This window comes from Gemmatimonadota bacterium, assembly GCA_026387915.1.
In the GTDB taxonomy this organism is placed as follows: domain Bacteria; phylum Gemmatimonadota; class Gemmatimonadetes; order Gemmatimonadales; family Gemmatimonadaceae; genus Fen-1231.
In genome coordinates, this window is record JAPLKS010000011.1 from 1 (window position 1) to 212,799 (window position 212,799).

The window sequence follows — 212,799 nt, forward strand, 5'->3', positions numbered from 1 at the left end:
GCCATCGTGACCCCGCGCTCACGGACTAACCGGACCGCCTCCACCTTGAACTCCCGACTGTGCTGCCGTCGTGTTCGCATTTGACACCTCCAAGACCTAATGTACCTAAGGATGGTGTCTACCCAACCCAGTGCATCTCAAACCACGCCTACATGGCCAATCACGACTGGGTGATTCTTAAGGAGCTGCTCAGCACACGCCTCTTTGTGAGCATGTTCGTGTTCCAGGTGTTGATCGGCTCGGTGATTCCCTTCTTTCTGCTCGGCGCGGCCATCGTCTTCAAGGATCGCATCGCCGCATCCACCCGCCAGACGATCGGGTTTGTGTCTGGGCTCTTCCTGCTGGTGCAGGTGCTCGCTATGCGGTGGAACGTGGTGATGGGGGGACAGATGTTCTCAAAGAGCTTCCGCGGTTTCCTCGACTTTCACGTCGATTTCCTCGGCCGAGAGGGGTTACTCGCCGCCGGCGCGCTCTTTGCACTCCCGTTCGTTGCGCTATATGTGTTCTCTCGGATCTTGCCTCTGTGGGGCTCGATCGCGACGTTCCCTAAGGGGTGGCTGAAGGCGGATGCGGGCCCGCATAGCCCGTCCACGCACTAGCGAGAAGAGAGGATTCCGGTGAACGCGAGACACACCGTTCGGTCGTGGGCTTCCCTGTCGGCGCTCTGCCTGCTGGGAGTCGCGGCGTCGGCGTGTCGTGATGTGCCGCTTCACGGCGTCGCGATGGACGATCCGCACCCGGCGCCGCCGCTCGTCATCGCATCAGCGAGCGGTGCCCCCTATGTGCTGGCCGCCGACACCGGAAAGTTTGTGTTGATCTACTTTGGCTACACGCATTGTCCGGACTATTGTCCAATGATGCTCACGGATTGGAAGCGGGTGAAGCGCGAACTCGGACCGCTCGCCAATCGGATGCGCTTTGTGTTCATCAGCGTCGACCCGGACCGCGACACAGCGGAAAGCACCGCGCTGTACGCGCAGGGCTTTGACTCGACCTTCATTGGTTTGGCCCCGCCTCGGAAAGAGTTGGACGCGATCCAACAGGCCTGGGCGGTGACGTCATACAAAGAGTACAGTAAATCCCCCGGCCGACCCGCGGACAGTTACGGCGTGGCGCATCCCGCACACGCCTATCTGGTCAACCGCGCCGGTCGCCTGCAAGCGCTCTATCCCCCAGAAACACGGTGGCAGGATGTGGCTGCCGACTTGAGGAAGTTGTTCTCATGCGTTCATTGTTGATCTGCGCGGCCATCGCGGTCGTCGCCTGTACTCCGAAAACACCAACACCACCGATCGCCGTCAACGACGCGTGGGCACGCCCCGCGGACTCGGCCGGTACGACCGCCGCATACCTTTCTATCGTCAATCACGAGTTTACGTCAGTCAAGCTACAGTCGGCATCGTCGCCGCACGCGGCCACCGTCACGATGCACGAAACGATGGCGATGACCGGCATGATCCACATGATACCGCTCGACACGGGCGCCACCATCGCGTCAAATGATTCCCTTCATCTCCGGCAGGGAGGCAAACACCTGATGGTCACCGGACTCACACGCCGACTCGCTGCCGGCGATTCCCTGCCGCTTGTGCTCACCTTTAGCGACGGCCGCGTCGTCAACGCGGTCGCAATTATCCGTGCGCCGTAGCCTGACCGTCGCAGCGGTCGTCGCTGCTATTGGGGTGGTCGCATGGCTTGCCATCGACCACCCTGCGGTAGACATCACCGTTGAGCGAGGCGGGAAGGCGTACCTGCATCGCGGGTGGTCGAAATCGGAACTGCCCGAGACGATCTTTGTTCGCGCCGTGGGAAGCCACACGGTGGTACGTATCGCGAACAAAGACTCCGTACGTCACCACCTCGGTCTCTTTGACGTGAGTCCAGGCGATACGCAGGATTTTATTATCGCCTACGCTGGCACGTTCGGCGGATTCTGCTCGACACACGCCGCGAGCAAACAGTTGGTGTACGTGGTCGAGTAATTCGCGACGAGGTCAATCAACCCTCGGCGAACTATCCGTCTTTGCGGGCGATCAGCAGCATCTCACTCGAGCGGCGGTTCACAGGCTGCTCGGTGAACGCGTCAAACGCCTGCTCCACAATGAGCCCAGCGTCGCGCATCAGATCGGCCAACTGCGTCGGCGTGTAGAGCCGAATGCGATGGGTACGGTCCTCGTTCACCTTCGGCCCACGCCACACGGATTCCACCGTCAGGAATCCTGACAGCGGGTCGAAGCTCCGCTCCTGCGCCACCACGGTGCCATCCGCCGTCGTCCACCAGTCGCGCGATAGAAACTTGGCCATGACCCCGTCGCGGTCTCCACCGTGCCAGAGGAGCACGCCGCCAGGCTTGAGCACGCGGGCGAACTCGCGAAGCGTCTTGGCATCATCGCTGGGATCTGCAAAGAAACCAAAGCTCGTGAACAGGTTGACCACGGCATCGAACCGCCCGGTCCAGGCGGGCGGCAGGCGTCGCATATCCGCCTTCGTATAACGCAGGGTGCGCCCCGTGCCGCGCGTCCGCGCCGCAGCGAGCAAAGGAGCGGAGTAGTCCACCCCGTCCACATTGAAGCCCGCCTCGGCTAGCAGGTGCGCGTGACGCCCCTGTCCGCACGGGCAGTCGAGCACGCGCGCTCCGGACGGCAGTTCGAGCAACTCCATCAGGCGCGCGACCTGCGCGCGGTCACCGGCAAAATCGAACATGGGCTCGTACTCGCGCAGGTATCCCGCATCGAAGTACGTGCGCCACCAATCGCCGCCGCTGGCGGGCGTCGTCCGCTTACGCGTGCTCACGAGCGGCGATCGGCGCGAGCCGGGGTCAAAAGAAGACCGGTTCGCGATAGGCGCCAAACACGTCTTCGAGCGCGGCGCGAATCTCATAGAGCGTGCAGTACGACCGAGCGCACTCGAGAATGAACGGCACGACATTCTCCGACCCGCGCGCCGCCTCTCGCAATGCGTCAAGATGGCGCTTACAGGCGGCGTCATCGCGGGTTTTCCGAAGATTGGCCAGCATCGCCGCCTGCTCCTTGGCCGCCTGCTCGTCAAACTTGAGCAACGGAATCGTGAGCGCGTCGTCATCGCTCACAAATTCGTTCACGCCAACAATCACGCGGCGGTGCTGCTCAATCTCCCACTGCTGGCGCGCCGCGCTCTCCGCGATCTTCCGCTGGAACCACCCGTTCTCGAGGCCACGCACCACGCCTCCTTCCTCTCCAATCTTCTCGAACAACGACTCGGCCTCACGCTCCATCTGGTCAGTGAGCGCCTCCACGTAATACGAGCCACCGAGCGGGTCCGTGACGTTCGGCACGCCCGTTTCGTAGGCGAGAATCTGCTGCGTGCGCAGCGCCACCTGCACGGCATGTTCCGTGGGCAACGCGAGCGTTTCGTCCATGGAGTTGGTATGCAACGACTGCGTGCCGCCAAGCGCTGCAGCCAGGGCCTGGTACGCCACGCGCACGACGTTATTCATCGGCTGCTGCGCCGTGAGCGTCACGCCCGCCGTCTGCGAGTGGAATCGCATAATCAGCGAACGGGGATCCTTGGCGCCGTACCGCTCCTTCATGTGTCGAGCCCAAATACGACGCGCGGCACGCAACTTCGCGATTTCTTCAAAGAAATCGTTGTGCACATCCCAAAAGAACGACAACCGCGGCGCAAAGTCATCCACGTTGAGCCCACGGGCAATGCCACGCTCGACGTAGGTAAAGCCATCCGCGAGCGTAAAGGCCAGCTCCTGCGCAGCCGTCGCGCCGGCTTCGCGAATATGATAGCCCGAGATTGAAATCGTGTTCCACTGCGGAGCGTTCGTGGCTCCCCATTCAAACATGTCGACAATAAGGCGCAACGCAGGCTCAATCGGAAAACACCACGCGTGCTGCGCCATGTATTCCTTGAGAATGTCATTCTGCACGGTGCCGCGCAGCTTATCGGCGCTCACACCCTGCTTTTCCGCTGCCGCGATGTAGAAACACCACAGAATGATCGCCGGCCCGTTGATCGTCATCGAGGTGGAGACGTCGCCGAGCGGAATCCCCTCGAACAGCGCCTCCATGTCGGCGAGAGAGCTGATCGCCACGCCGCACTTACCCACTTCCCCTTCCGAACGCCCATGGTCAGAGTCGTAGCCCATCAGCGTGGGAAAATCGAAGGCGACCGATAGCCCTGTGGTGCCGTTGGCCAGCAAAAACTTGTAACGCGCGTTGGTCTCTTTGGCCGACCCAAAGCCGGCAAACTGCCGCATCGTCCAGAGTTTGCCGCGGTACCCCGTGGCGTGAATGCCACGCGTATAGGGATACGCCCCAGGAACCTCGAACGCCGTACCGGCAGAGCCTTCGAGATCGAGCGCAGAGTAGAGCGGCTCCACTTCAGCCGACGAGTTGGTGAACGCGATGTCGCGCTTGGCGGCCCGATCATACTTGGCGCGAAACGCTGCCAACTCCGCGCGCAGGCGATCGAGTTCGTCCTGCATTGCGGCAATCGTGCCGTCCACGTCCTGAATACCGGTCATCAGTCTACTCCGCGCTAAGCAAAGAGCCGCTACGAGCCAGCAACGCATCGGCCACGGCGTACGGGGTGGTACTGCCCCGCTCGAGTTCTGGGATTCGTTCGTCTAACCAGCCGTTGGTCGCCGAGTCTGTCCAAAGCCGGCGGCGCACGCGCTGTTCCACCACATCAATGACCCGCTCTCGCAGTCGAGTACGCCGACGACGCTGCAGCTCCCCACTCTGTTCAAGATAGCCAAAATGGCGGTCGAGGGAGGCGACCATCTCCTCGATTCCCTCCCCCGTCGTGCCGCACGAACGCAGGACAGGAGGAATCCAGCGGGCCACGTCGTCTACGCGCGCCGCAGCGCGGGCGGCCTTGGCAGGGTTTGCCAGCTGACTCAGCGACACCCCGTGATGGGCCGGCGTGTCCTTGAGGGAGAGCCCAGAGCGAAGCCCGAGCATCAGTTCAATGTCATTGCGCAAACGGTCCGCCCCAGGACGATCCGCTTTGTTCACCACAAAGCAGTCGGCGATCTCCATCAAACCGGCCTTGAGCGTCTGGATGGAATCGCCCGATTCCGGTACGAGGACCACCATGCTTGAGTCTACCGTGCGCGCGATGTCGAGTTCGCTCTGCCCCACGCCGACGGTCTCCACGAGAATGCGATCGACGCCAAAGGCGTCGAGCACGTCGCAGACCTCGCGCGTTGCGGAGGCCAGCCCGCCAAGGGATCCGCGCGTGGCCATGGATCGGATGAAGACGCCCGGATCCAGCGCCACGGCTTCCATGCGCACTCGATCCCCTAGCAGAGCGCCTCCCGTGAACGGAGAGGTAGGATCGACGGCAACGACTCCGACCGTCAGCCCAGCCTGCCTGTACGCGGCGACGAGCCGAGTCGTAAGCGTACTCTTCCCCGCTCCTGGCGGCCCCGTCAGGCCAATCCGGCGTGCGCGCCCCACTCGGCTATGCATCGCCGCGAGCAACAGGTCACTCCCCGTTCGTTGATTCTCCACAACGGAAACGGCCCGCGCTAACGCTGCCGTGCGTCCCGCATCGAAGTCCGCCGCGAGTGCACGCAATGCGGGCGACGCCGAGGCGGCCAGCACGAGCGGCGGAGCGGTTCTGGTGGATTCGGTGAACGGCACGGTCAGTTTGCCGGAGGCGGTGAGATAAGTGGAAGGTCGTCGTGCTCGTCATGAATATCACCCACGAGCTCTTCGACCAGATCTTCGAGCGTGACCAGCCCCAGCGTCTGGGCCGCGTCATCCTGAATTATCGCAAGATGGACGCGCTCGCGCATCATACGACGCATGAGCGAATCGCACCGCTCGGCCTGTCGCACCACGACGACCCGACGCAGCACGCTCACTGGGGCGGCCGGACGGGCCAGCACGTCAAACGAGTGGATGAGCCCGACCACGTGGTCCAGATCCTTGTCGTATACTGGAATGCGGCTGTACTTGGACTGGGCGACCGTTCGAATCACCTCAGCCGCGCCCAATGAACGCTCGACCGCCACGATGTCAGTCCGGAGCGTCATCACCTCGGCGACCGCCTTCTCGCTGAAGTCCACGACGCCGCTGATAATCGCGCTTTCGGCCGGCGCGCCGACGCCCTCCAGCTCACCCTCGCGCAGGAGGTCTTCGAGCGCCTCGCGGGGGTCATCCGGCGCTTGTGAGGGCGCCATAAATGGCTTGGGCAGCGCTGAGGCGATGCGAATCAGCGGTCGACTTGCCCACTCCAAGACGCTCAGGGCCGGCGTGAGTGCCGCAACGAGCGGGGTTGAAAAGCGCCGGGCGATGGCACGCGGCACCAATTGACCACCCACCAGCAACGCGATGGCCGCGAAGACCAGCGTTCGCACGAGGTCGAGTCCGTCATCATTGAGCGCAAGCAACGCGCCGAGCGCGAAGACCGTGGAAGCGATGCCAGTCGATGCGGCAATCAACAGGCGCTGTGGACGTTCGACGGTCGGCGAACTCTCTCCGCCGGCCAGTCGACGCTCAGCCCAATGGCGCAGCCAGATGCGGCTCACCGTGCGCACGGAGGTCGCGGCCGCGGTCAACCAGGCCACGACGAGCACGAGTGTCAACACAATGCCCGCGACGGTCATGCGTGCGACTCCGGGTGCAGTGCCACATACACCCGCTCCACACGATGACGCACGACGCGCTCCACCACCACACGGCACCCGTGCAACTCCAGCATCTGTCCCGCTCGCGGCACCTGCCCCACGAGCTCATACACAAGGCCGCCAACGGTCGTGACGTCCTCACGCGTGAAGTCGCGTCCGGTGAGACTGCTGAGTTCTTCCAGCGTGACGGTGCCCGCCAGCCAGAACTCGTGCGCATCGCCACGCACCACGTCGGGTTCTTCCACGTCGTTTTCGTCGCGAATGTCACCGACGATTAATTCGAGTGCGTCTTCGAGCGTCACCAACCCCGCCGTGCCACCGAATTCGTCGGCCACAATCGCAATGTGCCGACGACTCGTTTTGAAGTCGCGGAGTTGATCTTCGGCCGACTTGCCACCCGGGATAAACACCGCAGGGCGCACGAGCGAGAGCCACCCCTCGGCCGGTTCGTCGTCGGCGACCAGCGCGGGGAGGAGATCTTTGGCATAGAGAATGCCCACGACCTCATCCAGCGTGCCGTCGAACACCACGAGTCGCGCGTGCCGCGCGCTGCGCACGCGATCGGCGAGTTCCGACCAGAGTGTATCACGCTCCACGCCAACGATGTCTACACGCGGCACCATGATCTCGCGCACCGTCGTGTCGCCCAGTGAAAACACGCCACGCAGCATCACCGCTTCGGCGGGCGTGGCCTCGGCCTCGGCTGCGACCACTTCACGGAACTGTTCGATGCTGGCGTCGCGATCGTCGTCGTCGCGTTTTGCCGGCGGAAGAATCTCCACGAGAAAGGCATCGCACCAGCGTCCGAACACAACGACGGGCCGGAGGACGCCCTCAATACCAACGACAAATGGCCCCACGCGCTCAAGGGCCGGCGCGCCGGTGGCATCGCCCGCTGTGCGCGCCGCCACTTCGGCAATGACGATGATAAAGATTCCAACGACAATCACAGCAGGCGCCAGTTCGTTGGTCGACAGTCCCGCGGCTCGCAGTGAGGTCGAGGCCGCCGCACCCGCGAGCAGAACCGACAGGATGCGACCGAATGCCAGCGCGCGGTGCGCGGGTTCCCGTCGCGCGAGGAGCGCGGCGGCCCGCGGCGTCGCGGGAGGTTCGTCCTCGTCGAGGGCGAGGAGCGCACCATCCGCGAACGCACAGAAGGCCGCCGCGACGGCGGACCCAATCGCGACAATCAGCATGACGAACGTCACAGTCCCGCCACCGAGCGCGCGCGTCGCACGAGTGACTCTTGCCGCTTCCACATCGGCGAACTCGCCCGGGTTGCTCCAGTGGGATGATCGTGCCCCATTACGTGCAGCACGCCATGCACCACCAAACGCACAACCTCTTCGCGAATACTGACCTGTGCATCGATCGCGTTCGCTCGGGCCACCGCAGGCGCGATGTAAATATCTCCAACGACCGGTCCGCCCGGCACGGCACGAAAGCCAAAGGAAATGACATCCGTGGGGCCGCGATGTTTGAGGTGCCGCTCATTCAGACGCGCCATGGCCGCAGACGAGAGCAGTGTCACGCTCACCATCGCCGCGCGCGCCCCTTCGGCGCGGAGCGCCATTCGGGCGACGTCGGCCAGCTTCGCGCGCGCAACGGGACTCCGAACACCGTCCGCGTTCACAGACACGGCAAGCGGCGGTGTCCCGCGCGCACCACGGCGTGCGCTCACGCGCGGCTACCGTCAGCGGGAGTGGCCGGTGCGGCGGCCCGCACGTTGGTGCCGCCCCCCTCTCGTTCATACGCTTTGACAATTTCCCGAACCAAGCGATGACGGATCACGTCCGTCTCGGTCAGATAGTGGAACGCGATGCCGTCTATCCCCTGCAGCACACGCTCCACCTGCAACAGTCCGCTCTCTTCGCGCTTGGGTAAATCCACCTGCGTTTTGTCGCCCGTGATCACCGCGCGGGAGTTCACGCCCATGCGCGTGAGGAACATCTTCATTTGCGCATTCGTGGCATTTTGCGCTTCGTCGAGAATCACGAATGCATCTGAGAGTGTGCGGCCGCGCATATAGGCCAGCGGCGCAATTTCAATCACGCGCGTCTCGAGCGCTTTCTGCACACGCTCGGGGGGCATCATGTCTTCGAGTGCGTCGTAGAGAGGACGCAGATACGGATCCACCTTGGCCTGCATATCGCCGGGGAGAAAGCCGAGCGACTCGCCGGCTTCGACGGCGGGGCGCGCCAGCACAATGCGCTTGACCCGCTTGCGCGAAAGCGCGTCCACCGCCGCCGCCACGGCGAGATATGTCTTGCCGGTGCCCGCTGGACCGATGCCCACGACGATATCGTTGTCTGCAATCGCCTGCAGGTACGCGGCCTGTCCCGCCGTCTTCGGCTGAATGACCTTTCGCACCCCAGGGAGAACGAGACGCGTACCGGACTCCGCGGCTCCGCCCTCCATCGAGTACCGCAGCACGTCATCTGGCTCGAGCACGCGCTGTTTCTTGGCCGCGTCAATCATACGCTGCGCCACAACAGAGGCCTTATCAAGCACGTCCGCCGCGCCAACAAGCGCCATTGCGTCACCGCGCAGCGTCACGCGCACGGGAAACAACTTCTGCAGTTCCACCAGATTACTGTCGGCTACACCGGCGAGCGTGAGTAAATCCGCCCCTTCGGTGGAGAGTCGCAGCGTCACCGGTTCCGGCACCGCGCCGGCAAACGCGCCATCACCCATTAGTTCACGTCTGGGCGAATGTGCAACTGCCGCAGATCTTCGGCGGGCACAACTGTCGGCGCGCCTTCAAAGAGCGCGCGAGCGGCGGTTGTTTTGGGGAAGGCAATCACGTCGCGGAGCGACGTTGCGCCCGAGAGCAGCATCGCGATGCGGTCAAAACCAAAGGCGATGCCGCCATGCGGCGGCGCACCCGCGCGAAGCCCTTCGAGCAGGAATCCAAAACGGCGCTCCTGCTCCTCGACATCACCAATCCCCAACAACTCAAACATGCGCGACTGCACCGCCGGGTCATGTGTGCGAATGCTACCGCCGCCGAGTTCGAGGCCGTTGAGCACCACGTCGTATGCGGTGGCGCGCCAGCGGTGTGGTTCATCGGGCCAAGCGGCCATGTCCTCCGCCTTGGGCGATGTAAACGGATGGTGCACCGCACCGAGCGTACCCGTCACAGGGTCACGCTCAAACATTGGGAAATCCGTCACAATCAAGAACCGACGATCGCCTTCATGCACGAGTCCCAGCCGCTGCGCGCATTCCTGTCGCACGCGGTCCAGCGCCGGATTCGATACGTGATCCGGTGCGGCCACGAGCAACATCAACGCGCCATCCTCGAGCGGCAGGGCGGCCTCGGCTTCGGGCGTGAGGAACTTGGCGATGGGGCCGTCGAACTTCCCTTCGGTCTTCTTGAGACGCAGCAACCCACCGGCGCCGGCTCCCTTGGCCAACGCTTCGAGTTCGTCCACCTGCTTCCGGCTCCACGCGCCGGCGCCCGGCAACACAATCCCGCGCACGCGACCGCCCGCGGCCAGCGCAGACGTCGTGATCCCAAAGTCGAGGCCGCGGAACACGTCGCTGCAGTCGCGAATCTCGAGACCGTAGCGCAGATCGGGGCGATCGCTCCCATACCGCTCCATCGCGTCCGCGTACGTCATGCGCTCGAAATGCTCAGGCGCGTCAGCACCGCCCTCACGCCAGAGCGAGCCGATCAAGCTTTCGGCGAGTGCGAGGATGTCTTCCTGCCCCACGAAGCTCGCTTCAATGTCAATCTGCGTGAACTCTGGCTGACGATCGGCGCGCAGATCTTCGTCGCGGAAGCACCGCGCAATCTGAAAGTACCGATCGAAACCGCACACCATAAACAGCTGCTTGTAAATCTGTGGCGACTGCGGCAACGCATAGAACTCACCGGGATGCACACGACTCGGCACCAAGTAATCGCGTGCGCCTTCGGGCGTCGGCTTGGTGAGGATCGGCGTTTCGAGTTCGAGGTACCCGCGGTCGCTGAGAAAGCGGCGCGTCACCTGCAACAGACGATGCCGCAGGACGAGGGCGGCCTGCAGCTCCGGACGGCGCAAGTCGAGATATCGGTGCCGGAGTCGCAGCTCTTCGGCGGGCAACTTCTCGCCCTTGCCACGTGCCACCGGAATCGCGGGCGTCACAGCCGGACTCAAGACGCGCAGCGACACCGCGTGCACTTCAATCTCGCCCGTGTCCATATCGGCATTTCGAGTTTCGGCGGTTCGCGCGACCACCGTGCCTTCAATCAGTACCACGCTCTCAACGCCTACTGCAGCCGCCGCAGCAATGGCCTCCGGAGCCGCCCACGCGGGACCGAACGACAACTGCACTAACCCGCCGCGATCGCGCAGGTCGAGAAAGACGATGCCGCCAAGATTGCGCGAGCGATGCACCCAGCCACCGAGCGTGACACGTGCGCCAGCATCACCCGCGCGCAACGCGCCGGCGAGGTGAGAACGGATAGAAGTTGAGAGCATCGAAGATTCAGTCACGAGGAGGTATTCCGGCGCGCCACCGCAACACCGGCGCTGAGAGTGAGAAGCCCGACGCCGGCGATGCCGCCGAGGCTATCGGCCAGCCAGTCGCCAAACTCCATCGACCGGCCGGGAATAAAGAGCTGATGCCATTCATCGAGCGCGCCAAAGACGGACACGCCCACCATCGTCGAGAGCAGCATGGTCAGTAGGGTGCGAGGTGTGGGCGACTGCCGCACCGCACGCGCTACCCAAAAACCAAGCATCAAGTACATCATAAAGTGCGCTACTTTGTCCGACTCCGACGGCAGTTGATCCATCGCCGGCGGATTCGGCCACGAGGTGAGCACTTCAATACCCAAGGCCCATACGACGGCCGGGAGCCACCGACGCCAACGTTCGCTCACGCGGCCTCCGCCTGCCGAACCACCGCGAGAAACGCTTCGGCTGAGTTCGACGCGAGCAATGCCGCGCGCGACTCCGGCCGATGCATAAGCCGCGCGATGCGCGCGAGCACTTTGATGTGCTGACTGCTCGAGTCCAACGGGGTCAACACCAAAAACACAACCTCGACCGGCGCATGGTCCGGCGCCACATAATCGCGCACCACATGCACCAGCCCCGCGGATACGCGAAGTTCACGCACGAGATCAGTCCTCCCGTGGGGAACTGCCAAGCCGCCGCCCATGGCGGTGCTGACTTGCGCCTCGCGCTCCTCAACGGCCGCCACGATCAAATCCAAGGTTTCGGGGGCGACATCCGGCACCGCGAGACGCGTCAGTTCGCGGAGCAGGTCGGCCTTGGAATGGCTGCCGAGCGGAACGCGGACGCGTTCCGTCGTGAGCAGCTCGCTGAGCACCAGTGAATCTCCCGGCGGAAGTGAGTTAAATATATGGGGCGCCGTCACTTGGTGGTAGTCAGCGGGTTGACCCGCCGCCCCGATACCGAATAGCTTCAACTGTATGTGGCGCAACGTGTTTGCCGTGCTGGTTTGCGTCCCGCTCTGCGCCGCCGCCCAAGGTGGCAATGTGCCGGGACGTGACCTGCTCACATTCCCCGTGACCCTCGTCGTTGAGTCGCCGGCAACAGGCGACGCGAGCGGCGTGGGGATCTGGAATCCGGCGCTGGCGCTCCTCCCAACCGGCAGCCGATGGCGCCTGGCGGCCGGGGCAATGACCGCGCCGACCGACGCCTCGATCAACGCGCAGTACGGTGGTATCTCGCGCAGTTGGCTGGGCACCACGATGAGCGTGTCGGTGCTCCGATCCTCGGTGGGCCGTCTGCTGCGCACGGATAGTGATCCGCTGAGCCTCGGTGAAGAGGTACCGTATCAGACCGTACTGCTCACGGCTGGCCTCTCTCGACGGCTGGCGCCGCACGTGGTGGGCGGGATTGCGGTGCACGCTCGGAGCGGGTTACTCGACGGATTCAGCCGGAGTGCAAACTCGCTCGATGCCGGCGTGTTGCTTGACCATCTCACGCCGTTGGACCTCAATGTGGGCGCCTCAACCTTCCTTCACACCACGTGGACGGGGGCTGGGCGTGAAATCGCGTCTGTATTGCTCGGCGCAGACGGTCGCGTGTTCGGCACAGACTCGGTGCACACGGTGCGCGCCGGCTATTCGTACCAACGCGCCGTGGGGCTGTACAGCGAGCAGTTCGCGTACGGCGCCGGCCGATGGAGTATGTTCGAGTTACGGGGAGGCACGGTGCGGACTGACATCTATGGTCAGACGAACTGGCGCCTCCGACTTGGCCTTGTGGCGCGTTACGGCGGCTACACGGTCGGCGTTGCCCGTGAGGAAACGCCAAACGGTTTTGCACCGTCCTATCAGTTCACGCTTAGCACCCTACTGCCATGACCACGCCCGTGAATCTGCTCGATCTCACGCCGGCGGCGGCGGAGCAGACGCTCCGTGCATTTGCCGAGTCGTGCGGCGTCGGTGCCTACCGCGGCAGTCAGGCGGCACGCCATCTATGGCAAGCGCCGGTCGCGGGGTTCGCGGACATGACGGTGTTACCGGCGGACTTTCGCGCGCAGCTTGCCGAACATTTTTCGCTTCCCCGCCCTGAGTTGGTGGCGCAACAGGTATCTACCGACGGCACGCGCAAGTTTCTCTTCCGGATGCATGATGGGCAGACGGTCGAGACCGTGGCGATTCCTGACGACGAACGGATGACCTTTTGCATCTCGTCGCAGGCGGGGTGTCCGTTGCAATGTGCGTTTTGCGCCACCGGCGCGATGGGCTTTGCGCGGAACCTCACGCCATCGGAAATCGCTGGGCAGGTGCGCGAACTCGCGCTGCTGGATCCGCCGCTCCGTGCTACGAACATCGTGTTTATGGGAATGGGCGAGCCGCTGATGAACTGGCCCGCGGTAGACGTCGTGCTCACCACGCTCAACCATCCCAATGGCATGGGGATTGGCGCGCGGCATATCACGATTTCGACCGTTGGTTGGTTGCCGGGCATTCAAGCGCTCGCGCGTCGCCCTGAGCAGTTCCGGCTCGCCATTTCGGTGCACGCGCCCACGGATGAGTTGCGCGCCACGCTCATGCCGGTGAACACCAAGTTTCCGCTCGACGAGGTCATTGCGGCGGCGGGAGACTTCGACCGGCGCGTGACCTTCGAGTACGTGATGCTCGGCGGCGTCAACGACCAGCCCGAGCATGCACGTCAACTCGCGGCGTTGGCGAAGCGGTGCAAGGCGTTTGTGAATCTCATTCCGCTTCACCCCGGCGGCACGATGGGGTTTGTCCCCACCTCACGCGACGACATTGGAACCTTCGCGCGGATGATGCGCAAAGCCGGCGTGGAAGTCGCGGTGCGGAAGAGTCGCGGCCTCGACATCGCGGCCGCTTGCGGGCAGCTACGGGTGGAACGGCTCGCTCGGCAACGCCCAGCGCTTGCCAATGAGAATCGTGAGGTCGAGATACCGTGAGCTGTCGGGGCGCGACTCCGCTCGCGCCTCCCCCAAGGCTTTGACCGCGAGCGCCGCCCACTCGGGATGTCCGCTTCGGTCGAGGACGAGCGTCGAGTCCTGGCGCTCAGAGGTCGTACCAAAGGACACGACGTCAAAGCCTGCGTCACGCAACGCAAACATCGCCTGACGCGCGAGGCCACGCGTGTCGGTGGCGTTGAGGACCTCCACTCGAACCCGCACGCTCTCGGGCACCACCCGTCGCACCGGAAGCGACCGCTTTGGCTCGGCGGCGGCACCGTCCGCTAGCGCGGTGTGCGCACTTCGGCGCCAGCCATAGTACCCCGCCCCGGCTACCAGCAGCGAGATCAGGATCCAGCGGCCGATGCGACGCGGACGCCGTGGCGGAGCGGCTAACGAATCGAGTTCCACAACGCGACGGTTTGAGGGAAGAGCGATTTGCCTTCGCGCAGCGTCCATTCCATCCGCATGCGAACCACCTGACGAAACACGCCGTCAAAGTCGCGCGGCAGCAGCGTGGCGAGAAAGGCGCGATCGGCACGCATGAACCCTCGGCCCGGCTCAAGAAAGTCCGCCATAAAGAGCGCACGCCCCGCACGCCCCCAGGCGGGATTCCCTACCGTGTGCCATTCAATCGCCATCAACAACTCGCCCCGGGTCTCTCCCGCCTCACGCAACAGCGCCGCGGCGGCAGGCCCGTGGAGTACGTTGACGGGCGCGTCCGCAAAGGCACTCTTCGAGGCGAGCGCGCGGAGTTCGTCGTCCGGCGCGTCGCGCAACGCGTCGTGCCATGCGCCAGCGTCGTGCCAGAGTTTCGCTTCGTCTGCATCGAGCGCCATCTCGCCAGCCCACGTGTCGATCAGCGCAGTCACGCGCGCAATGTGAGCGCGGCGCTTATCGCCGACCTGCGCCCACGCCGGCAGCTTGAGCAGTGACTCAGGCATCAGACAACCGTGGTAATGCGCTGCGCGAGATCATTGAGATTCGTGACCACTTCACGGAGACCGCGAATCGCGCCCGCCAGTTCGCGCAGCGCACTCGCCTGCTCCGCGGCCGACGCATTGACCTGTTCGGCTCCCACACGATTGCGGTCAGAAATCTCAGATACGCGGGCGACGCGATCCAATAACACGGCGAACTCCCGCTGCTGGTCTTCGGCGGTAACGACAATGCGCTGCGCGCGGGCCGCGCTGTGCTCAGTGCCCGACACGATGCCCTTGAGTGCGCTGCTCGAGCCGGCAGAGAGCTGTTCGACGTCCGCCACGAGCAGTTCGCCATGGGCCATCTGCTCGCCTACCAAGCGCATCTGTTTACCGAAGTGCGTCAGCAAATCGGCGGCCTCATCGCTGGCTCGCCGGCTCTCCTCAGCGAGCGCGCGCACTTCTTCGGCGACCACGGCAAAGCCGCGTCCTTCGGCCCCTGCGCGGGCGGCCTCGATGGCCGCGTTGAGGGCGAGCAGGTTGGTTTGATCCGCGATCTGCGAGATCACCGCAATGAACTCCGTAATGCGCGTGGTGGTCGAGGTGAGCGCGCCAATCTGCCGCGCACTCTCTCCCACAAAGTTCTTGGCGCCTACCAGTCGTTCAATAGCGGTGCCAATCTGCGCCTCGCTACGCGACGCGGTGTCGGTGGCGCTACGACTCGCTTCCGACGCATCCCGCGCATCGGTCACCACGCGCCCCGTGGCCTCAAGCATTTGCTGCGACATCTCAAGACTGGAGCGCACCTGCTGCGACTCTTCTGCAATGCCGCGCGAAATCCCGGAGACTGTCTCCGCCACGTACTCACCGCCAATCCGCAACGTCTGCGCGGATTCTGTGAGCGTCTCCAGCTCGACCTGCAAACGGGAGACTGTGTCGAGCAGCGGCCCGCGCAGATCGTAGATATGCAGGGTGGTCGCCAACTGATTGGCAAAGCGCCGCACCAGCATCGCTTCCTTTGCGCCATAGGCAGCCGGCTTGTGGTGCTCGAGTTCCAGAATGCCCACCGTTCGCTCGCCGAACCGAAGTGGCACGGCCAACGCGGATCTCGCCTCCGGCCTCGGCCGCTCCACGCGCGAATCACGCGTCGCATCCGACACAATGACCGGCGCGGCCGCCTCTACGGCGAGTGCCCGCAGTCGCTCGCCGTCATGCGCGGCCGGCTCTGGCACGTCGAGCAAACCCACGCCGCCGCGGTACGCCACGAGCACACGCCCATCCACCACACGACTAATGCGCAGCGAGGTCCAGTCCACCAGCCGGTGCGCGAGTGCTTCAATACGCCGGATGGCTTCGGCAAGCCCTCGATCGCTGGCGACCACCTGCTCCATGGCGAGAATCGTATTCAGTTCTTCCGCAGCAATCGACTCTTCAATGATGCGTCGGAGTAACAGTCCCGCGAACAGCATTACCATCGCAACGATGGCGGTTCCCATCCAGCCGAGGATTTGGAGCGCCGTCACGAGGACGGCAACCACGGTGGCGCCGGCACCGTAGGTCAGCACCTCATAACGGAGAATGAGGTTGCGCTCTTCGGGCAGCAGCTTGCCGCGCAACACGAGAGTAAAGTAGAGGAGGCCACGACTCACCAAGAAATGCATGAGCAGGTAGAGCACCATCGCCGGAATGAAATCCGCGCCGGCGGAGGCTCCCTCGGGTAAGCCGAGCGAATGCGCGATCCACGCGAAGAATCCATACGAGACGAAGAGTGCGAGCGTCTCGCGCCCCGCATTGATCCACGCCGTCTCAAATAGCTTGTGGAGCAGCAACCAGTCGGAGAGCAATAGCCCGACAAAGAGCGCAAACGCCGCGGTGGACGGTCCGACCACCAGCGATCCGCCCACGGCCACGATCATCAATAAGTTGAGCGCGCCGTACTTGGTGACCGGCAGTTGACTGCGCCGCAGTTCCCCCGACACGATGATGAGCGCCGCGAACGGCACCAGATGCGACGCCCACGAGGTATCGATCCAGGCAGCCACTAAGAGCACGATCGTGCCGGCAATCGGCACCAATCGCGCCTGCAGGACGAGCAACCGCTCGATCACCTCGCCGGCCCTTCGTCGAGCGCGAGCCGCAGGGAGCGCACCAACGCCACGGCATCATCCACACTGCGCTCCGCGGCCTGCACGATCGCACTGCCAACAATCACACCGTCGGCCACCGCGCCCACCGTGCGCGCATGCGCTGGAGTGGACACACCGAAGCCGACGCAAATGGGGAGCGAGCACACGGCGCGCAACTGTGCCACCGTGGCGGGAAGCGAATCGGGCATCGAATCCCGCACCCCCGTCACACCAAGCCGGCTAATCAGGTACACAAACCCTTTGCCGTGGCGCGCGATCTCCGCCATCCGACTCGCCGGCGTAGTGGGAGCCACCAGCCGAACGAAATCGAGCGGCCCCGCGCCGAACCACGCCTCGCGCTCCGCATCGGAGCCGACGGGCAAATCAGTCACCAGTACCCCGTGCGCACCAGCGTCGCGTGCGCGCTGCAGCACGTCGGCACCGGCGGACATGAGCGGATTGAGATACGAGAACAGCACCACGGGAATGGAGAGCTTGGCGTCCGCAATGAGCGAGAGCGCCCCATCGAGCGTCATCCCACCGGCGAGCGCCAGTTGCGAGCTCCGCTGAATGATCGGGCCATCCGCCACGGGATCTGAAAAGGGAACGCCAACCTCGAGCACGTCGGCGCCGGCATCGGCCATCCCCTGCAGCAGCGCGATGCTGCGCGCGCGGTCAGGATGGCCAGCGGTGGCGTAACAGACGAGCGCACGGCGCCCAGCGGCGCGGAGCGCGTCGAACCGTTGAGTGATCATCTTAGAGAAAGTAGTCGCCGACGCGAACGCCGTACTTATCAGGGTTCGCCGTCTTGATGATCGTGCGGCGGAAGTTGCCCGCCTCATCTTGCTCCGCGAGGTCCACGAGATCGCCAGGGTACCGCACATTGCCGAGGTCGTCACTGACAATGAGCGCCATCGGGCGCGAGACCTGATCGGGGTTGGAGTTGTTCGAGTGCACGATCGCCAGTTCAAACGTGTCGAGCACAACGAACGTCCCCACGGGGTAAATGCCGAGGAGATTGACGAACGCCTTGACGATCACCGGCTCCATGCCGCGACGCGCGTTATCGCGCATTTCGGCGAGCACCGAGGCGGGGTTCATCGGCTCTGTTTGATACGATCGGCGCGTGGTCGCGGCATCAAAGCCGTCGGCCACCGCGACGATCTTGCTATAGAAGCCAATCGCCTTGGTACGCAAAGAACGCGGGTAGCCGGTGACATCACGCTTCATATGGTGCTCGTACGCCACCGCCATCGCGCGATACGGGAACTCGTTTTGCTCCTTCACCTGAAAGAGCGCGAGCACGCCCATCCACGGATGCGACGCAATGAGCTGCCACTCCTCGTCCGTGAGGAGGTCCGGCTTATTGGTGACCTCAAGCGGCACGCGAGACTTGCCGATGTCATGAAACAGCGCGGCCAGGCCAAGATCGTAGAGCTGCAGGCGCGTGAGGCCCAGTCGGCGCCCAAGGGCCACGGCAAAAATGCACACATTCACCGAGTGTGTGAACGTGTAATCATCGTAATCGCGAATGGTGGTGAGGCCGATCAACGATGTTTCGTCGCCGAGGATCTGATCGACGATTCCCTGCACCACACGCTTCACCTTTTTGAGGTTCGGACTCTGCCCCATCCGAACCGAGTTCATCACTTCCTTGGTCGCGGACACCGACTGCGAGTAGGTCCGCTTGGCCGCGTCCTTGAACTCGGCGCGATGTTTTTCATCGTCTTCGGACTCCACGGGCGGCGCAATCTCAAACACCGTGATGCCCGTGGATTCCAACCGCTGCTGCAACTGCTCAAACCGGTCCGCCGGCGCCTCGCCCTGCGGCTTGAGCAGGAACGCGAGCAACACCGTCCAATCACGCGCGGCCGGACGGCTATTGATGCGCAAGACACCGACGCCACTGCCGCGAAACTGCGAAAGCAAATAGCTAAAGGTCGTGTAGTTATCGAGGTCGAGGCGGAGGCGCGTGCCGTTGACGAAAATGAACTCGCCAGACACGCGGAACTCCATCTCTCCTTCGGAGGCCCGCAGTTCTTCCGCGATCCCCGTGAGGTCGTCGAGCGCGCTCTGCACAACCGGGTTATCGACCGGATACATGCGCGTACTCCGCAACGCGCCATACAACGCGAGAATGAGCGAGCGCCCCACGGCGCGCACATAGCCTTCCCCGCCTTTGTCGGGAAGCGCCGAGAGCGCGGAGGAGAGGCGAGCGGACGGACGGTTCACGCCGCACCTCCTTTCATGCCGCGGTTCACGGCGGTGCGCACCACAATGTCCTTTTCGCCCACGGATTTCTGAAGGGCTTGTTGCGCCTTCGGTGTCCCGATGCGCCCGAGCGCCAATGCGGCGCAGGCGCGAAGTTCTGGGTCCTCCTTGCGCGAGAAGAGCCCCGTCTTGGGATTCAAGATTTCATCCAAAAACGGAACGCCGCCATCGCCGCACAGGACGCCAAACAATTCGAACACCGCCACGCGCTCGGTACGATCGGCCTCCTCTCGCACTTCCTTGGACTTCACCATCGCCGTCACGCGCGTCAGTGCCGGGCGATAGGCCTTGGCCGTGAGCGCTTTGATGGCGCCGAGCCGAACATCACGATCGGTGTCGTCGAGCGATTTCTCGAGCCCCTGCACCGCACCCGCCGTCCCGATTTCCACCAACGCCGCCACGGCGGCAAGACGGAGTTCGCGATCGCCGTCGGCGAGCACTTTCGCGAGGGGCGGTACCGCGGCCGCCGTTTTGAGCGCGCCCGAGCGCCGAATGGCCTCGAGCGCAACTGCTGGCGAGTCGTGCAGAATCAGCTTGGTGAGTTCACCCGTGTTCGACACCGCCAATCGCTCCGCCGCGCGCTGCAGCAGCGGCTTGAGCTTGGCGTTGGTGCTCTGACCGATCCACGCAAAGACGGTCGCCAGCGCCATCGGACGCAACTGAAGGAACAACCCATCGAGCTCCTCCGCGGCTGGAAGCGTCGCCGCCTCGTCCATGGCTTCGAGGAGTTGCGACAGGGCATCCGGATGACTGAGCCGGTCCGGCAGCTGCGCGAACCGCTGCCGGATGTCGAGTGGCAAATCACGCGCGCGCTCGAGCACCACATCCACTTCGCGGAGCAACTGCGCGACATTCTGAAAGCGGCGCCCGGCAAGCAAGTGGAGCGTGAGGGTCTCGATGTTCTGCGACACCTCCTGCCGTACGAGCGGCGCCGTCTGCAACTCAAAGATGTCGAGCAAGGCATTCAACACGGTCGCGCGATGATCCGCGGCGTACTCGCGTTTTGCCTCCTCGCGCAAATACTCCACTTCGCCCGCGTCGAGGAAATAGAGGGTGGAATCGAAATCTTCCATCCGCACAATGCCAGCAGGCTTGGGCGAGTCCTTGACGACCGTCTGGCTCCCCTGCGCCGGCGTCCCACCCTGTTGCGCATCGTCTTCAACTTCCGAGCGCGCTTCGGAGATCGCCTGGCTCAGGTCTTCAACTTCCTCGCCCGGCGTGACGGGCCACCGGCCCTCAGACGCGTTGGAGTCGAGCGGCAAGCCGGACTCGTTCGACACATCCACGTAGCGGTACGTGAGATGGGCGAACTCCTGCTCCCAGAGGAGCGTGAGCAGATCATCATCCTGATCTTGCGCCTTGCGCACTTTCGGGATGATATCGAGCAGCCATTCGAGCTCTGCGCCTTCGAAACCGGTGGAGAGCGTCAGCTCGCGCACACCGTCTTTAAAGAAAGTCCACGGCAGTGAGTCGGATGCCTTTTCCTGTTCTTCGCGCACCACGCAGCCGCACCAAATGAGCTGCGTGTCACTCACCTGCAGCGCAATGCTATCGGTCTCGGCCCAAATCGGGGCAAACGACGCCCGTAGATTCTCGACGGCCTTGAGGTACGTCGGATTGTTATGCAGGTACAACTGATGCGCGCGCACCGTCTTGTCCATCTGACGGAGCATTTCTTCGACAAGGGCCGGAGCGAATGGCGGCTCCGGTTTCTCCGTATCAAAGCTGGACACTGTCGCGCGGGGAGGGGTCACGCAGTCAAGATACCCATTTCCGCGACCTGCGCCACATCTTTGTCCCCTCTTCCGCTCACGCAGAGGAGCACCGGCTCGTCGGCCGCCCACCGCCCGGCGTTGGCCATGATCCAGGCCGCCGCGTGGGCCGTCTCCAGCGCGGGGATGATTCCCTCGAGCTGACTGAACCGGCCAAAGGCGTCGAGGGCGGCATCATCTGTGACCGATACGTACGTGGCCCGCCCGGAATCCTTCATAAAGGCATGCTCAGGCCCCACGCCGGGGTAATCCAGCCCAGCGGAGATGGAGTGCGCGGGATGGACCTGCCCCTGCGCATCCTGCAGCAGGTAGCTCAGCGCGCCGTGGAGCACTCCCGGGCGCCCTTTGGTGAGGGAGGCCGAATGTTGGTCGGAATCGAGACCGTGACCGGCCGCCTCCACCCCAACCAGCTCAACCCCAGCATCCGGAACGAAGGCGTGAAAGATCCCCATCGCGTTCGAGCCACCGCCCACGCACGCGACGACACTCTTGGGAAGCCTCCCCGCCCGCTCGAGCATCTGCTCGCGCGCCTCGCGCCCAATCACCGCCTGAAAGTCGCGCACCATGCGCGGATACGGTGCGGGGCCAACCACGGACCCAATGATGTAGTGCGAGTGATCGCAGGTGGTCACCCATTCGCGGATGGCTTCGCTCGTGGCGTCCTTGAGCGTGCGAGTGCCCGTGGTGACCGGCACCACCGTGGCACCCAGCAGCTTCATCCGGAACACATTGAGGCTCTGACGACGCATGTCTTCTTCGCCCATGTACACCACGCACGAGAGCCCGAGCCGCGCGCAGACCGTGGCCGTGGCGACGCCGTGCTGCCCGGCCCCCGTTTCGGCGATGATGCGCTGCTTTCCCATTCGCTTGGCGAGGATCGCCTGCGCCAGCGCATTGTTGATTTTGTGCGCTCCCGTGTGATTAAGGTCTTCGCGCTTCAACCAAACAGGGGCGCCAACCAACGCCGACAGGCGCGGCGCATCCGACAGCGGCGACGGACGGCCCACATAGTGCCGGAGCGCCGAGTCGAGTTCCCAATGGAACGACGGATCGGCCCACGCTGCGGCGAATGCCGCCTCGAGCTCGTCGAGTGCCGGAATGAGGGTCTCGGGTACATAGCGCCCACCAAATGCGCCAAATCGATCGCCGCCAGCGGTCTCCGTCGTCACGTCCTGCTCCCACGCACCGCGTCCATGAACGCGCGCATTCTCGAGTGATCCTTCTCCCCCGGCACCCGCTCCACGCCGGAGGACACATCCACCACATCCGGCGACAGCAATCGAATGGCCGTCGCCACATTCTCCGGCCGCAGCCCGCCAGCCAGCACCACCGGTGTCGAGCCGCGCACCGAGTCCAGCGTGCGCGCCAACGCTTCCCACTCCAGCGTCACGCCCGTGCCACCAAGACTCCCCGGCACGCGGGCGTCGAGCAACACCGCATCGGCTTCTCGAAACAGCTCTTCGGTCCAGTCGGGGAGCAACGAGCCGTCGGCGCGCGCCACCGCCCAAATCTGTCCACTAAACCGAGCGCGCGTGCGTCGAATATCCGCCGCGCGCGGATCGCCGTGTAGCTGCACCACGGTGAGACCAACCGCGACCGCCGTGCTGGCCACATGTTCCTGCGCATCCGCACCAAAGACACCAACGCGCGGGACGCTCGCACTGATCCCAGACCAAAGCTCTGCCGCACGCTCGGCCGTGAGATGGCGAGGGCCACCCGCAAAGACCGTCCCGATGTAGGACGCGCCCAGCGCTATCGCGGCCACTGCGTCATCGGCGCGCGTCATGCCACAGAACTTTACTTTGACGTCAGCCACGCGCCCGCCGATGCACTCCGAGAAACGCCGCCAGTGCGCTCGTTCCGTCCGCGGAACTCGATAGCGCGGACCCAACGAGCACCGCATCTGCTCCGAGCGCAGCCGCGCGCTCCACACCGCTGCGATCCGCGACACCGCTCTCATACACCGCAATCCGATCGCTTGGAACCAGTGGGATCAATCGCGCACTGACTTCATCGTCAATGACGAGTGTTTCGAGGTTCCGATTGTTCACGCCAATCACGCCCCTCGGCACGGCGAGTGCGCGCTCGAGTTCCTCCTCGCTGCGCACTTCCAGGAGCACTTCGAGCCCGACCCCTCCGGCGAAGTGAGCCAGCGCGTTGAAACGGGACGGTTCCAGCGCGCGGGCAATCAGCAGCACGGCGGATGCACCGGAGGCTCGAGCCTCGAGCAGCTGCACCTCGTCAACAATAAAATCCTTGCGGAGAAGCGGAATGGAGACCGCCCGGCGTGCCGCGCGTAGGTCGTCAAGCGACCCGCCAAAGCGCGACGGCTCCGTGAGCACAGACAACGCCGCAGCACCGGCGGCCGCATAGAGCTGCGCGCGCGCCTCGGCGACGATGCCAGCGTTGATGGTCCCTTTGCTTGGGCTTCGCCGCTTGATCTCTGCGATGACCTGCACCGTGTCGCGCCGAAGCGCAGCGGCAAAGCCGGCGGGCCGGGGAGCCTCCGCCACGGCGCGCTCCAACGCCGCGCGGTTGGACGCCGCTGCCCCCGCCCGCACGAGGGATGCGGCGGTCAGCTCCCCCAGCGGGCCGGCGGGGGGAGTCCATGGCGAGGTTGGCTGTTGCGCTTCGGTCAATGTTCGGCTACCGTTACTTCGGGTGCTGTTCGGGCGTCTCCTGAGACACGCTCCCACTTCCGTTGTTGCCGTTCACTCTTGCAGGGACCGCCGCCATGCCGCTCACCAAGCGCCAGCGCCAGATCCTCGATTACCTCAATAACTACACCAACGAAAACGGCTATGCGCCGAGTTTCGAGGAAATCGCGGCGCAGTTCAACTATAACTCGCTGGCGACGGTTCACGAACACCTGAGCAATCTCGAGCGAAAGGGCTATATCAAGCGCAGCTACAACGAGAGCCGCGCCATTGAAATCCTTCCGAACGACGTGCTCCCACGGGCGGTGGAGATTCCCCTGCTCGGCGCCGTTGCGGCCGGTCTTCCGCTCGAAGCGAGCGCGACGGACGAAACGATCTCGGTTCCAGAAGATTTTGTTCGGCGCGCCGGCAACCATTACGCCCTTCGCGTGCGCGGCAACTCGATGGTAGACGATCACATCACCGATGGCGACCTCGTGGTGGTGCATGATCGCCAAACCGCAGATAACGGCGACATGGTAATCGCGATGCTCGACGACCAGTCGGCCACCGTCAAGCGCTACTTCCGTGAGCGCGACGGACGCATCCGCCTGCAGCCTGCCAATGACACCATGGCGCCCATCTACCTGCAAGAGCATCAGATGCGGGTGCGAGGCGTGGTGGTCGGCGTGATGCGGCGCTTCTAAAACCGCCCGCTCTCCGTGTGACACAAACGCCGCGCCGCTCGGACTTCCTAGCGGCGCGGCGCCGCTTTGCGGAGGCGTTCGAGCGCGTCGTAACCGGCACCACCCCGCAGCACCGCCTGCGCCAGCGTGAGAGCCCCCGCGTAATCAGCCGCGAGACCACCAACATAGATGGCGCCGGCCGCGTTCAACGCCACCGCGGAACGCGCTTCTAGGCTGCCGCCACCGCGCAGGACCTGCTCGATGAGCGCGGCGTTGTCTTCCGGCGATCCACCGGCGAGCGAATCGGCGCTCGCTAGCGTCAGTCCCACATCGGAAGGATCGAGCGTCCACCGCGTCTGCTCTCCGCGCGAAATCTCGATGATCGTTGTACGCCCCATGGGCGAGATCTCATCGAGCCCTGGCTCGCCGTGTACTACCAAGGAGTGGCGCGTGCCGAGAGTCGCGAGTGCGCTGGCAATAAGTTCAAGGCGGTTTGGATCCGCCACGCCAATCACCTGGCGCCCCGCGCGGGCAGGATTGGCGAGTGGCCCCACGAGATTCATCACCGTGGGAATGGCAATCTCGCGCCTCACGGGCCCCACGTGGCGCATCGCAGGGTGCATCGTGGGCGCAAACATAAAGACGATTCCCGCATCGCTGAGCACCTGTGCCATCTGCGACACCGGCACATCGATGGCCACGCCAAGCGCCTCGATGACATCCGCGCTCCCTGAGCGCGACGTGAATGATCGATTGCCGTGCTTCGCCACGCGCGCGCCCGCGCCTGCGGCCACGAGCGCCGCCGCGGTAGAAATATTGAAGGTGGAAATCGTTCCGCCGCCGGTGCCACACGTGTCCACGAGGGCGTCGGCGTCCGCCACGTCGAGCACGGTCATCGCGCTGCGAAGTGCGGCGGCAGCACCCGCTACTTCGCTGGGGGTCTCTCCCTTCACGCGGAGCCCCATGAGGAGCGCCGAGATTTGGGAGGGCGTTCCCTCGCCTGCCATCACAACCTCAAAGGCGGCCTGAGCCTGAGGACCCGCCAGCGACTCACCGAGCGCCAGCGCTTTAACGGCGGCCTGTAGCGCATTCACGGTACTATGCACCTCGCATCGCCCCCATCAGTCGCTCCGGCAGACGCGCCTCGCTGGCGAGCAACGAAATCACAAGGCCGAGGAGGCGCACGCGTTCAACATCTTCTTCAACGAAGAGCCCGCGCTGGGCGCGATTCGTGAGGTTCACCACTCCCACCAGTTCTTCGCGCAGCAACAACGGAAAACTGATAAACGATCCCGTGGTCAGGTATTCATCGCCCAGCAGCGGCTGCGCAGCGGCGTCGGACGCGTCCACAACGAGTAGCGGCTCTCGGGTTGCCGCCACTTTGCCAGCGACCCCCTCGCCCAGCTTGATGCGCGCGCCGAGTGTGACGTGCGGCGCGAGCCCGCGCCCCGCCGCCAAGTAGAGCGTGCGCGGATCTCCCGGCACCACGAGAAAGAGCGAGCAGCGGAGGGCCTGCATATCGTCGCCGACCAGCGAGAGCAGCGCCTCCGACAGGCGATGCGGCGATTCCCAGGCGGCGGCAAGCGTGAGCACCCGCTCAATCAGATACAACGTGCGAGTCCGCTGACGGAGCGCCTCGCTCCGTCGGTGGAGCTCAATGTGGGCCTGCTCCAACTGGCCGATGGCCGCGGTCAACTGCTGCTCGAGAGCGGTGAGTTTGCGCGCCGACCGTCGCGCGGCCTCAGCGACCTTCGCCGCCTCCATTTCAAGCAGCAACGGATCCACCGCCGCAGGGGTGCGCCGCACCTCTGCGAGCTGGTTCTCGAGGGTCCCCAGCCGCTGCACGTACTCGGCATGGACCTTCTGGACAACGTCTTCGAGGGTTTGCACCGCTTCGCGCCGTGTTTCCCGTTCAGCGAAGCGCAGGTAGGCGAGCTCAAACATGGCCGCCATGGGCGCCAAACGTTCGCTGGCGCGCGTATTGAACACATTCCGAGGCTCAGTGAGCGCGAGGACGGCGGCGAGTTCCCCCTCTTCCCGCAGCCCTAACAGGGATACAAACCCTCCGGAGGGGAGCGGCAACGCGAGCAGCCGTGCGAACTCGGGAGACTGCTCACCGAGGTCCACCAGGCGCCCACCCGCTTTGAGGGCGCGGATGACGTCCTCAGAAAGCTGTTCGAGCGCCGTTTCGAGCGGGGCGCGTTCCACCATTCCCCCGGTCGCCAGCGTCCGCTCGCGAAACAGCCCCTGACGCGCGTCAAGCCGCAGGAGCGAAATAGACGCGTCCCGGTCGGTATCGGCGAGCCCCTCGGCGAGCGCGACGAGCGCGGCATCGAGGTCGGTCGCAGCACTAAGCGCGTGTGCGAGCGATGCGAGTGGTCGGGTGGTCATAATCGGGGAACGAGGGGCCCCCGGTGATGGAACGCCGAGCGCAAATCGAAGGTTCGCCGTCCGCTAGGGCAATGTCAACTAATCGCGTGTTCAATTATTCCTTGATGCGCGCCGTGCGCTGGGGTATTTTTCGGCACGATGGCGGGGCGCATTCTCCAGCTCGTTTTGCACTACGACGGACAGGACTTCGCCGGCTGGCAGGTCCAGCCGGCGCAGCGTACGGTGCAAGGTGAACTCGAATCGGTGCTCTCTCGCCTGTGCGACCAACCGGTGCGCGTGGCAGGCGCTGGGCGGACAGATGCCGGAGTTCACGCGCGCGGACAGGTTGCGAGTGTGGAGATGCCGGAGCATTGGACGGAAGAGCGGCTGCGCAAGGCAATGAACAGCATGCTTCCGCACGACATCTGGGTGGCTCGGGTGTGCGCCATGGCACCTGGCTTCCACGCCCGGTACAGCGCGACCGGTCGGCGCTACAGCTACACGGTGGGGCTCGACGAGGCGTCCCGCTCGCCCTTTCGGCGACGCTGGGAATACGCCTTCTCCCGGGCCCTCGACCGCGAAACGCTGAGCTGGTGCGCGGAGCAGGTCGTCGGGTTGCATTGTTTCTACGGATTCGCCGTGCGAGGGACCGCACCGGCGACCGATGGGCACGAATGCGATGTACGGATCTGCCGGTGGCGCGACACTGCAACTGGCATGGTGCTCGACATTGAGGCGAACCGGTTTTTGCACCACATGGTTCGGTTCTTGGTGGGCACCATGCTCGACGTGGCAAGCGGCAAGCGGCAGCGCGCGGAGCTGACCTCGCTTCTCGTGGCAACGGACAACGACGATGTGTCGCCCCCTGCGCCGAGTGAAGGGTTGTGCCTAGAGCACGTTACGTATCCCGATGCCCTCTACCTTTCCGCCTGAGTCATCGATGCGCCTCTTTCTTGCTACTGCGTCGCTCGACGAAATCCGCTGGGCGACTGACGCCGGCCTTATTGACGGCATCGTCGCAACGCCCACGGTGGTCACCACGGAGTTGCCCGGCGCTGATGTGCGCGAGGTGATTACCGAAATCGCACGCGCCACGCGCCTGCCCCTGTGCGCCAGTGTGCCGGCGATCGGCGCCGCTGACATCGTCAAAGGTGCCCGCGATCTCGCCAAACTCACCGATCACGTGATCATCGCGATCCCGTTTATCGAAGATTCGGTGCCGGCCATCAACAAGCTATCGGCTGACGGTGTGCGAGTGGCCGCCACGCTGGTGTACTCGGCCGCGCAGGGCATTCTCGCCGCCAAGGCCGGCGCCACCATGGTCACCATCGCGATTGACGCGCTGGACGCCGTCGGCCAAGACGGCGTCGCAGTCATCCGCGAATTGCGGGCGGCGTTCGGCAATAAGACCGAATGCGACATTGCCGCCGCGGGCCCGTCGAGCGCCGCCACCTTCGCCGCCTGCGCGGCAGCCGGCGCCGACGTGGCCATTGTCACCCCCGGCGCACTCCACGCCTTTCTGCAACATCCGCTCACCGACCGTGGACTCGACCGCTTCCTCGGCGCCATCGCGCGTCGGCCGAAGCCACGGCGGGCGCGTTGACCATGCGGTCAGTGCTTCCGATTAGCGCGATCATCGCCATTGCCTGCGGTGGCGCATCGCCATCGCCATCCATCGCGCAGAACACGCGACTGCCGGAACCGGCCGCCAATATCAATGTGCAGCGGCGCACCGCCATCACCGAGGCCGTCGCCAAAGTGGCCCCGGCCGTTGTGACGGTGCAGACGGAAGCGGTGCAACGCACGCAGGTCTCGCCGTTCGACGCGTTCTTTGGGCGGCAGCCGGAACAACAGGTACAGTCAGGCATCGGGTCCGGTTTCATCATTCGCGATGACGGCATCATCATCACCAACGCGCACGTGGTGAATGGCGCGAGCAAAATCAGCGTGGCGTTGCGCGACGGCACCACCTACCCCGCCACGCTCAAAGGCATCGACGAACTCAACGACCTCGCGGTGCTCAAGATCGAAGCCAAAAAGTTGCCCGTGGCCACCCTTGGCACCTCGCGCGGCTTGCTGATTGGCGAATGGGCCATCGCGATTGGCAATCCGTACGGCTTTATCCTTGGCAACACGGAGCCGAGTGTCACGGCCGGCGTGATCAGCGCCACAGGGCGCAATCTTACCGCGCGCGCCGAAGGGAACGGCTTGTACGTGGACATGATTCAGACGGACGCATCGATCAATCCCGGCAACTCCGGCGGCCCGCTCGTGGACGCGGTAGGTGAAGTGATCGGTGTGAATAGCTCGATCTACTCGCCGACCGGCGGCTCGATCGGCTTGGGGTTTGCGATTCCGATTGATCGTGCGCGCCGCGTAGCCGAAGATCTGCTCGCGCACGGCAAGGCGCGTCGCCCGTGGATTGGCGTGAAGATGGAAATGCCCACGGCAGCCGGCGCCTCCGCGCGTCAGCAGTTCGCCAACGGCGCCACGGTCAAGAGTGTCGTGCCCGGCTCCCCCGCGGCCGCGGCTGGCTTGCAGCCGGGCGACGTGCTCGTCCGGTCGCGTGAGCGCACGTTGCGCAATGCGTACGACTGGGAAGCCGAGTTGCTCGAACTTCGCGTGGGCGACAACGAGCCGCTGGTAGTCAAGCGCGGCGGTCGCGAGTTCCAGGCCACTGTCAAAATTGCAGACTTACCGGAAGTGAGTGCCGAGCGCGTGGCGGTGCTCAAGGACCTTGAGCTCGTCACACTCACGCCGGCAATCCGCGGCGAACGCAACGTGCGCGCCGCGCGCGGTGCGCTTATCACGAATGTGGCGCAGAAGGTCGCAGAAGATCTCGGAATCCAAGCGGGTGACGTCATCACGCGCATTGGCAATCCCACCATCGGCTACGTCGATCTTACCGATGCGCAGCAGGCCAAAACGGTCCTCGAAAGCCTCGCTGGCCGCGGTCAGATGCAAATGTTTTTTGAACGCAATGGCACCACGTATTATTCCGTTTTCCAAATCGGTCGATGAGCTCACACTCGCGTTACAGTTCCCCACTCAGTGAGCGCTACGCCTCCAAGGCGATGCTCGAACTGTGGTCGCCGCAAACCCGTCACGGACTCTGGCGTCGGCTCTGGCTGGCGCTCGCCGAATCTGAGCGCGCCCTCGGTATCGATATTTCCGAGGCGGCCGTCGCCGAGATGCGAGCGCACCTCGACGACATCGATTTTCCCAAGGTCGCTGAGTATGAGAAGCGCTTTCGCCACGACGTCATGGCGCACGTACACGCCTTTGGTGAAGTGGCGCCACTTGCGCGCGGCGTGATTCACCTGGGCGCCACCAGCGCGTTCGTGACCGACAACGGCGACTTGATTCAAATGCGCCGCGGCCTCGAGCTGCTGCGCGCGCGCGTGATTGCGGTGATCGGCACGATGTCCACCTTCGCCCGTCAGTGGCGCGCTGAACCCACGCTCGGCTACACGCACTTGCAGCCGGCGCAGCTGACCACCGTTGGCAAACGGGCAACGCTCTGGCTGCAGGATCTGGTGCTCGACCTCGCGGACCTCGATCACCGCATTGCCAATCTGCCGATGCGTGGGGTCAAGGGGACGACCGGAACGCAGGCGAGCTTCCTCGAACTGTTTCGCGGCGATCACGCCAAGGTGCGCGAACTCGACCGACGCGTCTGTGCGGCGATGGGCTTCTCCGCCTCGATCCCCGTGTCCGGCCAAACCTACACGCGCAAACTCGACGCGCAGTTGATGGGCGTGCTCTCGGGCATTGCCGCGAGTGCGGCCAAGTTTGCCAGCGACATGCGGATGCTGCAGGCCTTTGGGGAAATCGAAGAGCCGTTCGAAAAGGAACAGATTGGCTCCAGCGCGATGGCGTACAAGCGCAACCCCATGCGCGCCGAGCGTATCAACGCGCTCGCGCGCTTTGTGCTGTCGATTGAAACGAATGCGAACCAGACGCACTCGGTGCAGTACTTCGAACGCACGCTGGACGACAGCGCCAACCGCCGCCTCGCGATTCCCGATGGGTTCTTGGCCGTCGATGCGATTCTTATTCTCCTCGAGAACGTCGCGAGCGGCCTCGAGGTACACCCGGCGCGCATTCGGGCACGCGTGATGGAAGAGTTGCCATTCATGGCCACGGAAGAACTCATCGTGCGCGCCGTTGAGGCAGGCGGCGATCGGCAAGAGGCGCACGAGGTAATTCGGCGCCACTCCATTGCCGCGGCCCGTGCGATGAAAGACGACGGCGTGGCCAACGACATGCTCACACGCCTCGCGGCAGACCCCGCGTTCGGCGTGAACATTGACGCCGTGCGCGCCGCGGCCGATCCACACCGGTACATCGGCCGATCGCCGCAGCAGGTTGACGATTTTCTCGCGGAAGTGATTGCTCCGCTGCTGGCGCAGCATGGCGCTGGCGCCGTTCCCACGGAGGACGTCCGGGTATGACACGCACGGTTGGTACCACCGATCTTCCGCTTCCCCGCGTCCGCCAGGGCAAAGTGCGCGACGTCTACGCCGTGGGCGACGACCGACTCCTGCTGGTGGCGAGCGACCGCGTCAGTGCGTTCGACGTCGTGATGCGCGAACTCGTGCCCTTCAAGGGGGCGGTGCTCACGCAGATTACCGCCTGGTGGCTCCGGCAGTTTGAGGACGAGATCCCGCATCACATGCTGAGCGCTGACGCTGACGAGATCATTCAACTCGTCCCCGCGCTGGCGCCGCACCGTGCCACCTTGGCCGGCCGCTCGATGCTTTGCCGACGCACCGAGGTATTTCCCGTCGAGTGTGTGGTGCGCGGCTATCTGTCCGGCTCGGCGTGGAAGGAATACCACGCCACGGGCACACTCGCCGGTGAGCAGTTGCCCGCTGGACTCGTGGAAAGCAGCCGCTTTGATCCGCCCGTGTTCAGCCCCGCCACCAAGGCCGAAACAGGGCACGACGAGAACATCACCATTGCCGTTATGCGCGCGCAGCTGGGCGAGGCGACCACCGCCGAACTGGAGCGCATGGCGCGCCGCATCTACGAGCGGGGCCGTGACCTCGCCGCGACCCGAGGCATCATCATTGCTGACACCAAGTTTGAATTTGGTGCGGTGGATGGTCGCATCATCCTGATTGACGAAGTGCTCACCCCAGACAGCTCGCGTTTTTGGCCCGCTGACCAGTACGCGCCCGGACGCAGTCAACCCAGTTTCGACAAGCAGCCGTTGCGTGACTGGTTGGACGTTGAGCGCCGTGCGGGCCGTTGGGATGGCAACGCGCCTCCGCCGACGTTGCCGGCGGAAGTGGTCGCCGAAACGAGCGCGCGTTATCTCAATGCGTTCTCGCGCCTCACCGGTTCCGCCCTTGACCTCCCGAGGATTTCGTGAACGTCGCTAGAGAAGGGATTCCGTTCATTCTGATCGCCGTGGCGATTGCGGCAGGGGGGTTTCTCCTTGCCGTCACCAAGCGCTCGTGGCCGCTTTGGTTGCTGGCCTTTCTACTCACGCTCGTGGCGCTCTGGGTGGCGTACTTCTTTCGCGATCCCGAACGCACCGGCGAGCGCGGCGACACGCTCGTGATCGCTCCGGCCGACGGACGCATCGTGCACCTGACGGAAGTGGACGAGCCGTCGTTCGTTCACGGCAAGGCGCTGCGCATTTCGATCTTCATGAACGTGTTCAATGTGCACGTCAATCGATATCCGGTGAATGGCACGGTCGACTACGTGCACTACAATCCTGGCAAGTTCCTCAATGCGGCGGTTGAGAAGTCGAGCCTTGAGAACGAGCAGATGTCGGTGGGCATCACGTCCGGCCCTCGCAAGATTCTCGTGCGCCAGATTGCGGGGCTGATTGCGCGCCGCATCGTCACGTATAGCAAGCCCGGTGACGCGGTGCGACAGGGAGAACGCTTTGGCCTGATTCGCTTTGGCTCGCGCGTTGATGTCTTCGTCCCCACCAACGCGAAGATTCGCGTCAAGATTGGTGAGACCACCGCCTCCGGCACCACGGTGCTGGCGGAGCTGCCGTAAATGAAACGCCCTCGGCTCCCGCGCCCGTCGATGGTGATGTTGCCGAACGGATTCACGCTCGGCAACCTCTTCTGCGGCGTGTTCGCCATCGTCAACGCAACGCGCGGCGAACTGAACCTCGCCGTCACGTGCATTCTCGTCGGCGGCGTCTGCGATGCGCTGGATGGGCGCGTCGCGCGCGCCACCAATACGGGGAGTCGCTTCGGCGAGGAACTGGACTCACTCGTCGATGCCATTTCATTTGGCCTCGCGCCAGCGCTCATTATGTATTTCGCGGTGTTGCGCCGTGATAACTGGGACTGGCTTTTCGTGTTTTGGTTTGCCGCCTGCGCCGTGATGCGGCTGGCGCGGTTCAATGTCGAGCAGGCCGGTCACTCCAAGCGGTATTTCCGCGGTCTGCCGAGCCCCGCGGCCGGCGGAGTACTGGCGTCGTACTACTGGTTCAGCCAAACGTCGCTCTTTCAGCAAACGTCTATCGGCGACCTGCCGTGGCACACGTACGTGCGCATCCTGATGGCCGCGCTGTCGTTCCTGATGATCAGCAACGTGCCGTACCTCGCGTGGCCCACCTTCAACTTGCGAAGCTGGCGCGGCGTGATTGGGCTGCTCGTGTTCGTAGGACTCGGCGTGGGGCTCGTCTTTCTTCCCAAGCAGTTCTTCTTCCCGGTGGGGTTGTTGTATGTCGTCACCGGCGTGCTCGCCGCTGTCGTAGGCGGCTTGCTGGAAAAACAGGGCCATCGCACGGCGGACCACGAAGTCGCAGGCATCGAAGCCTACGAACTGCCTGACGATGACGATGATACCGATATCGATGACGAAGTAGTCCCCGAGGCAACGGTAGCAACTCGCGAGAGCGAGCAGAGCCGCCGTCGTCGCCGTCGCCGCCGCGGTCGTCGCGGCCCTGGTTCCACACCTGACAAAGACCAATCCGAGGGTTCACCGGAATGACCCGCTATCGCGTTGCTGTTCACATCGTCCCGCGCTGCGGGTTGCTCGATCCTCAAGGAAAAGCGGTGGCCGATGCCCTGCACACCCTCGGCTTTAGCGCCGTCAGTGATGTGCACGTCGGCCGTCACCTGGTGATTGAGTCCGAGGCCGCGGATGCCGCTGCCGCAGAAGCGTCGGTGCGTGCCATGTGCGACAAGCTCCTCGCCAACCCCGTCACAGAAGACTACGAGATCGCAGGCGTTCGCACGGCGGAGGGCGCGTGAAAGTCGGAGTCGTTCGTTTCCCCGGCTCGAACTGCGACGAAGACGCCGTGCTCGCGGTGGTGGAGCAGCTGCACGAAGAAGCCGTGCTGCTCTGGCATAAAGATCACGACCTGCAGGGCTCGGATCTCATCATTCTCCCCGGTGGGTTCAGCTACGGCGACTATCTCCGCTCTGGGGCGATTGCGCGGTTTAGCCCGATCATGCAGGAAGTGGTCGCGCACGCCAAGCGCGGTGGACCGGTGATCGGCATCTGCAACGGCTTCCAGATTGCCTGCGAAGCGGGGCTCCTCCCAGGGGCCCTGCTCCGCAACGACAGTCTCCAGTTTCGCTCGATGCAGGTGACAATTCGCGTTGAGCAAACGAACACCTGCTTTACGCGCGCCGCGACCAAGGGCCAGTTGCTGACCATGCCCATTGCCCACGGCGACGGGCGATACACCGCAGACGATGCCACCATCGCACGGCTCGAGGATGAAGGGCGCGTGGTCTTTCGCTACGTGGACGAGGCCGGCGAAGCGGTGGCGTCGGCGAACCCCAACGGTTCGCTGCACAACATTGCTGGCGTCACGAACGACGCGGGAAACGTGGTCGGATTGATGCCGCACCCGGAACGCGCCGTCGACGCGCTCCTCGGTTCGGCCGATGGTCGAGTGCTGATGGAATCCATGCTCGTTGCCGCTCACGCCTGACTGGAGCCCCCCCCCAATGCGCCGCCTACTCTTTCTTCCCGTTGTTCTGCTCGCGGCCTCCCTCGGTGCGCAGTCCGTGATCAACCCCGGAATGACGCGCGCCGAAGTTGTGACAGCCCTCGGCAACCCACTGGCGGAGCGCACCTCTGGCGCGCAGACATTCCTGTTCTATAAGAATGGCGTCGAAAAGCGCGTGGGGATGAACGATCTCGTCATCCTCGAGGCCGGAAAGGTTGTCGATGCCGTCTTTCGTGCACCGAGCCGAAAGTACTCGGGCAAGAGCTCGTCGCCCGTTGCAGTGACGGCGGACGCGGCACGCGCCGAAGGACGAAAGGCACAGGCCACGAGCGAGAGTGGTGCGTCGCCCGCCCCTGCCGCAAAGAAGGTCGTCGTTCCTGAAAAGAAAGCACCGAAGCTTCCGGCGGAGGAAGCGCAGCAAGCCGAGGTAGCGAAGCCGATGCCACCCGCCGCTCGCAAAGACACGCCCGCAGCACCGGCTCCTGTTGATCCAAAAGCGGCCCCCGCTCCAAAGGTCGCGCCAGACTCCAAGGCGCCGCCCGCAAAAAAGCCCTGACCGCCACCACACTCATTTCGCGAGCAACGCTTCCGTGACTGCCGTCTCCCGCCCTGGCGATCCCGTCATCACTCCGGCTCTCGTAGCCGAGCATGGGCTCACGCCGGACGAATACGAACGCCTGATCAACATGCTAGGCCGAACGCCCACCTTCACCGAGCTTGGTGTGGTGAGTGCGCTCTGGAGCGAGCACTGCTCCTACAAGCACTCGCGCCCAGTGTTGAAGACACTCCCCACCACGGCACCGTGGGTGTTGCAGGGTCCGGGCGAGAACGCGGGGGTCATCAGTATTGGGGACGGGCTCGCGGTGGCGTTCAAGATTGAGTCGCACAATCACCCGAGCGCGGTGGAGCCGTACCAAGGGGCCGCAACAGGCGTTGGCGGTATCCTTCGCGACGTCTTTACGATGGGGGCGCGGCCAATCGCGATACTCAACTCGCTGCGCTTCGGCTCACTCGACACACCACGGGTTCGCTACCTCGTGGGTGGCGTGGTCAAAGGCATTGGCGACTACGGCAACTGCATGGGCGTGCCGACCGTCGCGGGTGACGTGATGTTCGATGCCGCCTACGAAGGCAATCCGCTCGTCAACGCGATGTGCGTGGGGATTCTTCGCGAGGAAGAACTCATCCGCGCGAAGGCAGAAGGCGTTGGCAACACGATTATGGCGGTGGGTGCCCGGACGGGTCGCGATGGTATTCACGGCGCGAGCTTTGCCTCGGAAGATCTCTCGCACGAGAACGACGCCAAACGCCCACGCGTGCAGGTGGGCGATCCCTTCACCGAGAAGCTGCTCCTCGAGGCGACGCTCGAACTTATTGCCAGCGGCGACTGCGTGGCCATTCAGGATATGGGCGCCGCTGGGCTCACGTCGAGTAGCGCCGAAATGGCGGAACGTGGCGACGTGGGGATTGTGATTGACACGAGTAAAGTCCCGGTTCGCGAAACTGGCATGACGCCGTACGAGATTCTCCTTTCCGAATCGCAGGAGCGGATGCTCGTGGTGGTCAAGAAAGGACGCGAGCAGACGGTGCGCGACATTCTTACAAAGTGGGATCTCCACGCTGCCGTGATCGGCGAGGTGATCGCCGAGCCGGTGTACCGAGTGGTCGAGGGCGATCGCGTCGTCGCCGAGTTCCCTGGCACGCGACTCGTCACGGATTGCCCGCAGTATCATCCCGAGGCGCGTGAGAGCGAGGCCATTATCGCACTGCGCGCGCGCGATGTGCACGCAATTGCCGAGCGCCCCGAGGAAGCCGATCCGTTCTGGACGCTACAGCAGTTGCTCTCGTCGCCGACGATTGCCAGCAAGCGCTGGATCTATCGTCAGTACGATTCAACGGTTCGGACCAACACCGTGATTGGACCAGGCGGCGGCGATGCGGCGGTGCTGCGCATTCGCGGCACCACCAAGGCGCTCGCGGTAAAGACTGACTGCAACGGCCGGTACGTGTATCTCGATCCGCGGGTCGGCGGGCGGATTGCCGTGGCCGAAGCGGCCCGCAACGTGGCGTGCGTAGGTGCGCGCCCGCGCGCCGTGACCAACTGCCTCAACTTCGGAAACCCAAAGCGTCCCGACATCTTCTTCCAGTTCCGCGAAGCAGTTGGTGGAATGGGCGATGCCTGCCGCGCGCTCGACACCCCAGTGACTGGCGGCAACGTCTCGCTGTACAACGAGAGCCCCCTCGGCGCGGTGTACCCTACGCCGACCATCGGCATGGTGGGAGTCATCGACGACGTTGCGCATATCACGCGCCTCCGCTTCAGCGATGTCGGCGACGCGATTGTGCTGCTCGGCGAACCGACCAACGAACTCGGCGCGAGTGAATATCTCTCCTGGATCCACAAGGTGGTTGCGGGTGCCCCACCGGCGTGCGACCTCACCAAGGAACGGGCGCTGATTGACGCGCTTCTTGAGAGCATTGCCGCCGGAGATGTGCGATCGGCGCACGACTGCAGTGAAGGCGGGCTCGCGGTCGCACTCGCGGAGTGCGCCATTGCCGAGGCCGACGCGATGATGGGCGCCACTATCGACTTGACGCCGTGGGCGGCGTTGCCGTTGCGTGCGCTGCTCTTTGGCGAGGCGCAGGGGCGCGTAGTGATTTCTACGACGAACGCCGATGCGATTATCGCGGTAGCCAAGCGCTTCGGCGTTCCTGCCACGCGTATTGGTACCGTGCAGCCGGCAACCAACGGCCTCTCTTTCACGATTGGCGCGCGCACGGTCTCTGCCCCGCTCGCGCCGTTGGCTGACGCGTTCCACGAAGCGATCCCTCGCGCCATGCGGCGCGCCCCTGCCGAAACCGTGTCGAGCGCCGTTGCGGCGGGAGCGACGAACTAATGTGTGGCATCTTTGGAGTGGCGGGAAACCCCGCTGCGGCAAGCCTCACGAACCTCGGCCTCTACTCGCTGCAGCACCGGGGACAAGAATCCGCCGGGATCGTGGCTGTGGGTGATGGTGACGCGCATGGCTATCGCGCGATGGGACTGGTTGGCGAGCAGTTCGATGCCGAACGCGTGGCCCAACTCCCGGGGAGCACGGCGATCGGCCACACCCGTTACTCGACGGCGGGAAGTTCTACCATTGAAAATGCGCAGCCCGCGTTGGTGAACTTCAAAAGCGGGCACATTGCGCTCGCGCACAATGGGAACCTCACCAATGCCACCGAGATTCGCGAGAAGCTCGAGGCGCACGGGTCCATTTTCAGTTCCACAATGGACAGCGAAGTGATTGTGCATCGGCTCGCCCGCTCGATGGCGACGCAGCCGGAAGATCAACTCGCCGAGGCGCTGCAAGGTGTGGAGGGGGCGTATTCGCTTTTGGTGCTGATCAATGAAACACTGCTGGCCGCGCGTGACCCGCACGGCTGGCGTCCGCTCGTAATGGGGCGCCTTGGCGACGCCGTGGTATTTGCGTCTGAGACGTGCGCGTTGGATATCGTCGGTGCGACGATTGAACGCGAGATCCTCCCCGGCGAGATCGTGGCCGTTGATGCCACCGGTGTTCGCTCGTTGCAAATGCAGCCGTCCAAGCAGCTGCACCGGTGCGTGTTCGAATACGTCTATTTTGCGCGTCCCGATAGCCAAGTGTTCGGCGGCTCGGTGGATCGTGCCCGACGTGCGCTCGGGCGTCGGCTCGCGCAGGAACATCCGGCTCCCGGCGCTGATTTTGTTTTTGCCGTTCCGGATTCCTCCAACGCGGCGGCGCTCGGTTTTGCGGAAGGCTCCGGGCTTCGCCTCGAGCATGCGCTTATTCGCAATCACTACGTGGGGCGCACATTCATTCAGCCCACGCAGGCCGGGCGCGACGCGAAGGTGCGCGTGAAGTACAACGCGGTGCGCGACGTACTGCAAGGCAAGAGTGTCGTGATGGTCGACGACTCCATCGTGCGTGGCACCACCACCCGCGGGTTGGTCGCACTCGTGCGTGCTGCGGGCGCCCGCGAGGTACACATGCGTGTGGCATCGCCGCCCATTACGCATCCCTGCTGGTACGGCATCGACACGCCCGAACGTGATCAACTCATTGCCGCGCGACTGCAACTCAGTGAGATCGCCAAGGAAATCGGCGTCGATACCCTTGGCTACATCTCGCGCGACGGGATGCTCGAAGCGGTCCCCGGCGGCCCAGAGGGTTTCTGCCACGCCTGTTTCAGCGGCGAATACCCCACCCGTCCGCCGACCATCCTCAAGAAGAACCGACTCGGCGGGCGATAGGAATCGACCGAACGGCGAACACGAGGCGTTACGGCCGCAAACTCCGTATGCAGTATGCAACAATCAAACGGTCGGCACCCTGCGGTGCCGACCGTTTGTGCCGCTTACTCCGAGCGCAGTCCGCCCAGCGATACCGCGGTCCCCGCCCCCTCCGCGAGCGCCGCCGTATAGATATGACGGAGCGCCGCGACATCCTCTACGGCGAGCCCAAGCGACTTGAATAACGTGATATCGCCGCGTGCTGATCGCCCTGCGACGCGTTTGAGCAACAGCTCCCCAAGCTCTCCGAGGATATGCGCGTCCGTGATCGCCCCCTCGTCGCGCGCAAAAAGAAAATCGCCAGATTCTTTGAGCGTGGATTCCCGCCGATCCACAAAGAGCCGCGCGCGAGCCACAGCCGCCGCATCCAACTCCCGCGCCACCGGCAGTGATGCCCCCACCGCATTCACATGCGTGCCCGGAGCCAGCCACGCCCCCTCAAGGATTGGCGTGCGCGCACCAGTGATCGTACAGACCACATCCGCGTCGGCCACCGCCTCGCGCGCGGTGTGCGACACTACAATCTCAACCGACGAATGCCGACGAGCTCGCTCGGCAAAGGCCTCCGCGCGATCGCCCGAGCGACTCCACACTCGCACCCGTCGGATGGGACGTACCGCGCACACCGCCTGCAGGTGCGGGAGCGCCAAGACTCCAGCGCCCAACAGCGCCAGCTCGCTCGCGTCGTCGTTGGCGAGCAGTCGCGTGGCGAGCCCCGACACCGCCGCCGTCCGAATGGCGGTGATCGACGAGGCGTCCGCAATGGCGAGGAGCGTTCCGTGTGCCGCGTCAAAGAGCAGCACCACGCCAATGTGCGAATCAAAGGGCGTCGCCTCGTTGCCCGGGAACACCGTAATCACCTTGGCGCCGATCGCCGCCTGCGAGCCCTCTCCCACAATCGCGGGCATAGTCCCAAAGGCGTTCGGCGTGCCCTCAAGGCGCAACACCGTGCGCAGGGGTAGTTGTGCCTTCCCCTCTGCCACGCTGCGCAGGGCGTCGGCCATCACGTCAATGCAGTCGGGCACGGGAAGGAACCGCGCCACATCCAGATGCGAGAGCAGGAGCGTCGTCATGCGCGGAAGGATGCCACGCGGGCATCAGCCGCGCAAAGGGTGTCCATTTTCCCCGAACCCCAGAGGGCAAATGCCTGACGGACTGGGCCCCCTGCGCACCGTACTATGCAGCAGGCGACATCTTCCGGGAGCGCGTATGACACAGAACGTCTTCTTCTTCGGTAGCGGCAAAGCCGAGGGCACCCGCGAATGGCGTGATCTGCTCGGCGGCAAAGGGGCGAATCTCCACGAGATGACGAATCTTGGGATTCCGGTGCCGCCAGGATTCACCATCAGTTGCGCGGTGTGCGACGAATATCTTGCCGATGGCTCCACCCCGCCCAACCTCCGCGCCGAAGTGGCCAGCGCGCTGGCTCGGCTAGAGGCCGCGGTCGGCCGAAAGTTCGGCGACCCGTCCGATCCGTTGCTGGTGTCCGTCCGTTCCGGTGCACGCGTCTCGATGCCCGGCATGATGGAGACCATTCTCAACCTCGGGCTCAATGACGAGACCGTTGAGGCACTCGCCAAACAGAGCGGAAACCCGCGATTCGCCTGGGATTCATACCGACGCTTCTTGCAGATGTACGGCGATGTGGTGATGGGTGTACCGAGTCAAAAGTTCGAACAGCTGCTCGGCGCCAAGCGCATGTTGTCCGGCGCGCACACCGACGCGGAGATTCCAGCCGACGTCCTCAAGGTGCTCGTCGGCGAGTACAAGGCACTCGTGCAGCACACGCTCGGCCGTTCCCTTCCCATGGACCCACAAGAACAGCTCTGGGGCTCCGTTGAGGCCGTGTGGCGTTCGTGGACGCTCAAAAAGGCGGTGGACTACCGTCGCGTGAACAATATTCCCGACGCGCCCGGCACCGCCGTGAACGTGATGGCGATGGTGTTCGGCAATCTGGGCGACGACTCCGGCACTGGCGTGGCCTTCACGCGCGACCCCTCCACCGGCGAACGGCGCTTTTACGGTGAGTTCTTGGTGAATGCCCAGGGCGAGGACGTTGTCGCCGGCATTCGCACGCCCCTTCCCATTACGGCCATGGCGGACGCATTTCCTGACGCTTACGCCGCGCTCATGAAAGTGCAGGACACTCTCGAGAAACACTTTCATGATATGCAGGATCTCGAGTTCACCGTGGAGCGCAAGACGCTCTACATGCTGCAAACGCGCACCGGCAAACGCACGGTCGCGGCAGCGCTCCGCATTGCACACGAGATGGTGGCCGAGCAACTGATTTCAAAAACGGACGCCGTGAAGCGCGTGCGTCCGAGTCAGCTCGACCAACTGCTTCACCCCGTGCTCGATCCGCGCACGAGTTCGACCGTCCTCGCCGTGGGTCTCCCAGCCAGCCCCGGCGCCGCGAGCGGTCAAGCCGTATTCGACGCCGACGAAGCCGAGCGCCGCGCGTCTCGCGGCGACGCGGTCATTCTCGTGCGCGAGGAAACCACGCCAGAAGATTTCCATGGGATTGTGGCGGCACGTGCCGTACTCACCGAACGCGGTGGGATGACCAGTCACGCGGCGGTGGTCTGCCGCGGAATGGGAAAGGTTGCCGTTGTGGGGTGCAAGGACATCAGCGTCGATGTCACCCACCGTCGCTTTACGGTGGGTGACACCGTGATCAACGAACGCGACTGGATAACCCTCGACGGTGCGAACGGCCGCGTGTATGCCGGCCATCTGCCAACCGTACCAAGCGAAGTGATGCGTGTGATTGGCGGCACCCTGCCCGCCCCAGACGCGCCCGTATTTCTCGCCTACGACGAACTCCTCGGCTGGGCCGACGACGCACGCCGCCTCCGCGTACGCGCGAATGCCGACACGCCCAAGGACGCACGCGCCGCACGACAGTTTGGCGCCGAAGGGATTGGACTCTGCCGCACCGAGCACATGTTCTTCGAAGGCGATCGCATCACGCCAATGCGCGAGATGATCGTGGCACACGACGAAGCGGGCCGCCGACGCGCACTCGAAAAACTGCTCCCCATGCAGCGCGCCGATTTCGAAGGCATCTTCGAGGCCATGTCACCGTTTCCGGTGACGATCCGCTTGCTCGACCCGCCGCTCCATGAGTTTCTCCCGCACGGCGGCGAGGAGAGCAAACTGCTCGCCCGCACCCTCGGCCTCACGCGCGCTGAACTCAACCACTTGGTGGATTCGCTGCGCGAGTCCAATCCGATGCTCGGCCACCGCGGCTGTCGACTCGGCATTACCTATCCCGAAATCACCGAGATGCAGGCGCGGGCGATCTTCACGGCGGCTGTGTCGGTGCAGCGCCGCGGCAAAGTCGTGCATCCTGAGGTGATGATTCCGCTCGTGGCCACGGTCAAGGAGTTTGAGCACCAACGGGCGATCGTGGACCGCGCGGCAAAAGAAGTGTTAGGCTCGATGGGTGAGCACATGGAGTATCTCGTGGGCACCATGATTGAGCTCCCGCGCGCCGCGCTCACCGCCGATCTCATCGCAGCGAAAGCTGAGTTCTTCTCGTTCGGCACCAACGACCTCACGCAGACGACTCTCGGACTCTCTCGCGACGACGCTGGACGCTTCCTCCCTCTCTATATAGAAAAAGGGATCTTCGCCGAGGATCCGTTCCGGGTGCTGGATGTAGAGGGCGTGGGGCAACTCATCGACATCGCCGTGCAAAAGGGGCGGTCAGTGCGGCCTGGGCTCAAATGCGGGATCTGTGGTGAACACGGCGGGGAGCCCGCATCGGTGGCCTTCTTCCATAAGGCCGGGCTGGACTACGTCTCGTGTTCCCCCTTCCGTGTGCCGATTGCGAGGCTCGCAGCTGGCCAGGCGGCACTGGCGGACTAGGCGCGACCCGCCGCACCGAGCGGATATGGGGTGCCTTGCGCTATCGTATCAACGAATGTAGATATATTGATATCATGGCTAAACTCAACACCGCCGCCCAGCCGTCCAAAGCGCCGCTCCCCCGCGCCATGGCCTCCCATGCGGCCTCCCAGCCGGTCGCCCAGCCGGTCGCCCTGCCAGTCGGCCAGCCGATGGCCCAGCCCGTGCTCCCCGAACTCTCGGCCGAACGGTTCCGAGCGCTCTCGGAACCCACGCGGCTCCGGATTCTCGCGCTGCTGCAGGATGGCGAACATTGCGTGTGCGACCTGCAGTCCGCGCTCGACATTGCCCAACCGCTCCTCTCCTTTCATCTCAAGGCGCTCCGCGACGCGGGCTTTGTGCACTGGAGAAAGCAGGGGCGCTGGGCCTACTACACCATCTGCAACGAAACACTCACCGCTGCGCACGACGATCTCGCGCGGCTCCGAGCGACCGGCGTGCGACGATCGCTCCCCACCGCCTGCTGTGAGTAATGCATAACGCCGCCAGGCAATCGAACGCGGCACGTTCGGATCTTCACGAACCAACGGCACTCACGTCCTCGCTTCGAAACCACGCATCTCTCTCCCATTGAGCATCCCGATGACTACCGGCACTGACATCAAATCCACCGTTCGCGACCGCTATGCCCGCGCGGCCCTCACCGTCGTCGAAGGGGGCACCAAAGGGAGCTGCTGCGGTACCGGCTCCGATTGCTGCGGCGATGACCCGATTACCTCCAACCTCTACGCGCAGTCCGAACTGCACGGCATTCCGGCAGCCGCCGTCCTTGCCTCACTCGGCTGCGGCAACCCCACCGCCCTCGCCGAACTGCGCGCCGGCGAAGTCGTGCTCGACCTCGGCTCCGGTGGTGGCATTGACGTGCTGCTCTCCGCACAGCGCGTCGGGCCAACGGGCAAGGCCTACGGCGTGGACATGACCGACGAAATGCTCGCGCTCGCTCACGCTAATCAGAAGGCCGCTGGCGTCACGAACGTCGAGTTCCGCAAAGGCGACATCGAACATATTCCGCTCGACGATGCCACCGTCGATGTCATCATTTCCAACTGCGTTATCAACCTCGCGGCGGACAAGCGCAAAGTGCTCGCCGAGGCGTTCCGCGTATTGAAGCCGGGCGGACGGTTTGCCGTGAGCGATGTGATTGTGCGCGGCGACATGCCCGACGACGTGCGCCGTTCCGCCGAACTGTGGGTGGGTTGCGTGGCCGGCGCCCTTGAGGAGCAGGAGTTTCTTCGGTTGCTGCGCGAAGCGGGCTTTGAGAATCCCTCAATTGAACCGACGCGCATCTACACCGCCGCCGACGCTCGTATTTTTGCCGAGAGTGCTGGACTCGATGTAGAGCGCATCGCGACGGAGATTGACGGAAAGTTTATGAGCGGCTTTGTACGCGCCACCAAGCCGGCGGGGGTCACGGCACCGGGAGCGAACCGTGTCGCCTGAAATAAATGTTCGACACGCGCGAAAGACCGACTTTCCGTCGGTGCTCGCGTTGCTCGCGGCCGCACAGCTTCCACCGGACGACGCTGAGTCGTGGATTGATCACTTTGTGGTCGCGGAACGCGACGGTGACGTGGTGGGCGCCGCCGGGCTCGATTTGTATGGAGACTCAGCCCTGCTCCGCTCAGTAGTCACCGCGAACGACGTGCGCGGCACCGGCACCGGCGCCGCGCTCACCAATGCGGCCATCGAGTGGGCCCGCGCGATGCGTATCGAGAGCGTGTACCTGCTCACCACGAGTGCTGGCGATTGGTTCCCGCGGTTCGGCTTTGAGCGTATTACGCGCGACGACGTCCCTGCCGAGGTAAAGGCGTCCGTGCAGTTCCAACTGGTGACCTGCTCGACGGCAACCGTCATGCGGAGGAAGCTGACATGAACATCGCGATCCTCGGCGACATTCACGCGAATCTTCCGGCGCTCGAGACGGTGCTGGCTGCCCTTGATGCGCGCGGCGACATTGACGCGACGTATCATATCGGCGATCTCGTGGGATACGCGCCATGGCCCAACGAAACCGTCGCATTGATCACCGCACGCGGGATTGCCGGTGTCTCTGGCAACTATGACTCCACGGTGGCGCACCACTACAAACACTGCGGCTGCAAATACGAAGACGCGCATCAGGAAGCGCTGTCGCATCTCAGCTTTGAGTGGACCAAGTCACATACTTCGGATAGCACAAAGCTGGCACTCCGAGCGCTTCCGTTTTCGCTCACGCGCCGACCATACGGTGGCCACGTCTCGGGGCCCGCATTGGTTCTCGTCCATGGCACTCCCACGCTCAACACGCTGTACTGGAACGCAGAGCGAACGGACGACTTCTGCCGTCAGATGGCCGCAACGGCTGGGCTCAAAGCCGGAGATGTCATTGCCTTTGGCCACACGCACAAAGCGTGGCATCGCGTCGTGGATGGCATCCACTTCGTAAACGCCGGCTCAGTTGGACGTCCCAAAGATGGCGATCCGCGCACTGGGTACGTGCAGATCCGCATATCCACCAAAGACGTCGAGGTGGAATTCGTGCGCATCCCCTACGACGTCCAGGCAGCCATGCGTGGCATTCTTGACAGCACCCTGCCGGACGAGTTCGCCGAGTTCCTGCGCACGGGTGGAAGGCTCAGCGCCCCCGCCAGTTCCTAACCTCAACTGCCACGCTACACATGACGCAGACCGCTCGCGCCTCCAGCGCCGCCGCATCCGACGCGAAGATTCTCCGCCGCCTCTCGACCCTCGATCGGTATCTCCCGCTCTGGATCTTTGCGGCGATGGCGGGCGGCATCTTGCTCGGGCGAATCTATCCGACACTCGGCGCAGCACTCGACCGCGTGCAACTGGCCGGTGTCTCCGTGCCGATCGCGGTGGGATTGCTGTGGATGATGTACCCAGTGCTGGCCAAGGTGCGGTATGAGACCATCGGCCAGCACGCGAGTGACACGAAGCTCATCAGCACGTCGCTGGTGCTGAACTGGGTCGTAGGCCCGTTGCTGATGCTTGGGCTCGCCTGGCTCTTTCTTCCCGACATGCCCGCGTACCGCAATGGCCTCGTGCTTATTGGCCTCGCACGTTGCATTGCGATGGTGCTCATCTGGAACTCGCTCGCGCGAGGCTCTGGCGAGTTGGCAGCGGTTCTCGTGGCGCTGAACTCAGTGTTCCAGATTATCACCTATTCCGTACTCGGCTGGCTCTTCCTTACCGTGGTGCCCGGCTGGTTCGGCGCCGACACCACCACGCTGAACGTGTCGATGGGGCAGATCGCCAAGAGCGTCGGGATCTTCCTTGGCGTACCGCTCGTGGCTGGATATCTCACGCGGAAAACCCTCGTGGCACGTAAGGGCGCGGCCTGGTACGACGGCGTCTTCATGCCGAAATTCGGGCCAACGGCGCTGTTCGGTCTTTTGTACACCATCGTCTTGATGTTCGCGATGCAGGGGCATCGCATTCTCGAGTTGCCGCTCGACGTCGTACGCATTGCGCTGCCACTGCTCGCGTACTTTGCGCTGATGTTCAGCTTTGCCTTCTGGCTCTCGCGCCGACTCGGCTTCAATTACGAAACGACCGCTTCCCTCTCGTTCACTGCGGCCGGCAATAATTTTGAGCTGGCGATTGCTGTGGCGATTGCGACCTTCGGCATTAGCTCAGGCGAAGCGCTCGCTGCGGTGGTGGGGCCGCTGATTGAGGTGCCAGCGCTGGTGGCACTCGTCTACGCCTCGCTCTGGGCCCGCCGACGCTTCTTTGCCGGCGAACCCGCCTAGTTGCAAACGCGCGCTTAGGCGCCCCAGAGCGCGCGGTAGGCTACGGCGCCAATCAATCCGCCAATAATGGGGCCAACCACCGGCACCCAGGCATAGCCCCAGTCGGAGCCGCCCTTACCGGCAATGGGGAGTATGGCGTGCGCAATGCGCGGGCCGAGGTCACGCGCTGGGTTGATGGCGTAGCCAGTGGTGCCGCCGAGCGACAACCCGATGGACCAAATGATGACGCCCACGAGAACCGGGCTAAACCCTTTGGCCATATCGGAGTTTGGAACGAGATTCGCCGGCGACAGCACGGCCAGTAGCGCGAGGACGAGTACCGCCGTGCCAATCGCTTCTGCAATGAGATTCGCGCCGCTGCTCCGAATGGCCGGCCCAGTCGAGAACACCGCGAGCTTGGCGTCTTTGTCATCGGTGGCGGCCCAGTGCGGCAGATACGCGAGCCACACAATCACGCCGCCGAGAAAGCCGCCCGCCATCTGCGCGGCGATGTATCCCGGGACATTCGCCCAGGCGAACTTGCCGATCGACGCCATCGCAATGGTAACGGCAGGGTTCAAATGCGCGCCGCTGATGCTACCAACCGCGTACACCGCTACCGTGACCGCGAACGCCCAGCCGGCCGTGATGACAATCCAGCCGGAATTATTCCCCTTGGTGCGCGCGAGCACCACGTTGCCCACAACACCATCACCGAGAACGACGAGAATCATGGTACCGAGCAGCTCTGCAAGAATCGGGGACATGGCGTCTTGGGTAGAAGGTACGGCGAATCTACGAAACGAATGGTGCTGCCGCGAGCAGCGCGTTTACGGCCAGACCGATGGCCCCTTCATCGGACTCACAAAACAGCCGTTGGCGCCGATGCCCCGCCAGAGTGTTTGGCTCGGCACATCAGATTGCCCGTCGGTCACGGCCAGCACGCACGATCCTACTCCGGAAATGCCGAGGATGCGTCGGCGATAGATGCGCGAATCCATCTCGTTCCACGAGGAGCCGTCCCATCGCGCGATCGAGCCGTTCTCTCCTCCCACATAGGCTTCCTTGGGCCCACGCACCCATAACCCAACCTGAAAGAGAAACTGCTGCTGCGACGGCACGCGGCTGCGCATGTACTGTAGTCCGGAAAAGGAGTAGTTGCTCCACTGCGTGCCGTCGTAATGCAGGAGCACGCTATCGCCCACGGCCCAGATATCACTGGGGCCACTCCCCGCCACACGCGCAAGATTCCGCGTCGTCGGGCTGGCCATCTGCGACCAGCCGGTGCCGTTGTAGCGCGTGATGCGTCCACCAGCCCCGACGGCAATGATATTGGAGCGCGAACTTCCCCAGAGTCCGTATAGGATTCCAGCTCCTGCCGTCGATTCAGAAGTGCACGAGGTTGGCGACGCGCAGTGCAACATGGAGTTCTCACCGGCAATCCACACTTCGCTCCCAGCGCCCCACACCGCGTTGTAACTGTCCACGGGCCCGACGGGGACGCGTGAATCGCTCACGAGCGTCCACGCTGTACCGTCGAAACGCATCACGGTATTGTTTCCACCCACGGCCCAAGCATTCTTGGGGCCGTCGCTCCAAACCCCTTGTAGAACCCGCGTGGTGTTCGTGTTCGCGGGCGGCGCATCCACTGTCCAGCTGAAACCGTCCCATCGCGAGACGAAGAGATTCGCCCCCACTGCAAATGCGCTGGTGGCGGAGGTGACCATCACGTCGCGGAGTTGCGGCTGATAACTGATCACGCTGGGGCCACCGGCCGTCAGCTGCTCTACTCTTCCTGCTGGAGCTGCCACATACGCCGCACCGCCGCGCGGATCAGCCCACATCCGACCGCTCGGCTGTGTGAACCGCAGCGAACCCAGCGCGCGCCACACGGTGCCGTCGTACTTATAGAATACGCGCGATACATTGGCGCTGTCGCTGTAGGCGTACATTTCGCTGGGCGACGCCACACCCCAGCGCACGCCGCGGCCGGTTCCAATCCCAGTGGTGGGCATCGTGGACCAGCTACTCCCGGTCCATTTGAGTAGCACGTTGTTATTCGCAATCACGTACGCCTGCCCCGCCGCGGGACAGTTGAGGTCGATCTTCCCCCCACCATTCGCCGTGGCGGGAACCGAGCTCCAAGCGGAGCCATCAAAGCGATACAACGCGCCCGTGTTCGAGCTCGCAGCAAACGCCTCAGCGGCCCCAGTTATGCAAACGCCGTCAATGCGCCCAGCGCCAGGTAACGAGTAGCGCGTCCACGTGGTGGTGTTGCCAACCCACACAAAGCCGCTCACACCACCAGCGATCACAAACTTGTTTTGGCCGTTCGTCGCGCTGCCGAGCGACACAATACTGTCACTCACCGCGCTCACTCGCGCCACCGTGGTGCCATCGAACTTGTACAGCCCAGTGTACGCCGCGAGGTATACCTCGCTCGTCGACAGCGCGTTGGCATCCCAGAATGTTGTATTCGAAGGAGCCGACGTCGCGGTCACGCGTCGCCACGCACCATTCTGTAAGATGGCGAGCTGTGGGTACGGTTGGAGAAATGTATTGGACGGAATCGCAGGAAACGCCGCCCCCTGCGTCACTGTATAGAGGGTCGGTGCCCCTGATCCGTTCACCACTCCTGTGATCATCGCCCCACCGAAACCCGTGTTGATCGGCGTGTCATTGCCGCCGAGCCGGAGGGCTTCGTCGCCCTCCCACTTCACCACACTGAAGCGCGAAACCGACAAATCAATAGCAGGAATGGTCGGCGATCGGCCTGGGGCAATATCGAACGGCCCAATGATGGAAGCGTCAAACGCCTGTGCGAACGGGTCGTGGCCCCCTGTACTGTCGCCAAGCGAGATCGAATCGGCGAGGAGCGACGCGCCAACGAGAATCGAGCAGCCGTCTTTGCCACGGCTCGCATTGTACGCAAGGCAGACGGAGAGATCCACGGGCAACGAAATGTTCTGCGTTCCGCTCGCGAGACTCACCGTGCGAAATGACAGAAGCGCAGTGTCTTTGTCGGTGACAAACGCCGCGCCGACCCAGATGTATTTGGCCGTGAAGCCCTGCTGCACCGAAGCAACCGTCGAGAGTTGCAACGTCATCTTGGGCGACAGCGTCCGGTTCGCGGGCGTCAGTCCCTTGTCCGCGCACGCCGTAAAGGCAAACGCCGCGATCATCGCGCATGCAACGGATCGGAACGACGCCAACGGGCTTCGCGTGGAGAGCGCGTAGGTGGAGTAGCTCACTTGGCCTCCCGACGCGCAGACATTGAAATGCCCAACGTAGCGCCAAAGCCGGTGCTCTTGGCCTTGCCCGTGTCAAACGAACCGTATTGCCCGTGCACATAGAAGCGCGTGAGTGTCGACTGTCCGGCCCGTTCGACGCCGAGGGTCACCCCCGCTGCGGTCGCGGCGGCGCCGACGAGGGCGTCGGTGAACTTGAGCCCAGACTGCCAGCGTGCATCGGCGGAAAGAATCAACCCAGCGCCGTCCGCACCACCGAGCACACCACCCAACGCGCCTTCCACGTACGTACCGGACGAACCCGTCACCTTCACGCCCGTCGCATCCGTGAACTGCGAACGTTGACGCACGGCCACGCTCAGCGCACTCTCGCGCCAACCGGAGGCCCCAAAATCGAGTCGGGTGAATGCCGTAATCTGTGGGCCGAGCTGATAATCGCTCCCCGAAGTGCCGTTGGCACCGCTCTGCCGAACCTGATCCTTCGAGAACACGTCGCCCACGATCATTGCGCTCAACCGAGCTTCACCGAGCGTGCGATCGAGACCGAGCGTTATGTGTGCGGCGGTTCCGGGGGTGATTTTCGTTTCGGCACGCCCCGCTGCGAGTGCGAGAGCGATGGGCGAGTATTCACTTCGCTGTTCCACTGACGCACCGAGCGCGACGGACCAGTCCTCGCCCTGAAAGCTTCGCAGCACGCCGAGCGTTACGCCGGTGCCGGTGCCGAGCGCGGCGACGGGCATACGGAGTGCTGGCGCACCGATGATTTGCAGCGCGCTGGTTTCGTCGGCCGTGAGGCCGACTTTTCCCGTGGGGAGATTCAGTCCAGCCGTGAAAAGGAGCGCATCGCCGTATAACGGGCCGGTCACTCGCAGTTTGACATCCGTGGGGCCCGCAATCGTGACCGCACGATCACCACCGTCGCCTCCGCCGTTCTGGCTCCCCTGCCCAGACGACGAGGGTGACGACGTGAAGTGCACCGCGCCAAAAGTACCGGCGCCCGAAACGTCCATGCTCCACCGACCAAACACGGAGCGAACACGGAATGGCACGGACACCTCTGCGACATCGACTAATCCGCCGCCGGATTGCGGCAACGCGGTGCTGAGGTGCCACGCGCTAATCGTGAGCCCGCTTGCCCATCCCGTCGAAGGAAGGAGCGCTTCTTGCGCGGCGAGTGGATGTGCGAACGCGGCAAGGGCACATCCGGCGGCGGCGCGGCGCGCAACGGAAGCAAGTTGGCGGCGCATCACGGATTCACCCGAATCACAATGACCAGCGGTAACACAGAACCATTGGCGAGCGGCGCATCCACTGCCTCCGGCGGTTTTGCTGCAACGGGTGCGTTGACGAGCGGCGCATTAATCGCCTGCGCGCTAAGGTCGAGCACACGAGCCACGCTGCTGGCGCGCTGCGCGGCGGCGGTGACGGGCGTTGCCACGGCAACCTGAGTGCGAGCGGCGCTGAAACCGGGATCTATCCGCAACGCGTCTTCAAAGGCGGCGGTTGCACCGGCGGCATCTCCGCGCGCCTCAGCTTGCACACCGCGACCATACGCGACGAGCGCGGCCAACTGCACGCTTTGCCGCTGCTCAACCTTGGCGCGCTGTGCGGGCGTGAGTGTGATGCCGAGCCGCTCAAAGAGCTGCAGGGCCAACGCCTTCTCCGCATCGAACACGCGGTCGAGTGGTGCCTGCGCCGTGACGAGTTGCTGCACCGTGCCGCTGATCACGTCCACAACGCGTGCGCTGAGCACCACGTTGCCCCCAGGGGCGAAGGATGCGTCGCCAATGAGCAAGCGGCGCGCCCCCACGAGTCGCCCAACGCGCGGCGCCGTCCTCGGGTCTACAAGCCCGTCGTCCACGAGCTTTAACTCCCGCATCATGGCACTCGTCTGAAGTCGTTCGACGAGGCGAAGCTCCGGCGACTTGCCGAGGTCGTTCATTAACAAATCCGCTAACCCAAAGCCAAGCGGCTTGAGGAGCGTATCCGTGGTAGCCACGGTGAACGGCAGCACGGCAAAGCTACGCGCCGGGATTTTGGAGGCGTCGAGCTTCGTCTCATTCTCGAGCGCGGCCTTGGCGGAGAGGTCGGCGTTCGAAATGAGCGCGGCGCGGCGGAGCGCAGGGTTGCTGGCGCAGGCGGTCAGCAGCGCACACACTAGAGTGACGGCTAGTCTGCAAATAGCGCGCGAACGGCGGGGCCGAGCGTGACGGAAATCGAGGGGCGTCATACCGGGTTTGGCGAGGGGAGACAAGCCGGGAGCGACGAAAGGGGCTTCCGAGACAGAGAATAGCCCCGAATACGGCGCTCTCGCAACCGAAGTCGTCGATTCGGTGTGGGAAGAGGGGGCCGACCCGGCAGGCCACTCCGCTAGAACAACGCTGTTCGGAACGACAGCGTACAACTATGGGTCGCTCAATCCCGCCCAAGTGGGTCGCTCACGCCCGCCCAACTATCGTAGATTGCCAAGTGCCCACAGGAGCCTCGCTCATGCATCCGCTCGCTCAACGCGGCATCACCCTCACAGCCGCCCTCCTGCTCGGCGCGATCGCCAGCGGTTCCTCCGCTCGCATCGCCGCTGCGCAGACCCCCGTCATCCTCCCCGGACCATCGGGAAAAGCGCTGGTCAAGTTCGAGGTGAGCGTGCCCGCCGCCGTCCGCCGCGAGCCGATCACCGGTCGTGTGTTTGTGATCATCTCGCGCGATAGCTCGCGCGAACCGCGCACACTCGTGGGACGCGTTGGCACGCCACTCTTTGGGCACGACGTCCAGAATCTCGCCGCCGGTACCGCCGCGGTGGTGGATGGCAATGAGATCGGCACGCCGGTGTTTGACATGGCCGACATTCCGGCCGGCGATTACTGGATCCAGCCGGTCGTGAGCATCTACTCCGAGTTCAAACGGGCCGACGGGCACGTGCTCTGGATGCACGACGACCAATGGGAGGGGCAGAACTGGACGCGCTCTCCTGGCAACCTGTATGGTGCTCCGCGCAAAGTGCACCTCGACACCAAGGCGAAAGCTGTGGTGCGCCTCGTGGCCGATCAGATCATTCCACCGATCGTCGTACCGGCCGACAACGAGTATGTGGTGCGATTCAAAATCCAGAGCCCCAAACTCACCAAGTTCTGGGGCCGCCCCATTTACGTGGGCGCCACGGTGCTCCTGCCGCGCGACTATAAAACGTCCACGATTAGCTATCCGGTGAACTACATCCAAGGCCACTTCGGCTTGGCCGCGCCGTATGGCTTCGAGGCAGGCGCTGGTGGCCGCGGCGCCGCCGGCCCCGCCTTCCGCGAGCAGTGGCTCTCTGATCAGTTCCCGCGCCTGCTGGCGGTCACCTTCCAGCACCCCACGCCGTACTTCGACGATTCCTACGCCGTCAACAGCGTCAATATGGGTCCCTACGGCGACGCGTTCATGGATGAATTGATTCCCGAAGTAGAAAAGCGCTTCCGCGTGATTCGCGAGCCGTGGGCCCGCTGGCTCTCCGGCGGCTCCACGGGCGGATGGGAGTCGCTCGCCCTGCAGATCTATCACCCCGACTTCTTTGGCGGCACGTGGTCCTCCTGCCCCGACCCCGTCACGTTCACCGACGTGGAAGGGGTGAACATGTACAAAGACAAAAACGCCTTCTATAAGAACTACAGCGAGTGGCAACTCACGCCTACCGTCAACTCGCGCGAAGTGAATGGTGAAATCCGGCAGACCGCACAGCAACGCTATTGGATGGAGCTCGTCAACGGCACGCACGGCCGCTCCGGCACCGGACAGCAAGACATCTGGCAAGCCTCGTGGGGGCCTATAGGCGCCGACGGCTATTTCAAGCCGGCCGTCAACTCGCGCACCGGTGAAATCGATCACTCGGTCACCGACTACTGGCGCGAGAACTACGATCTCCTCTATTACCTCCAGCGCAACTGGACGACCGTGGGCCCCAAGCTCGTCGACAAACTACACATCTATGTCGGCAATATGGACAGCTTCTTCCTCGATCGCGCCACCCGCGAACTGGAAGCGTGGATGAAGACCACCAAGAACCCGCACTACGAAGGCACCTTCGTCTACGGCGACCAAAAGCCGCATTGCTGGAGCGGCCCAGGTACCAACGGCGATCGCCTTCGCGAAATGGCAGAATACGGATTGCGCAAAATGCCGACGGGCACCACGACGCCGTGGTGGAAGTACTAAGCTCAGTCCGTGAGGTCGGCACGGTGTGCGTTGCCGTGCCGACCTCAGTGTTTGCATGCGGTATAAACCGACCACTCCTGCAGAGAGCCTGATGTCCCGCTTCCGCACCGCCCTGCTCGCCACGCTCGCGTTTCCCTACGCCCTGCACGCCCAATCCGCAGGGAAGTCCGCCTCCCCCGCCCCGCGCGTGGGTCCTGCCCGCGGCACCGTGATCGTGGTTGGCGGCGGCTCCATGGGCCCCGAGATCTACGACCGGTTCATTGCGGCAGCGGGCGGCCCGGACGCGCTGATCATTGACGTTCCCAACGCCGGTGGTGCCGACTCGTATCCGCAAGACGGACCGGGCACGCGCGGCTGGAAACAGGCGGGCGCCAAAAACATCTACACGCTCTTCACCAAAGACCGGAAGATCGCCGACTCCGACTCTTTCGTCGCCATCATCAAGAAAGCAGGCGGCATCTGGTTCGAAGGAGGCCGTCAGTTTCACCTCGTGGACGCGTACGCGGGCACAAAAACTGAAGCGGCCTTCAACGACGTGCTCGCACGCGGAGGCGTCGTCGGTGGCTCCTCCGCCGGCGCTTCCATCCTCGGCGATTTCCTCGTGCGCGGCGCGCCGTCGAACAACAACTTCATCATGGATTATCCGGGCTACCAAAAAGGCTTCTCCTACCTCCGTGGCGTGGGCATCGATCAGCACGTTGTAGCGCGCGAACGGCTCGCCGATCTCGCTGACTCCATCCTCACCAAGTACCCGAATCTTCTCGGCATCTCAGAAGACGAAGGCACCGCATGGGTCGTCCGCGGGGACACAGGCACGATTGTCGGCCGCAACCGTGCGTTCGTCTATGGCAGCAAAGATGCCAACGACGCGGGGAGTCCGTTTGTCACGCTCCACCCCGGCGACAGCTACGACCTCGCCGCTCGGCGCGTCATTCACCGTGCCGTCAGTGATTCGCCTGTATCACCGGCGTTCATTCACTCGCTTCTCGCCAAGTACGATGCCCCCGCCGCCGGCGGAGCCACGGTGCTTGTGGCGCAGAATGGAAAAGTGTTTATCGACCAATCGTTTGGCATCCCAGCGCAGCCAAAGTTTATGCCCACCACCACCGTGCCGAATTTCTCGCTCGGTGGAATCACCAAAGTGTTCGAGGCGATTTGCGCGCAGGTGCCAGAGCCCGCGGGACGTGGGCGCGGCGCGGCGGCTCCGGATAGTGCGGGAGCGGCCGGCAGAGGGCGCGGCGGGCCGCCGGCACCTCCGCTCACCCCGTTCCAGCGCTGCGTGACGCAGCGCGCCTCGTCGCCAGTCGGTCTGCACAAGACGACGGCGAACGAGGCGGGTGACGTCCTCTCGAACGTCGACGAACTCTATCGCCTCGCGCTTGGCCTCGAAGTGCCGCGCACCTATACGCGCGGTGCCTCCGCCGACTCGGGCGCAGCCCGCGAGAGCATCGACGCGTCCAAAGGCTGGGAAGTGGACACATATCACGGCACCACACGCTACAGCGCGTATGGTGCCGATGCCGGCAAGCGCAACGCCTTTATCCGCATTCCCGATAAACACGCCACGGTCATCATTCTCACCAACGATGTCACCGCCGACGCGCGCGGCATCGCCGAGAAGATCACCGATCGGTTGATCGCCAAGCCGTAATCACGACCCTACCGGCAGGGCGGCGCCGAGGCCGCCCTGCTGCTAGAACCCGGGTGGGTTTTCGCCGACCACGTTGAACGCTTTTTCCAACGCGACTCCGGCCCGCACAATGGTGCCTTCGTCAAAGAGCCTGCCGAGGAGCGTGATGCCGTGCGGCACACGACGAGGTGGCGCAAACTTCGGGAGCGGGTGCTTGGGGTCGGGCGCCCAGTCGCTCCGCGCTTCCGCCACCTGCACAAATCCGGCCCGCATGGTCAGCGACGGATGCCCCGTGAAATTCGAGATCGTGAGCATCTCATCGCGCAGCGACGGCACGAGCAGTACATCCACCTGCTGGAAGATGCGCGCCATTTCTGCCGCGAACATCCGCCGCATCCGGTCTGCCTGAACAAAATCGACGGCCGACAAAAAGCGCGATTGACGGAACAGGTTTGGCCACGCGTCGTTCACCTGCGAGGAGAGTTGGTCGTCAGTGCCTGAGAGCGTCATCTCTTCGAAGGCGGCGGCCGCCTCTGCAAAGAGCACCACGTTCAGCGCCCCGTGCGGCCAATTTGGGAGCGTGACCTCGGTAGGAATCATCCCAAGCTTCCGTACGGCCTCCAGCGCGGCGCGGTCAACCTCCGTCGCGGGGTTTTCCTTCATCCACGCGGGGAAGTAGCCCACGCGCAATCCCTTCACGGGCGCGGCCGCATCATAGTCGAGGTGACACGGGACGCACGCGACGTCCGCTCCGTCCGGCCCAGTGATCGCGTGCAACACGAGCATTGCGTCTTCCACGCTCCGCGTCATCGGCCCGAGTTTGTCGAGCGACCAGCAGAGCGTCATCGCACCGGTCCGCGGCACGCGGCCGTACGTCGGGCGAAGGCCCGTCACGCCACAGCGCATCGCAGGGCTGACAATACTCCCGCCGGTTTCGCTTCCGATAGAAAATCCAACCAGTCCGGCTGCCGTCGCCGAGCCAGGGCCTGCGCTAGAGCCAGACGCGCCTTCCTCGAGCAGCCACGGGTTCATGGTCTGCCCGCCGAACCAGATGTCGTTGAGCGCGAGCGCGCCTAAGCTCAACTTTGCGACCAACACGGCACCGGCGTCATTCAATCGCTTCACCACGGTAGAATCGGTGGTGGGCACACGATTGCGGTGAAACTCCGCCCCATAGGTCGTGGCAATGCCAGCCGTATCGAGCAAATCTTTGACGCCGTACGGAATGCCGTGCAGCGGCCCGCGATACTTCCCCGCGGCAATCTCGGCATCAGCTTTGCCCGCCTGTGCCAGCGCGAACTCTTTGGTGAGGGTAATGACGCACCGCAGCTTTGGCGTGAATCGCTCAAGCCGCTCGAGATAGATGTTTGTGAGTCGCACCGACGTGATCTTTCGCGTCTCAATCCAACGCGAGAGTTGCGTCACGGGGGCAAAGGCAATCGCGGCGTCCGTCGTGGGGAGAGGTCCCGGATCTCCGGTACTACGAATGAACCGATCGTGGGCTGGGCCAGCCACCGTTCCAGCGATCGCGGGATTCCACTGCGTCGCGGGCGCCACAGAATCGCTGATCGCCACTTTGCGTGGCCCAGTGCGCCGTTCTAACATCGCGGCAATCGACGTCCGCCAACTCGCCGCCGCCTGCTCTCGCTCAGCGGCGGTCATCGTCACCTGCGCCAGCTTTTCGGCCTCCGCAAAGGTCGCCGTGGTCACGGCGGGCCCAGAAGCGGGCATCGTGCCAAAGGTCGGTGGCGCGCCAGCTGGTGGTGCAGACGCGGCGGCCGGCGTGTCACTGCGGCAGGCGGACACCGCACCAATCAGCCCGAGCGGTGCAGTAATCAGAAACTGGCGGCGTGTATTCACCTGTCATCTCCGTGAGTGAAACAACTAAGGGCCGCCGAAAACCGACGGCCCTCGTTGCGACGTGAGCAAGCTATGGCTTGACTGAGTTGTCTGTGCCCCGCAAGATCGCGCCCCAGATCAGCGGCAGTGTCGATTCGGTCTGCCCTCGATACTGCGGACGGAAACCAAACAGCATCACATGCCCCTTCCCCTTTGAGACGTCCACGAGCGCTGCTTTGCCGTTCAGTTTGGACGCACCCAACAACCAACCGGAAAGCAGCGAGTTCCCCGTGGCGGCGTACTTCGCGACTGCGACCGCCTGCGAAGGATCCGTAATATCAAAGGCGGGACTGTTTTCAAACCAAACAGACGGCGTCGGGGCATTGAACGTCTTCGCCACCGGGTTCGTACGATCCACTTCGACCGCGAAGATCGAACCCGGCGCGTAGAACTCCGTGTTGCGCACACCGGCGAGCGCGTTCTTCACCGGCAGCTTCATCGTTTCGATAGCGTAATCCGACGCCTCATTGAATGCGAGTAGCGTGCCGCCAGCCTCAACGAAAGCCGTCAGCGCCGAGCCGCCAGCCTCGCCAAGCCCGCCCTTTAGCGAATCCGGATAGGCACTCCCCACGCCACGCATAATCGAACCAGCCGACTGCGCTGGCATGATGATCACGTCGTATTTCGCAATGAGATTGCCGGCCCGTACGTCATTGTCATGCAAGGAAGTAAAGGGCACGCGATAGGTATCAAACACATAGCGCGTCCACCCTTCATCCATCGACTCGGCAAAGCTCTTATAGATGCCGATACGCTTACTGCTCACTCCCGAGAGCGAAGGCGCCGTAAACGTCGGCTCCTTCACCTCGGCGACCACCTTCCCCGTTGTGGGCGCGGCGCCCATCACCGTGGCCACCTCCACACCGAACAGCAGCGGCAGCGTGTGCGCCGTCACGTCATACGGCCGCTTGGGCGGCCCGCCAGGATACTCAAAGAGGTTCGGATACTTCTGTCGTTCGAGCAGCGACTTGGCATAGCCACCAAAGGGCTGCTTCACGAGCACCGCGTAGCTCCCGGCGGGATACGTCTTTCCATCAACGGACGCCGGCGCAGTCGTTTCGCGTACTTCTACCTGACCGTGCTGGAGTGTCCAGATCATCCGCTGCAGCGAACTGGCGCTGCTCTGCGACTTAGGAATAATGAACGCCGTCGGCCACGGGTCTTTTCCCCACGCCGGCATCTTGCCGAGCGCGCGGTCGCCCATCGTGGCGTACGACTCGAGCCAAGCTCGGCGGTCGCGTGCGGCGTGCACAAACAGCGCCCACGATGCGGAAACTTGATAGTCCACAATATCCGGATACCCCCACTTCCCGCCTGGCCAGAGCGCCGGGAAGTTCCAACTGACCTCACGCGCATCGTAGCCTCGGCCGGTGCCGAGCCGGTCGAACGGTACGTCAACGGCCGTCGCCAGTCGCGCACTGGCGGTTTCGGTGAGAATGCGCGCCCCGCGGTGCACGAGCGAATACTGACGCGCCGGACTCCACTGGTCGTAGCTCGCATTGTTCGCGACGCCGGTCTTGCCGCTCTGAATCAGGCTCCACGTCATCTGAAGGCCCAAGGCATTCGTGCTCGACGTGAGAATCGGATCGATGTTCGGCTCCACCGGGTCCATGTACGGCGGCACAAAGATGCGCCCCGCGTTGCCGCCCTGTTGGTGCACGTCATTCACGATTTCCGGGTCCCACGGCGTGTAGAGCGAGTCCACCGTGTAGCGCGTTTCGGGCTGCGTGAACGCATACCAATCGCGATTGTTGTCGTGCCCCGTGTAGTGGTGATAGAGCTCCGGCGGGTTAGTACCTTCGGCCGCCGTGTTGAGTGTGGCGCGATACCAGTCGCCCACAATGTCCACGCCGTCGGGATTCTGACTGGGCACGAGCATAATGATCGTGTTGGCCAAAATCATCTTCGCCTCGGCGTCGCTCGCTCGCGCCAGTCGATCGGCTAGCACCAGCGCCGTGCTCCATCCGCCAACTTCGGTGGAGTGAATGGAGCAGGTCACGAGGATGACATTCTTGCCTTCGGCAATGAGCTTCTCCCGTACGTCACTCGCCGTACGCACGCGCGGGTCCATCAGTTTGCGCTGAATCGTGCGATAGTGCTCGAGATTCGCGAGCGCGCTCGAATCGGCAATGAACGCCACGAGAAACGGACGACCAAGGACGGTTTTGCCGAGCGTGCGCAGCTGCACGCGCGGGCTCACTTTGCTGAGCGCGGTGAAGTACTCGGTGACTTGCTTCCAACTCGGCAGCGTACGGTCCGCGCCCGGCTTGAAGCCGAACATCTGCTCAAAATTGGGGAGCGGTTTAGCGGTTGATTTTTGAGCGGCGGCTGGCGTTGCGAGGGCGAGCGCGCACAAGAGTGCGGAGGCAAAGGAGCGGAGTCGGACGTGTGTCATCGATGGTGGGCTAATGGGATATCGGCAACGTTCGGAGCGGGCCGCCAGTACGTCAAGTCTCTGATTACGCTGTAGCGCCGCAAAACGTCAAACGGGCGCCCCGTCGGAGCCCCCTTGTTGTAGTGACGGCGGGGTGCTGCATCCAGAGCAATCTCTCCTTTTCATGACACGACCCAAACTGGCAACACCACCTTTTACGGTGCGATTCCGAAGGAACGGCAGCCACTTGCCGCTTCGTGAGTCCGGCATGCCACGCGCAAACCGCCCGCAACGTGAGCACAGCAAACACGCCCCACATACGCCACTATCGTCTACTGGCGCGGCGTGTAGTAGCGCCCCATCCTTGTACCATCGCTATTCATAGTCCTATCCTGACCTGCCATGACTTCGTACGCGAGACTCGGCACTAGAGACAGGAAGCACGCTCTCTTATACCGCCGGGAACCGCCATCATGCGCATCGCTCTTGCTCCGGTAGGATTTCTGCTCGCCACTCTCGGCATTGCGTGTAGCGGCGGCGGCTCCTCGTTATCGCCGAGCAGCCCGACGACGTCGAAACCTGACGAAACGCAACCGGTGTTGTCGGTGCCAAACGTCGCGACGGACCAGGCCATTACGTTCTTTATATTCGGCGCAAAGCTCCCGTCGAATCTTCAAAACCCCACGTACGAGATTGAAACCGCGGACGCGACGCCCCTTGTGTCGGCATCGTCGCCTGGCAAGGTGATCGACATCTACCCCTCCTCCAACGGGGTCGACAAGACGATTGTTACGAAACCGTCGGACGCGTCGATTTGGTCGATCATCTACGACCACGTGAGCAATCCACGGGTGATCGTCGGGCAAGCAGTCACCCCTGGTACCGTCCTGGGAACCGTGGGAGTACTGACATTCAACAACCGCGGGCGTACGGAGCTTCAGATCAACCGCGATCAAACGCCAAAGTTCGCCTACTGCCCGCAGACATTCGGCACGACCGCATTCAACTCGGCCTACACGACCGCCGCTCAGCGTATCAACGGCAACGGGACCGTGTGCACCGCTTCGACGGTTACGCCATAGCACAACACGCACAAAGACACATAGCCGAACAGGAGCTCAGCCCGATCTGACTCCTGTCCGGCTACCAAGACAAACGAGAGGGGGAGTCGAAAGACTCCCCCTCTCGTTTACTCACAGCATCACGCTCTCACAGTGGAGGCGGGGAGATTCGAACTCCCGTCTTGCATAAGATCTTCCGCAGCGTCTACGTGCGTATCCTACCGTTTGATGTTTCCAGTACCTGGCCGGTAGGCCTCCGAATACTGGATGAGCCCTCTATAGTTTTGCCCGACGCCGGAAGGCGCGACGTAAGGCTAGCCCGGATTTGCGATACCCTAGAAGCCGCCCCGGGCGGGCTTCCTCATGGGCACTGCTGGACGTAACTAGAAGTTACGCAGCAAGAGCGAAGTTGTTGTTCGCAGTTGAAAATTTCCCGAGTGTTTTACCAGGAACCCGAGGACCTGGGCACGCAACTACGGGGCCACCCACACAATCGATTCCAGTCGCCCCCGAGCTACAGGGGAAAGATACACCGAAAGCCCCCCTTGGTTCAACCGGACGCACACTCCACACGGTTACGGCCGTCTCGCTTGGCCGCGTACAACGCCGCGTCCGCGAGTGCAAAGTGGCGTTTTCGCCACGCTTCGCCGCTCCCCGCGTCGTAGAGCGCCACCCCAAAACTTGCCGTCACCCGCACCGCCCCGCCTCGCCACGGGAGCACACCGGCCGCCACCGCCGCACGGAGCCGCTCCGCGAGTTCCAAGGCCCCGTCACGCCCCGTCTGCGGCAGCACAATGCCAATCTCCTCGCCGCCGATGCGCGCGCACATATCGGTGCTGCGCAGATGCTCAAGCAATGCCTGCGACACCAACTTCAGCACCGCATCGCCGCACTCGTGGCCGTAGTTGTCATTCACGGCTTTGAAGTGATCCACGTCCACGAGCACCAGCGCGCACTGACCGCCAAACCGATCGGTTTCATTCAGCACGCGCACAAGGTCATCGTTGAATCGCCGCCGGTTCCACAGCCCCGTGAGCGCATCGGTCTGCGATTCCCGGCTCACCTCCTCCAGCTCCCACGCCGCCTCAAGCCCTGACGCCGCGAGTTGCGCAAAGAGCCCCGCCGTGCGCAAATCGCGCAGCGGCATCGCGTCGCGGGCATTGCTCCCCAGCACCACCGCGCCCAGACTGTGCGCCCCACGACGCATCGGGATCACCGCGAGTGACGCACCGGCGGAAATCTCTCGAGGCCCGCCGTACACGCGATTCGCGCGCGCCACGCTCTGCGCGTTATCCCACAACTGCGGCGTGCCATCAATGCACGCTCGCGCAATGATCGAATCCACCGTCACCATCTCACCCACCGCCGGAGCAGGAAGCGGATGCTGCGCGGTCACACGCCGCACGGTCCCCGTATGCTGCGTTCGATCCCACTGCACGAGCACAGCGAAATCCGCGCCGGTCGCCTCCACCGCTCGCTCCACCAGATTGCGCTCAAGCTCGGCGGGGTCGCTCGAAGCCTGCACTTCAAGCGCCGTGCGCACCAGCGCGCGTAGTTCACGATTCTGCGCCGTCATCGCCGTATCGTGCTCCCATAATGCCCAGAGCACACCGGCATGCGCGGCGTGTCCCTGCACCATCGCCTTGAGTGCCTCGCGCTTCCACACGCGCTCACTCGACAGCGACGCCACCAGCAACAACGCCGGCGCCTCAGGGGGCGTCGGCGTTTCGCTCACCGGCCAGCGCACCGGCGCCACCACGAAACGCGGCGACTCGGCTTCCGCATCGAACGACACAATCCCTTCGTCCGCGCACCAGCGCGCCAACTCACGCTGTTGCACCGTGCCCCATGTCGCGGGGTCGCACCGCACGCCGTTCGCCGTCGTCACGCAGACAAAGGGCGCGCTCGCCGACGCACGCCGCCACAGCATCACGGTATCGGCGAGCAACGCATCGCGCACCAAACGGAGATGGCTCGTGAGCAACACATCTCTCGACGGCACGAGCGCGTCAGATGGCGGATTGGCGGCGACGTCCACGGTCGCGCCAGCGCTCCGAACCGCCCCGAACACACGATCAGAAAGCGCGGGGCGCTCGTGCTCGCTGCGCCGTTTCCACCACGCGCCGCCCAACGAGACCACGGCACCACTCACGAAGGCGACGAGCAGCCACATCGCTCAACGCCCCGTGGCGCGCACTAGTCGCCGAGTATCCGGGCCGCGGCCATCGCGGCACCAAAGCCATTGTCGATGTTGCACACCGTCACGCCGGCCGCACAGCTATTGAGCATGGTGAGCAGCGCGGCCAGTCCGTGAAAACTCGCGCCGTAGCCAATGCTCGTCGGCACAGCAATCACCGGCACCCGCACGAGGCCGCCCACCACCGACGGAAGCGCGCCATCCATCCCCGCGACCACAATCACCACACCGGCCTCGGCGAGCGCGCCCTGCTGCGAGAGGAGCCGGTGAATCCCCGCCACCCCCACATCCACCAGCCGTGCCACGGAGCAGCCGAGCGCATCGAGCGTGACAGCCGCTTCCTCAGCGACGGGGAGATCGCCCGTACCTGCGGTAATCACCAGAACGGTGCGTGCGTCAGCGCGCGCAACACGCGCCGCGCCGCGCAACAATACCGTGCGCCCGAGCGCATTCGACTCGGCGCCAGCGAACCGTGCCACCAAGGCCTCGCGCAACTCCGGCGAGGCGCGGGTTACCAAAAACCCGTCGCCGTGCGCCGCAATCCGCTCGCAGATCGCCGTGGCCTGTTCCACGGTTTTGCCTTCGCCAAACACGACTTCGGGAAAACCATTGCGCAACGCCCGATGATGGTCGATCTGCGCAAAGGGCAACGCCTCGAGCGGAGCCTGGTCGAGTTGCACGAGCGCATCGTCCACTGGCGTGTGCCCGCTCGCCACGGCATCGAGCAGCGCGCGCACGCGGTCACGCCTCACGGCGACGCGGCCTCGAGCGACTGATTCGCGGCATGCTCCGCGAGATAATCCGCGAAGATCCCCTCGACTTCACCAAAGCTGTTCACCAAGTGCAGCTTGCGGCGGAGATCAGCCGAGTTGTGCAGCCCCTTCACGTACCAGCCAAGGTGTTTGCGGAACTCGATCGCAGCGCCTTCGGGGTCCACTTCATAGCTCTGCACCATCCGCGCGTGATCGAGCGCGAGTGCAAAGCGCTCTTCCACCCCAGGCGTGGCGCGCGGCGCTTCGCCGTTGAGCAGCGCACGCGCCTGCGTGAAGATCCACGGCTGGCCAAACGATCCGCGCCCAATCATCACACCGGCGCATCCCGTCTCCTTATGCATCCGGAACGCGTCCTCGGCGGTCTTGATGTCGCCATTTCCGATGACGGGAATCTCGAGCGCCTGCACGAGGAGACTGATTTCCTCCCACCGTGCGCTCCCTGTGTACATCTGCGTGCGCGTGCGTGGATGGATGGCAATCGCCTTCACGCCGGCTTCTTGGCAGTGTAGGCCAATCTTCACGGGATCGCGCATCTCCTCGCTCCAGCCACTGCGGATCTTGCACGTCACCGGGAGGTGGGTGTTCTTCACCACCGCGCGAATGACCTCCTGCACGAGCCCCAGATCCTTGAGACAGCCGGATCCACCGTTGCGCCGCACCACCTTCTTTACGGGACAGCCAAAGTTGATATCAATGAACTCGGGCTGAAACACGTCAGTGACCAGCGCGGCGGCCTCGCCCATCGGCCCTGGCTCGCCCCCAAAGATCTGCACGCCAATGGGCCGTTCGTCGGCACCAAAACGCAGTTTGGAGATGGTTGCTTCGTTCTCGCGGCGGATTCCCTCAGCCGACAAGAACTCCGTCACGACGACATCCGCCCCATAGCGCCGGCAGAGCCGACGGAACGGCGACTCCGACACCCCAGCCATCGGGGCCAGAAAGAGCGGCACAGCGTGCGCGACCGGGTACGGAAAAGTGGGCATTCCCTGCAAGGTACACCCGTAGCCAACTGCTTGCAACATCGTGATTTGACTCACATTGTCCCCCGCTATATCTTTGATTCTCGCAGGCTCGTTTCGCTGGCGCGCCTGATGCGCCCTTTTCAGTAGAGGACGTGGCATGGAACTGCGCGAGTTTTTCTCCGAAGACGCCGTAAAGCTCGACCTCGTCGGCACCACCAAAGACGAAGTCCTCAAAGAAATGATCGCCCTGCTCGGCCTCGACGAAAAGAACGAGGCCATGCTGTTCAAGATGCTTAAGCGCCGCGAAAACCTCGGTAGCACCGGCATCGGCCGCGGTATCGCCATTCCGCATTGCCGCTCCCTCGTGGTGAACAAGCTCCGCGTGGCGTTCGGCCGCAAAAAAGACGGGCTCGACTTCAAGGCCATCGACGAAAAGCCGGTCAACTTTTTCTTCCTGATCGTCGCCCCGCCGCTGGAAGTGTCGAACCAGTACCTCCCGGTCCTCGGCAAGATCGCCCAGTTCTCCAAGGAGCCGGACGTTCCGGAACGCCTGCTCGCCATTACGCAGCCGGCCGAGTTCATGAAGCTCCTCGAAGAAAAAGGCGTCTGACGCAAGTCCGTAGCGCCCGCTCGGCCTTCGTAGTCTCGCGCGACAGTAGCACCACCCTAGCATCACAGCAGTCGCGCGCTCAAGTTCCACTCATGCGCGCACTCCTCGCTTCTCTCCTCGCGCTGGCTGTGGTCTCGCCGGCGCTTCCCGCTCAGGCGGTTGATTCCCTCCCCACGCTCACCGTGGGATCCGCGACCGCTCACCGCGGCGAACGCGTGTACGGCACGCTCGTGATTCCGGCCGGCGTGGACTCCGGTACTACCATTCAGGTGGCCGTGATTCACGGTGCGGCGCCGGGGCCGATCGTCGCCTTCGTCTCCGGGGCGCACGGCACCGAATACACCTCCATTGTCGCCATGACACGGCTGATCGATCGTCTCAACCCTGCGCAGCTGCACGGGTCGGTGATCGTCGTGCCGCTGCTCAACGTCGCGTCCTTTGAGCAGATGGTGCCGCACGTAAACCCCGTGGACCGCAAAGGGATGAACACGCAGTACCCTGGCGATGTCACCGGCACGCAGACGGTGCGCGTACTCGCCTCCGTCGCGCAGAATGTCGTGCGCATTGCGGATGTGGTGGTGGACGTACACGGCGGCGACCTCGACGAAGATCTGCGCCCGTATAGTTATTGGATTCGCACCGGCGTCGTCTCACAGGACAGCGCGTCACGCAAACTCGCGCTCGCCTTTGGCCTCGACATGATCATCGTGCGCGATATCGACCTCGCGAACCCGGCCAGCACACGTAGCCTCAGCGGCTACGCGCTCTCACTCGGCAAAACCACCTTCGTCGCGGAAGCCGGCCACTCGGGGCTCGTCACCGCCGAAGAAACAGCCATGCTCGTGGAAGGGTCGGCCAACCTCCTCAGTTCAATGAAGATGATGACCCACCCCATGAAACCGGTGGTGCATCCCCTCTGGGTGGGGCCGGACGAACGCGTGCGCGCAGAGGGCGGCGGCATGTTCTACGCCACCGTCAAGCGCGGCGTCACCATCGCCAAAGGCGCGCGCGTTGGATTCATCACTGATTACGTTGGCCGTCGCACCGGCGACGTGGTGGCACCACAGGACGGTGTGGTGAGTTTCATTCGCGGCGTCCCATCCCTTTCCAAAGGCGCAACGATCGTCACCGTCACCAAGCGGTACGAGGGCGCGCCCCCAGCCTACGCCAAGCCAAAGCCATGACCGCTCGTCCGTGGATTCTCGCCGAAACAACATGGGCCGAAGTACGCGGCACCGCGTACAGTGTCGCCGTGCTTCCGTGGGGCGCGACCGAAGCGCATAACTACCACCTTCCCTACGCCACCGACAACATCCAGAGCGATGCGGTGGCCGCCGAAGCCGCGCGTCGCGCCTGGGAGCGCGGAACCAAAGCGATTGTCCTCCCCTGCATTCCGTACGGCGTGAACACGGGCCAGCTCGACATTCCGCTCTGCATCAACATGAATCCCTCCACGCAGTCTGCCGTGCTGGCCGATATCTGCTCAGCGCTGGAGGGACACGGCGTTCGAAAGTTGGTGATCGTCAACGGCCACGGCGGGAATGATTTCAAACAGATCATTCGTGAGCTGCAGCCGCGCACGGCTGTCTTTCTCTCGACGATCAACTGGTACAAGGTCGTGGATCCCAAGGGGCACTTCGCCGACCTCGGCGATCACGCAGGCGAGTTGGAGACGAGCGTCATGCAGCACATCGCGGCCGATCTCGTGCGTCCGTTGAGCAGCGCCGGCGATGGCGCCGAGAAGAAGTCGAAGCTCCGCGGGATTCGCGAAGGATGGGCTTGGGCGCCGCGCCAATGGACCAAGGTCAGCGCCGACACGGGCATCGGGAATCCCGCTGCTGCCACGGCGGAGAAAGGCGCGCGCTTCTTCGACTTGGTGTGCGAGCAGATCGCGGGCTATTTCACCGAACTCGCCGCACTCGACACGGCCGCGCCGTACGCCTAATGCTCGATGTGTAGTCGTTTGATGTCCTGCATCAGCCGCCAGCGCACGCGGCTGAGTTGCAGGAAGGCGACGGCAATCAGGCTCCCCACATAGCCCCACCAGATCCCCGCGGGGCCCATTCCGGCCCAGAGCGAGAGGGCGAGCCCCAGCGGGATCCCGACTCCCCAAAAGCCGCCGAGGTGGAGGAGCATGGGCACCCGCGTGTCGCCGGTGCCGCGCAGGATGCCGGCGGACACGCACTGGATTCCGTCGAACACCTGAAAGAGCCCCGCAATGGGAAGGAGCGACGACGCCATAGCGACGGTGGCGGCGTCCGCGGCAAAGCCGCTCGCGATGAACCGCGGGAGGAGGGTGAACGCCAGCATGGCGAAAGTCATGAACCCAACCCCCACGGCGAGGGCGGCCACCGCGTCGCGCCGCGCGGCGGACACGTCGTCGCGGCCAATCGCCCGGCCGACCATCGCCGCTGCTGCCGCGCCGACTCCCACCGGCACCATGAAAGTGATGGACGCCAAGTTCAACACAATTTCGTGTCCCGCGAGCGGCACAACGCCAAAAGTTCCGATCACTAACCCGCCCATCGAAAACACCGCCATCTCGAGCAGCTGTTGCAAGGCCACCGGAAGTCCAATCGCGAGCATTCGCACCATGGGCTTCAGCGCGAAGCTCTCGGGCAACCACGGGCGGATTGTAGGCCGCAGATGCGACCACCCGCCAGCCACAATGATCGCCAGTGTCACCCACCGGCTGATCACCGTGGCAATCGCCGAACCGGCGGGGCCGAGCGCGGGTGCGCCCCAATGCCCGTAAATCAACACCCAGTTCAGCACCACGTTCAGCACATTCGCCACGATAATCGACACCACAATGGCGCGCGCCGTGCCCATGGCCTGCAGTGATTGCCGGAACACCACAAACAAAAACGACGGCAGCACACCAAATATCAGCCAGTGAATCACACTCGCCGTGATCGGCACCACGCCATCTGGCTGATGCATCGAACGAAAGAATGGCTCCACCGGCCACATCGCCACCGACATCAGCACGCTCAGCACCACGGCCATGATCACGCCGCGCTGCACCCCGCGCGCCACGCCCACCGTGTCTTTGGCGCCAACGGCCTGTGACACGATTGGGTCGAGAACCAACAGGAGCCCCATCCCGAAGAGGAAGAGGTTCGACCAGTAGATATGTGCGAGCGCCACAGCGGCAATGGCGTCGGGCGACACGCGCCCCACCATCGCGGTGTCTACGACGCCCATCATCATCACGCCGACCTGCGCGAGCACAATCGGCCACGCGAGCCGCAGCATCTCGCGCAGTTCGCCGCTCGTGGGGCGGAGCTGCGCGAGGGGCAGCATCTACGCCTCTACTCCCACTCGATGGTGGCCGGCGGCTTGGAACTGATGTCGTACACCACGCGGTTCACGCCCTTCACTTCGTTGATAATGCGGTTCGACATCCGCGCCAACACTTCATGCGGGAAGGAGAACCAGTCCGCGGTCATACCGTCCGTGCTCGTGACCGCACGCAGTGCAATCACATACTCGTAGGTGCGACCGTCGCCCATCACGCCCACCGAGCGAATGGGGAGAAACACGGCGAAGGCCTGCCAGATGTCGTTATACAATCCAGCGCTGCGAATTTCCTCGAGGTAGATCGCATCGGCTTTGCGCAGCGTATCGAGCCGTTCCTCCGTCACTTCGCCGAGCACGCGAATCGCGAGCCCTGGCCCTGGGAACGGATGGCGCCCCACCATCTCCTCGGGGAGCCCAAGTTCGCGCCCCACATTACGCACTTCATCCTTGAACAGCTCACGCAACGGCTCAATGAGCTTGAACTTCATGTCCGGCTTGAGGCCGCCCACGTTGTGGTGCGTCTTGATCGTCGCGCTCGGGCCGCCCTTGGCGCTCACGCTCTCAATCACATCGGGGTACAGCGTGCCCTGCACCAAGAACTCAGCATTCTCGCCGGCTTCGGCAGTCGCTTCTTCAAACACATCAATAAACGCGTGGCCGATGGCTTTGCGCTTCTTCTCCGGGTCTCCTTCGCCTGCGAGCGCCTGCAAAAAGCGCTCCTCCGCGCGCACCGTCACGAGCTTGATGCCGAGGTGCTGCCCCATGGTGCGTTCCACCTGCTCGCGCTCGTGCAGACGCAGGAGCCCGGTGTCCACGAACACGCAGGTGAGCTGATCGCCAATAGCGCGATGCACCAACGCCGCCGCCACCGAACTATCGACGCCACCAGAGAGCCCGCAGATCACCTTCTTGGTACCAACGAGCGCGCGGATCTTGGCAATCTCGTTGTCAATAAAGGACCCCGGCGTCCAATCCGGCTCCGCCTTGCACACGCCAAACAAAAAGTTCGCAATGATCTCGGCGCCGCGCACCGTATGCGCCACTTCCGAGTGAAACTGAATCGCGTGAATCGGCTTGGTGGCATGGCGAATGCCCGCCACCACGTTGCCGGCACTCCCCGCCGTGAGCACGTACCCTGGCGGCGGCGTCTCCACATGGTCGCCGTGGCTCATCCATACCGTGGTGCGCTCTCCCTTGTCGAAGCCCGCGAACATGCCCGACGGCTCCTCAATCGTGATGTCCGCGCGACCATACTCGCGGCCGCCGCCTGCGACCACCGTGCCGCCCTCGGTGTGCGTGATCCACTGCAGTCCGTAGCAGACGCCAAGCACCGGCGCTACGTCGAGAATGGCACGGTCAAAAGTGGGAGCGCCCTCATCCGTGACGGAGTTTGGGCCACCACTCAGAATGATTCCCGTTGGCTTCCAGTCGCGAATCCATTGTAGCGACCGCGTGGTGGGATGAATCTCCGAGTACACGCGCGCCTCGCGCACCCGCCGCGCAATGAGCTGCGTGAACTGCGACCCGCAATCGAGAATCAGGATACGCGAACTCATTACACCTGCCATTTCGGGTCGGACAACTTGATGAACTCTACGTGTTTGCTGTCGAGATCGAGCACGGCTGCCGTTGGAGCGCCATGAATCCATCCGCACGCCTCGCCGGGATTGATAATCAACGTGTCACCGCGCGTCTTCATGGACTGCTGGTGCTCGTTGCCGTGCACCACCACGTGGTGCGCCTTCACCGACCGCGCAGCCACATCGCCAATGTCGTGCACAATGAGAATCTTGTGCTCACCAATGGTGATGCTGTGCGGCGATTCAAAGAGTTCGAGCCCCATCCCCTGTGCCGCAAAGGCGCGGAGCCCCTCAGGGTCACCGTCGTTGCGCCCAAAGACGCCTGCCAGCGCCACATTCGCATCCTGAAACGGCTTGAGCGCAAACGGGGAGCAGTAATCGCCCGCGTGCAGCACCATGCCGACGCCGCGCTCCACCATCTGCTTGAGCAATTCGGCAACGGCCGGCACCCGATCATGCGTATCCGAGATCAATCCGATGAGCATCAGGCATCCCTCCAGTCTGGGTCCTCGTGCTCGAGGCGCACCAGATCCTCGTAACGTTCGCGAGCCGTGACTACGGCAAAGCGGTGCCCGTCCACCATCACCTCGGCGGCGCGAGCGCGGGAGTTATATGTCGAACTCATCACATATCCATACGCACCCGCCGTGTGAATCACCAACAAATCACCCGGCTGCGCATCCTCCATTTCACGATCGAGTGCGAGAAAGTCTCCGCTCTCGCACACCGGGCCCACCACATCGACACGGGCACGCCCGGCCCGGTCACCTGCCGTCTCAATAAAATGATACGCGTCGTAATGCGACGGCCGCAGCAACTCGGTCATCCCGGCATCGCAAATGACATAATCCTTGCCGCCACTTTTTTTGCGGTACAAGACGCGCGCCAACAGCACGCCGCTCGCCGCCGCAAAAAAGCGACCGGGCTCCACCAACAACTCAGCCCCAATCTCGCGGATAGCGGGGATCACCACACGCTGCCACGCACCAAGATCAGGGTCGGTGTCCCCGTCGCCATACGCCACGGGCAACCCGCCACCAATGTCCACGTACTTGAGCGGCGCGCCTAGGGCGCGCGCCTGCGACGCCAGACTCGCCAGCCGCTCAATCCCATGCCGATACGGCTCAAACGACTGCAGCTGCGAGCCCACGTGCATGTCGAGTCCAACGACCGCCACATTGCGCAACGAAACGGCCGTCGCGATCACCGCCGCGGCCTCCTCGTACGGAATCCCGAACTTATGCCCCTTAGCGCCAGTGGCGATGTACTCGTGCCGCGTGGCCACCGCGACTTCAGGATTGATGCGGAACCCCACGGGCGCCTGCACCCCCTGCTCGCCCGCAATGCGATCGAGCAACAGCAGCTCCGCCTCAGACTCCACATTGATCATCTTGATACCGGCCTGCAGCGCCTCGCTCAGCTCTTTGGCCGTCTTCCCGACGCCGCCAAAGATGATATCCTGCGCGTCAAAACCCGCGTGCAGGGCGCGGAACAGTTCGCCGCCACTCACCACATCCACGCCCGAGCCTAGCTCGCGAAGCAGCGTAAGAATGCCGCGATTCGAGTTGGCCTTGAGACTGTAGTGAATGCGATGCGGAACGCCCGCGAGCGCCGCGTCCAACTTGCGGTAGCGGTCACGAATCACCGCAGCGCTATACACAAACGCCGGCGTGCCGGCTTCGCGCGCAATGCGCTCCGCCGGCACCTCCTCACAGTGCACCCCGCCCGCTCTCCGGGCGAAGGCCTGAGTTAGTACGCTTTCGCCCACACGACCTCGTACTTGGCGGGCTGACCCGTGACCATGCACGTCGTAGGCGCCTCGGGCGAACGGAACTCCGCATCAGGAATCACGCGGATCGTCGCCTTGGTTTCTTCCTTCACCTGTGCTTCCACGGCCGGATCACCATTCCAGCCGGCGTACACGAAGCCGCCAGGACCTTCCATGATTTCCTTGAAGCGGTCATATGTGATCGGCCCGCGATAGCTATTCGCCTCGCGACGCGCCTTAGCCGCTTCAAACAGCTCGCGCTGCATCGTCTCGAGAATCGCCGCAACGCCCTCACACACGCCCGCCATGGGAATCGGCGCCTTCGCGCGCGTGTCGCGCCGCGCAGAAAACACCGACTGCTTTTCGAGATCCTTAGGGCCGAGCTCGAGGCGCAGCGGAACACCCTGCATTTCCCACTCATAGTACTTGGCGCCCGGCTTCACCCCTTCGCGTGCGTCCACATGCACGCGCAGGGGATCGTGCACGCCACGCCCCGTCCACGCCTGCAGTTCATTGCGGAGCGCGTAGGCCGCGTCTGTGACGCGACCCCGCTCTTCGTCGCTCTTCCAGATCGGAACAATCACCACTTCAATCGGCGCGAGCTTGGGCGGCGTCACCAAGCCATTGTCGTCGCCGTGGGTCATCACGAGCCCACCGACCATGCGCGTACTCACGCCCCAACTGGTGTTCCAGGCAAAGTCGAGCCCACCGGCTTCGGTTTGGAACTGCAACTCAAAGGCCTTGGCAAAGTTCTGCCCAAGGTTGTGCGACGTGCCCGCCTGCAGCGCCTTGTTGTCTTGCATCATGGCTTCGCAGGAATACGTACGCAGCGCGCCGGCGAACTTCTCGCTCTCCGACTTCTGCCCCGTAATCACGGGCATCGCCATCCACCCTTCCATGAAGTCGCGGTACACGCCCAGCATGCGGCGCGTCTCTTCTTCGGCTTCATCGTGCGTGGCGTGCGCCGTGTGCCCTTCCTGCCACAAGAACTCGAGTGTGCGCAAGAAGAGGCGCGTGCGCATTTCCCAGCGCACCACATTCGCCCACTGATTGATCAGTAGCGGCAAGTCGCGATAACTCTGCACCCACTTTGCGAACATGTGATAAATGATCGTCTCGCTCGTGGGGCGCACGATCAGCGGCTCCTCAAGCTTCTTCCCGCCACCATGCGTCACCACCGCGCATTCGGGAGCAAAGCCCTCAACGTGCTGCGCTTCCTTCTTGAGGAAACTCTCAGGAATAAAGAGCGGGAAGTACGCGTTGCGGTGCCCCGTCGCCTTGAACTTGTCGTCGAGCGCGCGCTGCATGCGCTCCCAAATGCCGTAGCCGTTCGGACGGATGACCATCGAGCCCTTCACGGGCGAATAGTCGGCCAGTTCGGCGCGGAGTACGAGTTCGTTGTACCAGGCGCTGAAGTCGGCAGCGCGGGTGGTGAGCTTCTTGTCGTCAGCCATCAGTCGTTGGTGCGATGAGGAATCGTCGAGTCAAACCACTGCTTGAACGCGGCCATTGCGTGCGCGTCGCCCGCGAGGAGCGGCGCAGCGGCAAATGTGCCGCGCGGCGCCTCCGTCATTTTTCCGTGCAATCCCTGCACGGCCACCAGATCGCCGGGCTCAAAATACACCGCGGCCCGAGCCCCTCCCTTCTTCGCCGCATCCACTTGATTGCGCGTGGACTGCGTCGAATACCGCTCCGCATTGAGCGCGTAGTCCACGCGGAACCCAGCATCGCGAAAGTGCCGCGTCAACGTCAGCGCATCCTGAATACCATGCTCGAGCGCGCCGTCGCCTCCCACGACATACAAATCGGCCCGTGTTCCACTGAACGTGGGGAGCAAGTTTCGCTCTTTCAACAACTCGCCGAGCACAACATCGCCCATGCCAAACCCAAGCGCGGGCAGATTCACGCCGCCCAGCGCGGCCAGCAGATTATCGTAACGACCACCGCCGCAAATCGCGCGCAATTCGCCACGCGCATCAAACAGCTCAAAGACGCTGCCGGTGTAATAGGCGAGCCCACGCACAATCGTGAGGTCGAGGTCAATCCACGCCCCCACCCCGAGCGCCTGCGCATGCTCCACCATTCGCGCAAACCGGTCGAGATGCCCATCACGCGGTCCACGTTCTTCGGCACCAATCCGGCATCGGCCAACTTCGTGCGCGAAATATCGTGCGGCTGGCGCGCGATCTTGTCGAGCACGGCGTACACGGTCGTCAGCTGTCCTTCCGTCACGCCAATCTCCTCGAGAATGGCATTGAGCAGCCGGCGGTCGCTCACCCGCGCGCGCACGTCGTCCGGACCGAGCCCGAGTTCGCGCATAATGTCCACCGCCACGCAAATCAGCTCGGCATCGGCCAACTCGCTTGGCTCCCCCACAATATCCACGTTCAGCTGGAAGTGCTCCCGCAGGCGCCCCCGTTGGGCGCGCTCGTAGCGGAACAGCTGAGGAATCGAGAACCACCGAATCGGCTTCCGGAGGGCATTGGCCCGCGACCCGACCATCCGCGCGAAGGTCGGCGTCATCTCCGGCCGCAGGGCCACCGCTCGGTCGCCCTTGTCCGTGAAGTTGTAGAGCTGGCCGACAATCTCGTCGCCGCTCTTTTTTGTGTACAAATCCAACGGTTCAAGGGGCGGCCCGTCGTACTCCACAAAGGCGTACCGATGGGCAACCGCCCGCCACGCCGCAAAGATGTGGGCGCGGAGCGCGAACTCGTCTGGATAGAAATCCCGGAACCCGGGCAGTGACCCGCTAGACATGCCCGAAATCTAGCCGCCTGTTGGGTTTACCTCCAGCCGAGCCATCGCATCGCCCACCGTGTGAAACGACCCCGTAATGAGCACCGTGGCCCCCTGCGCCTCACCCCTCACCAGCGCCCGGTCAAAGTCCCGGATCACCTCGGCTGACACCCCCCGCTCCCGCGCATATGCCAGTACCTCTGGGAGATTCCAGGCGCGGCTGGCAGGGGCGGTTGGACAGTGCGTGAGCACAAAGTGGTCTACGACCCCGGAGAGCACGTCCAGCATGCCACGCCAGTCTTTGTCCGCCAGCACGCTAAAGATCGCCACCACGGGCCCCGGAGGCCGCACCGCCTCCATCGTACGGGCCAGCGTCGCCGCCCCGTCCGGGTTGTGGGCCACGTCAAACAGGTACCGCCCCACGCGCTGAAAGCGCCCTGGGAGCAACACCTGCGACAGGCCGCGGTGCAGATCGGCGTTCGACGGCCGCAGGTCGTCCGGTAGGGCGTCGAGCATAGCCATCGCCACCGCCGCGTTGGCGGCCTGATGGGCGCCCACCAACGGCGTCCGGATTCGTTGCCCGCCCAGTGTAAACTCGGTCCCCTCGGCGGTCACCCGCACATCGGTGGGACCTCCGCCCTCATACACGCAGCGTATCGGACTCGCCCCGCGCGCCACGGCCTCGCGGCAGAGCAACGCACGAATTTCCGCCTCGGGCTCACCAACAATCGCCGGCGTGTTCCGCTTGAAGATCCCGGCCTTTTCCACCGCGATTTCCTCGCGCGTGCCGCCCAGATACTCCACGTGATCAATGCCAATGTTCGTCACACCAGCCACGAGCGGCTGCACCACATTGCTCGCATCGAGTCGTCCACCGAGGCCGGTTTCAATGACCGCGACATCCACCTTCGCTTCCGCAAAGAAGGTGAACGCCATCGCGGTGGTCGCTTCAAAGAACGTGGCACCGAGTCGTTCAACTTCCGGCGTCCACTGCTCAACAAAGGAGACAATGCGTTCCGCTTCCACAGGAGCGCCGTCAATCAGAAACCGCTCACGAAAATCAACGAGGTGCGGCGACGTGTATTTCCCCACGCGCAGGCCGCGGGCGCGGAGCGCCGCTTCGAGCGTCGCGCAGACGCTCCCTTTGCCATTAGTGCCGGCCACGTGCAACGTGCGCAAGTCGCGGTGCGGGTCGCCCAGCAGGTGCAGAAAACCCTCAACCCGCTCCAACCCAAGCTTCCAAACGCCTGTGGTGCGCGCAAACAAAAAGTCGAGCGCGTCGCCGTACGTTTTCAGCTCGGCACCCACCCGCTGGCCGCGGGCATCCCGCTCATATGGCGCAGCAACTGCCCCACCGTCCCCTTCATCTTGTGACGGTGCACCACCGCGTCAACCATTCCATGGTCGAGCAGAAATTCGGCGGTCTGGAATCCTTCGGGAAGGTCCTGCCCCAGCGTCTGCTTGATCACGCGCGGCCCGGCAAACCCAATCACCGCGCCCGGCTCGGCGAGAATGGCATCGCCGAGCATCGCATAGCTCGCACTCACGCCACCAGTGGTTGGATTCGTGAGAATCGAGACATACGGAATACGCCGCTCGGCCAACTGCGAGAGCACGGCGGACGTCTTCGCCATCTGCATCAACGACAGCACCCCTTCCTGCATGCGGGCGCCGCCGGAGGCCGAGATGATGATCAACGGAAACTTCTTCTCAAGCGAACGCTGGCCGAGTCGCGCGATTTTCTCGCCGACCACCGACCCCATCGATCCGCCCATGAAGGCAAAATCCATGACGGCAAGGTTCACCGGCATGTCTTCCATCTTGCCGGTGGCGGTCAGAATGGCATCGGTATCACCCGCGTTCGTGAGTGCCTTCTTGAGACGCGCGGGATAATCCGGAAAGCCCAGCGGGTCTGCAGACCGGAGGTCCGACTCCGTCTCCTCCCAGCTCTCGCCGTCGAGCAGAAGCGTCACGTACTCAATGGCACGAAGGCGCCGATGATAGTCACAAACGGGGCATACGTTGAGGCTCCGGGCGAATTTCTCCCGGATATCGGTATGCCCACATGCCTCGCACTTCTCCCACGCATCCGGCGGAATGTCCAGCCGCTGGGCGCGGGGTTCGCGAGCCTTTTTCTCTTTCCGGAACCAAGCCATACCGAAATCTCGCCTCGTGAGGGCTAAATGACCAGCGAGTCGGCTCGGCCACGCCCTTCGGCCGACACCCGGAGCTGCATTCCCATCCCAAGCCAGCAGGCCAGCATGAACGAGCCGCCGTAGCTGAAGAATGGCAACGGAATGCCGGTGACCGGCATCAAGTTCAGCGTCATCCCCACATTCACCAGCACGTGCACGCACCAAATCGAGACGAGCCCGAACGCCACGAGGCTCGAGAACGGATCAGCCGATCGGGATGCAATGCGCACACAACGCAGGAAGAGGAAAAAGAAGAGCGCCAGCGCTATAGTCACGCCAACAAACCCCAATTCTTCACCCACGACAGGAAAAATAAAGTCCGTGTGTTGCGCCGGCAAAAACGCGAGGCGCTTCTGCGAGCCGAGCGTGAACCCCTTGCCCAGCCATCCGCCCGACCCAATCGCGACTTGCGATTGAATCACGTGATAGCCCGAGCGCAACGGATCCGTGGACGGATCAAGGAACACCAAGAGACGGCGCTGCTGATACGGATTGAGCCGATCCCACAACACGGTCGCCGCGAGCCCCGTGATCACGTTCAGCGTCACCACCGCAACGCCCTCCGCGATATACGGCTTGTACCAGAGCACGAGTCCAATCAGAAAGAAAAACCACGCGCCCCATCGCAACGGTTCCGATGCCAACAAGAGGCTGACCCCGGGACTCGCCACCATCACCAACAACGGCCACGACACCCCAGCCCAGAACAGCATCGCGAAAAAGATGCCGATGAAGACGATGCCAGTTCCCAAATCTGGCTGCAGCATAATCAAGAGCCATGGCAATCCCACCACCGCTGCGGGTCGCCACAACTCGAGCAGCGAATGCGGCGCCTGTTTGAATGATGCCAGCACCTTGGCCAGCATCAACACCACCGCGATCTTCGCCAGCTCAGACGGCTGCCCCAACCGCACGCCGCCAATCGACAGCCAGCTCTTGGTGCTGGCCGCCGTGCCCGCGCCCTTGCCAATGAACAGCAGCAACACCAGCACGACGCAAGTCGTGATATACGCGGGGGTCGCCACCCAATCCAGGAATCGCACCGAGGCGCGCGTGGCAAGCCATGCGGCAAACACGCCGATCGCCAGCCACAACAACTGATTCTGCCAGAGATGCGCCACCGGGGTCGGCACATCCGTCTGCCCGGCGCTAAACACCATCGCAACCCCAAACGCCGAAAGCGCGAGCGCCGTGACGGCGAGCGGCCAATCCATCACCTGACGGGATCTCACGGCCCCTCCGTCTGGATGAACTGCTGCGCCGACACCTTGAGATAATGCTCAATAATCTTTGACGCGATGCGCGCGGCACGCGTACCGTGTCCACCAAACTCGAGCATCACCGCCACCACGATCTTCGGATCATCGGCAGGCGCAAAGCCAACGAACCACGCGTGATCGCCGGTCTTGGGTCCACTCTGCGCGGTGCCTGTCTTGCCCGCCAGCACGATCCCCTGAATGCGTGAGGCGGCGGCCGTGCCGCGGCTCACCACGCCGGCGAGCGCGCCGCGCACGCCGGCGAGTTGGGTGCTGTCGAGTTGGTACAATCGCGTGTGATGCGGCGCGCTCCGCACCACCGAGGGCTGCGCCGCTTCACCGTCCGTAGCGAGCGCCGTATACAAACGCGCCATGTTCACCACGGTCTGCGCGTTCTCCCCCTGCCCAATCACCAAATTCAGCGAGTTCGACTGATTCCACCCGCGCACGCCGAACTTCCGATTGTAGTAATCCGCCACCGGCGTCGTCGGGAAGAGCGGCCGCGACTCGGCGGGCAAATCAATCCCCGACCGCTCGCGCGACCCGAGCGCGATCCCCCCGGCCACGAGGCGAGACAAGCCGATCTTTAATCCCAGCTGGTAGAAATACACGTCACACGATTTCTCAATCGCCTCACCAAGCGTAAGCGACCCGTGCCCGCGCTTGTCGTGACACTTGAAGTAGCGATTGCCAAATTGCATGCCGCCGGTGCACGGCGTCGGCATACGATCCGACAGCATCGCCACCCCTTCCTGCAGCGCAATCACCGCACTCGCGAGCTTCCAAGTGGAGCCCGGCGGGTACATCCCCTGTATCGCTTTATTGAGCAACGGACGACGCGGATCCGCCTGCAGTTGGCGCCAGTACTCCAACGGGATGCCGCCAATGAACCGATTGGGGTCGTACGACGGCGCACTGTGCAGCGCGAGCACCTCGCCGGTGCGCGGCTCAAGGGCCACCGCCCCGCCCTGAAGCGAGTCACCAAAAATCTCGACAATAAACTTCTGCAAGTCGAGATCAATGTTCGTGTAGAGGGGCTGTGCCGGGTCTGGGCTGATGTCCTGCCGCGCACCGGCCTCACGCACCACGCGATTGCGCGCGTCCACCTCTACAAACCGAACCCCTTCGCGTCCGCGCAGCCGTTTTTCGTATTGTTTCTCGATCCCGGTTTTTCCGATCTGTTGCCCCGCCTTATACCCCTGCACCGCGAGCGTGCTGAGCTCACTTTCGTTGATTTCGCCGGTGTAGCCCACGAGTGCGGCGACGGCTGGGCCGTCAGGATAATGCCGGCGCGAGGTGGCCTGAATGATCAGCCCCGGGAACTCCACGCGATGCTCCTCGAGCACCGACACCAGATCGAACGACGCATCCGGAAAAATCACGGCGGGCCGATTGGGATTCCGGCGGTAGCGCCGCAGCACGGCGTCCACCTGCTCCTCCGACATCGGGATCGTCCCCGACAGCCGGTGTAGCGAGGCCCGCAGCGAGTCTTCGCGCGGGGAGAGCAACGACACCGAGTACCCCGGCACGTTCTCCGCGATCACCGCGCCGCGACGGTCGTAAATGATGCCGCGCGGGGCCGGGAGCGGCACCTCGCGCAACCGGTTTTCCTCGGACTGCAGTGTGTACTGCGAGTGCTGCAACACCTGCGTGCGAAAAAACGAACCGATCAAAAACAAAAACATCACAAACAGCATGCCGGACGCGACGCGCCCGCGGCGCTGCACGTCGTTTGGCTGAAAACTCACGTTCGGGGCGCCCCAAGGACGGGACGCACGAGGGTCAACACCACGAGTCCGGCCACCGCCGTCACCGCCGCGGAGAGCGGCGACCACAACATGGCCTGCACGAGGAAGTCCCCGCCGTGCACCCGACGCTCGGCGACCAAGTACAGCAGGTCACCGGCCCACTTGCCCAGGAACACAAACATGCCGTTGAGGGCGAGGTTGTCCGCAAAGAACGCAGCCTTGAGCCAACTCGCAGAAAATCCCACGAGGGTCATCGCGAGCGCGCCTGCGCCAAAGGCGCCGGGCGTCAACGAATCCGCCATAATCCCAATCGCGAGACCGGCGACCGCCGCCACACCCGGACGCGATCGCACCGACACCAGCAACAGGGCGATCACGAGAAAATCGATACTCGCCCGCCACGCCAGCATCGGGCGCAACGTGTAGTGTAGCGCCACGAGCAACGCGAATACAAAAAGAAACCAGAGTGCCCGAGTCGCGTTCACGGCTTGCGTCCGGCGGCGGGGCGCGTCCGCGATACCGAATCGGCCGTGATGGCGCGGCGGGCCAGCGAGTCCGCCCGTGCACGCCGCACCAGCGAGTCGGCTGCCGCGCGCTTGTCGAGCGAATCAGAGGCGGCGAGCACTCGCTTGGCCGAGCTGTCGGCAGACGGTCCGAGCTGCCATACCCCATTCACGCCAGCGCGCGCGCGCACGGGACGGAGCACAATCACCGACGCAACATCTGGGAGCCGCACCATCGGGCGGAGGAGGTAACTGCGCGTGATGCCTTCCGCACTGCGGAGCTCCGAGACGACCGTCCCCACCGGAATCCCCCGCGGGAACACCCCGCCAAGCCCCGAGCTCACAATGACTGCGCCCGCCTTGAGCGGCGTGCGCAACGACACACTGCGCATTTCGAGGAGGTATCGCGCCGCGCCGATCGCGGCATGCGACGAGACGATGCCGTACGCGCTCTCGTCTGCGGACATAGCGCTCACGCGGAAATCCGCGTGCGGCCAGAGAATCGCCATTGAGACGGCTTGATCGACTCGCTCCACCACGCCCACAATCCCTTCCGGCGCGACCACGGCCGACAACGGCTCGACCCCGTCTTGCTCGCCCGCCGTTAGCGTCACCGTAAACTCGTCGCCAAGCCCTCGGCCCTGCAGCACTTCGGCGGGAACAAAGCCCCAGCGGATCCCGGCCCCAAGGCCGAGCAGCAGGCGCAATCGCTCGTTCTCAGCCTCGAGTCCGGAGAGTCGCTGCGAGCGAACGGTCACGCTGTCCACTAACCGGAGCGCCGCGTCGCGACTGAGGAGCGCGTGTCGTGACACCTCGGCGCGCGACTGCAGCTTGAAGAGGGGCGACACCAGCGTCGCGCGCATGGCCGCGGCGGCGTTGTCGCGCATCGCGGCCGGCAACACGAGACAGGCGAGCGACACGGCCACGCAGGCCGCCACCAACCCGATATCTACTCGGGGATCCGTCCGTGTGGACCGCTGCACCGGGGGCGGTCGACCTTCAGGTGCTCAGGACCGACCAGTACTTCTCCTCGTCATCGAGGATGCGTCCGCACCCACGCACCACGCACGTGAGCGGATCCTCGTCAACGTGAATCGGCAGCCCGGTCTCCTGCGTGAGCAAAATGTCGAGCCCGCGAATCAAGGCGCCGCCACCAGTCATCACGATGCCACGATCGACAATGTCGCTCGCCAGTTCCGGCGGCGTGATTTCGAGCGCACGACGCACCGCATCCACAATCTGCTGCACGGGTTCTTGGCACGCCTCGCGAATCTCCGCGGAATGCACGCGCACGGTTTTCGGAATCCCCGACACGAGATCGCGTCCCTTCACTTCCATCTCGCGCTCTTCGCCCATCGGAGCCGCTGAGCCGATTTGAATCTTGATCATCTCCGCCGTCGGTTCACCGATCAGCAAGTTGTAGCTCTTGCGCATGAACTGTACGATGGCCATATCGAGTTCATCGCCGCCCACACGGATCGACGTGTCGCTGACGATGCCCGAGAGCGCGATCACCGCGATTTCCGTGGTGCCGCCGCCAATGTCGATGACCATGTTGCCCGTCGGCGTTTCCACCGGCAGCCCCACACCAATCGCCGCCGCCATCGGCTCCGCAACCATGAACACTTCTTTGGCGCCGGCGCCGAGCGCGGAGTCGCGCACCGCGCGTTTCTCCACTTCGGTGATACCAGACGGCACACACACAATCACACGCGGCTTCACCTTGAACACATGGTTCTCGATGATCAGCGTGAGAAAATAGCGCAGCATTTTTTCAGTAACGTCGAAGTCGGCAATCACGCCGTCCTTCATCGGACGCACCGCAATGATGCCGTCTGGCGTGCGGCCGAGCATGCGCTTGGCCTCGAGCCCAACGCCTTTGATCTTTTTGGTTTCGCGATCCATCGCGACCACCGACGGCTCGTTGAGCACGATCCCCTCGCCCTTCACATACACAAGCGTGTTCGCCGTGCCAAGATCCACGGCGATCGCGTTGGCGGGGAACAACGAACCCCTCTTGAAGAACGGCCAGCGCATTATGTGTCGGCGCGCGCTCGCGGGAAGCGAGCGGCTCTCAAAAAAAGGCGAAGGAACATGGGCGGGGACGAACCCCCCAAAGTTAGTCCCTGCGGCAGATGGGAGCAAGCAAAAGGGGGAGGACTGCCGAAGCAGTCCTCCCCCTCCTGCCCTACCGACGCAACCCTCCCGCGAGCCTTACGGCTTGCGGTCGAGGCACCCCGTAAAGTTGGGGTTATTGGTCTCATCCTGCGGCACCGGGAGGTTTACGTCGTGGCCGTAGGGAACGCCACGGTAGTGCGTGCCCGTCGGGAAGACCGAGGCCTCCGCCATGCCGTACTGCCGCATCAGGCGACGCATGTCGCTCAACCGCTGCCCGCGGGAGAACGTCCAGAACGCCTTCTCGCGGAACATCAGGTCCCGACGACCGGCCGCCGTGCCCGGATCGACGAGCGGAGCCATCGCCGCTGCCTGCACTTCGCCAAGCTTCGGCGGAGCGGCACGCAGTGCGTTCAGAATCGCCATCAAAGTCGTCCCGTCGTTCAACCGCAACGCCGCTTCGGCTTCAACCATGCGGGCGTCAATGCCGTTGAGTACCGGCACCGTCGTGGACTGCGCCCACATCGTGGTCGTGAACGAAATCACCGAGCCATCCTGCGACTTGGTGTTCAGCGGCGTGTTCGCCGCCGGCAAGCGCGGGTCCTTGGCCGACGCAAACTCGATCGACGGCTTCACCGCGAACGTGCCCGCGCTGGTGCGCACCGTCGTGTCGCCCACGCTATAGCGGCGCGAACTGAGCGGCTGCGACCAAAGAATATTGTCGCCCGAGCTCGTGAGGAACGTGTGATCGTACGAGAACGTCGTCGGAATGGCTGCCACCAACGCGGCCGCCCCATCAATGTCGTTCGTGCCGAGCAACGCGCGCGCGCGGCCAACCTTCGCGGCACGGTTGACCGAGATGCCCGTCGCGTCCGTTAGGCTGTTCGAGAGCGCGATCGCCGAATCGTACGACGCGAGCGCAATCTTGAACACGGCATCGTTGGTCAGCGGCGTGCCGTAGGCCACCGGCGCAACGCTCGCGTCGCTCAACGGAATGCCGTTGCAGAAATCCTGTGCCAACTGCATTTCCGCAAAACCACGCGCCAAATACAACTCCGCAATATCCACCGCCGCGGTCGGCCGGTATTTCTTCAGGGCGGCAATGCCCTGATTGGAGGCCGTGCGCACCTGATTGATGGTGCGGAACTGTCCCGTCACCGTGGAGTTGTTCAGGCTGATGGCCCGTTCGTCGGCCTCGTCGTTCTGAATGAACGTCGAGCTCGTCACCCACTCGTCCGCGAGCAGGCCGCCAAACAGCCAGTCGCTCTCGGAGCCAGCCGTCATGTTGCGGAAGCGGGCCAGCGCGCCAACCTTCAGCGCGTTGGCACCGTCCACGCTATTGACGTTGGTCGGGTCAATGATGTTCGGCGCAGCGACGCTGAGCATGGAGTCGGTAATGCTGTTGTGGCACGCCGCCGCCAGCGCCACCACAGCTGCGCTGGCCAGAATCAGGCCGCGACGCTGGACCTTTTGCGAGGTCGTCATGGGGTGTCCCTTGTCGGTGGGCATTTAGAAGCCGAGGTTGAAGCGAAGGATGTAGTACGTCGGAGCGCCGAAGCTCTGGAAGTCCGACGGGTTGTCACCGCCGGCGGTGGCCGTGTAGTCATTTTCCGGATCCACACCGCGGTAGTTCGTCCACTTGGCTGCGTTACGCGCCGAGAGCATGACCGTGGCGCTCCGCGCCCGCATCGAGCGGGCGAGCTTGTCGGGCAGCGTGTACACCGCCGAGACTTCGCGGAGCTTGAGGAAGGCGCCCGGCTGGTAGAAGCCGTCGAGCGTGGCCGACGGATCGTTGCGCGTCGCCACGACCATCGCCTGCTCCTCAAACGAGGCGCCCGGGTTCATGAGGCCGTTGCAGTTCTGACGGCTCACGCAGCGGATGCGCTCGGTGTTGTTGTAGTACTGGTTGCCACCACGATAGTCGAGCAGCGCCGTAAAGCGCAGGCGACGGTCGAGCACTTCGATGCCCGTGTTCAACGTCACCGTCTTACGCGGGGCGCTGTACGCGCGGAGCGTCACGGCCGTGTCCACGAACACTTCGTTCAGGTTCGGATCGGCGTTATACGTGAGAATGCCGTCCTTGTTCTTGTCGTTCCAGCCGGTGATGTGCTTGGCCCAGAGCCCAAACAACGGCGAGCCTTCCACCGCGCGGGTCGTGGTCCCAATCTGCGGCGGCGTACCGCCCAAGCTCACCAGCTTGTTCGAGTTCATCGACGCACTCAGCGTCACGTCAATGCCCAGCGCACGACGGTCCACCAGTTGGGCGTTGATCGAGCCTTCCAATCCTTCGTTCGTCACCGAACCAAGGTTGCGACGCACGCTGGAGGCGGCGCCAGCCGACGGAGCGACGATCGCCGAAATCAGCGCGTCCTTCGTCTTCTTGGCGTAATACGTCATTTCAAAGTTGACGGCGCCCTTCAGCAGGCGCGCTTCAAAGCCGACTTCCGTCTCGGTCGTCTGCTCTGGCTTCAAATCGCTGTTGCCGAGCGCCGAGAACACCACGCCGGGCTGGTCCGTGCCGCGAACATTGGCCGTCGTCGCGCCAAACGTACGCAACGCGTCGAGCGGTCCGGGCTGCACGCCCGACGATCCGAACGCCGCGCGCAAACGGAAGTTGTCAATCTGGAGCACCTTCGGCATGTGGAACCACGGCTCATCCGAGATGACCCACGAGGCGCTCGCCTTCGGGTAGAAAATGCTCTGGAAGTTCGTACCGAACGCGCTGTTCTGGTCGGTGCGCACCGCGAGCGTCAAGTACAAACGGTCGCGAATGGCCAGCTGTTCTTCCAGGAACTGCCCGAGCGTGCGCTGCGGCACGTACGAGTTGGTCACCGAGATGATCGTGCCGGCCGGCGGCGTCTGCGTGCCCGGGGCCAGCACGGAGCCCTGCGCACCGTCGCCATCACGACGGAAATCCACATACTGAATACCGAGCGTGGACTTCAAGATGAAGGCGTTGAGGAAGCTGTTCGTCGCGGTCGCCGAGAAGTTGGCGGTAAAGTTGCGATCGTTGAACCGATAATTATTCGCGAAACCGCTGCGGTAGGTCGCCGTGATGGGCGGACCTTCACCGCGGAAGAGCAGATTCTGCTCCAAGCGGTCCGTGAGATCGTTGCCAATGTCCGCGCGCATCTGCAACCAGCTGGTCGGGCGGAAGTTGATATTGGCCGACGCAATAAAGCGATTGACCGACTGCTCCACCTTTTCCTGATACGTGAAGCCCGGCGTCCACGCGCGATAGCCGTGCAACGGCGTGCCGATCGTGGCCACCGTACCGTTCGTGGCATAGCCCGGACCGCCAAAGCCCTGCGACCCGAGTCCCGCCGTGGCGTTCGATGCCTGCAGCAGGTACGTGTCGCCCATCGTGATGCCCGTGCTCACGGTAATGTCGAGCTTCGAGTTAATCGCCGCGCTCAGGTTCGCGCGCACACCGGTCTGGTCGAGCTGGTTCGGATGTTCCATCCACTTCCGAATCGGCTGCGCCATCGTGTCGAGCATCGTGTTTTCGAAGTTCGGCAGCTTGAACACGCCGGTCTCCGTCTGACGCGTGAACGCCACATAGTATCGCAGCGCATCGCTACCGCCGCTCACCTGGGCGCCCAGCTCCAACCGATGCCCCATGCCCAGCGGCGTCGCTTCTGGATCCTTCAACGGCGAGTACTGGCGAAGGCTGTCCTTCACGCACGAACCAGCCGAGATCAACGGCAGACCGCACTCACGGTACGCCGTCAGCCCCGGCGTGTGGCCGGCAATCGTGTAGTTCCACGGGTACGGGTTGCGGTCGACCAGCGAGCCGTCTTCCACAAACGTGCTCCACTTGGCAGAGCCCGCACGTCCCTTCTTGGTGGTGATCACCACCACACCGTTCGCCGCGTCCGTGCCATACAGCGTCGCCGCCGACGGCCCCTTCACGATTTCAATGTTCTCAATGTCTTCCGGGTTGATGTCGCCCGTACGGCCGGCCTGCGCGTCGCCGGTAAACAGCGACGTCTGGCTGCCGCCCGTCATACGCACGCCGTCGATCACGTAGATCGGGTCGTTCGTCAGACTGAGCGAGCTCGTGCCGCGAATACGAATGCGCGACCCCGAACCGGTCTGCGTGCTCGGCGTCACCAACACGCCCGGCGTACGCGAGTTCAGGAGGTCGTTCATGTTCGTGATCGGCGAGTTCTCCTTCAACTTGGCCACGTCAATCGACGCCACCGCATTGCCGATTTCCACGCGGCGAGTTTCGCCGGTCGCCGTCGTCACCACCGGCGTCAGGTTCACGGCGACCGCGCTCAGCACCACGTCCACCGCAAGCGTCTGCCCCGCCGTCACGGTGATCGTCTGCTTCTGCTCGCCATAGCCCACGCGCAACACGCGCAGCGTCTGCGTTCCCGTAGGAACCGACTTCAACGTCGCCTTGCCGTCAGCGCCCGTCAGGGCACCGAGGTTCGTGCCCACGACGGCCACTTGGGCCTGTTCAATGGGGCGCGTGCCTTCGCGCACGGTAACGGTCACGCTGCCTTGTGCAGCCGCGGCGGATGCGCAGAAACCGAGCGCGAGCAGAGCTCGCGATACGGTCCCAGCAATCCGCGTCCAGGGTGGTGGCCTGTGCATGCGGGTCCTCTCAAAGTCTGGGGATCGCCGGCTCGCAGCTGAGCCGACGGACGAACGGACAAACGGCCAAACAGGGTACAGAACTAAGCCATAACGCTCGGCGGGAGAAAAACGTTCACTCCGGCTATCACCCCTTACCCTTCCAAACGGACGCTGGTCACAACTCGACGCAATGGCTACGCATTTGAAGCGGTTTGCGCTTCCCAATGTCCTACCGCATCCGCGGTCGCCCCCCCCTCAGTGCCCATTTGGGCCACCTTCCAGCCCTTCGTACTCGGCCGGTGCCATCTCCGATCGCCATCGATCCGGAGGCACCGGCCGCACGATCAACCGACGAACTTGCCGGGCTCGTGGTATTCCATCCCAAACGCCTCGGCCACGCCACGGTACGTGATCTTGCCTTCCGTCACGTTCAGCCCCTTCAGCAGAGCCGGATCGTCGCGGAGCGCCTGTTTCCAGCCCTTGTTGGCCAGCTTGAGCGCGTACGGGAAGGTCGCGTTCGTCAGCGCCAGCGTCGACGTGCGCGGCACGCCACCCGGCATGTTCGCCACACCGTAGTGGATGATGCCGTCCACCGTGTACACCGGATTCTCGTGCGTCGTCGCGTGAATCGTCTCCACGCAACCGCCCTGGTCGATCGCCACGTCCACAATCACCGAACCGGGGCGCATCAGCTTCAGGTCTTCCTTGCGAAGCAGCTTCGGCGCCTTGGCACCGGGGATCAGCACGCCGCCCACCACGAGGTCAGCCGTCGAAATCTGTTCGAGAATGTTGTGACGGTTCGAGTAGATGCAGGTCACGTTCGCCGGCATCACGTCGCTCAGATAGCGCAGACGCGGCAGCGACAGATCGAGGATCGTGACCTTGGCGCCCATGCCCGCCGCCATCTTGGCCGCGTTGATGCCCACGATACCGCCGCCGAGCACCACCACCTTGGCCGGCGGAACGCCGGGAACGCCGCCGAGCAGCACACCGCGACCGCCGTACAGCTTCTCCAGATACTTGGCGCCTTCTTGCACCGCCATACGGCCGGCGACTTCCGACATCGGAATCAGCAGCGGCAACTCGCCATTCGACGATTCCACCGTCTCGTACGCAATACAGGTGGCGCCCGTTTCCATATGCGCCTTCGTGAGCTTTTCGTCGGCGGCAAAGTGGAAGTACGTAAACACCGTCTGCCCCTTCTTCATGCGGGGCCATTCCACGGCGATCGGCTCTTTCACCTTGATGATCATGTCGGCCTGCGCCCACACCGCATCGGCGTCCGCACCGATCGTTGCGCCTACCGCTGTGAACTGCTCGTCGCTGAAGCCGCTGCCCAGGCCAGCACCCGTTTCGACCATCACCGAGTGGCCAGCCGACACGAGGGCTTCGGCACCTGCGGGGACGAGCGAGATACGATTCTCGTTCGTCTTGATTTCCTTCGGAATTCCGATCTTCATGATATCTGTTTAGCTCAAGTAAGGGTGTTGTCTCGCCACGGCCCGAGACTCACCAACGTCTGCCGCTCGGGCCCGAAAAAAGCCGCGCACACCGCTCGCGCGTCGTCCTCCGTGATAGCGTCGATCTTTGCGAGCACTCCATCGAGTGGCACAAAGGGCTCGTTGAACAACTCAACCGCCGCCGCACGGTACATCCGGCTCGTCACCCCTTCCATCGACAAGGTGATCTGCCCCTTCAACTGCTGTTTCCCCATCTGCAACTCGGTCGCTCCAACTCCCTCGGTCGCGATCCGCGCCAACTCCACGCGCACCGCATCCACCGCTTGTGCCGCACTCTCAGGAGCCGTCGCGAGATACACACCGTGCGTTCCGGTGTCGAGGTTGAACGATTGAAATGTATACACATTGTAGGCGAGACCTAGCTCTTCACGCAGCCGCTGAAAAAGCCGCGAGCTCATCCCGCCCCCCAACAGCGTATTCACCAGCATCAGCGTGTGCCGGCGCGGGTCAGCATGCGACACCGTCTCGCTACCGAACACCAGGTGCACCTGCTGCCCCTCGCGCTCCACATGGCGCGTCACGGGTGGCATCGCCGTCACCGGTGGAGCGGTGAGCCGCTCGCTACTCCCCGCCTTCACATCCGCCCAGCCGGTCGCGCCGAGGACGTCCACCAATGCCGCGTGCTCCACATTGCCGCTCGCCGCCACCACCATCTGCGGCGGATGGTACGCGCGTTCGTGCAGCCCACGGATGACAGCGAGAGGCATCGCCGACACACTGTCCCGTGTGCCGAGAATCGAATACCCATAGGGGTGCGTCCCCCAGAGCGCCTCGTTGTGCATCTCAAACACGAGGTCGTCGGGCGTGTCGTCCACCATCGAGATCTCCTCGAGGACGACCTTGCGCTCCATTTTGAGATCGGACTCACGCAACAACGGACGAAACACCAAGTCGGCAATCACATCCGCCGCCTGCGGCAAATGCTCGTCGAGCACCCGCGCTTGAAAGCAGGTGTGTTCGCGCGCCGTATACGCATCAAGCGAACCGCCAAGCGCCTCGAGCGACGACGCAATGTCGTGCGCCGAGCGCCCTTGGGTCCCCTTGAACACCATATGCTCGAGGAGGTGGGACACCCCCATGTTGGCGCGCGACTCGTGAATCGACGCCGCACGCACCCACGCCCCCATAGCAATCGACCGTACCCCCGGGATGTGCTCCGAGACTACGGTCAATCCGTTTTCGAACACGGTGCGCTCCCCCCCCCGCTCCGTCGGGCGGACGTCGGCGAGGGGCACGGAGCCTTGGGGCACGGCGCTAGCGGTCTCCGCGACCGCGGCCGCCACCACCACCACGCCCACCGCGACTGCCGCCACGTCCACCGCGATCTTCACGCGGGGCACGCTCGCCATCTTCCGCGGCCGGTGCGGCCGGAGCCGCATCGCCTTCGGCGTACGACGACGACTCGGCAGCCGGCGCAGCCGTTCCGGCCGCGCCTGCTTCGTCAGCGCCCGGCTTCGGCACCAGCGCCTTCATCGACAGACGCAGACGGCCACGCTCGTCGCGCTCAATGAGCTTGACCTTCACGCGATCGCCCTTCTTGACCACGTCTTCCGTCTTTTCGGTGCGGCCCCACTGGAGCTCGGAGATGTGCACGAGACCTTCGGTGCCCGGCATGATTTCGACGAACGCGCCAAACGCGGTCGTGCTCTTCACCGGACCTTCGTACGTCTCGCCCACAATCGGCTCGGCGGTAATCGCCTGCACCATCTGACGCGCGCGCTCCATCGACTCGCTGCCCACAGCGGAAATCGTGACCAAGCCGCTGTCGTCCACGGTGAGTTCGGCGCCCGTCTCGTCCTGAATGCCGCGAATGTTCTTGCCCTTGGGGCCGATCAGCTCGCCGATCTTCTCGGGGTTGATCTGCACCGTGATAATGCGCGGCGCCCACGGCGACATCTCGCTCTTGGGCTCCGCCATCACCTTGTCCATCTCGCCGAGGATGTGCAGGCGTCCCAGCTTCGCCTGCGCCAACGCCTCTTGCATGAGGCTGATCTCAAGGCCCTGAATCTTGATGTCCATCTGAATGGACGTAATGCCGTTCTTGGTCCCCGCCACCTTGAAGTCCATGTCGCCAAGATGGTCTTCGGTGCCCAGGATGTCGGTGAGGATCGCGTACTTCTTCCCTTCCTTGATGAGCCCCATCGCCACACCGGCAACGGCGCCCTTCATCGGCACGCCCGCATCAAACAGCGAGAGCGAACCGCCGCACACCGAGGCCATCGAGCTGGAGCCGTTGGACTCGAGCACGTCGGACACAATGCGAATGGTGTACGGGAACTCGTCGAACGCCGGCAACACACCCATCAGGGCGCGCTCGGCGAGGTTGCCGTGGCCGATTTCGCGGCGGCTGGTGCCGCGCATCGGACGCACTTCACCGGTCGAGAACGGCGGGAAGTTGTAATGGAGCATGAACGACTTGGTCGTTTCCTTGGCCACGTCGATGCTGTCCACACGCTGCGCGTCGCTGGCGGTGCCAAGCGTCGCGGCCACGAGCGCCTGCGTCTGGCCGCGCGTGAACAGCGCCGAGCCGTGGGCACGCGGCAGCAGGCCGGTGTCGATGGAGATGGCGCGCACTTCGGTCGGCTTACGGCCGTCCACGCGCAGTCCCGTCTCCAACACCTGATCGCGCAGCACGCGGTATTCGATGTCGCCGAGCACGGCGCCAATGAAGCTGTGCTGATCTTCGGGCAGTTCGGCCTTCAGCGTTTCCTTGACGGCATCCTTTACCGCTTCAACAGCCTGCACGCGCGTCTGCTTGTCCTTCTGGTTGATCGCCGCAACGATCTTCTTTTCGGCTTCCTTGGTGACGCGCTTGACGACAGCGTCCGGCGTCTCCGACTTGCTCCAGGTCATCTTCTCTTCGCGACCCTTTCCGAGCAGCTCTTCCTGCATCGCAATGAGCTCACGAATGCCGCCCTGCGCGATGCCGATCGCTTCGACCACATCGTCCTCAGAAATCTCGAGCGCGCCGCCCTCGACCATCACGATCGAGTCCTGCGAGCCGGCGACCACGAGTTCCAGGTCGGAGTATTCGAGCTGTTGGAAGGTGGGGTTGAGCACCCAGTTCCCCTGCACGCGGCCCACGCGCACGCTGGCAATCGGCGCCAAGAACGGAATCTTCGACGCGTTGAGCGCAAAGCTCGCCGCGAGCAGACCGAGCATGTCGGCGTCGTTTTCTTGATCGGCCGAGATCACGTACAGGAAAACCTGCACTTCATTCTGGAACCCTTCCGGAAAGAGCGGCCGGATCGAGCGGTCGATGATGCGGCACGACAGAATTTCGTCGTCGTGCGGGCGTCCTTCGCGCTTAAGGAAGCCACCCGGGATCTTGCCGGCGGCATACGTCTTTTCTTTGTACTCGACGGTGAGCGGGAAGAAGGGCAGCGTGCTCTTCTTGGGGCTCACGGTCACGGCGGCGAGCACCATCGTGTCGCCAAAGCGGACAAGCGCGGAACCCGCAGCCTGCTTCGCCATGCGCCCAGTCTCGATGACGAGAGGGCGGCCGGCGAACGTCCGTTCAATGCGATGCATCATACTGTTTTCTCTTTAGTTGAAACACAAAACGCGCGGTCCGCAGAGGGCGGCCGCGCGATTCGTGTATTGCGATTTTTTAGTAACGGAGCCCAAGATCCGCGATGAGCTTGCGATAGCGGTCGATGTCCGTACGCCGGAGGTAGGTCAGCAGGCGCTTACGCGTCTGAACCATCTTCAACAGGCCACGGCGGCCGTGATGGTCCTTCGCGTGCTTGTGGAAGTGATCATTGAGATAGTTGATCCTTTCCGTGAGCATCGCGACCTGCACCTGGGACGAGCCCGTGTCGGTCTCGTGCTGGCGATGCTTTTCGATCGCCGCTGATTTAGTGAATGCCATAGTCTTTAGCCTGGGTCCCTTTGCGTTATTCCGTTGTAGCATAACAACATAACCATCTTTTCCGCGACTGTAAAGGGGGCGGTTCCCTAGCGTATCAGGCTCAGTACCAACGACTTGACGTCGTTGAACATCACCGTGACGAACAATAGTCCGACCACGGCGATCCCGACCCGCATGAACCACTCTCGGCTCCGTAACCCAAACGGCTTTCCGCGCACCCCCTCCGCCACCGTCATCAGCACCTGACCGCCGTCGAGCAGCGGAATGGGGAGCAGGTTCAGGACCGCGAGGTTGATACTGAGAAAGGCGATCAGCGAAAAGAGCGGCTCCAGCCCCGTCTTCGCGGCTGCCACCGAGGTACGGGCAATCGCAATTGGCCCGCCGAGCGTCGCCACACTAACCGACCCGCGGAAGAGCCCACCCAGCACCCCGACCACGGCCCCACCCATCTGCCAGGTCGCGTGCCAGCCGGTCGCCACGGACTCGCCAAAGCTCAGCGGCTCCGAGGCCGTCGTGGGACGAGGGAACGCGCCGATGCGTCCCACCGGCCCCGCCTTGCCCGTCAGGGGGTCCGCCGCCGTGTCCGTCTTCGGCACCATCACCAATGACTCGTGCGCGCCGCCGCGGACCACATCCAGCGTCAGCGAGCGTCCTGGGCTGCGGCTCACGCGAGCCGTGAGTTCCGACCAGTTCTTCACCGGCGCGCCATCCACGGCTGCGATACTATCGCCACCACGAAGCCCAGCCATCACGGCGGGGTAGCCCGGCACCACCGAATCAATCACGGCCGGCACGTACCGCCGCCCATTCACCGCAAAAATGCCGGTAGAGACGGTGATCGTGAGCAGCACATTCATCACCACGCCGGCGAGCAGAATCACCACGCGCTGCCACGTGGCCTTGGACTCAAACCACCGATCGCTCGGCACAGGCTTGGGGCCGTGCGGCAGCATCGCTTCGGGATCCCAGTTCGGATCCAACTCGGCGCCCTCCGCCACGGTTTCGTTGCCGCCCTCGAGCATCGACGCGGTCTCGTCGTCACGGGATGCCATGCGCACATAGCCGCCAATGGGCAGCCACGAGATGACGTACTCCGTTTCGCCGCCGCGCGGACGCCAGCGGAAGATCGGGCTTCCCCACCCCAGCGAGAAGCGCGGCGCGTACACGCCCACACTCTTGGCCGCGAGAAAATGCCCGAGTTCGTGGACAAACACCACGACGCCGAGGACGACGAGCGGCGCAAGCCAGGCCAGCATCAGTTCCGCTCCCGTACGATGGTGCGCGCGGCGGCATCAGCCGCCAAGATGGCATCGCGCGAATCGCCGGGAACTCCACTGAGGCGCTGCAGCGCTTCATCAATGCACGGGGCAATGTCACTAAACGTCATGCGTCCCTCGAGAAAGAGCGCGACCGCCTGTTCGTTGGCCGCATTGAACACCGCCGGCGCCGCGCCACCGGCGCGACCTGCGGCAATACCGAGCTGGAGCGCCGGAAACGCCTCGTGGCGCACCCGCTCGAACGTTAACGGACTCGCCGCGATTGGATCGAAGCGCGGCACGCCGTCATCCGCCACGCGGTCGGGATGCGTGAGCGCATACAAAATCGGCAGCTCCATTGACGGCACGCCGAGCTGCGCCACCACACTGCCGTCCACAAACTCCACCATCGAATGCACGATGCTCTGTGGATGCACCACGACTTCAATTTGATCAAACGACACGCCAAACAGAAAATGCGCCTCGATCACCTCGAGCGCTTTGTTCGCGAGCGTGGCGCTATCGACCGTGATCTTGCGGCCCATCGACCACGTGGGATGCTGCAACGCATCGTCGAGCGACGCGGTGCGCAGGCGCGCATCGTCCCAGGTGCGAAAGGGTCCGCCACTGGCCGTAATAATCAAGCGACGGATGTCTCGCCCGCTGCGCGCGCCGAGGCACTGCAAGATGGCAGAGTGCTCAGAGTCCACGGGCACCACCTCACCGCCGCCGCGCCGTGCCGCATCCGCCACTAAGTGACCGGCCATCACGAGCGATTCTTTGTTGGCGAGCGCCACGCGTTTCCCACACTCGAGCGCCGCCAAGGTGGCATCGAGCCCCGCCGCACCAACCACTGCATTGAGTACGATGTCTGCGTCGGGGTGCGTTGCGGCGCCCACCAGAGCGTCGGCGCCGCGATGCCATCCCGATGGGCCATTGTCACTAGACACGAGTCCGACGAACGCCGGCTGCCAGGCACGGGCCTGTTCGGCAAGGCGGTCCGCATTCGCATTGGCCGTCAACGCCACCACGCGATACCGCGCGCGCTGCCGCTCCAACACGCGCAACGCGGACACACCAATCGAGCCGGTGGATCCAAGCACCGCGATCCCTCGCGGCGCTCCCATATCCGTATCGTGGCGTGGCACAGCCGGTGCGCTCACCGTGGAGCCGGCAGCAGCATCAGGCTCAGCAACACGTACGCCAACGGAAGGGTGAAGAGCATCGAGTCCACACGGTCGAGCACGCCGCCGTGACCAGGAATCAAATGCGAGCTATCCTTGACGCCGGCTTCGCGCTTGAGCATCGACTCCACGAGATCGCCGATCTGCCCGCCAACGCTCAGGAGCACGCCAAACAGTATGGCACGACTCGGCAGCATGGTGAGCTGTGCGAACCGCGGCAACGCATAGCGCGAGAACAGCACGCTGATCACCACCGCCACAATCAAACCGCCCACCGCACCCGCAACGGTTTTTCCTGGACTCACCGTGGGCATCAGTTTGGTGACACCCAACCAGCGTCCAAACACATAGCCGCCGATGTCCGTCCCCCACGTGAGCAACAACGGAAATGCGACCAGCGCCGTGCCCGACGCGGCGTCCACGGCGTACGGGTGATAGCGCAGCGCATACGCAAAGCTGAGCATGCCGCCGGTGTAGAGTACCGCGAAAATCGTGAGCCCCACAGCTTCGAGCGGCCGCCCCGTGGCACCGCGACGCCAGAGCGCGACGGTGAGCACCTCTAGGACCACGAGCATCAGCACACTCACTGGCGGTGCCCACAGTCCGAGATGCACCGCATGCACGCAGAGCGGCACGAGCGCGGCCAACACAATGCCGTGCTCTTGGAGTGGGCGACTGCCGGAATCCCGTCCGAGGTGGCCAAACTCAAATGCCGCAAGCGCGGCGGCAACGGCCAGCAGAACCGCGAGTGCGGCGCCGCCAAACCAGACGATCGCCACTGCACCGGGGGCCGCGACGAGGGAAAACGCGAGGCGCTTCTGGAACTCAGTCACGGAGTGTGGCGCAGGGGAACGGAGGCGCGTGCGCTCAGACGGCGACGCGGCCGAACCGACGATCGCGATTCTGGTACTCGAGGATGGCTTCGTACAAATCGCGGCGGCCGAAGTCCGGCCAGAGCACCGGCGAGATATACAACTCGGTGTACGCGAGCTGCCAGAGGAGGAAATTCGAAATGCGCTGTTCACCAGACGTGCGAATGAGCAGGTCGGGGTCTGGGCAGTCGGCGGTAAATAGCCGGCTCGCGAACGCGCGCTCGTCGATTTGATCGGGCGACATCTTGCCGGCCACCACATCTTCGGCGATCAAGCGTGCCGCACGCACGAGCTCCGCGCGCGACCCGTACGAAATAAACAGATTGAGCCGCAGCTTGGTGTTATGCGCGGTCTGCTGCATCACACGATCCACCGCGGCAGCCGCGGGGGGCGTGAGGCGCTCGAGTTCGCCGAGCATGCGCACCTGCACGCCCTGCTCATCGAGCTCGTCGGCTTCCTTTTGGATGTACTCCTCAAGGAGCGACATCAGCGCCGACACTTCGCCGGCGGGGCGCTGCCAGTTTTCCTGCGAGAAGGCGAACAACGACAGCACTTCCACGCCGGCTTCAATCGCACCCTCGACCACTTCGCGCACCGACTTCATCCCGCTCCGGTGCCCCAGCGGGCGCGGCAACATCCGCTCCCGCGCCCAGCGCCCGTTGCCATCCATAATGATGGCCACGTGTTTCGGGATCGCGCCGTGCTCGCGAATCTGGTCCAGCAGATCGGAGGCGAGAGTGGAGGCCACGGTCAGACTTCCATCAACTCGGCTTCCTTGGACTTCATCAGCGCGTCGATCTTGGCAATGTACTCGTCGTGAATTTTCTGCAATTCCTTTTCGGCGTGCTTCACATCGTCCTCGCTCACGCCATCGAGCTTCTTGAGGATGTCGCGCGCATGCGTGCGCGCATGGCGCACCGCAATACGGCCGTCTTCGGAGTATTTATGCACGGTCTTCACGAGATCTTTGCGACGCTGTTCGTTCATCGACGGCAACGGCACGCGGATGACGCCGCCCTGAATCGCCGGATCGAGGCCGAGGTCAGATTCGCGAATGGCCTTTTCAACGGCCTTTAACTGCGTTTTGTCGAACGGCGTCACGAGGAGCACGCGCGGTTCCGGCGCGGAGACGTTGGCCACCTGGTTCATCGCCAGGAAGGAGCCATACATCTCCACCTTCACCACGTCGAGCATTGTCGGCGACGCCTTGCCCGAGCGCACCGTCTGAAACTCGCGCTTGGTTGCTTCGACGCCCTTCTCCATACCGGTCTTGCAGTCTTTCAGGATATTCGGAATGCTGGTCATGAGACGAGGGTCCCCACCCGTTCGCCCCGGATCGCCCGTAGCACGGCGCCGGGTTCGTTGATGTTCAACACGATCAAAGGCAGCTTGTTTTCCTTACAGAGCGTGATCGCCGTCTGGTCCATCACACCAAGCTCGCCGTGCATCACTTCTTTGTAGCTGATGTTGGCGTATTTCACCGCATCGGGGTTCGTCTTGGGATCCGCGTCGTATACGCCGTCGACGCTCGTCGCCTTGATGATCACGTCGGCCTTCATCTGAATGGCGCGCAGGACGGCAGCGGTGTCGGTGCTGAAGTACGGATTCCCCGTACCCGCGGCAAAGATCACCGCGCGCCCCTTCTCCAAGTGCCGCATCGCGCGCCGACGGATGTACGGCTCGGCGAGCTCTTCCATCCGGATTGCCGTCATCACGCGGGTGTCGAGTCCCTCACGCTCCAGAATATCCTGAAACGCGAGCGCATTGATGATGGTGCCCAACATCCCCATGTAATCCGCGCTGACGCGGTCCATGCCCATTTTGGAAATCTGCGATCCGCGTACGATGTTGCCGCCGCCGATCACCATGCCCATTTGCGCGCCCATGGTCGTGACTTCTTTGATTTCCTTAGCGTACTTCGTAATCACCGCAAAGTCGAACCCCGAGCCCTGCCCGCCGGCAAGCGCTTCGCCGGAGAGCTTCAGCAGCACTCGCGGGTACTTCAGCGCCTTCGGCGGCCGGGGCACGGCGCGCTCAGCCCTCGCCCATCTGGAAACGCACGAAGCGCTTGAGATCGGCGCCAGCGGTTTCCTTGACGAGCTGACCAATGGTCTTGCTGTCATCACGAACCCACGGCTGCTGCACTAACGTCACTTCGGAGTAGAACTTGTCGATGCGGCCGCTCACCATCTTTTCAACGATGTTGTCGGGCTTGCCGCTCGCCTTGGCCTGCTCCACGAAGATCGCCTTCTCACGCTCGACCAGTTCGGCCGGCACGTCCGTCTTCTGCACGGCAATCGCGACCGTCGGCACGCCGGCGGCCACATGCTCGGCCACACTGCCACCGAGCGTCTTGGCTGCATCACCATTGGCGCCCTGCACGTCCACCAGCACGGCCACCTTGCCGTTGTGGTGGCGATACACGCCAATGGTGCCGGAGGTGGCGTAGCGCGCCACGCGGCGCAGCTGCACGTTCTCGCCGGTCTTGGCCGCCGCGGCCTTCACGACTTCGCCCAGCGTCAGCGCTTTGTCGTGATGCCAGTGCTTGTTCAGCAACGCATGGTCGGTGCCCAGCTCAGCCACGCCGTCGAGCGACGTGTCCTCGGCGATATGGCGCGCGACCATCGTGGCCAGCGCCACGAACTCGTCGTTGCGGGAGACGAAATCGGTTTCGGAGTTCAGTTCAATCATCACGCCGAGGGTCGCGTCATCCGACACCCACGTAATGATCTGCCCTTCGCTGGCCGCACGCCCGGCGCGCTTCTCAGCCTTGGCAATGCCCTTGGTACGCAGCTGGTCGACGGCCTTTTCAATGTCGCCGCCGGTCTCTTCGAGGGCCTTCTTGCAGTCGCCCATTCCGGCGCCCGTGCGGGCGCGCAGTGCGGCGACATCCTTTGCAGTGATGCTCATGATCAATGACACCTGGTATGCTGGGTGTGGAATCGCCGCCGGCGCAACAACGGACGCCGGCGGCGAGAAGAAAGTTACTGCTATCCCAACTGCGGCACTATGCCGCTCTTGGGGGTTACTCGGCCGCTGCGTCGGGAGCCGCCGGCGCGCCTTCCGGAGCGCCTTCTGCGGCTGCCGGCGCGCCGTCCTTCAGGCGCGCCGCAATCGCTTCGGGCTTGGCGTGACGGCGACGCGGACGACGCTTCTTGCCGTCGCGGTCGTTGCCAGCCGGTTCCGCACCGCGGTCGGACGAGTAGGTGTAGCTCTCGCCGTCCTCGGAGTCTTCACGCAACGCCGGCGCTTCGCGACGGGCGTCGTTGATCGTCTCGGCCAGCGCGCCCGTGATCAGTTCCACGGAGCGGATGGCGTCATCGTTGCCGGCAATCGGCACGGTGATGAGATCGGGATCGGAGTTCGTGTCGCAGATAGCGACGAGCGGGATGCCCAGCTTGTTGGCCTCGTCCACCGCGATGCGCTCCTTCTTGGCGTCGACGATAAAGATCAGGCCCGGCAGGCGCGACATCGGCTTGATGCCCGACAAGTTCTTGCTGAGCTTGTCGCGCAGGCGCGTCAGCATCAGCTGTTCTTTCTTGGTGTAGTTCTCAAAATCGCCGCCCGACTCGCTGCCGGCTTCGAGATCCTTGAGCTTCTTGATCTGCTTCTTGATGGTCGCGAAGTTCGTGAGCAAGCCGCCGAGCCAGCGCTCGGTGACGTACATCGCGCCGCACTTCTCGGCTTCCGCCTTGACGAGTTCGGCGAGCTGCTGCTTGGTGCACACGAAGAGCACGCTTTCACCGCGCAGGACAACTTCGCGCACGAGCTTCTGCGCGAGTTCAATCTGACGCAGCGTCTTCTGCAGATCGATGATGTGAATCCCGTTGCGCTCCGCGAAGATGAACCGACGCATCTTCGGGTTCCAACGACGGGTTTGGTGGCCGAAGTGTACGCCGGCCTTGAGGAGTTCGTCGAGCGTGGGCTGAGCCATGATGCGATACCTGATTGGTTGGTGACGTCGGCGGAAGTCATCGCGGTTGTCGACCGCCCCAAGGGCGGCACCCGACGTCCGCTCATCCCGCCTGAGGGATGAAGAACACGCACACGAGCAACATCGGTACAGCTCCGCGACGTCGCGGCGAAAGCAGGAATCCCTGCTCTCGCCGCGAGGCGCGGTCTTCGACTAGCGCTTGCTGAACTGGAAGCGCTTACGGGCTTTCGGACGGCCCGGCTTTTTACGTTCGACCGCACGCGCATCGCGCGTGAGGAGGCCGAGGTCGCGCAGCTTGCGACGGTGATTCTCGTCGATCTTGACGAGGGCACGGGCAACGGCGAGGCGCAACGCGCCAGCCTGACCCGTGGATCCGCCGCCATTGAGATTCGCCTTCACGTCGTAGTTGCCGAGCGTGTCGGTGGCCGTAAACGGCTGCTGAATCGCGGACACGAGCGCCGGACGCGGGAAGTAGTCACCGAGCGTACGCCCGTTGACATCCCACTTGCCGGAACCCGGCTGCAGATAGACGCGGCAGACCGCTTCTTTGCGGCGGCCGACGGTGTGTGTAATGTCGGCCATTTAATTCGCCTCCGCCTTCTTGAAAGTGAGCACGGTGGGACGCTGGGCGATGTGCGGGTGCTCGGCACCCGGATAGACGCGCAACTTGATCCGCAGCTTCTGCCGACCCAGTGCGTTCTTGGGGAGCATCCCGTGCACGGCCTTCTCAATGATGCGTTCGGGGTGCTTCGCCAACATCGTCGCGAACGGCGTCTGCTTGTCGTGCCCCATGTAGCCGGAGTGCGAGAAGTACGTCTTCTGTTCGGACTTGCGGCCCGTCACCTTCACCTTCGAGGCGTTGATGACGATGACGTTGTCGCCCGTATCCATGTGCGGCGTGAACGTCGGCTTGTGCTTACCACGGATGATCTTGGCGATTTCAGTCGCGAGGCGACCGAGAACCATGCCTTCCGCATCGACAACGAACCACTTGTGTTCAATGTCGGAGGGTCGAGCGGTGTACGTGGACATCTCTATGTGAACTAAAGGGGTACAGCGCCTCACCGGTGCAGGTTGCAACCCGGGTTTCGGCCGCCACGATGGGCGTTTTGGGACAGACTCTAAAGATAGGCAAGGACTTACGGGCTGTCAACGCGCCGGGGGTGCCGCCGGAGAGCCCTCCCTAGGGCTACTCGAACTCCACCAAAAGGGCGCCCTTCTCGACCACCGTCCCGGGGGCCACCAAGATGCTTTTGACCCGCCCTGCGGCAGGCGCTCGGAGCTCGTTTTCCATCTTCATGGCCTCCATGGCGATGACCGGCTGGCCGGCCTCAATGAGGTCCCCAACCGCCACAAAGGCCCGAACCACCAGCCCCGGCATCGGCGCGCGCAGCGGCTGCGGCCCGGTTGGGGCGGCGGCCACGGTCAGGTCGCGGATCGCGCGGGTACGCTCGTCGAGCGCCTCCACGGCAAAGCGCCGGCCATCGAGCGAGAGCAGATACCGGCCGCGGGTACCGTCGCGGCGGGCCATCACGCGGTGCATCTCGCCGTCGAGGTCCACGAGCCGCACCGGGGTGCCGGGCACGTCGGTCAGTCGCGCCTGCTGCGCGGGGCCGCCGTTGACGCGGGCTTGGTCGCCCTCGAGCTCCACTTCCACGCGGTGGCCGTCCACCTCGACGATGTACTTCACGCGTCACTCTCCAATACGAGCTCGCACACGGTTTCGACGTGCGCGGTCTGGGGAAACATGTCGAACGCGGTCAGCGCGGTCACCCGGTACGACGGCAAGCGCGAGACATCGCGCGCCAGTGTGGCCGGATCGCAGCTGACGTACACAATGGCGTGCGGCCGCGCCTCCTCCAATAACGAGGTCACCTGCGCGTCCACGCCCGCGCGTGGTGGATTGAGCAACACCACATCCGCGGGCAGTGCGCGCCCGAGGAGATCTTCCACCCGCGCAGCCACCGCCCGCGAACCGGGTGCGAGTCGCGTGGCACAATAGGCCACCGCCTCTTCATCCATTTCAATCGCCGTCACCTGCACGCCCTCGTGGGAGAGCGTCGCGGCCACGTCGCCGGACCCGGCATACGCGTCGACCAATGTGCGCGGCGCGTGCGCGCGAATGCGTTCGGTGACAAACGATCCGAGGAGCTCCCCGACCTCGGGGTTCACCTGATTGAATGACGCATCGGGTTCCGCGTGCGAACGCCGATCGTGCACGAGCCGACGCGTGGCGCCGAACGGCACCCACCAGATGGCTTCGAGCGTCGGCACCGCCACGGCGAAGCGTTCGTGTGTGCGCCAGTCGTGCGCGCCTTCGAGCACCAGCACGACGCCCGTGCGACTCAGTCGAAGCGTGGCACGCAGATTCGGCACCGCCGGCAACAATGCCGCGGTCGCCATCACTTCACGCAGGGCGACGAGCAGACGCGGATCCGCAATACGACAGTCCGTGAGCGCAAAGACGCGGTCCATGTCGTCCCACGCATGAAATCCCGCGCGAATCCCTACGGCATCTCGGCGAATGGCCACCGATACACTGCGGCGGTACTCCCACTCGCGCGTGCCGAAACGCATCTCCGGCAGCTCCACCTCGCGCTTGGCAATCCGGCGCATGGCGTCGCGCACCATCTTCTGCTTGGCCTCACGCTGCGCGCCAATCGCGAGATGCTGGAGCTGGCAGCCGCCGCATCGGTCGCCGTCGTAGTGATCGCACTCCGGCCGCACGCGTGATGCGCCCGGACGCTCAATGCGTTCGACGACGCCGCGGGCGAGCCGTCCCTTCTTTTCGATGTGCGCCAACACCACATCACCGGGCGCCGTGCGCGGCACAAACACCACGAGTCCGTTGTGTCGCGCGACGCCGTCGCCGCCCGAGGCGATCGACTCGATTTCAATCGTGCAGAGTTCGCTCAACGGGACCGCAGCCCCTCGACGCGGGCAGCGCGCACCCAGGCGCCCTCGGCGTCGGCACGCGCGGCCGCGGGTGGTGCCCCGCCGCTACTTGGCGTTGCCGTGGCACCACGATCGTGTCGCGCCAGCAACGCGGCCGCGATCGCCGCGACGTGCACCGCGCCCTCATTCGCTGGTACCGCGAGCAGCGACGCGAGCCGCCGCTCCAGCCACTGAATCTCAATCTCACCGCGCTGAAACTCCGCGTCATCCATCACGCGCAGATGAAATTCGCGCGACGTCTCAATGCCATCCACCGACAATTCGCAGAGCGCCCGACGCATCCGCGCCACCGCTGCCGCGCGATTCGGCGCCCACACAATGAGCTTGGCGAGCATCGGATCGTAAAAGAGTCCAATATCCGAGCCGGCCTCGACCCCACCGTCCCACCGCACGCCGGGGCCGCTCGGGAGTTGCAGATGCGTAATGCGGCCCGTGGACGGCAAGAATCCATTGGCCGGATCCTCACTCGTAATGCGGCACTCCATCGCCCAGCCGTTCGGTTCAAAGGGCCCCGTGAAGGGCAACGTCTCGCCGGCCGCGATGCGGATTTGCCATTGCACAAGGTCCACACCCGTCACCAGTTCTGTGACCGGGTGTTCGACCTGAATGCGCGTGTTCATTTCGAGAAAATAGAACTCGCCGCTTTTGTCGAGCAGGAACTCGCACGTGCCCGCATTGGTGTAACCGGCCGCGCGAGCGGCGCGCACCGCCGCCTCACCCATGCGCTTTCGCAACTCGGGCGACACCGCCACACTCGGCGCTTCCTCAATCATTTTCTGGTGACGGCGCTGCACGGAACACTCGCGCTCACCAAGCGAGAGCACGTTGCCGTGCTGGTCAGCCAACAGCTGAATCTCGACGTGCCGCGGCCCCTCGATGTATTTCTCGACGTACACCGCGTCGTCACCAAATGCGTTCTTGGCCTCACGCTTGGCAGCATCGAGCGCGCCAGCGATTTCATCGGCACTCCACACGACGCGCATCCCCTTGCCACCACCGCCGGCCGCGGCCTTGAGGAGCACCGGATACCCAAACTGCGCGGCAACCTCCGCAGCCTCAGCGGCATCGCGTAGCGCCGTGGTGGTACCGGGTACCACGGGCACCTGATGCGCAATCGCGAGCTGGCGTGCGGCCGTTTTGCTTCCCATCGCAGCGATGGCTTCCGCGGGGGGCCCCACCCACACGAGCCCCGCATCGCGCACCGCACGCGCAAACCACTCACGCTCGCTCAGAAAACCATAGCCAGGGTGAATGGCTTCAGCACCGGTACGAATGGCCGCCGCAATAATCGCGTCGCCAAGCAAGTAACTCTGCGCGGAAGGCGCCGGGCCGAGGCGCACCGCTTCGTCGGCTTCGCGCACATGCGGCGCACTCGCGTCGGCATCGGAATACACCGCGACCGACAGCACCCCTAACTCGCGGCAGGCCCGCACCACGCGCAGTGCAATCTCGCCGCGGTTGGCGATTAATAGTTTACGAAACATGGGTCAGCTCGACCGCCGGCATGGCGCCGGCGCTCCGGATAGGTCGCGACAGATCAGCATCACAGCGGAATGTTGCCGTGTTTCTTCGGCGGATTGCTGTCGCGTTTGCCCTGCAGCGTTTCGAGCGCGTCAATCAGACGCGGGCGGGTGTCGCGCGGATCGATAATGTCATCCACGTAGCCACGACTCGCCGCGACGTATGGATTGGCGAACTTCGCCGCGTACTCGGCCACCTTCGCATCAGTAGCGGCAACGGGGTCAGCGCTCTCGGCGATTTCCTTTTTGAACAGGATTTCCACCGCGCCCTTCGGCCCCATCACCGCAATCTCCGCCGTGGGCCAGGCCACGTTGAAGTCGCCGCGAATGTGCTTCGAGCTCATGACGTCATACGCCCCGCCATACGCCTTGCGCGTGATGACCGTGAGCTTGGGCACCGTGGCTTCGCAGTACGCGTAGAGCAGCTTGGCGCCGTGCTTGATAATGCCGCCGTGCTCCTGTGCGACACCGGGGAGAAAACCCGGCACGTCTTCGAAGGTCACAATCGGAATGTTGAACGCGTCGCAAAAGCGAATGAACCGAGCGGCTTTGACGCTCGCATTGATATCGAGACAGCCCGCGAGCACCGCCGGCTGATTGGCGACGATGCCAACACTGAAGCCCCCGAGGTGCGCAAAGCCGCAGATGATATTCGCGGCGTAGTCGCGCTGGACTTCCAGAAACTCGCCGTCATCAATCACGCGCCGGAGCACGTCGTGCATGTCGTACGGTTTGTTGGGCGAATCAGGCACGAGGTCGAGCAACGCTTCGTCTTTGCGGTCGCGCGGGTCGGTGCCCCGCCCACGCGGCGGCGCATCCACATTGTTCGACGGCACGTAGCGGAACAGCATGCGAATGGATTCGAGGCACTCGAGCTCACTGCCGCTCGTGAAGTGCGACACGCCACTTGTGCCGCCGTGCGCATCGGCGCCGCCGAGTGCTTCCATGGTGACGTCTTCGTGCGTCACGGTCTTCACGACGTTCGGGCCGGTCACGAACATGTAGCTCGTGCCACGGGTCATGAACACAAAGTCCGTAATGGCAGGCGAGTAGACGGCGCCACCGGCGCACGGTCCGAGGATCGCAGAGATTTGCGGTACCACACCCGAGGCCAGCGTGTTGCGCAGAAAGATTTCGGCGTAGCCGCCGAGCGACACCACACCCTCTTGAATGCGTGCGCCACCGGAATCATTGAGCCCGATCATGGGCGCACCATTCCGCACGGCGAGGTCCATCACCTTGCACACTTTTTCGGCGTGGGCTTCGGAGAGCGAGCCGCCAAAGACGGTGAAGTCTTGCGAGAAGACGTACACGAGGCGGCCATCGATCCGGCCATAGCCTGTGACCACACCGTCGCCGTAGGGACGCTGTTCGGCCAGCCCGAAGTCCTCGGACCGATGGGTGACAAAACGATCCAGCTCAACAAAGGTCCCTTCGTCCAAGAGCACGTCGAGACGCTCGCGGGCGGAGAGTTTCCCCTTGTCGTGCTGGGCTTTGAGGCGAGCGGCGCCTCCTCCCTGCTCCGAGGCGGCACGCCGCTGCTCAAGGAGCTGCAGTTTTTCGCGCATGGACATGGTCTATAGAAGGTAGCGGACGCGCCCCCCGACCCGCTACGGCGTACCCACCTCAAAGCCGATGTCATCGAGAATGACCGTCCCCGCAGGGCCACGGTCAAAGCGGAAGCGCACCGCCCGTACGTTACGCGCGTCGAACCCCGTGAGGCGGTCAGCGAATTTCGCGAGCGGAATCGTAAACGTCGTCATCACATCTTCGTGATTCTTGGACGGCGGACTGAGCCGTTTTTCTACGTACTCCCAACGCCAGAGCCGCACCGTGAGCGGCGGACGAATGGGGGCCACCTCACTCAGCGGGAGCGACGCTACGCGGCCATCGGCCATGACCAGTTCGACGGTTAAGTCGAGCGGCAGAGAATCGGCCTTGGCCTTGGCGCTATCGGCCGCCGTTTTCTTACTCGTCGAGGATTTGCTACTGTCGTTACTCGCCGCACTTTTCTTGGCCGGCGCGGCCGCTGCGCTGTCACTGAGGAACGCTGTATCGGCGGAGGCGAGCGGCTTTGGCATTTCGCCAACATTGGCCAGCCCAAAGACAAGCGACGACTGCGCGCCCAGCTTCCACGACGCCGCCAGCGAATCGGGGAGCGAGAGCGAGTAGCTCGCGCGCGTGCTGTCCCCACCGGCGCGAGGCGCGGTCCACCCAAGCATCACGACGTTGTTATTGAACGGCTGAAGCCCACGACTCCGCATGGTGAGGCCGAGCTCTTTCCACGTGGCCAAGCGCCGTCCGCTGATGCGCACACCCGCCGCCGATCCGCGCGTGACATCAATCCCTTCTTCGTAGTCGGCGAGATAGCGCGTGGTCGGCGATCCGAAGCGGGAGATAAAGATTGTCTTCGGAAGCCAGTTCCCCGCCGTGCGATGGTCCACGAACATAGGCCGGTAGGCCTTTTGGCCGCGTAGCGTCAGATCGAGAAAGCCGGAGATAAACACCTTGGCCACCTGCCGCTGCTCGTCGCCGGTCAGCAACAACTTCTTGTGCAGCAACCACCCAGAGTTGCCGACATCATTGTCGCCCCACACGGTATTGAACTGCCCGTGATTCGCGCGATACACAAAAAGCGCCGCCTTCACCCAGTCGCCGCCGTCGGTAAAACGCACGCGGTCGAACTGCCGTAGCCCCATAAACGTGCTCACGTCGCTGTCGTGCGAGCCGTGCAGCACGAAGTAATTCACATTCGCTACTGGTGTGCCCTTGTCGCTCGGCTTGTACTGCCCGTCCACCGGCGAAATCGCGATCACCGATCTGATGTTGAAGCCAAAGTCAAAGGTCACGCGTGCATCGTCGGGGTAATGCGTGAGCCTGTTGAACGCTGCGGCGACCGCCACCGCCTCGCCTCCGCGCGAGTGCCCCGCAATGGCAATGCGCGTCATGTCCACTTTGCCGTAGAAGAGATTCGTGCTGTCGGCATTCCATGCACGCCATACGGCGAGGTGCTTGAGAAGCATCCATCCGCGCGCGTCGTTTTCGCTGCGCAAGTCGCCGTTCAAAAAGTTTTCGTCCACCGATGCCACGATGTACCCGCGACTCGCGAGATGTTCGCCGAGGTACTGGTAGCCGGGATCGGAGAACTTCTTCATGTCGTGGTTGCCGTGCACAATCAGGAAGAGCGGGAACGGGCCGGCGCCCTCGGGATACCAAACCCGCGCGTTTACTGGGAGACGCTTTTCGTCAAAGCCCCAGTAGTCCCATCGCTTCTTCAAACGCTTCTTGTCGCCGCCACGCAAATACGGCGTGCCATTAACCGTGCGCGTTTTGATGGTGACGGAATCGCGGTACTCGGCGCGATTCTTATCGGTGCCGTTCCCGTAGTAGAGGAACTTCACCGCGAGCGGACCCTTCTCCGCCGGATTGGCTGCGGCAATGGTGTTCTTGGCGAGTTGGAGCGCCGAGTCGTCAGGCACGAGCAGCGAACCAGCGGGGCGGCAGGCGGCAAGCGCGAGGAGCGCGGCCGCCGCAAGATTTCGAGGGGTCATAAGTCGATGACGTTATCGGGTGCTCCTCGCTCCGGAAAGGGGGCTGAATCCGGCCTTCGCAAAACAGCCCCGCCGGTCAACGACCGGCGGGGCTGTTTCGGCATACAAACTCCGAGGCGACTACTCCTCGATATCGTCCGCGGTGATGTTCGCCGGGATTTCCGGAATGGCCGCTTCGCCTTCTTCCGTGAACACCTTGCTCGGCGTTTCCGGACGCGGCGGCTGCTCAGCCGGGATGCTCGTCACGGACAGCACAATGCGACGGTGGATCGGATCCACCTCAAGCACGCGCACTTCGAGATTCATCCCTTCCCACGCGAGGTCGGCCGTGCTCTGCACCTGGCTTCCCGTGAGGTTGAGCTGCGAAATCGGCACAAAGCCTTCGATGTCGTTGCCAATGTCCGCGACGACGCCCTTCTCCATCAGGCGCACAACCTTGCCCTTGAGTTCCGTGCCGACCGGATAGTTCTCACCGATCTTCAGCCATGGATCCTCAGCGGCCTGCTTGAGGCCGAGCGAGATGCGCTTGTTGTCGCTGTCGATGTTCAAGATCACGACGTCGACCGCATCGCCCTTCTTCACGACTTCCGACGGGTGCTGGACGCGCTTCGTCCAGCTCATGTCGGAGATGTGAATGAGGCCGTCGATGCCCGGCTCGATTTCGACGAACGCGCCGAACGATGTCAGGTTGCGAACCTTGCCATTGATGCGCGTGCCGACCGGGTACTTGAGCGGCAACACCATCCACGGATCCTGTTCGGTCTGCTTCATACCGAGCGAGATCTTCTCTTCGTTCGGATCGACCTTCAGCACCACCGCCTCGATCGCCTCGCCGATGCTCACGAGCTTCGACGGGTGACGGACGTTGCGCGTCCAGCTCATTTCGCTGATGTGCACGAGCCCTTCGATGCCCGGCTCGAGTTCGATGAAGGCGCCGTAGTTCGTGATCGAGACGACCTTGCCCGACACGCGCGTGCCCACCGGGTACTTGGCGGCGACGTCCTTCCACGGATAGCTCTGGAGCTGCTTGAGGCCGAGCGAAATGCGCTCGCGCTCCCAATCAATGTCCAGCACCTTGATCTCAAGCTCGGCACCGATCTGCACCATTTCGCTCGGGTGCGAGATACGGCCCCACGACATGTCGGTGATGTGGAGCAATCCGTCCACGCCGCCGAGGTCGATGAAGGCGCCGAAGTCCGTGATGTTCTTGACCACGCCCTTCCGCACCTGATCCTTCTGGAGCTCCTTCATCAGCTTCTCGCGCTTGCCGGCGCGCTCGGTCTCGAGAATCACGCGGCGCGAGACGACGATGTTGCGGCGACGCTTGTTGAGCTTGATGATCTTGAACTCGTACTTCTGGCCCAGGAGCTCGTCGATGTTCGGCACACGACGGAGCGCGATCTGCGAGCCCGGGAGGAACGCATCGACGCCCATAAGGTCGACGACCACGCCACCCTTGATCTTCTTGACGAGGACGCCGGCCACCGGCTGGTCGCTCTCGTAGGCCACACGAATCTTTTCCCACACGCGCATGAAGTCGGCTTTCTTCTTGGAAAGGACGACCGCGCCTTCCTGATCTTCGAGGTGCTCGAGGAGCACTTCGATTTCGTCACCGACCTTGAGGTCGGGAATATCCTTGAATTCCTCGAGCGGGATCGTGCCTTCGCTCTTGAAGCCGATGTCGAGTACGACGAGGTTGTCGCGAATCTCGAGGACGCGCGACTTGACGATCTCGCCTTCTTCGATCGACGCCAGCGTGCCGTTGTACATCTCCAGCATCTGCTCGTACTCGGCCGACGTGTACTCGTCTTCCTCGTAGAGTTCTGGGCGGCGATTGGAAAGGGGGCGGAGCTGCGCCTTCTGCAGGTCGCGCTTCTCACGTGCCGTCAACGGCGACGCGGATTCTTCGGGGGACTCGGTAGACTCGAGTGTTTCGGTGGTCATGGACCTTAGTCGCGGAGGGGATCGGCTCGCCGCGACGGCGAGGATTCGGGGTAAACGAACAAGGCTCCGGCCGATTTGCCAGAGCCATCTATTTTAGCAGGAAAAAGCCCCGCCGTCAATGGCGGTAACCGGTGTCGGGACGGGAACTTAGGCGCGTCGCTCCGCTGCCAGGGCAACGATCCGGGCCACTTGCTCTGCCTGGGTGATCCCCGTGGTGTCCACCCAGACCGCGTCAGGAGCGGGTTGAGTCTGCTCGCTGTCGCGCAGGTCGCGGGTCTCCAGCGCCTCGGTTTCGGTCTCCAAGGCCTCCGCAGTGGGCTCTCCGCCCCCCCGCTGGAGGAGGCGCCGACGCGCCCGCTCGGTGGGGAGCGCCACCAGCCAAATTTTCAGCCCGGCGTCGGGAAAGACCACCGTTCCCATGTCGCGCCCGTCGGCTACCACGTCATGCTCCTGCGAGAGCGCGCGCACCTGCTCGTTCACCCACAACCGGACGTGGTTCATTTTGGCCACGAGCGAGACCAACGCCGTCACGGCGTCGCTGCGGATTTCGTCCTCGCAGTCCGCGCCGTCAATGTTGGCGAGGAAGGTGGTCGTGCCGGGGCGGAAGCTGACGCGCTGCGCGGCTTCAAGCACCGAGCCTTCGGTCCAGAGCGTGGCGTCATCACCCTCACGTAGGCGCGCCGCCGTCACGGCGCGGTAGAGCGCCCCAGAATCCACATGTCGGGCGCCAACCTGTTCGGCCACCATGCGTGCGGTGGACGATTTTCCAGATGCGGCGGGGCCGTCGATGGTGACGGCGAACGGCGTCTTAGCGGATGGCACGGGCGAGGTCATTCCAGAACTCGGGGTAAGACACGCGGACACAATCGGGATCGTCGATTTCAATTTGATTGCCGGGGAGCGCGCCGAGAATCCCAAAGGCCATCGCAATGCGATGGTCGCCGTGGGTAATGACTCGGCCGGCGAGCGGTCGATCGCTCCCCTGCACCACAAATCCGTCGGGCAACTCGTCGGCCTCCGCACCAACCGCGCGGAGATTCTGCACCACGGCCGCAATGCGATCGCTCTCCTTCACGCGGAGCTCTGCGGCACCGGTGACGCGCGTTTCCCCCACGGCACGCGCGCCCACACAGGCGAGCATCGGGAGTTCGTCAATCAGCGATGGCACTTCATGCGGCTCGATGACCGTGCCGACGACGCGCCGCGGCGCCACCACGAGCGTGGCTACCGGTTCTCCACCGTTGTCGCGCACGTCTTCCCACCCGAGCCGCACGCCCATCCGCTCGAGCACGGCAAAGGCGCCGGTTCGAGACGGATTGGTGCAGACGTTTTCGAGCGCGATCTCACCCGCCGTGGCGAGGGCGGCAAGCGCGGCAAAGAAGGTAGCGGACGAGGGATCGCCGGGCACCGCCGTGTCCATCGCGGCGAGCGGGCCTCCCGGAACAAACGTCACTATCGTGCCCTCACTTCGCACATCGATGCCACGCCCGCGCAACATGCGCTCGGTGTGATCGCGCGTGAGGGCGGGCTCGTGCACCTCCACCGGCACGTTGGCGACGAGCCCCGCGAGCAGAATCGCGCTCTTTACCTGCGCGCTCGCGTGCTCGCTGCGCCAGGTGATGCCGTGCAACGCACCGCCATGCACGGTCATCGGCAGGCCATCGCCGTTTTCAAATTCAAAACGCGCGCCCATCGCGGTGAGTGGCTTTGACACGCGCTGCATCGGACGTGTACTGAGACTCGCATCGCCAATCACGCGCGACGCGAACGGACTCGCGGCGAGAATGCCCGCCATCACTCGCGTAGTGGTTCCACTATTGCCGCCGTCGAGATCGTGCGCACTTGCACGCAACCCGCCGAGCCCCACGCCCTCCACCACCATCGCATCGGGCGAGACGTCTGGCACCGCCACTCCAAGCGCGCGCAACATCGCCGCCGTGCTCTGCACGTCAGCGGAGGGCAAGAGCCCTGTGATTCGCGAGGCCCCGCTCCCGAGCGCGCCGAGCATCAGCGCGCGGTGCGAGATGCTCTTGTCACCGGGAACGCGCACGGTACCGCTTACGCGCATGGTTACCGCAGCCACCCTTCGAGGGCGGTCGCGAGGTCGGTCTTCTCGTCGCGGTACTTCACAATGACTGGCGTCTGCAACGCGAGTCCCTGCGACGCGGCCCATCCGCCGCTGACGTTGCGCGCCCCTGGCACCACCACCGCCCCCTCAGGGATTTCCAGCGGCGCATCAGCGGACGCGCGATACACCGTCTCGCGCACGAGATCGTACACGGGAGTGCCTCGTGTGAGGACAACTCCCGCGCCAATGACCGCTTTCTGCCGCACGACGGTGCCTTCGTAGACGCCCGTGTTGCCGCCCATCATGACATCGTCTTCAATGATGACTGGACTCGCGTTCACCGGCTCGAGCACACCGCCCACCTGTGCGGCCGCGCTGATGTGGCAGCGCGCGCCAATCTGCGCGCAACTACCAATAAGAGCGTGGGAGTCGATCATGGTACCGGCGCCAACGTACGCACCGACGTTCACAAACATCGGCGGCATACACACCACACCGGCCGCGATGTACGCGCCGCGCCGAATCGTGGAACCACCGGGCACCACGCGCACGTTGCGCTCCACGCCAAACTGCTGCGGCGGGTACGTGGCTTTGTCGACGAACGAAAAGACGCCGCCGGCTGGCGAGAGATCCGCGAGCGCACCAAAACGGAATCCTGCGAGAATGCCGCGCTTCACCCACGGCACTGCGCGCCAGATACCGTCGTCGCCGCGCGTGGCGGAACGCAGTTCGCCGCGCTCCAGCGCCGTGAGCAAGGTGTCAATGAGCGCCATCGCGTCGCTCGGCGCGGGCGTGCCAGCGGGCAGCGCCACCAGCGCTTCGATGCGCGATTCGAGGTCGTGCAGGTGGGAGGCGGTCACGCGCTGAGCGCTCCGGCCGCCACCAAACTCAGGCGCAGCCGCTCTTCGTGACGCGCATCCATAGGCACAAGCGGCAACCGCAACCGGTTGTCGAGCTTTCCCATGAGGTGCAACGCGGCTTTGATGGGGAGTGGATTCGATTCACAAAACGCGGCCTGGGCAAAATCGTGCAGCGAGAGATGTAAGGCGCGGGCCTCGTCCATCTTCCCCGCAGCGGCGGCCGTCGCCAGTGCGCTCATTGCGCGCGGCACGGCGTTGGAGATTACCGAAATCACCCCGTGACCACCGGCGGCCATCACGGCAAGCGTGAGCCCATCGTCGCCCGATAGCACGCGAAACCCTTTCGGCGCGTGCCGAATGATCTCGCTGATTTGCGCCAGATTCCCGCTCGCTTCTTTGACTGCCACAATGTTTTCGTGTTCAGCGAGCGCGAGCGTCGTTTCGGCTTCGAGATTGCTCGCCGTGCGACCGGGCACGTTGTACACCACCACCGGAAGCGGCGACGCCTCGGCAATGGCCCAGAAGTGCGCAATGATGCCGCGCTGGGGCGGTTTGCTGTACGCGGGCGACACATGCAACACGTGCGTGGCGCCGGTTGCCGCCATGAGCTTGGACGTTTCGATCGCAACGCGCGTGTCGTTGCCGCCAGCACCGGCAATCACCGGCACGCGACCCGCTGCGCGCTCCGCCGTCACGCGCGCCACGAGCAGGCGTTCTTCCAGCGAGAGCGTGGCGGCCTCGCCGGTGGAACCCACCGGCACGAGGCCGTGAATCCCCTCGGCGATCTGCCAATCCACCAGCGCGGCGAGCGTGTCGACGGCCACCGAGCCCTCGGCGTTGAACGGCGTGACAATCGCGGTGGAACATCCACTCAGCAATGCGGTCATTCGGCGGCCCCAAGCACGTGATCGAGCGTGAACACGCCGCGTCGCCCTGCCACCCAGCGCGCGGCCGTGAGCGCACCGGACGCGAACACCTTTCGGTCGCGGGCCGTGTGCGTGAGAGTGATCTGTTCGAACGGTGCATCAAAAACGAGTTCGTGTGTGCCGGGCACTGACCCCGTGCGAATGCTCGTCACCGGCAACTCGCGACCGAGCACGCGCCCAACGGCGGCGGCGAGCCAACGCGCGGTGCCCGACGGCGCGTCGAGCTTGGCGCTGTGATGCGTGTCCACGAGGTGCGCATCAAAACCGGCGTTGGCCTGCGCCATGATGCGAGCCGTCTCGGCAGCGATCCGCGAGAAGAGGTGTACGCCGATCGAAAAGTTCGGCGCCCAGAGCAACGCCCCACCGCTGCGGCGGACCTCGTCCTCGATCGTCGCGCGTTCGGCGTCCCAGCCCGTTGTGCCACTGACCACCGGCACGCCGGCGGCGAGGCATGCACGCACATTCGCCGCGGCCGCAGTCGGAACGGTGAACTCAATGGCCACCTCGGCGCCGGCGAGCAACTCGCGCGTGAGACCGCTCGCACCCACCTGCGCTTCGCCGAGCAGTGCGACCACGTCAAACCCCTGCTCTGACGCGAGCGCCGCCACCGCACATCCCATTTTGCCGTCGCCAATAATGGCGAGGCGTGTCCGAGGCGCGGTCACGCGGCCCCCGTGCCAAAGAATGCCTGATGCAACTGACGCATCACGGGCTTTACTTGATCGCCGTCAACGATCATTGTGAGATTAATGCCCGTGGCGCTCAGCGAGAGCATATGCAAGCGCGTGTCGCCAATGGCCGCGATGGCCTTGGCCATAGACGGCGAGCTTTCGCCAAGCCCGGCGCCCACCAGCGCGACGATGCCACGATTGCGTTCGAGCTCCACATCTCCAAAGGAGCGCAGCTCTGCGAGCACCGCGTCGAGGTGTTGATCGTCATCCACCGTGAGCGACACGGACACTTCGGAGGTCGTGACGACGTCCACCGATGTTTTATGGCGCGCGAACACGTCGAAGATGGCGCGCAACGCCCCTGGCATGCCGAGCATGCGGGGCGAGTGCACCTTCACCACCATCGTGTTCCCCTTTCCGGCAATCGCGCGCACCGGGAATGCGGGGGCCTCGGAGGTGATGCGCGTTCCTTTGCCATCGGGGCGCAACGAGTTGAACACAAATACGGGGATGCCGCGCTTTACCGCCGGCGCGATGGTATTCGGATGCAACACCTTGGCGCCGAAGCTCGCGAGTTCGGCGGCTTCGTCAAAGCGAATGTGCTCAATGAGCTGAGCGCCGGTGACGACGCGGGGATCGCAGGTGAGCATGCCGTCGACGTCGGTCCAGATTTCGATGGCTTCGGCCTGCAGCGCGGCGCCAAAGAGGGCCGCGCTGTAGTCAGAGCCGCCGCGCCCGAGCGTCGTCGTCACTCCCTCGCGCGTAGAGCCCATGTAGCCACCGAGGATTGGGACGCGTCCGGCTTTCACGTGCGGCACGAGGAGCTCGAGCGCGGCCGCCGCGATCGCCTCCTCTTGCGGCTCTGCTTTGCCGAAGGTGGCATCGGTAATGAGCACGCGGCGCGCGTCCACCAGCACGGTGTCGATGTCGTGCCGACGAAACGCTGCGGCAACAATCGGCGCGGAGAGCTGCTCGCCCATCGCGGAAATCGTGTCGAGCGAACGTGGCGTGAGATAGCCGAGCACCGACAGCGCTTCGGCGAGATGTGCGAGTTCGTCGAACAACATCGAAATTTCGGCCGCGACGTCGTCCGCGTCGGCACCGGTGCCAATGAGTTCACGCGCGGTAGCCAAGTGTCGCTCGCGGAGCGCCTCCACTTGTTCGATGGCGGCAACGAGCTGGCCGTTGGCCGCCATTTCCGCCGACGCAATCAGCGCGTTGGTGGTACCGGCGAGCGCCGAGACCACGACAACAGGATGCCGGTCGAGTCGGCCGCGAATAATGGCGGCCGTCCGCCGAATGGCGGCGGCGTCGCCCACCGATGTGCCGCCGAACTTGGCGACGATCACGAGCCAGCGCTCCGCGCAATCACACCCTGCTTCACGAGCACTTCGGCATTGAGAATGGAACCGCCCGCCGCGCCGCGGATGGTGTTGTGCGACATCGCCACCAAGCGTAGATGCAGAATATTGTCAGCGCGCACGCGCCCAACGGACGTGGTCATCCCCTTCCCGTCCATGACGTCGCGTCGCGGTTGCGGGCGATCGAGCTCGTCGCGTACGCGCAGCGGCACGTCTGGCGCCGACGGCAACCCCCGCACAATCTCCGCGCCACGCCATTCACGGAGCGCCGCGAGCGCTTGCTCCACGGTTGGCTTGGTTTCGAATCCGAGCGTCAGGCACATCGTGTGGCCATTTTCCACCGGCACGCGATTGGCGTGCGCACTCACCACGAACGGGGCGTACTCAATCGCCGAGCCGGTGAAGGTGCCGAGCATCTTTTGCATCTCGCGCTCGAGCTTGGGCTCTTCGTCGCCGATGTACGGCACGACGTTGCCCAGAATGTCGAGCGACGGCACGCCGGGATACCCACCACCCGACACGGCTTGCATGGTCGTCACGAACAACTGGCGCACGCCAAAGCGCTCGTGCAACGGCGCCATCGCCACAACCGCGGTGGTGGAGGCACAGTTCGCGTTGGTGACAATTGCGCCGCTCCATCCGCGCCGCGCACGCTGCGTGGCGAGAATGTCCAAGTGCGACGCATTCACCTCAGGGATGACAAGTGGCACGTCGTCATCCATCCGGTAGTTCTTGGCATTGCTGAGCACCACGCGCCCATCTTTGGCAAACGCCGGCTCAAGCTCTCCCGCTGCCGCCGCGTCGAGCGCCGAAAACACCACCGGCGATTTCACGGACGTGGTGTCGCAGTTCGTCACAATGAGCGCGGCCACATCGGCCGGCATGTCGCCCTCGATCCAGCGCGTGGCGTCACGATACGATTTGCCCGCCGAACGTTCGGAGGCCGCCACTTCGGCGACGCGAAACCACGGATGGCCGGCCAAGAGCCGGATGAACGTCTGCCCCACGGCACCAGTGGCGCCAAGAATGGCAACGGGAATGCGCGAATCGCTCACAGCAGTCTCAGGAGTCAAGGAGCGACCGCACCAGTCGCTCGTAATGGTCAACGCTCGCGCGGAGTTCATCGAGGGCAATGAACTCTGTCGCGGTGTGCGCTACGTGAATCGAACCAGGACCGAACAACAGCGGGGTCCCCCAGCGCGGGAGCAACGGAATGTCGGATGTGTAGGCCATCGGTGCAGTGGCAAAGCCGGGCACCGTGTGAAACCGTTGTGCCGGAATGAACGACCCGTATTCGAGTTCGGCACGGCCCGCCGCCCACGCATCGAGTGCCTGTTGAACGGGCGCCACATCACCCACGAGGCGCACCATCAACTCCACTTCGCATAATCCGGGAATGATGTTGGTGGCACTGCCGCCGCGAATGAGTCCGGCGTTCACCGTCGTCGGCCCTAACGTGGGGTCGGTCGGAAGCGAAAGCGAGTCGAGCTCCGTCAGCAGTCGCGCCATTCCAAGAATGGCCGAATCGCCTAGCTGTGGATACGCCGAGTGAGCCTCGCGTCCCCGCACGCGCACGGTGACGCGCAGCGCGCCTTTGCAACCGCTGGCCAGCCGGCTCTCCGTGGGTTCGCCATTGATCAGAAAACGACTCGTGGCCGGGAGAGTGTTGGCGGCACGCGCACCATCCGAACCGCGCTCCTCGCCCACCACGAACAATAAATCCACCCGTTCCTCACCCGCCGCCGCGAGGCGCTCGGCCGCGACCATCATGGCGGCGGCAATTCCTTTGGCATCGCAGGCACCGCGACCGTAGAGACGGTCGGACTCAAGGCGCGGCGCGACATACGGAGGCACGGTATCGAGATGCGTAGAGAGCGTGACGCCACCGCCCCTCCGCGACGCCCACACATTGCCGCGCCCAGGGGTGACTTCCTGCACGGTCACCTCCCACCCACGCGCCGTCAGCCACTGTGCCACGAACTCCACAGCCGCCGTTTCCTCTCGCGAGGTTGACGGAACAGCCAGTAACTCGGCGGCGAGGGCAACGACGTCGGTCATAGGATGCAATGTATACAAAACGCGCGATTCATTGTAGCTGTGAGCCATACGGAGATCGCACGGTCGCTTGACTCCGCGCCACAGGTCGCCCATCATTTTGGAGCGAGGCTGCTGGTCGGCGATGGAGTTCGCCGTAACCGCCCGGGTTGGGCTGATGACTCCTACGGACCACCTCCGGAGGAGATTTTTTATGCCCACGAATGGATTCGACGCGAAAGTACTCGGCCTGATCGGCTTGGGAAGCGCCGTCGGCGGGGTGAGCCGCTTTGTCCTTGGCACGCTCGTGCAGGCACGCACCGGAATGGGCTTTCCCTACGGCACACTGCTCATCAACGTGAGCGGTTCGCTGCTCCTCGGGTTCCTCATGCGGTACTCGCTCGGCTCCACGAGCCTCTCGCCGGACCTGCGAGCCATGCTCACGGTCGGCTTTTGCGGCGGGTACACGACCTTCTCGACGTTCTCGTACGAGACGATGTCCTTGATGGAGTACGGTGACTATCGGCGCGCGGCTGGCTATGTGACGGCAAGCGTTGTGCTGTCAGTGCTCGGCACCTTTGCCGGCGTGGCGCTTGCTCGCGCCGTGCTTGAGCGCTGACAGCACACGCTTCGACTACCGTTTTCGTTCGCGGCGCTCGTCCGCCTCCGATTCGCCTCCCCGCTCGCCGCCCTTCGCTCCTTCCGCGGCGGCACCCTTCGCCCCTTCCGCAGCGCCTCCTACCCCCGCCCCTCCAGTCGTCGCTGACTGCGAAATCGCAGCACCTGCGCCGTGTTCATACACCAGCGATCCGCCGCTCTTGCCGACGCGTGCGCCCGCTATGATCAGCGCCACCGACGACACGGTCGCCACCGTTCGCACCACGCCTGCAGCACGACCACTCACGACGCCGGCGGCGGTCAATACCAGCACGACTCCGGACAGAATGAGGAACAGCTCAGCTGCCTCTTCGTGGTTCTCAATCACCGACTCCGACACCTGTTTTTCAACCGCCTCCCCCTGCTCTTTGCCGGTCTGAAGCGCGGCCCAAGCCGACAGCGTGAGCGCGGCTGCAAAGGCCACGGGGACGGCCCAGGCCATGCGCACCGCGGTGCCACGACGGATTGCCCAGAGGGCGACCAGGGCGGAGATTGGGAGAAGAAACATCAGCACGATTGGGAAATGCACGACAGCAGGATGCAGTGGATCGGGCAACACGGGGATCTCCGATGTGAGGTTGGAGGCAACCTGCTGCCCTTCGGCGGCTCGCACCATCCGACATTCGACGCGATATGACCCGATTTTCGCTCCCTCCGGCAAATGACGTACCCCCAGACGCCCTCGACGACGGGGGCGCCCCCCTGCCGATCTCGCTGGCGGCCATGCTGGCGGTCATCGGCCTCGGTGGGATTACCGATCTCGTCCTCGACAAACCGGCCACCTGGTTGTCCCTCCACGTGCTATTCGAGGTCGTCATGGTCGTGGCGTCGGCCAGCGGCGCGGCGGTGCTCTGGCTGCGTTGGCGACGCGCCGAGCAGTCGGCCGGCACGTTACGCACCACGATGGAGTCGCACCGCGCCGAACGCGATGCGTGGCGCCTCAGCGCACAGTCCGCGCTCGACGGCCTCGGCCGCGCTATCAACGAACGGTTCAGCGCATGGGAGCTCACCCCCACCGAACGCGAAGTCGCGCTCCTCCTGCTCAAGGGAGAGAGTCACAAACGCATTGCCTCATTCACCAACCGCAGTGAGCGCACGGTGCGGCAACACGCGGTAGCGGTGTACAACAAGTCTGGACTCCACGGACGCGCGGAACTCGCCGCGTTCTTCTTGCAGGATTTGCTCCTGCCGGCTGACGAGCGCGCACAATAGGCCGCACGTGGCACCCCCACCCCTCACCCTGATGGCCTCATGAACGTTAGCGGACTCATCCGACGCGCTGGACTTGGCACCGCGTGTCTCACCATCGGCGTTCGCGCACAGGCGCAGGCACCGATGCCTCGCCCCGACATCGCCATCACGCATGCGAATGTCGTGGATGTTGCGACGGGCACTATCACCCGCAACGCGACCGTCGTACTCCACAATGGACTGATTGCGTCGATCGGCATGGGCGCAGCTCCCGCTGGCGCTACGCACATCGACCTCGCGGGCAAGTACCTGGTGCCTGGGCTGATCGACGCCCACACGCACTTGGACAATGCCGCGGCCGCGCGACGAGCGCTGGAAACCGGTGTGACGACCGCGCGCAGCGCGAGCGTCGGCTCGTTCAAGGACGTGGCCTTACGCGATCTGGCGCGAGCGGGCTACGTCGTGGGCCCTGAGCTCCTCGCCGCCGGCATCTTTGTGACGCCAGACATCGGCGATGCCGCACTCGCGGATACCGGACTCGGCCCACTGATGAGTGGCGTACGCACTCCGGAGCAGTTGCGCGCCCTGGTGCGCGTGAATCTCCGTCACGGTGTGGATGTGATCAAAACCCGTGGCACGGAACGCGCCGGAACGCCGACCACCGACCCGCGCCAGCAGGTGTACACCGAGGAAGAATTGCGTGCGGTGGTGGAAGAAGCCGCCACGAAGGGGGTGCCCGTCATGGCGCACGCGCACGGCGACGAGGGCGCGTATGCAGCGGTCAAGGCCGGCGTGCGCAGCATTGAACATGGCACCTATCTCTCTGACTCGACCCTCGCGTTGATGAAAGCGCGCGGCACCTGGTTCGTCCCCACTTTTAGCACGCTGTATGACTTGCTGGAGCCGGGCGGCGACTACGATGACCCCGTTACGCACGCGCGTGCCATGCACATGATTCCTCGCGCCAAACGCACGATCCTCGAGGCGCGCCGCTTGGGCATCAAGATCGCGGCCGGTGCAGACGTGAGCTACACCGACAAGACCGTCAATCGCGTGTCGCACGAGGTGGCACGGTTTGTGGAGATCGGCTTTACGCCCCTTGAAGCGCTGCAAACGGCGACGGTGAACGCCGCCGAGCTGCTTGGCATTGGCGCGCGCACCGGGCGCATTGCCGTGGGACTCGAAGCCGACCTCCTCGCGGTGGAGGAAAACCCGCTCGTCAACGCGGTCACCCTTCAGGACGTCTTGTTAGTGATCAGCAACGGTCGCGTCGGCCTGAACCGACTCAACTTCTCGAGACGATAATCGCATGCTCCCCTTTGACTTTCGGCCTATCGCCATCGCCGCGCTGTTCGTGCCGTTCGCTGCATTCACCACAACGTTGCGCGCGCAGGACACGCCCGCCGAGCGCGCCGCAGGCGCCGACGTGGTGAAGCAGATGGCCGCGCTCCAGCGCACGCTCGATGTCCCAGCGCTCGTGGCGAAACTGACGGGCGCCAACCCCGCCCGCGACGCCATAGCCGCTCGCGCCAAAACATTGATGGACACCGAACTCCTCGCGATGGCCGACGACATCGCCCGCCATCCAGAGGTCGGCTTCAAAGAAGAGCGTTCGGTGCGCGTGCTCACCGACTATCTCAAAGCGCATGACTTTGACGTGACCATCGGTGTCGCCGGACTGCAGACCGCCTTCGTGGCGCGCTACCGCCGCGGCACGCCGGGTCCGAACCTTGGCATCATTCTCGAATACGACGCGCTCCGTGGCACCAAAGGCGATTTCCACGGCGACCAGCACAGCGCCCAAGGACCAACGGGCATCGCTGCGGGGATTGCCGTGGCCGAGTTCCTCGCGCGGAGCAAGACGCCTGGCACCGTCACGTTTTACGGAACGCCCGCTGAGGAGATGATGCCACCGCCGTCCAAGACGGTGATGCACGAGGCGCACGTGTTTGATGGCGCCGCTGTGATTGTCCGCTCGCACTCCAGCATGGGAACGCAACGCGCCGCGCATGGCTTTGGCTCGTGCTGCCTCAACATTGACGGGGTGAAATACACCTTCTCCGGCGCACCCGCGCACCAGATGACCCCGTGGGAAGGACGCGACGCGCTCACGGCCGCGATTCACCTGTTCAACAATGTGGACGCGATTCGCCGCAACCTGCGTCCCGAAGCGCGCATTCAGGGCATCATCACCGAGGGGGGCAAGGCGCCAAACGTCGTCCCTGACCGCGCGGTGGCCGACTTCTACGTGCGCTATCCGGACCAAGTCTATTTGGCGCAGGTGCGTGAGATGGTGGACAACGCCGCCCGCGCCGCCGCGCTCGCCACCGGCACTGTGGTGAAGATTGAGCCCTACGGCAGCATGCGCGATGGCATTTCGTCGGCCGCGCTCAATGAGGTGGCGTTCGGCTACCTCAAGAAATACGGCGGCACCAAGGTTCAAGAGGAACCCGGCAAACCGCAGGGTTACGAAGAGACCGGTAGCGTGTCGAGCGCCATCCCGGGCGTCGGATTCTCGGCGCACACTTCAAACGGCGGTTTCCACACGTACGAAATGGAAGCCGACGGACTCGGCGCGGTTGGACATCAGGGTTTTGTGGTGGACGCGCAGGCGATGGCGTCGCTACTCTATGACTTTGCGACGCGCGCGGACTACCGCGCGGCCGTCAAACGGGAGTTCGATACCACGCGCGCGCTGTTCGGCGAGTACATCGCGGCGCTCGACAAAGCGTATCCGAAGCCGGTGGTCAAGGCTCCGTAAGCTTCGCGGTGGTAGCGCCGTGACGACGAAGGGTCACCGCACGTGCGGTGGCCCTTTCGGTTTTCGCGAGTTGTTGATACCGGCTTGGTGAAGGTCTCAGACCGGCGGTGGCGCCATCCTCAAAGACTCTCGAAAGTTGTCAAGGAAGATCTCAGATAACGCTCGCGGAACACTCTCCGTTGGATGGGAGATCGACCGGAGAAACCTCTCGTTGAACACGCCCTCTAACCCAGGGTGCGGCGGCATATTCCGGTTCGTGCCGAACGTCCAGTTGTGATGCGTGCGCTTTGTGATCTGCCAGTCAATCACCACCGAGACGCCTGTGGTCGCATCCTCCTGCATGGCATTGGCCAGTAGCGCGTCGATCGTCGCCGGCTTCCCTTCGACCACATGAATGATGTTTTCGCGTCCGCAGAGGAGGACGCCGGTGACCTCGGCTCGGTCGCACCGGCCCTTGCACCGCCTCACTCGATTCATCAACTCACGGTCGGACAACAGTAGAACAAAATGAGCGAGTGTAGATAACCTGACGCATGTCTGGAAGTCGGACGAGGAGAATGCGGCGGAGCATCGCGCCGACTACAGTGCGCGCAGCGAGGAACGAGGTGAATGAATCCGTCGCCTCCGTGCCACGCAATGCAACTCCTGTCTACGTAAAATCCCGACCCACATTGTCGTCTTTGATGAACGTGCCATGGAAGGTTTTATTCGACATTCGCATGACCATACGCTCTTCGAATAGCGATGAGGAAAGCTAGACGGAAGTTGCCCTAATGGAACGATGCCCTGCCCATCAGTTACTTCGACCTTGAGCCTCAGGTTATCCATCACGGAATCGCCGCTGGAGCCAAACGAATCAGTTGTAGTACCGAGGCTGAGAATCGAACCCAGCTGACCTTGCGCGCAAGGGACTAATAGTTCGGGGTCAGTCGGTCGCCACTGCGTGCCGATCCCGTGTTTCGCGGTCTATCCGGTATCCGAGCAACCGATTGCGTCGTAGAATACATACTGTCCCTCCTTCCCTCGGGGCCAATGCCATGCGCCTGTCATCGTACCGCCGCACGCTGTCCACGGCGCTGCTTCTTGCGCTGACCACCGCCTCCGGCTGCGGGATGGCCGCCGTGGCCTTCCACAACCCCACCGTGGAGCTCAAGGGGGTGCAGATGCGGGGTATCGGGTTAATGGACGTTTTGCTCGACGTCTACAACCCCAACTACTCCGACTTCGAAGTCCGCAACGTCACCTACACGGTGTTCGCCGACTCGATCCAGGTGGTCAAGGGCGAAGTGACCGAGCGGGTAAAGCTGCCGGGGAAGAAGACGACCACGGTGAGGCTGCCGCTGACCTTTGGCGTCCGCGAGCTGAACAAGGCTTCGGGCGCGCTGTCCCAGCGGGGGAGCGTGGAATACACGGTGGAGGGGGAGTTCAGCATGGCCACGTCGCTCGGCTGGTTCCGGCGGACGTACAGGACTTCGGGGCGCTACGACTCGCTCTGACGCTGACGTTCCGGCGCTGTCCGAAGACCAAGGAAGTACTTCCGGTCCCGCGTAACTCATTGTCCTGCAACAGTGCCGAGGCTGGGAATCGAACCCAGATGACCTTGCGGTCAAGGGATTTTAAGTCCCTCGCGTCTAGCCAATTTCGCCACCCCGGCGGCCCATAAAGCTACAAACGGGAGATGACCGCGGCACCTGACCGCCGGCATCTCCCGCTCCCCAGCATACCGAACAACCCCCAACCACACGGACAGAGCGGGAAACGGGACTCGAACCCGCGACCCCAACCTTGGCAAGGTTGTGCTCTACCAACTGAGCTATTCCCGCGTCGTTCGAACAATACGTTGCTCACAGCACCGCTTCAAGCGCGGCCACCGGCCTATGCCTCGCGCGGCCGGCGGCCGGCCAGATCGCCCAGTCCTATGGTCGCACTCCATGCGCATGTACCGTGTACCACACGGCGTACGCCAGCAACCCCGAAAGCGCGGCGTCTCCCCCGTGCGAAATGGCGCGCCCATCGGCATCCACAAACTCCGCGGCCCATCCGTGATCGAGCGGCGCGCGACGCAACCACTCGAGCACGCTCGACGCATCGGGGCCCAACAACCGCGCCAACTGCTGCGCCAGATGCGCGGGCGCTCCCTCCACCCGTTTGGCCGTGCGCCGATAAATCGAATCGGTGCGTTCCACCGCCTCAAACAGCGGCAGCCAGAGCGCCGAGGCAATGGGATCATCGTCCTGTGTGTACCCACCCGCGAGATCGGCCGCCGCAATAAACGACGCCTTCCCGCCTTCCTCAATCACAAAGTGCCGCCGGATGGCCGCGCGCACGGCTTCGGGGTCCTGCAGCTCCTTCGCTTCTTCTTCGTCGAGTGTGCGCTTGAGGCAATCGAGCGCATACGCCACCACGGCGTTGCCGTGCAGCGTAAACGGTTTTGCGGCCGGCGCGCCAGAGAGCGTGACTTCCGTGTGATACAACGGATGCTTTTTGTCGCGTCGCGTGCCGAGGTCGTCCGCAGAGTGATAGAGCGTATCGGCGAGGATCGGCTCCTCGACAATCTGATCGTCACCCGTCTCGCGGATGTAGCGCTCCGTGGCAATCGCATACGACGCGGCGCCCTCGAGCGTGAATCCCGGTTCAAACAGGGTACCGTCGAAGTAGTGCACGCCACGCCCTGGAGCATAGCCGTGCACTTCGCAGGCGCGAAGAATGAGCTCGCGTGCGAGTGGCGCATCGCCCAGCTGAATCGCGGGCACCGTCCACGCGAGCGCTTCCCAATCACGCACCGTCACGCCGCGCACACACCAGGGCGCGCGACTCCGCACCAAATAAAACTGCGCGTCGTCGAGCGCACGCCCCACGCCATAGAAATAGGCAAAAAGCAAATGGCGATTGATCAGCGTGTCCACCGACTCCATGCCGGTGCCCTGCTCTAGCATGCGAATCGCGTCGCGCGTGAGATTGAGGAGCGCGCGCCAGCCACGGCGCTTGAGCACGGCGACGGTGGCGCAGGCGCCATCACGCTCGGGACCGGCGCCTACATAAAATGCCGCTTCCACGCGCCCTTTCCCCTCGACGCGCAGCGCGCGTCGCATCGCAAAGGCGGGCGCAGCATCCCGGGTCACCTCGACCGTCACGTCACCATCGGCGGCGAGGGCGAGCGCCACGGGCCCCGAAGGCTCGGAGCCGTCGAGCACAATCACCTCGTGCACCGCCGTCGCGCGATGCGCATCGGTGAACGGGCGCGGCGAGAGCACCCGCAGTTGTCGGTGCCCCAGCGTGCCTTCCACCGCGAGACTGATGTCCGCCGCGGCCTCGCCGCGATTTTCCACCGCAAGCGCAATCACAAAACCGGCGATGTCCGCGTCGCGACCAAAGGGGGCAAAGATCGTCCCGCGCACCACGAGGTCGCCAACCGTGCTCGTAAAGGTGGGCAACCAATGCAGCGCCCGCTCCCACACCATCCCCTGCTCCGAGAGCGCCACCGCGCGGCCACCCACCGTCAGCGTGGGGCGCAGGAGCGGCGTCCCATTGCCGGTCATAAAATCGGCGCTGCCGGCGAACTCAATGGCCGATCGCGCACCCCGATGGAGCATCCCAACGGCATGGATGGCGGCGTCGGCGGGGTGCACACAGGGGATGGACAGCCAATGATTGCCCGTCAGCTGCCACGGTACGGAGGGGATCGCGTCGTGTGTCACTGGGTATGACTTGGCGTTATCTTATGCATCTCGAGTGAAACGTAGCCGTTCACGCGGCGACTCGCTTCCCCTGACCACCGTTTCGACATGCCGATTGCCCCGCGGTGCGCCGGCCGGCGCGCCAAGCAAACTGCCCTGTTTCTGGCTCTCAGCGCCCTGCTCTGCGCGCTGCCGGCCCGAGGTGGCGCGCAGTCGGTCCTCGGCGTGGGGGACGATGCCACGACCGTCCCACGGGGCGTGCTGCGTTGGCGTGCCGTGTCTGAGTGGCTGCAATACGCCGAGCGATACGGCATGAATACGCCGGGCCGCAAAAACGGCACACTCGAACCGCTCGCCGTCAATTTTGGACTCGACACCCTCGGTCTCGCACAGTTCGAAAATCTCGCGCCGCTGCAGTCTGGCATTCGCACACTCGCCGGCATGCCGGATTTTGTTGCGTCGCTTGGCAAGAGCGTCGTGCAACTGCGCAATCAGGTGCAGACCACCCCGCTCTCGCTCGAGCTTGGACTGACCAATCGCATCACCATCGGCGCGTCGGTGCCCTTTGTGACCGCGAGCGCGAATGTCAGCTTTGCCATGAATCCCAAAGGAATCGAAGGGACGCTCGGCTTCAATCCGGCTTTCAAGTTGCCGTCGGTGCTCGCACAGAACGGGGCGCTGATTAGTCAGTTCGACAGCGCGGCCGGCCAACTGGGGCGTGCCATCGCGACGTGCGCGGCGCTGCCATCCGCGCCGGGATGCACTGCCATCAATGCCAACGCCGCTGCCGCGCGTGCGCTCATTCAGAGTTCGACGAGTTTTGCCACGGCGCTCGCCTCCGTGTACGGCGGCCGCAATGGAAAAACCGGTGCGCTCTATGTACCGACGGCCGGGTCCACCGCGCAGTTAGCCATCGCGGCGCGCGTCGCGGCCTTCCGCACATTGTACGGAGCCTTTGGCCTCAACATTGCCGGCAATGCGCCGGGAGGTGCGGCACCGCTCACCATCACAGACGCGCAACGCATCTTTACCGATAGCGCGTTCGGCATGGGTGCCAAACCGCTGGCCACGAGTATCACACGCGGCATGGGCGACGTGGACTTCACGATCAAAGTGAATCTCTACGATTCCTTTGGGCGCGACACCAAAAAGCGACTGGCCCCCAAGGGGTTCAACATTCGCCAAAGCATTGGCGGCGTGTATCGCCTTGGCACAGGCACCACCGACTCCCCGGACGATTTCACGGACATCTGTACCGGCAACCATCAGAACGACGTCGAACTAAGGTCGTACACCGACGTGATGTGGGGGCCGCATTTTTGGATGTCGCTCGTCGCCAAGTACAACTGGCAGATGGCCGACCAGCTCGTCATGCGCATCACGGAGGCGCCGAGCCTTCCGCTCGCGGCCGCGTATCGCAAACACATGGTCGCACGGGACCTCGGCGACATTGCGGAAATCGAAATCAATCCGCGGTGGTCCATCACGGAACATGTGAGCATCGCCGGGCAATACACGTATCGGCGCAAGTTCAATGACCAGTACACGGGGAGCTTTGCCGTGAACGACCTCAACGGCGCCCCAATCATCATTGACGCTGCCGCGCTCAACCAAGAGACCGAGGCACGCGAGCACCGGTTCGGCGGAGGCATTTCCTTTTCCACGCTCGCGGCGTTCGAGCGTGGCGAGGTGTCACTCCCCTTTGAAGTGAGCTATCTGCACTTTCAAACGACCCTAGGGAGCGGTGGCGCGGTGCCGAAACTCACGCAGGACCAAGTGCAGTTTCGCGTTTACACGCGCCTCTTCGGCCGCTGAGCTTTTGCGGGCGCGGCCGCCTCTGACGAGGCACCGCTGCTCGAATGGACCGGCTCGGCGATCGCCTCGGGCGCGATACCCTGCGCTCCCGACGCGACCGCGAGCAACTCCCGCGCGTGTTCGCGACTCACCGAGCTCTCCGCGTCGCCGCCCAACATTCGCGCGACTTCGCGCACGCGCGCATCCCCGTCGGCAATCGTGATGTCGGCCGTGGTCACGCCGCCTCGCGCGCCCTTGCTCACCACAATGTGATGGTGCGCGCGCGCCGCGATCTGCGGTAGATGCGTAATGGCAAACACCTGATGGTGACCCGCTACGCGTCGCATCGCGTCGCCGACCATCAAACCGGTCTTGCCGCCGATCCCCGCATCCACTTCGTCAAAGATGAGCGTGGGTACGTGATCAATGCGCGCAAGAATGGTTTTCAGCGCGAGCATCACGCGCGCCAACTCACCACCGGACGCCACACGCGCCAACGCGCGCGCCTCGTGTCCGAGATTGAGCGCCACACGAAACTCCACCGATTCAGCGCCAACGGCCAACGCTTCTGTCCGTGGCGTCAGCGCCACGGAAAAATGACCGTCGGGCATGCCGAGTGGTGGGAGCTGCGCATCCACGGCGGTCGCGAGACGTTTGGCGGCTACGGTGCGTTTCTTTGAGAGGCGCGCGGCAGACTCGACGAGCGCGGCTGCCGCAGCGGTCACCCGTTGTTCCAACGCGCGCTGGTCGAGCGCGGCCGTGTCGAGCAGGTCGAGTTCGGCCTGCGCCTCGCGCGCCGCCTGCACGGCCAGCGCCACCGTGCCACCGTGCTTCTTTACAAGCCGGAACACGAGATCGCGCCGGCGCTCGACATCCGCGAGCCGTGCAGGGTCGTGCTCCACCGTTGCGAGATACCCCTGCGACTCGCGATTCAGTTCCTCGAGCGCGTAGTACGCGGCATCGTACAGTTCCTGCAGCCGTGCCGTGGACGGATCGATCTTCTGCAAGGCGCCGAGCGTGCGCTGCAAGTGGCCGACGCGCGCGAGCACGGCTTCGTCGCCGGTCTCGAGGACGTCCATGATTTCACCGGAGAGCGCGCGCAATTCCTCTGCGTGTGTCAGGCGACGGGCTTCGTCCTCAAGGCGCGCGTCCTCCCCTTCTTCGAGGCGGGCATCGCCTATCTCACGTGCCACATGGCGGAGCCAGTCCGCGCGCTTGGCGGCATCGTCGCGACGGCGCTCGAGGTCACGCATCGAGGCGCGCGCGCCCTGTAACTCCGCGTATGCACTGGCTACTTCCGCGGCCTCGGCGGTGGCATCGCCGAACGCATCGAGAATGGCGCGTTGCGAATCTTCGTCGAGCAACGCGTGCGCCTCGTGCTGACCGTGCACCGTGACTAACATTTGCCCGAGTTCACCGAGCACCGACGCCGTCACGGGCGTGCCGTTCACCCAAGCCCGAGCGCGACCGGCACCGGCCGCCACCTCACGTTTGAGCACCAGCACTTCGCCTTCGTGCTCGATGCCGTGCGCATCCAGCGCCACCGCCACCGCCGGCGTCCCCGACACATCGAACACCCCTTCGACGGTCGCGCGCTCAGCGCCCGTGCGCACGAGATCGCTCGCGGCGCGTTCGCCGATTAGCAGCCCAAGCGCACCGACAATAATCGACTTTCCCGCGCCCGTCTCGCCCGTGAGCGCATTGAACCCCGGCGCCAGCGGCAGCGTGACCGACTCGATGATGGCGAAATTGCGAATTCGTAGTTCAGTGAGCAACTCAGTCGTCCCGTTCGGCCAATCCGCCCCAGCCGAGTTTGCGGCGCACGAGTCCAAAGAACGTCGTGCCCGAGAAACGCACAAGAATCACCGACTGCGACGACCGTCGCAGGGAGAGCGCGTGTCCGGCCCCTAAGCTGGTCCCAACTTGTCCGTCGGCCGTCACCAAAACATCCTCGGGCGCATCATCCGCACGCACCAGAATCTCAGCGCTCGGCGGCAACAGCAACGGACGCACGGCCATCGTGTGCGGCGCCACCGGTGTCACGAGAATGGAGTCAACCGTTGGCGCCACGATCGGGCCGCCGGCCGACAACGAGTACGCCGTGGAACCCGTTGGCGTGGAGACAACAATGCCGTCGGCGGCCAGCGAACCGATCGCCTCACCGTCCACCGACAGGTGCAGCCGTAACACGCGCGCAAAGCCGCCTTTATGCAACACAATGTCGTTGAGCGCACGCAGCTTCACACCAGGAACGCCATTCGCATCGAGCGCCGTGGCCTCGAGCACCATGCGCTCATCGGCCTCGAACTGCCCCTTGGCAAATTTCGGCAGCAGTCGCGGAAACTCTTTGACGCGGCTACTCGTGAGAAAACCGAGGCGTCCTAGATTGACGCCAAGGATCGGCACACGCGCGCCGTCGAGGTAACGTGCGGCGCGGAGCAACGTGCCATCGCCGCCGAGCGACAGCAGGCCGTCGAGATTCGCCGGGCTCGACAGCGCCGTAAACGACGGTGCCAGCGGAAGCAAATGCGACTCCGCATGAATCTCGAGCCCGAGCCGCGGCGCCTCGCGCACGAGGACCTCTAGAATCTCGGTGATTCCTTCGTAGCCAGGATGGGCAATGACGCCGATGCGCTTCATGAGGCGACGGCCTCGCTACTGTGCAGCGCGCGCACTTTGTCAGCAATGCCATCGGCATCGAGGCCACACAGCGCGAGCTGACGGTCGCGCGAGGCCGCGTAGATAATGCGGTCAGGGACGCCGTGCGCAATCACACGCACCGAGGGTTCCATCGCCTGCACCACGCTCGCCATATAGGCTCCAAATCCGTTCACGACCGTCCCCTCCTCCACCACGAGCAACTGGCGGTGATCGGCGACGAGCGCCGCCAACGTGAGCTGATCGTACGGTTTGAGATAGCGGCAGTTCACCACGGTCACGGCAATGCCTTCGGCTGCCAGCGTATCGGCGGCCGCGAGCGCCTGCAACACCATCGTCCCGACGGCGAGGATGGCCACCCCCTGCCCACTGCGCAGCACCTCCCACGTACCCGGCGCAACCGCCGGAATCTCAGCAATCGCCGGCACGATGTCCGGCGAGGCGTCGCGCGGATAGCGCACGGAGAACGGCCCCGCCTCATGCGCCACACCCGTGCGCAGCAGACCGAGCAACTCCCGGCCGTCCTTCGGCGCGGTCACCGTCATGTTGGGCACGGAGAGCATATACGCAATGTCATAGAGCCCGGCATGCGTTTCGCCGTCCTCGCCTACCAACCCCGCACGGTCGAGACAAAACACCACGGGGAGCCCTTGGATGGCCACGTCGTGCACAATGTTGTCAAAAGCGCGTTGCAAGAACGTGGAGTAGATCGCGACCACGGGACGCACGCCACGCGTGGCCATCCCTGCCGCCATCGTCACCGCGTGTCCCTCGGCGATCCCAACATCGAACAGTCGGGTGGGATGCGCTTTCACAATCTGATTCGTGCCGGTTCCACTCGGCATCGCCGCCGTAATCACCGCGACGCGGTCATTCTCGCTCATCAACTCGGCGAGTCCTTTGCCGAACACCGCCGTGTAGTTGGCGTTCGCCGTCGAGGTCTTGCGCTGCTTACCCGTGGTAGGATCGTGGCCCGGTGGCAACGCGTGCCACTTCTCTACATGCTCACCGGCCGGAAATCCTCTGCCCTTTTGCGTAATGACATGCACGAGCCGCGGACCCTTCAACTCGCGCACGGCCTTGAAGGTGTCCACCAACTGACCGAGGTCGTGACCGTCAATCGGACCAAAGTAGCGGAAGCCAAGTTCTTCGAAGAGCACGCCGGGTGTCAGGAACGTTTTGACGCTCTCTTCCCAGCGGCGGAGAATCTTGCCGGCGTCGTGCAGTACGCCCGGCGCATGATCGGCGATCTCGCCGAGCGCGGAGCGAATGCGGTTGTAGATGGGGTTGCGCTGCACCGAGGTGAGGTACTTATGCATGGCGCCCACATTCGGCGCAATCGACATTTCGTTGTCGTTGAGCACCACAATGAAATCGCAATCCGTCGCGCCGGCATTGTTGAGCCCTTCGTACGCGAGACCGCTCCCCATGGAGCCGTCGCCAATGATCGACACGACCTTGAACTGCTCGCCACGCAAATCGCGTCCCACGGCAATCCCGTAGCCCGCGCTAATCGACGTCGCCGCATGCCCTGCGCCAAACGCATCGTATTCGCTTTCGGAACGCTTGAGGAATCCAGACAATCCGCCTTCTTGCCGCAGCGTGTGCATCCGGTCGGCGCGCCCTGTGAGCACTTTGTGCGGATAGCCTTGGTGTCCCACGTCCCACACCAACTGATCGCGCGGCGTGTCAAACGACGCGTGCAGTGCGATGGTGAGTTCCACCACACCCAACCCCGCGCCGATATGGCCGCCCGTCATCGAGCAGCTTTCGATCAGGAACGCACGCATCTCCGCGGCCAGCGCGACCATCTGCTCGGTCGAGAGGTGGCGGAGTTCAGCAGGCGTGGGGAACGTCGGAATGCTCTTATTGGGCACGTCAGTCAGTGTTCGAGTGAATCAAGAACGGCGGTGCACGATCAGCTGCGCTAACTGCACCAGCGACGGGGAGGCAATGCCCTGCGCGGTCAGCGCGTCACAGGCTTCGGTGCACAACGCCTCAGCCCGCGCACGGGCAGCATCCACCCCCATCAACGAGGGGTAGGTACTTTTCTGAAATGCAACATCTTTCCCAGCGGTCTTGCCCAGTTCGTCCGTGGTCGCCGTGACGTCGAGGACATCATCGGCAATCTGGAAGGCGAGGCCAATGGCATCGCCGTAGCGACCCAACGCACGGAGCACGTCCGCGTCTGCTCCAGCCGCGAGTGCGCCAATACGCGCACTCGCACTGATCAGTGCGCCGGTCTTGAGACGATGCACCCGTTCGAGGTCGGTCAGCGACAACGATTGTCCCTCGCCGTCTAGATCGAGGAGCTGTCCCCCAACCATGCCACCGGCCCCAGACGCCTGCATCAGCGTCCTCACGATCGCGCCCGTTGCAATATCCGAGAGTCCCATCGCGCGCGCGGCCTCCACGGCCGCCTGCGCGGCGAGTGGCACCATCACGAGCCCAGCGGCAGACGCGGCCGCTACGCCAAACACCACGTGAACCGTCGGCCGACCGCGCCGCATCGCATCGTCGTCCATACACGGCAGATCGTCGTGCACGAGCGAATAGGCATGCACCACTTCCACGGCCGCGGCCAGCGCGCTCACATCACCTGTACCGCCTGCGGCGCGATACGCCGCCGTCAGCAACACGCCGCGCAGTCGCTTCCCCTCGCCCGCGAGCGCATACCGCACGCTCTCCACCACGGCGGAGTCGAGCCCCGGCACGCCTGCCTCAGCGAGGCGCGCGAGCGCGATGCCGATCGCCTGGCGATCCGCGACAAAATCCGGAGTGCGCGCCGCGACCGCGATCACTCACGCACCTCCAGCACGCCGTCCACCTGCTCCACGAGCTGCCCCACGCGTCCTTCCGCCTGCGTCAGCGCGGCATTGGCTTCTTTGAGCTGCGCGATGCCTTCTTCAAACAACGCCAGCGACTGCTCGAGCGAGAGGTCATCGCGATCGAGGCTCGTGGCAATCTGTTCTAGGCGATTCAGCGATGTTTCAAAGCTCATCGTTCAGCAGCTCAGCGAGAATTAGGAGAGACAACGGACGGCTGCACGTCGCGCGCCTCAGCGCGCACCAGCCCATCGTGCAACTGCAGATCAAAGGGCATCCCCGGCGTAAACGCGGCCGCGCGACCAAGCGCGCGCCCATCGGCCCCCTTCGCCACCGCATAGCCGCGCGCCAGTGTGCCGAGCGGACTCAGTGCCTCGAGCCGGCCCGAGGCGTTCTGCACGCGCGCGCGACGCAGCTCCGTTGCGCGGCGCGCCCGCACCGAGAGATCGCGCGCGCGCTGCCGCAACACGACCGACGCATCGCGTACCCGCCGCACCGTGGCACCGCGAACCGTGCTACCGAGCGACCGCACGGCCTGCAGGAGTTCGGCGAGCACGGGCACCGCTGCCTCGGCCGCCGCGCTCGGCGTGGCCGCGCGCAAATCCGCCACGAGGTCCGCAATACTGAAATCCACTTCGTGTCCCACCGCTGAGATCGTCGGCACGGGGCACGCCGCAATCGCACGCGCCACTCGTTCGTCGTTGAACGCCCACAAATCTTCGCGCGACCCGCCCCCGCGGCCCACAATGACGACGTCGGCACCGCCCCAACGGCCTACGCGTTCGATCGCCGCCACGAGCGAATCCGGCGCGGTCTCCCCCTGCACCGCCGCTGGCACCACCACCACGTTCACGAGCGGATTGCGCCGCTGAATTACCGACACCACATCGTGCAACGCCGCGCCGTCGGCACTGGTGACCACGGCCACCGTGCGCGGGAAGAGCGGAATCGCGCGCTTGCGCGAGGGATCCAGCAGCCCGTCCTTCTCGAGTGCGGCGCGCGTTTGCTCAAACTGTTTGCGCCAGAGCCCCTCGCCCTCCGCTTCGAGCGAGGTGATCATGAACTGCATCTGTCCACGCGCCGGATACACCGAGAGGCGTCCACGCGCCATCACCTGCATCCCTTCGTCCGGCGCTGCGGGCAGGCGTTTCACATCGCGCGCCCACACCACACACGAGAGCTGCGCGGTTTTGTCGCGCAACGTGAAGTACCAGTGCCCGTTGCCGTGCGCCTTGAAGTTGGTGACTTCGCCGCGAATCCAGAGCGCGTCAAAAGATCCCTCGAGGATCGCCTTCACCAGTTCGTTGAACTCGGCGACGGTGAACGCCTGCTCGGGGGATCCCCCGGGTGCGGTCACGCGCGCTGCTCCGCCGCGCGTACGGTGTTCTTGAGCAACATCGCGATGGTCATCGGGCCGACGCCTCCGGGCACTGGGGTGATCTGTGAGGCAACCTCAGAGACCGGCCCAAACGCCACATCGCCCACAATGCGGTACCCCTTCGGCGTGGACGGGTCCACCACGCGATTGATGCCCACATCAATCACCACCGCCCCCGGCTTGACCATATCGGCCGTGAGAAACTCCGGCTTGCCAATGGCGGCAATGATCACGTCCGCCCGACGCGTGTGCGACGCCAGATCCTTCGTGCGCGAATGGCATACCGTGACCGTCGCGCTCGCATTCACCAGCAGCGAGGTCATCGGCTTGCCGACAATCGTTGAGCGGCCAAGCACCACCACATCTTTGCCGGCCACCGACACGCCCGCACGCTCGAGTAGCACCATCACGCCCGCCGGCGTGCAGGGCGCGAATCCGGTGGACTCGCCAATCCAGACGCGTCCGACATTCACCGGATGAAACCCGTCGACGTCCTTCTCTGGCGCGATGCGCAAAATCACCGACTGTGGGTCGATATGCTTGGGCACCGGCATCTGCACGAGAATGCCGTGCACCGTGTCATCCGCGTTAAGCTTGTCGATCAACGCGAGCAGCTCCGCCTGTGGCGTGTCGGCGGGCAACCGAATGGTCTCCCCCTTCATGCCGGCGGCCACACACGCCTTTTCCTTGGACGACACGTACACCGCGCTCGCCGGATCATCACCGACCAACACCACCGTGAGCCCCGGCACCACGCCACGGGCAATCAGCACCGCCGCGTCGCGCCCAACTTCCTCACGGATTTCCTTGGCGACGGCCACGCCGTCAATGCGTTTAGCGAGCAATGTCCATGGACCTCTTTTCACGGATCGCTACGACCTTGATCTGACCCGGATATTGCAACTCGGTCTCGACCCGGCGAGCGATCTCCTCGGTGAGTGTCTGCATGCGCACGTCGTCCACCTCGTCCGGATTGACGATTACGCGCACTTCGCGCCCGGCCTGAATCGCAAACACACGATCCACGCCTTTGTAGCTCGACGCAATTTTCTCCAACCCTTCGAGCCGCTTGACGTACGTCTCAAACGCCTCGCGACGCGCGCCGGGACGTGATCCCGAAATCGCATCGGCCGCCTGCACCAGCACGCTAATCTCGCTCTCGTGTGGCACGTCGTCGTGGTGCGCCGCAATGCAGTTCACAATCAGGGGGTGCTCACCGTACTTGGTGGCCACTTCCACACCCAACTGCACGTGCGTCCCCTCGTGCTCGTGCGTGAGCACTTTACCAATGTCGTGCAGGAGCGCGCCGCGGCGGGCCATCGCCGCATCGAGGCCAAGTTCCTCGGCCATCATCGAGGCCAGCCACGCCACTTCCTTGGAATGCTGCAGAATGTTCTGCCCATAGCTCGTACGCCACTTCATGCGCCCGATGAGCTTGATCACTTCGTGGTGGAGACCATGCACGTTGGATTCGTAGGCCGCCTGCTCGCCGGTCTCGATGATCCCCGCGTCCACTTCCTTGCGTGACTTTTCGACCACCTCTTCGATGCGACCGGGGTGGATGCGTCCGTCGGCGACGAGCTTCTCGAGCGCGAGCCGCGCGACTTCACGGCGCACTGGGTCGAAACAGCTCACCACCACCGTGTCTGGCGTGTCGTCAATAATCAGATCGACACCCGTCGCCAATTCAAAGGCGCGAATGTTGCGCCCTTCGCGGCCGATAATACGCCCCTTCATCTCGTCCTTGGGGAGCGACACCGCGCTGACCGTAATCTCCGCCGTGTGTTCGGCGGCAATCCGCTGCACGGCGAGCGCCACAATCTTCTTGGCCTCGCGGTCGGCGGTGCGTTTGGCGGTGTCACGAATTTCGCGCAGACGATTGGCGGCGTCGGCGTGCGCTTCTTCTTCGAGGCGCCGCACCAACTCGGCCTTGGCTTCCTGCGCGGAGAGACCCGCCAACTGCTCGAGCCGACGACGCTCCTCGCTCACCATTTTGTCGAGTTCGGCCTGTTTGTCCTCCACCGCCTTTTCCTTGCGGCCGAGATCGCTGGCCCGACGCCCGAGGTCCTTGTCGCGATTCTCGATCACGTCGACCTTGCGGTCGATGGTCGTTTCGCGCTCCTGGAGCCGCTTTTCCTCGCGCTCAATTTCGTCACGGCGACGCCGTGCCTCGGTCTCCCACTCTTCGCGGGCGCGCATCGCCTCTTCCTTGCCGGCGAGCACCGCCTGCTTGCGGAGGCCGTCGGCGTCGCGTTCTGCGTCACCGACAATGCGCTTGGCAATTTGATCCGCCGAATCTCCGGCGGAACGGCGGGCCAACTCCTCGGCCTCGCGCCCTGACTTACGACCAACAAAAAAGGCGATTGCGGAGCCGGCAACACCAGACGCGCCGAGCCCGATCGCCAACCAGATCAAGGGATCCATAAGTTCATATACTCCAAGGCGAAGCACCGCGCGATTCTGACCCGCGCATGCATCGCAATCAATAAAGGAACTGCCGGGGAGCACATGTGCGCACAGCCCAAACCCGCGGTTCCAAGACCACCCGGTTCGGCGCCGTCGTAGGGCGCGTAACGGGATGGGCTAAGTACTGCGGCGACTTGAACCTACGCGATCATCTCTCCCACACTTTAGAAACTACGCGCCCCTGCCGAAAATCGCAATTGGACACGTGGATGCTTTCGCCGGACGTTCGGGGGAGTTGTTGGCCTCAGGATGGTGCGTCAGACTCACGGACGAGGTGACGCAGGCTGATAGGCCACGAGGCTGTAAGTCCTTTGCTGTCTTCACGTTGACTCTGGAGCACGCCGTGCCGTTCGAGCAAGGAAGCCCGACTGCCAGCGACATCGTTCTACCGCCCGCCCAAACGCAGCGCCCTGAGGGCGCTCGCGGGGTCGTCTTGGTTATTGATGACGAATCGGGTGTGCTCGGTGCCGTAGGGCGTATTCTCACCAAGTTCGGTTACCGTCCCCTTTTGGCGCTCGACGGCGTCGAAGGGCTCCGACTCTTCAACGAGCACGCCGACGAAATAGACGTCGTGGTGCTCGACTGGCACCTCCCAGCCCAATCCGGCCAGGACACGCTCGCGGCGCTACGAAGCCGTCAGCCCGATGTTCGGGTGGTGCTCGCCACCGGTGACCACGACGCCGAACTGACGTCGCTGGAGCGCACCCACATCGCTTGTCTGCTTCTCAAACCGTTTTCGGTTGCGGAGCTCATGATGGCGGTCGGAACGCTCGCGGCCGCGTAGCGGGGCTGATTTAGGCGCCGCGTTTGGCGGGCGGGAGCCAGCGGCGCAGTTCGCCCGAGAGCGCTTCCATTTGCTGCGCCATCTCAACGTTGCCCGCGCGCTCCTTGAACAGCGCATCGGTGATCGAGAGCGCGGCGAGAATGGCCGCGCGATTCGCATCCACCACGGCTCCGCTGGCCATCACGCCGCGAATCGCCTGATCCACGTGATCCGCCACCGCTCGCGTGTGCTCCGGCGTGGCGTCGCTCTTGATGGTGTACTCTTCGCCGTAGATGCTGATTTTGGTGCTGTGCTTGGGCGCGCTCATCGCGGATCCCCCACCTGCTGCTGGCGCAGGAACCGCACGCGATCGAGCATGCGGCGCGCGCGTTCCGCCGCCGTGTCGAGCCGCGCGCGCAGCCGGGCATTCTCCGCCTCGAGCTGCGCCACACGCTCCTCCGCCGCTTCGTCACCACCACCACCCTTCGTGGCAATCGCTTTGAGCCGCGACTCTGCCGTCAGCGCGCGCTTACGGAACGTGGCCAACTCCTCGCCCACATTGCGGACGAGCTGCTCCAACTCGCGGAACGCTTTCGCGTCAGGCCGTACGGGGGACGACATTCAGTTTCTGCTCCAACGTCTTGAGCAACTGGGACCGACGTCCGTCGATCTCCTTGTCGCGTAGAGTGCGCTCCGGATGGCGGAAGGTCAACCGCCACGCCAACGACCGCTTCCCCGCGGGCACGCCGGTGCCGCGGAATTCGTCAAACAGCACCAGGCGCTCGAGCATGTCGCCACTCGCGTCCCGAATGACCGCCTCCACCTCGGCGGCATCAAGGGCGTCGGGCACCAAGAGCGCCAGATCAAAGTCGGCGGCTGGCGTCACCGGCAACGGCAGGTAGCGCAACGGCACACCCGCGGCCGAGGCTGGGCGCGGCGCGTCATAGTTGTGCGTACCCGGCGGTGCCACATACGCGGCCGACATCTCGCCGAGCGTGAGTTCAATCCCGAATGTCGCCGCCGCCCATGCGGGCGCGTCGAGCGTCAGCTGCCCAACCACACCCACACGCGTTCCATCCACCTCAACGCGCCAGAGCGGCGTCAGCGCGCCAGCCGCTTCCCCTTCCGGCTTGACCAATGCAACGCGTGCGCCCGGCCAGGCGGCGCGCGCCATCACCTCGGCGAGGGCCTTGGCGTCCCACGCGTCGAACACCGGCGGCTGCGGTTCCGTGAAGTGCACGGGACGACGCAAACCCATGAGCAGCGCCCCCACGCGAATCTCTTCGCGAACGAGTGCCGCGCCGTCCTTGATGAACGACGTCCCAACCTCGAACAGCCGCAAGTTGCCCTGCATGCGCGAGAGGTTATACTCGGCCCGTCGTGACAGCGTCTCCACGAGGGAGGTGCGCAGGAACGGTTCGTCGTTGGCAAGCGGATTGTCCACGCGCACGAGCGAATCATCGTCGGAGCGCGTGTACGGGAGCGGTTTTGTTTCGAGCAATCCGGCGGCAGTGAGTGCGTCACGCACTCGGACCGACACCACATGCAACGGATGATCCGGCACCGTGCCGGGGCGCGCGCCCACGAGTGTGTCGGGGAGTCGGTCGTAGCCGCGCAGACGTGCGACGTCTTCAATCAAATCCACGTCGCGCGACACATCATGGCGCCACGACGGTGGCGTCACGGCGTACACGCCGGCACTGGCTTCGACCATCGCGAACCCGATACCCGTCAGCAGTGCTCGCGTTTCGGTAGCAGGAATGGAGTCGCCGAGCAAACGAGAAACGCGCGCCGCATCGAGTGACACCGCTGTACGGGGCGCCGGCGCCGCGCCGACAGACAGCACGGACTCGACCGTTGCACCAGCAAGGCGCGCAATCAGCCCGGCGCACAGGCGCGCCATCTCGCCGGTCGCGACATCATCAATGCCGCGCTCAAAACGATAGCTCGCGTCGGACGACATCCCCAGCGCACGCCGCGTGGCGCGCACCAGCGGCGCAGAGAAACTCGCCACCTCGAGCAGGATGTCGGTCGTTGTGTCGGTCACTTCACTGTCGCGTCCGCCCATGACGCCCGCAATCGCAATGGCGCGATCGGCGTCGGCAATCACCAGCATCTCCGGCGTGAGCTTGCGCTCTGCGCCATCGAGTGTGACCAGCGTCTCCCCCGCCTTCGCGCGACGCACGACAACCGTGTGACGCGAGAGCTTGGCGAGATCGAACGCGTGCGTGGGCTGGCCAAAACCGTGCAGCACGTAGTTGGTGGCGTCCACCACGTTGTTAATCGACCGCGACCCAATGGCCTCGAGCCGCTTCACGAGCCATTCCGGACTCGGACCCACCTTCACGCCGCGAATGACCACGGCGAAATAGCGCGGCGCACCGATGAGGTCCTCAATGCGGACCGTGATACCACCGACACTCGCCTCCGACGCGCCCGACGCCGCGGGCGCCGGCACCGGCGCGAGCGTATCGAGTTCCTCGGGGAGTCGGTGCGCGATTCCCGTGAGCGCTGCGACTTCGCGCGCCACGCCAAGATGCGAGAGCAAGTCAGGACGATTCGGCAATACATCCACTTCGAGCACCACATCCGAGAGCGGCAACACCTCGAGCAACGGCGTCCCCGGCGCGGCGTCCGTGTCGAGCGCGAGAATACCGTCATGCTCCTCGCCCAACCCGAGTTCGCGCGCCGAACAGAGCATGCCGTTGGAGGTGAAACCGCGAATCTTTTTCTTTTCGATCGTGAAGCCCGCAGGCATCAGCGTGCCACTGCGCGCAAACGGATAGATCGTGCCCACCGTCACATTCGGCGCGCCGCACACCACCTCGAGCAACGTGCCGCTCCCGTCGTCCACTTTATTGAACGAGAGTTTGGTGTCAGGAATCTTTTCGCTTTCCACCACGCGAGCCACCACGAAGGGCGCCAGGTCAGCGCGCGTGCGCGAGAGCCCCTCCACCGTCGCCACATGCGCAGTGAGAAGATCGCGCAGCTGCTCAGGGGTGAGCGTATGCGGAAGGAATGCCTTGAGCCAACCGTGCGAGATGTTCATCGGGAGAACTGCTCCAAAAAGCGCACGTCAGAATCGTAGAGAATGCGAATGTCGGGAATGCCGTGGCGCGCGAGTGCGGTGCGCCCCGGCCCAAGGCCAAAGGCCCAGCCGGTAAAGCGCGTGCTGTCGAGCCCCGCGCTCTCCAGCACCGCCGGATGCACGAGCCCGCTGCCGAGAATCTCAATCCAGCCGGACTGCTTACAGACCGAGCACCCCGATCCGCCGCACACACCGCAGCTCACGTCCATTTCGGCACTGGGTTCCGTGAACGGAAAATACGACGGGCGGAAACGAGTTTTGGTGCCCGGGCCAAAGAAGCGGCGCGCGAAGTGCGAGAGCGTGGCCTTGAGATCGGCAAAGGTGATCCCTTCGTCCACAACGAGTCCTTCGACCTGCGCAAAGGCCGGCGCGTGCGACGCGTCAAACGGATCGCGACGGTGCACGGTACCAGGAATCAGTACGCGCACCGGCGGCGGATAGGCTTGGAGCGTGCGCACTTGCACCGGTGACGTATGCGTGCGCAGCACGGTGTCTTTGCCGAGGTACAGGGTGTCGTGCAAATCCATGGCCGGATGATCGGCCGGAAAGTTGAGCGCGCCAAAGTTATACCACGCGTGTTCGGCTTCGGGGCCAAGGGCCACGGTGAAGCCCAACTCGCGGAAGATCTCGATAATCTCATCCACCACGAGCGTCACCGGATGCCGCGCGCCTTGCCAGGTGGCGCGTGCCGGCATGGTACCATCGATCTGCGGGCCCGTGCCGCGCGCGGTAGCCAACTCGGCTTGCCGTTCGTCGAGGAGCCGCTCGAGTTCCACCTTCACGGCGTTGGCGGCCTGCCCTGCCACGCGGCGGTCTTCCTTGGGGATTTCGCCGAGCGTTCCCATGATGGCGGTCAGGCGCCCGGCGGTGCGTCCCACGAGGTCGTTGCGCACCGCCGTCCACGCGTCGAGCGAGTCGGCGGCAGCGATACGCGCGGGGGCTTCGGCGGCGAGTGCCGAACAGGCGGAAGTGAAGTCGTCGAGAGTCACGGGATGGGTCGGTCGACGTGAGTGCGGCGTGGCGACGGTGGTCAGTCGTTCTCGGTTGACCGTTAACGGTTAACCGAAAACCGTCAACGTCAGTAGTCGTGCCTGTTAAACTAACGAGCGGCAGCGTGCCGAGGCACGCTGCCGCTCATCGAAACTAGTGCGAAACCTTACGCAGCAGCGAGAGCGGCGCGCGCCTTTTCGGCGAGCAGCGTAAACGCGGCCGGGTCGGAAATCGCCAGGTCGGAAAGGATCTTACGATCCACTTCGATACCGGCCTTCTTGAGGCCGTGCATGAAGGTGTTGTAGCTCATTTCGTGCGCGTGGGCCGCCGCGTTGATGCGGATGATCCACAGCTTCCGGAAATCGCGCTTCTTCGCCTTACGATCCCGGTAGGCATAGACCCAACCGCGCTCGACGGTTTCCTTTGCGGCCTTCCAGAGCTTGCTGCGTCCGCCAAAGGCACCCTTGGCGGCCTTCATGACCTGCTTCTTACGCTTGAGGCGTACGACGTTCGATTTTACGCGTGGCATAGTCGGTCTCCTTAGGCCTGCAGCAGGCGTCTGAGGTTCTTCGCCTCACCGTTCGTCTTGACCGTAGTCGGACGACGGAGCTGCCGCTTCCGCTTGGAAGTCTTCTTCGTGAGGATGTGGCTCTTGTAAGCCTTCAGGCGGCGAACCTTGCCCTTGGCGGTCACAGAGAAGCGCTTCTTTGCGCCCTTGTGGGTCTTCATCTTTGGCATAACACGCGCCTCGCTTATTTCGGCGTGAGAATCATGGTCAGGGCCTTTCCTTCCAGCCGCGCATCGGTCTCGATCTTTGCGATGTCGGCCAAGGCCTGGGCTACCCGCTCGACCACCGCACGCCCAAGCTCGGGATGCGCGATCTGGCGGCCTCGAAACATCAGCGTCACCTTCACCTTGTTCCCTTCTTCGATGAAGGTGCGCGCATGGCGCGTCTTCGTGTCGAAGTCGTGAATCTCAATGCCGGGACGGTACTTCACTTCCTTGAGCAGAATCACATGCTGCTTCTTTTTGGCGATCCGGGCCTGCTTCGCCATTTCGAACTTGTACTTGCCGAAGTCCATGATGCGGACAACGGGCGGTCGTGCCGCTGCGGCGACCTCGACGAGATCGAGTCCCAACTCCACCGCTTGTGACAGCGCGACGTCTACTTCCATGATGCCGAGCTGCGAACCATCGGCGCCGATTACGCGAACCGGGCTGATGCGGATCTGTCGATTGACGCGGGGGCCCCGCTTCGTGGTGTCCTGAATGACCAGTCTCCTCTAGACGACGAAAACAAAATCGCGGACCCTGTTCGGAGTCCGCGATACGAGACCGCCCGCGCAACCCATACGGAGGGCGACGTGGCGAGGCGTTTCGGACTCCTGCAGCTCGACGCCGCGTGACGCGGTGAAGGCCAAAGGGTGGATCGGGCCGCGAAGCCCAATCGCTTATCTTCGATTATCCGCTAAGCCTAAGCGAGCGAGGGCCTTGGGGCAAGGGGCCGAGGCGTATTCGCCCCGAGCCCGAGCAGCTCCCCAGCAACCGTTTTAGCGGTTACTCGTCCGCCAACTTATAGCCCTTCCCCTCATTCACCACTCGGCCCCACGGGTGCGTCGCGTCGTGCTCGAACACCGCCAACCAGCGCTCCGCGTCCATCTGGGCGAACAGCTCGCGCTTGGACTCCAGCGTCACGAGCGGCTCCACGTCGTAGCCCATGATCCAAGGCAGCGGCAGGTGGTAGGACGTTGGGCAGACGTCCGCGAGGAAACAGGCCACCTCCCCGCCTCCGTCGATCACCACGCTCTGATGGTGCGGCACGTGCCCCGGCGTGCGACGGACCGATATACCCGGCACGATCTCGCGATTGCCGTCGATCATGTCAAAGCGCCCTGCGGCAATGATGGAATCCCAGTTCACGCCAAAATAGCTCGCACCGGTGCGCTCGTTGGTGTGCGTGGCATAATGATGTTCGCCGGCCTGCACCACATACCGCGCGTTCGGGAAGGTCGGACGCACGACCCCCGCGGCATCAATCCACGTGTTGCCGCCGGCATGGTCAAAGTGCAGATGCGTGTTGATCACGAGCGCGACGTCTTCCACCCGGTGACCGAGGGCATGCAGCCCGTCTTCGAGCCAGGTGCGTGCCACGCCATCCGGCGCACTCCCGACATTCACGATGCCGTACATGTCTTTGAACTTCTCGGTGTCCTTATTTCCCGAGCCAGTGTCCACGAGCACCAGCCCGATATCGTGCTCAATGAGCAGGCAGCGCATTCCCATCGGGATGCGGTTGCGCGCATCGGCCGAGATGCGACGCTCCCACAATGGTTTGGGCACCACACCGAACATCGCACCGCCGTCGAGCATCAGGTCGCCAGCCTGAATGGCGTGCACGCGAAAACGACCAACAGAGCGGGAGACAGGAGCGGGCGGCTGTGAAGGCGTCATGGGGCGCGTTTGGACGTGGTGATGTGAAGGCCGTGGTGCAGGAACTGCGGTCTATGCCGAACGATATCGCGCGAGCTGCACTCAATCTATTTGAATCGCGTCAACCAGCTACGCGCCGTCTGCGCCATCCCCCGGCGCCGGCAGGGCGCGACGACGACGGCGCGCGACTCCCGTTCCACCGGCGAGCATCCGCTGCAACGCCTCAAACGTGTACACCCCCTGCCGTTCCGCGTCCTGCAGCAGCGCCAGCAACACCTGCGCCGTGGCGCGGGCATCGCCCGCCGCACGGTGCCGGTGCTCAATCGTCACGCCGTAGTGCACGCACATCGCGTCGAGGTTGCGGCGGGGTAAATGCTGGAGCAACCGCCGCGCGAGGCGCACGGTGCACAGCTGCGCCGTGGCCAACTGCGACAACGGATCGGCCGCTCCGAGGACGGTGGGGGCGAGCCGCCCAAACTCGGAGGAGAGAAAACCCCAGTCGAACTTGGCGTTATGTGCCACGAACACGCGTCCCACCAGTTGCTCCGCCAGTCCGCCAGCAATCTCGTCGAAGCCCGGAGCGTTCCGCACCATCGCATCGTCGATCCCCGTGAGACCGGTGATAAAGGGAGGAATCGAGCGCCGAGGATTGACCAAGGAATGGAACGCATCGCGCACCACACCTCGCTCCACGATGACTGCGGCGACCTCAGTCACGCGATGCCCAGCAAGCGCGCTCCCGCCCGTGGTCTCGACGTCCACAACAACAAAGGGCACCTGATCAAAGGCGGTGCCGTCCTCTGGGAGTGGACGCTGAGGTTGGTGAGTCACGTCAGGAGGTTACGGGAGGGATTGCCGCAAAGTGCAAGTGTATTGTAACTTGTGAAATCATTCACAAGCGGAATGGCCTTGAAACACATCGCCGAATCCACCGTCCGACGTCTGTCCGACTATCTCCGCTTCCTCGAGGAACTCGAGGCGCAGGGGCAGCAGACAGTCTCCAGTGGCGAGCTTGCCTCCCTCGGCGGAACCACGTCGGCGCAGGTCCGCAAAGACCTGTCGTTCTTTGGATCGTTCGGCAAACGTGGCCTCGGATACTCTGTGACGGCCCTCTCTCGCTCACTACGAGAAATCTTGGGGCTTGAGCGGACGTGGAAGGTGGCGATCATCGGTGGTGGCAAGATCGGCCGGGCGCTCGCCCAGTACAATGGCTTCCGCGTGCGTGGCTTTGACGTGGTGGCGGTGTACGATATCGACCCGGCACGCATTGGAGTCTCACTCGACGGCGTTGTCGTACGCGACCAACGCGAACTGGACGCCGATCTCAAGACGCTCGCCGTTGATATCGTGTTGCTCGCCGTCCCCGCCGAGGCCGCGCAGCCGCTGGTGGACCGCGTGACGTCGGCTGGCATTCGCGCCATTCTGAACTTTGCGCCGGTGCCGGTACAGGCCGCGAGCAACGTCGCGGTGCGCAGTGTGAACATGGCCCTTGAACTCGAGTTCTTGGCGTACGAACTCGTAAACCGGGACGCGTAGCGCTCCTTCCGAGACGACGCCGAACGCCCGTTCGCGCGCGCGTTCCGGCTCGACATCCCGCGTGTGTTAGCTTCGCGCGCGCAGCAGTCGAGCAAAGTCGTGCGGCGACAACACCTCTGGGCGTAGCATCGGATTGATCGCAGCCTTGCCGAGGAGTGCGGCCGCGTCCTCCGCTCCCCCGCCCCACAGTTCGCGCACCACGCGCGCCATCTGTTTGCGGCGCATGCCAAACGCCCCCTGCACCATCACGCGGAACGGTTCTTCTTCATCGGAGTTGATGACCGGCGTGTCGAGCGGTTCGATTTTCAGCACGGCACTTTCCACCTTGGGCGGCGGCGTAAAAGAGCCGGCCGCGACCTTGAACAGAATTTCCGCACGCGCAATGGCCTGCACGTTTGCGGAGAGCGCGCCATACGCCTCGGTCCCAGCGGCCGCGACCACCCGCTCGGCGACTTCGCGCTGCACGAGATAAATCGCGCGCCGCGGCCGCACGCGGCGCAGCGCGTGAAACAGAATGGGCGTGGTGATGTTGTACGGCACGTTGCCGGCAAGGAGAAAATCGTCGGTGCCCGCCGCGGCGGCGAGCGGTACGTCGAGCACATCCTTATCAATAATCGAGAGTCGCGGTTCGTCGGCGTAGGCATCGCGCAGGCGGCCGGCGAGGTCGCGGTCAATCTCAATGGCCACCACGCGTCCGGCGCGCTGGAGAAGCTGCTCGGTGAGCGCGCCGCGTCCGGGACCGATCTCCACCACGGTGTCCTGCGGCGTGGCCTGGAGCGCATCGGCGATGCGCGCGAGGATGCGCGGATCGGTAAGAAAATGCTGGCCGAGGTGTTTGCGCGGCCGCGGAAAGTTATCGCTCACGGGTTGCGGCTCAGTTCCGGAGCACGACGATCGCTTGATCGTCGGCCGGCACGCCGCCCCCCATGTGGCCTTCGAGCAACGCGAATACGCCGTCAACGATGCGCGACGGTCCGTCGCGCCGCCGAGCACGCGCCACCTCGAGCACCTGCTGTTCGCCGAGCACCTTGCCGTCGTCGTCGCGTGCATCGCTGATGCCGTCGGTGAACAGCAGGAGCACGTCGCTGCCGCGGGTCCACGCGGTTTCGGCTGTCGTCGGCGCCTTGGAACCGAGCCCGAGCGGTGCGTCGGAAGCAGCGAGTCGCTCGGCGGTGCCGTCAGCGCGCAACACAAAGGCGTGCGGGTGTCCGGCATTGGCGAATCGCACAACGCCGGCCGCGGGGTCTATCACGACGTAGCAGATGGTGAGGAACATCTCGGTCTGCCGCAGTTCGTCGGAGAGGCTCTCGCGCAGCGCATCGAGTGCGGCGGCCGGGTCGAGATGCGACTGCGCGTGGATCGCCATCGCGCTCATCGTCAGCGCCATGATGAGCGCGGCCTGATAGCCGTGACTCGACACATCGCCAATGAGCACGCCGGTGCGCCCCTGCCCCAGCTTGAACAGCTGGTAGAAATCGCCACCGACATGTTCCGCAGGCTCCACACGCGCCGCGCACTCCGCGTCCGGCGCGAGCGACGACGGCGCAGGCAGGAGTCGCATCTGCAACTCATGCGCCATTTGCATTTCGTGAGCGAGGCGCTCCTGAGCCACCGACGCTGTTACGAGGCGGTCAATCTGAATTGCGGTGCCAATCTGCGTGGCGATTGCAGCCAGCAGTTTTTGGTCGCCGGCACTGAACGGCTCGTTGCCGCGCGGCGCCGACAGCGACACCACGCCCAATGGGATGCTCCCCTGCGGCGTGGTCCAGAGCACGGGGACGGCGAGCATCGCGCCACGGCGCACAAGCGCCTCGCGGGCACCGCCCGGCTCGTCGGGCGGGGCGAGATGCGGACGCCGCTCGCGAAAGACTCGCACGAGAATGCTGGTCTCGTCGTCCACGGCCACTGGAGGCAGGGCGGCCGCATCGGCGCCGAGCACGGCCACCGGGTGCAAGAGGCCGCGTGGTGCATCGTGCACATAGATCGCGCCCAGGCCGGCGCCTACCGTGTCGCAAATCTCATGTAGGATGGTCGCCGCAGCATCCGCGAGCGTGACGGTACGGCCGAGGATCTCGCCAATAGAGTAGAGGAGATTGATTTCCTCCCAACTCTCGGTGAGTTGCCTCGCGGCCAGTTCGGCCTCTCGCCGAAGCCGCTCCACGTCTACGCCGTGCGCGTTCACGGACGTCGCAGGGTGAGGCGCACGACGTTCCCGCCGTCGCTGAAGCGTTCCACGTCATCCATCAGGCGGCGCATCAGAAAGAGACCACGCCCGTCTTCGCGCCAGAGGTTTTCTTCGGTGGTGGGATCATCGGTGCAGGCCTCGAGGTCGAATCCATCGCCTTCGTCGCGCACCTCGAGCACTAAAACACTCGCATCCACGTGGGCGCGCACATGCACCGAACGATCGCGCGACTCGCGGTTGCCACGCAGAATCGCGTTCGACAGCGCCTCCGTGAGCGCGACCGGGACGTTCAGCGCGAGATGCCGACGGGGAAAGTCCGCCGCCGCACAGCGGCGGACGACTTCGTCCACGATATCCGTGATGTACTGGATATCGCTGGGAATGCGCACGTCAAGATCGGCGAGCGCCGGCAACGCCTCCACTCAGAAACTCTCGAGAGCGCGCTCGCGCGACTCGGAGATCTGGAACAGCGTATCGAGTTTGGTGAGTTCGAACAGGGTCTGCAGATCTTCATTGAGATTGGCGAGGCGAAGATCGCCGCCCATCTCACGGACCTTCTTGGACATGGACACGAGGACGCCAAGGCCAGAGCTGTCGATGTAGCTCGTCCGGCCGAAGTCGACCAACACTTTGCGCGCGCCCTTATCGAGTTGCTCAAGCACCTTCGACTTGAGCTCCTGTCGATTGCTGACAATCAACTGCCCCTCAACTTCGACGATATTGACGTCGCCGTGCTGCGTAACCGTGAAGGTCATTGGGATCGATCCTCGGAGGAGGTGCGTCACGCACCGCTGGGGGGTGCCGCGGCGCGCGTGGCCTGCATGGCCGTGACGACCGCTACGTGAAAGATGGCATCGGCGTCCGCTCCGCGCGAGAGATCAGACACCGGTTTCGCGAGTCCTTGTAACACCGGACCGATCGCCATGGCGCCGGTGAGCCGTTCCGTGAGCTTGTATGCAATATTCCCTGCGTCAAGCGATGGAAAGACCAGCACATTGGCGCGACCGGCCACCGTGCTCCCTGGCGCCTTGCGTGCGGCCACATCCGCGATGAGCGCGGCGTCGCCCTGCAACTCACCGTCGCAGGCCAGTCGCGGCTCGCGCTCGCGCACCATCCGGAGCGCCTCGCGGATCACCGCAATAGAGCCCGCATCCCCACCCGAGCCCATGGTGCTGTAGGACAAGAAGGCCACGCGCGGCTCGTCGCCAACAATGCGGCGGCGCGCCTCCGCCGCGGCAAGGGCGATGTCGGCCAGCTGTTCGGCCGTCGGCTGCGGGACGACGGCGCAGTCGGTGTACGTCAGCACTTCGGCAGTCTGACCGCGAAAGGGCGGAACGCACAGGTAGAACGCGCTCGACACGGTCCGCACGCCGGTCGCCGGCCCAATGAGCCAGAGTGCATTGCGAATGACGTCCGCCGTCACGCGCACGGCGCCGGCCACGGCGGCGTCCACATCGCCCGCCCGGAGCAAATAGGTCGCAAAGGTGAGCGGGTCGCGGGCCATGCGCTGCGCATCATCGCGCGACAGGGACTGCTTGGCACGCAGCTGCACTAGGAGGTCGGTCAGCGAGTCCACGCGCGGATCGGCGGACGGGTCCACGCATTCGAGGCCCGTGGCGTGGGCTGCGGCATGCCCGTGCTTGGCGGCCGGATCGAGCACCAACACTGGCGTGGCCACGCCCTCGCGCTCCAGCCGCACCGCCGCTTCGAGGACGCGTGGATCAGCCGCTTCCGAGAAAGCGACGCGCGCTCCGAGCTGCGACGCACGCGCGCGGAGCTGCGCGAGGAAGCTCACGTGCGCGGAAACTTCGCCCGAAGCGCCGCAGCGACCGTCGGGTGCACGAGGTTCGTGACATCCCCGTGGAAGCGCGCGATCTCCCGCACCAAACTCGAACTGATATAGGTGGTATCGAGCGAGGGCACCATGAACACCGTTTCCATTTCTGGCGCGAGGTGTCGGTTCATCAGCGCCATTTGATATTCGTATTCAAAATCGCTCACCGCGCGCAGGCCACGAATAATGAGGCGCACACCACTCGTGCTCGCAAAATCCACCAACAATCCGCTGAACGATCGGACCTCCACACGCGGATCATCTTCCACCGCCGCGCGGATGAGCGCGGTGCGTTCATCGACGGTGAAGACCGGTTGCTTGGACAGGTTTACGGCAACCGCCACGATCACGCGATCCACAAAGCCGAGGCTACGTTTGATCAGGTCGGCATGGCCGTTCGTGATCGGGTCAAAGCTGCCGGCATACATCGCAACATTCGTGGTGGGCACTAGGTCGCTCGGTAAATGGTGATGGCGCTGTCGCCATATCGACGCACATCGCCGCCATCTGGTAATGTCGCACGGGCTTCGTGCTCTACCCCGAAAATGGTGGCAAACGGCGCCGCTAGCCAGCACTCGGCCACCTGCGCGGCCAGTCCTAGGCGATACGGTGGATCGGCAAAGCATACGTCATACGCGCGAACCCCGTCTGGGGTTCGTAACCGCTCCGCAAAGCGCAGGGCGTCGCCCCGGTGCGTCGCACAGCGAGATCCGGCCTCAAGCCCCTCGACGTTGCTGAGCAGCACGCGCAACGTCCGGGCGTCGGCCTCCACGAAATCGACCCATCGCGCCCCGCGGGAGAGCGCCTCGAGGCCGAGGGCGCCCGTTCCGGCGAACAAATCGAGCACGCGCGCGTCCGGCAACTCGTGCTGCACGATGCTCATCCAGGCCTCGCGCACACGATCGGCCGTCGGGCGCACGGGCCCGCTCTTGGGCGCGGCAATCCGTCGCCCGCGCCATTCACCGGCAATGATTCTCATCGAAAATCAGAGACGGCGAGTTGCAACGAGGATCGCCCGCGGTACTCGTTGCGTTCGAGTTTGCAGGCGAGGTCCAGCACGACGCCGGGGCGCACCTCTCCCGCTCTCGGCGCGAGCCCCCATCCCACCGCCTCAAGCGGCCCTGCCGGGCCATCGACGGTGAACTTCAGACCGTCCGCGCCGATCTTGGTGGGCGACGACGCGACGCGCACGCCGCGTATGGCGAACACGGGACCCGGATTGCCCACACCAAATGGCTCGAGGTGGCGGAGCACCTTCTCGAGATCGTCGGTGGCGTCCGCGAGCGGCAACTCGAGATCGACGCGCAGATCGCGGACGAGGTCGTCCGGCGTGAGCTGCGCACGCGCCACCTCGTTGAAGCGCTCGGCAAACGCCGGAATCTGCTCGGGTGCCACCGTGAGCCCCGCCGCCGCACGGTGGCCGCCGTGCTTCACGAGGAGGTCGGTGCATGCGCTGAGGGCGGCGTGCAGGTCGAAGGCGGCAATCGAACGGCCGCTTCCCTTGCCCACGCCGTCCTTGACGGCAATCAGGAAAACGGGGCGTGCGGTCTGTTCCACCACGCGCGACGCCACAATCCCAATCACCCCCGCGTGCCACGACGCATCGGCCAGCACAATGCCCCACGTGGAGTCGAGATCGAGCGCGTCCACGCGCCGCATCACGTCGTCGAGCATGCGGCGATCCATCTCCTGACGCTCGCGATTCATCTCTTCGCAATGGCGCGCGATCGCGTTGGCCTCATCGTCGGTGTCGGCCAGCAGCAGCTCAACACCGCGAATGGCGCGATCGAGCCGCCCGAGGGCATTGAGCCGCGGCGCGAGAATGAATCCCACCCGTCCTGCCGTGATGTCCTTGCCTTCGAGGCCGGAACTCCGCACCAGCGCGCGGATTCCCGCACTCTTGGATTCGCTCAGGAGCGCCAGCCCGCGCCGCACGAAGATGCGATTCTCGCCCCGAAGCGGGGCCACGTCCGCCACCGTCGCCATCGCCACTAGGTCGAGCTGATTGTAGACGACATTCTCGTTGCCGCCCATCTCGCGCGTGAGGGCGAGCGCCAACTTGAACGCCACGCCGACGGCGGCCAAATCTTTATCCGGATATTCGCAATCCACACGGCGTGGGTTCAGCACGGCGTATGCGGGCGGCAACGGGCCGCCCGGGAGATGATGGTCCGAGATAATGAGATCGATGCCGGCCGCTTTGAGTTCTACTGCCGGTGCATGCGCGGTGGTGCCGCAATCACAGGTCAGCAACACCGTTGCACCGGCCGCTTGGGCCGCCGCCACACCAGCCGCGCCAAGATCGTAGCCGTCTTTTTGACGATCGGGAATAAACGGCACCACCTTCCCACCGAGCGCTCGCATCGAACGGGTCATGACGGCGGTGGAGCACATGCCGTCCACGTCGTAGTCCCCGTGCACGAGAATCGTTTCGCCGGCCCGCACGGCGCGCGCGAGCCGCTCAACCGCGCGTGGCAGATCCTGCATCAGCGCGGGATCATGCAGTTGTTCGAGTTGCGGCCGGAGAAACCGCTTGGATTGTTCCACGTCCCCGTATCCGCGTGCCACTAACAAGCGGCAGAGCGGCAACGGAAGTTTGAGCGTGTCAGACAGCGCCCGCGCCGTGCCCTCATCGGGTGACGGCGCGTTCGTCCAGCGCGTGGCCGGCCGCGCTCTCACGCCTGGTAGTACATCAGCACGCCGCAGGCCTCGCACAACTCAATGACGCCAACGGCGGTCACCACGTGGCGCCGCTGCATGGGAATCGACGTATCGCAGTTGCCGCACGACATACCGCGCATGGCAAACACGGCTTCGGTGCGCTTGCGGCTCCGGATGCGGTCGTATTTGGCCACGAGCGCCGCCGGTACCTTTGCCGCCGAGGCATCGCGGGCGGCCTTTGCGACGGCCATTTCGCCGTCAACCTCCGCGCGCTCCGCGGCCACTTCAGCGCGAGCCGTCTCCTGCTCGGCTTCAATCGCCGCCAGTTCGGTCTGCTGCGTGTGCAGGATACCGCGCGCTTCATCAAGCTTGCGGTTGATGACGAGCAGATCGCTCTCCTCGGTGGCGACAATCCGGCGGGCCTGTTCCATCTGGGCCACCGCGGCCGTTGCCTGCTTCATGTTCGTCACCGCATCCATCTGCGCCTGATTGCGCTCGATGAGCTGCTTGTGCTCCGCGATTTTATCGCGCACGTACGCCTGCTTCTTTTCCTCTGCCGACATCGCGGCGGTGCTGCGCGCCACGGCGTCGAGCGAGCGCTGTCGGCGCTGATCGAGTTCACGAATGCGCGGTTCAAGCGCGGACAGCCGCGTTTCGAGCCCGCCGATCACCACGTCATCCGCCTGCAATTCCAACAAGGCTTCGAGATCCGTCTGCACTACCCCTCCAGGAAAGTTGCCCGTGCCCTACCTGTCACCCCTTACGACTTCTTCCGCACTACGGCCCACGCATCGCGTGGGTCCAGCGCAATCGCTTCTCGCCGCAACGCGGCTTTCTCCTGCAGCAACGCCGCCTTCTCATCCTCGCCCGCCAGCGGCAGAATGCGGTCAATGTCGTCGATGCGGTCCCGGAACTGCCGCGACTGCAAGCTACGCAGTGCTTGCTCCATCGTCTGCGGGCCGTTTACCATTGCCCCTGGCTCGGCACGGAGGAGCTCCACCGTGCGAATGGACTCTGGGTCGAGACTTTCCGCGAGTCGCTCAATGGAAATATCCGTCCCAGACTCCGCGACCGCCTCTGAGATTGCTCCAAAGATGGCGGCATACACCGGGTCACGAAACACGCCGTCGGTGCCGTGTGCCTCCATATCCAGTGGGGCCGCATCCCCACGCGCCTCGTCGAGCCGCCCCACCGCCTCCACAATTTTTTCCACCGAGCCCGGATCCAGCAGCATCACACTGATCAGAGCGCGCTCCGCGGTGACTTCGCGTGCTGGGGGGCGCACCAACCGTACCGGCGCGACGTGATGCACTTCCTCCCCTTCATCCGGCTCGGGTGGAAGCGGCGTTTCGTCGCGGCGCGCCACCGGCTTGGCGGCGCGCTTGGGCACCTGCTCCACCTCACGCATCAGCACAGCGCGGTCGATGCCAGACGCGGTGCTCACCCGTTGCACATACAAATCGCGCGTAATGGGATCGCTGGTGGCGCGGATCGTCGGCAGCACGGCATCGAGCGCGCGGCGTTTGCGCCGCAGATCGCTGAACCAGCCGCCGCGCTCGAGGAGTTGCACCTTGCGGTCAAAAATGTCCATGGCGCTGGCGAACAATCGTTCCATCGCCTCACGACCATGCTTCGCCACGAACGTATCGGGGTCGTCGCCATCTGGGAGCGTCACAACGCGCACGGTCATCCCGCGCGAGAGGAGCACGTCGGCCGCGCGGAACGTCGCCTTCTGCCCCGGCGCGTCACTGTCGTAGAGCAGGATCGCCGTCTTGGAGTTGCGCACGAGCAAATCGGCCTGTTGTTCGGTGAGCGCCGTCCCCATCGGAGCGACCACCGACTCAATGCCGGCGTCCACCAAACGCACGACGTCGAAATACCCTTCGACGAGCACCACCTGCTCATCCTTGCGAATGGCGGTGCGTGCCGCGCCCAAGTTGTAGAGCAGCTGCCCCTTACTGAACGCGCGATTCTCCGCAGAGTTGAGATACTTCGGCTCGCCGGGTCCGAGCAACCGCCCACCGAATCCCACAGTGTGGCCAGAGGGATCGAGAATCGGAAAAATCAGCCGGTCGCGGAATCGCGGCCGCGGTTCCTCAATTTCTTCGCGCTTTACCAATAGGCCGGCGTCGAGCAATCGCGCGTCGTCAAAACCGAGGCCATTGAGGTACGTGCGCATCAAGCCGAGCTCGCGCGGCGCAAAGCCAATACCAAAACGATCCGCCGTCGCTCGCGAGATAGTACGGCGCGCCAAGTATTCCCGCGCCTGCGCGCCGAACTCGCTGTTCCAGAGCATCTCCGTAAACCACGCGGCGACGGTGGCATTCAGTTCCCACAACGGCTCGCGCGGATCGGGGCCTTCACGATGCTTTTGTACGTCAATAACTTCGATGCCCGACTTCTCGCCGACGTACTTCACGGCCTCCACAAAGTTGAGCCCAAGCCGTTTCTGCACGAAGGTGAAAACCGATCCCTTCTCACCGCACACGAAGCACGTATAGCCCCGCCCAGGGACGACCGAGAAGTTCGCGTTGGTCCCCTGGTGAAATGGGCAGGGCCCGCGGTACACGGACCCCGTTTTCTTGAGTTTGACGTGCTCGCTGATGATGGCCACGATATCCGCGGCCTGCGCCACCTGTTCTACCACGTCATCGGGGATCATCCGAGCTCCACGATCGTGGCGCCAGCGCCGCCTTCGTTCCACGCACCCAAGCGGAACGATTTCACTCGCCGATCACCCTTCAACAATTGCGCCACTGTTTCGCGCAGCGCCCCGGTTCCTTTGCCGTGAATGATCGTGATCAACGCCAAGTCAGCGCGCACGGCCGCATCAATGGCCTGCAGCACCACGTCCTGCACTTCGCTTACGCGGAATCCACGCACATCGACATCGCGCTGTACCGCCAGCTCGGGCTCATCCCCCGTGCGCACCGACACGCGCTCCAGCGGTTCGAGCTTCTTTCGTGACACGGGGCGGAGTGTGTCGCGCGGCACCGTCAGCTTAAGCGCGCCGACGTTCACAACGGCATCCGCACCGCGCAGTTCAAGCACGGTACCGGCCTTCCCGTTGAGGGTGGCCACCGAGACGATCGCGCCAACCACAATGTCGCCCGACACCGGCGCCTCGTCGCGCGCGGCGTGGAGCGCTTCGCGCCGCGATTCCGCATCGAGTGCGGACACGCGGGCCGCCGACTCCGATGCCAGCTGTTCCGCCGCGCGTCGCGCGTCGGCCCCTGCGGCATCAATCTGCGCCGCGCCGGCCGATTTCAGTTCCGCAATGGTGCGTTCGATTTCAGCGCGCGCTTCGAGCAGATATCGCCGCTGCTCCGCACGCGCGTTGCGTTCCAACTCCCGCTCCTTCTCACGCACCGTCCGCTCGCGGTCTGCCACCCGCTGTGCCCGCTCTTTCACATCGCCGTCATGCTCGGTGACGCTGCGTTCACGCTCGGACACCGCATCCTGCCGCCGCTCCAGATCTTCCAGTAGCGCCGCGACATCGCGTTCCCCTTTTGGCACGCGCTGCTCCGCATTCTGCAGCACCGATTCAGGCATAGAGAGTCGACGCGCGATGCTGAGCCCATACGAGCGACCCGGGATGCCCTTGATGAGGCGGTAGGTGGGCGCCAGCGCCACGGCATCAAACTGCAACGACGCGTTGACCACCCCCGGCACTTCATGCGCAATTTCTTTGAGCGCTCCGAGGTGCGTCGTCGCGATGGTGGTGGTCCCTCGCGTCGTGAGCTCCTCGAGAATCGCGCCGCCCAGTGCAGCCCCTTCTATTGGATCGGTCCCCGAGCCCAGCTCGTCGGCCAACACGAGCGAGTCGCGCGTCGCATCGCGGACGATCTCGGTGAGGTTCCGCAAATGCGCACTGAATGTGGAGAGCGAGGCCTCAATCGACTGCTCGTCGCCAATGTCCGCAAAGCACCGATCAAACACCGCGAGCCGTGATTCCGGCGCCGCCGGCGCCGGAATTCCGGCCTGCGCCATCATCGACAGCAACGCGAGCGCTTTGAGCAGCACGGTCTTGCCGCCCGTGTTGGGCCCCGACACCAACAAAGTGTGCTCGCCGGGATCCATCGTCAGATCAAAGGGCACCACGCTCGTTTTATCGCGCGCGAGCAACAACGGATGGCGCCCCTGTACAATCGCAAAACCGGAGCGCGGCGCGGCCAGCACCACCGGCGCGCATGCAAATGCCTCGGCGTAGCGAGCCCGCGCGTAGAGGGCGTCGAGCGTCACGAGTGCGTCGAGCGCCGCCAGCAACGCCTCGCGATGCGGGCGTAAGCGCTCCGTCACCTCGCGCAGGATGCGATCCGTCTCCCGGTACTCTTCGGCTTCCATCTCGCGAATGCGATTCCCCGCCTCCACCGCCGCCGGTGGCTCCACAAACACCGTGCCGCCCGTTCCCGACGTGTCGTGCACAATGCCGCCAACGGCCCCTCGACCCTCGCGCCGCACCGGGATCACATAGCGGCCATTCCTGAGCGTGACCGACGCGTCGTCCACACGGTGATGCGCCTCGAGCTTCGACATCAACCGTTCCAGCAGCCGCACCAGATCGGCCTCGGCGCCTCGCAGTTCACGCCGCAAGCGGCGGAGTAGCGGCGAGGCATCATCGCGAACCACGCCCTCGTCGGTAATGACGCGGTCAATCTCCTTTTCTGTGGCGGCGTCACGCACGAGCTGCATGGCAATCTGCGCGAGCGGCGCGAGCACGGCAGCGTCGCGCGACGGATCCTGCAACGCATCGCGCGTGCGGCGGGAACTCGCGAGCAACGTGACCGCCGCGCGCAGTTCGAGCCCGGTCCACCCAGTTCCCGGCACGCGCAGACGCGCCAAGGGCTCTGCGAGGTCTGGGATGACTTCCGACGCCCACCCATTCTTCCCCGTGACCAACGCGCGCATCGCCGCCACGCGCTGGTGCTCCGCGACGATCTCGGCGCGCTCCGTCGACGGAAACAGCTCGCGCACCCGCGCAGCGCCCGCCTCGCTCGACGCGTAGCCCGCCACGAGGTCGAGCACGCGGTGAAACTCGAGCACGCCCAGGGCGTGCGTCAGGCCCGGCGCTGGCACAGCAGGGGGAGTACGAAAAAGCCCGAGCGGGCGATCTGAATCGCTCGTTCGGGCTTGTTCAACCTGCGACATCGTCGAATTCACGTCTTAGCGCCGAGCTCCTCGCGGGCGAGGCGATTGATCACGCTGCCGTCAGCACGTCCCTTGAACTGGGAGACGACTTTCCCCATCACGGCCCCGAGATTCGCTGCGCCAGCCGCAATCACGGCCCGGACAGCATCTCGCAATTCATCCTCGCCGACTTGCGCCGGCAACCAGGCGTCCAGCGCGGCGGCTTCGGCCCGTTCTTGGGCCGCCAGCTCCGTACGTCCACCCTTTTCGTATGCCTCCACCGATTCCCGACGCCGTTTGATCGCTTTACGCAGGACATCGACGACATCGTCGTCGGTGATCTCGCGCTTCAGCGCAATGGCATGGTTCTCGATGTCGGCGAGGACCGTGCCCAGCACGAGGGTCAATCCCTTGTCCTGGGCTTTCCGCGCGCTGTTCATTGCCTCGCGCAGCCGGTCCCGCATTGCCGTCACAGCTTACGCCCGCGTACGACGGTTCTTACGCGTCGCGGCGTTCATCTTACGCTTTCGCTTCTCGCTCGGCTTTTCGTAATGCCGATGCTTGCGGAGGTCCGAAAGGATACCTGCTTTCTCGCACTTCTTTTTGAAGCGCTTGAGAGCTCTCTCGAAGTTCTCGTCGTCATGGATGATGACTTCCGACAAACTGAATCTACCCCCTTCATGGCGGTCGCGCGCCGGCTTTGAGGACTGTTTTTGGTAGCCTAGTAAGTTATTCCTGAGCAGGCGGTTATAGCAAGGGGAGCCCCCATATCGCTACTATTATGGCAGAGCCTTCCCCATGCAGCCGCCCCTCCACGAACCCTCCGTCTTTCACGACCCCAGCGGCAAACGCTGGCGGGCGATTCGCCGCGCCACCCTGATCGCTGGGGTGCTCTCGACGCTCGTCGCGCTCGGGGTGGCGGTGTTATTCGTGATTCCGCAGACACTACCTCAGCTCACCGACGCATCAAAGAAGATTGGCGCCGCACCCAGCGCGGCCGCCCGGCTCGCCGACCCGAAGCTTGCGGCCCGCCAGCACGCCGCGCACCAGCGGCTCATGGCGGCGCTCGCGCAGAACCCCGCCCCAACCGCCACACGCCCCGAGTCGCTGCGCGTGGAGAAAAACCGCGTCTCAGAAAAACCCGTCGTGCGCGCCGCAAATGCCAATGTGGACCGACCCAAGATTGTTGGCGGGTTCTTTGTCAACTGGAACGACAACTCACTCGAAAGTCTCCGCGCCCACGCGCGAGATCTCGACTGGGTGATCGCCGAATGGGCCTTCACCCAATCAACGTCAGACTCCCTCAAGCTGTCGCCGAAGCCACAGGCGCTGGAAATCGTGGAGCGCCTGCCCGAAAAAGAACGGCCGCGCATTTTCGCGATGGCCAGTAATTTCGATAACGGCCTCGGTCGCTTTGATTCAACGGCGGTCATGAAGCTGCTGGCCACGCCGGAGAGCCGCGAACGCGCCGCCATTCAGCTCGTGAATTTTGCCCAGAAATACGGGCTGGCCGGCGTCGTGGTGGACTTCGAAGAAGTGCCATACCGCATGAACGAAGAGCTCTTCACGTTCATGCGATTGCTCCGAGCCGGCCTCGCCCCAGGGGGACGACTCCTCGCCGCAACCATGGCAGTGAGCGCCGACGAAGAACAGGCGCGCAAGTACGCCACGAACTGCGACTACGTGTTCCTGATGCTCTACGACGAGCACTACGGCCACGGCGATCCGGGTCCCGTCGCGAGCCAGCGATGGTTTGAGGCCAAGACGCGACAGTTCACGCAGTGGATTCCGCCAAAGCAAACGATCCTCGCGCTCGGCGCCTATGGCTATCACTGGGATGATGCCGGCGGAAAACTCAACGGCCGAGAGCTGACCTTTCAGGACGCCATCCAACTCTCACGAGAACATGGCGCGCTCATTCAGTTGGACTCCGTCTCGCTGAATCCGAGACTCAACTGGACCGACCCTGACGGCACGGACCACCTCGTCTGGTTCCTCGACGGTGTCACCGCGTTCAACCAAGCGCGGTTCGGACAGCAGCTGGGCGTCGCCGGCGCTGCGGTGTGGCGCTTAGGGAACGAGGACCCGTCCCTCTGGAACGCCATTTCCAACGACGTCCCATCGGCCTCACCGAGCAGCCTCGAGGCCATGGGGCCGGGCTACGATGTGCCGTTTCTCGGCCGCGGCGACCTACTCCGTATTGTAGCGCGCCCAACCCCCGGGCATCGGCTGGTGACGTCTGACCCGATCACGGGACGCGTCACGAGCGAGACGATTACCGAAACGCCCACGCCCTGGCTCGTGCAGCGCTTTGGCGCGTCGGACTCGATGAAAATCGCGCTCAGCTTCGACGATGGCCCCGACCCACGGTACACACCGTTTATTCTCGACACACTTCGTTCACGCGGTGTGAAAGCCACCTTCTTTGTGCTCGGCAAACAGGCCAATGAGTACCCTGCACTGCTACGACGCATCGTGCGCGAGGGGCACGAAATCGGCAATCACACGTACACGCATCCCAACCTTGCCGAAACCACGCCGCTCGTGGCACGCCTTGAGATCGTCGCGACCGGGCGGTTGATCGAAAGCATTACCGGTCGGCGCACGGCCCTCTTCCGCCCACCCTTTTTCGGCGACTCTGATCCCACGACGGCAAACGAACTCGTGCCGATTGGCATCGCCACCGACCTCGGCTATGTCACCACGGGCGTGACGCTGGACTCCAAAGACTGGCGGCTCACCAACCCTGACTCCATTCTCGCCAATACGCTCGACCTCCTCGGGTCCGGCAACGTCGTGTTGCTCCACGACTCGGGCGGCGATCGGTCGGGCACCGTGGCCATGCTCGGCGCCCTGATTGATTCGCTGAAAGCCAACGACCACCCGCTCGTGCTCGTCAGCGAACTCGCAGGAATTTCGCGAGACGTCGCCATGCCCAAGCCCGAGAGCACCACGCTCCTCGCCCGCGTCGGTGGCATGATGGGCTTCGGCGCACTCTGGCTGTTCAACTGGCTGTTGACGTGGACGTTCCTCGTGGCGATGGCGCTCGCGCTCGCGCGCCTCGTGTTTATCATTTTTACTGCGGCCCTGCAGCGTCGCTTCCATAAGTCTCCAGCACCGGGAATCTTCACGCCGCCCATCGCGATTATCGTGCCGGCGTACAACGAAGAACGCGTCATTGTACGCACGATCGAAAGTTTGCTCGCGCAGGACTACGCGGGGCCGTTCGAGATTGTCGTGGTGGACGACGGATCACCCGACCGAACATTCGAAGTGGCTCGTGACGCGTTTGCGCTGGAATCGCGCGTACGGGTGATGCGTAAAGAAAACGGCGGCAAGTCGAGCGCCTTGAATGTCGGCATCGCGCACACGCAGGCAGATATCGTCGTGTGTCTCGACGCCGACACAGAGTTCGAGGCGCACACGGTGTCAGCGCTCGTCGCCCCGCTCATCAACCCAACGATGGGCGCCGTCGCCGGCAACGCGAAGGTTGGCAACCGCGTGAACCTTGTGACGCGCTGGCAAGCGCTCGAGTACATCACGTCGCAAAACCTCGACCGGCGCGCCTTCGCCCTGCTCGACTGCATCACGGTGATCCCCGGTGCCGTTGGCGCGTGGCGCCGGAGCGCCGTGCTCGAAGCGGGCGGCTTCACCAACGACACCCTCGCCGAGGATCAGGATCTCACGATTCGCATCCGCCGGCTTGGCCACACAATTGGCTACGCGGAAGACGCGATTGCCTGGACCGAAGCACCGGACACACTCGGCGCACTCGCCAAGCAACGCTTCCGGTGGTCGTTCGGCACGTTGCAGTGTGCCTGGAAGCATCGCGATGCCCTGCTCCGCACGCGCTACGGGACGCTCGGCTGGGTGGCGCTCCCCAACACCTGGCTGTTCCAACTGCTGCTCGCCGCGCTCTCACCGCTCGCGGATCTCGTGTTTGTCTGGTCGCTGCTCAACGTGTGGCTCACGTGGCGCGTGCATGGCGAGCACTACGCGCTCACCGATCTCCGCCAGTTGATGCTCTACTACGGCGTGTTTGTGATCGTGGACTGGCTCGCGGCGCTTATTGCGTTCGTGATGGAGCCAGACGAAGAAGCCGGGCTGTCGTGGCTCATCATGCTCCAACGTTTCGTCTACCGCCAGCTTATGTACTCAGTGGTGTGGCGTAGCATCATTGCCGCCGTCAAAGGCGGTGTCGTCGGCTGGGGCAAGCTCGATCGAAAGGCCACCGTGATCCGTCCAACGACAGCGCCCTAGCGTTCGCTCGACAGCGGCGCCGTGACTCGTCAACGGCGCCCAGGACACTCGACATCGCGGCGCACAACTACTGCGCCGCACGTGTCAGGTCAGCCCGGCGGCCAGTGCATGGCGCGACCGCCCATTACGTGCATGTGGAGATGCATCACCGTCTGTCCGCCATCTCCTCCGGTGTTCATCACCGCACGCCATCCACCATCGGCAATCCCCTCAGCGGCCGCCACTTCGCGCGCCAGTACGCCCATGGCGCCGAGCACCGCGCCATCCGTTAGGGCATTCAGCGACTCCACGTGCGTGCGCGGCATGACCAGCACATGCACCGGTGCCTTGGGGTTAATGTCGCGAATCGCAATCGCGCTCGCATTCTCGGCGATGATCGTCGCGGGAATTTCGCCGCGTGCAATGCGGCAGAAGAGGCAACTCTCAGGCATCCGAACGCTCCACCGCGGCCGCGGATGATGGTTGCGCCGACACATCGAGCGCCGCGCGCACCACCGCGAGCCCGGCCACGGCTGCGGTTTCAAAACGAAGTACCGTACGTCCAAGCGTCACCGCGCGGAAACCTGACCCAACAAGCAATTGCAGTTCGGCGGATTCGAGTCCGCCCTCCGGGCCCACCACAACCGTCACCGGCACGACACCACCCTCAGGCACCGCGCGGCGCGCGTCGGTGAGCAACGCGTCGAGCACCGGGACAACAGCGGCACCACTGCCGTCGAGCACGAGCCGCACACCACCTGGCGTCGCGGCAATCGCGTTCTCCAGCGTCGCTTCCGGATACAGCTGCGGCAGCCACGCACCACGAGACTGCTCCAACGCGGATGACATGCGCGCCGTCACCTTTTGGTGGAAGACGGTGCCCTCGCCGCGCGGTGTGACCGAGCGCGAGCGCTTGAACATCACCGGACGCCAACTCGTAGCGCCGAGTTCGGCCATTTTTTCGGCGAGCCACAACATGCGGTCGCGGTCGGCAATCGGGACCACCACATGCACCGGCGGAAGCGCATCCGCGTACACCGCCGTCTCGACGTGCACCGACGCATTGCGCTTGGCCAATCGCACCAAGGTCCCGGTGCCAGAGGCACCAAGGCCATCGAGCAGTTGTACCGGCGCGCCCACATCGAGGCGCAACACGCGCATATGATGCGCCGCGTCCTCGCCGAGCGTGAGCGTCTCGCCCACCACGATCGCCTCGGGCGCGAGAAAGGTCGGCACGCTCACCCGTGCGCTCGCCGCGCAACGGTCACCGACCACCACTGCTCTTCCGCGTCCTCCGCGCGCACCACCCAGCCACCCGCATCCAATGCCGCGAGCATCATCTCGCGTTCCTCACCAAGAATGCCACTCAAGATGGCGACGCCGTCTGGGGCGAGTGACGCCGCAATGACGGGAAGCAACTCCAGCAACACCGACGAAATAATATTCGCGAGTACCACACGCACCGGCGCAAACAACGGGAGAAACACCGCGGCATCGCCCTCGAGCACCGAGACGCGCCCCACCACATGGTTGCGCACGACATTTTCTTCGGCGTTGCCAATGGCGTCGGCGTCCAGTTCGATGGCCGCGACGCGCATAGCGCCGAGCTTCGCGGCCGCAATCGAGAGCACCGCACTCCCCGCGCCAAGATCGGCCACCGTGTCGCCGGACCGGATCTCCGCCTGCATCAACCGCACGACGCCGCGCGTGGTGGGATGCTCGCCGGTACCAAAGGCCATCGCGGGCTCAATGACGATGGTCGTCGCCGGATCAAACTGATCCGCGAGCCACGGGGGCGTCACCGTGAGTGAGCCGAGCTGGTGCGAGACAATGCGCTCACGCATCATCGCCGTCCAATCGACCGGCGGCACGAGTCCGGTCTCGACGGCGGCGTCCGCATCGGCGGCACGCACGGCGACGAGAAACGGATCGATCGGTGCCGCCGGTTCCAGATGGGTCACGAGCCAATCACCATCTTCGTGCAGTCCCTGAGCGCCGGACGCGAAGAGCGCGACACTCACGGCGTCACGCAGATCAACATTTGACGGCCGGACCGCGAGACGAATCCAAGAGCCGGTCATCGGGTGCCTCGGCGACCCGTCGTACCACACGCGTTCACGCGCTGAGTGTTCACGCGCTGAGTGTTCACGCGCTGAGTGTTCACGCGCTGAGTGTTCACGCGCTGAGTGTTCACGCGCCGATCGCTTCTTTCATGCGCGCCCAAAATCCTTTTTCGCGCGTCGCCGGCGGCGCCTGCGTCACTTTGGCGAGCGCAGCGGTAAGCTGCTCTTCCGCTTCGGAGAGTTCCGACGGTGTCCACACCTGCACGCGTACATGCAGATCACCCACGCCACTCGCGTTCAGGCGCGGCAAACCCTTTCCGCGCAACACAAACACATGGCCGCTTTGTGTCCCCGCGGGCACGCGCAGCGAGTGCGGGGCATTCACGCCGGGCACTTCGATTTCAGCGCCGAGCACCACCTGCGGATAGGTGACCAACGCTTCGGTGTAGAGATCCTCCCCGTCGCGTTCAAACCGCTCGTCGTCCTGTACCTCAAAGACAACGATCACATCGCCGCGCGGTCCTCCGCGTGCACCCGAGTTCCCAACGCCGCGCATCTGCATGTACTGCCCTGTTGCGACGCCAGCCGGAATCTTCACCGGAATGGCGTGATCGCCGCGCTGACGCCCTTCACCGCGACAGTTCTTGCACGGCGACGCGATCATCACGCCCTCTCCCCCGCAGGTCGGACAGGGTGCGACGCTCACAAAATTTCCAAAGAAGCTGCGTTGCGCGCGACGCACTTCGCCGACCCCCGCACACGTCGTGCACTGCGCCGGCTTGCTGCCCGCTTCCGCACCACTCCCACTGCACCGATCGCACGGGTCTAGCAACTTCAGCTTGAGCGACTTCGTGACGCCAAGCGCCACTTCCTCAAGCGTCAGCTTGACCTCCACCTTGGTATCGGCTCCGCCACGTGGACCCGCGTGCGAACGACCGCCACCGCCGCCAGCGCCGCCGAAGAGGTCGCCCAACCCAAAGTCGCGCATGAAAATATTGAGCGCTTCGGAGAGATCGACATGGTGGTACTGCCCACCACCCGCTCCCCCAGCGCCCTTGAGCCCCGCCTCGCCGTAGCGATCGTACGCGGCGCGCTTCTGCGGATCGCGCAGCACGTCGTACGCCTCGGTGATTTCCTTGAAGCGCTCCTCTGCTTCTTTGGCACCACCGTTCCGGTCCGGGTGAAACTGCATCGCCAAGCGGCGATACGATTGTTTGATATCATCGTCCGAGGCCGATCGTTCGACGCTCAGAATGGAATAAAAATCGTTCACGCAAGCAACTCCGTAACCAACGACGACGTATGCGACACGAGCGCGATCACCTTGTCGTACGGCATACGCGTCGGCCCGATCACTCCAATCACGCCAGACAATCCGCCGGCGCGGTACTCCGCGGTCACCACCGTCAGCCCACCGGGCAACGGCGCGCCGTTCTCATTTCCAATTGTGATCTGCACACCCGCACTGGTTTGCCGATTGCGGAGCAACGAGGCCAACTCCACGCGCGTGTCTGTCAACTCGATAATGCGACGCATTCCCTCGCCGCTCGCAAACTCGGGCTTGTCCGCCAAGAAGGCGGCCTGCCCCAGCACCAACGTCTCACGATCATCGGCCGCGGGCACATCGAACAAGGAATCGCGTTCCTGCACGAAGATGTTCATCAACTCTGTGGAGGGAGCGCCCATCGTCGCATCGCGCAGCCGCTCGCCCAACGAGGAGCGAATCGCCGCCAAGCTGAGCCCACCGAGGCGTTCATTGAGCACCAACTGCACCTCGGCGACCGCATCGTCGGCAATTGCGCCGGCGACTTCAATGAAGATCGTCCGCACGGTGCCGCCACGTAACGTGAGGACGAGAATCAGCTTGGCACTCGTCAGCCGCACGATGTCGAGCTTCTCGAGTATCGTCTCTTCGAGCCGCGGTCCGAGGGCGACGCCCAACTCTTGCGTGAGCACCCCGAGACTTTGTGCCGCGCGTCGCAAGATCGATTCGATGGCGGAACCACCCGCGAGAATCTCCTGCTGCAATCGGTCACGGTGCACACGGTCAAACGCGGGCAGGCGCATCAGTTCGTCCACGTACAGCCGATAGGCCTTTTCCGTGGGAACGCGCCCTGCTGATGTATGCGGATGGAAGAGATAGCCCTTCTCTTCCAGATCACTCATGGTGTTGCGGATCGTGGCCGGCGACACACCCAGCCCGAACCGGCGCGAGATGGTGCGCGAGCCACTTGGCTCCGCTGTCTCCACATAAGAGCGGATAACCGCCTCAAGCACTTGGCGTTCGCGATCGTTTAGCTCTTGAGACGTCATAAGTCTAATGATACTAACGACTTCGGGCCGCAGTCAAGGCGGCGGCGAGCGTATCGAGCCGCAGCCAGCCCTCCGTAGTCATATAGATGTGGCCGCCTCGGCGTAACGCCCACCCCTCGCGCTCCCAAACCGCGAGCACCGCAGCATCATCGGAATGCTCCGGTAGCCCGCGCGAAGTGCGGAGTCCCAGGTAGACCTCCTCCGCCACGATCTGATCGGCGGCAAGCGTCTCTACACCCTCAATTGGGTCCGTTCCGGCGAGCGCATGTTGCAGCCAGTGGGAGTAGGCGCGGTCATTCCAGCGGCGCGAGGTGCCGTCAAAGGAGTGCGCGGAAGGCCCGATGCCGAGGTATGGCACCCGCCGCCAGTAGGCGGAGTTGTGACGGCTTTCGTGCCCCGGCAGGCCAAAATTCGACACTTCGTAATGGTCGAAACCAGCGCTCCCGAGGGTTCGAGAGGCCTCCAAAAACTCCTCAGCGTAGCGCTCGTCGGGGGCGAGCGTGACCTCCCCTCGCGCCTGCCAGCGGCCTAGGGGAGTATGCGGTTCGACGGTCAGACCGTAGAGCGAGATGTGGGTCGGATTGAGGGCGAGCGCCTGTTCAAGGTCGCTGGTCCAGTCGCGCTTGAGTTCGCCTGGGAGTGAAAAGATCAGGTCGAGCGATATATCGTTGATTCCCGCAGCTCGGAGCTTCTTGAAGGCCTGGCGCACCATTTCCGAACTGTGGCCGCGGTGCATCCATGTGAGCACGGACTGGTCGAAAGACTGGACGCCAAGGGATACCCGGTTCACGCCAGCACCGGTCATGGCGGCGATCAAGGCATCGTCGTGTAGCTCCTCTGGGTTCGCCTCAACGGTGATCTCAGCGTCTGGCGATATATCGAAGGATTGAGACCGGAGCTCACGAAAGAGGGCCGTGATTCCCGACGCTCCCAGCTTGGTGGGGGTGCCGCCGCCAATATAGAGGGTGCTCAGCGGCCCTACCGGAGCCGATTTGAGGCGAGCTGAGAGCTCAGCCGAAATGGCGCTGACGTACTCGCTGACCGGAACCTGGCTTCGGACGGCTATGGAAAAATCACAATACGAGCAGCGTCTGCTACAAAACGGGACGTGGACGTAGAGGTGGCGAGTTTCGGTCATGAGGGCATGAAAGTGTTCGGTACTCGCCAGTTGATCTACCGTGGCGCGAAGGCCCGGAACGCTAGAATCCAGCGGCTGATAATGACTTAAAGTAAATACTCAAACTATTACAGAGCAACGAATAACAGATTTTCACTAAAGTTATTTGTCGCAATACACTCAACGCCTCGAAAATCGTTTCGGCAACTTTCACCGCCCCAACTTTTCGACTCCGCCGTCGTGACCAACCGACTCCGCGCCCGACCTTGACACCAAACCGGATGTGGATAACTGCCTTTTGGCAATCATTCCAGCGTCGTTTCCATACACAAGCCCGAGCAGCTCAAGGCGACTCACAATTTCCATCGCCTGCCGAACAGACAGCCCAAGCCGATACGCCAAACCTTCCGGGCTGCTCTCCCCTTCGGCCAGCGCCTCCCATACCCTCCCCTCTTGATACCCGAGCGCAGGGCCAGCAGCAACCGGTGGAGGGAGCTCCCCAAACAGCGACAGGGCGTCCTCAACCGAGGCGATGAACTGCGCCCCGTCGCGGAGCAACAGGTTGCACCCCGCACTTCGCGGGACATCAATCGGCCCCGGAACGGCGGCAACCGTTCGCCCCAAATCGAGGGCCTGCGAGGCGGTATTGACCGCCCCTGACTTGAACGGAGCCTCTACCACGATCGTGACCTGGGCCAGCGCGGCAATGATCCGGTTCCGGCGCGGGAAGCATCCTGGGCCGGCTCGAGTCCCTGGTTCGAACTCCGACACCACCAGTCCACCGGCCACAATGGCCTCGTGGAGGGCCCGGTTACCGGCTGGATAGGGCACGTCCGCCCCTGTTCCGAGCACGGCGATCGTGGCGCCCCCAGCCTCCAGCGCGGCCCGATGGGCCGCCGAATCGATCCCCCTCGCCATCCCACTCACCACCCCAACCCCAGCCACGACAAACGCGCGCGCCAGCTCTTCGGCCACCCGCAGACCGTAGGGCGAGGCATCCCGCGTCCCCACGATCGCCACCAGTCGCTCTGGCGACCGGTCGAGCAATGCCACGTCACCAAGTGCGTAGATAGGATCCGGCGGGTGGTGCAGGTCATCCAGCGAGGCGGGATACTGCGGGGCGCCACGCCGGAGGATGATCATTGGGTCAGGGAGCGAAGGGGTCGCGGACCGTACTCGCCTGCTCGGCTTTCTTCAGATCGAGGATCTTCCGCCACCAGGCATCCTTCAGCTCGTCGAGCCCCATGCGCCCCGCACCAGACACGGAGGTCACCGAAAAGGCCCCCTCCGTCACGATCTCGGGCACATACTGCTCGCCGAACAAATCCAGCTTCGTGAATACCACGCAGTGCGGTTTGGCCGCCAGTTCCGCCGAATACTGGTGAATCTCATTCCGAAGCTGGTCGTACTCCGCCTGCACATCCATGGCATCAATGGGAATCAGGAAGGCCAGCACCCGCGTGCGCTCAATGTGCCGCAGGAACTGTAGCCCGAGCCCCTTCCCCTCATGCGCCCCTTCAATAATTCCGGGGATGTCCGCGACCACAAAGGTGCGGCGATCGCTCAACTGCACGACGCCCAAATTTGGCGACAGCGTGGTAAACGGATAATCGGCGATTTTGGGGCGCGCCGCCGAGATGACCGAGAGCAGCGTCGATTTGCCCGCGTTGGGCTGCCCAACCAATCCAATGTCGGCAATCAGCTTGAGCTCAAGCTCCAGCATGCGGAGCTGTCCTTCCTCACCCGGCTGCCACTCGCGCGGCGACTGATGCGTTGCGGTTGCGAAGAACGAATTGCCCTTGCCCCCGCGCCCGCCCTTGGCCACCACCACTTCATCGCCGTTCAGGAGAATCTCGCCGATGATCTCGCCGGTCTCCGTGTCTTTGATAATCGTGCCGGGCGGCACAGGCAGCACGACGGATTCACCAGAGCGCCCCGTCTTGTTGGCGCCCATACCGTGCTCGCCACGTTCGGCTTCCCAATGGTCGCGGTACTTGTAGTCGAGCAGTGTGGCGAGGTTGTGATCACCGCGCACGATGACGTCACCGCCGTGGCCGCCTTCGCCACCATCGGGACCGCCCATGGGCTCTCGCCACTCTCGGCGGAACGAGGTACAACCGGAGCCGCCGGTACCGGCGGTCACACGTACTACGACGCGATCAATGAACATTGAACTAAAGCTAGCGGGAAACCTTCGCCCAGAGCAGTCGCGCACGCTGTAAATCGGATTCCGGCACCACTCCGGATAGCGCCTCCAGGGCCTCGCCGACCACCGATTTGGCCACGCCAGCGTGCCGAGCGCCGTGTAAATGGGAGTGCAACTGGCGATCTTGGCCCGCCGCGGCACAGGCCGCGACAATGCACAGCTCGCGTCGCCCTAAATCGAGCGCGGGGCGTGAAAGCACTTTGCCGTACCCCTCGACGATCATCCACTCGTCGAGCGCCGGGTGCAGGGCGCGGATGTTTTCTCTCAATTTCTCGTAAAACGGCCCGTAGACAGTGCCACAGGTTTCCTCTCCGGCAAGCCGCCACTGGTACGTCTCCGCGTAGCTGGCGTCGGACTCCGGCGCGACCACACCACTTAGGCGTCGCCACTCGCGCGCGGCGTTGAGCGTGCGAGGGAATCCGGCAAATAAGTAGGACTGCAGAATCAACTCTTCAACCCACACCACGGGAACGCCCCCATCGAGGCAAGCGGACAGTGCGGACCGCGTGTCCTCCTCTGGGCGGGCGGCAATGCAGGCCGCCAGCCGGACGAGCAAACGGGTGTGCGGATCGAACGACGGGAGTATTGCGTCCTGCTGGCTCGGGAGCGCCATCGAAACATTCCGGGTGTGGGCGGGTTACTGCAGGAGTAGGCTGGACGTCTAGTGCAAAGAGGGCGAATCCGGCAGCGACGTGCGCATCAAGCTACCATTCATAGCTGGTGCAATGGCGCGACCCCCTTCAAAGTGGCCTCCCCTGAGTCCGCCGAGACCGCCGATGCCAGAACGCCTGAGAGGAATATGAACGTCAAGAACGCGATCGTCGTATCGTTGCTCGCCCTCGCCGCCTGCGGGAAGGACAAGGCGGCCGGCGATGAGGCGTCCGCGCAAATGACGCCCGAAAAGTATCGCCAACAGCAGCAAAAGTTTGCTGATTCGGTGATGCAGGCGGTCAAATCGCCCAAGGATATCGCCGACAAGCTTGGCAAGGGCTTCGAATCCGCGCCGGCTCGCCTGCGCGACACCCTTTCGGCCTTGGCTCGCGGCACCAACTGCTTCCCCTCTGGCCGAAAGGTTGATCCCTACCTCGCCGGTACCGTCACGGTCACGCTCAACATGAGCGTCGTCGGGACGGACGTGATGTATGTGCAGGAGAGCAGCTGGACGTCGGCCGCCGGCAATATTGTCGATGCCTGTCTCAATGAGGCAGCGCGCGGCTGGAAGCTGAACTCGGGTTTTGGCGCCCCCTCGCGCTACGTGACGCAGTTCCAGTTCAAGCAGGTGCCGCCGGGCACGGGCGGGTTGTCGGATGGCGCCTCCGCGGCCGCTCCGGCAGCTCCTGCCAGCGCGTCGCCTCGCACTTCGACGCGCGCCTCGACAAAGCGCTAGGCTCGCCACACGCCGGTCGGCGCGCTTCGGATCTGCTCGGACGCGCCACGACCTAATAAACGCCGCCTGCTTCAGGCGGCGTTTGTGCTATTGGTGGGCCGCACCTGACCCACAATCTCGCCTCGCGTATTCCTGATAGGCTTGGCCACCCAATCGGCGAGCTTCCCCTCAATCACGTCGGGGAGAATGCCGAGTAGTTGCAGCAGGTGGATGACCGCCACGTGCTGCGCACGTTGCGCACCGTCTTCCACTTTGATCGCGGCGCCGATGCCGAGGTCTGGAATCGCGATGGAGTGCACGCCTTCTGCCCCAACCTTGGTAATCACGCGTCCTTCGGTCTCGCGAATCATGACCGTGTCAAACCGATCGGTGCCGCCCACGAGATGCGGGTGCGCCACCATCGCGCGCATCGTTCGAGTCGGCAGTTCGTCGCCCGCGACCGCGGCGCGGCCCCAGCGTGCATAGCTGAGCGCCATGCGTTCGAGTGGCAATGCCATCACGGTGACCCCGCAGCCATCCACGGCGATTGGCATATCATCCACCGCCACACCAGACCAACTCGAGACTTCAGAGAGACAGTCACGTTGTACCTGATGGTCGGCGCGTTCGTAGCCGCGCGTCGTCCAGCCCATGGTGTGGGCGCGCGCGAGCATCGCCGAGTGCTTGCCGGAACAGTTGTTGTGAAGTCGCGTGAGTGGACGGCCGCTTTCGCGGGCGAGTCGGGCGCCGCGCGCGGAGAGCGGTTCGTGTGGCCCACAGGCGAGATCGCCTTCTTCGAGCCCGATCGACTGCAGCATTCGTGCGGCCACGGTGAGATGTTCCGGCTCACCACCATGTGACGCGCAGGCGAGCGCGAGCTCTTCGGTGCCCCATTGCAGTCGATCAAACCCACCGGACGCGAGTAACGGCATCACCTGAAACATCTTCGAGCACGATCGCCACATCGACACGAGTTCGTGGTCGCGCGCGACCGCAATGAGTTGGTCGTCGGGGCCAATCACGGCGCCGTGCACACGATGGAGCGACTCAACCGTGTCGCCGCGCGTGATCTCGACGTCGAGATTGAGCAGGCGGCGCGCGGTCATCCTATGCGACGCCGAGGTGATCGTCGAACGCGGCGAGCAGCTCACTCTGCGTCACCGTGGCAGCACCGAGTTTGGCGACCTCGACGCCGGCCGCGAAGTTCGCAATGATGCTCGCCTCGAGTGGCGTCGCACCACAGGCGAGCATGACAGCGAGCCACGCCGTGACCGTATCACCAGCGCCAACGACGTCGTACACTTCGCGTGCCGTGGTGGGGATGCGATGAATGCTCGGCGAACGGCTGGTGCCCTTTTCGATGAGTGCCATGCCACGTTCGCTCAGCGTGAGCAACAGCGCGCTCACGCCGAGCCGGTCGACGAGCGCCGGGAGCGTGTCGGGGTGTTCGAGGTCCACGGCCGCGCCCATCGCGTCTTCGAGTTCGCGCAAATTCGGCTTGAACACGGTCGCGCCGGTGTAGGCGAAGAAGTTGCGGAACTTGGGATCCACGACCACGGGAATCCCGCGTGCAGCGGCGCAGCGAAGCGCGTGCGCGATGACGACTGGCACGAGCACGCCCTTGTTATAATCCTCGAGCACCAGCGCCGACGCGCTCCCAACCGCTCGCTCAACGACGCGCAGCAACTCCTGCACCGCCGCGTCGCTGTGATCTTCGTCTACTTCTTCGTCCACACGCACCACTTGCTGCGCCCGTGCAACGACGCGTGTCTTGGTGGTCGTCGGTCGGTCCACGCTCACGAGTCCGCGCGGATCACTCCCAATAGCGCCAAGCATGTCGCGCAGTTGGGTCGCGCTGGCGTCCGTACCGACGGTGGCGACGAGTTCAACGGCGGATGCGATCGCGGCCACATTCTGCGCGACATTCGCGGCGCCGCCCAAGGCGTAGCGACGCTCGCGAACGCGCACCACTGGCACCGGCGCTTCAGGCGAGATGCGGGTGACATCGCCGCGCAGGTACACATCGAGCATCGCATCGCCTACAACCGCGACGCGTTGGGCGGCGGCTTTGGCGAGCAGTGCTACGAGGCGCGGGCGCGGAATCGAATGGGTGGTCACGGTTACAAGTTACTGCTGAGGTTCGGCTGGTTGGAAGCGCACCCCCGGCGCGGCTGGTGGCGGGTGGGGACTCTTCGCCCGCCGATCGTGCCGTTCGGCTTGACGCCCCCGCTCCCGTTGTTTCCTTTGTAACCCATGTCGCCTCATCGTGCTCCGCCGGTCGCCCCCGTCCTCGTCTTGGCATCTGCCGCGGTCGGGATTTCCGTTTCCGGCCCCTTGGTGCGCCTGTCGCACGCGGCTCCGCTGGCGATCGCGGTCTGGCGCCTCGGATTCTCGCTGGTGGTGATCGCCGCGTTTCTCGTCTACACGGGCACGTGGCGCCAGTACCGTCGCTTGACGCGCGGCGATGTGGGCGCGGCCCTAGCCGCCGGCGGGGTGCTAGCGCTTCACTTTTGGAGCTGGATCTCGTCCATCAGCATGACCTCGGTGGCCGCGAGTGTGGTGCTCGTGAACATGAGCCCGGCGATGGTCGCGATCGGATCGGCGCTCTGGCTCCATGAGCGACCGACGGGGCGGCAGGTCATTGGCATTTCGGTGGCGCTTGCGGGCGCGGTCGTTCTTGCCTGGGGCGACCTGCGCGGGTCGTCCGCGTCCGCGAGCGCCCTGCTAGGCTCCCGCGCCCTCCTCGGAGACGTCTTGGCGCTCCTTGGCGCCATCACGGTCTCGGGGTACCTCTTGTTTGGCCGGCGGCTGCGCCAGAAGCTGGATCTCTGGCCGTATGTGGGGCTCGTCTACGGCGCGTGCTTTGTTTGCGTGTGCGTGCTTGCTGTCCTGACAGGCGCGCCGGTGCTGGGCCAGCCACCGCGCGAGCTGGCGATTTTCGGTGCGATGGCGTTTGGCCCCATGCTGCTGGGCCACACCGGATTCAACTGGGCGCTCCGCTATGTGCCCGCGTACGTCGTAAGCCTCGTGGCGCTAACGGAACCCGTGGGCGCCACCATGCTCGCCGCGCTCATTCCGGGGATTGCAGAGGTGCCGTCCGTCTACACATTCGCGGGCGGCGGGATCATTCTGACCGGCATTTTGATGACATCGCTTCGGGCGCCGGCGCGCACCGACGATCGTGCCCCGTAGCCGGATTAAACGCTTGCCAGTGCGCAGGCGGCGGCTAAACTATTATTGTGGGTAGTGTACGGGCCCTTAGCTCAGCGGTTAGAGCAGCGAACTCATAATTCGAAGTGCGATGGTTCGAATCCATCAGGGCCCACTTGGAAAGCGACCGTCAGCCGATTATCGTTCTCAGGCGTTGTACGGGCGCGTAGCTCAGCTGGTTAGAGCGCTGCTTTCACACAGCAGAGGTCCGGGGTTCGAGTCCCTGCGCGCCCATAGCATAACACCCCGTCGCTGACCGGCGCCGGGGTGTTTTTTGCGTGTGGGAGCGTGTGCGGTGGACGTCGGCGCCCCTATCCGTCCACGACCGTGATGCCCTCGCGCTCCACGCGCCCCCGAAGCGCGGCATCGAGCCGAGCGGTGAGGAGCACGTCGCCCGTTTCTTCATCGTGCATGGACTGGATCACTTCCGCGTTGCGGTGCACGTCGGCAATGAGCTTGCCATTCCCCGCCGGGATTCTCACGTGGGCCACCGGCGTGCGGGCGCGTGCCGCCGCCCGAAGTGCCTCAGTCAACTCGGCAATGTCCGTGGCGCCGCGAGCCGTCACGAACACGGAGTTCGGCAACAGATTCGCAATCCGGGCGCGCAGCGCCTCGGCCATTTCGGGCGCCAGACGATCCATCTTATTGAACACGTGGAGGACGGGCGTCTCCGCAACACCAATGTCGGCTAGCACCTCGTCCACCACCACCCGCTGCTCCTCCCATGACGGGTGGCTCGCATCAATCACATGCAACAGCAGATCGGCTTCGCGCGTCTCCTCAAGCGTCGCACGAAAGCTGGCGACGAGTTGGTGTGGCAATTTGCGCACGAATCCGACGGTGTCGGTGACAAGCGTTTTCTGCCGTTCGCCGATATCGACTTCGCGCGTCAGCGGGTCGAGTGTGGCGAACAAGCGATCCTCAATAAAGACATCCGCAGCGCCCGAGAGCGATTTGAGAATCGAACTCTTCCCCGCATTGGTGTACCCAACCAGCGCGGCCCGAAACTCTGACTTGCGCCCTTGCCGCTGCACCTCGCGCGACTTCTTCACTTCTTCGAGTCGCTCTTGGAGCACCTTGATGCGATGTCCCACCATGCGGCGGTCGGACTCCAACTGCGTTTCGCCGGGACCACGAACACCGATGCCACCGCGAAACTTTTCGAGGTGGGTCCACATGCGCGTCAGACGCGGGAGCGAGTATTCGAGCTGCGCGAGTTCAACTTGCATCTTCGCCTCAGCACTGCGTGCGCGCACGGCGAAGATATCGAGAATCAGTTCGGCACGGTCGATGACCCGCTTATTGAGCTCCAACTCAAGATTCTTGGCCTGTGCCGGGCTCAGTTCATCGTCGAAGATGACCAGCGTTGCTTCTTTTTCGGACATCATCAGCTTGAGCTCGTCGAGCTTCCCCTTCCCGATGTAAGTCGAAGAATCCGGCCGGTCGAGCTGTTGCGTGAGGGTGCCCACGACGGTGGCGCCCGCCGTATCCGTGAGGCGTGCGAGCTCCTCCAGATGCTCATCCATCAAGTGCCGCGCATTGGTCCGCTTCAGCGGCGCGCCAACCAAGATGGCGCGTTCCACGGTCGTATCGAGCGAGATCATTTCGCGTGACATATTACCGCCTGAGGGAATCGAATCGTCCCTTGCTCTCGTAGGGTCTGGTGACATCGCCCGCCGGAGTGGCCACCGTGACTTGGCCGACGACGCGGTAATCAACACTCCCGGAACGCGTCAGTATGGCCGCGGCGCCGAGCATCTGCTGGAAGGTGAAACTCACGGGGAGTGTGACGTCGGTTTTGGCGTGCTCGGTGAGCGTCACCAGCTTGTCGATCGTGCCCATCGCGACCTGATTCGTGTCCACAAACAAGTGATACGACACACGGCGCGCGTCGAGCCGATACGCATTCGGATTGTACACACTGAGAATCAGGTCCAGCGATCCACCCGTCGCACCCATCCCTTTGAAACGCACATCCTTGAGCTCCACAACGGGCGTCGCAAACGCGGCACGTCCGAACGAGGCGCACCCACCAACCGTCGCCGCTATCACCGCCAGCGTCACCATCCAGACACGAGCCTTCACTCAGCCTCCCCAACAGTTCCGGTTTCGTCCCCTGATTCAGCGCGACGCTTCAACTCCGCCCACCACTCGAGCCGCTTGGCAACGTCCTTTTCAAAACCAAACGACGAGGGAGTGTAGAAGTTTTCCTTCGCCACCTCGTCCGGTAGGTAGTCTTGTGGAATGTACGCCTCGGGCACGTTGTGCGCGTATTGATACCCCGCACCGTAGCCGAGGTCCTTCATCAAGCTCGTCGGCGCGTTGCGGATGTGTTTGGGCACGGGAGCTGCCGGTGTGCGCCGCGCCGCCGCCTGCGCCGCTTGCCAGGCCGTGTACACGCGATTGCTCTTGGGCGCCGACGCTAAATACACCGCAGCCTCCGCAAGCGCTAACTCTCCTTCAGGTGCGCCGAGGAAGTGGTACGCATCGCGCGCGGCGATGGCAATCTGCAATGCGCGTGGATCGGCGAGGCCAATATCCTCGCTTGCGAACCGCACCGTGCGGCGCGCGATGTACATTCCATCCTCGCCGCCATCAATCATGCGCGCGAGCCAATACAAGGCGCCGTTGGGATCACTGCCGCGCAGTGCCTTGTGATACGCGCTGATGAGATTGAAGTGCTCTTCCCCGCTCTTGTCGTAATGCGCAGCACGCCACTGCAAGGCCTCGCGCACCTCGCGTGCGCCAAGTCGACGCGGCACGACCGCTGCGTCATCCGCAACCGCCGCAACCGCCGCAACCGCCGCAACCGCCGCAGCCGCCGAAGCCGCCGGACGCGCGAGTAGTTTGGACGCCGCTTCGAGTACCGTCAGCGACCTCCGCGCATCCCCGTCGCTCTCGTCGGCGAGCATCTGCAGCGCGTCTGCGTCGATCTCGATCGGCGCATCGCCTAAGCCGCGATCAACGTCTGTGAGCGCACGGTGCACGACCTGCTTGATGTCATCTGCCGTCAGCGACTCCAGCACATACACGCGCAGGCGACTGAGCAAGGCGCCGTTGAGCTCGAAGCTCGGGTTTTCCGTGGTCGCGCCGATGAGCGTGACCGTCCCCGCCTCAACATGCGGCAACAGCGCGTCCTGCTGCCCGCGATTGAACCGATGGATCTCGTCAATGAACAAGATCGTGCGCGTCCCCATGGCGAGACGCCTCTCAGCATCCGCCATAATTTCGCGGAGGCGCGGAATACCTTCCGTGACGGCGGAGAACGGGATGAACTCTCCCTTGGCATAGCGCGCAATCAGCCGCGCGAGCGTCGTCTTTCCCGTACCGGGCGGTCCCCAAAAGAGGATGGAACCCGTGTCGCCGCGCTCAATGCTCTCCCGCAAGGCGCGCCCTGCCTCGAGCAGATGCGGCTGTCCGGCGACCTCGTCGAGCGTGCGCGGCCGCATCCGCGCCGCCAACGGCGCACGACCCGCGTTCTGCTCGAAAACACTAGGCTGCGTGGGCTCCGCTCGCTTCGGCGGCACGTCAGCGGCCTCGCCGTGATGTTTCGCGCGCGACCCAGGCGCGAAGCATTTCGCGGAATGTCGCGACCGAAAAACGTTCGGCGCTCCGGCGGCAGTCGTCGGGCGCGATTTCGGGTTGCAACGCCTCAAAAGCGTCCAACGCCCCCCGCAGCCCTGCCTCACTCTGCTCCGCAAAGAACACGCCGCTCGTCCCCGCACCGCCGGGAGGAACCACCGTTTCGAGCGCCCCACCACGACCATACGCAATAACGGGCGTGCCGCACGACTGCGCTTCCACCGGCGCAATCCCAAAATCCTCCTCGGCGGCAAAGATAAAAGCCCGTGCACGCCGCAGATGATCGCGCACGACCTCACGCGGCTGCCTGCCGAGGAGCGTGACGTTTGGACCCGACGCCGCGCGCACCTTCTCCCAGTCCGGCCCATCACCGATGATGACGAGCTTTCGGTTTCCGCCCGCAAACGCGCGAGCAATGAGATCGACGCGCTTGTACGGCACAAACCGCGAGGCCGTCACATAGAACTCCTCGCGCGCGTCGTCCGTCGGCGTGAAGAACTCCGTGTCCACGGGCGGATAGATGATCTCGCTCGGCCGTGCATATGCACGCAGAACCCGATCGGCAATGAAGCGACTAATCGCGGCAAACGACGTGATGCGGGACGACGTGGCGAGGTCCCAGCGCCGCATTCGTTCCAGCACAAACCGAGCCGTCCCGCCGACGATTCCGCGATCGAGACCAGCCTCCTCCAGATACTGCTCGCGCAAATCCCACGCGTAGCGCATTGGCGAGAGGCAGAGCGAGAGATGCGGTGTTCCCGGCTCAACCCGAACACCGTTGGCGACCGCGTGCGAAATCGAAAGCACGGCATCGAAACCGGTGGTGTTGAGCGAACGTGCCGCCAACGGCATGAGCGGGAGCCACCGCCGGTACGACTTCGCAATACCGGGCACGTGCTGCAGCCAACTCGTACGCGCGGCCGGCAATGCTAGCGCTGTGCGTTCGGCCTCGGGCATATGATCAATCAGCGCAAAGAGCGTTGCGCTTGGGAACAGCTGAAAGGCTTCTCGTAACACGAGTTCCGCCCCGCCTGGCTGCACGAGCCAGTCGTGTACGATGGCGATTTTCAGCGGCCGATCAGCCACGAACCACCGCTCGCGCCATCAAGTACACCGCACACCCAACGAAGAACGCGATGTTGTGGCGCCAGCCCGGCTTCCCCTGAAACTCTGGGATCAGGTTGGACGCTCCCACATACAGCGTGACGCCAGCGGACAACGCGAGACCGTACTCCGCCAAAGGCGCAACGACATTCGTGGCGATCACACCAGCCACCGTCGCCGCGCCAAGGAGCGCGCCTGCCCCAAGCGCCGAGCGCCGCGATCCACCGGCGGCCACAAACAGCGAGGAAATCGCGAGCCCCTCCGGCAGTTTGTGCAGGAAAATCGCGCCGAACACAAACGCGCCGAGTTGTGCGCTCACCGCAAACGCGCTCGCGATGGCGACGCCATCAACGAACGTGTGCAAGAGCAGCCCAACGAGAGCGGTCCGACTCACGCGTTCCGACACCGCGTGCGTTTCCTCGCCAAAATGGAAATGGCGCACCAACGCGTGCTGCGTGAGGTGCACCAGCACAAAGCCGGCGAGCATCACGATCGCGGCCCGCTCCCCGCCCCGAGCAATCGCCTCGGGAACAATGTCAGCGAGCGCGACCGCAATCAAAAACCCTGCCGACAGCGCGATCATCAACTCGAGCGCCGCACGACTCCAGTTCGGACGCGAGACCACCACGGCCGCTCCGGCCACGTTCGCGAGCGCCGCAAATACCGCGAGCAGTATGGGGAGCGCGCTCACGCGACCCTCCGCATACGCCCAATCGTGCGCGCCCGCAACACCACCTTCGGAACTCGGACCGTCATCACGCATCCACCTCATGCAGAGTCAAACGCTGCGCGGCAGACGTCACCGCACCAACCATTTCCGGAGCACCACAAAACTCCTCTCGCCGGATCGTCCAGCCTCGTGCCGGGAGATCGGCGCGTTCTTCCACACCACTCCCCTGCAACAAATACAGCCACCGATCCGTCCGCGCATACACCCATACGTCGAGCATCGCCGACAGCGACAGTTGCTCGTCATCGCGGTACACCGAGAGTTCGACGCCGGCACTCGCCACGAGCGGAACGGTCATGCGGGCCACTGCGTCGCGCACCTCTGACCGCTCCAGCCCTTCTCCGACAAATCGCCGCCCGCTCCGCACACACTCGACTGAGAAATCCACCACTGGTGGCATCTGTTCAATCAGCGCGGCATACAAATCGGTCGCGCGCTCCCGTGACGCGCGCACCTCAGCCACGTACATCGCGCCCTCGCGTCGAAACGCAAAGGCGTCGTCGTCGCCGCCAAATCGAACAGCCGCTGGCTGTTCCGCGCCACGCGCTCGAAACAACATCAGCCGTGCAGCTCTTTTGCTTTCACGAGCAACGCGGTGCGCACATTGCGCGTCGGATCCTCGAGCACCCACACCATCAACGCCTGCAACGTCTTTCCAAGCGCAGGGCCGGGCGACACACCAACGGTGCGCAAATCATCCCCGTCCACCGCGAGGTCGGCCAACTCAACGGGGTCACGGAACGCGATCTGCACGGCGCGCTTCACGAGGGGATCAGACGCTGTCGCTCCCGTTGACTGCGAAGCGCCCTCGCGCTCCGCCTGACGGAGCGCCGCCGCCAAGGTCAGGAAGCTCTCCACGCGAGTTCTCCCCACGCGGGCAACCCAACGTCGGACCGTTGCATCGACGGGTTCCGCATCGGCGACCCACGACGCCCGGATCTCGGCACCGAGCGCAGCCCACGCGCCAGCCAGGTGCGACATCCAGGCGCCGTCAGCGTTCGAGAAGCGCAACGCCTTGGACACCGCGAGTACGTCACGCTCCGTCTCCCCAAAAAACAGCATTGCTAAGCGGCTGATCGTCGCCCCACGTCCCTCGGGAGTGGCACCGCCTCGCGGAATCAGATCCAGAGCGAGAAACCGCGCGCGCGGCACCGACGCGAGGAGCGGCACCAGCGTGGAGAGGGCCCCCGTCTCGCGCCACCACTCCAGTGCAATCGACGGTCGCTCCACCTGCTCCATGGTCTTCTCGAGCTCCTGCTTCACCCGCTCCGGCGACAAACGCCCAAGATGCGGCGCCGAGTGCTTGATGGCGTCCCACGTCGAGGGCTCAATATGAAACCCGAATCGGGAAGCAAAGCGAATGGCCCGCAACGCGCGCAATCGATCTTCGCGCATCCGCGACTCGGCGTCGCCCACCGCACGCACGAGCCCACGCTTGAGGTCGAGACGCCCTTCGAAGGGGTCGCGAATCTCTTCACTTTTCGGATGGTACGCGATGGCGTTCATCGTAAAGTCGCGACGCGCCAGATCGTCCTCGAGCGACGCCCCAAACTCAACCACGGCGTGCCGACCGTCGGTTTTCACATCTCGCCGAAACGTGGTGACCTCGTGCAACGTCCCCTGATCATCCAGTACCCCCACCGTTCCGAACTCCACACCAACAGGAACGGTGCGCTTAAAGATCTTCATGACCTCCGTCGGAGTCGCCGAAGTGGCCAAGTCCCAGTCGAGATGCGCATGACCGAGAAGCGCATCGCGCACGGCACCGCCCACGCACCACGCCTCATGGCCGGCGCGCTCGAGCCGCGCGATGATCTCGCGCACTTGGTCCGGCACCTGAAAGCGAGCGCTCACGCTGCGTCGCCCATCAACCGGGTGGCGCCCGTAATGCCGAACAGGGCGTCCGCTTTCTCTGCGATATGCTCTCCAATTGCTAGCGACGCTGTCGCCGCAGGACTCGGCGCATTGATCACGTGCAGCACTCCGGGCTCCTCGACAAAGGAAAAGTCCTCCACGAGCGAACCGTCCGCACGCATCGCTTGCGCGCGCACGCCAACAGGACCATCCGTGAGGTCCGATGCTTGCAGCTCAGGAACGAGCTTGCGCAGCGACTCCAGAAACACGGTCTTGGAATGCGACCGCCGAATCTCATGCACCGTCGTCTTGAGGTTTCGCCACACAAAACGCCAAATCGCGGGGCTGGCGAATGTCTCCGCCGCATCAACCGCACGGAAGGCACCGCGCCGATACCCCTCACGATCCAGCGCGAGAATCGCATTCGGACCGCACTCCACGCCACCGCGTGCGAGCCGCGTAAAATGCACACCGAGAAACGGAAAGCGCGGATCGGGCACCGGATATATCAAATGCCGCACAAGTTCTGGCCGCTTCAAGAGAAAATACTCACCGCGAAACGGTACGATCTGCACACCAGGTGCGTGCCCGAAGGCCCGCGCGACACGATCCGCCTGTAGCCCGGCGCAGCAGATTACGGCGTCGGCATCCTCCTCGTGCGAGCTGAACACGAGACGCCACTTCCCTGCCGCCCGACGAGCCCGCAGCAACTGCGCGGACGTCTTCACCGTCACACCAGACTGCACGAGCAAGCGCTTGAGGATCGCAACCACCCCGCCGTAGTCGATGATTCCTTCTTCAGGAACCAACACCGCGGCCTCGGCGCGCACTGCCGGTTCACGCTCTCTCGCTTCAGCGCCAGTCATCCACTGCAACCCAGTCAAACCATTCGCCTGACCGCGCGCAAATAATCCGCGCAACCGCTCCACTTCAGCGGCCGTCGTTGCCACCACGAGCTTGCCGCAATTATCAGAGGCGATCGCATGCTCGGCCGCAAACGCCTTCATCCGCCGAATGCCGCGAACCGCGAACTTCGCCTTCCACGATCCTGGCGTATAGTAGAGCCCGCAATGCATCACGCCGCTGTTGTGCGTGCTCTGGTGCGTGCCGACGTCGCTCTCTTTGTCGCAGAGCACAATCTCCGCGTGCGGCGCACGCGCCTGGAGCGCGTACGCCGCACCCAGTCCCACGAGACCGCCTCCGACGATGACGACCTTCACCCGCAGAGCACACTTCCGCCATTCACGTTCACGATTTCTCCCGTGACGTGACGGGCGCCATCGAAGCACAGGCTCACAATCGGAAATGCGATATCGTCAGCGGAGGCCACCCGCCCCACAGGGATCCCCTTCGCAATCCGCTCCTTACCACCATTCGCAAAGGGCTCGGCGCACATCTCGGTGTCCACCCAACCCGGAGCAATGCTGTTCACGGTGATGCCGAGCCCTGCAACCTCAACGGCAAGTGATTTGACAAACGAGATCATCGCTCCCTTCGAGGTTCCGTAGTCGGCGTGCATCGCCTCCCCGCGCTGTCCCGCCGTGGAGCTCACCAGCACGAGACGCCCGCCACGCTTCCCCGCCGTCATCGCTCGCACCGCGGCGCGCGACACATAGAACGTTGCGTCTACATTCTCACGCATCGTGCGCGCCCACCGCTCGTCGCTCAGCGCGCTGACCGGCACTTCCTCTACTGGCCAGATCCCCGCGGAGTGCACAACAATGTCGACGCGCCCGAATGCCGCAGTAGCCGCCGCGATGAGCGAGTCCGCGCCCGCAGCCGTTCCAAGATCGCTCGCATACGAGACGGCCTTCACGCCTGCCGCTTGGCAGTGCGCGGCCATCGCATCCGCATCGGCCGACCGGGAGTGATAGCCGATGCACACATCGGCGCCGGCGGCGGCCAGCAAGCGCGTCACCGCGCCGCCGATACCACGCGATCCACCGGTGATGACCGCGCTTTTGCCGGCCAGCGAAAATGGATTCGTCATACCGTCCCCTCTGCCAAGGCTGTTTCGTTGTCGATCAGATCACAGATCGCGTGCGAGATGCACAGCTGTATTTCCTGTGCCCGGTCCGTACGCTCCACCGGCACCACCACGCAATGGTCAACGACCGCTGCGAGCGGGCCACCGCCTTTCGCCGACAACGCGAGCGTGTGCGCGCCCTTCGCCCGCGCGGCTGCCGCCGCGCGCAGCAAGTTCGGAGACTTCCCCGACGTCGTGTGCAGAATCAACAGGTCACCCGGCCGGCAGAGCGCCTCCACCTGAAGCGCACGGTGTACTCCGTGGCCATATGCTGTGCATCGGCCGCACTTCCGCCGTTGCCGCAGAAAAAGAGCGTTCCTCCGCCCTGCACAGTTGCCCGCACGAGACCCGCCGCTTTTTCAATCGATGGGCCCAGCGATTCCGCCGCGAGGGCGGCCGCCGAGGAAAGCTCCCGCAGGTGCGCCGTCAGGTCAGCCGCCATTCGCACTCCTCGCCAGATTGCCAATACGCATCGCCGCCGCCTGCGCACGGGCTGCGATCGTCTGTGGTTCGTCCGCCGCAGCCTCAAAGGCATAGGTCACGCATGCATCGGCCGCGAGTAGCGACAGCGCGCTCGCGCGCGACGACGCATCACCCTCCAGCACCTGCCGCAACAGGGCTTCACCTGCCGCCACGAGCGCTTCCGCGCGCGGCAACGCGTCCCACTCGGGGTGCTGACGGAACGTGTCACACATGCACCGCACCAGCGCCTCCGGCGCCGCCGGAGACCGCTCAGCGATCCACTCGGCGTGCGCCACTCCGCTCACTCCAATCCCGCCAGCGCGCTCCGGATCACAGCTGCCGCCGCGGCAAGCGCCGCAGGAATCGCATCCGCCGCTACTCCGGCCTGCGCCATGTGCGGCTTGCCGCCGCCACGGGCATTAATCTTGGCGCCAATCTCCTTCACGAGATCGCCCGCAGACACGCCCTTTTCGCGCAGCGCATCGCCGACCACCACGAGGAGCGTGCCCTTTCCATCCTCAAACGCAGCACCCAGTGCGCCAACGCCGGCGGGCATCGCCTCGCGCAGTGCGTCCCCCATCGCTTGCAGTTCCTTCACGTCAGCGGCGACAACCGAGCGCGCCTGCAGCTTGTAGTTGCCCACACTCTCCGCATCGTCCGCACCGCTCGCCGCCGCGCCACCGCCGCGCCGCAGCTCGGCGATCTGCTTTTCCATCACTTTTCGTTCGGCGAGCATCTGATCGATTTTCTTCTCGAGCACTTCGGGGCCAGATGCGTGCAGATTCACCTTCAGCCGCTCACCGAGTGATTCCAGCGCGCGCTCCTTGGCGCGCACCATCGCGAACGCCTTGGGGCCAGTCACCGCAACAATACGCCGCACACCCGCAGACACACCGTTCTCCGACATGACGCGGAACATCAAAATCTGCCCGGTATTCCGCACGTGGCACCCGCCGCACAGTTCGGTCGAACGCAGGTGAATGTCCACCACGCGCACCACGTCGCCGTACTTCTCACCAAAGAGCGCCATCGCGCCACCAGCCACGGCCTCGGCATACGCTTTCTCCGTAATCCGAACATCCGTGTTCTGCCAGATCCCCTCGTTCACCGTTTTCTCCACACGCTCCAACTGCTTCGCCGTCAGCGGTCCGTGATGCGTGAAGTCAAAGCGCAAACGATCGGGCTCCACCACCGAACCGGCCTGATGCACGTGATCGCCGAGCACTCGACGCAACGCCGCGTGCAAGAGATGGGTCGCGGTGTGATTGCGTTCGGTGTCGCGGCGCGGAGCAGGCGCCACCTTGGCGACGGCGTAGTCGAAGTCCACCGTGCCGGTGAGTTCGCCCATCGCCGCAATGCGACCGTCTACCTTGCGCACGTCGTCCACCGCCACGCGCCATCCGTTACCCACGATCTCGCCCTTATCACCCACCTGTCCGCCCGACTCAGCGTAAAACGGGCTCTCGCTCAGGATCATCGCCACGCGGCCGCCATCCAAATGCCGCATCGCCGCCACCTGCGTTTCGCACTCAGTCGCCTCGTACCCCACGAAACGCTGCGACATACCCGCGACGCTCGATCGTTTCCACTTCGCAATGTCGGCGAGATCATCCGCCACGACCGCGATCTTCTTGCTCTTGCGCTCGTCCTGACTCTGCTTGCGCTGCGCATTGAGCGCAGACTCAAAGCCGGCAATGTCAATCACGTAGCCGCGCTCGCGCGCGATCAACTCCGTCAGATCGATCGGAAAGCCAAACGTGTCGTACAGACGGAAGACATCCTCACCCTCGATCGTCCGACGCAACGTCTTGCTGCCGCCCGCCGTGAGCGGCGGCGCAATTTCGTCAAAGCGCTGCATGCCGCCACCGATGGTGGCCAAGAAACGCTCTTCTTCCGCGCGCGTAGTCTGGATGATGTGCTTGTGGCGTACGTGGAGCTCGGGGAACACGTCGCGCATCATGCCAATCACCTTCTCCACAACCAGTTCAAGCGTGGGCTCGCGACGCCCGAGCAGCCACGCGTGTCGCACCGCGCGCCGCAGAATACGCCGCAGCACGTAACCGGAACCGTCGTTGGACGGGAACACGCCATCGGCGAGCAGGAACGCCACTGCGCGCGCGTGGTCCGCAATCACGCGATAGCTCGCCGACTCTTCGTTGGCGTACACGTACGGACGCCCCACCACCTGCGCCACCGTCTCAATGAGCGGCGTAAACAAGTCACCGTGGAAATTGTTCGAAACGCCCTGCATCACCGCCGCAATGCGCTCGAGCCCCGCTCCCGTATCGACCGACGGGCGCGGCAACGGCACCATCGTGCCATCCGGCTGCCGGTCAAACTGCATGAACACCAGATTCCAAATTTCGAGGAAGCGGCCGGCCTCAGCCCCTTCGACGAATGCCTCCTGCGAATAATTCGGAAGATCCGTGCGCGTCCAATCGCCGGTAGCATCCGCAGGGAATTGAAAATCCTTGGCAAGGTGCGCGAGATCGACGTAAATCTCCGAACAGGGACCACATGGCCCCGTGTCCGCCATCTGCCAGAAGTTGTCTTTGTGGCCGAGTCCGTAGATACGGCTCTCCGGCAACCCGGTGATCTCCTTCCAGAGCTGACGCGCTTCGTCGTCCTCGTAAAACACCGTGGCGTACAAATGCTCGGCCGGAAGCTTCAACTCCTTGGTGACAAACTCCCACGCGAAGGTGATCGCATCGCGTTTGAAGTAGTCGCCAAAGGAGAAGTTGCCCAACATCTCGAAAAACGTGTGGTGGCGCGCCGTGTGCCCCACTTGCTCGAGATCGTTGTGCTTCCCGCCCGCGCGGACGCACTTCTGGCTGGTGGTGGCGCGCCGGTTGCCATCGGGCGGCTCTTCCATCCCCAAAAAGACTTTCTTGAACTGGACCATGCCCGCGTTGGTAAACAGCAACGTCGGGTCCTCGGCCGGGACGAGGGACGATGACTCACGGATCGCGTGCTGTTGGCGCGCGAAATAGTCCAGAAAACGGCGGCGGATTTCGGCTGATTGCATACGGACCGAAATCTAATGATGGCAGACGCTTACGAGGAGTGGGGCGCTGCTAAAACGCGCCGTCAGTACCCGCGCCCCGGGAGCAGTTCCTGCAACGCCGTTCGCACCGACGCGCCGTCGAATCCCCGCCGCAACAAAAATGCGGTCAGCCGACGCCGCTGCACCGCCGGTTCCAGCTTGCTCAACGACTGCAGCCTACGAGCCGCCAGACGCCGCACCTGCCCGAGTACATCGACTTCCTCTTCCTCCAACACACTCGCCACCGCGCGCTCCGCTTCCCCGCGAGACACCCCGCGCCGCGACAACTCCGCCCGCACCCGCATCGCCCCCTGCCCCCGTCCAACCAGACGGCTCAGTGCAAAACCACGCGCAAAAGCGAGATCGTCCACCAACCCAATCGCCGCCAATCGGTCGATCACGTCATCCACCACGGCACGCGGGATCTCCTTACGAGCCAACGACCGCCGGAGCTCCATCGCGCTGTGCGACCGTCGAGCGAGTGCGGTAAGGGCGCGGTCGAGTGCGTGGACTCGCAATGCCCCCTCAGCGACCTGCAGCGCCAGCTCCGGCGTGTACGGCACGCCAGCGCGCAGTTTGAGCTCAAGAATCAACGCGGCGTCAACCACCACCGGCGGGGCGCCCTCCGTCACCACCAACGGCTCGCCATCGACCTGTACGTGGTACCGGTCGGCCTTTCGAAGATGTGGCGTAAGCGCTGTAATGGTAGGCATTTAGGTATAAAAATGAACCGGGTGGAGAGCCAGGACGATTTGGAGGATTCCGGGCCTCCGCCACGATCCAAGCTCATCCACCCGGCCCAATTTCATTCGGCTCGAGCAGTCTCAGTGTATGCCGACGGTCAGTCTTCCACCACCTCGGCTTCCACAACGGCTTTGTTAATCCCCAACACCGTCTTGACCTTCTCTTCAATCTCCAACATCACTGCCGGGTTGTCGCGCAGGAACATCTTGGCATTCTCACGCCCCTGCCCAATGCGCTGGTCGCCGTAGCTATACCACGCGCCCGACTTATCGATAATCCCACTCTCGGCGCCGATATCCACCAACAGCGACGTGTGCGAAATCCCCTCGGCGTACATAATATCGAACTCCGCCTGCTTGAACGGCGGCGCAATCTTGTTTTTGACAACCTTCACGCGCACGTGTGAACCGATGACGTCTTCCTTCTCCTTCACCGGTCCGATACGACGGATATCCAACCGCAACGAGGCGTAGAACTTGAGCGCCTTGCCGCCCGTCGTCGTTTCCGGATTGCCGAACATGACGCCGATCTTTTCGCGCAACTGATTGATGAACACCACCGACGTCTTGGACCGGGCAATAGCGCCCGTCAGCTTGCGCAGCGCCTGACTCATCAATCGCGCCTGCAATCCCATGTGCGAATCGCCCATCTCCCCCTCGATTTCGGCCTTCGGAACCAGCGCCGCCACCGAGTCAATCACAATCACATCCACCGCGCCAGAGCGAACCAGGATCTCGCAAATCTCGAGCGCCTGCTCACCAGTATCCGGCTGCGACACCAACAACTTCTCGACATCCACGCCCAACTTTGCCGCGTACTCCGTGTCGAGCGCATGCTCAGCGTCAATGAACGCCGCCGTACCACCTGCCTTCTGCGCATTCGCCACAACGTGCAAGCACAACGTGGTCTTGCCCGAACTTTCCGGTCCGTAAATCTCCGTGATGCGCCCGCGCGGAATCCCACCCGCACCGATGGCCGCATCAAGATTGATCGCGCCTGTCGGAATTACTTCAACACGTACCTTCGGTGCATCTGGCCCCATCTTCATGATGGCGCCACGGCCGTACGACTTCTCGATCTGCGCGATCGCGAGATTGAGCGCTTTCTTTTTTTCGTCGTTCGCAGCTGGTGAAGCCATCGGTGCCTCGAAAGTACTGGGGCGTGTCGCCCGTGAAAGGAATCTACCATCGGTCAGGAGGGGGGCTATCCCCGAAGGAAAAGCGAACCTCCAAGTGGGGATGATACCGAACAGAAGGCGAAGAGGCAATAGGGGGCGAGCATCCGGTCATCCGATTTTCACATCCCCTCAAAACCTCACAAACAAACGTTTCGACATTCCCCTTATTGCTCCGTAAAGCTTTTCATTACAACATCTTACATTCGACTGTTTCGTTTCTGCACGCCGACTTCACCATTCGATGTTCGCTCGCGGGATGGGCGCAGCCATCCAGATCTTGGCCAGAACGCCTGCCTACGCCGCCCGAAATGCCGACGGAACGTGCCGAACATAGACCCGCTCCCCCTGCACCAGCACCCCAAAGACATCAAATCGGTACGCTTCCCCTTCACGACCGTGACGGTCAATCCACGTTTGCGCCGACTTCTGTAACTCACGCTGCTTCCGATGATGCACAGCCTCAACGGGATCGCCAAAGTCATCGCCATGACGCGCCTTCACTTCAACAAACACCACAAGCCCCTCGCGCTCGATCACCAGATCAATGTCCCGACGCCCTGATCGGAAACGGCGCGCCAACACCCGCCAACCGGCACGCTCAAGCCAGCGCGCCGCAACGCGCTCGCCAAGTTCACCAAAGGCATTCGATGTTTTTGTCATGGGCGCACACTACCACCACCCACCTGTCGCCCCGTCATCATCTCACCGCTCGGCGCATCATTCCAATCCGCGCACCGCTCAGTCGGTGAGGATAAACTCCGTGACCGCCGCAATCACGGCCGGCGCCTTGAGCATCCGCCGATGTCCACCCGCGTCCAGCTCAAGCAAGCGCGCATTCCGATACGCCGCCGCCGTCGCCCGAGCATCCACCACCGGCACCTCACGGTCTTCGGGATCGTGTACCACGAGCACCGGGAGCGATTGAGTGCGCGCGATCTCCCGCAACGATGGCGTGTCGTGCGTCAAACCGAGCCGGCGAAGCATCTCCGCGTGAAACGCCTGCGAAGAACGTGGCCCCGCCCCCACCATGTGGAGATAGCGATCGCGAACGTCCGTAAAGTGAGAAGGACTCCCGAGGATGATCGCTTTGCCGAGTTGGAGACCATCGCCGAGCGCGAGGGTGAGGGCCGCGCCGCCCATGGAGTGGCCGACAGCCGCGCGAAAGGGACCGACCGCACACTGGACGTCGCACAGCGCGCGCGCAAAGTGGTACGGGCCGGCATTCCGCCCTGGTGAGGCGCCGTGAGCAGGGCCATCAAGCGCGAGCACCCGCACCCCTGCTGCCGTGAGTGGCGCCACGAAATAGCCCAACTGGGCGCCGCGCCCCTCCCACCCATGGAGCAACACCACTGGCGCACCCGACTCGGGGCCCCACTCGGTGAGGTGATAGCCGGCAATCCAACGATCCCGTCCCGTGGCTGACAACTCCTCTTCCCACGCCGGCGTGCGATGACGACCCGGTGTGGTGAAGAAACGCGCGAGCACGCGGCCGCCAAGCCACGGACTCACGCGTTCGAGCATCCAGAGAAACGCCCGGAACCACGGCGGCATCACGCGGGCGACCGGAGGACGCGTGCGTTCGGCAGCAACGGCGTTCCTCACGCCGCGATCGGCTTCTCCCCGGCAATCCGGTCAAGATCATCAAGCCCCACCAACACATCGCGCGGCTTCGAACCGTCCGGCGGTCCAAGGATCCCCGCGAGGTGGAGCTGGTCAATGATGCGCGCGGCACGTCCATACCCAACCTTGAGGCGCCTCTGAAGCAATGAGGTGGAGCCGCCCTGGTTATGCACGCACACCTCGGCGGCCTCGCGGAACAGCTTGTCGCGATCCGAATCGTCCTCCGCCCCTTCCTGACCGCCACTCGCTTCGAGCGCCTCCTGCTGGCGCACCTTCTCGAGCACGTTGTCTTCGCCCTTGGTCTCGTCAATGTGGAACAGCCCCTGCGCTTCCATGGCGGCCTTCCGCGCCTCGCGACGATCCGAGTACCACTTCATCAGCCGTTCGGTGTCATCGTTCGGCAGATAAGCACCCTGCAAACGCGCCGGCTCACTCTTCCCCGGCGGAATAAAGAGCATGTCGCCGTTGCCAAGCAGCGACTCGGCGCCCATACCGTCGAGAATGGTGCGCGAGTCAATCTGCGAGGCCACACGGAACGCAATGCGGCTCGGGAAGTTTGCCTTGATGAGGCCGGTAATCACATTCACACTCGGACGCTGCGTCGCGAGAATGAGGTGAATGCCAATGGCACGCGCCTTCTGCGCGAGCATCGCCAGCGGCGTCTCCACTTCGGCGGCGCACGTCATCATGAGGTCGGCGAGCTCGTCGATCACCACGACGATGTACGGCAGCACACCGCGCTTGTACTCCCGATCCTCGAACGCCACATTCGCGTCCTTCGGCTTGAGGAGGGGTGCACCGTCGCGAACCTTTTGATTGAAGTCCTGAATGTTGCGCGCGCCATTGGCGGCGAGCAGTTGATACCGTTCCTGCATCTCGAGCACCGCCCACTTGAGCAACGCGGCGGCATCCCGATTATCGGTGACGACCTTGTGCCGTTGATGCGGCAACACGTTGTACACCGAGAGCTCGACCATCTTCGGGTCGACCATCAGGAAGCGCAGCGTCTTGGGCGTGTGCCGGTAAATCAGACTCGTAATGATGGTGTTCACGCACACGGACTTCCCGCTGCCAGTGGCGCCAGCGATCAGCAAGTGTGGCATCTTCGCGAGATCGGCGATCACCGGACGTCCTTCAAGATCGCGACCAAGCGCAATCGGCAACGCACGAGGCGTCAGTTCGTAGTCGCGATTCTCGATCATTTCGCGGAAGCCCACCATCTCCGCCACCGGATTGGGCACCTCAACACCGACGGCGCCCTTGCCCGGAATCGGCGCCACAATACGAATGCTCGGCGCACGCATCGCGAGCGCCAAATCGTTCGCGAGGTTCGCGAACTGCCGCACCTTCACACCAGGACTCGGTTCGATTTCAAACTGCGTCACCGTGGGGCCCGTCGTACGGCCCGTGAGGGTGCCGTCGACTTTGAACGTGCGCAGGGCGTCCATCAACTTCTGCCCCATCGCGTCGAGATGCGCTTTCCCGGCGTCGGTGTTCTTGGGCGGGTGCGCCGTGAGCAGTTCGGGAGAGGGCAGTTCGTCGGCGAGGAGATCCGCCGGATCGGCGCCAGCGTTGATCGCGGCCGCGACTTCGGCGGCGTGATCGGCGGCCTTCTCCGTCTTCGTTTGTTTCTTCTTGGAGCCGCGGGTTTTTGCCGCAGCGGCTTCCGGCGCTTCGGCGTCGGCCAGTTCTTCTTCGGCTTCGACCGTCGCGCTCCCGGCCGCTTCTTCCATGAGCGACAAGTCCATCGTCGGCATTTCGGCTGCGTCAGGCTCGAGCGCCTCGGCCTTCGTGAGTGCCGCAGCCGTCAACGCCACCGCACCTGCCACCTCGCCCTGGGGAGCGGCCGCGTCAGCGCGCGCGACTTTCTTGCCACCACCAATCACGAGCCGCAACGGATTCCACGCCAGCGTCCCCGCCATGAGTGCGCAGGAGAGAATCGCGACGCCCACCCAGGCCCCGCCGAGTCCAATGGCTTTGACGAGGTAGAACGCGACGAACGATCCCACGAGACCCGCATACGGGTCCACATTCGACGCGTCCACGGTGGCACCGCGAGCGAGCGCAGCGGCCACCGGCACGATCGCCGCCAGCCCGATGGTGAAGAACAGCCAGCGCTTGTCGTCGCTCTCTTCGATGCGGCCGAGCAGGCGGAGGGCGTGCACGGCAGGAATGAACGGGACGATCACGGCACAGAGCGCGCCGAGTGTGAGCAGAATGGAGGAGCGCAGGCAGGCGCCGACCGGCCCGAAGATGGTCGCGGCATCCGAGCATGATTGTCCGTCGGATGCACCGCCGGCGAGCAGCGAGCCTGCAATGAAGACGGCCGCGAGGAGGAGCGCGATGCCGCCGATTTCACGTTTCAGATGTGTACGCCGCGCGATCTGCTGCACTTCCGCCGACGTCGGTGCGGATTCGGATCCGGCACCTGCATCAGAACCGTCGGCAGCGCGTTTGCGCCGGCGCGGCTTCGGTGCGGCATCCAGCGTTTCGAGCAACAGGGCGTCAGAGCGCGACGAGCTCTCGTCCGACGAGATGCGGGACGACGGGGTGCGCGTCGAGCGCGCGGCACGCCGCGAGGTCGCGGGCGAATCCGAGTCGTCTGAGCGTTCGTCCGTGGTCGGCGTGTTGGAAGAGCCGCGCGAGCTTTTCGTCATACGGTTTCTCGATATGCAGCGCGGAACGCGCCGCGTCGTTCAGTTGCACCCGTCCGCGGCCGGGGAGACGGTAGAGCGCCAGACGCACAAAGCGCCCCGCACACGCCGTATCCTCGAGTGAGAAGCGCCCTTCGCTTCCCGCACAGACGAGGGCAACGTCCAACTCCCGCCGGAGTGCGGAGCGCACGACGGCGAGTATCTCCGAGAAGTTGACGTATGACCCCGTATAGACGTCACGGGCTCGCGACTGAGCCGCCATCAGCGCCGCGGTGCCATTGGTGGTGGTCAGCACAATCCGCTGGCCGCCCACTCGGCGACGGGAAAACTCCCGCGGCGAATTCCCCAAGGAAAAGCCACGCGGCGGCACCCCCTGGCGCTCGCCGGCGAGCAGCGTGTCCGCCCCGCCCCGCCTCGCGAGCTCGCGCGCCTCGGCCACGGTTCGGGCGGGCACCACGCTGACGGCGCCATGGTGGAGCGCCGTGGCAATAGAAGTGGTGGCACGCAACACATCAATGACCACCGCCACATCAGCACGGCCGATGCCCACGGCCTGCTCATACACGGAGAACTGCGACATCACCGATCGCCGACTGTGAGCGCCGCGACCGGTGCGCCCTTACGCATCCTTGAGCAGGTACGCCCCTTCCTGCTCGAGGAACTTCGTGTGGACCGCACCTTCCACAAAGTGCGGGTCTTCCATCACGCGCCCGAGGAACGGGATGGTGGTGGAGACACCCTGCACGATGAACGTATCGAGCGCCACGCGCATTTTAGCGAGCGCCTCGCCACGGTCACGACCGTGGCAGATGAGCTTGGCGATCATCGAGTCGTAGAACGGCGGCACCGTGTAGCCCGCGTACGCGTGGGTATCGATGCGGACACCGTTACCCCCCGGCGGATGGAACACGTCGATCTTCCCGGGCGAGGGTTGGAAGTTGCGGTTCGGATCTTCCGCGTTGATCCGGCACTCAATGACGTGACCGCGCATCTCCGGCGTCGCCGTGATCGACAACGGCTCTCCCGCCGCCACGCGAATCTGTTCCTTCACCAGATCCACACCCGTGATCATCTCGGTCACGGGATGTTCGACCTGAATGCGGGTGTTCATTTCCATGAAGTAGTACGAGCCATCTTCGTCGAGCAGCATCTCAATCGTGCCCGCTCCCACGTAGTTGATGGACTTCGCACCCTTCACCGCCGCATCCCCCATCATTTTGCGCAGTTCTGGGGTCATGGCCGGGCTCGGCGATTCTTCAATGAGCTTCTGGTGACGGCGCTGCACCGAGCAGTCGCGCTCACCCAGATGAATCACATTGCCGTGAGAGTCGCCCAGGATCTGGAACTCGATGTGCCGCGGACGCTCGAGATATTTCTCGACGTACACCGACCCGTTGCCAAAGGCCGAGAGCGCCTCGGATCGTGCGAGCTGAAAGCTGCGCGCGAAGTCGTCCGCATCGCGAGCGACGCGCATGCCCTTTCCGCCGCCACCCGCGGCGGCTTTGATGATCACCGGAAAGCCGATCGACTCCGCAAAGCCAAGCGCTTCGTCCACATCTTCGACGGGACCCGGCGAACCCGGCACTACCGGCACGCCGTTGGCGATCATCGTCGCGCGCGCGGCGGCTTTATCGCCCATCGTACGGATCTGCGACGGCGTCGGCCCAATGAACGTGATCTTGCTCGCCGCGCAGGTCTCCGCGAACTCCGCATTCTCCGCGAGGAAGCCGTAGCCCGGGTGAATGGCGTCGGCTCCGGTAATTTCCGCCGCCGCAATAAGCCGTGGAATTCGCAGGTAGCTATCACGCGCCGGCGCGGGGCCAATACAGACGTCATCATCGGCGAAGCGCACGTGCAAGGATTCGCGGTCCGCCTCGGAGTACACCGCCACGGTCTCCACACCCATCTCTCGACAGGCGCGAATCACGCGCAGCGCAATCTCTCCTCGGTTCGCGATCAGAACTTTTCTAAACATGAGCGGTCAGTGTCGGACAAAGGGCGAGCGGGACGAGATGCGGCATCAGCCGGCCACATCCTGGCTGAACGAGTCCCACGTCGTATCGCTCGAACCGGCAATCCCCTGCACCTTGAGTGCGAACTCGCTGGGATTGGTCGCGAAGAACAGCGCATTGTCGTACGAGATGACGCCCTTGGCGTACCAGTTCATCAACGACTGGTCAAAACTCTGCATGCCGTACTGCACCGTTCCCTCACGAATGAGATCCGGGATATTGAGCGACTTGGTGATGTCGCGGATGTTGTCTGCCACGGCCGCGGTATTGATGAGCACCTCGCACGCGGGAATACGTCCGGGGCGATCGGAACGCGGCACGAGGCGGAGCGACACCACCGCCTGCAGGGCATTCGCGAGCGAAAACCGCACGTCGGCCTGCTGGTGCGGCGGATAGAACGAGAGCACACGGTTGATCGTCTGCGTGGCGTCGGTCGTGTGCAGCGTACTGAACACGAGATGCCCCGTGTCGGCCGCCTTCAACGCGATCTCGAGTGTTTCGAGATCGCGGATTTCGCCAATGAGCACGATGTCTGGGTCCTGACGCAACACGCGGCGCAACGCCTGCGCAAACGACCCGGTGTCCGTCCCAACTTCACGCTGATTGATATGGCAGTTGATATCACGATGCAGGAACTCAATCGGATCCTCAATCGTGATCACATTCGCGTGCCGGTTCTCATTGATGTACTGAATCATCGACGCGAGTGCGGTGGACTTCCCCGAACCCGTGATGCCCGTCACCAGCACCAGCCCGCGCGGACGAATCGAGATTTGTTCGAGCACCGGCGGCAGATTCAGATCCTTGATCGACAGCGCTTGAAAGGCAATCGCGCGAAAGGCATACGCAATGGATCCGCGCTGCTGATACATGTTCACGCGGAATCGGCCGACCCCAGGCACGCCCACCGCGAAGTCCGCTTCTTTCTCCGTCTCAAACTCGCGGCGCTGCTTGGGCGGAATGATCTGCTCGCCAATCGAGCGCAGATCTTCCGGCTTGAGCGGCGGCATGTCGAGTTCGGTCAGCTCACCGTCCACACGGATGGTGGGCGCACGGCCAACCTTCAGATGCAGATCTGATCCACCCTTCTGCACCATCAGCTGGAGCACCGCCTTGTAGTTGAACGGCGGCACCGGTGCTGCTGCGGAGGGAGCGCCCGCCGGTGGCGGTGTGGTGGGCGAAGCGGGCGGGCGCGGCGGAGTGCCCGGCTCAGCCATTCGGATCGATCCGGAACAGGACCTGGCCGTATTCCACCGGGTGCGCATCAGTGCCATTGACCTCACGCACGACGCCGGCAAACTCCGACTCGATCTCATTCATGATCTTCATCGCTTCGATGATGCAGAGAATCTGCCCCTTGGCGATTTTCTGCCCCACCGACACGTACGCCTTGGCGCCGGGTTCTGGCGAGGCATAGAAGGTGCCGACCATCGGCGACTTCACGTCGAGCGACGCGGACTTTGGCGGCTCGGCGGCTGGGGCGGCCGCGACTTCCGTCGCGGTGCCGTGTGGCAGTGCCAAACGCGGGTCTGGGGCCATCAGCGCCGGCATCTGCATTGGGGCGGCCATCTGCACGGCCCCACGCTGCACGGCGGATTTGCTGATGCGGATCTTCATTCCCTTATCGGAAGAGATCTCAATCGAGTCCACCGAGGATTCGTCGAGCATGTCGACGAGCTTCTTGACGTAGCGAAGGTCGATCATCGTGGGTGTGGGAGCGAGGAAACAGCGGCGTGCGGGACACAGCGTCCAGCGTCCGCAATCATGGCAAGGTGAAACGTCGTGGTCCTGCACCAGCGGCACATCGGGACCGCGCGGTGCGCGGATCAGCCGATTTCGATCAGGTCCCGAGAAAACGAGGTCAGGACTTCGGCCCCCTCGGTCGTTACCAGCACATCGTCTTCGATCCGGACTCCGCCCCACCCAGCGCGGTACACGCCGGGCTCAATCGTGACCACCGCTCCAACCGGCAACGGCGTCTCAGCAAGCTTAGACAACCTAGGCGATTCGTGCACTTCGAGCCCGATTCCGTGCCCCAAAGAATGCCCAAACTCGGGACCCCAACCGCGGCGCTCAATGTAGCCCCGCGCGACGGCGTCCGCATCCCGTCCACGCATTCCAGCCCGAACAGCACCCGAAGCGCTCGCATTGGCCTCACGCACAATCGAGTAAATGTCGCGCATCTCCGCGTTCGCGCTTCCCACCGCGAAGGTACGCGTGATGTCGGAGCAGTAGCCACCCGATACCGCGCCAAAGTCGATCAGCAGAAACTCGCCGGGCCGCACCACACGCGCCGACGCTCGCGCATGCGGCAGCGCCGAACGCTCTCCGGACGCCACAATACACTCGAACGGAAAGGCCTCACTCCCCGCGGCCCGCAACTCAAACTCCAAGCGGCCACAGACATCCAACTCCGTCATCCCTGCTTTGATATGGAGCATGGTGCGCTCCAGCGCCCGTTCCGCAATCGCGATGGCGTCTCGAATGGAGGCGACCTCGCTCTCGTCTTTCTGCTCGCGCAAGACTTCCACCAGGTTCACACTCGGCCGCCAGTGCCACCGAGCGCCGGCGTCTTGGAATCGCGCCGAGTCCGCATGCGTCATATGCGCCGACTCAAAGGCGAGAGTTTCCACTGGCAGTTCTGGCAGTAGCGTCCACAAACGCGACCAGATGGAGGTCCCATCAATGATGATGTCTGCCGCATGCCCCGATTCCGCCGCCGATTGGATCGCATAGCGAAAATCGGTGATGAGCACGGTGCGCGCCGCGGTCACCAACAGCATGGCCGAGGACCCCGTGAAGCCGCACAGGTAGCGGACGTTGGGGATAGAGGTGACGAGGAGGCCGTCCAGCTGCGAGGCCGCCAAGGACGCGCGCAAGCGCGCCTGCCGTTCGAGGTGTCGCGGGGCGTGCATGGCCTTCCGCGCGGCTATGCGCGCGTCGCGCGACGCGTGGCCACCAGCCCACGCAGAGCGAGTTCGTAACTCGACGGGCCGAAGCCGCACACCGAACCGAGGGCGGCGGACGCAAGCATCGAGTGACGCCGCTCCGGTTCGCGGGCGTAAATATTGGAGAGATGTACTTCCACAAAGGGCAAGGCGACGCCGACCAGCGCGTCGCGGAGTGCGAGGCTCGTGTGCGTCCATGCGCCGGCGTTCACCAGTGCCGCGTCCGCTTTGACGCGCAACTCCGGCGCAACGCCAGGGGCGGCGGGACGGCCGCCAAGCGCGTGCACGGCGTCGATCAGGTCGCCTTCGTGATTGAACTGCGCACAGACCACGGTCACGCCGAGCTCAGCAGCGGCATCCAGCAATCGCGCTTCGATTTCGGCGAGGGTTGTGGTGCCGTACACCGCGGGCTCACGAGTGCCGAGCAGATTCAGGTTCGGCCCGTTCAGGACGGCGATTCTCATTGATCTTTCAATCCCTTGAGCCACCCGCCGAACTGTTCAAGGTCGGCAGCACTTCCAGGCTCGTTAGACGGGGTGGGCGGCGCCGGCGGCGCCTCCGCCTCGCTGTCGGTAGCAGAAAAGAATTGGTCGAAACGCAACATCTGCGATTGACGCGTGAACGGCTTTTGCGACGGTGTGGCACGCGCGCGTGGTTCACGAAACACGCTGTCGAGCGACAGCTCGGACGCGGCCGGCTGCGTGGGCTTTCCCTTGATGGGCGGCTCGGTCGGTTCCACGGCATTCGCGACCGCCGCGTATGCGAGCGCCACGTTCTCGTCGGCCGCGGTCGGCGCGACGTGACCAAAAAGCGCGTCGAGCGAGCCACCGGCAACCACGTTGGTCGCTGGGAGCGCAAAGGTCGCGAACTCTCCTGACGCGCCTGTGACGGGAACAGGAGCCGTAGCCGTCACAGCTCGCACGGCGAACGCCGCGAAAAACTCGCGCGCCGTTGGCCCGGTTGGAGTCGGCTCCGTGTCGTGTTCCTGAAGCGCAGGAGCAGACGCCTCGAAGGCTTCCGCGACCTCTGCCGCCTCCGGAGTAAGCGCCACCTCGGCGATGCCCGCGGTCTCGGCGGTCTCGGGGATCTCAGCGGCGTCCGCCACCTCGGTGGTCTCGGCGGTCTCGGCGACGTCTGCGACCTCGGCTGTGCCGACGGTCTCAGGCGCCACAACGTTCGACGCGACGGACGCGCTCGACTCAAGCGCGGTGAGCTTCGCGGCGAGCGCCTCATCATTCGGCCGCAGTGCCACGAGCTGCCGGTACACCACGAGCGCCTTCTCGGGGAAGCCCTGCGAGAGGTACAGCTCGGCCATCGTTTCGGTTACAAACGCCGCTGATTCGAGGATCGTCGCGCGCTCGGGTTCAATCACCGAAGCGTCGTCAGCGACGGCCTCAACCGTTTCTTCTACCGGTTCGTCACCGACCGCGACCAGTTCCGCCGAGTCACTTGCCTCTTCGTCACCCATCGCGACCAGTTCCGCCGAGTCGCTATCCTCCACGGGATTGACGACGGCGTCGACGGTTGCCGGCTCAAGAGAGATCGCGGTCGGCTCCGTCTCGAATCCGAACGGATCCTCGTCGAGGGGGGCCGCCGGAAAATCAAAAGCAGCTGCGTCAATATCTTCGACGCCGCTGACGGGAGCGTCGCCCAAGAGCGAAGGCTCGGAAAACGGCAAAACGTCAACGGAATTCGTCTCCTCTGCGCCAGCGCTTTGCTCCGGCTCTGCTCCAAGGGGGCTCTCACCAAAGAGGGGCTCGGCAACGGGTTGATCGGAAGCGGCAAGGTCGGAGAGTGCCCCCCCGAGATCCGCGGAATCATCCCCTGGGAAGTCCGTGGCGAGATCAACAACTGCTTCGGATGGACCAGACCGGCGGACCAAATGCGGCGAGCTGGCCCACTCGTCGATCGCCGGCATGGCGATGATCGGCGTCGGCGCCATCGGCTGCCGCGGCGGCTCTTCCGAGACGTCGAGGAACGGCAAATCGACGCCGGTTGTGGCGGCGTCTGCGGGAGAAACCGCCTCCGGCCCGACAAGCTTGTTGAGCTCCTCGAGGTAGGCGATGATCTCTTCGTTTCGCGGATCGGCATCGAGCACGCGGCGATACCAGTCGCGTGCCGCGGCATTCTCGCCATTGGCGCGCGCGATATCGCCGAGGTGGCGCAGCGCAATGAGATTTTCGGGGTCGAGTTGGACAGCCGTACGGAAGGTCGCCTGCGCCTCGTCGTACCGTCCGGCGTCGAAGAGCGCCTGCCCATAGACCACGTGCCCGTTCATGTTCCCGGGCTGAGCCCCGATAAACTCGGCGCACAGCGCAATCGCCTGATCGAGGTCCCCGGCCTTGCGATACTCGTTGGCGAGTGGCGCAAAGTACCGTCGGGGATTCTCGTCAAAGCGCTTTCGGAGTTCGTCGATTCGGCTCGGTTGGCTCATCTGCTGCTATCGTTGCGGGGGGTGAGGCACATACCTGAACCGAAGTCTATGGCAAGGATCGTGCGAACATACCATGGGCCTAGGAGTCAAGTCAATCAGAAGTCGAGAATCCACTTGATTTTAGCTATGTCCGCCCGGTATTTTTACGGGTTCTGTCGACTGTCTGACAACCAACGCTTTTTGCAAGGGAGTACCGCCCCGTGCTGCATCAAATGCGGAGCGCCGCGAAGTACATCTGGATCATCATGGCTGTCGCCTTTATTGGTGGCTTCATGCTGGCCGAGACTTCGGGCCTTCTGGGCCGTTCAGCTGTAACGACGTCAACAATCGTCGCGAAAGTCAACGGCACCGAAATCCCCTACCTGACCTGGGCCAACGCTTCGGCGCAGATGGCCCAGCAGCAGGAACAGTCCGGTGGCCACTCGTTGACGCTCGACGAGCGCCGCCAGATCGATGACCGCGCGTTCGAACAACTCGTGACCGAAGCCCTCTTCCAGCAGGAATACGAGAAGCGTGGCATCCGCGTCACAGATGAAGAGATCGTCGATCAAGCCAAATACAACCCGCCGGAGCAGTTCCGGTCGTCGCCGCAGTTGCAGACGGAAGGCCAGTTCGACCCGGCCAAGTACCAGCGCTTCCTCGCCAGTCCGGCCGCCCGTCAACAGGGGATGCTGGCCCAGCTCGAAGGCTACTATCGCGCGGAACTGCCCAAGCAGAAGCTGCTGTCGCAGATCGGCGGTGATGTGTACGTGTCCGATGCCCGCCTCTGGGGCATCTACAAGGACGGCCATGACTCGGCAGCGGTGAGTCTCGTGAAGCTCACGCCGAACGTGACGGACGAGGCCATCAAGGCAGTGTCCGACGCCGACGCCCGCAGCTACTACAACGCCCACAAGAAGTCGTTTGAGCGCGCCGGTCGCGCGGTCCTCTCCATTGTGTCCGTGTCGCGGACGCCGACCGCGGCGGACACCGTCGCGACGCGCGCACGTATTGAGGCGCTCCGTGCTGAGATCGCCAAGGGCGCCAAGTTCGAAGACGTGGCCAAGCGCGAGTCCGACGACAGTGTCTCGGGCAAGCTCGGCGGCGATTTGGGCATGGGAACCAAGGGGCGCTTTGTAAAGCCGTTTGAGGATGCCGCAGCCAAGCTCGCCGCCGGCGAGCTGTCCGCGCCGATCCTCACGCAGTTCGGCTATCACTTGCTCAAGATGGAAAAGAAGAAGGGTGACTCGACGCAGATGCGTCACATCCTCAAGGCTGTCAAACAGGGCGATACTGCCGCGACGCTGACCGATCGCCGAGCGGACTCGCTGTCGAAGATGGGTGGCGGCACCGACCAGCCCGCGAAGTTCGATGCGGCTGCAAAGGCGCTTGGCTTGCTCGTGTCGAAGATTGAAGTGCGCGACGGCTCGCCGGCCACGTTTGGCGGCCAGATCGTGCCGAGCGCGAGCGCTTGGGCGTTCATGGGTGCGAAGGTCGGCGAGTCCAGCGACTTGTTCGATGACGAACGCGCGTACTATCTCGTCCGCCTTGATTCACTGGTGACCGGTGGCGTGGCAGACTTTGATGCGGTGAAGGCCGACGTCAAGACGGCTGTGGCGCGTGAGCAGTCGATCGACAAGCTGATGGCCACCGCCAAGACCCTGTCGGCCGATGCGGCCACGTCCACGCTGGAAGCAGCGGCGACGAAGCACGGGCAGAAGGTGGAGACGCAGGGTGCCTTCGTGCGCACCGGTGTGGCTCCGATGCTCGGCGCCCTCAGCGAAGCAGTTGGTGTGGCCTTCACGTTGCCGGTGGGTGCCGTGTCGGGCGCGGTGCGCACCGACGGCGGTGTCTACGTGATGCGTGTGGATCGCCGCACGGACTCGTCGAAGGATGAGTGGGCCAAGCAGAAGGAAAGCCAGCGCGACCAGACCGTGCGCGGCATGCGCGAGCAGAAGGTGCGCATGTTCATGGAAAGCCTACGCAAGGCGGCCAAGATTGACGACCGCCGCAAGCAGATTCAGTCGGCGCAGCGCCGCCAGTCGTAATCATCCCTCAGGTGGCCGGTACGGCGCCTGAGGTCGAGGGGAACACGAAGGGGAGCGACCGCAAGGTCGCTCCCCTTCTCTCTTGGCGGTGGTCGAGGCGCGCGCCGAACTAGCTGGCGCGCCCCGCCGGACGTGCTAGATCAAACGCTTGGGTTCAACCGCCGGCACGCTCTCGTCACGGACGTTGGCGCTTTCGCCGCGCGGCAACGCTTCCGTACGCGGCGCATCAGGCGTCTGAATCTCGCGCTGCACGTCGTTCATGTTCTTTTTGAACTCCTTGATCCCCTTGCCGAAGGAGCCGGCGATTTCCGGGATGCGCTTCGCCCCGAAGAGCAGCAGCACCACCAGAAGGAGCAGCATCATCTCCTGCACACCCATTCCGAACATAACCGCCTCCTAGAACAGCGAACGCGCAATAAGGTACGCGATGAGGACCCCGACGAGACTCAGCAACGAGACGTCGAGCGCGAGCGGCCCCACCCCGAACTTCAAGATAACCAGATCCAGCGAAAAGGTGCCGATCGAGGGGGTTACGGAGGTCGTCAAGAACTCCTTCACCGCTCCAGACGGAAGCCACTGGCGGGCCGCCGCCTGCAATAATCCGCCAACCATAAACCCGATGGCTAGCACGAGTGCATGAAACCCCGGCCTATGCTTGGACGATCCTTTGGTAGCCATTGTTACGACCGCCGGTCGAGGACGAAGTTGATGGTTTCCGCCAACGCCTGACGGGCCTCAGAATCAGCCACCCCGTCGAGGCTTTCTTCGGCCCGCACGGCGAACTCTTCCCCCTTCCGCCGCGCAAAATCGAGCCCGCCGCAATCGGTCACAATCTGGACGACTTCGGCGATTTCGCCGTCGTCGGGGGTCGGATTCGCGAAGAGCGCATCCACAATCGCGCGCTGCGACGGCACCATCTGCGGGAGCGCCGCAATGAGCGGCAACGTCACCTTGTGTTCGCGAAGATCGTTCCCCGACGGCTTGCCGGTAACGGTCTCACTCTCGGTGTAGTCGATGAGGTCGTCCGCCACCTGAAACGCCATGCCGATGCTCTCGCCATACGTGCGCATCTGCTCGCGATAGCGCGGCGCACCGGCGAGGGCGCCCATCTCGCAGGTCGCGCCCAGCAGTGAGGCGGTCTTGGCGCGGATCAGCGACCAATAGTCTTTCTCGGTAAAACCGAGCGCGTCATACGTGGCGAGTTGGTCGAGCTCGCCGAGCGTCATGGAATTTGAGGCGTACGTAAAGGCACGGAGCGGCTCGAGGTCGCCCTGCCGCACGAGCTCTGCGATGGCCTTCGAAAAGATGTAGTCGCCCATCAGAACGGCCATCTCATGGCTGAACAGTGCATTGAGCGTGGGCATCCCGCGCCGAAGCACAGAATGATCCACAGAGTCGTCGTGGACGACACTGGTGAGGTGCACCAGTTCGGCCACGGCGGCCAAGCTCACCGCGCGTTCCTCTGGTTGCCCTTCTAGTGAAGCCGCCAGGAGCAGGAGCGTGGGGCGAATCATCTTCCCCTTCATCCCCTGCAAATGGCCGTTTGCCGCCTGAATGATCGCGGAGTCGGCTTGCACGATGCGCCACATCTCGGCTGGCACGCGATCGAGCAACGCGCGGACTGGTCCCTGAATATCCAGGAGCGCGGTGGCTAGAGGGAGTTGCGGGCGAGATTGAATGGTCACGAAGCGGCCTTGTCCACGGCATTGAGGCGGTCCCCGACATCGCGAAACTGGATATCGACGGCGAAGACTCGCTCGTAAAACGTTTTGGCCTCGGCGTGCTTGCCGAGGGATTCGTGAATGTAACCCAGCAGATAGAGTACGCCTACCAGCCGCTCGTCGCTGACCCCCTGTTCGTGGATCGCCCGCTGGAGGATTGTGACGGCCACGGCGAGCTGTTTCTTCTCGAGAAAGCACTGCCCGAGCGCCTCGAAGGTGCGCACCCGGTTGGTGGTGGCACGGAGCGCCTTCTGAAACTCCGAAATGGCTTCGTCGAGCAAGCCCATTTCCTTGTAGGCGACGCCCAGATCGTAATGCGACTCGTAGTCTTCTTCCTCGACGTTCTCGGCGACGCCCTGCTTGAACTTTTTGAGCATGTCGTCAAAGTCGGCCTGCTCGTCGCCTGATGGCTCCTCCTCGTCGACGACCATGCGCGTATTCTTGGGTGCCTCGTCCTCTCGGAGCCAGTCACCGAGCGAGATATACTGATCGTCGTCGTCCACGGAGGCGGGTGCAGGCACCGTTTCGGGCGCGGCCTGCTCGTCCACCTGCGCCGTATAGCGTCGCGTGGTGCGGCGTGCCACCTGGCCCTCGTCGGCCGAGGGGCGCGTCACCGGTTCGGCACCAAAGGCCTCGAGTGCGCCGAGGGCGCGCACATCGTCTGGCGCGATGTCGAGCACGCGCTGGTACACAATCCGTGACTTCTCGGCCTGCCCTTCGCGCAACAACGCATCACCGAGGGCGACGTACGCCTCAACCAGTGATCCCTTGTCGTTCACGCGGAACGCGAACTCGACGCGTTTCTGATGGTGTTTGACCGATGCCGGATTGACGCGAATAATTTCGTCGGCGATTTCGCGGGCGGCATCGAGATTGCCGTCGCGCTCAAAGCCGGCGAGGGCTGCTTCGAGTTCGCGCAGTCCGCCGTCGCGATCGCCGTCATCCAGTAATGCTTCCGCATACCGGCGGCGAAGCCCCCAGTTTTCGGGCTCGTCGGCGAGGCGCACGAGCATCCCAACATCGCTGGCCAACAGCGAGGTCGTACGCCGCACGCGCGGCGGGTCTTCGAGCTCTTCGGCGTCGAGGAGTTGGAATGCGGTCGCGTCCGCGGGTGTGGACGGGTCATCTCGGATTTCGGTCGGCGCGGCTGGCGGACTCTCGACAGTGTCCACGTTCGTCGGTGTAGCGGCCGTCGGCGCATCCAAGTCGAGGAAGTCGATAGCGTCCGCCGTAGGCGCTCCTGCTTCCACCATCGGCAGTCCGGCCGGTGGCGTGAAGTGCGAGACGTCGATCAGCGGTAGCTCACCCGACAAGGCGAGGCCGGCCGAGAAACGCGGCGACGTGGGCTCTTCCTTGATGGCTCCAAAATCAATCTCGGCGAACTCACTCGGCGCGAGCGGTGCGGTCTCAACCGCCGGGGGCTCGGCAAACGAGGTCGGTTCGAGTCCCAACAGAGGCACGGTCGGCTCGACCTGTGTCTCATCCATTACCGCCGCGGTCGTTTCGATTTCGATGGCGGCCGGAAGCGCAGGCGCAACGATTTCGCGCGGTGTACCGGACGGCGCGCTCGACTCTGTTGGTGGCTCAACAATCGGCGGCGCTACAGGCGCGGGCAGTTCGACTGCCCGCGTCGCGCGTGCGTGGCGCGGGAGCGGCGCGTCGAGATCGATGAAGATCAAGTCATCGGCTTTCGTCTTCGCCTGATTCTCGCTACCCCGCGGCACCGCGTCAGGGTCGATGTCCTTCATGCGCTCGGCCGTCGCCTCGGCTTCTGCCACACGACCATCGTCCGCGTACCGCGCGTGCAGGAGCTGCAACTGCTCCAACGCCTCGTTTTTCTTGCCCGCCTTCGTCAGGTGCTCGGCGAGCATGAGCCGGATGTCGTCCTGATCCGGCACGAGATCGGCGAATTCTTTGAGCGCGCGAAAGGCCTCTTCCATCTTATCGGCCTTCTGCATGCGGTCGGCGTACTCAAGGAAGTTCGCCTTGGCATCGGCCTTGAATCCTTTGGCCGCGCTGATTTTTCCGAGCTTGTAATAGACCGAGACGCGCCCTGGGGAGGTGCGCAAAATCTTATTGCAGAGCGCGATGGCGTTATTGAAGAACCCGCCCTCGGAATACAGATCGACGGCGCGCTCGTAGAGCAGGACGCCGTCGGGAACGTTGCCCTGCCGCACCAGCATATCACCGACGCGATTGTACAGCCCCACGTCGATGTTGTCATCGTCGCCGGCGTCGTAGGCATCGAGCACTTCCCGATAAGCCGCGATGGCCTTATCGAGTTGTTTCTTCTGCTCGAAGTCAGCAGCCTTCTTTTTGAGTGCGGCGACGTTGGCCATTTCTGGGGCGGAAACAGGAGCTGGGGATAACCGGATGAGCCGGACTTTCCCGAAAGAAAGCTACCTTCCCAACCTCAGCTGTGACAAGCGTTTCCGCGCACCCACGAGCTCACGCAACGGTGGTCGCCGTACCAATACGGCAACTCGCGAATGTCCTCGATTTCGTAGAGCGCGAGATCGGCGGAGAAGCCGGGCGCCAGCTGGCCGGTTTTGGTGGCCAATCCGAGGGCGGCCGCCCCGTTCACGGTGGCAGCGAGCACCGCCTCAGCGACGCTCATATGCAGCTGGCTCACCGCCAGGGTGAGCATGAGGGGGAAGTTGACCGTGGGCGACGTCCCGGGATTGAAGTCCGAGGCTAATGCGACGGCAGCCCCTGCGGCAATCAACTCGCGGGCCGGCGCCTGCCGCGAGCGTCCGAGGAACATCATCGTCCCTGGGAGGAGGGTGGCGACGGTCTGGGAGGCCGCCAGCGCCCTGATGCCGCCCTCACTGATGGCGGCGAGGTGGTCAGCGCTGGTCGCGCCCAGTTCGGCCGCCAGCTCGGCGGCGCCGCTCGGCTCCAGTTCGTCGGCGTGGAGCTTGAGGGCGAGCCCGTGCGCCTGGGCCGCACCCAGCACCCGGCGGCTCTCGTCGAGGGTGTAAACGCCCGGCTCGCAGAAGATGTCCGCAAACTGGGCGAGCCCTTCGGCGGCGACCTGCGGAATCATCTCATGAATGAGGAGTGCGACGTACTCATCCCGGGTGCGCGGGGCCGCGCGGTATTCCAGCGGGATCTCGTGCGCGCCGAGGAAGGTCGGGACGATGCGAACCGGGAGGGATTCCTGGAGGCGTCGAATCACGCGGAGCGATTTGAGTTCGTCTTCGAGCGAGAGACCGTAGCCGCTTTTCAGCTCGAGGGTGGTCACGCCATGCGCGAGGATGCGGCGGATTCTGGGTTTGGCGAGTTCGAAGAGTTCGTCCTCGGGGCGCTGCCGCAGGTCACGTACGGAGCTGTGGATGCCGCCTCCGCGTTTGGCGATCTCCATGTATCCAAGCCCGCTCGCACGGAGTTCCTGCTCTTCGTGCCGCGGCTTCCCAAAAATACCATGCGTGTGCGAGTCGACGAGGCCCGGGGTGAGGACGCCTCGAGCGCAGTCCACGCGCTCTGCCGTCGCATACCGAGCTTCCAGTTCGTCCTGCGGGCCGACCGCTACAATTTGCTCGCCCTCTGTTGCGACCGCGCCATTGAGAATGATGCCGGCATCGGCCATTTCCGCACCGCGACGGGCGCGCGCGGGACCGGCGCAGGTGACGACTTGGCTGGCGTTTACGTAGAGGCGTGTCATTGCCAAAAGAATCTACGGGCGGGTGTGGCGGGAGGAAGAGCGCCGCACGCGGGGGTACCGTTGCTGAGCGCGCGCGGTCAGGGCCTGGCATGCATCAGCAGGCCCACGGACGATTAGCGGTTACCAAACAAATCTTGGAATCGCGAGATGGTCAGCGGTGCCTGCGCCTCGCCGCGACAGGCGTAGTAGCAGCGGTCGCAGTTGATGGGCTGGTAGCCGTTGTACGTGCTCCAGTGATCGTCCGATGGAAAGTCCGGACAGCGCCGCACCATTCCCACGGGATCGATGTGAATGGTGGTCTCCCCCGAGCGGCAGGGCTCCTTGAGTTCGCCACGGACCCAGCGCGGGATTTGTTGGAGGTACCAATCCGAGTTACTGACGACGCCGCGGCGCCCGCGCTTGAACGCGAGGATGTCGCGCACGAGCGCGTCGAGCTGCGCCAGATGCGCGGCACCAAGCGAATGCGCGGTGCTTCCATTCTTGAAGTCGGTATAGACCGACAGATTGACGCCCGCGCCCGCGGCGTCGGCGTAGCGGATAATGGGGAGAATGTCGTCGAGGTTGTCGTTCTTGATGACGGTGTTGAAGCGCACGGTCATGCCGCGCGCCACCATCTGGGGGACGGTGGCGAGGATCTTGGCGGCGAGGCCGGGGATCCGACGCGCGCCGTCGTGGCGTTCGTCGAGATAGTCGAGCGAAATGCAAAACTGCGCGAGCCCCGCGTCCCAGAGCGACTGGGCACGCTCAATGGAGAGCATACCGCCATGCGTTATGAGACTCAGCCACGTGCGCGGCACGGCACGATCCACTTCCGCGACGATGTCCTCGAGGTCGCGCCGTAACAGCGGTTCGCCACCGGTAAAGGTGACCATCATCGGCCTGAAGTGGCGCGCGGCGTCGGCGAACGACTTGAGCTCACGCGCCTTTTCGGACGCGTCTGTTTTCCAGTAATCGCAGAAGCCACACTGGGCATTGCAGCGCATCGTGACTTCGAAATGCACGAGCACAGGCCGACGCGTCACGCGAAGCCGTGCGTACCGGAATGAAAACGGCACGATGTGCCACGGCTTGAACTTCCGAGAAAGCATCAGCCCATCGGCAAGTTGATGCCTTTGGCTTTGGCGGTCCGTTTGGCGATTTCGTAGCCGGCGTCGGCGTGTCGCGCGACGCCGATTCCGGGATCGTTCGTGAGCACGCGCTCGAGTCGCACGCGCATTTCGGGAGTGCCGTCGGCGACAATCACCTGCCCCGCATGCAGCGAATTACCGATTCCCACGCCGCCGCCGTGATGGAAGCTGACCCACGTGGCGCCGCCGGCCACATTCAACAAGGCGTTGAGAATCGGCCAATCCGCGACGGCGTCGGTGCCGTCCTTCATGGCCTCGGTTTCGCGGAAGGGCGATGCGACCGAACCGGTGTCGAGATGGTCGCGCCCAATCGCGATGGGCGCACTCACTTCGCCGTTCGCAACGAGATCGTTGATGGCGATGCCGAACTTGGCACGGTCACCCTGCCCGAGCCAACAGATGCGCGCGGGCAGACCCTGGAAGTGGATTTTCTCTTTTGCTTTTTCGATCCACGTCCGCAGATGCGCGTCGTCGGGAAACAGCTCCAGCACGAGCGCGTCGAGACGTTCAATATCCTTCGGGTCGCCACTGAGCGCCGCCCAGCGAAACGGTCCCTTCCCTTCGCAGAAGAGAGGACGGATGTATTCCGGCACGAAGCCTGGAATCTTGAAGGCGTCGGTGAGTCCGGCGTCCATTGCGACCGTGCGAATGTTATTGCCGTAATCAAATGCTATGGCACCAGCGTCCTGCATTTCTCGCATTGCACGCACGTGCAACACGGCACTCGCCGTCGATTTTTCGACGTAGCCCTTAGGATCGCTTGCGCGGAGCGCGGCGGCTTCGGCGAGCGACATACCAACGGGGATGTACCCCGTGAGCATGTCATGTGCGCTGGTTTGATCGGTGACAACGTCCGGCGTGACGCCTCGTTTCACCAGCTCCGGAAGTACCTCGGCGGCATTGCCAACGAGCCCGACGCTCAATGCACGCTTCGCGTCCGTGGCCTCGCGGATCCACGCCAATGCCTCGTCGAGCGAGGCAGTCATTTTGTCGCAGTAGCCGGTGTCGATGCGTTTTTGAATGCGCGTGGGATCGACATCGACGCCGAGTATGGCGGCCCCTTGCATGGTGGCGGCCAGCGGCTGCGCGCCGCCCATGCCACCCAACCCGGCGGTCAGGATGAACCGACCCGCCAGCGAACCACCGAAGTGTGCACGGGCCACGGCGCCGAAGGTTTCATACGTGCCTTGCACGATGCCCTGCGATCCGATGTAAATCCAAGAGCCGGCCGTCATCTGGCCGTACATCATCAAGCCGGAGCGCTCAAGTTCGCGGAAATGATCCCAAGTGGCCCAACGGCCCACGAGATTGCTGTTCGCGATCAGCACGCGCGGTGCGTGTACGTGGGTACGGAACACGCCGACGGGTTTGCCGCTTTGCACGAGCAGCGTCTCGTCGTCTTCCAGTGCGCGGAGTGAGGCGACGATGGCATCGAAGCACTCCCAGTTCCGCGCGGCCTTGCCGGTTCCGCCATAGACCACGAGATCGCCGGGGCGTTCAGCAACCTCGGGGTCGAGGTTGTTCATGAGCATGCGCAGCGCGGCTTCCTGCGGCCATCCTTTGCAGGAAATAATGGAGCCGCGCGGTGCGCGCACGACGCGCGGAGTGTGCGAGGAGGTGGCGGTCATCAATCGCTCTTAGAACAGGGGAACGGAGCCGCGGCGTCGCCGGCCGTGATCACGCAACGAAGTCACCACGGGCAACGGCGCCCGCGATCGCGAGAATATCGCCGCTCAACACGCGGTCGTCCTCAAGCGGACGCACTAGTTTGCGGACGACGTCATACGCGCGCTCGACGCCCACGCCCGACGTGAGCGGACGACGGTAATCGAGTCCTTGCACGGCGCACATCAGTTCGATGGCCAGAATGTTCTGCACATTACCGATAATGCGGCGGAGCTTCCACGCGGCGCCCATCGCCATTGGCACGCAATCTTCCTTGTTGCCGTCGGTGGGAATGGTGTCGACGCTCGCCGGATGCGACAGCACTTTGCACTCGCTGGCGAGCGACGCCGCGGTGACCTGTGCCATCATGAAGCCGGAGTTGAGTCCGGCATCACGCGCCAGGAAAGGCGGCAACCCTTGATTCATGTCCGGATGCACGACGCGATCGATGCGCCGTTCGGCCATCGTTGCGAGGTTTGTCATGGCAATAGCGAGAAAATCGAGCGCCATCGCCACGGCTTGTCCGTGAAAGTTACCGCCGCTGAGAATATCGCCGTTTTCGAAGACGAGCGGATTGTCGGTGGCGGCGTTCGCTTCGCGCCCAATGACGCCTTCGGCGAACCGAATCGCATCGAGCACCGGTCCATGAACCTGCGGCATACACCGCAGCGCATACGCGTCCTGCACGCGCGGATCGCCGTGCCGATGCGACTCACGAATCTGGCTGCCTTCGAGGAGCGTGCGCAGTAGCGCGGCCGACTCCGCCTGCCCTTCTTGGCCGCGCGCATCCTGGATGCGCGGGTCGAACGCGGTGGGCGTGCCGAGCAACGCTTCGAGCGACGCGGCTCCCGCGACGTGCGCGGTGTGCCAGAGGGTGCGTGCGTCGGCGACCGCCAAGGCAGCGACGGCCGTGTGCGCCTGCGTGCCATTGATGAGGGTGATCCCTTCCTTCGGCGCGAGCGTGAGCGGCGTGAGCCCCGCTTCTGCGAGAATGGCGGCGGCTGTTCCCGTGTGGTCGCCGCGATGCAAGTCGCCTTCACCGATCAAGGAGAGTGCGAGGTGCGCCAGCGGCGCGAGATCGCCGCTGGCGCCGACCGATCCCTGCTCGGGGATGGTCGGCCAGCAGTCGGCGTTGAGCATCGCACAGAGCAACTCTGGCACATCGGGCCGCGCGCCCGAATAGCCTTTGGCGATGACATTGGCGCGCAACAACATCATAGCGCGCACTTCCCGTTTCGGGAGCGACGGCCCGACGCCCGAGGCGTGACTGCGCACCAAGTTGATCTGGAGCTGCGCCAGTTTGTCGCGCGGAATGGCGAACTCGGAGAGTTTGCCAAACCCCGTCGTGACGCCGTACACCGCGTCGTCGCGGTCCACGATACCGGCGACCACCTGTCGCGTGGCCAGCATGCGCGCGCGCGCAGCGTCGGCGAGCGCCACGCGCACGCCATCGACCGCCACGGCGCGGACGTCGGCCAGCGTGAGGGAGCGTCCGTCGAGAGCGATGGTGCGTGGCATTAAGGGATGCCCGTGCCGGATTGCCGGTAGCTGGAGCGGTTATAGTCGAACTTCAGGTCGGGCTCGGCCTTGAGTGATACAAAGAACGTAAACGCAAACGCACCGTTGGGCGCTTGCGTGAAGCCGAAGTTGGCGCGCCAGTCGTGCATGTCGCGGACGAGGGCAACCTGCTGCGAGCCGAACTCTTTGCG

At 64.0% G+C, this 212,799-nt stretch carries 195 protein-coding genes, 4 tRNA genes, 1 other RNA gene and 1 riboswitch; of the genes, 45 read left to right on the forward strand and 155 right to left on the reverse strand.

The window, feature by feature from the left end; genetic code table 11:
* Window positions 1-152 precede the first annotated feature (152 nt).
* The 4 genes from NTZ43_05845 to NTZ43_05860 are packed head-to-tail and all read left to right on the forward strand — an operon-like array spanning window position 153 to window position 1,982.
* Entirely contained in the window at window positions 153-599 is a 447-nt protein-coding gene (locus NTZ43_05845) for a hypothetical protein (protein ID MCX5766728.1), read from the forward strand.
* Window positions 600-617: 18 nt separating this feature from the next.
* Window positions 618-1,238: an SCO family protein gene (locus NTZ43_05850; GenBank protein MCX5766729.1), complete on the forward strand. Its 621-nt coding sequence runs from the start codon at window positions 618-620 to the stop codon at window positions 1,236-1,238.
* A complete protein-coding gene (locus NTZ43_05855) occupies window positions 1,223-1,648 on the forward strand; it encodes a copper chaperone PCu(A)C (GenBank protein ID MCX5766730.1) in 426 nt (141 codons plus the stop codon). Before NTZ43_05850 ends, NTZ43_05855 begins: the two co-directional genes overlap by 16 nt.
* Window positions 1,638-1,982 (forward strand): hypothetical protein, encoded by a 345-nt coding sequence (locus NTZ43_05860; GenBank protein ID MCX5766731.1) that lies wholly within the window; start codon window positions 1,638-1,640, stop codon window positions 1,980-1,982. The genes NTZ43_05855 and NTZ43_05860 overlap by 11 nt, the downstream gene beginning before the upstream one ends.
* A gap of 31 nt (window positions 1,983-2,013) precedes the next feature.
* On the opposite strand, the gene NTZ43_05865 is transcribed toward NTZ43_05860, so the two are convergent.
* From NTZ43_05865 to NTZ43_05910, 10 genes are read right to left on the reverse strand one after another with little or no spacing between them, the layout of a single operon-like run.
* Window positions 2,014-2,793, reverse strand: a complete 780-nt coding sequence (locus NTZ43_05865) for a methyltransferase domain-containing protein (protein MCX5766732.1) — start codon at window positions 2,791-2,793, stop codon at window positions 2,014-2,016.
* A 25-nt stretch (window positions 2,794-2,818) separates the two neighbouring features.
* On the reverse strand, window positions 2,819-4,513 hold the full coding sequence (locus NTZ43_05870; protein MCX5766733.1) for a methylmalonyl-CoA mutase family protein: 1,695 nt from the start codon (window positions 4,511-4,513) through the stop codon (window positions 2,819-2,821).
* A gap of 4 nt (window positions 4,514-4,517) precedes the next feature.
* Window positions 4,518-5,636 (reverse strand): methylmalonyl Co-A mutase-associated GTPase MeaB, encoded by a 1,119-nt coding sequence (gene meaB, locus NTZ43_05875; GenBank protein MCX5766734.1) that lies wholly within the window; start codon window positions 5,634-5,636, stop codon window positions 4,518-4,520.
* A 2-nt stretch (window positions 5,637-5,638) separates the two neighbouring features.
* Window positions 5,639-6,604 (reverse strand): CNNM domain-containing protein, encoded by a 966-nt coding sequence (locus NTZ43_05880; protein ID MCX5766735.1) that lies wholly within the window; start codon window positions 6,602-6,604, stop codon window positions 5,639-5,641.
* On the reverse strand, window positions 6,601-7,833 hold the full coding sequence (locus NTZ43_05885; GenBank protein MCX5766736.1) for a CBS domain-containing protein: 1,233 nt from the start codon (window positions 7,831-7,833) through the stop codon (window positions 6,601-6,603). The genes NTZ43_05880 and NTZ43_05885 overlap by 4 nt, the downstream gene beginning before the upstream one ends.
* Window positions 7,830-8,306, reverse strand: a complete 477-nt coding sequence (ybeY, locus tag NTZ43_05890) for an rRNA maturation RNase YbeY (GenBank protein MCX5766737.1) — start codon at window positions 8,304-8,306, stop codon at window positions 7,830-7,832. The genes NTZ43_05885 and ybeY overlap by 4 nt, the downstream gene beginning before the upstream one ends.
* The gene (locus tag NTZ43_05895) at window positions 8,303-9,319 is read right to left on the reverse strand and encodes a PhoH family protein (GenBank protein MCX5766738.1); all 1,017 of its coding nucleotides are present in this window, start codon (window positions 9,317-9,319) and stop codon (window positions 8,303-8,305) included. Before NTZ43_05895 ends, ybeY begins: the two co-directional genes overlap by 4 nt.
* Window positions 9,319-11,091, reverse strand: a complete 1,773-nt coding sequence (gene aspS / locus NTZ43_05900) for an aspartate--tRNA ligase (protein ID MCX5766739.1) — start codon at window positions 11,089-11,091, stop codon at window positions 9,319-9,321. The genes NTZ43_05895 and aspS overlap by 1 nt, the downstream gene beginning before the upstream one ends.
* Before the next feature lie 11 nt (window positions 11,092-11,102).
* Complete coding sequence (locus NTZ43_05905; GenBank protein MCX5766740.1) at window positions 11,103-11,495, reverse strand: VanZ family protein; 393 nt, start codon at window positions 11,493-11,495, stop codon at window positions 11,103-11,105.
* Window positions 11,492-11,947 carry a PTS sugar transporter subunit IIA gene (locus NTZ43_05910; GenBank protein MCX5766741.1) on the reverse strand — a complete coding sequence of 152 codons (456 nt, stop codon included), beginning with the start codon at window positions 11,945-11,947 and terminating at the stop codon, window positions 11,492-11,494. The genes NTZ43_05905 and NTZ43_05910 overlap by 4 nt, the downstream gene beginning before the upstream one ends.
* A 103-nt stretch (window positions 11,948-12,050) precedes the next feature.
* Here NTZ43_05910 and NTZ43_05915 point away from each other — a divergent pair, with 103 nt between their 5' ends.
* Together NTZ43_05915 and rlmN are read left to right on the forward strand one after the other, a co-directional pair.
* Window positions 12,051-12,950: a hypothetical protein gene (locus NTZ43_05915; GenBank protein MCX5766742.1), complete on the forward strand. Its 900-nt coding sequence runs from the start codon at window positions 12,051-12,053 to the stop codon at window positions 12,948-12,950.
* A complete protein-coding gene (gene rlmN / locus NTZ43_05920; GenBank protein MCX5766743.1) occupies window positions 12,947-14,029 on the forward strand; it encodes a 23S rRNA (adenine(2503)-C(2))-methyltransferase RlmN in 1,083 nt (360 codons plus the stop codon). The genes NTZ43_05915 and rlmN overlap by 4 nt, the downstream gene beginning before the upstream one ends.
* Here the strand turns inward: rlmN and NTZ43_05925 are convergent.
* Genes NTZ43_05925 through NTZ43_05965 form a run of 9 tightly spaced genes read right to left on the reverse strand, consistent with a single transcriptional unit; the run spans window position 13,958 to window position 23,679 of the window.
* The gene (locus NTZ43_05925; GenBank protein MCX5766744.1) at window positions 13,958-14,440 is read right to left on the reverse strand and encodes a LytR C-terminal domain-containing protein; all 483 of its coding nucleotides are present in this window, start codon (window positions 14,438-14,440) and stop codon (window positions 13,958-13,960) included. The genes rlmN and NTZ43_05925 overlap by 72 nt on opposite strands.
* Window positions 14,422-14,973, reverse strand: a complete 552-nt coding sequence (locus NTZ43_05930; GenBank protein ID MCX5766745.1) for a hypothetical protein — start codon at window positions 14,971-14,973, stop codon at window positions 14,422-14,424. Before NTZ43_05930 ends, NTZ43_05925 begins: the two co-directional genes overlap by 19 nt.
* Complete coding sequence (locus tag NTZ43_05935) at window positions 14,973-17,057, reverse strand: methyl-accepting chemotaxis protein (GenBank protein MCX5766746.1); 2,085 nt, start codon at window positions 17,055-17,057, stop codon at window positions 14,973-14,975. The genes NTZ43_05930 and NTZ43_05935 overlap by 1 nt, the downstream gene beginning before the upstream one ends.
* The gene (gene trpA / locus NTZ43_05940) at window positions 17,054-17,830 is read right to left on the reverse strand and encodes a tryptophan synthase subunit alpha (protein ID MCX5766747.1); all 777 of its coding nucleotides are present in this window, start codon (window positions 17,828-17,830) and stop codon (window positions 17,054-17,056) included. Before trpA ends, NTZ43_05935 begins: the two co-directional genes overlap by 4 nt.
* A 1-nt stretch (window position 17,831) precedes the next feature.
* Window positions 17,832-19,307 (reverse strand): HD-GYP domain-containing protein, encoded by a 1,476-nt coding sequence (locus NTZ43_05945; protein MCX5766748.1) that lies wholly within the window; start codon window positions 19,305-19,307, stop codon window positions 17,832-17,834.
* A complete protein-coding gene (locus tag NTZ43_05950; GenBank protein MCX5766749.1) occupies window positions 19,304-21,100 on the reverse strand; it encodes a HEAT repeat domain-containing protein in 1,797 nt (598 codons plus the stop codon). The genes NTZ43_05945 and NTZ43_05950 overlap by 4 nt, the downstream gene beginning before the upstream one ends.
* Entirely contained in the window at window positions 21,097-22,287 is a 1,191-nt protein-coding gene (gene trpB / locus NTZ43_05955) for a tryptophan synthase subunit beta (GenBank protein ID MCX5766750.1), read from the reverse strand. Before trpB ends, NTZ43_05950 begins: the two co-directional genes overlap by 4 nt.
* Entirely contained in the window at window positions 22,284-22,934 is a 651-nt protein-coding gene (locus tag NTZ43_05960; protein MCX5766751.1) for a phosphoribosylanthranilate isomerase, read from the reverse strand. The genes trpB and NTZ43_05960 overlap by 4 nt, the downstream gene beginning before the upstream one ends.
* Window positions 22,927-23,679 carry an indole-3-glycerol phosphate synthase TrpC gene (locus NTZ43_05965; protein MCX5766752.1) on the reverse strand — a complete coding sequence of 251 codons (753 nt, stop codon included), beginning with the start codon at window positions 23,677-23,679 and terminating at the stop codon, window positions 22,927-22,929. Before NTZ43_05965 ends, NTZ43_05960 begins: the two co-directional genes overlap by 8 nt.
* Window positions 23,680-23,852: 173 nt before the next feature.
* On the opposite strand from NTZ43_05965, the gene lexA reads away from it, so the two are divergent.
* Window positions 23,853-24,461 carry a transcriptional repressor LexA gene (gene lexA, locus NTZ43_05970; protein MCX5766753.1) on the forward strand — a complete coding sequence of 203 codons (609 nt, stop codon included), beginning with the start codon at window positions 23,853-23,855 and terminating at the stop codon, window positions 24,459-24,461.
* A 47-nt stretch (window positions 24,462-24,508) separates the two neighbouring features.
* Here lexA and trpD read toward each other — a convergent pair whose 3' ends face one another.
* On the reverse strand, window positions 24,509-25,546 hold the full coding sequence (gene trpD, locus NTZ43_05975; GenBank protein MCX5766754.1) for an anthranilate phosphoribosyltransferase: 1,038 nt from the start codon (window positions 25,544-25,546) through the stop codon (window positions 24,509-24,511).
* Window positions 25,539-26,831, reverse strand: a complete 1,293-nt coding sequence (locus NTZ43_05980) for a GAF domain-containing protein (GenBank protein MCX5766755.1) — start codon at window positions 26,829-26,831, stop codon at window positions 25,539-25,541. The genes trpD and NTZ43_05980 overlap by 8 nt, the downstream gene beginning before the upstream one ends.
* A gap of 138 nt (window positions 26,832-26,969) precedes the next feature.
* On the opposite strand from NTZ43_05980, the gene truA reads away from it, so the two are divergent.
* From truA to purF, 12 genes are read left to right on the forward strand one after another with little or no spacing between them, the layout of a single operon-like run.
* Window positions 26,970-27,743 carry a tRNA pseudouridine(38-40) synthase TruA gene (truA, locus tag NTZ43_05985; protein ID MCX5766756.1) on the forward strand — a complete coding sequence of 258 codons (774 nt, stop codon included), beginning with the start codon at window positions 26,970-26,972 and terminating at the stop codon, window positions 27,741-27,743.
* Between the two features lie 7 nt (window positions 27,744-27,750).
* The gene (locus tag NTZ43_05990; protein MCX5766757.1) at window positions 27,751-28,413 is read left to right on the forward strand and encodes a fructose-6-phosphate aldolase; all 663 of its coding nucleotides are present in this window, start codon (window positions 27,751-27,753) and stop codon (window positions 28,411-28,413) included.
* Between the two features lie 2 nt (window positions 28,414-28,415).
* Window positions 28,416-29,831: a trypsin-like peptidase domain-containing protein gene (locus NTZ43_05995; GenBank protein MCX5766758.1), complete on the forward strand. Its 1,416-nt coding sequence runs from the start codon at window positions 28,416-28,418 to the stop codon at window positions 29,829-29,831.
* On the forward strand, window positions 29,828-31,264 hold the full coding sequence (gene purB / locus NTZ43_06000; protein ID MCX5766759.1) for an adenylosuccinate lyase: 1,437 nt from the start codon (window positions 29,828-29,830) through the stop codon (window positions 31,262-31,264). Before NTZ43_05995 ends, purB begins: the two co-directional genes overlap by 4 nt.
* Entirely contained in the window at window positions 31,261-32,187 is a 927-nt protein-coding gene (locus NTZ43_06005; GenBank protein ID MCX5766760.1) for a phosphoribosylaminoimidazolesuccinocarboxamide synthase, read from the forward strand. The genes purB and NTZ43_06005 overlap by 4 nt, the downstream gene beginning before the upstream one ends.
* On the forward strand, window positions 32,184-32,831 hold the full coding sequence (locus NTZ43_06010; GenBank protein ID MCX5766761.1) for a phosphatidylserine decarboxylase family protein: 648 nt from the start codon (window positions 32,184-32,186) through the stop codon (window positions 32,829-32,831). Before NTZ43_06005 ends, NTZ43_06010 begins: the two co-directional genes overlap by 4 nt.
* Window positions 32,832-33,779: a CDP-diacylglycerol--serine O-phosphatidyltransferase gene (pssA, locus tag NTZ43_06015; GenBank protein ID MCX5766762.1), complete on the forward strand. Its 948-nt coding sequence runs from the start codon at window positions 32,832-32,834 to the stop codon at window positions 33,777-33,779.
* A complete protein-coding gene (gene purS, locus NTZ43_06020) occupies window positions 33,776-34,042 on the forward strand; it encodes a phosphoribosylformylglycinamidine synthase subunit PurS (GenBank protein ID MCX5766763.1) in 267 nt (88 codons plus the stop codon). The genes pssA and purS overlap by 4 nt, the downstream gene beginning before the upstream one ends.
* On the forward strand, window positions 34,039-34,731 hold the full coding sequence (purQ, locus tag NTZ43_06025; GenBank protein MCX5766764.1) for a phosphoribosylformylglycinamidine synthase subunit PurQ: 693 nt from the start codon (window positions 34,039-34,041) through the stop codon (window positions 34,729-34,731). Before purS ends, purQ begins: the two co-directional genes overlap by 4 nt.
* 16 nt (window positions 34,732-34,747) lie before the next feature.
* A complete protein-coding gene (locus tag NTZ43_06030; protein MCX5766765.1) occupies window positions 34,748-35,305 on the forward strand; it encodes a hypothetical protein in 558 nt (185 codons plus the stop codon).
* A gap of 34 nt (window positions 35,306-35,339) precedes the next feature.
* The gene (gene purL / locus NTZ43_06035) at window positions 35,340-37,646 is read left to right on the forward strand and encodes a phosphoribosylformylglycinamidine synthase subunit PurL (protein ID MCX5766766.1); all 2,307 of its coding nucleotides are present in this window, start codon (window positions 35,340-35,342) and stop codon (window positions 37,644-37,646) included.
* On the forward strand, window positions 37,646-39,022 hold the full coding sequence (gene purF, locus NTZ43_06040; GenBank protein ID MCX5766767.1) for an amidophosphoribosyltransferase: 1,377 nt from the start codon (window positions 37,646-37,648) through the stop codon (window positions 39,020-39,022). The genes purL and purF overlap by 1 nt, the downstream gene beginning before the upstream one ends.
* 104 nt (window positions 39,023-39,126) lie before the next feature.
* Here the strand turns inward: purF and NTZ43_06045 are convergent, their stop codons facing one another.
* Window positions 39,127-40,134: an ornithine cyclodeaminase family protein gene (locus tag NTZ43_06045; GenBank protein MCX5766768.1), complete on the reverse strand. Its 1,008-nt coding sequence runs from the start codon at window positions 40,132-40,134 to the stop codon at window positions 39,127-39,129.
* Window positions 40,135-40,270: 136 nt separating this feature from the next.
* Between NTZ43_06045 and ppdK the strand changes: the two genes are divergently transcribed.
* From ppdK to arsB, 6 genes are all read left to right on the forward strand, one after another.
* Window positions 40,271-42,934: a pyruvate, phosphate dikinase gene (gene ppdK / locus NTZ43_06050; GenBank protein MCX5766769.1), complete on the forward strand. Its 2,664-nt coding sequence runs from the start codon at window positions 40,271-40,273 to the stop codon at window positions 42,932-42,934.
* Between the two features lie 74 nt (window positions 42,935-43,008).
* Complete coding sequence (locus tag NTZ43_06055; GenBank protein ID MCX5766770.1) at window positions 43,009-43,446, forward strand: metalloregulator ArsR/SmtB family transcription factor; 438 nt, start codon at window positions 43,009-43,011, stop codon at window positions 43,444-43,446.
* Window positions 43,447-43,555: 109 nt separating this feature from the next.
* A complete protein-coding gene (locus tag NTZ43_06060; protein ID MCX5766771.1) occupies window positions 43,556-44,413 on the forward strand; it encodes an arsenite methyltransferase in 858 nt (285 codons plus the stop codon).
* Complete coding sequence (gene arsN2 / locus NTZ43_06065) at window positions 44,403-44,846, forward strand: arsenic resistance N-acetyltransferase ArsN2 (GenBank protein ID MCX5766772.1); 444 nt, start codon at window positions 44,403-44,405, stop codon at window positions 44,844-44,846. The genes NTZ43_06060 and arsN2 overlap by 11 nt, the downstream gene beginning before the upstream one ends.
* Complete coding sequence (locus NTZ43_06070; protein ID MCX5766773.1) at window positions 44,843-45,610, forward strand: metallophosphoesterase family protein; 768 nt, start codon at window positions 44,843-44,845, stop codon at window positions 45,608-45,610. Before arsN2 ends, NTZ43_06070 begins: the two co-directional genes overlap by 4 nt.
* 20 nt (window positions 45,611-45,630) lie before the next feature.
* Window positions 45,631-46,722: an ACR3 family arsenite efflux transporter gene (gene arsB / locus NTZ43_06075; protein ID MCX5766774.1), complete on the forward strand. Its 1,092-nt coding sequence runs from the start codon at window positions 45,631-45,633 to the stop codon at window positions 46,720-46,722.
* A gap of 14 nt (window positions 46,723-46,736) precedes the next feature.
* Here arsB and NTZ43_06080 read toward each other — a convergent pair whose 3' ends face one another.
* The 4 genes from NTZ43_06080 to NTZ43_06095 all read right to left on the reverse strand — a co-directional run bounded on the left by NTZ43_06080 (window position 46,737) and on the right by NTZ43_06095 (window position 52,107).
* On the reverse strand, window positions 46,737-47,468 hold the full coding sequence (locus tag NTZ43_06080) for an aquaporin family protein (GenBank protein ID MCX5766775.1): 732 nt from the start codon (window positions 47,466-47,468) through the stop codon (window positions 46,737-46,739).
* Window positions 47,469-47,531: 63 nt separating this feature from the next.
* Complete coding sequence (locus tag NTZ43_06085; GenBank protein ID MCX5766776.1) at window positions 47,532-49,952, reverse strand: hypothetical protein; 2,421 nt, start codon at window positions 49,950-49,952, stop codon at window positions 47,532-47,534.
* Entirely contained in the window at window positions 49,949-51,196 is a 1,248-nt protein-coding gene (locus tag NTZ43_06090; protein MCX5766777.1) for a hypothetical protein, read from the reverse strand. Before NTZ43_06090 ends, NTZ43_06085 begins: the two co-directional genes overlap by 4 nt.
* Window positions 51,196-52,107: a hypothetical protein gene (locus tag NTZ43_06095; GenBank protein MCX5766778.1), complete on the reverse strand. Its 912-nt coding sequence runs from the start codon at window positions 52,105-52,107 to the stop codon at window positions 51,196-51,198. Before NTZ43_06095 ends, NTZ43_06090 begins: the two co-directional genes overlap by 1 nt.
* 332 nt (window positions 52,108-52,439) lie before the next feature.
* Between NTZ43_06095 and NTZ43_06100 the strand changes: the two genes are divergently transcribed.
* Window positions 52,440-54,140 carry an alpha/beta hydrolase-fold protein gene (locus tag NTZ43_06100; protein ID MCX5766779.1) on the forward strand — a complete coding sequence of 567 codons (1,701 nt, stop codon included), beginning with the start codon at window positions 52,440-52,442 and terminating at the stop codon, window positions 54,138-54,140.
* 91 nt (window positions 54,141-54,231) lie between these two features.
* Window positions 54,232-55,791 carry a Type 1 glutamine amidotransferase-like domain-containing protein gene (locus NTZ43_06105; protein ID MCX5766780.1) on the forward strand — a complete coding sequence of 520 codons (1,560 nt, stop codon included), beginning with the start codon at window positions 54,232-54,234 and terminating at the stop codon, window positions 55,789-55,791.
* Between the two features lie 42 nt (window positions 55,792-55,833).
* Here the strand turns inward: NTZ43_06105 and NTZ43_06110 are convergent, their stop codons facing one another.
* Both NTZ43_06110 and NTZ43_06115 read right to left on the reverse strand, forming a co-directional pair.
* Window positions 55,834-57,630 carry an amidase gene (locus NTZ43_06110; GenBank protein MCX5766781.1) on the reverse strand — a complete coding sequence of 599 codons (1,797 nt, stop codon included), beginning with the start codon at window positions 57,628-57,630 and terminating at the stop codon, window positions 55,834-55,836.
* Between the two features lie 70 nt (window positions 57,631-57,700).
* The gene (locus NTZ43_06115; protein MCX5766782.1) at window positions 57,701-60,064 is read right to left on the reverse strand and encodes a M14 family zinc carboxypeptidase; all 2,364 of its coding nucleotides are present in this window, start codon (window positions 60,062-60,064) and stop codon (window positions 57,701-57,703) included.
* 452 nt (window positions 60,065-60,516) lie between these two features.
* Between NTZ43_06115 and NTZ43_06120 the strand changes: the two genes are divergently transcribed.
* Window positions 60,517-61,125 (forward strand): peptidoglycan DD-metalloendopeptidase family protein, encoded by a 609-nt coding sequence (locus NTZ43_06120; protein MCX5766783.1) that lies wholly within the window; start codon window positions 60,517-60,519, stop codon window positions 61,123-61,125.
* A 130-nt stretch (window positions 61,126-61,255) separates the two neighbouring features.
* On the opposite strand, the gene ssrA is transcribed toward NTZ43_06120, so the two are convergent.
* The 4 genes from ssrA to dusB all read right to left on the reverse strand — a co-directional run bounded on the left by ssrA (window position 61,256) and on the right by dusB (window position 65,057).
* Window positions 61,256-61,615: a transfer-messenger RNA gene (gene ssrA, locus NTZ43_06125) on the reverse strand.
* Between the two features lie 39 nt (window positions 61,616-61,654).
* A complete protein-coding gene (locus NTZ43_06130; GenBank protein ID MCX5766784.1) occupies window positions 61,655-63,277 on the reverse strand; it encodes a sensor domain-containing diguanylate cyclase in 1,623 nt (540 codons plus the stop codon).
* A gap of 23 nt (window positions 63,278-63,300) precedes the next feature.
* Window positions 63,301-64,053, reverse strand: a complete 753-nt coding sequence (larB, locus tag NTZ43_06135; GenBank protein MCX5766785.1) for a nickel pincer cofactor biosynthesis protein LarB — start codon at window positions 64,051-64,053, stop codon at window positions 63,301-63,303.
* Entirely contained in the window at window positions 64,050-65,057 is a 1,008-nt protein-coding gene (gene dusB / locus NTZ43_06140; GenBank protein ID MCX5766786.1) for a tRNA dihydrouridine synthase DusB, read from the reverse strand. Before dusB ends, larB begins: the two co-directional genes overlap by 4 nt.
* Window positions 65,058-65,193: 136 nt before the next feature.
* On the opposite strand from dusB, the gene NTZ43_06145 reads away from it, so the two are divergent.
* The 3 genes from NTZ43_06145 (at window position 65,194) to NTZ43_06155 (ending at window position 67,591) form a co-directional block, all read left to right on the forward strand.
* A complete protein-coding gene (locus NTZ43_06145; protein ID MCX5766787.1) occupies window positions 65,194-65,646 on the forward strand; it encodes a PTS sugar transporter subunit IIA in 453 nt (150 codons plus the stop codon).
* A gap of 92 nt (window positions 65,647-65,738) precedes the next feature.
* Complete coding sequence (locus NTZ43_06150) at window positions 65,739-66,830, forward strand: succinylglutamate desuccinylase/aspartoacylase family protein (GenBank protein ID MCX5766788.1); 1,092 nt, start codon at window positions 65,739-65,741, stop codon at window positions 66,828-66,830.
* The gene (locus NTZ43_06155) at window positions 66,827-67,591 is read left to right on the forward strand and encodes a creatininase family protein (GenBank protein MCX5766789.1); all 765 of its coding nucleotides are present in this window, start codon (window positions 66,827-66,829) and stop codon (window positions 67,589-67,591) included. The genes NTZ43_06150 and NTZ43_06155 overlap by 4 nt, the downstream gene beginning before the upstream one ends.
* Here NTZ43_06155 and NTZ43_06160 read toward each other — a convergent pair.
* The 44 genes from NTZ43_06160 to NTZ43_06375 form a co-directional block, all read right to left on the reverse strand.
* A complete protein-coding gene (locus NTZ43_06160; GenBank protein MCX5766790.1) occupies window positions 67,588-68,952 on the reverse strand; it encodes an MATE family efflux transporter in 1,365 nt (454 codons plus the stop codon). The two genes, NTZ43_06155 and NTZ43_06160, sit on opposite strands and share 4 nt — an antisense overlap.
* 8 nt (window positions 68,953-68,960) lie before the next feature.
* Complete coding sequence (gene guaA / locus NTZ43_06165; protein ID MCX5766791.1) at window positions 68,961-70,517, reverse strand: glutamine-hydrolyzing GMP synthase; 1,557 nt, start codon at window positions 70,515-70,517, stop codon at window positions 68,961-68,963.
* Entirely contained in the window at window positions 70,505-71,014 is a 510-nt protein-coding gene (locus NTZ43_06170) for a YfcE family phosphodiesterase (GenBank protein ID MCX5766792.1), read from the reverse strand. The genes guaA and NTZ43_06170 overlap by 13 nt, the downstream gene beginning before the upstream one ends.
* Window positions 71,014-72,249 carry a diaminopimelate decarboxylase gene (gene lysA / locus NTZ43_06175; protein ID MCX5766793.1) on the reverse strand — a complete coding sequence of 412 codons (1,236 nt, stop codon included), beginning with the start codon at window positions 72,247-72,249 and terminating at the stop codon, window positions 71,014-71,016. Before lysA ends, NTZ43_06170 begins: the two co-directional genes overlap by 1 nt.
* Before the next feature lie 29 nt (window positions 72,250-72,278).
* Window positions 72,279-73,751, reverse strand: coding sequence for a proline--tRNA ligase (gene proS, locus NTZ43_06180; GenBank protein ID MCX5766794.1), 1,473 nt, complete (start codon window positions 73,749-73,751; stop codon window positions 72,279-72,281).
* Window positions 73,751-74,203 (reverse strand): hypothetical protein, encoded by a 453-nt coding sequence (locus NTZ43_06185; protein MCX5766795.1) that lies wholly within the window; start codon window positions 74,201-74,203, stop codon window positions 73,751-73,753. The genes proS and NTZ43_06185 overlap by 1 nt, the downstream gene beginning before the upstream one ends.
* Window positions 74,200-75,054: an ATP phosphoribosyltransferase regulatory subunit gene (locus NTZ43_06190; GenBank protein ID MCX5766796.1), complete on the reverse strand. Its 855-nt coding sequence runs from the start codon at window positions 75,052-75,054 to the stop codon at window positions 74,200-74,202. The genes NTZ43_06185 and NTZ43_06190 overlap by 4 nt, the downstream gene beginning before the upstream one ends.
* Window positions 75,055-75,063: 9 nt before the next feature.
* Window positions 75,064-76,341 (reverse strand): bifunctional folylpolyglutamate synthase/dihydrofolate synthase, encoded by a 1,278-nt coding sequence (locus NTZ43_06195; GenBank protein MCX5766797.1) that lies wholly within the window; start codon window positions 76,339-76,341, stop codon window positions 75,064-75,066.
* Window positions 76,326-77,189 (reverse strand): acetyl-CoA carboxylase, carboxyltransferase subunit beta, encoded by an 864-nt coding sequence (gene accD / locus NTZ43_06200; GenBank protein ID MCX5766798.1) that lies wholly within the window; start codon window positions 77,187-77,189, stop codon window positions 76,326-76,328. The genes NTZ43_06195 and accD overlap by 16 nt, the downstream gene beginning before the upstream one ends.
* Before the next feature lie 23 nt (window positions 77,190-77,212).
* Entirely contained in the window at window positions 77,213-78,460 is a 1,248-nt protein-coding gene (gene rodA, locus NTZ43_06205; GenBank protein ID MCX5766799.1) for a rod shape-determining protein RodA, read from the reverse strand.
* On the reverse strand, window positions 78,457-80,232 hold the full coding sequence (gene mrdA / locus NTZ43_06210) for a penicillin-binding protein 2 (protein ID MCX5766800.1): 1,776 nt from the start codon (window positions 80,230-80,232) through the stop codon (window positions 78,457-78,459). Before mrdA ends, rodA begins: the two co-directional genes overlap by 4 nt.
* Complete coding sequence (gene mreD, locus NTZ43_06215; GenBank protein ID MCX5766801.1) at window positions 80,229-80,717, reverse strand: rod shape-determining protein MreD; 489 nt, start codon at window positions 80,715-80,717, stop codon at window positions 80,229-80,231. The genes mrdA and mreD overlap by 4 nt, the downstream gene beginning before the upstream one ends.
* Complete coding sequence (locus tag NTZ43_06220) at window positions 80,714-81,661, reverse strand: rod shape-determining protein MreC (protein MCX5766802.1); 948 nt, start codon at window positions 81,659-81,661, stop codon at window positions 80,714-80,716. Before NTZ43_06220 ends, mreD begins: the two co-directional genes overlap by 4 nt.
* 73 nt (window positions 81,662-81,734) lie before the next feature.
* Complete coding sequence (locus NTZ43_06225; protein MCX5766803.1) at window positions 81,735-82,772, reverse strand: rod shape-determining protein; 1,038 nt, start codon at window positions 82,770-82,772, stop codon at window positions 81,735-81,737.
* A gap of 177 nt (window positions 82,773-82,949) precedes the next feature.
* Window positions 82,950-84,335, reverse strand: coding sequence for a hypothetical protein (locus NTZ43_06230; GenBank protein ID MCX5766804.1), 1,386 nt, complete (start codon window positions 84,333-84,335; stop codon window positions 82,950-82,952).
* Between the two features lie 24 nt (window positions 84,336-84,359).
* The gene (locus tag NTZ43_06235) at window positions 84,360-87,452 is read right to left on the reverse strand and encodes a SusC/RagA family TonB-linked outer membrane protein (protein ID MCX5766805.1); all 3,093 of its coding nucleotides are present in this window, start codon (window positions 87,450-87,452) and stop codon (window positions 84,360-84,362) included.
* Between the two features lie 326 nt (window positions 87,453-87,778).
* Complete coding sequence (gene ald / locus NTZ43_06240) at window positions 87,779-88,894, reverse strand: alanine dehydrogenase (GenBank protein ID MCX5766806.1); 1,116 nt, start codon at window positions 88,892-88,894, stop codon at window positions 87,779-87,781.
* A gap of 14 nt (window positions 88,895-88,908) precedes the next feature.
* Entirely contained in the window at window positions 88,909-90,285 is a 1,377-nt protein-coding gene (locus tag NTZ43_06245; GenBank protein MCX5766807.1) for a pitrilysin family protein, read from the reverse strand.
* Window positions 90,209-92,485: a polyribonucleotide nucleotidyltransferase gene (locus NTZ43_06250; GenBank protein ID MCX5766808.1), complete on the reverse strand. Its 2,277-nt coding sequence runs from the start codon at window positions 92,483-92,485 to the stop codon at window positions 90,209-90,211. The genes NTZ43_06245 and NTZ43_06250 overlap by 77 nt, the downstream gene beginning before the upstream one ends.
* A gap of 79 nt (window positions 92,486-92,564) precedes the next feature.
* Window positions 92,565-92,825 (reverse strand): 30S ribosomal protein S15, encoded by a 261-nt coding sequence (rpsO, locus tag NTZ43_06255; GenBank protein ID MCX5766809.1) that lies wholly within the window; start codon window positions 92,823-92,825, stop codon window positions 92,565-92,567.
* 86 nt (window positions 92,826-92,911) lie between these two features.
* Complete coding sequence (gene rseP / locus NTZ43_06260) at window positions 92,912-94,081, reverse strand: RIP metalloprotease RseP (protein MCX5766810.1); 1,170 nt, start codon at window positions 94,079-94,081, stop codon at window positions 92,912-92,914.
* Window positions 94,081-95,208 (reverse strand): 1-deoxy-D-xylulose-5-phosphate reductoisomerase, encoded by a 1,128-nt coding sequence (dxr, locus tag NTZ43_06265; protein MCX5766811.1) that lies wholly within the window; start codon window positions 95,206-95,208, stop codon window positions 94,081-94,083. The genes rseP and dxr overlap by 1 nt, the downstream gene beginning before the upstream one ends.
* A 32-nt stretch (window positions 95,209-95,240) precedes the next feature.
* Window positions 95,241-96,098, reverse strand: a complete 858-nt coding sequence (locus tag NTZ43_06270) for a phosphatidate cytidylyltransferase (GenBank protein ID MCX5766812.1) — start codon at window positions 96,096-96,098, stop codon at window positions 95,241-95,243.
* Window positions 96,099-96,132: 34 nt separating this feature from the next.
* Window positions 96,133-96,885, reverse strand: a complete 753-nt coding sequence (locus NTZ43_06275) for an isoprenyl transferase (protein MCX5766813.1) — start codon at window positions 96,883-96,885, stop codon at window positions 96,133-96,135.
* 2 nt (window positions 96,886-96,887) lie between these two features.
* Window positions 96,888-97,442 carry a ribosome recycling factor gene (gene frr / locus NTZ43_06280; GenBank protein ID MCX5766814.1) on the reverse strand — a complete coding sequence of 185 codons (555 nt, stop codon included), beginning with the start codon at window positions 97,440-97,442 and terminating at the stop codon, window positions 96,888-96,890.
* Window positions 97,439-98,164 carry a UMP kinase gene (gene pyrH / locus NTZ43_06285; protein MCX5766815.1) on the reverse strand — a complete coding sequence of 242 codons (726 nt, stop codon included), beginning with the start codon at window positions 98,162-98,164 and terminating at the stop codon, window positions 97,439-97,441. Before pyrH ends, frr begins: the two co-directional genes overlap by 4 nt.
* Window positions 98,165-98,171: 7 nt before the next feature.
* Window positions 98,172-99,047 (reverse strand): translation elongation factor Ts, encoded by an 876-nt coding sequence (tsf, locus tag NTZ43_06290; protein ID MCX5766816.1) that lies wholly within the window; start codon window positions 99,045-99,047, stop codon window positions 98,172-98,174.
* 115 nt (window positions 99,048-99,162) lie between these two features.
* A complete protein-coding gene (gene rpsB / locus NTZ43_06295; protein MCX5766817.1) occupies window positions 99,163-100,071 on the reverse strand; it encodes a 30S ribosomal protein S2 in 909 nt (302 codons plus the stop codon).
* A gap of 192 nt (window positions 100,072-100,263) precedes the next feature.
* The gene (gene rpsI, locus NTZ43_06300; protein ID MCX5766818.1) at window positions 100,264-100,653 is read right to left on the reverse strand and encodes a 30S ribosomal protein S9; all 390 of its coding nucleotides are present in this window, start codon (window positions 100,651-100,653) and stop codon (window positions 100,264-100,266) included.
* A complete protein-coding gene (gene rplM, locus NTZ43_06305; GenBank protein ID MCX5766819.1) occupies window positions 100,654-101,103 on the reverse strand; it encodes a 50S ribosomal protein L13 in 450 nt (149 codons plus the stop codon).
* 157 nt (window positions 101,104-101,260) lie between these two features.
* Window positions 101,261-101,761: a hypothetical protein gene (locus NTZ43_06310; protein ID MCX5766820.1), complete on the reverse strand. Its 501-nt coding sequence runs from the start codon at window positions 101,759-101,761 to the stop codon at window positions 101,261-101,263.
* Window positions 101,758-102,987 (reverse strand): hypothetical protein, encoded by a 1,230-nt coding sequence (locus NTZ43_06315; GenBank protein ID MCX5766821.1) that lies wholly within the window; start codon window positions 102,985-102,987, stop codon window positions 101,758-101,760. The genes NTZ43_06310 and NTZ43_06315 overlap by 4 nt, the downstream gene beginning before the upstream one ends.
* Window positions 102,984-104,510 (reverse strand): acetyl-CoA carboxylase biotin carboxylase subunit, encoded by a 1,527-nt coding sequence (locus tag NTZ43_06320; protein MCX5766822.1) that lies wholly within the window; start codon window positions 104,508-104,510, stop codon window positions 102,984-102,986. The genes NTZ43_06315 and NTZ43_06320 overlap by 4 nt, the downstream gene beginning before the upstream one ends.
* Before the next feature lie 59 nt (window positions 104,511-104,569).
* On the reverse strand, window positions 104,570-106,114 hold the full coding sequence (locus tag NTZ43_06325; GenBank protein MCX5766823.1) for an acyl-CoA carboxylase subunit beta: 1,545 nt from the start codon (window positions 106,112-106,114) through the stop codon (window positions 104,570-104,572).
* Between the two features lie 42 nt (window positions 106,115-106,156).
* Window positions 106,157-108,097 (reverse strand): hypothetical protein, encoded by a 1,941-nt coding sequence (locus tag NTZ43_06330; GenBank protein ID MCX5766824.1) that lies wholly within the window; start codon window positions 108,095-108,097, stop codon window positions 106,157-106,159.
* A gap of 120 nt (window positions 108,098-108,217) precedes the next feature.
* Window positions 108,218-110,041 carry a 30S ribosomal protein S1 gene (locus NTZ43_06335; protein ID MCX5766825.1) on the reverse strand — a complete coding sequence of 608 codons (1,824 nt, stop codon included), beginning with the start codon at window positions 110,039-110,041 and terminating at the stop codon, window positions 108,218-108,220.
* 147 nt (window positions 110,042-110,188) lie between these two features.
* Window positions 110,189-110,875 carry a (d)CMP kinase gene (gene cmk / locus NTZ43_06340; protein MCX5766826.1) on the reverse strand — a complete coding sequence of 229 codons (687 nt, stop codon included), beginning with the start codon at window positions 110,873-110,875 and terminating at the stop codon, window positions 110,189-110,191.
* Complete coding sequence (gene aroA / locus NTZ43_06345; GenBank protein ID MCX5766827.1) at window positions 110,850-112,091, reverse strand: 3-phosphoshikimate 1-carboxyvinyltransferase; 1,242 nt, start codon at window positions 112,089-112,091, stop codon at window positions 110,850-110,852. The genes cmk and aroA overlap by 26 nt, the downstream gene beginning before the upstream one ends.
* Before the next feature lie 20 nt (window positions 112,092-112,111).
* Window positions 112,112-112,969, reverse strand: a complete 858-nt coding sequence (locus NTZ43_06350) for a 2,3,4,5-tetrahydropyridine-2,6-dicarboxylate N-succinyltransferase (GenBank protein ID MCX5766828.1) — start codon at window positions 112,967-112,969, stop codon at window positions 112,112-112,114.
* Complete coding sequence (gene dapA / locus NTZ43_06355; protein ID MCX5766829.1) at window positions 112,966-113,856, reverse strand: 4-hydroxy-tetrahydrodipicolinate synthase; 891 nt, start codon at window positions 113,854-113,856, stop codon at window positions 112,966-112,968. The genes NTZ43_06350 and dapA overlap by 4 nt, the downstream gene beginning before the upstream one ends.
* Window positions 113,853-114,560, reverse strand: a complete 708-nt coding sequence (dapB, locus tag NTZ43_06360; GenBank protein ID MCX5766830.1) for a 4-hydroxy-tetrahydrodipicolinate reductase — start codon at window positions 114,558-114,560, stop codon at window positions 113,853-113,855. The genes dapA and dapB overlap by 4 nt, the downstream gene beginning before the upstream one ends.
* Complete coding sequence (gene lysC / locus NTZ43_06365; protein MCX5766831.1) at window positions 114,557-115,915, reverse strand: lysine-sensitive aspartokinase 3; 1,359 nt, start codon at window positions 115,913-115,915, stop codon at window positions 114,557-114,559. Before lysC ends, dapB begins: the two co-directional genes overlap by 4 nt.
* Entirely contained in the window at window positions 115,912-116,982 is a 1,071-nt protein-coding gene (gene asd, locus NTZ43_06370) for an aspartate-semialdehyde dehydrogenase (GenBank protein MCX5766832.1), read from the reverse strand. The genes lysC and asd overlap by 4 nt, the downstream gene beginning before the upstream one ends.
* A 7-nt stretch (window positions 116,983-116,989) precedes the next feature.
* Complete coding sequence (locus NTZ43_06375; protein MCX5766833.1) at window positions 116,990-117,985, reverse strand: M20/M25/M40 family metallo-hydrolase; 996 nt, start codon at window positions 117,983-117,985, stop codon at window positions 116,990-116,992.
* A gap of 108 nt (window positions 117,986-118,093) precedes the next feature.
* Window positions 118,094-118,156, forward strand: a riboswitch (Fluoride riboswitch).
* 19 nt (window positions 118,157-118,175) lie between these two features.
* Here NTZ43_06375 and crcB point away from each other — a divergent pair.
* Window positions 118,176-118,580, forward strand: coding sequence for a fluoride efflux transporter CrcB (gene crcB, locus NTZ43_06380; protein ID MCX5766834.1), 405 nt, complete (start codon window positions 118,176-118,178; stop codon window positions 118,578-118,580).
* Window positions 118,581-118,595: 15 nt separating this feature from the next.
* Here the strand turns inward: crcB and NTZ43_06385 are convergent, their stop codons facing one another.
* Window positions 118,596-119,177, reverse strand: a complete 582-nt coding sequence (locus tag NTZ43_06385) for a hypothetical protein (protein ID MCX5766835.1) — start codon at window positions 119,175-119,177, stop codon at window positions 118,596-118,598.
* Window positions 119,178-119,251: 74 nt separating this feature from the next.
* Here NTZ43_06385 and NTZ43_06390 point away from each other — a divergent pair, with 74 nt between their 5' ends.
* The 3 genes from NTZ43_06390 to NTZ43_06400 are packed head-to-tail and all read left to right on the forward strand — an operon-like array spanning window position 119,252 to window position 122,570.
* Window positions 119,252-119,830: a LuxR C-terminal-related transcriptional regulator gene (locus NTZ43_06390; protein MCX5766836.1), complete on the forward strand. Its 579-nt coding sequence runs from the start codon at window positions 119,252-119,254 to the stop codon at window positions 119,828-119,830.
* 39 nt (window positions 119,831-119,869) lie between these two features.
* Window positions 119,870-121,114: an amidohydrolase family protein gene (locus NTZ43_06395; GenBank protein ID MCX5766837.1), complete on the forward strand. Its 1,245-nt coding sequence runs from the start codon at window positions 119,870-119,872 to the stop codon at window positions 121,112-121,114.
* A 4-nt stretch (window positions 121,115-121,118) separates the two neighbouring features.
* Window positions 121,119-122,570: a peptidase dimerization domain-containing protein gene (locus NTZ43_06400; protein ID MCX5766838.1), complete on the forward strand. Its 1,452-nt coding sequence runs from the start codon at window positions 121,119-121,121 to the stop codon at window positions 122,568-122,570.
* Between the two features lie 96 nt (window positions 122,571-122,666).
* On the opposite strand, the gene NTZ43_06405 is transcribed toward NTZ43_06400, so the two are convergent.
* Window positions 122,667-123,065, reverse strand: coding sequence for a BLUF domain-containing protein (locus NTZ43_06405; protein ID MCX5766839.1), 399 nt, complete (start codon window positions 123,063-123,065; stop codon window positions 122,667-122,669).
* A gap of 542 nt (window positions 123,066-123,607) precedes the next feature.
* Between NTZ43_06405 and NTZ43_06410 the strand changes: the two genes are divergently transcribed.
* Window positions 123,608-124,066 carry an LEA type 2 family protein gene (locus NTZ43_06410; GenBank protein ID MCX5766840.1) on the forward strand — a complete coding sequence of 153 codons (459 nt, stop codon included), beginning with the start codon at window positions 123,608-123,610 and terminating at the stop codon, window positions 124,064-124,066.
* 73 nt (window positions 124,067-124,139) lie between these two features.
* On the opposite strand, the gene NTZ43_06415 is transcribed toward NTZ43_06410, so the two are convergent.
* The 3 genes from NTZ43_06415 to NTZ43_06425 all read right to left on the reverse strand — a co-directional run bounded on the left by NTZ43_06415 (window position 124,140) and on the right by NTZ43_06425 (window position 126,268).
* Window positions 124,140-124,224, reverse strand: a tRNA-Leu gene (locus NTZ43_06415).
* Between the two features lie 96 nt (window positions 124,225-124,320).
* Window positions 124,321-124,393: transfer RNA gene (locus NTZ43_06420), tRNA-Gly, on the reverse strand.
* Window positions 124,394-124,486: 93 nt separating this feature from the next.
* The gene (locus NTZ43_06425; protein MCX5766841.1) at window positions 124,487-126,268 is read right to left on the reverse strand and encodes a hypothetical protein; all 1,782 of its coding nucleotides are present in this window, start codon (window positions 126,266-126,268) and stop codon (window positions 124,487-124,489) included.
* Window positions 126,269-126,355: 87 nt separating this feature from the next.
* On the opposite strand from NTZ43_06425, the gene NTZ43_06430 reads away from it, so the two are divergent.
* Complete coding sequence (locus tag NTZ43_06430; GenBank protein MCX5766842.1) at window positions 126,356-128,062, forward strand: hypothetical protein; 1,707 nt, start codon at window positions 126,356-126,358, stop codon at window positions 128,060-128,062.
* Here the strand turns inward: NTZ43_06430 and recN are convergent.
* The 8 genes from recN to rny are packed head-to-tail and all read right to left on the reverse strand — an operon-like array spanning window position 128,038 to window position 137,326.
* A complete protein-coding gene (recN, locus tag NTZ43_06435; GenBank protein MCX5766843.1) occupies window positions 128,038-129,816 on the reverse strand; it encodes a DNA repair protein RecN in 1,779 nt (592 codons plus the stop codon). The genes NTZ43_06430 and recN overlap by 25 nt on opposite strands.
* A 1-nt stretch (window position 129,817) precedes the next feature.
* On the reverse strand, window positions 129,818-130,681 hold the full coding sequence (locus tag NTZ43_06440; protein MCX5766844.1) for an NAD(+)/NADH kinase: 864 nt from the start codon (window positions 130,679-130,681) through the stop codon (window positions 129,818-129,820).
* Window positions 130,678-132,576, reverse strand: a complete 1,899-nt coding sequence (gene dxs, locus NTZ43_06445; GenBank protein MCX5766845.1) for a 1-deoxy-D-xylulose-5-phosphate synthase — start codon at window positions 132,574-132,576, stop codon at window positions 130,678-130,680. The genes NTZ43_06440 and dxs overlap by 4 nt, the downstream gene beginning before the upstream one ends.
* 21 nt (window positions 132,577-132,597) lie before the next feature.
* On the reverse strand, window positions 132,598-133,500 hold the full coding sequence (locus tag NTZ43_06450; GenBank protein MCX5766846.1) for a polyprenyl synthetase family protein: 903 nt from the start codon (window positions 133,498-133,500) through the stop codon (window positions 132,598-132,600).
* Window positions 133,497-133,700: an exodeoxyribonuclease VII small subunit gene (gene xseB, locus NTZ43_06455; protein MCX5766847.1), complete on the reverse strand. Its 204-nt coding sequence runs from the start codon at window positions 133,698-133,700 to the stop codon at window positions 133,497-133,499. The genes NTZ43_06450 and xseB overlap by 4 nt, the downstream gene beginning before the upstream one ends.
* Window positions 133,701-133,711: 11 nt before the next feature.
* Window positions 133,712-134,881 carry an exodeoxyribonuclease VII large subunit gene (gene xseA / locus NTZ43_06460; protein ID MCX5766848.1) on the reverse strand — a complete coding sequence of 390 codons (1,170 nt, stop codon included), beginning with the start codon at window positions 134,879-134,881 and terminating at the stop codon, window positions 133,712-133,714.
* Window positions 134,878-135,747 carry a bifunctional methylenetetrahydrofolate dehydrogenase/methenyltetrahydrofolate cyclohydrolase FolD gene (gene folD, locus NTZ43_06465; GenBank protein ID MCX5766849.1) on the reverse strand — a complete coding sequence of 290 codons (870 nt, stop codon included), beginning with the start codon at window positions 135,745-135,747 and terminating at the stop codon, window positions 134,878-134,880. The genes xseA and folD overlap by 4 nt, the downstream gene beginning before the upstream one ends.
* The gene (gene rny, locus NTZ43_06470) at window positions 135,737-137,326 is read right to left on the reverse strand and encodes a ribonuclease Y (GenBank protein MCX5766850.1); all 1,590 of its coding nucleotides are present in this window, start codon (window positions 137,324-137,326) and stop codon (window positions 135,737-135,739) included. The genes folD and rny overlap by 11 nt, the downstream gene beginning before the upstream one ends.
* A 385-nt stretch (window positions 137,327-137,711) precedes the next feature.
* Between rny and NTZ43_06475 the strand changes: the two genes are divergently transcribed.
* A complete protein-coding gene (locus NTZ43_06475) occupies window positions 137,712-138,152 on the forward strand; it encodes a response regulator (GenBank protein ID MCX5766851.1) in 441 nt (146 codons plus the stop codon).
* A gap of 10 nt (window positions 138,153-138,162) precedes the next feature.
* On the opposite strand, the gene NTZ43_06480 is transcribed toward NTZ43_06475, so the two are convergent.
* From NTZ43_06480 to NTZ43_06520, 9 genes are all read right to left on the reverse strand, one after another.
* Window positions 138,163-138,459, reverse strand: a complete 297-nt coding sequence (locus tag NTZ43_06480; protein ID MCX5766852.1) for a cell division protein ZapA — start codon at window positions 138,457-138,459, stop codon at window positions 138,163-138,165.
* Window positions 138,456-138,752, reverse strand: a complete 297-nt coding sequence (locus tag NTZ43_06485) for a hypothetical protein (protein ID MCX5766853.1) — start codon at window positions 138,750-138,752, stop codon at window positions 138,456-138,458. The genes NTZ43_06480 and NTZ43_06485 overlap by 4 nt, the downstream gene beginning before the upstream one ends.
* Window positions 138,730-141,180, reverse strand: a complete 2,451-nt coding sequence (gene pheT, locus NTZ43_06490; protein MCX5766854.1) for a phenylalanine--tRNA ligase subunit beta — start codon at window positions 141,178-141,180, stop codon at window positions 138,730-138,732. Before pheT ends, NTZ43_06485 begins: the two co-directional genes overlap by 23 nt.
* Window positions 141,177-142,208, reverse strand: coding sequence for a phenylalanine--tRNA ligase subunit alpha (pheS, locus tag NTZ43_06495; protein MCX5766855.1), 1,032 nt, complete (start codon window positions 142,206-142,208; stop codon window positions 141,177-141,179). The genes pheT and pheS overlap by 4 nt, the downstream gene beginning before the upstream one ends.
* Window positions 142,209-142,375: 167 nt before the next feature.
* Window positions 142,376-142,738: a 50S ribosomal protein L20 gene (rplT, locus tag NTZ43_06500; protein ID MCX5766856.1), complete on the reverse strand. Its 363-nt coding sequence runs from the start codon at window positions 142,736-142,738 to the stop codon at window positions 142,376-142,378.
* 11 nt (window positions 142,739-142,749) lie between these two features.
* The gene (rpmI, locus tag NTZ43_06505; protein MCX5766857.1) at window positions 142,750-142,947 is read right to left on the reverse strand and encodes a 50S ribosomal protein L35; all 198 of its coding nucleotides are present in this window, start codon (window positions 142,945-142,947) and stop codon (window positions 142,750-142,752) included.
* Window positions 142,948-142,961: 14 nt separating this feature from the next.
* On the reverse strand, window positions 142,962-143,480 hold the full coding sequence (gene infC / locus NTZ43_06510) for a translation initiation factor IF-3 (protein ID MCX5766858.1): 519 nt from the start codon (window positions 143,478-143,480) through the stop codon (window positions 142,962-142,964).
* A 286-nt stretch (window positions 143,481-143,766) separates the two neighbouring features.
* Window positions 143,767-144,660 carry an MBL fold metallo-hydrolase gene (locus tag NTZ43_06515; GenBank protein MCX5766859.1) on the reverse strand — a complete coding sequence of 298 codons (894 nt, stop codon included), beginning with the start codon at window positions 144,658-144,660 and terminating at the stop codon, window positions 143,767-143,769.
* Window positions 144,661-144,768: 108 nt separating this feature from the next.
* Complete coding sequence (locus NTZ43_06520; protein ID MCX5766860.1) at window positions 144,769-145,470, reverse strand: exonuclease domain-containing protein; 702 nt, start codon at window positions 145,468-145,470, stop codon at window positions 144,769-144,771.
* Between the two features lie 78 nt (window positions 145,471-145,548).
* Here NTZ43_06520 and NTZ43_06525 point away from each other — a divergent pair, with 78 nt between their 5' ends.
* Window positions 145,549-146,175 carry a redox-sensing transcriptional repressor Rex gene (locus tag NTZ43_06525; GenBank protein ID MCX5766861.1) on the forward strand — a complete coding sequence of 209 codons (627 nt, stop codon included), beginning with the start codon at window positions 145,549-145,551 and terminating at the stop codon, window positions 146,173-146,175.
* A gap of 66 nt (window positions 146,176-146,241) precedes the next feature.
* On the opposite strand, the gene rsmA is transcribed toward NTZ43_06525, so the two are convergent.
* From rsmA to rpsU, 13 genes are all read right to left on the reverse strand, one after another.
* On the reverse strand, window positions 146,242-147,039 hold the full coding sequence (rsmA, locus tag NTZ43_06530; GenBank protein MCX5766862.1) for a 16S rRNA (adenine(1518)-N(6)/adenine(1519)-N(6))-dimethyltransferase RsmA: 798 nt from the start codon (window positions 147,037-147,039) through the stop codon (window positions 146,242-146,244).
* Window positions 147,040-147,049: 10 nt separating this feature from the next.
* Window positions 147,050-148,357 carry a SpoIIE family protein phosphatase gene (locus NTZ43_06535; protein MCX5766863.1) on the reverse strand — a complete coding sequence of 436 codons (1,308 nt, stop codon included), beginning with the start codon at window positions 148,355-148,357 and terminating at the stop codon, window positions 147,050-147,052.
* Entirely contained in the window at window positions 148,354-148,782 is a 429-nt protein-coding gene (locus NTZ43_06540; GenBank protein ID MCX5766864.1) for an ATP-binding protein, read from the reverse strand. Before NTZ43_06540 ends, NTZ43_06535 begins: the two co-directional genes overlap by 4 nt.
* Window positions 148,783-149,115, reverse strand: a complete 333-nt coding sequence (locus NTZ43_06545) for an STAS domain-containing protein (protein MCX5766865.1) — start codon at window positions 149,113-149,115, stop codon at window positions 148,783-148,785.
* Window positions 149,116-149,141: 26 nt separating this feature from the next.
* Entirely contained in the window at window positions 149,142-150,155 is a 1,014-nt protein-coding gene (gene pta, locus NTZ43_06550) for a phosphate acetyltransferase (GenBank protein ID MCX5766866.1), read from the reverse strand.
* Window positions 150,152-150,622, reverse strand: a complete 471-nt coding sequence (coaD, locus tag NTZ43_06555) for a pantetheine-phosphate adenylyltransferase (GenBank protein MCX5766867.1) — start codon at window positions 150,620-150,622, stop codon at window positions 150,152-150,154. Before coaD ends, pta begins: the two co-directional genes overlap by 4 nt.
* Window positions 150,623-150,642: 20 nt before the next feature.
* Complete coding sequence (gene rsmD / locus NTZ43_06560) at window positions 150,643-151,173, reverse strand: 16S rRNA (guanine(966)-N(2))-methyltransferase RsmD (GenBank protein MCX5766868.1); 531 nt, start codon at window positions 151,171-151,173, stop codon at window positions 150,643-150,645.
* Window positions 151,170-152,873, reverse strand: a complete 1,704-nt coding sequence (gene recJ / locus NTZ43_06565) for a single-stranded-DNA-specific exonuclease RecJ (protein MCX5766869.1) — start codon at window positions 152,871-152,873, stop codon at window positions 151,170-151,172. Before recJ ends, rsmD begins: the two co-directional genes overlap by 4 nt.
* Window positions 152,870-153,574 (reverse strand): hypothetical protein, encoded by a 705-nt coding sequence (locus tag NTZ43_06570; GenBank protein MCX5766870.1) that lies wholly within the window; start codon window positions 153,572-153,574, stop codon window positions 152,870-152,872. Before NTZ43_06570 ends, recJ begins: the two co-directional genes overlap by 4 nt.
* Before the next feature lie 41 nt (window positions 153,575-153,615).
* Window positions 153,616-155,517 (reverse strand): DNA primase, encoded by a 1,902-nt coding sequence (gene dnaG, locus NTZ43_06575; GenBank protein MCX5766871.1) that lies wholly within the window; start codon window positions 155,515-155,517, stop codon window positions 153,616-153,618.
* Entirely contained in the window at window positions 155,514-157,931 is a 2,418-nt protein-coding gene (locus NTZ43_06580) for a Smr/MutS family protein (protein ID MCX5766872.1), read from the reverse strand. The genes dnaG and NTZ43_06580 overlap by 4 nt, the downstream gene beginning before the upstream one ends.
* 80 nt (window positions 157,932-158,011) lie before the next feature.
* A complete protein-coding gene (locus NTZ43_06585) occupies window positions 158,012-158,446 on the reverse strand; it encodes a GatB/YqeY domain-containing protein (protein ID MCX5766873.1) in 435 nt (144 codons plus the stop codon).
* A 12-nt stretch (window positions 158,447-158,458) separates the two neighbouring features.
* Window positions 158,459-158,644, reverse strand: coding sequence for a 30S ribosomal protein S21 (gene rpsU, locus NTZ43_06590; protein MCX5766874.1), 186 nt, complete (start codon window positions 158,642-158,644; stop codon window positions 158,459-158,461).
* Between the two features lie 136 nt (window positions 158,645-158,780).
* On the opposite strand from rpsU, the gene NTZ43_06595 reads away from it, so the two are divergent.
* Window positions 158,781-162,242: a glycosyltransferase gene (locus NTZ43_06595; GenBank protein ID MCX5766875.1), complete on the forward strand. Its 3,462-nt coding sequence runs from the start codon at window positions 158,781-158,783 to the stop codon at window positions 162,240-162,242.
* An 89-nt stretch (window positions 162,243-162,331) separates the two neighbouring features.
* Here NTZ43_06595 and NTZ43_06600 read toward each other — a convergent pair whose 3' ends face one another.
* The 9 genes from NTZ43_06600 to NTZ43_06640 all read right to left on the reverse strand — a co-directional run bounded on the left by NTZ43_06600 (window position 162,332) and on the right by NTZ43_06640 (window position 170,533).
* Window positions 162,332-162,673 carry a histidine triad nucleotide-binding protein gene (locus NTZ43_06600; GenBank protein ID MCX5766876.1) on the reverse strand — a complete coding sequence of 114 codons (342 nt, stop codon included), beginning with the start codon at window positions 162,671-162,673 and terminating at the stop codon, window positions 162,332-162,334.
* Window positions 162,666-163,463, reverse strand: coding sequence for an RsmE family RNA methyltransferase (locus NTZ43_06605; protein MCX5766877.1), 798 nt, complete (start codon window positions 163,461-163,463; stop codon window positions 162,666-162,668). The genes NTZ43_06600 and NTZ43_06605 overlap by 8 nt, the downstream gene beginning before the upstream one ends.
* Window positions 163,460-164,302, reverse strand: coding sequence for a 50S ribosomal protein L11 methyltransferase (locus NTZ43_06610; protein ID MCX5766878.1), 843 nt, complete (start codon window positions 164,300-164,302; stop codon window positions 163,460-163,462). The genes NTZ43_06605 and NTZ43_06610 overlap by 4 nt, the downstream gene beginning before the upstream one ends.
* 109 nt (window positions 164,303-164,411) lie before the next feature.
* The gene (dnaJ, locus tag NTZ43_06615; protein ID MCX5766879.1) at window positions 164,412-165,557 is read right to left on the reverse strand and encodes a molecular chaperone DnaJ; all 1,146 of its coding nucleotides are present in this window, start codon (window positions 165,555-165,557) and stop codon (window positions 164,412-164,414) included.
* Window positions 165,554-166,597 carry a heat-inducible transcriptional repressor HrcA gene (gene hrcA, locus NTZ43_06620; protein ID MCX5766880.1) on the reverse strand — a complete coding sequence of 348 codons (1,044 nt, stop codon included), beginning with the start codon at window positions 166,595-166,597 and terminating at the stop codon, window positions 165,554-165,556. Before hrcA ends, dnaJ begins: the two co-directional genes overlap by 4 nt.
* Before the next feature lie 13 nt (window positions 166,598-166,610).
* Window positions 166,611-167,735 (reverse strand): radical SAM family heme chaperone HemW, encoded by a 1,125-nt coding sequence (gene hemW / locus NTZ43_06625; GenBank protein ID MCX5766881.1) that lies wholly within the window; start codon window positions 167,733-167,735, stop codon window positions 166,611-166,613.
* A gap of 189 nt (window positions 167,736-167,924) precedes the next feature.
* Entirely contained in the window at window positions 167,925-168,857 is a 933-nt protein-coding gene (dprA, locus tag NTZ43_06630; GenBank protein ID MCX5766882.1) for a DNA-processing protein DprA, read from the reverse strand.
* 4 nt (window positions 168,858-168,861) lie between these two features.
* Entirely contained in the window at window positions 168,862-169,884 is a 1,023-nt protein-coding gene (gene obgE / locus NTZ43_06635) for a GTPase ObgE (protein MCX5766883.1), read from the reverse strand.
* A 10-nt stretch (window positions 169,885-169,894) separates the two neighbouring features.
* A complete protein-coding gene (locus tag NTZ43_06640; GenBank protein ID MCX5766884.1) occupies window positions 169,895-170,533 on the reverse strand; it encodes a carboxymuconolactone decarboxylase family protein in 639 nt (212 codons plus the stop codon).
* Between the two features lie 186 nt (window positions 170,534-170,719).
* On the opposite strand from NTZ43_06640, the gene NTZ43_06645 reads away from it, so the two are divergent.
* On the forward strand, window positions 170,720-171,307 hold the full coding sequence (locus NTZ43_06645; protein MCX5766885.1) for a hypothetical protein: 588 nt from the start codon (window positions 170,720-170,722) through the stop codon (window positions 171,305-171,307).
* Window positions 171,308-171,378: 71 nt separating this feature from the next.
* Here NTZ43_06645 and NTZ43_06650 read toward each other — a convergent pair whose 3' ends face one another.
* The gene (locus tag NTZ43_06650) at window positions 171,379-172,392 is read right to left on the reverse strand and encodes an asparaginase (GenBank protein MCX5766886.1); all 1,014 of its coding nucleotides are present in this window, start codon (window positions 172,390-172,392) and stop codon (window positions 171,379-171,381) included.
* A 1-nt stretch (window position 172,393) separates the two neighbouring features.
* A complete protein-coding gene (locus NTZ43_06655) occupies window positions 172,394-173,404 on the reverse strand; it encodes a bifunctional ADP-heptose synthase (protein ID MCX5766887.1) in 1,011 nt (336 codons plus the stop codon).
* 135 nt (window positions 173,405-173,539) lie between these two features.
* On the opposite strand from NTZ43_06655, the gene NTZ43_06660 reads away from it, so the two are divergent.
* From NTZ43_06660 to NTZ43_06670, 3 genes are all read left to right on the forward strand, one after another.
* Window positions 173,540-174,478, forward strand: coding sequence for a DMT family transporter (locus NTZ43_06660; GenBank protein ID MCX5766888.1), 939 nt, complete (start codon window positions 173,540-173,542; stop codon window positions 174,476-174,478).
* 60 nt (window positions 174,479-174,538) lie between these two features.
* Window positions 174,539-174,611, forward strand: a tRNA-Ile gene (locus tag NTZ43_06665).
* A gap of 45 nt (window positions 174,612-174,656) precedes the next feature.
* Window positions 174,657-174,730: transfer RNA gene (locus NTZ43_06670), tRNA-Val, on the forward strand.
* Window positions 174,731-174,807: 77 nt separating this feature from the next.
* Here NTZ43_06670 and hflX read toward each other — a convergent pair.
* The 24 genes from hflX to NTZ43_06790 form a co-directional block, all read right to left on the reverse strand.
* A complete protein-coding gene (gene hflX / locus NTZ43_06675; GenBank protein MCX5766889.1) occupies window positions 174,808-176,112 on the reverse strand; it encodes a GTPase HflX in 1,305 nt (434 codons plus the stop codon).
* A gap of 1 nt (window position 176,113) precedes the next feature.
* Window positions 176,114-176,581, reverse strand: a complete 468-nt coding sequence (locus NTZ43_06680; protein ID MCX5766890.1) for an LEA type 2 family protein — start codon at window positions 176,579-176,581, stop codon at window positions 176,114-176,116.
* Window positions 176,578-177,945 carry a replication-associated recombination protein A gene (locus NTZ43_06685; protein ID MCX5766891.1) on the reverse strand — a complete coding sequence of 456 codons (1,368 nt, stop codon included), beginning with the start codon at window positions 177,943-177,945 and terminating at the stop codon, window positions 176,578-176,580. The genes NTZ43_06680 and NTZ43_06685 overlap by 4 nt, the downstream gene beginning before the upstream one ends.
* A gap of 79 nt (window positions 177,946-178,024) precedes the next feature.
* Window positions 178,025-179,164: a glycosyltransferase gene (locus NTZ43_06690; protein MCX5766892.1), complete on the reverse strand. Its 1,140-nt coding sequence runs from the start codon at window positions 179,162-179,164 to the stop codon at window positions 178,025-178,027.
* A complete protein-coding gene (locus NTZ43_06695) occupies window positions 179,157-179,873 on the reverse strand; it encodes a ZIP family metal transporter (protein MCX5766893.1) in 717 nt (238 codons plus the stop codon). Before NTZ43_06695 ends, NTZ43_06690 begins: the two co-directional genes overlap by 8 nt.
* A gap of 64 nt (window positions 179,874-179,937) precedes the next feature.
* The gene (locus NTZ43_06700; GenBank protein ID MCX5766894.1) at window positions 179,938-180,471 is read right to left on the reverse strand and encodes a hypothetical protein; all 534 of its coding nucleotides are present in this window, start codon (window positions 180,469-180,471) and stop codon (window positions 179,938-179,940) included.
* Window positions 180,471-181,766 carry a CCA tRNA nucleotidyltransferase gene (locus tag NTZ43_06705; protein ID MCX5766895.1) on the reverse strand — a complete coding sequence of 432 codons (1,296 nt, stop codon included), beginning with the start codon at window positions 181,764-181,766 and terminating at the stop codon, window positions 180,471-180,473. The genes NTZ43_06700 and NTZ43_06705 overlap by 1 nt, the downstream gene beginning before the upstream one ends.
* Window positions 181,763-182,986: an L-2-hydroxyglutarate oxidase gene (lhgO, locus tag NTZ43_06710; GenBank protein MCX5766896.1), complete on the reverse strand. Its 1,224-nt coding sequence runs from the start codon at window positions 182,984-182,986 to the stop codon at window positions 181,763-181,765. Before lhgO ends, NTZ43_06705 begins: the two co-directional genes overlap by 4 nt.
* Complete coding sequence (locus NTZ43_06715) at window positions 182,983-183,756, reverse strand: SDR family NAD(P)-dependent oxidoreductase (protein ID MCX5766897.1); 774 nt, start codon at window positions 183,754-183,756, stop codon at window positions 182,983-182,985. The genes lhgO and NTZ43_06715 overlap by 4 nt, the downstream gene beginning before the upstream one ends.
* Window positions 183,753-184,031 carry an SIS domain-containing protein gene (locus tag NTZ43_06720; GenBank protein ID MCX5766898.1) on the reverse strand — a complete coding sequence of 93 codons (279 nt, stop codon included), beginning with the start codon at window positions 184,029-184,031 and terminating at the stop codon, window positions 183,753-183,755. The genes NTZ43_06715 and NTZ43_06720 overlap by 4 nt, the downstream gene beginning before the upstream one ends.
* A 192-nt stretch (window positions 184,032-184,223) precedes the next feature.
* Entirely contained in the window at window positions 184,224-184,550 is a 327-nt protein-coding gene (locus NTZ43_06725; GenBank protein MCX5766899.1) for a hypothetical protein, read from the reverse strand.
* Between the two features lie 5 nt (window positions 184,551-184,555).
* The gene (gene alaS, locus NTZ43_06730) at window positions 184,556-187,279 is read right to left on the reverse strand and encodes an alanine--tRNA ligase (GenBank protein MCX5766900.1); all 2,724 of its coding nucleotides are present in this window, start codon (window positions 187,277-187,279) and stop codon (window positions 184,556-184,558) included.
* 62 nt (window positions 187,280-187,341) lie between these two features.
* Entirely contained in the window at window positions 187,342-188,010 is a 669-nt protein-coding gene (locus NTZ43_06735) for a regulatory protein RecX (GenBank protein MCX5766901.1), read from the reverse strand.
* A 128-nt stretch (window positions 188,011-188,138) separates the two neighbouring features.
* On the reverse strand, window positions 188,139-189,179 hold the full coding sequence (gene recA, locus NTZ43_06740) for a recombinase RecA (protein ID MCX5766902.1): 1,041 nt from the start codon (window positions 189,177-189,179) through the stop codon (window positions 188,139-188,141).
* Window positions 189,180-189,512: 333 nt separating this feature from the next.
* Entirely contained in the window at window positions 189,513-189,878 is a 366-nt protein-coding gene (locus NTZ43_06745) for a YraN family protein (GenBank protein MCX5766903.1), read from the reverse strand.
* A 78-nt stretch (window positions 189,879-189,956) separates the two neighbouring features.
* Window positions 189,957-190,820, reverse strand: a complete 864-nt coding sequence (locus tag NTZ43_06750; GenBank protein MCX5766904.1) for an alpha/beta fold hydrolase — start codon at window positions 190,818-190,820, stop codon at window positions 189,957-189,959.
* The gene (locus tag NTZ43_06755) at window positions 190,817-193,231 is read right to left on the reverse strand and encodes a DNA translocase FtsK 4TM domain-containing protein (GenBank protein MCX5766905.1); all 2,415 of its coding nucleotides are present in this window, start codon (window positions 193,229-193,231) and stop codon (window positions 190,817-190,819) included. Before NTZ43_06755 ends, NTZ43_06750 begins: the two co-directional genes overlap by 4 nt.
* 112 nt (window positions 193,232-193,343) lie before the next feature.
* Window positions 193,344-194,072 carry a 2-phosphosulfolactate phosphatase gene (locus NTZ43_06760; GenBank protein ID MCX5766906.1) on the reverse strand — a complete coding sequence of 243 codons (729 nt, stop codon included), beginning with the start codon at window positions 194,070-194,072 and terminating at the stop codon, window positions 193,344-193,346.
* A 39-nt stretch (window positions 194,073-194,111) separates the two neighbouring features.
* Window positions 194,112-195,467 carry an acetyl-CoA carboxylase biotin carboxylase subunit gene (accC, locus tag NTZ43_06765; protein MCX5766907.1) on the reverse strand — a complete coding sequence of 452 codons (1,356 nt, stop codon included), beginning with the start codon at window positions 195,465-195,467 and terminating at the stop codon, window positions 194,112-194,114.
* A 45-nt stretch (window positions 195,468-195,512) separates the two neighbouring features.
* Window positions 195,513-196,721 (reverse strand): type IV pilus twitching motility protein PilT, encoded by a 1,209-nt coding sequence (locus NTZ43_06770; protein ID MCX5766908.1) that lies wholly within the window; start codon window positions 196,719-196,721, stop codon window positions 195,513-195,515.
* The gene (accB, locus tag NTZ43_06775) at window positions 196,714-197,205 is read right to left on the reverse strand and encodes an acetyl-CoA carboxylase biotin carboxyl carrier protein (protein MCX5766909.1); all 492 of its coding nucleotides are present in this window, start codon (window positions 197,203-197,205) and stop codon (window positions 196,714-196,716) included. The genes NTZ43_06770 and accB overlap by 8 nt, the downstream gene beginning before the upstream one ends.
* A gap of 125 nt (window positions 197,206-197,330) precedes the next feature.
* Entirely contained in the window at window positions 197,331-198,419 is a 1,089-nt protein-coding gene (locus NTZ43_06780) for a Xaa-Pro peptidase family protein (protein MCX5766910.1), read from the reverse strand.
* Window positions 198,420-198,433: 14 nt separating this feature from the next.
* The gene (locus NTZ43_06785) at window positions 198,434-198,916 is read right to left on the reverse strand and encodes a 3-dehydroquinate dehydratase (protein ID MCX5766911.1); all 483 of its coding nucleotides are present in this window, start codon (window positions 198,914-198,916) and stop codon (window positions 198,434-198,436) included.
* Entirely contained in the window at window positions 198,913-200,886 is a 1,974-nt protein-coding gene (locus NTZ43_06790; protein ID MCX5766912.1) for a tetratricopeptide repeat protein, read from the reverse strand. Before NTZ43_06790 ends, NTZ43_06785 begins: the two co-directional genes overlap by 4 nt.
* Before the next feature lie 200 nt (window positions 200,887-201,086).
* On the opposite strand from NTZ43_06790, the gene NTZ43_06795 reads away from it, so the two are divergent.
* Entirely contained in the window at window positions 201,087-202,913 is a 1,827-nt protein-coding gene (locus tag NTZ43_06795; protein ID MCX5766913.1) for a peptidyl-prolyl cis-trans isomerase, read from the forward strand.
* A gap of 135 nt (window positions 202,914-203,048) precedes the next feature.
* Here NTZ43_06795 and NTZ43_06800 read toward each other — a convergent pair whose 3' ends face one another.
* From NTZ43_06800 to NTZ43_06840, 9 genes are all read right to left on the reverse strand, one after another.
* Window positions 203,049-203,300 (reverse strand): twin-arginine translocase TatA/TatE family subunit, encoded by a 252-nt coding sequence (locus tag NTZ43_06800; GenBank protein ID MCX5766914.1) that lies wholly within the window; start codon window positions 203,298-203,300, stop codon window positions 203,049-203,051.
* A 9-nt stretch (window positions 203,301-203,309) separates the two neighbouring features.
* The gene (locus NTZ43_06805) at window positions 203,310-203,591 is read right to left on the reverse strand and encodes a DUF4321 domain-containing protein (GenBank protein MCX5766915.1); all 282 of its coding nucleotides are present in this window, start codon (window positions 203,589-203,591) and stop codon (window positions 203,310-203,312) included.
* 2 nt (window positions 203,592-203,593) lie between these two features.
* Window positions 203,594-204,598: a polyprenyl synthetase family protein gene (locus NTZ43_06810; protein MCX5766916.1), complete on the reverse strand. Its 1,005-nt coding sequence runs from the start codon at window positions 204,596-204,598 to the stop codon at window positions 203,594-203,596.
* On the reverse strand, window positions 204,595-206,973 hold the full coding sequence (locus tag NTZ43_06815) for a tetratricopeptide repeat protein (protein MCX5766917.1): 2,379 nt from the start codon (window positions 206,971-206,973) through the stop codon (window positions 204,595-204,597). Before NTZ43_06815 ends, NTZ43_06810 begins: the two co-directional genes overlap by 4 nt.
* Before the next feature lie 74 nt (window positions 206,974-207,047).
* Window positions 207,048-208,298, reverse strand: coding sequence for an imidazolonepropionase (gene hutI, locus NTZ43_06820; GenBank protein MCX5766918.1), 1,251 nt, complete (start codon window positions 208,296-208,298; stop codon window positions 207,048-207,050).
* A 113-nt stretch (window positions 208,299-208,411) separates the two neighbouring features.
* The gene (locus tag NTZ43_06825) at window positions 208,412-209,386 is read right to left on the reverse strand and encodes a radical SAM protein (protein ID MCX5766919.1); all 975 of its coding nucleotides are present in this window, start codon (window positions 209,384-209,386) and stop codon (window positions 208,412-208,414) included.
* Window positions 209,386-211,053: a urocanate hydratase gene (gene hutU, locus NTZ43_06830; protein ID MCX5766920.1), complete on the reverse strand. Its 1,668-nt coding sequence runs from the start codon at window positions 211,051-211,053 to the stop codon at window positions 209,386-209,388. Before hutU ends, NTZ43_06825 begins: the two co-directional genes overlap by 1 nt.
* A gap of 49 nt (window positions 211,054-211,102) precedes the next feature.
* Window positions 211,103-212,608, reverse strand: a complete 1,506-nt coding sequence (gene hutH / locus NTZ43_06835; GenBank protein MCX5766921.1) for a histidine ammonia-lyase — start codon at window positions 212,606-212,608, stop codon at window positions 211,103-211,105.
* A partial coding sequence (locus NTZ43_06840) for a hypothetical protein (GenBank protein MCX5766922.1) occupies window positions 212,608-212,799 on the reverse strand: 192 nt, incomplete at its 5' end. The genes hutH and NTZ43_06840, both read right to left, overlap by 1 nt.

Coding starts and splice junctions, on each gene's coding strand:
- NTZ43_06320 (MCX5766822.1), bottom strand. CDS start 104,510: ATGTTTCGTAAACTATTAATCGCCAACCGCGGCGAGATTGCACTGCGC.
- pssA (MCX5766762.1), top strand. CDS start 32,832: ATGAAACGCCCTCGGCTCCCGCGCCCGTCGATGGTGATGTTGCCGAAC.
- obgE (MCX5766883.1), bottom strand. CDS start 169,884: ATGTTCATTGATCGCGTCGTAGTACGTGTGACCGCCGGTACCGGCGGC.
- rpsI (MCX5766818.1), bottom strand. CDS start 100,653: ATGGCCGACATTACACACACCGTCGGCCGCCGCAAAGAAGCGGTCTGC.
- NTZ43_06715 (MCX5766897.1), bottom strand. CDS start 183,756: ATGACGAATCCATTTTCGCTGGCCGGCAAAAGCGCGGTCATCACCGGT.
- NTZ43_06080 (MCX5766775.1), bottom strand. CDS start 47,468: ATGTCCCCGATTCTTGCAGAGCTGCTCGGTACCATGATTCTCGTCGTT.
- NTZ43_06145 (MCX5766787.1), top strand. CDS start 65,194: ATGGAACTGCGCGAGTTTTTCTCCGAAGACGCCGTAAAGCTCGACCTC.
- NTZ43_05880 (MCX5766735.1), bottom strand. CDS start 6,604: ATGACCGTCGCGGGCATTGTGTTGACACTCGTGCTCGTCGTGGCCTGG.
- rpmI (MCX5766857.1), bottom strand. CDS start 142,947: ATGCCAAAGATGAAGACCCACAAGGGCGCAAAGAAGCGCTTCTCTGTG.
- NTZ43_05845 (MCX5766728.1), top strand. CDS start 153: ATGGCCAATCACGACTGGGTGATTCTTAAGGAGCTGCTCAGCACACGC.
- NTZ43_06130 (MCX5766784.1), bottom strand. CDS start 63,277: ATGTGGCTGCTCGTCGCCTTCGTGAGTGGTGCCGTGGTCTCGTTGGGC.
- rplT (MCX5766856.1), bottom strand. CDS start 142,738: ATGCCACGCGTAAAATCGAACGTCGTACGCCTCAAGCGTAAGAAGCAG.
- NTZ43_06030 (MCX5766765.1), top strand. CDS start 34,748: ATGCGCCGCCTACTCTTTCTTCCCGTTGTTCTGCTCGCGGCCTCCCTC.
- dxr (MCX5766811.1), bottom strand. CDS start 95,208: ATGGGAGCGCCGCGAGGGATCGCGGTGCTTGGATCCACCGGCTCGATT.
- NTZ43_06685 (MCX5766891.1), bottom strand. CDS start 177,945: ATGCGGCCGCGCACGCTCGACGAGGTCGCCGGACAGCCGCATCTGCTC.
- alaS (MCX5766900.1), bottom strand. CDS start 187,279: ATGCAATCAGCCGAAATCCGCCGCCGTTTTCTGGACTATTTCGCGCGC.
- purF (MCX5766767.1), top strand. CDS start 37,646: ATGTGTGGCATCTTTGGAGTGGCGGGAAACCCCGCTGCGGCAAGCCTC.
- NTZ43_06325 (MCX5766823.1), bottom strand. CDS start 106,114: ATGCGCGAAAAACTGCAGCTCCTTGAGCAGCGGCGTGCCGCCTCGGAG.
- NTZ43_06375 (MCX5766833.1), bottom strand. CDS start 117,985: ATGACCGACGTCGTTGCCCTCGCCGCCGAGTTACTGGCTGTTCCGTCA.
- NTZ43_06190 (MCX5766796.1), bottom strand. CDS start 75,054: ATGTCTAGCGGGTCACTGCCCGGGTTCCGGGATTTCTATCCAGACGAG.
- NTZ43_06785 (MCX5766911.1), bottom strand. CDS start 198,916: ATGAGAATCGCCGTCCTGAACGGGCCGAACCTGAATCTGCTCGGCACT.
- accD (MCX5766798.1), bottom strand. CDS start 77,189: ATGGCTTGGTTCCGGAAAGAGAAAAAGGCTCGCGAACCCCGCGCCCAG.
- NTZ43_06100 (MCX5766779.1), top strand. CDS start 52,440: ATGCATCCGCTCGCTCAACGCGGCATCACCCTCACAGCCGCCCTCCTG.
- rsmD (MCX5766868.1), bottom strand. CDS start 151,173: ATGAGAATCATTGCCGGTGAATGGCGCGGGCGACGGATTGCCGCGCCC.
- NTZ43_06170 (MCX5766792.1), bottom strand. CDS start 71,014: ATGCTCATCGGATTGATCTCGGATACGCATGATCGGGTGCCGGCCGTT.
- NTZ43_06230 (MCX5766804.1), bottom strand. CDS start 84,335: ATGACGACCTCGCAAAAGGTCCAGCGTCGCGGCCTGATTCTGGCCAGC.
- hutU (MCX5766920.1), bottom strand. CDS start 211,053: ATGACCGCCACCTCCTCGCACACTCCGCGCGTCGTGCGCGCACCGCGC.
- xseB (MCX5766847.1), bottom strand. CDS start 133,700: ATGAGCTTTGAAACATCGCTGAATCGCCTAGAACAGATTGCCACGAGC.
- NTZ43_06430 (MCX5766842.1), top strand. CDS start 126,356: ATGCCGATTGCCCCGCGGTGCGCCGGCCGGCGCGCCAAGCAAACTGCC.
- lexA (MCX5766753.1), top strand. CDS start 23,853: ATGCCGCTCACCAAGCGCCAGCGCCAGATCCTCGATTACCTCAATAAC.
- frr (MCX5766814.1), bottom strand. CDS start 97,442: ATGACCAGCATTCCGAATATCCTGAAAGACTGCAAGACCGGTATGGAG.
- NTZ43_06770 (MCX5766908.1), bottom strand. CDS start 196,721: ATGGCTGAGCCGGGCACTCCGCCGCGCCCGCCCGCTTCGCCCACCACA.
- rplM (MCX5766819.1), bottom strand. CDS start 101,103: ATGTCCACGTACACCGCTCGACCCTCCGACATTGAACACAAGTGGTTC.
- NTZ43_06640 (MCX5766884.1), bottom strand. CDS start 170,533: ATGGCGCTCCCGAGCCAGCAGGACGCAATACTCCCGTCGTTCGATCCG.
- NTZ43_06060 (MCX5766771.1), top strand. CDS start 43,556: ATGACTACCGGCACTGACATCAAATCCACCGTTCGCGACCGCTATGCC.
- NTZ43_05895 (MCX5766738.1), bottom strand. CDS start 9,319: ATGGGTGATGGCGCGTTTGCCGGCGCGGTGCCGGAACCGGTGACGCTG.
- NTZ43_06790 (MCX5766912.1), bottom strand. CDS start 200,886: ATGAGCCAACCGAGCCGAATCGACGAACTCCGAAAGCGCTTTGACGAG.
- NTZ43_06330 (MCX5766824.1), bottom strand. CDS start 108,097: ATGACCCCTCGAAATCTTGCGGCGGCCGCGCTCCTCGCGCTTGCCGCC.
- NTZ43_06235 (MCX5766805.1), bottom strand. CDS start 87,452: ATGCACAGGCCACCACCCTGGACGCGGATTGCTGGGACCGTATCGCGA.
- NTZ43_06395 (MCX5766837.1), top strand. CDS start 119,870: ATGAACGTTAGCGGACTCATCCGACGCGCTGGACTTGGCACCGCGTGT.
- NTZ43_05915 (MCX5766742.1), top strand. CDS start 12,051: ATGTGGCGCAACGTGTTTGCCGTGCTGGTTTGCGTCCCGCTCTGCGCC.
- rny (MCX5766850.1), bottom strand. CDS start 137,326: ATGGATCCCTTGATCTGGTTGGCGATCGGGCTCGGCGCGTCTGGTGTT.
- NTZ43_06160 (MCX5766790.1), bottom strand. CDS start 68,952: ATGCTGCCCCTCGCGCAGCTCCGCCCCACGAGCGGCGAACTGCGCGAG.
- NTZ43_06120 (MCX5766783.1), top strand. CDS start 60,517: ATGCGCATCGCTCTTGCTCCGGTAGGATTTCTGCTCGCCACTCTCGGC.
- NTZ43_06005 (MCX5766760.1), top strand. CDS start 31,261: ATGACACGCACGGTTGGTACCACCGATCTTCCGCTTCCCCGCGTCCGC.
- NTZ43_06090 (MCX5766777.1), bottom strand. CDS start 51,196: ATGCGCCGCCAACTTGCTTCCGTTGCGCGCCGCGCCGCCGCCGGATGT.
- dprA (MCX5766882.1), bottom strand. CDS start 168,857: ATGATCATCCTCCGGCGTGGCGCCCCGCAGTATCCCGCCTCGCTGGAT.
- NTZ43_06390 (MCX5766836.1), top strand. CDS start 119,252: ATGACCCGATTTTCGCTCCCTCCGGCAAATGACGTACCCCCAGACGCC.
- NTZ43_06585 (MCX5766873.1), bottom strand. CDS start 158,446: ATGCGGGACCGGCTGCGCGAGGCAATGAACAGCGCGCGGAAAGCCCAG.
- hrcA (MCX5766880.1), bottom strand. CDS start 166,597: ATGACGTCTCAAGAGCTAAACGATCGCGAACGCCAAGTGCTTGAGGCG.
- rlmN (MCX5766743.1), top strand. CDS start 12,947: ATGACCACGCCCGTGAATCTGCTCGATCTCACGCCGGCGGCGGCGGAG.
- crcB (MCX5766834.1), top strand. CDS start 118,176: ATGCCCACGAATGGATTCGACGCGAAAGTACTCGGCCTGATCGGCTTG.
- NTZ43_06825 (MCX5766919.1), bottom strand. CDS start 209,386: ATGCTTTCTCGGAAGTTCAAGCCGTGGCACATCGTGCCGTTTTCATTC.
- truA (MCX5766756.1), top strand. CDS start 26,970: ATGGCGGGGCGCATTCTCCAGCTCGTTTTGCACTACGACGGACAGGAC.
- NTZ43_06335 (MCX5766825.1), bottom strand. CDS start 110,041: ATGACCACCGAAACACTCGAGTCTACCGAGTCCCCCGAAGAATCCGCG.
- coaD (MCX5766867.1), bottom strand. CDS start 150,622: ATGTATGCCGGCAGCTTTGACCCGATCACGAACGGCCATGCCGACCTG.
- NTZ43_05980 (MCX5766755.1), bottom strand. CDS start 26,831: ATGACCACCCGACCACTCGCATCGCTCGCACACGCGCTTAGTGCTGCG.
- NTZ43_06610 (MCX5766878.1), bottom strand. CDS start 164,302: ATGACCGGCTCTTGGATTCGTCTCGCGGTCCGGCCGTCAAATGTTGAT.
- recA (MCX5766902.1), bottom strand. CDS start 189,179: ATGGCTTCACCAGCTGCGAACGACGAAAAAAAGAAAGCGCTCAATCTC.
- NTZ43_05990 (MCX5766757.1), top strand. CDS start 27,751: ATGCGCCTCTTTCTTGCTACTGCGTCGCTCGACGAAATCCGCTGGGCG.
- guaA (MCX5766791.1), bottom strand. CDS start 70,517: ATGGCAGGTGTAATGAGTTCGCGTATCCTGATTCTCGATTGCGGGTCG.
- NTZ43_06070 (MCX5766773.1), top strand. CDS start 44,843: ATGAACATCGCGATCCTCGGCGACATTCACGCGAATCTTCCGGCGCTC.
- NTZ43_06805 (MCX5766915.1), bottom strand. CDS start 203,591: ATGGCTACCAAAGGATCGTCCAAGCATAGGCCGGGGTTTCATGCACTC.
- NTZ43_06115 (MCX5766782.1), bottom strand. CDS start 60,064: ATGACACACGTCCGACTCCGCTCCTTTGCCTCCGCACTCTTGTGCGCG.
- purB (MCX5766759.1), top strand. CDS start 29,828: ATGAGCTCACACTCGCGTTACAGTTCCCCACTCAGTGAGCGCTACGCC.
- hemW (MCX5766881.1), bottom strand. CDS start 167,735: ATGACCGAAACTCGCCACCTCTACGTCCACGTCCCGTTTTGTAGCAGA.
- aspS (MCX5766739.1), bottom strand. CDS start 11,091: ATGCTCTCAACTTCTATCCGTTCTCACCTCGCCGGCGCGTTGCGCGCG.
- NTZ43_06440 (MCX5766844.1), bottom strand. CDS start 130,681: ATGAAGCGCATCGGCGTCATTGCCCATCCTGGCTACGAAGGAATCACC.
- NTZ43_06650 (MCX5766886.1), bottom strand. CDS start 172,392: ATGACCGCGCGCCGCCTGCTCAATCTCGACGTCGAGATCACGCGCGGC.
- NTZ43_06800 (MCX5766914.1), bottom strand. CDS start 203,300: ATGTTCGGAATGGGTGTGCAGGAGATGATGCTGCTCCTTCTGGTGGTG.
- pheT (MCX5766854.1), bottom strand. CDS start 141,180: ATGAACATCTCGCACGGTTGGCTCAAGGCATTCCTTCCGCATACGCTC.
- NTZ43_06045 (MCX5766768.1), bottom strand. CDS start 40,134: ATGACGACGCTCCTGCTCTCGCATCTGGATGTGGCGCGGTTCCTTCCC.
- NTZ43_06155 (MCX5766789.1), top strand. CDS start 66,827: ATGACCGCTCGTCCGTGGATTCTCGCCGAAACAACATGGGCCGAAGTA.
- rpsB (MCX5766817.1), bottom strand. CDS start 100,071: ATGGCTCAGCCCACGCTCGACGAACTCCTCAAGGCCGGCGTACACTTC.
- NTZ43_06225 (MCX5766803.1), bottom strand. CDS start 82,772: ATGCGCTGGCCGTTCTTCAAGAGGGGTTCGTTGTTCCCCGCCAACGCG.
- NTZ43_06700 (MCX5766894.1), bottom strand. CDS start 180,471: ATGTTGTTTCGAGCGCGTGGCGCGGAACAGCCAGCGGCTGTTCGATTT.
- dusB (MCX5766786.1), bottom strand. CDS start 65,057: ATGCCCACTTTTCCGTACCCGGTCGCGCACGCTGTGCCGCTCTTTCTG.
- NTZ43_06595 (MCX5766875.1), top strand. CDS start 158,781: ATGCAGCCGCCCCTCCACGAACCCTCCGTCTTTCACGACCCCAGCGGC.
- NTZ43_06150 (MCX5766788.1), top strand. CDS start 65,739: ATGCGCGCACTCCTCGCTTCTCTCCTCGCGCTGGCTGTGGTCTCGCCG.
- dapA (MCX5766829.1), bottom strand. CDS start 113,856: ATGACCGCATTGCTGAGTGGATGTTCCACCGCGATTGTCACGCCGTTC.
- purS (MCX5766763.1), top strand. CDS start 33,776: ATGACCCGCTATCGCGTTGCTGTTCACATCGTCCCGCGCTGCGGGTTG.
- cmk (MCX5766826.1), bottom strand. CDS start 110,875: ATGACCTCGCCCGTGCCATCCGCTAAGACGCCGTTCGCCGTCACCATC.
- NTZ43_06055 (MCX5766770.1), top strand. CDS start 43,009: ATGGCTAAACTCAACACCGCCGCCCAGCCGTCCAAAGCGCCGCTCCCC.
- arsB (MCX5766774.1), top strand. CDS start 45,631: ATGACGCAGACCGCTCGCGCCTCCAGCGCCGCCGCATCCGACGCGAAG.
- ppdK (MCX5766769.1), top strand. CDS start 40,271: ATGACACAGAACGTCTTCTTCTTCGGTAGCGGCAAAGCCGAGGGCACC.
- NTZ43_05855 (MCX5766730.1), top strand. CDS start 1,223: ATGCGTTCATTGTTGATCTGCGCGGCCATCGCGGTCGTCGCCTGTACT.
- NTZ43_06815 (MCX5766917.1), bottom strand. CDS start 206,973: ATGGCCAACGTCGCCGCACTCAAAAAGAAGGCTGCTGACTTCGAGCAG.
- NTZ43_06515 (MCX5766859.1), bottom strand. CDS start 144,660: ATGACGCCTTCACAGCCGCCCGCTCCTGTCTCCCGCTCTGTTGGTCGT.
- NTZ43_05870 (MCX5766733.1), bottom strand. CDS start 4,513: ATGACCGGTATTCAGGACGTGGACGGCACGATTGCCGCAATGCAGGAC.
- dnaG (MCX5766871.1), bottom strand. CDS start 155,517: ATGATCCCCGATGACGTGGTAGAACAGGTGGCGCAGGCCGCGGATATC.
- hflX (MCX5766889.1), bottom strand. CDS start 176,112: ATGTCACGCGAAATGATCTCGCTCGATACGACCGTGGAACGCGCCATC.
- NTZ43_06745 (MCX5766903.1), bottom strand. CDS start 189,878: ATGACAAAAACATCGAATGCCTTTGGTGAACTTGGCGAGCGCGTTGCG.
- accC (MCX5766907.1), bottom strand. CDS start 195,467: ATGTTTAGAAAAGTTCTGATCGCGAACCGAGGAGAGATTGCGCTGCGC.
- NTZ43_06410 (MCX5766840.1), top strand. CDS start 123,608: ATGCGCCTGTCATCGTACCGCCGCACGCTGTCCACGGCGCTGCTTCTT.
- NTZ43_06600 (MCX5766876.1), bottom strand. CDS start 162,673: ATGCCTGAGAGTTGCCTCTTCTGCCGCATTGCACGCGGCGAAATTCCC.
- tsf (MCX5766816.1), bottom strand. CDS start 99,047: ATGAGCATCACTGCAAAGGATGTCGCCGCACTGCGCGCCCGCACGGGC.
- NTZ43_05930 (MCX5766745.1), bottom strand. CDS start 14,973: ATGCCTGAGTCACTGCTCAAGCTGCCGGCGTGGGCGCAGGTCGGCGAT.
- NTZ43_06105 (MCX5766780.1), top strand. CDS start 54,232: ATGTCCCGCTTCCGCACCGCCCTGCTCGCCACGCTCGCGTTTCCCTAC.
- hutI (MCX5766918.1), bottom strand. CDS start 208,298: ATGACACGCCTCTACGTAAACGCCAGCCAAGTCGTCACCTGCGCCGGT.
- proS (MCX5766794.1), bottom strand. CDS start 73,751: ATGGCTGACGACAAGAAGCTCACCACCCGCGCTGCCGACTTCAGCGCC.
- NTZ43_06480 (MCX5766852.1), bottom strand. CDS start 138,459: ATGAGCGCGCCCAAGCACAGCACCAAAATCAGCATCTACGGCGAAGAG.
- NTZ43_06780 (MCX5766910.1), bottom strand. CDS start 198,419: ATGCACGCCCCGCGACACCTCGAACGGCAGGCGCGCTTGCGCGCGTCC.
- NTZ43_06485 (MCX5766853.1), bottom strand. CDS start 138,752: ATGTCGTCCCCCGTACGGCCTGACGCGAAAGCGTTCCGCGAGTTGGAG.
- NTZ43_06645 (MCX5766885.1), top strand. CDS start 170,720: ATGAACGTCAAGAACGCGATCGTCGTATCGTTGCTCGCCCTCGCCGCC.
- hutH (MCX5766921.1), bottom strand. CDS start 212,608: ATGCCACGCACCATCGCTCTCGACGGACGCTCCCTCACGCTGGCCGAC.
- NTZ43_05995 (MCX5766758.1), top strand. CDS start 28,416: ATGCGGTCAGTGCTTCCGATTAGCGCGATCATCGCCATTGCCTGCGGT.
- NTZ43_06735 (MCX5766901.1), bottom strand. CDS start 188,010: ATGCCTACCATTACAGCGCTTACGCCACATCTTCGAAAGGCCGACCGG.
- ald (MCX5766806.1), bottom strand. CDS start 88,894: ATGAAGATCGGAATTCCGAAGGAAATCAAGACGAACGAGAATCGTATC.
- rseP (MCX5766810.1), bottom strand. CDS start 94,081: ATGCTGGCCTGGCTTGCGCCGCTCGTCGTCCTCGGCGTCGTGGTGTTT.
- rpsO (MCX5766809.1), bottom strand. CDS start 92,825: ATGGCATTCACTAAATCAGCGGCGATCGAAAAGCATCGCCAGCACGAG.
- NTZ43_06760 (MCX5766906.1), bottom strand. CDS start 194,072: ATGTCGCAGTTCTCCGTGTATGAGCAGGCCGTGGGCATCGGCCGTGCT.
- trpA (MCX5766747.1), bottom strand. CDS start 17,830: ATGATCACTCAACGGTTCGACGCGCTCCGCGCCGCTGGGCGCCGTGCG.
- NTZ43_06400 (MCX5766838.1), top strand. CDS start 121,119: ATGCTCCCCTTTGACTTTCGGCCTATCGCCATCGCCGCGCTGTTCGTG.
- NTZ43_06545 (MCX5766865.1), bottom strand. CDS start 149,115: ATGACCTTCACGGTTACGCAGCACGGCGACGTCAATATCGTCGAAGTT.
- NTZ43_06250 (MCX5766808.1), bottom strand. CDS start 92,485: ATGCATCGCATTGAACGGACGTTCGCCGGCCGCCCTCTCGTCATCGAG.
- NTZ43_06660 (MCX5766888.1), top strand. CDS start 173,540: ATGTCGCCTCATCGTGCTCCGCCGGTCGCCCCCGTCCTCGTCTTGGCA.